255 protein-coding genes, 2 tRNA genes and 1 riboswitch (2 of these 258 running past the window's edge) are annotated in these 220414 nt (G+C 54.6%); of the genes, 133 read left to right on the top strand and 124 right to left on the bottom strand.

The window, feature by feature from the left end; genetic code table 11:
* A protein-coding gene (locus E3E36_RS01295; RefSeq protein WP_167894682.1) for an NTPase crosses the window boundary here: on the top strand, positions 1-3 show its final stretch. Its footprint begins 540 nt before the window's first position; the window shows 3 of its 543 coding nt (coding positions 541-543); its start codon lies off the left edge, out of view; the stop codon is at positions 1-3.
* On the opposite strand, the gene E3E36_RS01290 is transcribed toward E3E36_RS01295, so the two are convergent.
* From E3E36_RS01290 to albA, 3 genes are all read right to left on the bottom strand, one after another.
* A protein-coding gene (locus E3E36_RS01290; protein ID WP_167893630.1) for a cyclic nucleotide-binding/CBS domain-containing protein crosses the window boundary here: on the bottom strand, positions 1-523 show its 5' portion. Its footprint begins 8 nt before the window's first position; 523 of the gene's 531 nt are visible here — the first part of the coding sequence; the start codon lies at positions 521-523; its stop codon lies beyond the left edge, outside the window. The genes E3E36_RS01295 and E3E36_RS01290 overlap by 11 nt on opposite strands.
* Positions 524-572: 49 nt before the next feature.
* Entirely contained in the window at positions 573-1241 is a 669-nt protein-coding gene (locus E3E36_RS01285) for a winged helix-turn-helix domain-containing protein (protein ID WP_342764365.1), read from the bottom strand.
* 99 nt (positions 1242-1340) lie between these two features.
* A complete protein-coding gene (albA, locus tag E3E36_RS01280) occupies positions 1341-1616 on the bottom strand; it encodes a DNA-binding protein Alba (RefSeq protein WP_055429468.1) in 276 nt (91 codons plus the stop codon).
* A gap of 192 nt (positions 1617-1808) precedes the next feature.
* Between albA and purB the strand changes: the two genes are divergently transcribed.
* A complete protein-coding gene (purB, locus tag E3E36_RS01275) occupies positions 1809-3164 on the top strand; it encodes an adenylosuccinate lyase (RefSeq protein WP_167893629.1) in 1356 nt (451 codons plus the stop codon).
* 1550 nt (positions 3165-4714) lie between these two features.
* Here the strand turns inward: purB and E3E36_RS01270 are convergent.
* On the bottom strand, positions 4715-5071 hold the full coding sequence (locus E3E36_RS01270) for a DUF134 domain-containing protein (protein WP_167893628.1): 357 nt from the start codon (positions 5069-5071) through the stop codon (positions 4715-4717).
* Positions 5072-5166: 95 nt separating this feature from the next.
* Here E3E36_RS01270 and E3E36_RS01265 point away from each other — a divergent pair, with 95 nt between their 5' ends.
* Positions 5167-5631, top strand: coding sequence for a 6-carboxytetrahydropterin synthase (locus E3E36_RS01265; protein ID WP_167894680.1), 465 nt, complete (start codon positions 5167-5169; stop codon positions 5629-5631).
* Here the strand turns inward: E3E36_RS01265 and E3E36_RS01260 are convergent.
* Complete coding sequence (locus E3E36_RS01260) at positions 5628-6200, bottom strand: hypothetical protein (protein WP_167893627.1); 573 nt, start codon at positions 6198-6200, stop codon at positions 5628-5630. The two genes, E3E36_RS01265 and E3E36_RS01260, sit on opposite strands and share 4 nt — an antisense overlap.
* Before the next feature lie 56 nt (positions 6201-6256).
* On the opposite strand from E3E36_RS01260, the gene E3E36_RS01255 reads away from it, so the two are divergent.
* Entirely contained in the window at positions 6257-6676 is a 420-nt protein-coding gene (locus tag E3E36_RS01255) for a PPC domain-containing DNA-binding protein (RefSeq protein ID WP_167893626.1), read from the top strand.
* Between the two features lie 56 nt (positions 6677-6732).
* A complete protein-coding gene (locus tag E3E36_RS01250) occupies positions 6733-7707 on the top strand; it encodes a 4Fe-4S dicluster domain-containing protein (protein WP_167893625.1) in 975 nt (324 codons plus the stop codon).
* Here E3E36_RS01250 and E3E36_RS01245 read toward each other — a convergent pair.
* From E3E36_RS01245 to E3E36_RS01220, 6 genes are all read right to left on the bottom strand, one after another.
* A complete protein-coding gene (locus E3E36_RS01245; RefSeq protein WP_167894679.1) occupies positions 7704-8495 on the bottom strand; it encodes an SDR family oxidoreductase in 792 nt (263 codons plus the stop codon). The genes E3E36_RS01250 and E3E36_RS01245 overlap by 4 nt on opposite strands.
* Positions 8496-8535: 40 nt before the next feature.
* Complete coding sequence (locus E3E36_RS01240) at positions 8536-9006, bottom strand: DUF998 domain-containing protein (RefSeq protein WP_342764390.1); 471 nt, start codon at positions 9004-9006, stop codon at positions 8536-8538.
* 142 nt (positions 9007-9148) lie between these two features.
* Positions 9149-9571 carry a NifB/NifX family molybdenum-iron cluster-binding protein gene (locus E3E36_RS01235; RefSeq protein ID WP_167893624.1) on the bottom strand — a complete coding sequence of 141 codons (423 nt, stop codon included), beginning with the start codon at positions 9569-9571 and terminating at the stop codon, positions 9149-9151.
* A 55-nt stretch (positions 9572-9626) separates the two neighbouring features.
* Positions 9627-9839, bottom strand: coding sequence for a hypothetical protein (locus E3E36_RS01230; RefSeq protein WP_167893623.1), 213 nt, complete (start codon positions 9837-9839; stop codon positions 9627-9629).
* A 56-nt stretch (positions 9840-9895) separates the two neighbouring features.
* Entirely contained in the window at positions 9896-10525 is a 630-nt protein-coding gene (locus tag E3E36_RS01225) for a NifB/NifX family molybdenum-iron cluster-binding protein (RefSeq protein WP_167893622.1), read from the bottom strand.
* A gap of 100 nt (positions 10526-10625) precedes the next feature.
* Positions 10626-11573, bottom strand: coding sequence for a radical SAM protein (locus E3E36_RS01220; protein ID WP_167893621.1), 948 nt, complete (start codon positions 11571-11573; stop codon positions 10626-10628).
* Between the two features lie 83 nt (positions 11574-11656).
* On the opposite strand from E3E36_RS01220, the gene E3E36_RS01215 reads away from it, so the two are divergent.
* Positions 11657-11911 carry a hypothetical protein gene (locus E3E36_RS01215; RefSeq protein WP_206203456.1) on the top strand — a complete coding sequence of 85 codons (255 nt, stop codon included), beginning with the start codon at positions 11657-11659 and terminating at the stop codon, positions 11909-11911.
* Positions 11877-12617, top strand: a complete 741-nt coding sequence (locus E3E36_RS01210) for a Rossmann-like domain-containing protein (protein WP_167893620.1) — start codon at positions 11877-11879, stop codon at positions 12615-12617. Before E3E36_RS01215 ends, E3E36_RS01210 begins: the two co-directional genes overlap by 35 nt.
* Positions 12618-12697: 80 nt before the next feature.
* Here the strand turns inward: E3E36_RS01210 and E3E36_RS01205 are convergent, their stop codons facing one another.
* Positions 12698-13090 (bottom strand): NifB/NifX family molybdenum-iron cluster-binding protein, encoded by a 393-nt coding sequence (locus E3E36_RS01205; RefSeq protein WP_167894678.1) that lies wholly within the window; start codon positions 13088-13090, stop codon positions 12698-12700.
* 72 nt (positions 13091-13162) lie between these two features.
* Between E3E36_RS01205 and E3E36_RS01200 the strand changes: the two genes are divergently transcribed.
* From E3E36_RS01200 to pfdA, 3 genes are all read left to right on the top strand, one after another.
* Positions 13163-14035 carry a P-loop NTPase gene (locus E3E36_RS01200; RefSeq protein ID WP_167893619.1) on the top strand — a complete coding sequence of 291 codons (873 nt, stop codon included), beginning with the start codon at positions 13163-13165 and terminating at the stop codon, positions 14033-14035.
* Positions 14035-14925 carry a P-loop NTPase gene (locus E3E36_RS01195; protein ID WP_167893618.1) on the top strand — a complete coding sequence of 297 codons (891 nt, stop codon included), beginning with the start codon at positions 14035-14037 and terminating at the stop codon, positions 14923-14925. Before E3E36_RS01200 ends, E3E36_RS01195 begins: the two co-directional genes overlap by 1 nt.
* Positions 14926-14989: 64 nt before the next feature.
* On the top strand, positions 14990-15433 hold the full coding sequence (pfdA, locus tag E3E36_RS01190; RefSeq protein ID WP_167894677.1) for a prefoldin subunit alpha: 444 nt from the start codon (positions 14990-14992) through the stop codon (positions 15431-15433).
* Positions 15434-15437: 4 nt separating this feature from the next.
* Here pfdA and E3E36_RS01185 read toward each other — a convergent pair whose 3' ends face one another.
* A complete protein-coding gene (locus E3E36_RS01185; RefSeq protein ID WP_167893617.1) occupies positions 15438-16364 on the bottom strand; it encodes an SDR family oxidoreductase in 927 nt (308 codons plus the stop codon).
* A gap of 134 nt (positions 16365-16498) precedes the next feature.
* Here E3E36_RS01185 and E3E36_RS01180 point away from each other — a divergent pair, with 134 nt between their 5' ends.
* Positions 16499-17518, top strand: coding sequence for an adenylosuccinate synthetase (locus E3E36_RS01180; RefSeq protein ID WP_167893616.1), 1020 nt, complete (start codon positions 16499-16501; stop codon positions 17516-17518).
* On the opposite strand, the gene E3E36_RS01175 is transcribed toward E3E36_RS01180, so the two are convergent.
* The 10 genes from E3E36_RS01175 to fba all read right to left on the bottom strand — a co-directional run bounded on the left by E3E36_RS01175 (position 17511) and on the right by fba (position 26302).
* Positions 17511-18074, bottom strand: a complete 564-nt coding sequence (locus E3E36_RS01175; protein WP_167893615.1) for a hypothetical protein — start codon at positions 18072-18074, stop codon at positions 17511-17513. The genes E3E36_RS01180 and E3E36_RS01175 overlap by 8 nt on opposite strands.
* A gap of 84 nt (positions 18075-18158) precedes the next feature.
* A complete protein-coding gene (locus tag E3E36_RS01170) occupies positions 18159-18941 on the bottom strand; it encodes an alpha/beta hydrolase (protein WP_167893614.1) in 783 nt (260 codons plus the stop codon).
* Between the two features lie 181 nt (positions 18942-19122).
* Positions 19123-19779 (bottom strand): hypothetical protein, encoded by a 657-nt coding sequence (locus E3E36_RS01160; RefSeq protein WP_167893613.1) that lies wholly within the window; start codon positions 19777-19779, stop codon positions 19123-19125.
* A gap of 2 nt (positions 19780-19781) precedes the next feature.
* Positions 19782-20075 (bottom strand): iron-sulfur cluster assembly protein, encoded by a 294-nt coding sequence (locus tag E3E36_RS01155; RefSeq protein ID WP_240911747.1) that lies wholly within the window; start codon positions 20073-20075, stop codon positions 19782-19784.
* Positions 20053-21057 (bottom strand): ArsA family ATPase, encoded by a 1005-nt coding sequence (locus tag E3E36_RS01150; RefSeq protein ID WP_167893611.1) that lies wholly within the window; start codon positions 21055-21057, stop codon positions 20053-20055. The genes E3E36_RS01155 and E3E36_RS01150 overlap by 23 nt, the downstream gene beginning before the upstream one ends.
* A 10-nt stretch (positions 21058-21067) precedes the next feature.
* Entirely contained in the window at positions 21068-21349 is a 282-nt protein-coding gene (locus tag E3E36_RS01145; protein WP_206203455.1) for a hypothetical protein, read from the bottom strand.
* Positions 21350-21360: 11 nt separating this feature from the next.
* Positions 21361-21648: a hypothetical protein gene (locus E3E36_RS01140; RefSeq protein ID WP_167893610.1), complete on the bottom strand. Its 288-nt coding sequence runs from the start codon at positions 21646-21648 to the stop codon at positions 21361-21363.
* A 32-nt stretch (positions 21649-21680) separates the two neighbouring features.
* The gene (locus E3E36_RS01135; protein ID WP_167893609.1) at positions 21681-23381 is read right to left on the bottom strand and encodes a carbon starvation protein A; all 1701 of its coding nucleotides are present in this window, start codon (positions 23379-23381) and stop codon (positions 21681-21683) included.
* A gap of 177 nt (positions 23382-23558) precedes the next feature.
* Positions 23559-25343: a pyruvate/oxaloacetate carboxyltransferase gene (locus tag E3E36_RS01130; protein WP_167893608.1), complete on the bottom strand. Its 1785-nt coding sequence runs from the start codon at positions 25341-25343 to the stop codon at positions 23559-23561.
* Positions 25344-25456: 113 nt separating this feature from the next.
* The gene (gene fba, locus E3E36_RS01125; protein WP_167894675.1) at positions 25457-26302 is read right to left on the bottom strand and encodes a class I fructose-bisphosphate aldolase; all 846 of its coding nucleotides are present in this window, start codon (positions 26300-26302) and stop codon (positions 25457-25459) included.
* A gap of 87 nt (positions 26303-26389) precedes the next feature.
* On the opposite strand from fba, the gene E3E36_RS01120 reads away from it, so the two are divergent.
* From E3E36_RS01120 to E3E36_RS01105, 4 genes are all read left to right on the top strand, one after another.
* Positions 26390-27118 (top strand): biotin--[acetyl-CoA-carboxylase] ligase, encoded by a 729-nt coding sequence (locus tag E3E36_RS01120; protein WP_342764364.1) that lies wholly within the window; start codon positions 26390-26392, stop codon positions 27116-27118.
* 103 nt (positions 27119-27221) lie between these two features.
* Entirely contained in the window at positions 27222-28496 is a 1275-nt protein-coding gene (locus E3E36_RS01115) for a dicarboxylate/amino acid:cation symporter (RefSeq protein ID WP_167893607.1), read from the top strand.
* A gap of 115 nt (positions 28497-28611) precedes the next feature.
* Positions 28612-30078 carry an exodeoxyribonuclease VII small subunit gene (locus E3E36_RS01110; protein ID WP_167893606.1) on the top strand — a complete coding sequence of 489 codons (1467 nt, stop codon included), beginning with the start codon at positions 28612-28614 and terminating at the stop codon, positions 30076-30078.
* Between the two features lie 69 nt (positions 30079-30147).
* Positions 30148-30789 (top strand): alanyl-tRNA editing protein, encoded by a 642-nt coding sequence (locus E3E36_RS01105; RefSeq protein ID WP_167894673.1) that lies wholly within the window; start codon positions 30148-30150, stop codon positions 30787-30789.
* Between the two features lie 5 nt (positions 30790-30794).
* Here E3E36_RS01105 and E3E36_RS01100 read toward each other — a convergent pair whose 3' ends face one another.
* The gene (locus E3E36_RS01100) at positions 30795-31985 is read right to left on the bottom strand and encodes a hypothetical protein (protein WP_167893605.1); all 1191 of its coding nucleotides are present in this window, start codon (positions 31983-31985) and stop codon (positions 30795-30797) included.
* A 112-nt stretch (positions 31986-32097) separates the two neighbouring features.
* Here E3E36_RS01100 and E3E36_RS01095 point away from each other — a divergent pair, with 112 nt between their 5' ends.
* A complete protein-coding gene (locus E3E36_RS01095; RefSeq protein ID WP_167893604.1) occupies positions 32098-32874 on the top strand; it encodes an endonuclease/exonuclease/phosphatase family protein in 777 nt (258 codons plus the stop codon).
* 9 nt (positions 32875-32883) lie between these two features.
* Here the strand turns inward: E3E36_RS01095 and E3E36_RS01090 are convergent, their stop codons facing one another.
* Genes E3E36_RS01090 through E3E36_RS01040 form a run of 11 tightly spaced genes read right to left on the bottom strand, consistent with a single transcriptional unit; the run spans position 32884 to position 41499 of the window.
* Positions 32884-33879, bottom strand: coding sequence for a TIGR01177 family methyltransferase (locus E3E36_RS01090; RefSeq protein WP_167893603.1), 996 nt, complete (start codon positions 33877-33879; stop codon positions 32884-32886).
* Between the two features lie 24 nt (positions 33880-33903).
* On the bottom strand, positions 33904-34635 hold the full coding sequence (locus E3E36_RS01085) for an HAD family hydrolase (RefSeq protein ID WP_167893602.1): 732 nt from the start codon (positions 34633-34635) through the stop codon (positions 33904-33906).
* Positions 34626-35645 carry a histidinol-phosphate transaminase gene (gene hisC, locus E3E36_RS01080; RefSeq protein WP_167893601.1) on the bottom strand — a complete coding sequence of 340 codons (1020 nt, stop codon included), beginning with the start codon at positions 35643-35645 and terminating at the stop codon, positions 34626-34628. Before hisC ends, E3E36_RS01085 begins: the two co-directional genes overlap by 10 nt.
* Positions 35642-36271, bottom strand: coding sequence for a bifunctional phosphoribosyl-AMP cyclohydrolase/phosphoribosyl-ATP diphosphatase HisIE (gene hisIE, locus E3E36_RS01075; protein WP_167893600.1), 630 nt, complete (start codon positions 36269-36271; stop codon positions 35642-35644). The genes hisC and hisIE overlap by 4 nt, the downstream gene beginning before the upstream one ends.
* Positions 36272-36280: 9 nt before the next feature.
* Entirely contained in the window at positions 36281-37039 is a 759-nt protein-coding gene (gene hisF / locus E3E36_RS01070; RefSeq protein ID WP_167893599.1) for an imidazole glycerol phosphate synthase subunit HisF, read from the bottom strand.
* Positions 37021-37719, bottom strand: a complete 699-nt coding sequence (hisA, locus tag E3E36_RS01065) for a 1-(5-phosphoribosyl)-5-((5-phosphoribosylamino)methylideneamino)imidazole-4-carboxamide isomerase (RefSeq protein ID WP_167893598.1) — start codon at positions 37717-37719, stop codon at positions 37021-37023. The genes hisF and hisA overlap by 19 nt, the downstream gene beginning before the upstream one ends.
* Position 37720: 1 nt before the next feature.
* Complete coding sequence (gene hisH / locus E3E36_RS01060; RefSeq protein WP_394353035.1) at positions 37721-38308, bottom strand: imidazole glycerol phosphate synthase subunit HisH; 588 nt, start codon at positions 38306-38308, stop codon at positions 37721-37723.
* Positions 38309-38310: 2 nt separating this feature from the next.
* A complete protein-coding gene (gene hisB / locus E3E36_RS01055; RefSeq protein WP_167893596.1) occupies positions 38311-38847 on the bottom strand; it encodes an imidazoleglycerol-phosphate dehydratase HisB in 537 nt (178 codons plus the stop codon).
* A complete protein-coding gene (hisD, locus tag E3E36_RS01050; RefSeq protein ID WP_167893595.1) occupies positions 38844-39977 on the bottom strand; it encodes a histidinol dehydrogenase in 1134 nt (377 codons plus the stop codon). The genes hisB and hisD overlap by 4 nt, the downstream gene beginning before the upstream one ends.
* A complete protein-coding gene (gene hisG, locus E3E36_RS01045; RefSeq protein WP_167894672.1) occupies positions 39967-40584 on the bottom strand; it encodes an ATP phosphoribosyltransferase in 618 nt (205 codons plus the stop codon). The genes hisD and hisG overlap by 11 nt, the downstream gene beginning before the upstream one ends.
* A 24-nt stretch (positions 40585-40608) precedes the next feature.
* Complete coding sequence (locus E3E36_RS01040; RefSeq protein ID WP_167893594.1) at positions 40609-41499, bottom strand: ATP phosphoribosyltransferase regulatory subunit; 891 nt, start codon at positions 41497-41499, stop codon at positions 40609-40611.
* Positions 41500-41881: 382 nt separating this feature from the next.
* On the opposite strand from E3E36_RS01040, the gene E3E36_RS01035 reads away from it, so the two are divergent.
* From E3E36_RS01035 to E3E36_RS01010, 6 genes are all read left to right on the top strand, one after another.
* Positions 41882-42406 carry a ferritin family protein gene (locus tag E3E36_RS01035; RefSeq protein ID WP_167893593.1) on the top strand — a complete coding sequence of 175 codons (525 nt, stop codon included), beginning with the start codon at positions 41882-41884 and terminating at the stop codon, positions 42404-42406.
* 157 nt (positions 42407-42563) lie between these two features.
* A complete protein-coding gene (locus E3E36_RS01030; RefSeq protein WP_167893592.1) occupies positions 42564-42974 on the top strand; it encodes a hypothetical protein in 411 nt (136 codons plus the stop codon).
* Between the two features lie 55 nt (positions 42975-43029).
* The gene (locus E3E36_RS01025) at positions 43030-44100 is read left to right on the top strand and encodes a hypothetical protein (RefSeq protein WP_167893591.1); all 1071 of its coding nucleotides are present in this window, start codon (positions 43030-43032) and stop codon (positions 44098-44100) included.
* Complete coding sequence (locus tag E3E36_RS01020) at positions 44097-44840, top strand: ABC transporter permease (protein WP_167893590.1); 744 nt, start codon at positions 44097-44099, stop codon at positions 44838-44840. The genes E3E36_RS01025 and E3E36_RS01020 overlap by 4 nt, the downstream gene beginning before the upstream one ends.
* On the top strand, positions 44837-45274 hold the full coding sequence (locus tag E3E36_RS01015) for a hypothetical protein (RefSeq protein ID WP_167893589.1): 438 nt from the start codon (positions 44837-44839) through the stop codon (positions 45272-45274). The genes E3E36_RS01020 and E3E36_RS01015 overlap by 4 nt, the downstream gene beginning before the upstream one ends.
* Positions 45271-45966 carry an ABC transporter ATP-binding protein gene (locus E3E36_RS01010; protein WP_167893588.1) on the top strand — a complete coding sequence of 232 codons (696 nt, stop codon included), beginning with the start codon at positions 45271-45273 and terminating at the stop codon, positions 45964-45966. The genes E3E36_RS01015 and E3E36_RS01010 overlap by 4 nt, the downstream gene beginning before the upstream one ends.
* A gap of 15 nt (positions 45967-45981) precedes the next feature.
* Here the strand turns inward: E3E36_RS01010 and E3E36_RS01005 are convergent, their stop codons facing one another.
* Both E3E36_RS01005 and E3E36_RS00995 read right to left on the bottom strand, forming a co-directional pair.
* The gene (locus E3E36_RS01005; protein WP_167893587.1) at positions 45982-46329 is read right to left on the bottom strand and encodes a hypothetical protein; all 348 of its coding nucleotides are present in this window, start codon (positions 46327-46329) and stop codon (positions 45982-45984) included.
* A gap of 187 nt (positions 46330-46516) precedes the next feature.
* Positions 46517-47044, bottom strand: coding sequence for a GNAT family N-acetyltransferase (locus E3E36_RS00995; protein ID WP_167893586.1), 528 nt, complete (start codon positions 47042-47044; stop codon positions 46517-46519).
* 55 nt (positions 47045-47099) lie between these two features.
* On the opposite strand from E3E36_RS00995, the gene E3E36_RS00990 reads away from it, so the two are divergent.
* Positions 47100-47579 (top strand): ferritin family protein, encoded by a 480-nt coding sequence (locus E3E36_RS00990; protein WP_167893585.1) that lies wholly within the window; start codon positions 47100-47102, stop codon positions 47577-47579.
* Here E3E36_RS00990 and E3E36_RS00985 read toward each other — a convergent pair.
* Positions 47576-47953, bottom strand: a complete 378-nt coding sequence (locus tag E3E36_RS00985) for a Fur family transcriptional regulator (RefSeq protein ID WP_167893584.1) — start codon at positions 47951-47953, stop codon at positions 47576-47578. The genes E3E36_RS00990 and E3E36_RS00985 overlap by 4 nt on opposite strands.
* A gap of 103 nt (positions 47954-48056) precedes the next feature.
* Between E3E36_RS00985 and dps the strand changes: the two genes are divergently transcribed.
* Both dps and E3E36_RS00975 read left to right on the top strand, forming a co-directional pair.
* Entirely contained in the window at positions 48057-48608 is a 552-nt protein-coding gene (gene dps / locus E3E36_RS00980; protein WP_167894670.1) for a DNA protection during starvation protein, read from the top strand.
* A gap of 39 nt (positions 48609-48647) precedes the next feature.
* Positions 48648-48950, top strand: a complete 303-nt coding sequence (locus E3E36_RS00975) for a ferritin family protein (RefSeq protein WP_167893583.1) — start codon at positions 48648-48650, stop codon at positions 48948-48950.
* Between the two features lie 42 nt (positions 48951-48992).
* Here the strand turns inward: E3E36_RS00975 and E3E36_RS00970 are convergent, their stop codons facing one another.
* From E3E36_RS00970 to arsB, 15 genes are all read right to left on the bottom strand, one after another.
* Complete coding sequence (locus tag E3E36_RS00970) at positions 48993-49517, bottom strand: ferritin family protein (RefSeq protein WP_167894669.1); 525 nt, start codon at positions 49515-49517, stop codon at positions 48993-48995.
* Entirely contained in the window at positions 49495-49881 is a 387-nt protein-coding gene (locus E3E36_RS00965) for an iron-sulfur cluster assembly protein (protein ID WP_167893582.1), read from the bottom strand. The genes E3E36_RS00970 and E3E36_RS00965 overlap by 23 nt, the downstream gene beginning before the upstream one ends.
* Before the next feature lie 3 nt (positions 49882-49884).
* Positions 49885-50244, bottom strand: a complete 360-nt coding sequence (locus E3E36_RS00960) for an iron-sulfur cluster assembly protein (protein ID WP_167894668.1) — start codon at positions 50242-50244, stop codon at positions 49885-49887.
* Between the two features lie 33 nt (positions 50245-50277).
* Positions 50278-50883 carry a hypothetical protein gene (locus tag E3E36_RS00955; protein WP_167893581.1) on the bottom strand — a complete coding sequence of 202 codons (606 nt, stop codon included), beginning with the start codon at positions 50881-50883 and terminating at the stop codon, positions 50278-50280.
* Between the two features lie 121 nt (positions 50884-51004).
* On the bottom strand, positions 51005-51352 hold the full coding sequence (locus E3E36_RS00950) for a class II SORL domain-containing protein (RefSeq protein ID WP_167893580.1): 348 nt from the start codon (positions 51350-51352) through the stop codon (positions 51005-51007).
* 10 nt (positions 51353-51362) lie between these two features.
* Positions 51363-51524, bottom strand: a complete 162-nt coding sequence (rd, locus tag E3E36_RS00945) for a rubredoxin (protein ID WP_012571827.1) — start codon at positions 51522-51524, stop codon at positions 51363-51365.
* An 80-nt stretch (positions 51525-51604) separates the two neighbouring features.
* Complete coding sequence (locus E3E36_RS00940) at positions 51605-52120, bottom strand: rubrerythrin family protein (protein ID WP_167893579.1); 516 nt, start codon at positions 52118-52120, stop codon at positions 51605-51607.
* A gap of 87 nt (positions 52121-52207) precedes the next feature.
* Positions 52208-53299 (bottom strand): FAD-dependent oxidoreductase, encoded by a 1092-nt coding sequence (locus tag E3E36_RS00935; protein WP_167893578.1) that lies wholly within the window; start codon positions 53297-53299, stop codon positions 52208-52210.
* 9 nt (positions 53300-53308) lie between these two features.
* Positions 53309-53848 (bottom strand): ferritin family protein, encoded by a 540-nt coding sequence (locus tag E3E36_RS00930; protein ID WP_206203453.1) that lies wholly within the window; start codon positions 53846-53848, stop codon positions 53309-53311.
* Between the two features lie 68 nt (positions 53849-53916).
* Entirely contained in the window at positions 53917-55146 is a 1230-nt protein-coding gene (locus E3E36_RS00925; protein WP_167894666.1) for an FprA family A-type flavoprotein, read from the bottom strand.
* Positions 55147-55283: 137 nt separating this feature from the next.
* Entirely contained in the window at positions 55284-55736 is a 453-nt protein-coding gene (locus E3E36_RS00920) for a peroxiredoxin (RefSeq protein ID WP_167893577.1), read from the bottom strand.
* A gap of 61 nt (positions 55737-55797) precedes the next feature.
* Complete coding sequence (locus E3E36_RS00915) at positions 55798-56685, bottom strand: thiamine pyrophosphate-dependent enzyme (protein ID WP_167893576.1); 888 nt, start codon at positions 56683-56685, stop codon at positions 55798-55800.
* Positions 56682-58394, bottom strand: coding sequence for a 2-oxoacid:acceptor oxidoreductase subunit alpha (locus tag E3E36_RS00910; RefSeq protein ID WP_167893575.1), 1713 nt, complete (start codon positions 58392-58394; stop codon positions 56682-56684). The genes E3E36_RS00915 and E3E36_RS00910 overlap by 4 nt, the downstream gene beginning before the upstream one ends.
* Before the next feature lie 117 nt (positions 58395-58511).
* Entirely contained in the window at positions 58512-59102 is a 591-nt protein-coding gene (locus E3E36_RS00905) for a SagB/ThcOx family dehydrogenase (protein WP_167894665.1), read from the bottom strand.
* Positions 59103-59157: 55 nt separating this feature from the next.
* Positions 59158-60255, bottom strand: coding sequence for an ACR3 family arsenite efflux transporter (gene arsB, locus E3E36_RS00900; RefSeq protein ID WP_167893574.1), 1098 nt, complete (start codon positions 60253-60255; stop codon positions 59158-59160).
* Between the two features lie 149 nt (positions 60256-60404).
* Between arsB and E3E36_RS00895 the strand changes: the two genes are divergently transcribed.
* Positions 60405-60857: an arsenate reductase ArsC gene (locus E3E36_RS00895; protein ID WP_167894664.1), complete on the top strand. Its 453-nt coding sequence runs from the start codon at positions 60405-60407 to the stop codon at positions 60855-60857.
* Positions 60858-60883: 26 nt separating this feature from the next.
* Here the strand turns inward: E3E36_RS00895 and E3E36_RS00890 are convergent, their stop codons facing one another.
* Positions 60884-61318, bottom strand: coding sequence for a ferredoxin family protein (locus E3E36_RS00890; RefSeq protein ID WP_167893573.1), 435 nt, complete (start codon positions 61316-61318; stop codon positions 60884-60886).
* Here E3E36_RS00890 and msrB point away from each other — a divergent pair.
* A complete protein-coding gene (msrB, locus tag E3E36_RS00885) occupies positions 61304-61756 on the top strand; it encodes a peptide-methionine (R)-S-oxide reductase MsrB (protein ID WP_342764389.1) in 453 nt (150 codons plus the stop codon). The genes E3E36_RS00890 and msrB overlap by 15 nt on opposite strands.
* An 11-nt stretch (positions 61757-61767) precedes the next feature.
* Here msrB and E3E36_RS00880 read toward each other — a convergent pair whose 3' ends face one another.
* The 6 genes from E3E36_RS00880 to E3E36_RS00855 all read right to left on the bottom strand — a co-directional run bounded on the left by E3E36_RS00880 (position 61768) and on the right by E3E36_RS00855 (position 65291).
* Positions 61768-62121, bottom strand: a complete 354-nt coding sequence (locus tag E3E36_RS00880) for a DUF302 domain-containing protein (protein ID WP_167893572.1) — start codon at positions 62119-62121, stop codon at positions 61768-61770.
* Positions 62122-62134: 13 nt separating this feature from the next.
* Positions 62135-63433, bottom strand: a complete 1299-nt coding sequence (locus E3E36_RS00875; RefSeq protein ID WP_167894662.1) for a cytochrome c biogenesis protein — start codon at positions 63431-63433, stop codon at positions 62135-62137.
* 61 nt (positions 63434-63494) lie between these two features.
* Positions 63495-63824 (bottom strand): hypothetical protein, encoded by a 330-nt coding sequence (locus tag E3E36_RS00870; protein WP_167893571.1) that lies wholly within the window; start codon positions 63822-63824, stop codon positions 63495-63497.
* Complete coding sequence (locus tag E3E36_RS00865; protein WP_240911746.1) at positions 63825-64121, bottom strand: hypothetical protein; 297 nt, start codon at positions 64119-64121, stop codon at positions 63825-63827. It abuts the gene before it with no gap.
* Between the two features lie 84 nt (positions 64122-64205).
* Complete coding sequence (locus E3E36_RS00860; protein ID WP_167893570.1) at positions 64206-64742, bottom strand: nitroreductase family protein; 537 nt, start codon at positions 64740-64742, stop codon at positions 64206-64208.
* Between the two features lie 9 nt (positions 64743-64751).
* Entirely contained in the window at positions 64752-65291 is a 540-nt protein-coding gene (locus E3E36_RS00855; protein WP_167893569.1) for a bifunctional 2-polyprenyl-6-hydroxyphenol methylase/3-demethylubiquinol 3-O-methyltransferase UbiG, read from the bottom strand.
* A 140-nt stretch (positions 65292-65431) separates the two neighbouring features.
* Between E3E36_RS00855 and E3E36_RS00850 the strand changes: the two genes are divergently transcribed.
* The 7 genes from E3E36_RS00850 to E3E36_RS00820 all read left to right on the top strand — a co-directional run bounded on the left by E3E36_RS00850 (position 65432) and on the right by E3E36_RS00820 (position 71793).
* A complete protein-coding gene (locus tag E3E36_RS00850; protein ID WP_206203452.1) occupies positions 65432-66400 on the top strand; it encodes a ThiF family adenylyltransferase in 969 nt (322 codons plus the stop codon).
* A 1-nt stretch (position 66401) separates the two neighbouring features.
* The gene (gene thiI / locus E3E36_RS00845) at positions 66402-67493 is read left to right on the top strand and encodes a tRNA uracil 4-sulfurtransferase ThiI (RefSeq protein WP_167893568.1); all 1092 of its coding nucleotides are present in this window, start codon (positions 66402-66404) and stop codon (positions 67491-67493) included.
* Between the two features lie 48 nt (positions 67494-67541).
* Complete coding sequence (locus E3E36_RS00840) at positions 67542-68066, top strand: ferritin (protein ID WP_167894659.1); 525 nt, start codon at positions 67542-67544, stop codon at positions 68064-68066.
* Positions 68067-68183: 117 nt separating this feature from the next.
* Positions 68184-68927, top strand: a complete 744-nt coding sequence (sufC, locus tag E3E36_RS00835) for a Fe-S cluster assembly ATPase SufC (RefSeq protein WP_167894658.1) — start codon at positions 68184-68186, stop codon at positions 68925-68927.
* Positions 68905-70332 carry a Fe-S cluster assembly protein SufB gene (sufB, locus tag E3E36_RS00830; protein ID WP_167893567.1) on the top strand — a complete coding sequence of 476 codons (1428 nt, stop codon included), beginning with the start codon at positions 68905-68907 and terminating at the stop codon, positions 70330-70332. The genes sufC and sufB overlap by 23 nt, the downstream gene beginning before the upstream one ends.
* Positions 70332-71441, top strand: coding sequence for a SufD family Fe-S cluster assembly protein (locus E3E36_RS00825; RefSeq protein WP_167893566.1), 1110 nt, complete (start codon positions 70332-70334; stop codon positions 71439-71441). Before sufB ends, E3E36_RS00825 begins: the two co-directional genes overlap by 1 nt.
* A 115-nt stretch (positions 71442-71556) precedes the next feature.
* Entirely contained in the window at positions 71557-71793 is a 237-nt protein-coding gene (locus tag E3E36_RS00820) for a hypothetical protein (protein WP_167893565.1), read from the top strand.
* A gap of 28 nt (positions 71794-71821) precedes the next feature.
* Here the strand turns inward: E3E36_RS00820 and E3E36_RS00815 are convergent, their stop codons facing one another.
* Positions 71822-72430, bottom strand: a complete 609-nt coding sequence (locus E3E36_RS00815) for a cytochrome b5 domain-containing protein (RefSeq protein WP_167893564.1) — start codon at positions 72428-72430, stop codon at positions 71822-71824.
* A gap of 9 nt (positions 72431-72439) precedes the next feature.
* Entirely contained in the window at positions 72440-72637 is a 198-nt protein-coding gene (locus E3E36_RS00810; protein WP_167893563.1) for a DUF2892 domain-containing protein, read from the bottom strand.
* A 92-nt stretch (positions 72638-72729) separates the two neighbouring features.
* On the opposite strand from E3E36_RS00810, the gene E3E36_RS00805 reads away from it, so the two are divergent.
* Positions 72730-73290, top strand: a complete 561-nt coding sequence (locus E3E36_RS00805) for an Lrp/AsnC family transcriptional regulator (RefSeq protein WP_167893562.1) — start codon at positions 72730-72732, stop codon at positions 73288-73290.
* 6 nt (positions 73291-73296) lie between these two features.
* Here E3E36_RS00805 and E3E36_RS00800 read toward each other — a convergent pair whose 3' ends face one another.
* Positions 73297-73863: an NADPH-dependent FMN reductase gene (locus E3E36_RS00800; protein WP_167893561.1), complete on the bottom strand. Its 567-nt coding sequence runs from the start codon at positions 73861-73863 to the stop codon at positions 73297-73299.
* A gap of 140 nt (positions 73864-74003) precedes the next feature.
* Between E3E36_RS00800 and E3E36_RS00795 the strand changes: the two genes are divergently transcribed.
* The 8 genes from E3E36_RS00795 (at position 74004) to E3E36_RS00760 (ending at position 79504) form a co-directional block, all read left to right on the top strand.
* The gene (locus E3E36_RS00795) at positions 74004-74573 is read left to right on the top strand and encodes a peroxiredoxin (protein WP_167893560.1); all 570 of its coding nucleotides are present in this window, start codon (positions 74004-74006) and stop codon (positions 74571-74573) included.
* Positions 74574-74866: 293 nt separating this feature from the next.
* On the top strand, positions 74867-75724 hold the full coding sequence (locus tag E3E36_RS00790) for an FTR1 family protein (protein WP_167893559.1): 858 nt from the start codon (positions 74867-74869) through the stop codon (positions 75722-75724).
* Positions 75725-75787: 63 nt separating this feature from the next.
* Positions 75788-76159, top strand: a complete 372-nt coding sequence (locus tag E3E36_RS00785) for a CoA-binding protein (RefSeq protein WP_167893558.1) — start codon at positions 75788-75790, stop codon at positions 76157-76159.
* 15 nt (positions 76160-76174) lie between these two features.
* Positions 76175-76552, top strand: a complete 378-nt coding sequence (locus tag E3E36_RS00780) for a DUF302 domain-containing protein (RefSeq protein ID WP_167893557.1) — start codon at positions 76175-76177, stop codon at positions 76550-76552.
* Between the two features lie 94 nt (positions 76553-76646).
* Entirely contained in the window at positions 76647-76853 is a 207-nt protein-coding gene (locus E3E36_RS00775) for a heavy-metal-associated domain-containing protein (protein WP_167893556.1), read from the top strand.
* Positions 76854-77072 carry a YHS domain-containing protein gene (locus tag E3E36_RS00770; protein ID WP_167893555.1) on the top strand — a complete coding sequence of 73 codons (219 nt, stop codon included), beginning with the start codon at positions 76854-76856 and terminating at the stop codon, positions 77070-77072.
* A 37-nt stretch (positions 77073-77109) separates the two neighbouring features.
* Positions 77110-78507, top strand: a complete 1398-nt coding sequence (gene merA / locus E3E36_RS00765; RefSeq protein WP_167893554.1) for a mercury(II) reductase — start codon at positions 77110-77112, stop codon at positions 78505-78507.
* Between the two features lie 82 nt (positions 78508-78589).
* A complete protein-coding gene (locus E3E36_RS00760) occupies positions 78590-79504 on the top strand; it encodes a DMT family transporter (RefSeq protein WP_167893553.1) in 915 nt (304 codons plus the stop codon).
* Between the two features lie 101 nt (positions 79505-79605).
* Here the strand turns inward: E3E36_RS00760 and E3E36_RS00755 are convergent, their stop codons facing one another.
* Positions 79606-80208 (bottom strand): N-acetyltransferase, encoded by a 603-nt coding sequence (locus E3E36_RS00755; RefSeq protein ID WP_167893552.1) that lies wholly within the window; start codon positions 80206-80208, stop codon positions 79606-79608.
* Between the two features lie 93 nt (positions 80209-80301).
* Here E3E36_RS00755 and E3E36_RS00750 point away from each other — a divergent pair, with 93 nt between their 5' ends.
* The 15 genes from E3E36_RS00750 to E3E36_RS00680 all read left to right on the top strand — a co-directional run bounded on the left by E3E36_RS00750 (position 80302) and on the right by E3E36_RS00680 (position 96127).
* Complete coding sequence (locus E3E36_RS00750; RefSeq protein WP_167893551.1) at positions 80302-80658, top strand: helix-turn-helix transcriptional regulator; 357 nt, start codon at positions 80302-80304, stop codon at positions 80656-80658.
* Positions 80658-82751: a heavy metal translocating P-type ATPase gene (locus E3E36_RS00745; RefSeq protein ID WP_167893550.1), complete on the top strand. Its 2094-nt coding sequence runs from the start codon at positions 80658-80660 to the stop codon at positions 82749-82751. The genes E3E36_RS00750 and E3E36_RS00745 overlap by 1 nt, the downstream gene beginning before the upstream one ends.
* A gap of 69 nt (positions 82752-82820) precedes the next feature.
* On the top strand, positions 82821-83378 hold the full coding sequence (locus tag E3E36_RS00740; RefSeq protein WP_167893549.1) for an isoprenylcysteine carboxylmethyltransferase family protein: 558 nt from the start codon (positions 82821-82823) through the stop codon (positions 83376-83378).
* Positions 83379-83512: 134 nt separating this feature from the next.
* The gene (locus E3E36_RS00735; protein ID WP_342764362.1) at positions 83513-84184 is read left to right on the top strand and encodes a methyltransferase domain-containing protein; all 672 of its coding nucleotides are present in this window, start codon (positions 83513-83515) and stop codon (positions 84182-84184) included.
* Positions 84165-85067, top strand: a complete 903-nt coding sequence (locus E3E36_RS00730) for a hypothetical protein (RefSeq protein ID WP_167893547.1) — start codon at positions 84165-84167, stop codon at positions 85065-85067. The genes E3E36_RS00735 and E3E36_RS00730 overlap by 20 nt, the downstream gene beginning before the upstream one ends.
* A gap of 100 nt (positions 85068-85167) precedes the next feature.
* On the top strand, positions 85168-85728 hold the full coding sequence (locus tag E3E36_RS00725) for a DUF302 domain-containing protein (protein WP_167893546.1): 561 nt from the start codon (positions 85168-85170) through the stop codon (positions 85726-85728).
* Positions 85729-85874: 146 nt separating this feature from the next.
* Positions 85875-86393 carry a hypothetical protein gene (locus E3E36_RS00720; RefSeq protein ID WP_167893545.1) on the top strand — a complete coding sequence of 173 codons (519 nt, stop codon included), beginning with the start codon at positions 85875-85877 and terminating at the stop codon, positions 86391-86393.
* A gap of 9 nt (positions 86394-86402) precedes the next feature.
* Positions 86403-88226, top strand: a complete 1824-nt coding sequence (locus E3E36_RS00715) for a hypothetical protein (RefSeq protein ID WP_167893544.1) — start codon at positions 86403-86405, stop codon at positions 88224-88226.
* A gap of 4 nt (positions 88227-88230) precedes the next feature.
* A complete protein-coding gene (locus E3E36_RS00710) occupies positions 88231-88833 on the top strand; it encodes a chromosome assembly protein (RefSeq protein WP_240911745.1) in 603 nt (200 codons plus the stop codon).
* Positions 88833-89438, top strand: a complete 606-nt coding sequence (locus tag E3E36_RS00705; RefSeq protein WP_167894656.1) for a hypothetical protein — start codon at positions 88833-88835, stop codon at positions 89436-89438. Before E3E36_RS00710 ends, E3E36_RS00705 begins: the two co-directional genes overlap by 1 nt.
* A 143-nt stretch (positions 89439-89581) precedes the next feature.
* Positions 89582-91300: a serine/threonine-protein kinase gene (locus E3E36_RS00700; protein WP_240911789.1), complete on the top strand. Its 1719-nt coding sequence runs from the start codon at positions 89582-89584 to the stop codon at positions 91298-91300.
* A 2-nt stretch (positions 91301-91302) separates the two neighbouring features.
* Positions 91303-92484, top strand: a complete 1182-nt coding sequence (locus E3E36_RS00695) for a 26S protease regulatory subunit (RefSeq protein WP_167893543.1) — start codon at positions 91303-91305, stop codon at positions 92482-92484.
* Entirely contained in the window at positions 92481-93236 is a 756-nt protein-coding gene (locus E3E36_RS00690) for a PP2C family serine/threonine-protein phosphatase (protein ID WP_167893542.1), read from the top strand. The genes E3E36_RS00695 and E3E36_RS00690 overlap by 4 nt, the downstream gene beginning before the upstream one ends.
* A 4-nt stretch (positions 93237-93240) precedes the next feature.
* Entirely contained in the window at positions 93241-93807 is a 567-nt protein-coding gene (locus E3E36_RS00685; RefSeq protein WP_167893541.1) for a hypothetical protein, read from the top strand.
* A gap of 397 nt (positions 93808-94204) precedes the next feature.
* Positions 94205-96127 (top strand): heavy metal translocating P-type ATPase, encoded by a 1923-nt coding sequence (locus E3E36_RS00680; protein WP_394353048.1) that lies wholly within the window; start codon positions 94205-94207, stop codon positions 96125-96127.
* A gap of 17 nt (positions 96128-96144) precedes the next feature.
* Here the strand turns inward: E3E36_RS00680 and E3E36_RS00675 are convergent, their stop codons facing one another.
* From E3E36_RS00675 to E3E36_RS00650, 6 genes are all read right to left on the bottom strand, one after another.
* The gene (locus tag E3E36_RS00675) at positions 96145-97038 is read right to left on the bottom strand and encodes an ABC transporter ATP-binding protein (protein ID WP_240911743.1); all 894 of its coding nucleotides are present in this window, start codon (positions 97036-97038) and stop codon (positions 96145-96147) included.
* A 10-nt stretch (positions 97039-97048) separates the two neighbouring features.
* Positions 97049-97717, bottom strand: a complete 669-nt coding sequence (locus tag E3E36_RS00670; protein WP_167893540.1) for an ABC-2 transporter permease — start codon at positions 97715-97717, stop codon at positions 97049-97051.
* Entirely contained in the window at positions 97714-98943 is a 1230-nt protein-coding gene (locus tag E3E36_RS00665; protein WP_167893539.1) for a hypothetical protein, read from the bottom strand. The genes E3E36_RS00670 and E3E36_RS00665 overlap by 4 nt, the downstream gene beginning before the upstream one ends.
* Positions 98924-100432 carry a radical SAM protein gene (locus E3E36_RS00660; protein ID WP_167893538.1) on the bottom strand — a complete coding sequence of 503 codons (1509 nt, stop codon included), beginning with the start codon at positions 100430-100432 and terminating at the stop codon, positions 98924-98926. Before E3E36_RS00660 ends, E3E36_RS00665 begins: the two co-directional genes overlap by 20 nt.
* Positions 100433-100817: 385 nt before the next feature.
* Complete coding sequence (locus E3E36_RS00655; RefSeq protein ID WP_167893537.1) at positions 100818-101474, bottom strand: DUF6775 family putative metallopeptidase; 657 nt, start codon at positions 101472-101474, stop codon at positions 100818-100820.
* Positions 101475-101479: 5 nt separating this feature from the next.
* Positions 101480-102268: a sulfide-dependent adenosine diphosphate thiazole synthase gene (locus tag E3E36_RS00650; RefSeq protein ID WP_167893536.1), complete on the bottom strand. Its 789-nt coding sequence runs from the start codon at positions 102266-102268 to the stop codon at positions 101480-101482.
* Between the two features lie 242 nt (positions 102269-102510).
* Here E3E36_RS00650 and E3E36_RS00645 point away from each other — a divergent pair, with 242 nt between their 5' ends.
* Entirely contained in the window at positions 102511-102738 is a 228-nt protein-coding gene (locus tag E3E36_RS00645) for an SHOCT domain-containing protein (RefSeq protein ID WP_167893535.1), read from the top strand.
* 75 nt (positions 102739-102813) lie between these two features.
* Positions 102814-103275, top strand: a complete 462-nt coding sequence (locus E3E36_RS00640) for a hypothetical protein (protein ID WP_167893534.1) — start codon at positions 102814-102816, stop codon at positions 103273-103275.
* A gap of 85 nt (positions 103276-103360) precedes the next feature.
* Here the strand turns inward: E3E36_RS00640 and E3E36_RS00635 are convergent, their stop codons facing one another.
* The 6 genes from E3E36_RS00635 to E3E36_RS00610 all read right to left on the bottom strand — a co-directional run bounded on the left by E3E36_RS00635 (position 103361) and on the right by E3E36_RS00610 (position 109053).
* On the bottom strand, positions 103361-104092 hold the full coding sequence (locus tag E3E36_RS00635) for a class I SAM-dependent methyltransferase (protein WP_167893533.1): 732 nt from the start codon (positions 104090-104092) through the stop codon (positions 103361-103363).
* Positions 104089-105246: a cystathionine gamma-synthase gene (locus E3E36_RS00630; protein ID WP_167893532.1), complete on the bottom strand. Its 1158-nt coding sequence runs from the start codon at positions 105244-105246 to the stop codon at positions 104089-104091. Before E3E36_RS00630 ends, E3E36_RS00635 begins: the two co-directional genes overlap by 4 nt.
* Positions 105243-106415 (bottom strand): PLP-dependent cysteine synthase family protein, encoded by a 1173-nt coding sequence (locus tag E3E36_RS00625; protein WP_167893531.1) that lies wholly within the window; start codon positions 106413-106415, stop codon positions 105243-105245. Before E3E36_RS00625 ends, E3E36_RS00630 begins: the two co-directional genes overlap by 4 nt.
* A 170-nt stretch (positions 106416-106585) precedes the next feature.
* On the bottom strand, positions 106586-107326 hold the full coding sequence (locus E3E36_RS00620; RefSeq protein WP_167893530.1) for an ABC transporter ATP-binding protein: 741 nt from the start codon (positions 107324-107326) through the stop codon (positions 106586-106588).
* A complete protein-coding gene (locus tag E3E36_RS00615) occupies positions 107319-108440 on the bottom strand; it encodes an ABC transporter permease (protein ID WP_167893529.1) in 1122 nt (373 codons plus the stop codon). Before E3E36_RS00615 ends, E3E36_RS00620 begins: the two co-directional genes overlap by 8 nt.
* Complete coding sequence (locus E3E36_RS00610) at positions 108412-109053, bottom strand: class I SAM-dependent methyltransferase (protein WP_167894653.1); 642 nt, start codon at positions 109051-109053, stop codon at positions 108412-108414. Before E3E36_RS00610 ends, E3E36_RS00615 begins: the two co-directional genes overlap by 29 nt.
* Before the next feature lie 153 nt (positions 109054-109206).
* Between E3E36_RS00610 and E3E36_RS00605 the strand changes: the two genes are divergently transcribed.
* The 3 genes from E3E36_RS00605 to E3E36_RS00595 are packed head-to-tail and all read left to right on the top strand — an operon-like array spanning position 109207 to position 110713.
* Positions 109207-109554 (top strand): hypothetical protein, encoded by a 348-nt coding sequence (locus tag E3E36_RS00605; protein ID WP_167893528.1) that lies wholly within the window; start codon positions 109207-109209, stop codon positions 109552-109554.
* 48 nt (positions 109555-109602) lie between these two features.
* Positions 109603-109965, top strand: coding sequence for a hypothetical protein (locus E3E36_RS00600; RefSeq protein WP_167893527.1), 363 nt, complete (start codon positions 109603-109605; stop codon positions 109963-109965).
* Between the two features lie 10 nt (positions 109966-109975).
* Positions 109976-110713 carry a cytochrome C biogenesis protein gene (locus E3E36_RS00595; RefSeq protein WP_167893526.1) on the top strand — a complete coding sequence of 246 codons (738 nt, stop codon included), beginning with the start codon at positions 109976-109978 and terminating at the stop codon, positions 110711-110713.
* Here the strand turns inward: E3E36_RS00595 and E3E36_RS00590 are convergent.
* Positions 110654-111271, bottom strand: coding sequence for a TRASH domain-containing protein (locus E3E36_RS00590; RefSeq protein WP_167894652.1), 618 nt, complete (start codon positions 111269-111271; stop codon positions 110654-110656). The genes E3E36_RS00595 and E3E36_RS00590 overlap by 60 nt on opposite strands.
* A 122-nt stretch (positions 111272-111393) precedes the next feature.
* Between E3E36_RS00590 and E3E36_RS00585 the strand changes: the two genes are divergently transcribed.
* The 3 genes from E3E36_RS00585 to E3E36_RS00575 all read left to right on the top strand — a co-directional run bounded on the left by E3E36_RS00585 (position 111394) and on the right by E3E36_RS00575 (position 114935).
* Positions 111394-113799, top strand: coding sequence for a heavy metal translocating P-type ATPase (locus E3E36_RS00585; protein WP_167893525.1), 2406 nt, complete (start codon positions 111394-111396; stop codon positions 113797-113799).
* A gap of 34 nt (positions 113800-113833) precedes the next feature.
* Positions 113834-114139 carry a thioredoxin family protein gene (locus tag E3E36_RS00580; RefSeq protein WP_167893524.1) on the top strand — a complete coding sequence of 102 codons (306 nt, stop codon included), beginning with the start codon at positions 113834-113836 and terminating at the stop codon, positions 114137-114139.
* Positions 114140-114413: 274 nt separating this feature from the next.
* Entirely contained in the window at positions 114414-114935 is a 522-nt protein-coding gene (locus E3E36_RS00575; protein ID WP_167893523.1) for a hypothetical protein, read from the top strand.
* A 57-nt stretch (positions 114936-114992) separates the two neighbouring features.
* On the opposite strand, the gene pyk is transcribed toward E3E36_RS00575, so the two are convergent.
* Entirely contained in the window at positions 114993-116429 is a 1437-nt protein-coding gene (gene pyk, locus E3E36_RS00570; protein WP_167893522.1) for a pyruvate kinase, read from the bottom strand.
* A 95-nt stretch (positions 116430-116524) separates the two neighbouring features.
* On the opposite strand from pyk, the gene E3E36_RS00565 reads away from it, so the two are divergent.
* A complete protein-coding gene (locus E3E36_RS00565) occupies positions 116525-116986 on the top strand; it encodes a peroxiredoxin (RefSeq protein WP_167893521.1) in 462 nt (153 codons plus the stop codon).
* A gap of 151 nt (positions 116987-117137) precedes the next feature.
* Here E3E36_RS00565 and E3E36_RS00560 read toward each other — a convergent pair whose 3' ends face one another.
* Positions 117138-117605, bottom strand: a complete 468-nt coding sequence (locus tag E3E36_RS00560) for a hypothetical protein (RefSeq protein ID WP_167893520.1) — start codon at positions 117603-117605, stop codon at positions 117138-117140.
* Between the two features lie 109 nt (positions 117606-117714).
* Here E3E36_RS00560 and E3E36_RS00555 point away from each other — a divergent pair, with 109 nt between their 5' ends.
* Complete coding sequence (locus E3E36_RS00555; RefSeq protein WP_167893519.1) at positions 117715-117915, top strand: TIGR04140 family protein; 201 nt, start codon at positions 117715-117717, stop codon at positions 117913-117915.
* Here E3E36_RS00555 and E3E36_RS00550 read toward each other — a convergent pair.
* Together E3E36_RS00550 and E3E36_RS00545 are read right to left on the bottom strand one after the other, a co-directional pair.
* Positions 117912-118958 (bottom strand): radical SAM protein, encoded by a 1047-nt coding sequence (locus E3E36_RS00550; protein ID WP_240911742.1) that lies wholly within the window; start codon positions 118956-118958, stop codon positions 117912-117914. The genes E3E36_RS00555 and E3E36_RS00550 overlap by 4 nt on opposite strands.
* 32 nt (positions 118959-118990) lie before the next feature.
* Positions 118991-119707, bottom strand: a complete 717-nt coding sequence (locus E3E36_RS00545) for a peptidase M54 (protein ID WP_167893518.1) — start codon at positions 119705-119707, stop codon at positions 118991-118993.
* Positions 119708-119803: 96 nt separating this feature from the next.
* Positions 119804-119877: riboswitch (Fluoride riboswitch) on the top strand.
* A 23-nt stretch (positions 119878-119900) separates the two neighbouring features.
* Here E3E36_RS00545 and E3E36_RS00540 point away from each other — a divergent pair.
* From E3E36_RS00540 to coaBC, 7 genes are all read left to right on the top strand, one after another.
* Positions 119901-120770 carry a hypothetical protein gene (locus E3E36_RS00540; protein ID WP_167893517.1) on the top strand — a complete coding sequence of 290 codons (870 nt, stop codon included), beginning with the start codon at positions 119901-119903 and terminating at the stop codon, positions 120768-120770.
* Complete coding sequence (locus E3E36_RS00535; RefSeq protein ID WP_240911788.1) at positions 120770-121483, top strand: DUF6062 family protein; 714 nt, start codon at positions 120770-120772, stop codon at positions 121481-121483. Before E3E36_RS00540 ends, E3E36_RS00535 begins: the two co-directional genes overlap by 1 nt.
* Positions 121467-121820, top strand: coding sequence for a hypothetical protein (locus tag E3E36_RS00530; RefSeq protein WP_167893516.1), 354 nt, complete (start codon positions 121467-121469; stop codon positions 121818-121820). The genes E3E36_RS00535 and E3E36_RS00530 overlap by 17 nt, the downstream gene beginning before the upstream one ends.
* Entirely contained in the window at positions 121774-122205 is a 432-nt protein-coding gene (locus E3E36_RS00525; RefSeq protein ID WP_342764388.1) for a hypothetical protein, read from the top strand. Before E3E36_RS00530 ends, E3E36_RS00525 begins: the two co-directional genes overlap by 47 nt.
* A 158-nt stretch (positions 122206-122363) precedes the next feature.
* Positions 122364-122735 carry a fluoride efflux transporter CrcB gene (gene crcB, locus E3E36_RS00520; RefSeq protein WP_167893514.1) on the top strand — a complete coding sequence of 124 codons (372 nt, stop codon included), beginning with the start codon at positions 122364-122366 and terminating at the stop codon, positions 122733-122735.
* Positions 122736-122741: 6 nt separating this feature from the next.
* Entirely contained in the window at positions 122742-123122 is a 381-nt protein-coding gene (locus E3E36_RS00515) for a DUF190 domain-containing protein (protein ID WP_167893513.1), read from the top strand.
* A 52-nt stretch (positions 123123-123174) separates the two neighbouring features.
* Positions 123175-124389: a bifunctional phosphopantothenoylcysteine decarboxylase/phosphopantothenate--cysteine ligase CoaBC gene (coaBC, locus tag E3E36_RS00510; protein ID WP_167893512.1), complete on the top strand. Its 1215-nt coding sequence runs from the start codon at positions 123175-123177 to the stop codon at positions 124387-124389.
* 43 nt (positions 124390-124432) lie between these two features.
* Here the strand turns inward: coaBC and E3E36_RS00505 are convergent, their stop codons facing one another.
* From E3E36_RS00505 to E3E36_RS00490, 4 genes are all read right to left on the bottom strand, one after another.
* Entirely contained in the window at positions 124433-124624 is a 192-nt protein-coding gene (locus E3E36_RS00505) for a hypothetical protein (RefSeq protein WP_167893511.1), read from the bottom strand.
* Positions 124625-124716: 92 nt separating this feature from the next.
* Complete coding sequence (locus E3E36_RS00500) at positions 124717-125148, bottom strand: hypothetical protein (protein ID WP_167893510.1); 432 nt, start codon at positions 125146-125148, stop codon at positions 124717-124719.
* Positions 125145-125441, bottom strand: coding sequence for a NitrOD5 domain-containing protein (locus tag E3E36_RS00495; RefSeq protein WP_167893509.1), 297 nt, complete (start codon positions 125439-125441; stop codon positions 125145-125147). The genes E3E36_RS00500 and E3E36_RS00495 overlap by 4 nt, the downstream gene beginning before the upstream one ends.
* Positions 125434-126798, bottom strand: coding sequence for an ATPase domain-containing protein (locus tag E3E36_RS00490; protein WP_167893508.1), 1365 nt, complete (start codon positions 126796-126798; stop codon positions 125434-125436). Before E3E36_RS00490 ends, E3E36_RS00495 begins: the two co-directional genes overlap by 8 nt.
* Before the next feature lie 136 nt (positions 126799-126934).
* Here E3E36_RS00490 and E3E36_RS00485 point away from each other — a divergent pair, with 136 nt between their 5' ends.
* Together E3E36_RS00485 and E3E36_RS00480 are read left to right on the top strand one after the other, a co-directional pair.
* Complete coding sequence (locus tag E3E36_RS00485) at positions 126935-127615, top strand: aspartate/glutamate racemase family protein (RefSeq protein WP_167893507.1); 681 nt, start codon at positions 126935-126937, stop codon at positions 127613-127615.
* Positions 127616-127654: 39 nt separating this feature from the next.
* The gene (locus E3E36_RS00480; protein ID WP_167894649.1) at positions 127655-127948 is read left to right on the top strand and encodes a MazG nucleotide pyrophosphohydrolase domain-containing protein; all 294 of its coding nucleotides are present in this window, start codon (positions 127655-127657) and stop codon (positions 127946-127948) included.
* Positions 127949-127953: 5 nt separating this feature from the next.
* Here E3E36_RS00480 and E3E36_RS00475 read toward each other — a convergent pair whose 3' ends face one another.
* Positions 127954-128100, bottom strand: a complete 147-nt coding sequence (locus tag E3E36_RS00475; RefSeq protein ID WP_162840164.1) for a hypothetical protein — start codon at positions 128098-128100, stop codon at positions 127954-127956.
* The gene (locus E3E36_RS00470; RefSeq protein ID WP_342764361.1) at positions 128093-129274 is read right to left on the bottom strand and encodes an MFS transporter; all 1182 of its coding nucleotides are present in this window, start codon (positions 129272-129274) and stop codon (positions 128093-128095) included. The genes E3E36_RS00475 and E3E36_RS00470 overlap by 8 nt, the downstream gene beginning before the upstream one ends.
* 109 nt (positions 129275-129383) lie before the next feature.
* Here E3E36_RS00470 and E3E36_RS00465 point away from each other — a divergent pair, with 109 nt between their 5' ends.
* Both E3E36_RS00465 and E3E36_RS00460 read left to right on the top strand, forming a co-directional pair.
* The gene (locus E3E36_RS00465) at positions 129384-130805 is read left to right on the top strand and encodes a TldD/PmbA family protein (RefSeq protein WP_167893506.1); all 1422 of its coding nucleotides are present in this window, start codon (positions 129384-129386) and stop codon (positions 130803-130805) included.
* Between the two features lie 10 nt (positions 130806-130815).
* Positions 130816-132138: a TldD/PmbA family protein gene (locus E3E36_RS00460; RefSeq protein WP_167893505.1), complete on the top strand. Its 1323-nt coding sequence runs from the start codon at positions 130816-130818 to the stop codon at positions 132136-132138.
* Between the two features lie 98 nt (positions 132139-132236).
* On the opposite strand, the gene E3E36_RS00455 is transcribed toward E3E36_RS00460, so the two are convergent.
* A complete protein-coding gene (locus E3E36_RS00455) occupies positions 132237-133442 on the bottom strand; it encodes an MFS transporter (protein ID WP_167893504.1) in 1206 nt (401 codons plus the stop codon).
* A 186-nt stretch (positions 133443-133628) separates the two neighbouring features.
* Between E3E36_RS00455 and E3E36_RS00450 the strand changes: the two genes are divergently transcribed.
* Complete coding sequence (locus E3E36_RS00450; RefSeq protein ID WP_240911741.1) at positions 133629-134930, top strand: MFS transporter; 1302 nt, start codon at positions 133629-133631, stop codon at positions 134928-134930.
* A 27-nt stretch (positions 134931-134957) separates the two neighbouring features.
* Here the strand turns inward: E3E36_RS00450 and E3E36_RS00445 are convergent, their stop codons facing one another.
* From E3E36_RS00445 to cobB, 6 genes are read right to left on the bottom strand one after another with little or no spacing between them, the layout of a single operon-like run.
* Positions 134958-135425 (bottom strand): COG2426 family protein, encoded by a 468-nt coding sequence (locus E3E36_RS00445; RefSeq protein ID WP_167894646.1) that lies wholly within the window; start codon positions 135423-135425, stop codon positions 134958-134960.
* Positions 135418-136068: a phosphatase PAP2 family protein gene (locus E3E36_RS00440; RefSeq protein WP_240911740.1), complete on the bottom strand. Its 651-nt coding sequence runs from the start codon at positions 136066-136068 to the stop codon at positions 135418-135420. Before E3E36_RS00440 ends, E3E36_RS00445 begins: the two co-directional genes overlap by 8 nt.
* Positions 136069-136105: 37 nt before the next feature.
* A complete protein-coding gene (locus tag E3E36_RS00435) occupies positions 136106-136687 on the bottom strand; it encodes an ASCH domain-containing protein (protein ID WP_240911739.1) in 582 nt (193 codons plus the stop codon).
* On the bottom strand, positions 136644-137372 hold the full coding sequence (locus E3E36_RS00430; RefSeq protein WP_167893503.1) for a TIGR02253 family HAD-type hydrolase: 729 nt from the start codon (positions 137370-137372) through the stop codon (positions 136644-136646). Before E3E36_RS00430 ends, E3E36_RS00435 begins: the two co-directional genes overlap by 44 nt.
* A gap of 35 nt (positions 137373-137407) precedes the next feature.
* Positions 137408-137818 carry a DUF3783 domain-containing protein gene (locus E3E36_RS00425; RefSeq protein ID WP_167893502.1) on the bottom strand — a complete coding sequence of 137 codons (411 nt, stop codon included), beginning with the start codon at positions 137816-137818 and terminating at the stop codon, positions 137408-137410.
* Complete coding sequence (gene cobB, locus E3E36_RS00420; RefSeq protein WP_167893501.1) at positions 137818-138570, bottom strand: NAD-dependent protein deacetylase; 753 nt, start codon at positions 138568-138570, stop codon at positions 137818-137820. The genes E3E36_RS00425 and cobB overlap by 1 nt, the downstream gene beginning before the upstream one ends.
* A 147-nt stretch (positions 138571-138717) precedes the next feature.
* Between cobB and E3E36_RS00415 the strand changes: the two genes are divergently transcribed.
* The 10 genes from E3E36_RS00415 to E3E36_RS00370 all read left to right on the top strand — a co-directional run bounded on the left by E3E36_RS00415 (position 138718) and on the right by E3E36_RS00370 (position 147344).
* Positions 138718-139902: an aromatic amino acid transport family protein gene (locus E3E36_RS00415; RefSeq protein WP_167893500.1), complete on the top strand. Its 1185-nt coding sequence runs from the start codon at positions 138718-138720 to the stop codon at positions 139900-139902.
* 106 nt (positions 139903-140008) lie between these two features.
* Entirely contained in the window at positions 140009-141298 is a 1290-nt protein-coding gene (glyA, locus tag E3E36_RS00410; protein ID WP_167893499.1) for a serine hydroxymethyltransferase, read from the top strand.
* 339 nt (positions 141299-141637) lie between these two features.
* Positions 141638-142150: an immunoglobulin-like domain-containing protein gene (locus E3E36_RS00405; RefSeq protein ID WP_342764360.1), complete on the top strand. Its 513-nt coding sequence runs from the start codon at positions 141638-141640 to the stop codon at positions 142148-142150.
* 49 nt (positions 142151-142199) lie between these two features.
* A complete protein-coding gene (locus E3E36_RS00400; protein WP_167893498.1) occupies positions 142200-142628 on the top strand; it encodes an immunoglobulin-like domain-containing protein in 429 nt (142 codons plus the stop codon).
* Positions 142629-142690: 62 nt separating this feature from the next.
* Positions 142691-143023 carry a transcription factor S gene (locus E3E36_RS00395; protein WP_167893497.1) on the top strand — a complete coding sequence of 111 codons (333 nt, stop codon included), beginning with the start codon at positions 142691-142693 and terminating at the stop codon, positions 143021-143023.
* Positions 143020-143184, top strand: a complete 165-nt coding sequence (locus tag E3E36_RS00390) for a hypothetical protein (protein WP_167893496.1) — start codon at positions 143020-143022, stop codon at positions 143182-143184. Before E3E36_RS00395 ends, E3E36_RS00390 begins: the two co-directional genes overlap by 4 nt.
* Before the next feature lie 2 nt (positions 143185-143186).
* Positions 143187-143936 (top strand): DNA polymerase sliding clamp, encoded by a 750-nt coding sequence (locus E3E36_RS00385; RefSeq protein WP_167893495.1) that lies wholly within the window; start codon positions 143187-143189, stop codon positions 143934-143936.
* A 44-nt stretch (positions 143937-143980) separates the two neighbouring features.
* Complete coding sequence (locus E3E36_RS00380; RefSeq protein ID WP_167893494.1) at positions 143981-144550, top strand: hypothetical protein; 570 nt, start codon at positions 143981-143983, stop codon at positions 144548-144550.
* An 11-nt stretch (positions 144551-144561) separates the two neighbouring features.
* Positions 144562-146472: a molybdopterin-dependent oxidoreductase gene (locus E3E36_RS00375; protein WP_167893493.1), complete on the top strand. Its 1911-nt coding sequence runs from the start codon at positions 144562-144564 to the stop codon at positions 146470-146472.
* Between the two features lie 221 nt (positions 146473-146693).
* A complete protein-coding gene (locus E3E36_RS00370; protein WP_167893492.1) occupies positions 146694-147344 on the top strand; it encodes a peroxiredoxin in 651 nt (216 codons plus the stop codon).
* Between the two features lie 38 nt (positions 147345-147382).
* Here E3E36_RS00370 and E3E36_RS00365 read toward each other — a convergent pair whose 3' ends face one another.
* The 6 genes from E3E36_RS00365 to E3E36_RS00340 form a co-directional block, all read right to left on the bottom strand.
* A complete protein-coding gene (locus E3E36_RS00365) occupies positions 147383-148789 on the bottom strand; it encodes a hypothetical protein (RefSeq protein ID WP_167893491.1) in 1407 nt (468 codons plus the stop codon).
* Between the two features lie 185 nt (positions 148790-148974).
* The gene (locus E3E36_RS00360; RefSeq protein ID WP_167893490.1) at positions 148975-149679 is read right to left on the bottom strand and encodes an ABC transporter permease; all 705 of its coding nucleotides are present in this window, start codon (positions 149677-149679) and stop codon (positions 148975-148977) included.
* Positions 149676-150377 carry an ABC transporter permease gene (locus E3E36_RS00355; protein WP_167893489.1) on the bottom strand — a complete coding sequence of 234 codons (702 nt, stop codon included), beginning with the start codon at positions 150375-150377 and terminating at the stop codon, positions 149676-149678. Before E3E36_RS00355 ends, E3E36_RS00360 begins: the two co-directional genes overlap by 4 nt.
* Positions 150374-151222, bottom strand: coding sequence for an ABC transporter ATP-binding protein (locus E3E36_RS00350; protein ID WP_167893488.1), 849 nt, complete (start codon positions 151220-151222; stop codon positions 150374-150376). The genes E3E36_RS00355 and E3E36_RS00350 overlap by 4 nt, the downstream gene beginning before the upstream one ends.
* Positions 151223-151262: 40 nt before the next feature.
* Complete coding sequence (locus E3E36_RS00345) at positions 151263-152009, bottom strand: class I SAM-dependent methyltransferase (protein ID WP_167893487.1); 747 nt, start codon at positions 152007-152009, stop codon at positions 151263-151265.
* Positions 152006-152674: a helix-turn-helix domain-containing protein gene (locus tag E3E36_RS00340; protein WP_167893486.1), complete on the bottom strand. Its 669-nt coding sequence runs from the start codon at positions 152672-152674 to the stop codon at positions 152006-152008. Before E3E36_RS00340 ends, E3E36_RS00345 begins: the two co-directional genes overlap by 4 nt.
* Positions 152675-152729: 55 nt before the next feature.
* On the opposite strand from E3E36_RS00340, the gene E3E36_RS00335 reads away from it, so the two are divergent.
* Positions 152730-153401: an adenylate kinase gene (locus tag E3E36_RS00335; protein ID WP_167893485.1), complete on the top strand. Its 672-nt coding sequence runs from the start codon at positions 152730-152732 to the stop codon at positions 153399-153401.
* On the opposite strand, the gene E3E36_RS00330 is transcribed toward E3E36_RS00335, so the two are convergent.
* Complete coding sequence (locus E3E36_RS00330; RefSeq protein ID WP_167893484.1) at positions 153367-154107, bottom strand: hypothetical protein; 741 nt, start codon at positions 154105-154107, stop codon at positions 153367-153369. The genes E3E36_RS00335 and E3E36_RS00330 overlap by 35 nt on opposite strands.
* A gap of 63 nt (positions 154108-154170) precedes the next feature.
* Here E3E36_RS00330 and E3E36_RS00325 point away from each other — a divergent pair, with 63 nt between their 5' ends.
* The 3 genes from E3E36_RS00325 (at position 154171) to E3E36_RS00315 (ending at position 155602) form a co-directional block, all read left to right on the top strand.
* On the top strand, positions 154171-154452 hold the full coding sequence (locus E3E36_RS00325) for a ubiquitin-like small modifier protein 1 (RefSeq protein WP_167893483.1): 282 nt from the start codon (positions 154171-154173) through the stop codon (positions 154450-154452).
* A gap of 80 nt (positions 154453-154532) precedes the next feature.
* A complete protein-coding gene (locus tag E3E36_RS00320) occupies positions 154533-155201 on the top strand; it encodes a class I SAM-dependent methyltransferase (RefSeq protein WP_167893482.1) in 669 nt (222 codons plus the stop codon).
* Entirely contained in the window at positions 155198-155602 is a 405-nt protein-coding gene (locus E3E36_RS00315) for a ParB/RepB/Spo0J family partition protein (protein WP_342764359.1), read from the top strand. Before E3E36_RS00320 ends, E3E36_RS00315 begins: the two co-directional genes overlap by 4 nt.
* Before the next feature lie 6 nt (positions 155603-155608).
* Here the strand turns inward: E3E36_RS00315 and E3E36_RS00310 are convergent, their stop codons facing one another.
* A complete protein-coding gene (locus tag E3E36_RS00310; protein ID WP_167893481.1) occupies positions 155609-158473 on the bottom strand; it encodes an STT3 domain-containing protein in 2865 nt (954 codons plus the stop codon).
* Positions 158474-158483: 10 nt separating this feature from the next.
* Positions 158484-160292 carry a glutamine--fructose-6-phosphate transaminase (isomerizing) gene (glmS, locus tag E3E36_RS00305; protein WP_167893480.1) on the bottom strand — a complete coding sequence of 603 codons (1809 nt, stop codon included), beginning with the start codon at positions 160290-160292 and terminating at the stop codon, positions 158484-158486.
* Positions 160293-160455: 163 nt separating this feature from the next.
* On the opposite strand from glmS, the gene E3E36_RS00300 reads away from it, so the two are divergent.
* Entirely contained in the window at positions 160456-160659 is a 204-nt protein-coding gene (locus E3E36_RS00300; protein ID WP_167893479.1) for a PCNA-inhibitor, read from the top strand.
* On the opposite strand, the gene E3E36_RS00295 is transcribed toward E3E36_RS00300, so the two are convergent.
* Positions 160654-161796 (bottom strand): methyltransferase domain-containing protein, encoded by a 1143-nt coding sequence (locus E3E36_RS00295; protein WP_394353047.1) that lies wholly within the window; start codon positions 161794-161796, stop codon positions 160654-160656. The genes E3E36_RS00300 and E3E36_RS00295 overlap by 6 nt on opposite strands.
* Positions 161797-161860: 64 nt before the next feature.
* Here E3E36_RS00295 and E3E36_RS00290 point away from each other — a divergent pair, with 64 nt between their 5' ends.
* On the top strand, positions 161861-163246 hold the full coding sequence (locus tag E3E36_RS00290; RefSeq protein ID WP_167893477.1) for a dolichyl-phosphate-mannose--protein mannosyltransferase: 1386 nt from the start codon (positions 161861-161863) through the stop codon (positions 163244-163246).
* A gap of 1 nt (position 163247) precedes the next feature.
* Here E3E36_RS00290 and rnhB read toward each other — a convergent pair whose 3' ends face one another.
* From rnhB to E3E36_RS00275, 3 genes are read right to left on the bottom strand one after another with little or no spacing between them, the layout of a single operon-like run.
* Positions 163248-163946, bottom strand: a complete 699-nt coding sequence (gene rnhB / locus E3E36_RS00285; protein ID WP_167893476.1) for a ribonuclease HII — start codon at positions 163944-163946, stop codon at positions 163248-163250.
* A 4-nt stretch (positions 163947-163950) separates the two neighbouring features.
* Positions 163951-164772, bottom strand: coding sequence for a metal ABC transporter permease (locus E3E36_RS00280; protein WP_167893475.1), 822 nt, complete (start codon positions 164770-164772; stop codon positions 163951-163953).
* The gene (locus E3E36_RS00275; RefSeq protein ID WP_167894641.1) at positions 164769-165563 is read right to left on the bottom strand and encodes a metal ABC transporter ATP-binding protein; all 795 of its coding nucleotides are present in this window, start codon (positions 165561-165563) and stop codon (positions 164769-164771) included. Before E3E36_RS00275 ends, E3E36_RS00280 begins: the two co-directional genes overlap by 4 nt.
* Before the next feature lie 180 nt (positions 165564-165743).
* Here E3E36_RS00275 and eif1A point away from each other — a divergent pair, with 180 nt between their 5' ends.
* From eif1A to E3E36_RS00165, 22 genes are all read left to right on the top strand, one after another.
* Positions 165744-166112 carry a translation initiation factor eIF-1A gene (eif1A, locus tag E3E36_RS00270; protein ID WP_167894640.1) on the top strand — a complete coding sequence of 123 codons (369 nt, stop codon included), beginning with the start codon at positions 165744-165746 and terminating at the stop codon, positions 166110-166112.
* A gap of 36 nt (positions 166113-166148) precedes the next feature.
* A complete protein-coding gene (locus tag E3E36_RS00265; RefSeq protein ID WP_167893474.1) occupies positions 166149-166925 on the top strand; it encodes a serine protein kinase RIO in 777 nt (258 codons plus the stop codon).
* An 11-nt stretch (positions 166926-166936) separates the two neighbouring features.
* Positions 166937-167674 (top strand): KH domain-containing protein, encoded by a 738-nt coding sequence (locus E3E36_RS00260; RefSeq protein WP_167893473.1) that lies wholly within the window; start codon positions 166937-166939, stop codon positions 167672-167674.
* Between the two features lie 2 nt (positions 167675-167676).
* Positions 167677-169377: a DNA topoisomerase VI subunit B gene (gene top6B / locus E3E36_RS00255; RefSeq protein ID WP_167893472.1), complete on the top strand. Its 1701-nt coding sequence runs from the start codon at positions 167677-167679 to the stop codon at positions 169375-169377.
* A complete protein-coding gene (locus tag E3E36_RS00250; protein WP_167893471.1) occupies positions 169370-170530 on the top strand; it encodes a DNA topoisomerase IV subunit A in 1161 nt (386 codons plus the stop codon). The genes top6B and E3E36_RS00250 overlap by 8 nt, the downstream gene beginning before the upstream one ends.
* Entirely contained in the window at positions 170527-171774 is a 1248-nt protein-coding gene (locus tag E3E36_RS00245; RefSeq protein ID WP_167893470.1) for a DUF530 family protein, read from the top strand. Before E3E36_RS00250 ends, E3E36_RS00245 begins: the two co-directional genes overlap by 4 nt.
* Before the next feature lie 4 nt (positions 171775-171778).
* Positions 171779-172180: a DUF1699 family protein gene (locus E3E36_RS00240; protein ID WP_167893469.1), complete on the top strand. Its 402-nt coding sequence runs from the start codon at positions 171779-171781 to the stop codon at positions 172178-172180.
* A 40-nt stretch (positions 172181-172220) separates the two neighbouring features.
* A complete protein-coding gene (locus tag E3E36_RS00235; RefSeq protein ID WP_240911784.1) occupies positions 172221-172991 on the top strand; it encodes a DUF4129 domain-containing protein in 771 nt (256 codons plus the stop codon).
* A gap of 69 nt (positions 172992-173060) precedes the next feature.
* A complete protein-coding gene (locus tag E3E36_RS00230) occupies positions 173061-175211 on the top strand; it encodes an McrB family protein (RefSeq protein ID WP_167894639.1) in 2151 nt (716 codons plus the stop codon).
* A complete protein-coding gene (locus tag E3E36_RS00225; RefSeq protein ID WP_167893467.1) occupies positions 175208-176599 on the top strand; it encodes a restriction endonuclease in 1392 nt (463 codons plus the stop codon). Before E3E36_RS00230 ends, E3E36_RS00225 begins: the two co-directional genes overlap by 4 nt.
* Before the next feature lie 69 nt (positions 176600-176668).
* A complete protein-coding gene (locus tag E3E36_RS00220) occupies positions 176669-177475 on the top strand; it encodes a GTP cyclohydrolase IV (RefSeq protein ID WP_167894638.1) in 807 nt (268 codons plus the stop codon).
* A 287-nt stretch (positions 177476-177762) separates the two neighbouring features.
* Positions 177763-178128 carry a hypothetical protein gene (locus E3E36_RS00215; protein WP_167893466.1) on the top strand — a complete coding sequence of 122 codons (366 nt, stop codon included), beginning with the start codon at positions 177763-177765 and terminating at the stop codon, positions 178126-178128.
* A gap of 69 nt (positions 178129-178197) precedes the next feature.
* Positions 178198-179289 carry a hypothetical protein gene (locus E3E36_RS00210; protein ID WP_167893465.1) on the top strand — a complete coding sequence of 364 codons (1092 nt, stop codon included), beginning with the start codon at positions 178198-178200 and terminating at the stop codon, positions 179287-179289.
* Positions 179290-179293: 4 nt separating this feature from the next.
* Positions 179294-180061: a hypothetical protein gene (locus tag E3E36_RS00205; protein ID WP_167893464.1), complete on the top strand. Its 768-nt coding sequence runs from the start codon at positions 179294-179296 to the stop codon at positions 180059-180061.
* Entirely contained in the window at positions 180058-180519 is a 462-nt protein-coding gene (locus E3E36_RS00200) for a hypothetical protein (protein ID WP_167893463.1), read from the top strand. The genes E3E36_RS00205 and E3E36_RS00200 overlap by 4 nt, the downstream gene beginning before the upstream one ends.
* A complete protein-coding gene (locus tag E3E36_RS00195; RefSeq protein WP_206203450.1) occupies positions 180516-181316 on the top strand; it encodes an ABC transporter ATP-binding protein in 801 nt (266 codons plus the stop codon). The genes E3E36_RS00200 and E3E36_RS00195 overlap by 4 nt, the downstream gene beginning before the upstream one ends.
* Positions 181317-181355: 39 nt before the next feature.
* The gene (locus tag E3E36_RS00190; protein ID WP_167893462.1) at positions 181356-182420 is read left to right on the top strand and encodes an HD domain-containing protein; all 1065 of its coding nucleotides are present in this window, start codon (positions 181356-181358) and stop codon (positions 182418-182420) included.
* Positions 182421-182564: 144 nt separating this feature from the next.
* Positions 182565-184763, top strand: a complete 2199-nt coding sequence (locus E3E36_RS00185) for an elongation factor EF-2 (RefSeq protein ID WP_167893461.1) — start codon at positions 182565-182567, stop codon at positions 184761-184763.
* 153 nt (positions 184764-184916) lie between these two features.
* The gene (locus E3E36_RS00180) at positions 184917-186260 is read left to right on the top strand and encodes an ATP-binding protein (RefSeq protein WP_167894636.1); all 1344 of its coding nucleotides are present in this window, start codon (positions 184917-184919) and stop codon (positions 186258-186260) included.
* A 188-nt stretch (positions 186261-186448) separates the two neighbouring features.
* On the top strand, positions 186449-187735 hold the full coding sequence (gene tuf, locus E3E36_RS00175; protein ID WP_167893460.1) for a translation elongation factor EF-1 subunit alpha: 1287 nt from the start codon (positions 186449-186451) through the stop codon (positions 187733-187735).
* Positions 187736-187788: 53 nt separating this feature from the next.
* Positions 187789-188097, top strand: coding sequence for a 30S ribosomal protein S10 (gene rpsJ, locus E3E36_RS00170; protein WP_012571711.1), 309 nt, complete (start codon positions 187789-187791; stop codon positions 188095-188097).
* A gap of 16 nt (positions 188098-188113) precedes the next feature.
* A tRNA-Ser gene (locus tag E3E36_RS00165) sits at positions 188114-188200 on the top strand.
* Positions 188201-188313: 113 nt separating this feature from the next.
* Here the strand turns inward: E3E36_RS00165 and E3E36_RS00160 are convergent.
* The 4 genes from E3E36_RS00160 to E3E36_RS00145 form a co-directional block, all read right to left on the bottom strand.
* Positions 188314-189162, bottom strand: coding sequence for a hypothetical protein (locus E3E36_RS00160; protein ID WP_167893459.1), 849 nt, complete (start codon positions 189160-189162; stop codon positions 188314-188316).
* 25 nt (positions 189163-189187) lie between these two features.
* Complete coding sequence (locus E3E36_RS00155) at positions 189188-189418, bottom strand: MoaD/ThiS family protein (protein WP_167894635.1); 231 nt, start codon at positions 189416-189418, stop codon at positions 189188-189190.
* A 69-nt stretch (positions 189419-189487) separates the two neighbouring features.
* Complete coding sequence (for, locus tag E3E36_RS00150) at positions 189488-191347, bottom strand: tungsten-containing formaldehyde ferredoxin oxidoreductase (protein WP_167894634.1); 1860 nt, start codon at positions 191345-191347, stop codon at positions 189488-189490.
* A gap of 258 nt (positions 191348-191605) precedes the next feature.
* Positions 191606-192445: a class I SAM-dependent methyltransferase family protein gene (locus tag E3E36_RS00145; RefSeq protein WP_167893458.1), complete on the bottom strand. Its 840-nt coding sequence runs from the start codon at positions 192443-192445 to the stop codon at positions 191606-191608.
* 127 nt (positions 192446-192572) lie between these two features.
* Here E3E36_RS00145 and E3E36_RS00140 point away from each other — a divergent pair, with 127 nt between their 5' ends.
* Positions 192573-192908: a hypothetical protein gene (locus tag E3E36_RS00140; protein ID WP_167894633.1), complete on the top strand. Its 336-nt coding sequence runs from the start codon at positions 192573-192575 to the stop codon at positions 192906-192908.
* 179 nt (positions 192909-193087) lie between these two features.
* Entirely contained in the window at positions 193088-193723 is a 636-nt protein-coding gene (cas4, locus tag E3E36_RS00135) for a CRISPR-associated protein Cas4 (protein WP_167893457.1), read from the top strand.
* 40 nt (positions 193724-193763) lie between these two features.
* Here the strand turns inward: cas4 and E3E36_RS00130 are convergent, their stop codons facing one another.
* Positions 193764-194645 carry an MBL fold metallo-hydrolase gene (locus E3E36_RS00130; RefSeq protein WP_167893456.1) on the bottom strand — a complete coding sequence of 294 codons (882 nt, stop codon included), beginning with the start codon at positions 194643-194645 and terminating at the stop codon, positions 193764-193766.
* Positions 194646-194728: 83 nt separating this feature from the next.
* A complete protein-coding gene (locus E3E36_RS00125; protein ID WP_167893455.1) occupies positions 194729-194908 on the bottom strand; it encodes a hypothetical protein in 180 nt (59 codons plus the stop codon).
* Between the two features lie 151 nt (positions 194909-195059).
* Here E3E36_RS00125 and E3E36_RS00120 point away from each other — a divergent pair, with 151 nt between their 5' ends.
* Both E3E36_RS00120 and E3E36_RS00115 read left to right on the top strand, forming a co-directional pair.
* Entirely contained in the window at positions 195060-196370 is a 1311-nt protein-coding gene (locus E3E36_RS00120; protein ID WP_167893454.1) for a 2,3-diphosphoglycerate synthetase, read from the top strand.
* Positions 196367-197257, top strand: coding sequence for a 2-phosphoglycerate kinase (locus tag E3E36_RS00115; RefSeq protein ID WP_167894632.1), 891 nt, complete (start codon positions 196367-196369; stop codon positions 197255-197257). The genes E3E36_RS00120 and E3E36_RS00115 overlap by 4 nt, the downstream gene beginning before the upstream one ends.
* Here E3E36_RS00115 and E3E36_RS00110 read toward each other — a convergent pair.
* From E3E36_RS00110 to E3E36_RS00100, 3 genes are read right to left on the bottom strand one after another with little or no spacing between them, the layout of a single operon-like run.
* Positions 197235-198758, bottom strand: coding sequence for a metallophosphoesterase (locus E3E36_RS00110; RefSeq protein ID WP_167893453.1), 1524 nt, complete (start codon positions 198756-198758; stop codon positions 197235-197237). The genes E3E36_RS00115 and E3E36_RS00110 overlap by 23 nt on opposite strands.
* Before the next feature lie 6 nt (positions 198759-198764).
* Complete coding sequence (locus E3E36_RS00105; RefSeq protein ID WP_167893452.1) at positions 198765-199172, bottom strand: cyclic nucleotide-binding/CBS domain-containing protein; 408 nt, start codon at positions 199170-199172, stop codon at positions 198765-198767.
* A gap of 38 nt (positions 199173-199210) precedes the next feature.
* Positions 199211-200002 carry a class II glutamine amidotransferase gene (locus tag E3E36_RS00100; protein WP_167893451.1) on the bottom strand — a complete coding sequence of 264 codons (792 nt, stop codon included), beginning with the start codon at positions 200000-200002 and terminating at the stop codon, positions 199211-199213.
* A 283-nt stretch (positions 200003-200285) separates the two neighbouring features.
* Between E3E36_RS00100 and E3E36_RS00095 the strand changes: the two genes are divergently transcribed.
* Positions 200286-201158 carry a type I restriction enzyme HsdR N-terminal domain-containing protein gene (locus E3E36_RS00095; protein ID WP_167893450.1) on the top strand — a complete coding sequence of 291 codons (873 nt, stop codon included), beginning with the start codon at positions 200286-200288 and terminating at the stop codon, positions 201156-201158.
* On the opposite strand, the gene E3E36_RS00090 is transcribed toward E3E36_RS00095, so the two are convergent.
* The 3 genes from E3E36_RS00090 to E3E36_RS00080 all read right to left on the bottom strand — a co-directional run bounded on the left by E3E36_RS00090 (position 201155) and on the right by E3E36_RS00080 (position 205467).
* Positions 201155-202147 (bottom strand): AIR synthase family protein, encoded by a 993-nt coding sequence (locus tag E3E36_RS00090; RefSeq protein ID WP_167893449.1) that lies wholly within the window; start codon positions 202145-202147, stop codon positions 201155-201157. The two genes, E3E36_RS00095 and E3E36_RS00090, sit on opposite strands and share 4 nt — an antisense overlap.
* A gap of 102 nt (positions 202148-202249) precedes the next feature.
* Positions 202250-203440 carry a cell wall-binding repeat-containing protein gene (locus tag E3E36_RS00085; protein WP_206203449.1) on the bottom strand — a complete coding sequence of 397 codons (1191 nt, stop codon included), beginning with the start codon at positions 203438-203440 and terminating at the stop codon, positions 202250-202252.
* Between the two features lie 251 nt (positions 203441-203691).
* Positions 203692-205467: a ribosome biogenesis/translation initiation ATPase RLI gene (locus tag E3E36_RS00080; protein WP_167894631.1), complete on the bottom strand. Its 1776-nt coding sequence runs from the start codon at positions 205465-205467 to the stop codon at positions 203692-203694.
* A 447-nt stretch (positions 205468-205914) separates the two neighbouring features.
* Between E3E36_RS00080 and E3E36_RS00075 the strand changes: the two genes are divergently transcribed.
* Positions 205915-208590: a DEAD/DEAH box helicase gene (locus E3E36_RS00075; RefSeq protein ID WP_167893448.1), complete on the top strand. Its 2676-nt coding sequence runs from the start codon at positions 205915-205917 to the stop codon at positions 208588-208590.
* A 54-nt stretch (positions 208591-208644) separates the two neighbouring features.
* On the opposite strand, the gene E3E36_RS00070 is transcribed toward E3E36_RS00075, so the two are convergent.
* On the bottom strand, positions 208645-209262 hold the full coding sequence (locus E3E36_RS00070) for a YigZ family protein (RefSeq protein WP_167893447.1): 618 nt from the start codon (positions 209260-209262) through the stop codon (positions 208645-208647).
* A 3-nt stretch (positions 209263-209265) separates the two neighbouring features.
* Positions 209266-209712, bottom strand: a complete 447-nt coding sequence (locus E3E36_RS00065) for an HAD family hydrolase (protein WP_167893446.1) — start codon at positions 209710-209712, stop codon at positions 209266-209268.
* A gap of 109 nt (positions 209713-209821) precedes the next feature.
* On the opposite strand from E3E36_RS00065, the gene E3E36_RS00060 reads away from it, so the two are divergent.
* The 3 genes from E3E36_RS00060 (at position 209822) to E3E36_RS00050 (ending at position 211659) form a co-directional block, all read left to right on the top strand.
* Entirely contained in the window at positions 209822-210637 is an 816-nt protein-coding gene (locus E3E36_RS00060; RefSeq protein WP_167893445.1) for a phosphatase PAP2 family protein, read from the top strand.
* Between the two features lie 39 nt (positions 210638-210676).
* Positions 210677-210753 (top strand) — tRNA-Thr (locus E3E36_RS00055).
* Positions 210754-210804: 51 nt separating this feature from the next.
* Positions 210805-211659 (top strand): DMT family transporter, encoded by an 855-nt coding sequence (locus tag E3E36_RS00050; RefSeq protein WP_167893444.1) that lies wholly within the window; start codon positions 210805-210807, stop codon positions 211657-211659.
* On the opposite strand, the gene E3E36_RS00045 is transcribed toward E3E36_RS00050, so the two are convergent.
* Together E3E36_RS00045 and panB are read right to left on the bottom strand one after the other, a co-directional pair.
* Positions 211637-212305, bottom strand: coding sequence for a glycosyltransferase family 2 protein (locus E3E36_RS00045; protein WP_167893443.1), 669 nt, complete (start codon positions 212303-212305; stop codon positions 211637-211639). The two genes, E3E36_RS00050 and E3E36_RS00045, sit on opposite strands and share 23 nt — an antisense overlap.
* The gene (gene panB, locus E3E36_RS00040) at positions 212306-213160 is read right to left on the bottom strand and encodes a 3-methyl-2-oxobutanoate hydroxymethyltransferase (RefSeq protein WP_167893442.1); all 855 of its coding nucleotides are present in this window, start codon (positions 213158-213160) and stop codon (positions 212306-212308) included. It lies immediately after the preceding gene.
* 215 nt (positions 213161-213375) lie between these two features.
* On the opposite strand from panB, the gene E3E36_RS00035 reads away from it, so the two are divergent.
* From E3E36_RS00035 to moaC, 5 genes are read left to right on the top strand one after another with little or no spacing between them, the layout of a single operon-like run.
* Complete coding sequence (locus E3E36_RS00035) at positions 213376-213804, top strand: archease (protein WP_167894630.1); 429 nt, start codon at positions 213376-213378, stop codon at positions 213802-213804.
* A gap of 9 nt (positions 213805-213813) precedes the next feature.
* Complete coding sequence (locus tag E3E36_RS00030) at positions 213814-214749, top strand: tRNA (cytosine(49)-C(5))-methyltransferase (RefSeq protein ID WP_167893441.1); 936 nt, start codon at positions 213814-213816, stop codon at positions 214747-214749.
* Positions 214746-215210, top strand: coding sequence for a hypothetical protein (locus E3E36_RS00025; RefSeq protein ID WP_167893440.1), 465 nt, complete (start codon positions 214746-214748; stop codon positions 215208-215210). The genes E3E36_RS00030 and E3E36_RS00025 overlap by 4 nt, the downstream gene beginning before the upstream one ends.
* Positions 215211-215246: 36 nt before the next feature.
* On the top strand, positions 215247-218129 hold the full coding sequence (locus E3E36_RS00020; RefSeq protein WP_167893439.1) for an intein-containing RctB family protein: 2883 nt from the start codon (positions 215247-215249) through the stop codon (positions 218127-218129).
* Positions 218130-218166: 37 nt separating this feature from the next.
* Entirely contained in the window at positions 218167-218643 is a 477-nt protein-coding gene (moaC, locus tag E3E36_RS00015) for a cyclic pyranopterin monophosphate synthase MoaC (RefSeq protein ID WP_167893438.1), read from the top strand.
* On the opposite strand, the gene E3E36_RS00010 is transcribed toward moaC, so the two are convergent.
* Positions 218628-219131, bottom strand: a complete 504-nt coding sequence (locus E3E36_RS00010) for a hypothetical protein (RefSeq protein ID WP_167893437.1) — start codon at positions 219129-219131, stop codon at positions 218628-218630. The two genes, moaC and E3E36_RS00010, sit on opposite strands and share 16 nt — an antisense overlap.
* A 103-nt stretch (positions 219132-219234) precedes the next feature.
* On the opposite strand from E3E36_RS00010, the gene E3E36_RS00005 reads away from it, so the two are divergent.
* A partial coding sequence (locus E3E36_RS00005) for an endonuclease MutS2 (protein ID WP_167893436.1) occupies positions 219235-220414 on the top strand: 1180 nt, incomplete at its 3' end.

The raw sequence follows: 220414 nt of genomic DNA, 5'->3' as shown, positions 1-220414 counted from the left end.
TGAGCGAGTCCTTGCAGCTCTCGCATATCCACTTCTCGCCGCCCTCGATGTAGACCTTGTAGAGCGGCCCGTACTGTCCGCAGAGCTCGCAGATTCCATAGACCTCGGTTTCTTCACTCGTTTCCTCTTCCTCCTGGTTGTACGTGTTCAGAGCTGCCAGGAGATCCGCGGCTGTCACGAAACCTATAGGGCGCCCGAGCCTCGTAACGAGGAGCCTCCTGATGCCCTTCTCCATCATCCTGTCAATGGCATCGCTTATATCGTAGTCGTCCTCAATGGTTACGGGCTTCTTGGTCATGACTTCCTCGACTTTCACTTCCTTGGGGTCACGTCCCCTTGCCACGACCTTGTCAAGTATGTCCCTGTCGGTTATTATCCCGACAATCTCATCTCCTTTAACAACAACCGCACTCCCGACCTTGTTTTTTGAGAGTATCCTGGCGACCCTGTGGACGGTGTCGTCCGGTTTGACAATGACTGCCTTCCTCTTAACCACTTGTCCCACGGCAATTCTGGGTGCCATTTTATCACCTCGCTAAAGGGGGTTGGGGAGGAAACTTAAAAAACTTTCTTCATCTCCGGCGCTTTAACAGGTAAGAGACCATGAGAAACGTTAAGATGAATGCCGCAACGGCTAATCCCACCGGTACTGCAGTTTCATGGGCCCACAGACCCGGACTGGGGGAGGTTGACTGAACTTCATGAAGCACTGCCTGGGTGCTCGTGTTGGTTGGAGCTGGGGTATGGATGGTCTGGGAGACGACAGCAGTACCGTTGTTTACTGCCTGATACATCGCTTTTTCGGGCGCCCCGCTGCCCGTGGGGGTTAGGGCACTCTTGGCCGCCACGTAGACCCCGGCAGACACCAGGCCGGCCAGAGCCAGACTTATGACACGCAGCCTCTTGAAGCTCGTGATGGTCTTCTTCTTTACCTTGGCAACGCTCTTCCTGGGGACAAGGAGGATGGGCCTGTCCGAGGCGCGGTAGAGCTTGACCTCCTGAAGCCTCTTCCCGTATTTTTTGCCCGCCACCTCGATCAGACCAACGTTGAGCATTTTATCTACGTGGTACGAGACCGTGGAGATGGGCAGGTTCAGCTCCCGGGAGATTTCGCTTATCGAAAGTGCACGGTCTTCAACAAGGTGAAGAATAGCTATGGCCTTGTCGTTTACAAGGATCTGGGCGAGCTCCTTCGCCCGCTCGTCGTGTATGTCTATCGTCTCGTAGTCCAAGCGCGCCACCTAAAGAAGGTGCGGCTGGAATGTATTAAAGCTTTTCACGACTTCAACCGTGTTTGAAGCGTCCAGAAGGGTCCGAAGGAAAAGGAAAGGGAGCTAGATTCACGGCTTCTCAAGGATGATCTCGATGGTCGAGGTGTTGGCGGTCCTGCCATCGGCAGTCGGGAGCTCCTCAGTACCGATCCTGATCTCCTTGACCCTGACCTCTGGGAGGAACCTGTTCCTGACGATCTCGGCGACGTCGACGGCCCTGCTGATGGCCCTACCGCGAGCCTTGACGCTGACCTCCTTAGCGCCCTCGTTGAACTGGGTTATCACGGCGAGGACGTAGTTCATAACCGGCTTCTTTCCGATGTAGACGACGTGCTCCTCAGCCATTTCTGGCACCTCCGGAAGTTTTGTCGTTAGCCTATCGTGGAATTTTAGTTAAATACTTTTCGGTCTTTTTCTGTCATTATTGGACAACTCTGAGATTTCCATTGACTGATTGGGCGGTGAGGAGCATTCTCACAACTCCATGTCAAGCGAAAGCTTTTAATGGCTTGAAATTGCCATATATCTGGTGATAAAATGGCCGTTCATCCCATTGATTACAGATACGGTAGCGAGGAGATGCGTCAGGTATGGGACGAAGGGAACAAGCTCCAGAAGCTCCTCGACGTTGAGGCAGCGTTGGCGAGGGCACATGCGAGGGTTGGTAACATACCAGAAGAGAGCGCCCGGGTCATAAGCGAGAGGGCGAACACCAATTGGGTCAAGCTTGAGCGCGTCAAGGAGATAGAGGCCGAGATACACCACGACATAATGGCCGTCGTTAAAGCCCTAAGTGAGGTCTGCGGCGAGCACGGCAAATATGTCCACCTTGGGGCCACCTCAAACGACATAATAGACACCGCCAACGCTCTTCTCATCAAGGAATCCATTGCGATAATCGAGAAGGATCTTAGGGAGCTCCGCTCAATCCTCAAGAAGCTTGCGGAGGAGCACAAGTACACGGTCTGCATTGGGAGAACCCATGGGCAACATGCTGTTCCTACTACCTACGGCATGAAGTTTGCCCTCTGGCTCGATGAGATACAGAGACACATAGACAGGATAGGGGAGCTGAAGGAAAGGGTTTTAGTTGGTCAGATAAGCGGTGCAGTTGGAACAATGGCGTCTTTCGGCGATAAGGGTCTCGAAATTCAGCGCCTTGTAATGGAGGATCTCGGTCTCAGGCCTGCCAGAATAAGCAGCCAGATAATCCAGCGCGACGTTTACGCGGAACTAATGATGGTTCTCGCGCTTATAGCTTCCACCCTCGACAAGATAGCCCTCGAAATCAGAAACCTCCAGAGAACTGAAATCCTCGAGGTGAGCGAGCCCTTCGGAGAGAAGCAGGTGGGCTCCTCGACAATGCCCCACAAGAGGAACCCTATACGGAGCGAGAAGGTGAGTGGCTTGGCGAGGGTTCTCTACTCCAACGTCATTCCTGCACTGCTCAACAACCCCCTATGGCACGAGAGGGATCTGACGAACTCCTCTGTCGAGCGCGTTATCCTTCCTGAGAGCTTTGTTCTACTTGACGAGATGCTCAAGAGCATGAAGAAGGTTCTCTTGGGGCTGGAGTTCTTCCCGGAGAACATTAAGAGGAACCTCTACATGACTCACAACCTCATAATGGCCGAGCCGCTTATGCTCAAGCTTGCTGAGAGAGGCATGGGAAGGCAGGAGGCGCATGAATTGGTGAGAGGACTGGCAATGAGGGCGTTCTACGAGAAGAGGGACCTCATGGAGATTGCAAAGGAAAGTGAAGAGGTCAGAAAGTTCCTCAGTGAGGAAGACTTTGAGAACCTAAAGCCGGAGAACTACATTGGTCTCGCGCCGCAGATAGTTGATAACGTAATTGCCTATATAGAGGAGAAAGAGCGAAAAGAAGGGCTGTGAGGCTTTAATTTCTTGCCTCTTATCCTCTACATCGTTTTTGTTGTTTTGCTCACTTCGCCGGATTTGTCTCTCAAATTTTTGGGCGGATTGCTACGTTTAACCATAGTGATTTTTATGCTTTTTATTCAAGTTCTATTTATGCCAAAGCTTTATTATAAATTTGATTCTTATTTATATGGCTTAAAAATTACTCTTTAAAATATTAAAAAATCCAGATTTTTAACTTTTTCTTAGCGTAATTTTCGCAATGATTTCTGGTGTGGTAAGATGTGTGGTTGACGTATGCCGATGAAGGAAGTTTGTTCCCTACCAATGCCGTCCTTGAGTCTAGTTCACCCGTAGTCTCCACCGACTGGAATTGATACTACCTTTAATTGTAACCAATTTTTGGTCTGTAGAAGCCCGATCTTATCGATAAAAATCCCTGATCCAGAAAGAAGGGTGTCCATAGTTACACCATCATGCCCGATTGGGAGGGATAGTCCGGCTATATAGATATTTAGTTGTGTTATCTATTATCTTTCCTAAGTACATCATGATCATTTTATTTTCAGCTCATGGCAGCTGTAACTTTGTTTCGGAGCGAAGCTGGAGGTACAAATTGAAGAGTTCTTGGCTCTTCCAACACTTTCAGATAGCACGGGTGGCCCTTAACTAAAACAAAGCTTTAAGCATGTAGGCGATGCCTCCTTATACAGTGCACTCATCGGTCGATCTATCTCTGTCTCATGTTAATGCCCAAACATGTCCATGAACTTTGGATATAATGTACCTTATATCTAATTTGGAAGTACAGGGTTGGTCATTTTGAGGAGCGTTCCACAAAATACACATGTTAAAAGTAAGCAACAAATATTTGGGTGAGGTAAAAGATCCCTGCAGTTATTAGAGCTCCCCTTGTATGGAGGGCATAAAACTCTTGCGGATCAGCTCCGTTATAGGCAATTCAAGACAGGTAGCCGTGGCAGACTCATGCCCGTCATATCTGCCATTTAAGTGGTGCCAATGTAAATGTCCCCCTGTTAGTGTCTGCCACGTGTTCCTCTGTTTCTGGGCCCCCTGGTCCCACTCATAAGTGCCTGTAGCCCTCTCACGCCTACTCAGAATGACCACCTTTATTCGTAACCAAATTTTGGTTTGTGTTGTCTGGGACTTATAGTGACTATCTTGGCTTTCAGTGATGTTTCTTAATAGGAGATCTAACCGCCCGGTTTGATGTCTGGATGTATATTTTTTACCAGTATTTATTTTCTACAGTTGTAGATTTTTCAGATTTTTTAATACTTTAAATAGTATTTTTATTCTTTCATTATATTTCTAAGATACGTAATAAATTAAAATGCTTTCATTTCAACTTTCTGTAAGTATTATTATTTTAATTTTATAAATTCCAATATAAATTACTTTTTTGCATGGTAATGATTCACCCAAAAATTTGAGAGATAAAATCTGACACAGAAATTAGGAAAGCCTAAAAACAATAAAGCATTGAGGGGACTCTAATCGCCAGGAAATCCAATAAAAGAGTTTAATCCGGCCAGTAGGCCTTCTCACTGCTTCTCTTCAACCATCCCTTTGGGAACCTCGTTGCCCTGCGGCAGGATGATAAGCTCCCTGCCTTCAACCAGCATCTGGGCCACTTTTTTCCTTGCGGAGCTCAGTGCCCTCCACACAGTGCCACGAGAGACGCCCATCCTCTTTCCGGCCTCTTCCTGCGTTAAGCCTTCATGGTCGACCAGTCTGAGCGCTTCGAACTCCTCGTAAGTCATGAAAATCGGAGGTTTAGGCTGTCCAACGGGTGGCAGCGCGGGATAGAAATGTCTAACCTGGGGAATAAATCCTATCATCCTCATCTTTCTTCTTCTGCCCCTTCCACGGCCCCTGCCCGGCCCCATTCCCATCGGCATCGTTATCGGATACCCTAACGACAGTTCACTTTATAGGCTTTCCGCCTCCAGTAACGGTTATAATCCTTTAACCCCAAGTTAACCTGGTGGGAAAAATGGCGTTTAGACTTTCCGAGAGAAAGATAGGCTGGCATAAGGACTTTGACAGCTCACACTTTCTGGCCCTTCCCTACGAGAGCAAGTGCCTCCGCATACACGGGCACACCTACAACGTTGACGTCGAGATATGGGGCGAGCTCAACGAGAGCGGCATGATATTCGACTTCAACCATCTCAGCAGGCTCATAAAGCTCCTCGACCATAGGATTCTGGTGAGCGAGAAGTGGGTCGTTAAGAGGGGGGACGGCAAGCTCATCATCGAGAAGAACGGAAAGAGGCTCGAACTTCCCGAGGACGAGGCGGTCGTTCTCAACAAGCCTAACGTTACGGCTGAATACATAGCGGAGTGGTTCGCCGAGAAGATAGCCGAGAAGGCCGGGGACAACGTGAAGCGCATAAAGGTGAAGATATGGGAGGATCCGAGGAGCTACGCGGAGGTAACGCTAGAGAGAAAGAACTAGCAGTTCCTCTCCCTCTTTTCTGGCATTTCCCCTTTAATCCCGCACTTTTCATAGAACGCCTTCAGCATCTCTCCGGCTTTTTCTCTGAGCTCGCTGAAGTACTCCTCTTCAAAGGCCTCTTCCGCTTCGAGGGCCAGCATATAGGCGGTCCTCATGTACGCTACCCCAGTATCGCAGTCGCTCCTGTTGGCTATCTTTTCGGCCACGTCCACAATGTAGCCAGCGAAGGAGTGCAGTATTCTCCGGTAGTCGTTCTGGAAGCCGTTCTCGTTGAGCCAACCTTTCAGAGTGAGAAACAGCTTGAAGATAGGAACCTCGGTGCTTTCGTCCCTGAAACGGCGGTAGTGTATGAGCAGGTACTGAAAGACCGAGATGAGGAATTTTCCGACGTCCGCCTTTGTGCCACCGTTTGCGATGACGAACTCTTCAAACGCCCTCAGGCCACTTTTCCCACTCTCAGCGAACTTTGTTAGTATGGGCCCGTATGATGTGGAGTACTGGGAAAAGTCGATCTCCCCCAGCTCTGGTATTTCAGGGAACATACTCACGATAGCATTCTTGACATCCATTCATCCCACCCAAACCGTTAAATCCTGGGGCGCTTATTAGGTTTTAGGTGATCTGCATGAGGTTCTCGCGGGGTAGAAACTTCCTGTTCAGGGTTCCCGAGGGGAGAGAGCTCCTCAGCTACATAAACGAGTTCGCGGAAAAGAACAACGTCCTCATAGGGACGGTCACTGCGATTGGTAGCCTGAGGAACCCTAAGATAGGGTACTTTGACGAGGAGGCCGGTGAGTATAAGATCATCACGCTGACGGGAACCTACGAGCTTGTCTCCCTTCTCGGCAATATAAGTCTCAAGGACGGGAAGCCCTTTGCCCACCTCCACGTCGCCCTCGGTGATTCGGACGGCATGGTCTACGGCGGACACCTTATCGAGGGCGAAGTTTTTGTCACAGAGGTGTTCATTCAGGAACTCTTGGGTGAGCCTCTAGAAAGGAAGCTGAAGGAGAACGGGCTGGCGTTGTGGGATGCGGAAGACTGACCCAGGTGGTTACAACATCCTTTTATTTTTTCAGGCTAGCTCTTTTCGGTGGTGGCATGGGCCTCAAGGCGAAGCTGGCCAGAAAGTTTGTCTACACAATCTTTCCCGACGTGAGGAAGTTCACCGATAAAAAGCCCGCCCTTGAGCAGTCCCTTCACTCCCCCGAGGGGCGGCTCGTGCCTGAGGTGGTTGCCCTCTACGGCAGGCCGGGTATTCACATACTCAAGATGGTTCTCGTCCTCCCGTACCTCATAGGAACAGCATACTACACCCGAAAGAGCGTGGCGAGCGTGAGGAGAAACCCTCTGAAGGGCAAAAAGAAAGCTCCGTCGGAGTTCTTCGAGGAGCTTGAAAGCTATGCAGAGTCCCTCGGCGTTTCGAGGCTTGGCTACACGAGGTTAACTCCGGAGCTCGTCTTCTCCAACAGGACGGTGCTCTTTGAGAATGCGATAGTTCTCCTCATGGAGATGCGGAGGAGTGAAATCTCAAAGGCCCCGGGTGTTGGGGCCGGTATTGAAGTGTGGAGAACCTACTACCGTCTCACCAGGGCAGCTTACAGGATAGCGGAGTTTTTGAGAAAGAATGGCTTCAACGCCCAACCCGATCCTGCCATCGGGGGAAGCACGAACTTCCCGCTTCTGGCCCAGAAGGCAGGCCTTGGCTACATCGGGAAGCACGGGCTTTTGATAACCCCCGAATACGGGCCGAGTGCACGAATCGCCGCCGTTTATACCGATTTGGAGCTGCCTTACACGGATGAGAACGTGAAAGAGTACGTGTGGATTCCTGACTTCTGTAACTACTGCAATGCCTGTGTGAGGGCCTGTCCTGCAGAGGCGATTTATCTAAATCCAAAGATTCTTGAGAACGGGGCTGAAGTCCACATAGACTACACGAAGTGTGCCGCTGTCTTCTCAAGAACCCTGGGCTGCTCAATCTGCATAAAGGAATGCACGTTCACAAAAAGCAGCTATGAGAGGGTAGAGAGAGCCTATGAGAAAATAGCAGAAAAAGAGGGAAAGATCGGCTAAAACACCGAGTTGAGCCTTCCACCATCGACTGGAATCATGGCGCCGTTTATGTAACTTCCGAGGTCGCTCGCGAGGAAAGCGACGAGGTAACCTATCTCCTCGGGCTCGCCGAGCCTCCCAAGGGGTATCGGCTTCGCGTAGTCGGCTAGGGCTTCCTCGACGGTTTTTCCTTCCCTCTCCGCCCTGTCCTTTGCAAGCTGTATCATCCTATCGGTTCTTATTATTCCGGGCATTATGCCGTTGACGGTTATGCCCTTCGGCCCGAGCTCCTTCGCAAGCGTTCTTACGAGGCCCGCCATTGAAATCCTCACAACGTTGCTGAGGGCTATGTTTGATATCGGCTCCTTTATGGCCACACTCGTGGAGTAGACTATCCTTCCGAAGCCCTTCCGCTCCATTGCCGGAACGAGGGCTCTGGTGAGATAAACCGCAGGGTAAAGGAGCAGTCTAACCGCGCCTTCCCAGTCCTCCATGTCCATCTCCATGAAGTAGCCCGGCTTCGGCCCGCCGGTGGAGAAGAAGAACACATCCGGCTCACCAATGTTTTCAAGCTCTTTTACGGTTCTCTCAAGGTCTTTGCGCTTTGTCAGATCCGCGACGATGTATTCAACGTTCACGTCGCTCTCGGCCTTTATCTTCTCTTTTGCCTTCTCCAGGTTCTCCGCGCTCCGCGAGAGGAGTATAACGTCAGCGCCGGCTTTTGCAAGAACCCTCGCGACGCCGAAGCCTATGCCCTTGCTGGAGGCGGTCGCGAAGGCCAGCTTCCCGGAGAGGTCTATGTCCAGCATGTCCATCACCGAAAAGAGTTGGCGACGAGGCTAAAAACCGTTACTGCGCACTTTTGGGCAGTGAGAACAGCACCGAGTAGTGCCAAAGCACTATGGGGAATATGCCAATGAACTCGGATATTGCAATGCCCCTGAAAGCTCCAAAGGCCCATTTAGTTAGAACAACCTCTGTGAGGAACAGGGCGACCGTGAGGATTCCAATGCCCTTACAGCCTTCCAGCCATAATCCTAATCCCGCTATCAGGTAGCCAAAGCTCGCAAAGAGGAAGAAACCCCAGCTCACTGTGTAATGCAGGGGCGTGCCTTTGGGGAAGAGGCCTATTAGCGCGAGGAAAGCGAGACCAATGACAAAAACCCCGACCCCGAGCTTTTCGACGATGTTCCTCATCTCGCCCAAGAGCCCCAGGGAGTAATAAATCCCGAGAAGAGCCGTCACAATGAGCGGGATGTTGAGAACCCAGTTGTGGGGCAGGCCGAGCTTTCCGAGGTCGCTGATGGCGTTTTCCGTGATGCTCCATCAGGAGCGGTTGATGTAAGTCGCGGCGCATATCCCCGAGAACACGACGAGGGGAGCAATCTCACCAGCGACCAACTGCGGGCGTCTCATGAGGGCTCACTGGAAAATAGTTAGGGAATGGAACTAAAAATCTAACTCACCAGCGGCCCCCGCGACCTCTTCCCATACCGCCTCCGCGGCCGTAGCCTCTGCCCATTCCGCCGCCCTCAGGACCTATAACTGCTCCGGTGAGCTCACCGCGGAGGAACGCCTCAACAGCCTCGCGGACGGTCATGTTTGCGGGCGCCGAGACCATCCTTATCCCTGCTGCCTGAAGGACGCCTGATGAGTTTGGTCCGAACTGACCGGATATTATGACCTCTGCCCCCTGGTCGATGGTGAATTGGGCCGCGGTCACTCCTGCCCCCCTCGGCTGAGAGTAGCCGGGGTTTGGAAGCACCTGGACGTTGGTTATCTGCCCGTTCTCAACGTCGACTATCGTAAAGGTCGGGGTTCTTCCGAACGCTGGGTTAACCCTGTCGTCGAGACCCCCGTTTATGGTTGATACGATTATCCTCATCACTACCACCTCCGCAGAAATTAGGAAAACCGAACTTAAAAAAGTTTGCATAAGCTCAGAATGGCCCGAACCCCGGGCGCGGCCTGAGGAACTCCCGTATTATAAGGAGAACCAGCAGGCCGAGGGCATACGGGAGGGCCACCAGGAAAAGTTTGACCAGGAAGTATATTATCCCGATCAGTACCAGCAGGTCGATGATTCCGTAGGCCCCTCCGAATGGGTAGAACCCGCGTCCTCTTCCGTATCCTCTTCCCATTCCTCGCGGCATCTGGATTTTCCTCCCTTATTTCCACTGCTTCAAAATAAAAGGCTAAGAACAGGGGGTCACCACCAGCCGAAGAACCTGGCGAGCCACGTTCTCCTGCTGGGCTGGCCAGTCCATGGGCAATAGCCAAGCCTGGCCCCCCAGCCTCTACCACCTCTGCCCCATCCGCGGCCCCAACCGCGTCCTCTTCCCCAGCCGCCACCGCGGCCCCAGCCTCTGCCCCATCTGGAGCCGTAGCCGTAAGCCGGATACGGCGGGTAAGGGCCGTAGGCCGGCGCGGGGTTTGCTGGCGTTGTCGGCGCCATTGGGGCGGCCGGGGGCATTGGGGTAGTCGGCGTCGGCACGCTGAACTGCCCGACGCTTCCGCTGACAACTGCCTTTATGGCATCCTCGACAGGAGTTCCCGGGGCGACCTGGTAAAGCTTTATTCCTGCAGCCTGTATCGCGCCGAGGGCGTTCGGGCCGACCTGCGGGGCTATTACTGCCTCAACACCCTCGTTGATAAGGGTCTGGACTGCCATCGGGCCAGCTCCGCCTCCTGCCATCGCCGCCCCGTTCTGGACGACCTTCTCGTTGGTTATGTTTCCGTTCTCGTCAATGTCCGCTATGTAAAACGCTGGAGCGCGCGCGAAGACTGGCGCAACTGTATCGTTAAGCCCACCGCCATTAGTTGGGATTGCGATCTTCATGTTAACCGCCTCCATTTTTCCTTCATTATTTTGTGCATATGCACAACATATAAAGTTTTCGGTCACCCTAATAGTTCCGGCAAAAAAGATTAAAGCAAAACTACTCCCTGCTCTTCAAGCGCCTCATGTAGAACTTCCTGCCGTTGTATTCGAGCTCTATAAGCTTTTTCGTCTCCAAAAGCCTCTCGACGACGCTCCAGTCGGCGTCGGCCTTTCTAAGGAACTCTCTAACGGCCTCTTCCCTCATCGGATGAACGGCGGTAATGCTGAGTAAATCCTCCTCAACGTTACCTGTGAAGGCAAACGTATTCCCCTCATAGCCTATTAGGTATTCAACGTGCCTTTCCCCGAGGGCCTCTGCAAAGGTCTGGAAGGCACGGTTTATAACCGCCTCGGGAGCCGGTTTTACCCATGACTCTGCCGGTGGTCTCGTGGGAATCGCTATGTACGCTTTATCAGGTTTAAGCTCCCGCAGAAACTCCGCAATCCTCTCGAACTCGTTCCCGTATTCTACCCCATCCACCAGCATGGTCTCGGTAACGAGGGTTCCTTTAAAGGCTCTCCTGAATTCAAGCATGCCTTCGAGGAGCTTCTCCAGATTCAGGCTCTTATGGGGTCTGTCCACCTTCCTCCAGAGGGGTTTACTGACCGCATCCACCTTGAGCGAGACAAAGTCGAGCTTGAGCAGGTCTTCCCTTACGTCTTCACGCCAGATAAGGGACGCGTTGATCAGCGCAGCGAGCTTTATGCCGAGTTCGCGGAGGAGTTCCACCTCCCTCCCAAGGTTGATGTCAAGGGTTGGCTCCCCGTCCGGGACGAAGGTTATGTAATCTATGCGCTCTCCCCTCCTGTGGGCTTCCTCAACTTTCTTTTTTACCTCTTCAAATATCAGCTCCGGCTCATAAAAGGGCCTTCTCTCAAGTTCCATCCTCAGCGTTTTTCCTATCTGACAGTAGATGCAGGCGTAGCTGCACACCTTGTCCGGGATGTTGTTTACACCAAGGCTCCTTCCGAGCCTCCTCGAGGGAACGGGTCCAAAGGCGATCATATCACCACCATAATTAGGTTGCCCTAAAAGCGTATAAGGGTTTCCTCGGAAGGTTCATATAGGGGGGAGGGGAGATACAGACGGTGACTCCAGGGGTTCCCCTTCGAAGTGCCGGAAGATGCGTGGTGGGGCTTCTACAACAACCCCTTCCCGTGGGAGAGAGGCTGCCAAACGGCGTCTCGATTTTTGGGGCAAACTTTAAGGTGCTGGCCAACGGGAGGATAATAAGGGGGATTGGAGTTTACTGCAACAATCCCATGATCAAGCTGGTAGGTATGTTTGAGGAGGGAGAGGTGGTGAAAATTGCTTTTGAGCGAAATCAAAAGGAAAGCCCTTAAGCTCGTCGGCGAGGTTGAGCTCCTTGACTTCGGCTTCGCCCTTCCATACACGTGGGTTCTCATCAGGGGGCCGGAGAGAAAGGCCCTGGGAGTCGCGATGACCCTGCCCGAGGAGGTTCAGCGCTACACGAACTCCATAACCGAGCCGTCAGTTGAGACGTTCATAGAGAAGGCCGACAGCCTTAACGTCATAGAGAGAACCCTCGGTCTGGCGGCAATAAACGCGGTCTCGCAGTACCACATAGTCCTGAGCGGTGCGGAGTGGGTTGACGTCCTTGAGCTTCTCCCTGAAAACGCGGGCAAAGTAGCCATGATAGGCAACATGCCTCCTCTTGTGAAGGAACTCCGCGGGAAGGGGTTTGAGGTCTACGTCTTTGAGAGAAACGCCAGGCTCTGGGACAAAGACACCTACAGCGACGCTTTGGAATACCACCTCCTTCCCAAGATGGACGCGGTGATAGCGAGCGCGAGCTGTCTGGTCAATGGAACGATAGACATGCTAATTGAGAGGGCGAGTAATGCCCGTATCTTTGTGCTCACCGGCCCAACAGGCCAGCTCCTGCCAGAGTTCCTGAAGGGGACGGGTGTTACTCACCTAGCATCAATGAAAGTCGTTGATATTGAGAAGGCTCTGCTTGGCCTCAAGCTTGGCTCCTTCAGGGGGTTTGAGAAGGGGAACAGAAAGTACGTGGTGAGGGTACCGTGAGTTCCGGGACATGAATACAGAGCAGAGCGGGAAATTAGGGCCAGAAACTGTTTATTCCTCGACTATTGGGATCCCTATTTCTATTTTTCCCTTACCTGCTCCCAGAGGTCGTCGAAGTTCTCAACAAGCCTCTGAAGCGCCACACTCAGCTCCCTCGTCCTCGTGAAGAAGACCACCTTGTTGGTCTTGTCTCGTATCCTGAGGAAATTGGGCCCCATTCTAAATGCAGCCAGAACGTCAACGTCGAGGAGCTGGCTTACCACGGCTTTGAACTTCCTTGGATCGCCGTGGCTTCTTTCCTCTTCCTCCTCAAAGTCCTTTGCCTTGTTGTGCCGCCTTTCGAGGAGCTTCACACTCCCATCGGAACAGACCTCGTATATCGCGAAGAACTCCGAGTCTCCATAGTGGGCGTCGATGAGGTGTTCATCGTCTTCCATTCCAACTGCAACCTTGAAGCAGCGCTTTTCACTCATGGGCATCCCCGTTTTGAGCGTATGCACAAAGCTTAAAAACTTTTAGGTCAGCCTAATTCCGGAGGTGAGAGCTTGCAGATAGCCGTGAGCGGTGGAAAGGGAGGAACCGGAAAGTCAACTGTGGCGGTGAATCTCGCCATTGCACTCAGAAAGCTCGGACTTGAACTTACTTTCGCCGATCTCGACGTCGAGGCGCCAAACGACCACCTTCTCCTAGGTGTTGAGCTGGCCAACGAGGAGCCCGTCATGCAGTTCGTGCCGAAGTTTGATTACTCAAAGTGCACCCGGTGCAGGAAGTGCGCCGAAGCCTGCGAGGAGCACGCGATAATAACCCTGAGGGACGGCACTCCATTCCTCATGCCGAACCTCTGTTCTGGCTGCCGTGCGTGCGAGATAGTCTGCCCGGTTTCCGGGGCCATCCTTGAGGCCTTCCGTGTTGTTGGCCACACATACCTTACCCGGACTCCATATGGCTTTACCCTCGTTACCGGGAGGCTCAGGGAAGGGGAGGAGCGTTCGATGCCCCTGGTGGTTGCCGCGAAGAAGAAGGCCCAGGCGGTTCAGAAGGGGCTTCTGTTAATCGACACCGCCGCGGGAACAGGGAACACCGTTTCGAAGGCGGTGGAGTTCTCCGACCTTCTAATAGCGGTCACCGAGCCGACCCCACTGGGAATCCACGACACGGAGCTGATACTAGAGCTCGGGAGGCTGATGGATATACCCACATGGGTCGTGATAAACAGGGTGGACCTCGGTGAGAGGGAGAAAGTCTATGAGCTGACAGAGAAGTACGGCGCTGAGGTCGTCGCCGAAATCCCTTACAGCGAGAACATCGTGAGGAGCTACGTTGAGGGCAGGCCGATTGTTCTGGCAGATTACCCGGAAGCTGAGATATTCATTGGGTTAGCAAAGAAGGTTCTCGGCTTTTTCGGGGGTGGTGAGTAATGCAGATAGCGATAGCGAGCGGTAAGGGCGGCGTTGGAAAGAGCACGATAACGGCCTCGCTCCTCTACTTCCTCAAGGACGACTACAGGCTGGTGGCCGTTGATGCAGACGCTGAAGCTCCAAACCTCGGCCTTCTCCTGGGTGTTGAGCGCTGGGAAGAGGAGAGGGAGCACATAGGGGCCAAGGTCGCGAGGATAAAGGCGGAGAGCTGCGTAAGGTGCGGCATCTGTATGGAGCGCTGTCCATACGACAGCATCTACATCAACGAGGAAGGCAACTATGTGATCAATGAGCTCACCTGCGAGGGCTGCAACGTCTGCGGCCTCGTCTGCCCGGTTCCGGGGACGATAACCCTCGAGGAGGCGCGCTCCGGGGTGATAAGGAAGGCCACCACGAAGTACGGTTTCCCAATAATCTCCGCCCAGCTCGACGTTGGGAGGCCAGAAAGCGGAAAGCTCGTTACCGAGGAGAAGGAGTGGGCGAAAAGGCTCATGGGGGAGCTTGGTCTTGACCATATGATAGTGGACAGTGCCGCTGGAATAGGCTGTCAGGTGATAGCGAGCCTTGGAGGGGCTGACCTCGCGATACTCATAGCCGAGCCGACTCCCGCTTCACTCTCCGACGTCCAGAGGGCCTACAGGGTCGTCCAGCACTTCAGGGAACCTGCCTATCTCATCATCAACAAGGCCGACATCAACCCGGGCTTCACGGCACTAAGGGAGTGGGCTGAGAGTGAGGGGATCCCGATACTCGGAGAAGTTCCCTACGACAGGTCAATACCAAGGAGCATGGCCATGCTCAGGCCGGTCGTTGAGGCATTTCCCAAATCAAAAGCGGCAAGGGCCCTTAGGGATATCGCCGAGAGGATAAAAAAGGAGATAATCGGCTGACTCCTTCCTCCCTTTTTAACCCAAACCTTAAAAGCCCCCTTACCAAGTGGTTTCGGTGGTGGAAATGGCGCAGGTGAATGAACAGCTTGAGAGGCTCGCTTACGAGTACCAGCTCCTCCAGGCCCAGGCACAGCTCCTGGCCCAGAACCTTGAGCTCCTCACCCTTGGAAGGAACGAGTTCCAGGCCGTCAAGGAGACCCTTGAAGGGCTCAAAAAGGTTGAGGACGAGAGACCGGAGATACTCGTGCCCATCGGCGCGGGATCGTTCCTCAGTGGGGTCATAGTTGATAAAAACCACGCGATAGTTAGTGTTGGGGCAGGGTATGCCATCGAGAAGAGCCTGGACGATGCCATAGCTTACCTTGAGGCCAGGATAAAAGAGTATGAGGATGCCATAGCCAGAACCCAGGAGGGGCTTAGGAAGCTTGAGGCCCAGCTCGGAGAGCTCGCCCAGAAGGCGCAACAGCTTCAGCAGAGGCAGGCAATGGGCTTCAGCGTTAAAAAATGAATGATCAGAGGCTCTTTTTCTTTTGATACCACTCCACCGTCTTCTTTAGCCCCTCCTCAAGGCTCCACTCCGGCTCGAAGCCGAGCTTCTTGATCTCGCCTATGTCCGCGAGGCTGTGCCTTATATCTCCGGGCCTCGGCTTATCAAAGAGAATCGAGGTGTTCGCCCCGGCTATCTCGATTATCTTGGTGGCGAGCTCCAGTATGCTCGTCTGTCTTCCGGTTGCGACGTTGAAGACCCTCCCGTTCGCGCGCCTGCTCTCGGCGACGAGGACGTTCGCCCTAACGATGTCCTTCACATAGATGAAGTCCCTCGTCTGCTTTCCGTCTCCAAAGATGACCAGCGGTTCGTTTTTCAGCGCCCTGTTGATGAAGATGCTTATCACTCCCGCGTACTGATTAAAGCCCTGTCTGGGGCCAAAAACGTTGAAGTAGCGAAGGGCAACAACCGGAAGGCCGTACAGCTCGTGAAAGACGCGGAGATACTCTTCAGCGGTTGCCTTGGTCACACCGTACGGCGAGAGGGGTTTTGGCCTCTCAGTCTCTTTTAAGGGGAGGTTTGGGTTGTCTCCGTAGACCGCTGCCGAAGATGCAAAAATGAGCTTTCCATGCCCCTCAAGGAGCGCCCTGAGGATATTGAGCGTCCCCAGCACGTTGACCTCTTCGGTAAAAATGGGGTTCTGGACGCTTTCAACGACGCTAACCTGGGCGGCCTCGTGGAAAACATAGTCTGCGTTGCTGATTAGCTCCGCTATCGCCTCGTAGTCTCTTATATCCGCCCTGACGAGCTTCGCCCCCGGAGGGACGTTCTCCTCCTTTCCAGTGTAGAGGTTGTCGATTATGATTACCTCGTTGTCCTTAACGAGCTCCCAGGCTATGTGAGAGCCTATGAAGCCTGCACCGCCCGTGACAACGACCAGCTTGTTCCTCATTTTAATACCCCCATGAGTGGTGTTTGTCACAGGTTTTAACTTTTTACCGCCCCATTTGTGGACTGTTTGACTGATTCGTGTCTAATTCGAAATCGTTATAAGCCCCCTATTGACTTAAACCTGGGTAAGGAGCCATGCCGAGCTACATCGTTGTTGGTGGTCAGTGGGGAGACGAGGGCAAGGGTTCCGTTATAGCATACCTTGCCCTGAAGGACAGGCCCGACCTGATAGCGCGCGGCGGAGTGGGAACGAACGCAGGACACAGCGTCTTCATAAACGGGAAAAAGTACGCGGTGAGACAGCTCCCAACGGGCTTCATCCAGACTGAGGCGAGGCTTCTCGTCGGCGCCGGCGTTCTCGTTGACCCGGGTGTGTTCTTCCACGAGCTTGAGCACCTGAGGGACTTCGACGTTGCCCGGAGGGTCGGCATAGACTACCGCTGCGCGATAATCGAGGGGAAACACAGGGAGCTGGATAGCACCAACAGCCACCTCCATGGGGAGATAGGCACCACTGGAAGCGGGTGCGGCCCGGCAAACGCCGACAGGGTAATGAGGACAGCGAAGCTTGCAAAAGACATCAAAGAACTCGAGCCGTACCTCACTGATGTGGCCAGTGAAGTCAACGACGCCCTTGATGACGGAAAGCTCGTCCTGGTTGAGGGAACGCAGGGCTTCGGGCTGAGCCTCTACTACGGAACCTACCCCTACGTGACCTCCAAGGACACAACCGCCTCGGCGATAGCGAGTGACGTCGGAATAGGTCCGACGAGGGTAGATGACGTCATAGTGGTCTTCAAGAGCTTCCCGACGAGGGTTGGAGCCGGCCCGTTCCCAACCGAGATGGACGAGGCAGAAGCGGAAAGGCTGGGGCTCATCGAGTACGGAACCGTCACCGGCAGGAGGCGCCGCGTGGGCTGGTTCGACTTCGACTTCGCCCGCTACTCCGCCCGGATAAACGGAGCCACCATGCTCGCTTTGACGATGCTCGACAAGTACGATAAGGATGCCTTTGGAGTTACCGACTACGACAAACTGCCCAGGAGGGCGAGGAAGTTCGTGGAGGAAATAGAGGAGCGCGTCGGTGTCCCCGTTGCCCTCATCAAGACCGGACCCGAACTCGAGCACATCATTGACAGGAGAGATGTCATATAATGTTCAGGAGGGCCTTGAAAATCCACAGGAGCGCCCCCGCCGATACAAAGGCCAGGAACTCTATCAGCAGGCCCAGCACGAGCTTTTTCCACTTCCCAATGTTCGCCCTTCCCATTTTGTTCAGACAGTCTTCCGCGACGAGCACCGGAACGGCCTTGTAGGAGCCGTAGACGAGCAGGACGTAGAGCCACGCGAGGGGGTTGAACGAGAGGAAGACTGCCCCCATCTGCTCCATCAAAATACCTGTGGCACCGCCTATCAGGAAGACCTCCCACCAGCGGTAGTCGTACCGCCTCACCGCAAGGCCCCAGTAGAGGACGAAGGGCAGGTAGTAGGCGAAGGCCAGGTAGAGGTCTGTCAGCGGGTCGGGATGGAGGAGTATCCGCTCCGCGGGAGGACGCTTCAGGTTGTCTATAACTGCCAGTATCTCTACCAGATAGGCCGAGGCCATTCCAACAGCCAGGTACTTTGCGAAGCTGCTTCCGCGGGAGCCGTAGAGGGCCTGGACTTTTCCCGGAACCGGTGGATTAGGGCAAGAACGGTGAAGATGATCCACGTCGTCCCGAGCCAGGGGACCGTGAGCACGGGTATCAGACCGGCGAAATGGAAAAGGCGCTCCCCCCTGGTGCTGGGCCCCATTTTAACCCTCCCTGGAGTGCTCCACGAGCCACCCCACTATGGTTCTGTGGAACTCCTCGCCCCATTCGGGGTCTTCGAAGATCTCGTGGTACGCCCCCTCGAACTCCCTCAGCGTCTTGTCCCCAACCTTGAGCTTTCCAAAGAGCTTACGGGCGCCCTCGGGGGGAGTTATTATGTCTGCCGTTCCGATAAGCAGCAGGACTGGAACCGTTATCTTTTCCGCATCTTCATGCGCCCTCTCCATGTTCTCGAAGACGCTCTTTCCTAGACCTGCTGAAATCCTGTCGTGAACCAGGGGGTCATCTATGTAGCGCTTTACAGCGTCCCTGTTCCTTGAAAGCAGGTTCGGGTCTAGCCCGTTGGAGAGGGTCACCCCGAACGCAACCCTGCCGAGGAACTTTGCAAGGGCCACCATGAAGGCTGGCGTTTTTGGACTCCTAGCGAGTGCGGGGGAGGAGGCCACGACGCCCCTTATCTTTTCGGGCCTCGTCTCGGCGTACCTTATTACCGCCAGCCCGCCGAGGCTGTGGCCGAATATGAAGGGGCTCTCACCGATTTCTTCGATTATTGAATCAATTATTTCCATGGCCTGCTCTATGCTTGCATGTCCCCTCTTGCCGGGACTTTTCCCGTGGCCGGGCCAGTCGAAGGCATAGACGGCAAAGCCAGCATCGGTGAGCATCGAAATGAGCTTTTCATACCTCCCGCTGTGCTCGCCGAGGCCGTGGACAAGAATGACCCAGCCGCGTTCTGGTGTGCCGAATTTGGCTTTGTAAATCTCCATATTCACACCTCCAGCCACAGGAGCTTGGGGGAGTCTGTCAAAACCCCCTCCTCACTTACGACGGCCTGAAGGCCGTTGTTCTGAATAACCGCCACGTGGAGGGCATCGGACGGGCGGAGGTTGTACTATAACTTGATGTTCCACCGATAAAAGAATTGTGGTGAAAAAACAGGGGATGCTGTCACGAAGAGAACGGCCCTGTTTTCAGCTTTTTGTTTGCAAAACTGAGGATTTTCCTGACGTCGTCCTCTATGGTGTCCGGCTCGGGCTTCATGAGGACATAGAAGACGTTGGTGCTCGGTGTGAGGGAGACGTGCTTGATGTTCCCCGGCTTTGATAGGGACTCCACTAGGTACTTCAGGAGCTCAACATCGCGCCTCTTTTCGTATAGCGCCTCGTACTCCCTGTTTCCTATCACAACGGTCTCCCTCTTCAAGAATTCCTCGTTCTCTATCCTGGGCTTTATTCTGTAGTACCCCTTCTGGATGAGGTGGGCCTCACGCTTTATCTGGGATTGCGGTTTGACGACTATGTAGAGTTTGTCGTGCCTGCTTGTGAGCAGGGCTATCGGGAAGTAAAGCAGGCTCTGTCTCGGGAGGAGCGTGAGCGTGTACTCGAACTTCTTAACGTTGTCCCTGTTGACCCGGTAGTATGCCCTGAAACCTATGTATCCTCCGAGCCAGACGTACTCCTTGTCCTCAGGCTTCACCACATCTTCAATGGAGCGCAGGTAGTGCTGCATTATCTGAAGGTTGAGTTTTCTGCCCTTGAAGAACTGTATGGACGAGACGGCCGCCAGAACCATAATGGCAAGTATAAACCCGGATGTTATCTCCATGATTAGACCTCCTCAACCGGATAGTACCTTTGGAGCGTCATGTCGTCCACTATCTCAAAGTATCCCAGCCTGCCCCCTAAAACCTTTACCATCTCCCGGATGATTTTGGCCTGGAGCGGCCAGATGAGGGCCATTGCGAAAGGGTGGGGCGGGGTGTGTCTGGCGAAGGCCACGTACACCACCGTTTTTTCACCATCAACGACCACGCGGGTTACCAGCCCTTCGTCTACTATGCTCATCCCGGTAAACGGGTTTTTCACATCCCTGAGGAGCTCAAGAACGCCCTCTGCCCTCAACCACCATGCCTCCGAGCTTCTCAAGCCATTCAAGGCCCCGTGGTTCCTCCGCGAACATGGGGATCCTGACGACATCCACTCCATTAAACTTCTTCTCTATTTCTGCCAGAACCCTTTCCTGGGCCTCAAGCTTGACCCTTATCTCTGGTATTTCCCTGTCCAGTGTTATGACCTTGTTAACGACTATCAGATTAAAAGGCACCCTGAACTTTTTTAGACTCTCGTATGCCCTCTCTGTCTCGTAGAGTGGGAGCATTTCCGGGTTCATCACTGCCACGACGCTGGTTTTTCTTGGATCAGTTATCACACTCTCAACGAACTCCACCTCCGAGCGGTAGGCCCTCAGCTCCTTCATGACCGCGTCTTCCTCCTCTTCCTTTGGGAGTGTGAACTCCTCCCCGTCCACCACGAACTTCTGCTCCCCCTGTATCCTGGCTATCGCCCTCCTGCGTTCAAGTATCTTCCTCCTTATCTCTATCAGCTTGTCCGCCCAGAGGAGAGATATCCTCGGCAGCGCCAGAACCCTGAGCGTCAGTCCCGTCGGCGGCGTGTCGAACACTATGACGTCCCACTCATCACCGCCGGCCAGTATCTCCCTCACCGCTTCGAGCGTTGCGTATTCCTCTATGCCCGGTGAGAAGCTCAGGACTTCGAAGTACTTCTCAAGGTTTATCACTGTCAGGTAGCGGTACATGTGCTTCAGGTTCTTTTCCAGGTGCTTCAGGTAGCTCTTTATGAGCTTCTCCATGTCCAGTTCGCTCGCGTAGAGGTTCTCGGTGAGCTTTTTCGGCCTGTCCTTGAGCTTCACCATGAACACGTCCCCGAGGTTGTGCGCCGGATCGAGGGACACTATGAGCGTCCTGTATCCCCTTCTCGCGAGCGCAACCGCGATGGCGGCGCTGGTCGTGGTCTTGCCGACACCGCCCTTACCTATCACGAACACGGTTCTGAACCCTTCGGACGGCAGAAGGTACTCCCTCACGGCCACCACCTCAGTCTATGTCGAACATCCCCGCCACCTCGGCGAAGACGTCGTCCAGGTCAACCGCCCTCTGGTGCATCACCTTTATCTCCCTCACCATGTGAGGCATCAGCCTGATGACCAGGGTCGTCGGGGGGGAGGGTATCCCGACAAAGGCCCCCATCAGGACGAGGGCGAACACGTTTTCCAGCTCCCTGAGCTCGAATTCGATGTATTCCGTGGACTGCTGTCTGAACGCCCCCATGAACCCTTCAAGGAACGCTTTAACGTCGGTGATGATCCTCTTTGGCATGGCCCAACCTCCTAAACTCCTATCCACCCGGCCTTGACGCCGGCCTTTCCCGTGCTTTTAGCCTGCATGACGTGTATCTCCCTCAGCACATGGGGCAGTAGGCGGTATGTGAGCTCGCTGGGCGGGTGTGGGAGGCCGATATAGCTCCCGAAAAGGAGCAATGCGAACACGTTTTCCAGCTCCTCCTCTTCCCACTGGAGCCCCTGGAGGTAGTAGAGCTCAAAACCCCTGTGGAACTCCAGCAGAACCCTGAACGGGAGGGATGCCCACCAGAGAAGCCTTTTCGCCTTCAACTCCATGCCTCCGTGAATTGAATAAAAAATGAAAGGGTTCATGCGGCCGCGTACTCTCCGGCCGGCTTCTTCCATGCGGTGTACCAGTCGAAGACCAGCAGGACGTTGAGGAGCAGGCCAACGACTGTGATGAGGCTGACCCAGAAGCCGGGCCTTATGACCACCAGGAACCATGCCAGGGCGGCGGTCACTGTTATCCACAGGAACAGTGCCGGAATGACCACTGCCCACTTCCATGCTCCAGATGGCCTCTGAATCTTGGCCACCCAGAGCGAGGCTGTCATCATGGCTATGCTGGCGAGCATCTGGTTCATGCCGCTGAAGGCGGGCCATATGATGAGCCAGCTCCCTCCCCACGCGAGGTAAACGCCGAAGACTGCGATGATTATGGACGCGACCCACTTGTTCTTGAGCACCTCTGGCCCGTGCACCATCTCCATGATCTCCTGCCAGGCGAACCTTCCAAGCCTGGTGGCGGTGTCGAGGGTCGTCAGGGCGAACGCTGAGACCCAGAGGCTGGCGAAGATCGCGCCCGTCTTGAAGGGTATTCCAAAGGCGTCCTGCAGGCCGTAGGCGTAGCTATTGGAGAAGATGCCGACCTTTATCCCGTGCTGAACCACCTGGATGGCGTACTGTGAGCCCCAGTTGTTGTAGTCGACCGGGATGTTCAGGCTCTGGAAGACCTGCAGGCCGTATATGGCTATTGAGGCTATGACTATGGTGGAGAGGAGGCCCTCGGTGAACATTCCGCCGTAGCCCACCATGAGGCCGTGGAGCTCGCTGTCAAGCTGTTTGCTGGTCGTGCCCGACCCGACGATCGAGTGGAAACCGCTCAGGGCACCGCACGCGATAACGAGGGGGATCGTGGGCCAGAACGGTGAGGGCTTGCCTCCAACGACGTTCGCCGACCAGGTGGTGAAGGCCGGTGCTGTGAAGGTTCCCGCCCCCTTAATACCGACGACTATGAACGCGAGGCCGCCGAGGATGAGGCCGAACCAGAGGATGTACGCGTTGAGGTAGTCCCTCGGCTGCAGCAGCACCCACACGGGCAGTGATGAGGCGACTATGACGTAGAGTCCGAGGACGATGTACCATGTCTGCTTGCTGGCGACTATCGGGTACTGGAAGCCGATCCATATCGCGAGGACGAGCAGTACCAGGCCGATTATGGTTCCGAGCTTGAAGTCAATCTGCACCTTGTAGAGGAGCCACCCGAGGATCACCGCGACGCCGAGGAAGAGCAGGGATGCCGTCGCCGCCTCTGGAGTGTTCACGAATATGCCCGCTATGACCGCCGCGAAGGCCGCTATGACCAGCACCAGCGCGAACCAGACGTAGAGCTCGAAGGCCATGCTCGTCCTCCTGCTCATCAGCTTTCCTGCTATCCACTGGACGGACTTTCCATCGTAGCGAATCGAGGACATCAGCGCAAGGTAGTCGTGGACTGCACCGATGAAGACGTTTCCGAACCAGACCCACAGAAGCCCTGGAAGCCATCCCCAGGCCATTGCGACCGCCGGACCGACTATGGGCCCTGCACCGGCTATGGATGCAAAGTGGTGTCCGTAGAGAACGAGCGGGTGTGCCGGGACGTAGTCAACGCCGTCGTAGAGCCTGTGGGCGGGCGTTGGCCTGTTTGGGTCCGCCTTCACGACCTTGTTCTGGAGGCCCCTGCCGTAGGTGAAGTAGAGCCCCACGTAGATCGCCGCCGCCATAAGGATTATTACAGCGGAGTTCATGGTTGCACCTCCATGCAAGTCTTCGGGCTAATGTAGACTTGTGTTCATATAAATGCTTTTCGGCAAAAAACTGAATGTATTTCGTTTTTTAACTTAAAGTTGAAATGGAACCGTTCCGTGCAGAATCAAAACATATACACTTAACAAAATTATGAAAGGAGGCCGCAGGGGGCCGATTCATCCTAGCTCTATTAGTGTTTGTCCGGTGTCTACGGTGTCGCCTTCTTTGACTAGGATTTTCTTTACGACTCCGTCCTTTGGTGCTGGTATCTCGTTCTCCATTTTCATTGCTTCGAGGATTAGGAGTCCCTGTCCGGTTTTGACGTTCTCGCCTTCTTTGACGAGGATTTTGAGGATTTTGCCGGGCATTGGGGCTGTAACGGCCCCTTCTCCCGCCGGCGCAGGGGTTGCCGGCGCGGCCGGAGCCGGAGCTGGAGCAGGAACTGCAGGAGCACTTGGGGCAGAAACCTGAACCGGGGCGGTAGCTGCTGGGCCGGCGCCCGCTATCTGGGGCAGGTACTTCAGCGCACTCAGGTCAATGCCCTCTACACCGACCTCGAACTCTACGCCGTTAACGTAAAGCTTGAACTTCTGAACCGAGGGCGGCATCTTCGGGGCCTTCCTTCCGGCCTTTCTGGCCTCAAAGAACTCCTTTGCGATCTGCGGGAAGAGGCAGTAGGTGAGGACGTCCTCTTCCTTCTCAAGGTAGCCGAGCCCCTCAAGCTCCCGCCTGCACCGCTCAAGCGCCGGTTCAAGAAGTTCCCCTGGCCTCACCGTTATCGGCTCCTCGTCCCCGAGAACCTTCCTCTTCAGCTCCGGGTTTATCTCCGCGGGCGGCCTTCCGTAGAGCCCCCTGATGTAGTTCTTGACCTCCTCGGTTATCCTCTCGTACCTCCCAAAGAGGACGTTGAGCACCGCCTGTGTACCGACTATCTGGCTCGTTGGGGTGACGAGCGGCGGCCAGCCGAGATCTTCCCTGACGCGCGGTATCTCTTCAAGTATCTCGTCGAGCCTGTCCAGGGCCCTCATCTCCTTGAGCTGGCTGATCATGTTCGAGAACATTCCCCCTGGAACCTGGTATTTGAGGATGTATGGGTTCACCATCAGAGCCTCTTTGTGGAGCATGCCCGAATACTTCTCGTCCAGGAGCCTCTTCAGGTAGCGCGATACCTCGTGGACGAGCTCCCTGTCCAGGCGGGGGCTTTTGTCCCCTGGAAGCGCGTGCCATACCGTCTGTATCCCCGGCTGTGCCGTCCCGAAGGCGAGAGGGCTTATCGCAGTGTCTATGTAGTCGGCCCCGGCTTCAACGGCCTTGAGGTACGTCGCAACAGCCATGCCCGTTGCCGAATGGGTGTGGACGTTTACGGGCACGCCGTAGGTCTCCTTTATGTCCCTCACGAGGTTGTACGCCTCCTCCGGGGTCAGGAGCGCCGCCATGTCCTTGATGGTTATCACGTCAACGTCGAGTGCCAGAAGCTCCTCGACCTTCCCCATGTAGTACTCCCTGGTGAAGATCCTGCCGGTGGTGTAGACTATCGAGCCCTGAACCTCGGCGCCGACTTCCTTGGCCTTCCTTATGGCCACCTCCATGTTCCTGACGTCGTTCAAAGCGTCGAAGACGCGGAAGATGTCTATCCCGTTCCTGTGGGCGAGCTCGACGAACTTTTCAACCACGTCGTCGGGGTAGTGCCTGTATCCGACGACGTTCTGGCCCCTCAGCAGCATCTGGAGCTTTGTTTTCCTTATATGCTCCTTCAAAAGCTTGAGCCTCTCCCAGGGGTCTTCCCTGAGGTAGCGGATGCAGACGTCGAAGGTTGCCCCTCCCCAGACCTCCATCGAGTAGAACCCGATCCTGTCCATCTTTTCCGCTATCGCCAGCATGTCCTCTGTCGTCAGCCGGGTCGCTATGAGAGACTGGTGGGCGTCCCTAAAGGTTGTGTCTATTATTTCCACCATGGCCATCACCCGGTTCCCTGTGCGCCACTACGTTTATGCCCACTAAAGGCCGCTAAACCTTAAAAAAGTTCCGACGTGAGGGGAAGAATAGTTCGTCAATAGACGAAAAAGGATAGACTTCAGAGGAGGCCCTCCGCCCTCGCCGCCTCTTCGGGGTCTTCGTTCCTGTGCACGACCTTTATGAGGGCGCGTATGAACGGCTCCGGATTCTCGCGCTGGAAGATGTTCCTGCCGACGACGGCTCCAGCGCCGCCTGCCTCGATGACCTCCCAGACGAGTTTCAGGAAATCAACGGGGTTCTCGGTCTTGGCACCGCCGCTCAGGAGAACAGGGACTCCAGCTGCGGCTTCAACCACCTTCGCAAAGGTCTCCCTTGAGCCGGTCCAGTAGGTCTTTATCATGTCTGCGCCGCTCTCGACTGCTGCCCTGGCCCCGTACATAACCACGCGGTAGTCCTCCTTTTTGCCGTAGCGCTCGTTGATGTACGGGCCCCTCGGGTAGGCGAACTGGACGACCGGGAAGCCGAGGTCGTGGGCGTAGCTCGCTATCTCCGCGAACTGGCGCATCATCGCGTCTTCCTGCGGTGAGCCCCAGTAAACCGTTGCGGCTATGGCATCCGCACCGAGCTTCACAGCGTCCTCAACAAAGCCCAGCTGGCTCTGGAGGAGCTGGTCGTCCTTCGGCCTAAGTTCGGTCTTGCTGGTGAGCTTTATCATGAGCCCCACGTTAGGCTTGAGCTCGTCGCCGGCCACCCTGGCCAGGCCGGGGAGCATCATAACGCCATCCACACCGGCCCTGATGACCTTCCTGAGGATTATCCTCGGGTTGACGTGCTCCCAGTGCTCCTCGAAGTCGGTCGGGCCGTGCTCGAAGCCGTGATCCATGGCGAAGATAAGCGCCCTCCCGTCCCTGCGGAAGAACCTCCCAATCCTGCGCTTAATGCCAACGTTCTGGTACGCGTCCATACTAATCACCGAGAGTGATATATTCCTTTGAAGATTTAAGGTTTTTGGGCGGAAGGCCCTTTAAGGTTGGGTCTGAAAACCTTTGGGGTGGTGAATGTGGGCGATGGTGCCTGGGACGTGAGGTGGAAGATAATCCGGCTTGACGAGGTTGACTCGACCAACGAGTACGCCAGGCGAATAGCCCCGGATTCCCCGGAGGGGACGGTGGTGGTTGCGAGGCGCCAGACTGCTGGGAGGGGCAGGAAAGGCCGGCGGTGGGCCTCTCCTGAGGGCGGCCTGTGGGTGAGCGTCATCCTCAAACCTCCGAAGGTTGATCCAAGGCTGGTCTTCGTCGGTGCACTGGCCACCGTTGATACCCTTGCGGACTTCGGCATAGCGTCGGGGATCAAGTGGCCGAACGACGTGTGGGTGAACGGAAAAAAGATAGCCGGTGTTCTGACGGAGGGCAAAGCCGGGGAATACGCTGTCCTCGGGATAGGTCTCAACGTCAACAATCCCGTGCCGGAGGAGCTCCGCGACAGCGCGGTTTCGATGATCCAGCTTACTGGAAGCGAGCTGCCCCTTGAGAAAGTCCTTGAACGGCTCCTCTTCCGGCTCGGCGGCTGGTACAGAGTCTTTCTCGCCAGGCCCGACCTTCTGATGGCCAAGGTTCGCGAGAGGACGTTCATACTTGGCATGGTGGTTAAAGTTACAGAGGACAGTGCCACTGTAACGGGGCGTGCGCTGGACATCCTTGATGACGGCTCCCTTCTCCTGGACGTTGACGGACATCTAAAAAGGGTCATGTATGGTGATGTTTCATTAAGGTTTGTCTAACGTATCTGTCAATATGACATAAAATTTCCCGGAAGATTAATATATCATCAGCGAACTAACCAGTCTGCCGGTATATTCAGCGGCTTAATGGGGGGTGTCCTTGATGGCAAAGGGACTGCTGAAAACGTACCTGGAGATACCTGTTCTTCAAAAGATTCTCGCCGGCTTGATTCTCGGTGTTGTTGCCGGTGTGCTCGTGCCCGACTACGCGGCGACCCTTAAACCGCTGGGCGACCTGTTCATCAGGCTGCTCAAGATGCTCGTGATGCCCATCATACTGTTCTCGCTGGTCGTCGGTGCCGCCAGCATCAACCCGGCGAGGCTCGGAAGGGTCGGGGTCAAAATCATAGTGTACTACCTCTTCACGTCGGCCTTCGCGGTCTTCTTCGGCCTGCTGATGGGCAACATCTTCAAGCCGGGGGCCAACATAGACCTCGGGACCGGCGCAGGAAAGGCCATACAGGCCGAGGCACCTTCGCTGGTTCAGACGCTGCTCAACATAGTTCCCACCAATCCCTTCGCGGCCCTCTCCGGCGGCCAGGTGCTCCCGACGATATTCTTCGCCATAGTCTTTGGAATAGCCATAAGCTACCTCATGAACAGTGAGGACGAGAGGCTGAGAACTGCGTCGGAGACGCTCTACCGGGTCTTTGACGCCTCCGCAGAGGCAATGTACAAGATAGTCGCCGGCGTCATGCAGTACGCCCCGATAGGTGTCTTCGCGCTTATCTACTACGTCATAGGCAAGTTCGGGCCCAACGTTGCCGGGCCTCTCGTCAAGGTTGTGGTTGCCGTCTATCTCGGCCTGATCCTCCAGATAGTGTTTGTCTATGGCGTTCTCCTCAGGGTCTTCGGCATTGACCTCATCAAGTTCCTCAAGAAGGCCAAGGACGCCATGATAACGGCCTTCGTCACGAGGAGCTCCAGCGGAACCCTGCCGGTCACCATGCGCGTCGCCGAGGAGGAGATGGGTGTTGACAGGGGAATATTCTCCTTCACACTGCCCCTCGGTGCGACGATAAACATGGACGGCACGGCGCTCTATCAGGGAGTTACGGTGCTCTTCGTGGCCTATGCCATAGGCCAGCACCTCACCCTCGGCCAGCAGCTGGTGGTCATACTCACCGCGGTGCTGGCCTCGATAGGAACCGCCGGCGTGCCCGGTGCCGGGGCCATAATGCTTGCCATGGTGCTCCAGAGCGTCGGCCTCAATCTGGCTGAAGGGACTCCGGTTGCCCTAGCCTACGCCATGATACTCGGCATTGACGCCATCCTCGACATGGGCAGGACGATGGTCAACGTTACCGGCGACCTGGCGGGAACGACGATAGTGGCGAAGACCGAGGGTGAGCTCGACCTCTCCAAGTGGAAGGAGTGACCGAGTCTTTTCTTCCCGTTTTTCCATTTCCCCCCAGTTCTCCCCGTGTCTGGGATAAAGTTAAATACTCCGGTGCGGCGCTAATTACCAGCACATGGAACGGAGGTAGTGTGTAATGAGGAAGCCACTTGCAGTGTTCTTGGCGGTTGTTCTGCTGGTGCCTCTCATCGGATCGGGCTTCGGACTCTCGCAGGACTTCAAACCAAAAACCTACAGTCAGGAGTTCGTTTTTACGATAGAGATAATGCCCAACGGGGACGCCAGCATTACTATGAAGACCGTCCTCCTCGGGCCCAAGGACGAGATACAGAAGCAGATAGACATGATCCTTAACGAGACCCGGAACGGCAACATGACCGTGGAGGAGGCAATAGCCAGATTCGAAAAGGAACAGCTCAGGAGGTACATTGAGAGCCTCACCCAGTCGGGGATGAACCTGACGAACGAGAGCATAAAGGCCTACGGCATCCAGGAGGGCAACAACATCACGGTCGTCTTCAGTGCGGTTGCGATAAACTTTGCCAAGTACTACTCCTACAGCGACTACTGGGAGGTTCAGGTGGACCCCACAAGGGGCTACGCCAACCTCAACATACCGGACACGGGGCTTCCGTTCGCGGTTGACATAAACAACACGTTCATCATAAAGCTCCCCGAGAACTCCACCCTGATATCTTACCCCAGGCCTTTCATCAAGCAGTACAACGCCAGCAGGTTTTCCGTCAGCTCCGAGGTAGAGGGGGGCACCGTGGTTGTGAAGTCCAGCATATACCTTGAGCCCTTCCTTCCGCCGGAGGGATACAAGGAGCTCTTCGGGGACTACAAGGACTACTACATCCGCTATAAGGCCCCATACAAGGGCGAGGAGCACTACCAGAGCAGCGTAATGAACGAGTATGTCACGCTGGACATCTACGCCAATGGCAGCGTGAGGCTCCACATGAGGGACGAGTACATAGAACCCAAGGAGGAAGTCAGGGCCAGGAAGGCCGAGATAATATCCTACGGGGTTCAGAACGTCACGGAGTTCATCCTCAGGACGTACTCCCTCGCACTGGGCTATCAGGGTGTCCTCGTGGACGACGGGAAGGTCAAAATCCTCGGCCTCAACGAGACCGACGCGCCGCTGGTGATCGACGCGGAGTACATTCTGCGGAACTTCACCCGCTACGAGAATGGCTCCTACGTATACCAGTTCGACCCGACCCTCGGCATAACCAACGGGCTCACCGACAGGGTGGAGTACGAGGTCAACCACACGCTCTACCTTACGCTGAACTTTCCGGAGGGTGCCGAGATACTGGAGGTGCCGGACAACATAACGGCTGAACTTAAGGGGAACCGGCTGACGGTCAGGGTCTTCCGCGAGCGGAACTCCGTGAGGGTGGTCTCGAACGTCTTCATACGCTACGGTGCCACCGTCGAGGACGTTAACGCCCTGCTGTCGAACTACACCTCAGCGACCGTTAGGTACACCCTCCCTGCTGAAAGGGGCGGCCTGAGCGAGACCCAGCAGGCCATAGCGGTGGCCGTTGCCCTAATACTCCTCGTGGGTGCCGTGGCGTTCTGGAAGCGGCGCTGAGCTCTTCCATCTTCTACCTTTTCGATACCCATTTAAATGGTGCCTGCCAACTCTTCTGAGGTGGTGCCCATGACGCGCAAGCTCTACTACGAGGACGCCTACATGAAGGAAGCCCGTGCTAAGGTTCTGGAAATCAGGGACAACGCCCTCCTTCTCGACGGGACGGTTTTCTACCCGACCGGCGGCGGCCAGCCCCACGACAGGGGGACGATAAACGGTGTTGAAGTCCTCGACGTCTACAAGGACGAGGAAGGAAACGTCTGGCATGCAGTTGCCGAGCCCGAGAAGTTCAAGCCCGGCGATGAGATCGAGCTCAAGCTCGACTGGGACTACAGGTATAAGCTCATGAGGATCCACACGGCAATGCACCTCATGGAGCACGTCCTCAACGTTGTTCTGCCCGGTGAGTGGCAGCTCTACGGTAGCGGTATGAGCGTCGAAAAGGGCCGCTACGACATCCTCTACCCCGAGAACGTCAATCAGTACAAGGAGAAAATCATCGAGACCTTTAACCGGCTCGTTGACGAGGGCGGCGAGATGAAAATCTGGTGGGAAGGGGAAACCCGCTACACCCAGATAAGGGACTTCGAGGTCATCCCCTGCGGCGGGACGCACGTGAGGGACATAAAGGAGATAGGCCACCTGAAAAAGTTCAAGCGCTCCAGCCTCGGAAAAGGAAAGCAGAGGCTGGAGATATGGCTGGAAGACTGAACCCATTAGACCTTTTTCCTTATTATCGCGTAGAGCAGGGTTGCAGTTGCCAGTAGCGGGATGAGTACGGCGGCGACGGCTTTCCAGCCTCTCCCATCCTTGTATTCCACCATGCCCTCCAGGTAAACATCCCCACCGTAGCGTCTCTCCCTTGGAAGGTCGAGGAAGCTGAAGGGCTCGATCCCCTCGGTGTCAAGCTCGACCTTCAGGAGTGTCCTGTCCCACTGTCCGACGTAAATCCACCCGTCCTGGAACAAGATCTCAAAGCGGGACGGCCCGGGCAGCATCTTCTCGCCGGAGCAGCTTTTTCCGCCGGACCCCTCGATGCAGAGCACTCCGTCCTGGACGTAAACCCTGTGCTCTTCGCCCCGGTCCGTCCGGAACCTAAAGAGCGTGAAGTTCTCGCCCGTCCAGAGCCCCTCGCAGGTTATCCTCACATACCTCCTCAGTGAGGAAACCCACAGTGTGTAGCCGTCTTCAAAGTTCGCCAGATACCCGTGCTCCCTGTAGGGGACGAGGGCGTAGCCGTAAACTTTAGTGATGAACCCTGCCCTTGGGCCCTTTAAGGTCAGCCTCAGCTCCCTCGGCCGGAAACCGCTCAGGTCGTACCACCAGACGTTCTCGGCGATCCTCTCGGGCCCGCTTTCTATTTGTGTGAGCCCAATGTCAAGCTCAGAATCCATCGTCAGGTCCGGGACGTATGTCCCGTTGAAGTATATGTAATCCGTTTCCAGGTACACGGCCAGAACGGGCCAGGGGCTTTCGAGGACGTAGGTGTCGTTCGTCACGTTTACAAAGGGCATCCTTACGATGCGGTACCGCCATTCTGACGTGAAGAACCTGTCTCCATAGAAATCCGGACCGTAGTCCGCGCGGACGCTGATGTTAAGCGGGCATTCGGCCTGGAAGCTGATGGAGGCGTTTCCCTTTATGTCCAGGTGGATATCCGGATAGGGCCATTCTGACAGCCTCAGTGTCCCGCTCCTGCCGGCCAGGAACGCAAAGGCCCTGCTCCCGGACTCCCATTCGACGACACCAAAAACCCAGCCTCCGCAGGTCGAGTTGTACTCTATGGTGATGTCATCGATGGTGTGGTACTCCTTCGCGGGGACCTTGATGGTGGTGTCCCATGCGGAGATGGGACTCAGCGCTGTCATGAAGAGACCCACGATTAAAATTGCGTACAACCTCCTCATGTTCTCCTTTTGATCGATAAGGATAAAAATCTTTTTTGGAAGTAATAATGGCATGGGTGATATTGAGTATACTGATCGACACCAATCAAAAGCACTCCCCGGAGCGATGGAAATGAGACGTGAGGGAAACAACGGGAACAGCGGGAGTTTGATTACGACCTGCACCTTCAATCTCCACGGGAAGGGGAAAAACGACAGGGTGAGACTGCCCAGGATAGCGGAGAGGCTCTCGAAGCTGAGGCCCGACATCTGCGCTCTGCAGGAGGTGGTAGTTGATGGTGACAAGAGCACCGCTGAGAGACTCGCGGAGATGCTGGGGGAGCTGACGGGCGAGAACTACAGAGTACACTTCATCGAGTCGCACCTGTTCTATGAAAGATATCCCGAGGGAGTAGCAGTCCTCTCAAAGTATCCCTTTAAAGTGGTCGGGAGTATAGGCCTCAATGACCTCGGCGGTCTATCGCCACTCCTTCCGCGCCACGCGGCCGTTTCTGGAGTGAAAATCCATGGAAGAAGGATACTCTTCGTTTCTGTTCACCTCGACCACCACAAGAACTCGATGGTGAGGAAAGCCCAGGTGGAGAGGCTCCTGAACGAGATTGAGCGACTTTACGACAGTGAGTATCATGCCGTGGTTCTGGCGGGAGATTTCAACGACACTGAGGACTCTCTTGCTCTGAAGCTCTTGAAAGAGAGGGGCTTCATCGATGCCTATCGTGCCTGCAACGACGACCCCGGCTACACTTTCCCTGTGCACAGGCCGGGTGTGAGGATAGACTACATCCTGGTGAAGGGCAACGTTGAGGTCGTTTCCTCGGGGAGAATGATGGAGGAAAAGAGTCTGAGCGACCATTTTGGGGTTTATGCTGTCCTTAAGATGAGAAAGTGAGTTCTGCGGTCACTTCTCAAAAACGTAGAAATGCCTGTCGAGGCTCTTGTGCACGCGCTGGTAGTACTTTCCAACGGGCTTAAAGCCGACCTTCTCGGCCTCAGCCTCTCCATCAAAGCTCGTCGGGAAGGCTATCGCCAGCCTTCCGCCCTCCTCAAGAACCTCGTAGATGCTCTCCAGCACCCTCCTGTACAGCTCCTCCCTCCTCCTTCCTGCGAGGGTCGCCGAGGTGCCGTAGGGCGGGTCTGTGGCCACAGCCTCGAACTTCTTCCCCGGAAACAGCTCTTCCAGCTTCGTTGCGTCGCCGAGTTTGAGCTCGTAGTCCCTTATCCCGTAGTGCCTGAGGTTCATCTCAGCCCCTTCGACCATCTCCGGCTTTATATCGGCCCCGTAGACCTTCAGGCCAAGCAGTCCGGCCTCCATGAGGATCCCGCCGGCGCCCATCATGGGGTCGAGGAGCTCTCTCCTAGCCTTTGTGAGGTTCACCAGCGCACGGGAAACCCTCGGGTGGAGGGAAATCGGCCTGAAAAACGGCCTGTGGTGGGCTTTCCTGCTCTCAAAGTCCTTCGGGTCGAAGAAGCGGAGCCTTATCCCTGCGTAGAGCCTCTCGCCGCAGTAAACCCGGACGAGTGTGTCCGGCCTTGAGAGGTTCACCCTGAATCCCTGGGCGTGTATGACTGCCCCCAGCTTCCTTGGGAGATCTAGAACATTGTGCCTGCAGTTGGCCATCGTCTCCGTGTCAACTTTAAAGGTCCCCTCAATCGGCCACTTGACTTCCTTGGCTTTCTTCAGCAGCTCATCAACTGAGTCCGCCTCGATGATGAGTTCCCCGTACTCATGGGCCAAGCCGAGCCTGTTGAGGTAGGGAAAGGCTTTTTCATCGGCGTCTATTTTGAGGAAGAGGTAATCCTGGCCGGCTATCCTTCCGCCGGCCAGTTCCAGCATGGCCTTTACCTCGTCCCTTGCCATCTCCGGCAGATTTCCGAGTATCTCAAGGTAGAGCATGGTTGGAGCTTTTCGGAGGGGTTTTTAAGTTTGTTCCCCTCCCAGCAGTTCCTCCAAGAACTGGTTGACGTCCTTTACGTCCCGCCCCACCATGACGAAGTCAAATTCTTTTCCGTATCGCTTCCGGTAGTTCTCCACGAAGAGTCCGTCGTTGATTGTATCGCCGATGTAAACCCCCGGCTCGCCCCTCACGAGCTCCCACAGCGCCCTCGGGTCGGGCTTCATGTAAAGCTCCCTCGTAACGGCGTTTTCAAATTTGAACCCTATTATCCTCTCCGCCAGCTCCATCTCAAGGTCGCTCCTCCCAGTCACCACCCCCAGCTTGAAGCGCCCGGATGCTCTCTCCAGGAGTTCCCTCCTGACGATTGGCCTCTCCCTCCTCCACAGCCCGGGGAAATCGAAGAGCCTCTCCGGGTACTCCCCTCCGAGGTAGAACGTGTTGAAGACCCTCTCGATGCTCCCCCCGAAGACCTGGAAGCCGAACTTCTCGCGAACCCACTCTATGGTTCCACCTTCTGGAAACTCTTCGATGAGCTCCTCTGCCTTTCCGGAGAGGGCGAAGAGTATCAGCGCCTCGCTGACCTTGAAATCGTCGCCGAAGGAGCCCTTTCTCCTGAGCTCCCTGACCCACTCCGGCCTTATCTCCCTCTCAACCCCGAAGAGCCCCAGGAAGTACTCCACGGTGAGCTTCACGGCCACGTCGTAGCTGTCACTCACGTCTATGAGCACGCCGTCAACGTCGAATACTATCCACATCCTTCCACCTCCAAGTATTCCCTGAGGGCCTCCACCAGCTCCCTGTTCTCCCACTTCCTCCCGACGGTGACCCGTATGTGGCCATCGAGCCTTCCTGAGAGCTTTCTGACCACTATGCCCTTCTCCAGAAGGAACTCGTACGCGTTCAGCCTCATCAGGAGGAAGTTCGCGTCGCTTGGGTAGGTGAACTCCCGGAAGACTCTCCTTATCCTCTCCCGCTCCTCGATTATCTCCGCCACGCGCCTCTCCACGAGGTCGTAGTGCCTGAGAACGACCTTTACCGCCGCCATCGTCATGATTCCAACGCTGAAGGGGGACTTTATGTGGTAGAGGGCGTCAACGATTTCCCCATCCGCGAGGAGGTAGCCCGCCCTGACCCCGGCCAAGCTGAAGGCCTTGGAGAAAGTCCTCAGCACGATGAGGTTTGGGTACTCCTCGATAAGCCTCCAGAGGCTCTTTCCTGCGAATTCAGCGTAGGCCTCGTCGAGAACCACGGCCGTTCCCGTATCGAGAACCTTGATTATTTCCTCCTCTGGCTGGAGGTTTCCGGTCGGGTTGTTGGGCGAGGCGATAAAGACGGCCCTCGCGTTTTTGGCCTTGTCGGCTATGGCATCTCCGTCTATCGTGAAGTCCTCCCTCAGGGGCACCTCAACTATCGGAATTCCCTCCAGCTTCGCGTAGAAGGAGTACATGCCGAAGGTGGGTGGGGTTACGACCACATACTTTCCTTCAAATAGCCGAACGAGGTAGCCTATCAGCTCGTCCCCGCCGTTTCCGACGGCTATATTTTCCGGGGAAACGTCGTAGAAGTCGGCTATAGCCTCCCTCGCCGGCATTGAGACTATATCCGGGTAGCGGTTGAAGCTCAGCCCCCTCAGCTCCTCGAATATCTCCTCCTTCACCCGGTCGGGCAGGTCGTAGGGGCTCTCGTTCTTGTCCAGCCGTATCCTGTAGTCCCCCTCGACCACCCTGTACGATGGAAACTCAAGCACCTCACCCTTTATCCTCATCCCCTCCGCCTCCTCAGCTCGGCCATTACCTCGCCGAGGGAAACGTCGTTGTAGGTGAGAAGGACGAGCAGGTGGTAGAGCATGTCTGCGGTTTCGTATATCAGGCCTTCCCGCGTCTCTGCAACGAGAACCTCGACCGCTTCTTCTCCGAACTTCTTGTATATCCTCTCCCTGCCCTCCTGGAACAGCCTTGAGGTGTAGGAGCCTTCCACGGGCTCTTCTTTCCTTTTCCGTATAAGTTCCTCAAGTTCCCGCAGTATGGTCAGCGAGTAGTCCATCGGCAGAACCCTCTCCGGCTCGCCGAGCTTTCTGTAAAAGCAGGAGTAGTTCCCCGTGTGGCATGCTGCGCCCTTCTGCTCGACGATGAGGAGCAGAGCGTCGCCGTCGCAGTCTATCTTGATCTCCCTCACCCTCTGGACGTTGCCGCTCACCTCGCCCTTCATCCTGACCCTTTTCTGGGAGCGGGAATAGTAGTGGGCGTAGCCGGTCTCAAGAGTCCTTTTGAGGGCTTCCCGGTTCATGTATGCCAGGGTAAGCACCTCTCCCTCCGTGTCCTGAACCACAACTGGGACAATGCCATTGTTCTTCTCCCAGTCAACCTTCTCGATGAGTTCCTCCACGCTCATTCTACCACCTCAGTAGTCGAGTCTGACCGGAATTCCCCTCTCGGCCAAATACTCCTTCAGCTCCCCGACCGTGTACTCACCGTAATGGAAGATTGAAGCCGCCAGTGCCGCCTCGGCTCTGGCTTTGAAAGCCTCATAGAAGTGCTCCGGTTTCCCCGCTCCTCCGGAGGCTATGACCGGAATGTCCACCGCCTCCGCGACGGCCCTCGTCAGGGGTACGTCGAAGCCTTCCTTCGTCCCGTCGGTGTCCATGCTCGTGAGGAGTATCTCGCCGGCACCGAGCTTTTCCACCTCTCTGGCCCACTGGACGGCGTCAATTCCCCTCGGTTTTCTGCCGCCGTGGGTGTAGACCTCCCAGAAGGAGCCGTTCCATTTGGCATCTATCGCAACTACGAGGTTGGCAGTTCCGACAACCCTCGCTATTTCCTCCACGAGCTCGGGCCTCTCAACGGCGGCCGTGTTGATGAAGACCTTGTCGGCGCCGCGTTTGATTATCTCCCTCGCCTCACCGACTGTCCTTATCCCGCCCCCCACGGTGAAGGGGACGTATATCTCCTCCGCTATCCTCTCGACCAGCTCAAGGAGTATGCCCCTCCCCTCGTATGACGCGGTTATGTCCAGAAAGACTATCTCGTCTACCCCCTCGCTCTCGTAGCGCTTCGCCAGTTCGATGGGGTCACCGGCGTCGCGTATGTCCCGGAATCTTATCCCCTTGACGACCCGGCCGGCTTTTATGTCCAGCGCCGCGATTATCCTCTTGGCAAGCATTCTGCCACCTCCATGAGCTCTTCAAGGGTCACAAGACCCTCGTAGAGGGCTTTTCCAACTATGGCTCCCGAGAAGCCTATTTCGGCGAGCTTTCCCAGGTCATCGACGCTCGAAACTCCCCCGGCGTAGATGAACTCCTCGCTTTCCCAAAACCTCTCGATTTCCTCTATGCCGGTCAGCGTTCCGTCCCTTTCCACGGAGGTGTAAACGAACCTGTTCACGTAGTCCCTCAGCAGTTCATAGGCCTCCCTTACTTCCATCCCGCTCTCTACCCAGCCTTTCACGGCAACCCTTCCACCCTTCGAGTCAAGACTCACCGTTATCCCGTCGAAATCAGCGGTAACCCTCTCAAGGAAGTCTAAGTCGAATGCCTTCGTGCCGATTATCACGTTCTCGACGCCGATTTCGTAGGCTCTGGCTATAGCCTCGTATGTCCTGAAGCCCCCGCCGAGCTGAACCCTCAGGCCGGTCTCCTCAATGATCCTCCTGACCACGTCGAGATTCCTCGGAAAGCCCTCAAAGGCACCGTCTAAATCAACGATGTGGATTTTGTCCACCAGCCCGGCGAAGCGCTCCGCTATCTCCAGCGGCTCGCCGTAGACTTTAACGTCCTCTCTCCTCCCCTTGTAGAGCCTCACGGCCTTTCCGTTCATGAGGTCTATGGCCGGATAAACCTCCATCTTAAAGCCCCCTGAAGTTCTTCATAACCCTTAATCCGTTCCTCCCGCTCTTCTCGGGATGGAACTGGACGGCGTAGACGTTCTCCCTGCAGACGGCCGAGGTAAAGAGTACCCTTCTCCCCTTCGACTCGTAGTCGGTAACACCTGCAACGATATCCTCTTCCGGAACCGCGTAGTAGGAGTGGACGAAGTAGAAGTATGCCCCATCGCGGATCCCCTCGAAGAGCGGGCATTCCTTTTTCTTCCACAGCTGGTTCCAGCCGATGTGCGGGGTTCTGACTCCCTGAAACCTGACCACCTCTCCCTTGAAAACCCCAAGGCCGGGCTTTCCGGGGCTCTCCTCGCTCCCCTCAAAGAGGAGCTGGAGGCCGAGGCATATCCCGAGGAAGGGCTTTCCATCGTTTATTGCGTCGAGTATAACGCCCCTCAGAGGTTCAAGCCTCTCCATGACCGCCCCGAAGTTGCCGACCCCGGGGAGGACGAGCTTCTCAGCCCTCTCAATCTCGTAGGGATCGCTTGTGATGACTCCCCCGAGGGCTTTTCTCACGTTGGCGAGGTTGCCTACCCCCAAATCAACTATCGCTATCACCCTCACACCTCCAGCAGGCCCTTCGTGCTCTCCAGCTTTCCGCTCTCCTGAATTGCCCTCCCGAGAGCCACACCGAGGCCTTTAAATGCCGCCTCGATGACGTGGTGCACGTTGACCCCGCTCAGCGTTTTCACGTGGATGGTCGCCTTCAGCGAGCGCGCCAGCCCCCAGAGGAACTCCCTGACGAGGGAAGCCTCAAAACCCTCCTCACTTTCCTCGAAGGAAAGCTCAACGCTCGCGTAGGGTCTCCCCGAGATGTCAACAGCGACCAGCACCAGAGCATCGTCCATGGGCATCACGGCGTCTCCGAAGCGGGCGAACTTCTCTGGGAGCTTAGAGCGGAGCTCCTCGCCTAGGGTTATGGCAACGTCCTCCCACAGGTGGTGCCTGAGGTCGTAGGTGGCTCTGACCTTCGCCTCCCGCCCCATGTAGAAAAAGAGGGCGGTGAGGAGGTGGTCAAGGACTCTATCACCTGTCCTTATCTCCCCCGCCACGTCGAGCTCCACCGTTACGTCGGTTTCCCTCGTGGTTCGCCTCATTTCCTCACCTCCATGCTCCTCCTGTGGGCTTCCATACCCTCTATCTCGGCCAGGCGGATGCCGAGCTCCCTCTCAGCCAGGAACTCCTCCCTGCTCACCTGGGCGACGCTTATCGGCTTCATGAAGTCCCTCACCGTCAGGACACCGCTGAACTTCGCCGCCCCACCCGTCGGGAGGACGTGGTTGACGCCGAGGAAGTAGTCGGCAGCTGGAACAGGCGTGTACGGGCCGAGGTAAATTGCGCCGGCGTTCTCGATGAGGTCAACGAGCTCCATCGGCCTCTCGGTGATTATTTCAAGGTGCTCGGGCGCTATCTCGTTGGCCTTCTCGGCGCACTCCTCAAGGGTCTCGCAGAGGACGACCTCTATTCCCTCGCGCGAGCAGTATTCGGCCAGCTCCCTTGAAGTGGTGAGGAGCCAGGCCTTGCTGTCCTTCCCGTGCTCAAGCTGGCTGAGGAGGTCCGCTAAGACGTACTCCTTCTCAGCGGTTTCGTCCGCTATCACCGCTATCTCCGACGGCCCGGCCAGGCTGTCTATGCCGACAACACCAAAGACCTGCCTCTTGGCCTCGTTGACGAACCTGTTGCCGGGGCCGAATATCTTGTCAACTTTCTTCATGCCGACCCCGTAGGCCATGGCTCCTATCGCCTGAACGCCGCCGAGCTTGTAGACCTCATCGATTCCGAGCAGGTCGGCGACGTAGAGCACGTAGGGGTTTACCTTCCCGTCCTTGGGGGGCGTGGTCACGGCTATCTCCTTAACGCCCGCTATCTTCGCCGGAACGCCGACCATCATGAGGGTTGACGGGAGCGGCTTTCCTCCGGGGACGTAGATGCCTATCCTCCTTATCGGGCGGTATATTAGGCCGTAGAGGGAGCCGTTTTTGAGGAACAGCCTCTCCCTCTCCATCTGTCTCTCGTGGTACTCCCACAGGCGCTCTATTGTGCGGAGGATTATTTCTCTGTCTCTTTGTGGGATGCTCTGCACGGCCTCGTTAAACTCCTCTCTACTGACCCTGAAAGGCCCGTCGTAGCCGTCAAACCTCCTCGAGTACTCCCTGACCGCCTCAATCCCCCTCTCACGGATATCCTTCAACATTCCAGCGACGTAGCTCTCAAGCTCAAAATCCATCCTTAATCACCTCCTTTATCGCGAAGACGAGTTCGTTTATCTCCTCAAACTTCGTTTTCTGGGCTATCCTGTTGACGAGGAGCAGGGCGGAGACGTCCATTATCTTCGCCACCTCGACGAGGCCGTTCGCCCTGAGGGTCGTCCCTGTCTCGACGATGTCCACGATGGCGTCGGCTATCCCTATCCTCGGCGCCAGCTCGATGCTTCCGCTGAGCTTCAGGACTTCGATCTCGACGTCGAGGTTTTCGAAGAAGCGCCTTGTTATGCGGGGGTACTTCGTCGCTATCCTGTAGCCGTCCATCTCCTCGGGCTCAGCCTTCGTCCCCTCGGGCATGGCCAGGCTGAGCCTGCACTTCCCGAAGGGCAGTTCGAGGGGTATGAGGACGTCGCTCCCGCGCTCCTCAACCACGTCGCTCCCGGTGATGCCGACGTCGATCCCGTACTCGACGTAGACCGGGACGTCGAACGGCCTCGCGAGGAGAACCTCGTAGTTGCCCACCCTTTCGATGAGCCTCCGCTCGGCCGGGACTCTCAGCTCGATTCCTGCCCTCCTTAGGACTTCCAGTGAGCCCTGGAGGAGCCTCCCCTTGGGGAGGACGAACCTTATCGGTGCCCCGTTGGAACGCTTCATTCACTCCACCTCCACCGGGATGCCCATCCTCACAAGCCTCTTGGCCTCTCCAAAGACCTCCCTTGGCTCTCCGCTCAGCTTCTTCCTGTTCCTGTCCCCTTTCTTCCTGAAGAGCTTCGAAAGAGCCCCCATATCGAAGGCAAAGCCGAAGGCGGGCCTTCCCTTGAACGTGTACTCACCACCACCGCCGAGGGGTTTCCCAAGCTCGGGTGAATAGACCTCGAAGAGTATGTCACGGTAGTATGGGAGAGGCCTGACGGTGCCAAAGTCTATGAACAGCCGCTCGTCGTTAACCGCCTCGACTATTCTGTCGAGCTTTTGGTAGCCGCTCTCCTTTCCCCAGAAGTTGAAAAGCCTCCAGAGCTCCTCCTTTTTCTCTTCGCTTATCGGGAGGCGCTCGATTATCTCGAAGTTCCTCCTAACGAGCGCCCTGTAAACCTCGCCCCTGAACTCCTTGATATCCTCGGTGGCCCTCTCCCAGACCTTCAGGCTTCCGATGTCTATGTAGAACTCCTCTATCCCGAGGGCCTCGAGGGCGGTTATGACCGTGAGGAGCACTTCCGCGGCCATTTTCGTAACGTCACCGCCGATGTACTCCACTCCGGCCTGCCATTGTCCTCTGATTCCCCCGTCAAGAACCTCGCTGATGTAGTAGAGCTTGAGCTTCTCAGGTGGCTCTTTGATGTTTTCCAGTATCTGCGACGTTATATCTGGTTTTATAACGTAGAACTCGTTGTTGTACGCGAATTTAGTTCCCTTCCTTAGGTTGTCGCTGTACTCCTCAATAGCCGGGAGGAAGACCTCGCGGTAGCCCCACAGCTCGAAGGTTCTCCTCAGATACTTTCCAATCTCCGATAGCTTCTCGGATTCAACGAGCAAACTCTTCCTCACACTAACCCCTCCTGAGTTTTATTCACAAGATCAACGGTGTTAGAACTATCCGGGTCTAACGAAGTTCCAGAAGAGTCAATGATGGCAGTAAATCACCAGAAGGGCCGGTACGCTAAGGCACCTCGTTTTTGGCTCCTTGGAATATGTTCCAACCGCTGCCTTTTTCCGGAACATCTTCTTTCCCTCCATTGGTGCCCCCCATAGGTTGAAGGGGTTTAAAATATTATCCCTCGATTTGTTGTCGTTTAATCAATCTCCCAGGTGATAACTGTCATTATGTCAGAGGTTGAGGGGTAGCGGACGTTTCCACCTGAAAGACTTCGCTTGATATTATCCAAAAGGTTAATATCTTCCGGCGCTTATAATGTAGTGGTGATTCTTGATGGAGATAACGGACAAGGAAGTTTTTGAGATTGCCGTAAACGCGGAAATTAGGGCCAAGGAGGCCTATGAGAAGCTGGCTTCGCTCGTCAAGAGCGACATAATAAGGGACGAGCTGCTCTTTCTGGCAAAGGAGGAGGACAAGCACCGCGAGATAATCGGAAAAATGGCCGAGAAGTTCGTGGGCGGTAGAACTGAGGCCAAGAAAATCGAGATTGACGTGATGGGAGAGTTCAAGGTTATCGCCGAGAAGATGGCTGAGGTCATAAAGAAGCCCGATGTGAACATCGATGTGGTCTATGAGATAGCCATGCAGGCAGAAGTTGTCAGCGAGAAGCTTTACAAGGAACTCGCCGACTATGCCGCCACCGAAAAGACAAAGCTCATTCTTGAGATGCTCGCTGACATGGAGCACAACCACTACAACATCCTCCGCAAGCAGTACGACTACATAACCCGCTATCCTGACATATACAAGGAGGAGTTCTACGACCAGCTGATGAGGGACATAAACTTCAACTTCTGATGGCCTTCTTACCTTCCTTTGTATTTTGGGTTATCCCGATTTCGAAGTGTTCATTGTTGTTCTTATAAGTTGTTTGCTGAGAACTTCAGAACACCGAAAGACTAATAAATGACCCCAACGTAACATTAAGTGCAAAACCCCGTTGGGCGGGGGGGCGATGCTAAGGAAGGCATTGGCCGTATTCCTCGTGGGTGTTTTAGTTTTTGTAGCAACGGCCGTGGTAGCGACTAATGTTGCCCCGGAGCCGCAGATTACGTCAGACCCTCTGGTAAGGGACTCTGACACCTATGTCCAGAACGAAGGGCAATTGTATGCGTGGATCAGTGGATATGCCAGCCAAACGACTAGGGGTCTCCTTTATAACGTCTATGGAGGAGCATCCTCCTCTGGAGCTTGTGATATGTGGGCATACTCGTTTGATCCTAGCACAGTTGCCACAACACACCAAGCTTGGTGGTCTGCCAGCATTATAGCTACAGGTTGGTGTCCATTTGGTCCACATACACTTTACGCAGAAATTACATGGGTTCCAGGATTTGCTCCAACAGTGTCATCGGACGAAGAATGATTGCTACCCATTTTTAATTTCTTGGAATTAGAACACTGTAGAGGGGGGTATTGTAATGGTGAATTATACTCGGCTAATAAAAATTGCCGTGGTTGTCTTCTTGATTCTATGGTTATCACAGGCCTCGGCGACCCCATACTGGTTCAAGGAAGGGATTTATGCAAAATATATCTCAAAAGAACCAGAAGGGATGGATTTGATAAAAATTAAGATTTCAGACCGTGAGGCAATTGTCTTTTACTGTCACCAAATTGAGTTCACGTGGCGCGTCCTCAGGGTCACCGACGATAAGGCACAGATGGGGGTTCTGCTTCAAGGATTCAGCTGCACAAGGAAAAAGTGGGATGTTTTGGATGAAGACATCGCCAGGGAGTTGCTCCAAGGGTACCAAGAGAGATACAACTTCACCGGCGGGGGGTGCATAACGGTGGAGTCTGAAACAATAAACGTCACGGTATGTGAAGACAGCTACATGGAGCAGACGGAGCGTTATAGGGCCGCTTTGGGAATAGCGGAAGGAAGAGGCCACTTATTCAATGAGTCATACATACCTGAAAACTTTACTCGGAGCGGAACCTTTGAGCTCGACCTGAAGACGGGCGATATCTATGTCAACGGGAGTCCCGTGGGAAAGAACTTCCTCTGGGCCGAAAACCCGGCCAACATGACCGGGCTTGAGATACTTTCAGGTCTGAAAATTGAAGATGTTCGGGAAATAAATTCCACTATACTCACATATTATGGCGACTTCAACGCTCCGATCTATATGGCTCAAACTAATATGATAAGTGTTAGTGATATTGGGCTCTCCGGAAAGGATCTTTTCTTCTATGATGGACCAAGCGGCCTTGCAATATCACTTCTCATGCCCTTCAGTCCACTGTGGGAGATTATGGGAGTGTCTGGGACATCTATAGCAGATACATACCTTCAAATGAAATACAGAGATGAAATCCAGAAGAGCAACAAGATGCCGCCCTTTGGCCTCGTCTTAGCCGAGACCAACATAGACTTCACAAAGCCCGCGGAGCTTCCCGAGGAGGGCCCCTCGAAAACTGCCGTCTTGGCCCTCGTGGGTGTCACTGTAGTTTTAGTCGCGCTCTTCATCTGGAGGTGGAGGCGTTGAAGGAAGTCCTCCGCTGGGAGCTCCGCTCCCCCCTAAACCTTGCCATGACCTCGGGGGGTGCGGTTCTGATAGGGCTGGTCATGAAGCGGTACTACATGACCTGGAGTGAAAGCTCCCACGGGGGGCCGTCCGGGGTTGAGATACTGGGTTCTGTTTTTCGCGACGCATTCACCGGTGACGTTTACCTCCTCCTGGCCCTCCTCGTGCCCTTCCTCGTTACGCTGGCGGTGAGGCTCGAAAGGGACGAGGGTGTGGCCCTCTCCGTCTACTCCCTTCCGGTTTCGAGGGTTAGAATCCTCCTCGCCAAGTTCCTGGCGGCTTTCCTGGTGCTCTTCATCTTCGTCTTCTCTGTGCATTTGCTACTCTTCTCCCTCCACTTCGCGGACACTTCCAAAGCCGTCATCGAAGTGCTGAAGGTTCAGACAGTTCCAATGGCTTTCTTCTACCTCTCGGCCCTTCTCTTCATGGTCTCGGTCGCGGCAGTGGTTGCCATAGCCTCACCCAACACCTACGTTTCAATCTTCGGCGGCTTCGTGCTCCTCTACCTCCCCGAATTCCTGGGCGCCGAATGGTTCTGGCTCCTGAAGTGGAGGGATACACTGGGTAACTACAAGTGGGTCACGATATCCCTGAGCATGGATCCAGTCTTTGGCTGGGAGTTCATCAAAACATCGCTCCTTCCAGCGCTGGTTCTCGTGGCTCTCTATCTGCTCATCGGCAACTGGAGGGACGTGAGATGAGGCTTTTAAGGGCCCTCCTCCTCACCCTCATGCTCGTCTCACTCCTGAGCCTGGGCCTGCAGTCGGGCCTGGAGCCGAGCGATGTCCACTACCACACCGCTTTCGTGTCCAACAGGGAGGCGACGGCGGTCTACGTCTCCTCAACGTCCTCGGCAAAGCTCTACGCCGTTGGCATTGGGGAATTCAGGGTGAAGGACCTCCAGACTAGTGAGGTGATATTCTCCGGAGAGGTTAACGGCAGCGGGGCGTTCTCCATATTGTTCCCCCACCCCGGCTTCTACGAGTTCAGCGGGAACTCCAGCCAGGGTATTACGATAACGATAACGCCCGTTGACGTCGGCTTTCCTGGGGGGCAGAAGACGGCACACCTGTGGGCGGCCGCGCTCTTCGGCGGGTTGCTGGCCATAACGCTCCTCGGGGGTGGCAGGAGATGACCGTAATTCAAGCGGAAAACCTGCACAAGTACTTCGGCCCGATAAAGGCCCTCCAGGGGGTAACCGTTGAAATTCCGGAGGGCTTAACGCTCATTCTCGGCCCGAACGGAGGGGGAAAGAGCACGTTCATGAAGGTCGCCCTTGGACTCTACAGGCCGACGAAGGGGAGCGTGAGGCTCCTGGGAAAAGACCCTTGGAGACGTCCTGAGGCCAGGAAAAGCGTTGGCGTCGCCTTCGACCCCGGAAGATTCCCCAAGCTGACGACCGGCAGGGAGTGGCTGGAGTTCATAGCGCGGGGCCGGGGAGCCAGGGAGGAAGACGTTGAGAAAGCCGCCGGGCTGTTCGGCATCGAGGACGCCCTTGACAGGAGGATAGAGGGCTACTCCTCGGGGATGCTGAAGCGTCTGAGCCTGGCCCAGGCCTTCGTGGGTGAGCCGGGGGTGATTTTCCTCGACGAGCCGCTGGCCAACGTGGACTTCGAGAGCGTGGGAGAGATAGTCGGCATCATCGGGAAGTGGAAGGGTAAGGGGAAGAGCTTCGTGATTATAAGCCACATATGGGAGCCCTTCGAGAACCTGGCGGACTACGGCGTGGTCATCAGCGGTGGAAAGGTCTATCTGGCGGGCCCGTTTGCCGACATCAGGGACGAGGTGGAGGCCATGTTCAGGCCGCCCTCGGTTGCCGGTGAGTAAATCCTCGAATTCTTTTTATCCTCCAAACTCTCCGTTCACCGCTATCCAGCCCACGTAGATTAGAAACGCCAGCACAGAATACTCTATAAGAGCCGCGAGCCTTTGATGGCCAGTCTTCTCCACCTTCTTTGCCAGCACCTCCGTTCCGGCGTAGGTGTGGAGGACGAGGAGGAAGACGAAGCCCAGCTTGACGAGCCTGCTGAGGTGGATTGGCTGGGAGCGTGAAAAGGTCAGAAGCCCGAGGGAGACGTTTCTGGCTGCCTCACTCGTCAGCCCGTAGCCGCTGATGACGAGCAGCCAGGCTAAGAGGAGCAGGGGCAGAGACGTCCATTCGACAAACCTCAGGGCGGTTTTTGCCTTCATGTCCTCACCTGCCCGGGGAAGAGTCGTCCGTGATGTAGGCATCGTCCGGATACCTGGCGCTCTCCCGGGTGCCCTTGAAGTCGTAGCTTACGAGCTCGACCTTTGTCAGGTACTTTATCCACTTGTATCCCCACCTGCCGGGGACGACTATCTGGGGAGTTATGGGCTCGCCGTTGAACTCATCTGGTCACCCCTTTTTCAGCACCACGAACTCCCTGTAGTCCATTACCTTGACGAAGCCCTTTTTTATATAATATGAATAAGCCTCAAGCTCCGGGAAGGTTATCACGTAGGGCACCTTGTCGAGCTCCTTCAAGCGTTCAATCGCAAACTCCAGTAACATCGAGCCGTAGCCTCTCCCCTTGTATGCGGGATCAACCATGAAGAACTCAATAAGTCCGGTTTTCTCCCCCTTTATCTCCTCCGGCACCCACCAGACGTCCTTGCCTCCGAGGTTGTAAACGAGTGCCACCGTCCCGGCTATCTTCCCACCCTCGTCCCTTAGAACATACAACTCGTCAAATTCCTTTCCGAGGCGGAACTCAAGGAACGGTTCGTAAACTTCTCTGAATCCATCGAAGTCATCAAGGGCTGGCTTGTTCTCCACCCACTCCAGTGCAGGGTAAGCTCCGCCGGTTCCCTGGTAAACGCGGAAGACGAATCCCACGAGCTCGTCTTTCAGTTCCAGGGGTTTTTCTACCCTTTCAATCCTCATCCCACATCACCAAAGGGTTATTAGGCAGTGAACCCTAAAGCCTTTTGGTGATACCATGAACGAACTTGAGGCACTCACCCTGGCCCTTGAGGTAGAAAAGGCCGAGCTGATGTTCTACCTGAGGCTCGCCAGGAAGGCCAAAGAGGAGAGGGCCAAGAAGATGTTCCTATTTCTCGCCAGGGAGGAGGCGGAACACTGGAGCATCTTCGAGAAAAAATTCGTGGAGTTGCTGGTTGAGCGGTGTGAGCTCCCCGCGGTGGATAAGGATACCTTGGAAAAGCTCCTCGTTAGAGTCGAGGAAGGAGACCTGAGCGAAGTGGATGCGGTCAGAATAGGCATGGAGCAGGAGAAGCTGACCTGGGAGTTCTACGAGAGGGCGGCAAAAGAGGCGGAACACGACTCTGTGAGAGGGGTTTTTGAAGAGCTGGCAAAGGTGGAAAAGGCTCACTATGAACTACTCAAAGCTCAATACGACTCGGTGATGAAGACCGGCATCTGGATGGACTACCAGGATTTCAGCCTTGAGGTGGACTAGTCGAGGATAATGTTGACGAGTTTGACTTTTCTGCCGGTTTTCTTCCTTATCCTTTCGATTATCTCCGTATCGTTGAAGTCTATGACCTCTCCCCCGCTTATCAGGTTGATGTGGGGTTCCGTGTTGAGCTCCACCCTCGTCTCCCCGTCCAGGGAGAAAAGTTCGAGCAGGCCGAGCTCTTTCAGCGTTAGAGCGTTGGAGTAGAGGGTGGAGAAGCTCATGGTGGGGAACTCGGCTTTGATCTCCACGAGGACATCCTTGAGTGATGGATGTTCGCTCCCGATTCTATCGAGTATCTCCACCAGCTTAAGCCTCTGAGGGGTGAGTTTGTAGCCGCTCTCTTTGAGCCGTTTAAGGGCCTTTTCTTTCCACATGGTTTAAGGTATGCCGGCGAGCTTATAAGCCTTTCTAATTAGAACTAACTTCTAAATAGAAAAGTTTATTAGGTAGAAATGCCAACAGTTTTTGGTGAAAACTATGTCTGAACACAACCGAAGGCTTGTTGAGAAAGCCGGAATAGACGTGGAAAAACTCCTCGGCATGCTCCTGAGAGCTGCCGCCGCGGAGTTCACCACGTACTATTACTACACGGTACTGAGGAACCATGCCGCCGGCATGGAGGGCGAAACGATAAAGGAGATAATCGAGGACGCCCGCCTTGAGGACAGGAACCATTTTGAGGCCCTGGTGCCGAGGATATACGAGCTCGGCGGGGAGCTGCCGAGGGACATCGTTGACTTCTCCAAGATGGCCTGGTGCCGCGACGCCTACCTGCCGGAGGAGCCGACCGTTGAAAACATCCTCAAGGTTCTCCTAGAGGCGGAGCGCTGTGCAGTGGGAGTTTACACCGAGATATGCAACTACACCTTCGGAAAGGATCCGAGGACGTACGACTTAGCTTTAGCCATACTCCACGAGGAGATAGAGCACGAAGCCTGGTTCGAGGAGCTCCTCACCGGCAAACCAAGCGGCCACTTCAGGAGAACCAAACCGGGAGAGAGCCCCTTCGTCTCGAAGTTCCTGAGGTAAGGTTATTAGGCAGGCACGCGAAATTACAACGGTGATACCATGCTCGCGAAATACCCCTTTGAGCTCCCGAAGGACAGGCCTTTAACCAAGAGGGAGATAGCTCAGGCCCTCCGCTGGGCCATCGAGGCCGAGCTCGACGCCATAAGCTTCTACGAGCAGCTGGCCGAGGGCATCGAGGACGAGAGGATAAAGCACATCTTTCTGGATGTCGCCAACGAGGAGAAAGAGCACTTCGGCGAGTTTCTGGCGGCCCTCTTCGAGGTTGACGAGGAGCTGGCCAAGTACCTCAAAAACGGCTTCAAGGAAGTAGAAGAGGAGACCGGGATAAAGGTCAGGTTCTGACCCCTGCGGCTGCCCCATTTATTTTCTCTGTTCCGAAACTCTTCACGGTCCCACGTGCATCATCTGGCTGTACATCTCCCAATCGAGGAGCAGCTCGTATTCAGCGCGCAGCGTGTAGTAGTGGCCCTTCTCCATGTCACTGAGGTAGCGCATGAGCCTCTTTCTGTCGTCCGTCCCGACCATCTTCTCTATCCCCTCGTAGAAGTGTGCCGCTATCTCTTCTGCCTTCATGGCCCAGCGGATAAGTTCTATGATGTCCTGAACCCCCCGGAGCTCCCGCGCCACGGGGGTGAGCTCCGGCCCTATATGCTCCTCAGGGAATACGACCTCTTTACCCGGAAACATGTTTTTATACATCTTCCGCAGAAGGGCCTCGTGTTTTCCTTCCTCCCTTGCGAGCCACTCTATCTTGTCCCTGAGGCTCTTCACCTCAATCTTCTCGGCGAGGCTCTTGTAGAACCTCCTCGCACCTATCTCTGCCTTTATGGCCATCCCGAGGAGCTCCTCGAGGGAGAAGTCCTTAATCCTTTCGAGGGGAAGCCCCTCATCGAGTTCGGGCGGAACCATCATTATCACCCCATTCCTCAAGCAAAAGCCCTATCTCGTTATACACCTCGATCCTATTAAACCCTTCCTCCCGCAGCACCCGGATAATATCCCTCAGGATCCTCCTCTGCACGTTCACCGCTATGCTCTGGCAGAAGTGACACTCCGGGGTCGAGCGGGCGAGGAGGAGGAATACCTGAGCCCTGCCCCCCTCGACGGTCAGACCGTAGAGGAGGCCTTCGTCAACAATGTTTACCCCGGTTTCGGGGTCGTTTACTGACCTCAGGACTTCCACGACCCGCTTCACTTCAGGTGGGAGATCCTCCCTGGGGCCCCTCTTGGGGGTTCTCTTCTTTGGAGACCTGAAGATTCCTAGGAGACTCATCTTTCATACCTTCTCAAGACTTATATCCTCAATTCTGTACCCTTTCTTGTTCTCGAAGACCCCGACGGGATTGTTCTTTAGGTCGTAGACGTAGACGTTTTGGAACTTCACGAGGGCAAACCTCTCGATAATGTCGCCAATTATCTTTGAGTATGCTATGGCGCTCGCGCCCGTTATGTTGTACTCGGCGTGGCTCTCGAAGTTGAGCCATATTTTGAGGGTGTCCCCGTTGACTTCAAGCCCCGCTACCACTCCCGAGTCCAGGATGTCCCCACCTGTGACGGGGTCGGTTATCTTGGCTAGCTCGTCGAGAACGGCCCTGTAGTGCCGGGGCCACTCGCGGTTGGGCATGTAAACCTTCATTTTCCTCACCTGTTGAGACTACTGGGTGTACGGTTATAAGCTTTCCTGGGCATTTCTGGGGAAGCGCTGTCTGAGAACCCCGTGGAGCGCTATGAGCGTGGACACCCACAGGGCCGTGGATGTTATGTAGAGGGCCATGGCAAGGGGATTGCCGGGTGCAACTATGTTGGCCGGAACAAATAGGGTGAAAAGCCACGCGGAAAGCCTGGCGGTTTTACTGTACGGGCTGGGGGTATGCACGTAGAACGCTGCCGCGTCCATGAGGACTACCACCGCGATGGCCGAGAACGACTCTATTATGTACATTGTTCTGGTGCCGCTCAGCGTGAGGGAGAAGACTATCACGGCTACCTGGACGAGCATCTCCGGCTTTGCCCGAACCAGGCCGCTTTCGGAGAGGGCGTACACAACCAGCGCCGGCCCCAGAATGACCAGGACTGCTATTGTCGCCGTGCCCATCCCTGCTATCAGCTCCACAAAGCCCAGCCCAGTCAGGAGCCCACCCAAAAGCAGGAACCATGAGATCCTATTCGTCCCGAGCCGAAACCTCTCTATACTCATCGAGAGGTACCATGTCAGAAATATCCCCACGAGCACCAGGGTACCGCCGGCGCCCATAATGATGTGGTAAGAATACATTTCGTATCATCCCGCACTCCATTGACGGGAGTATATTGAGGGCACCGTTAATAAACCTTCCCGATGAGGGCCCCTTTGGGGTCTCTGGAGAAATAAAAGAGAGGGGGTTGGGGCCTGAGAATCACTCAAGCGCGACCTCGTTCTCCCAGAGGCCATGGATGTTGCAGTAGCTGAGGGCGTAGAGCTTGCCCTTCTTGCCCGTCCTGAAGAAGAAGACCGCCCTCGGCTCGGTGAGCGGGTCGCCGTGGTTGGCGAACTCAACGCGGCCGACGAGTATCGGGAAGTTCTCGCCCTCCGGGTGGAAGTAGAGCTCGATCCAGGCTATGTGGTGCTCCGGAGTGTTCGGGTGCGGTATCTCCTTGCCGACCTGAACCTCCACCTTAACGAGGTCGCCTTCCTTGGTGTATTCTATAACGGGGACGTGCTTCTCCCCCTTCCAGTCTCCGCTCCTTATGGTTCCGCTTATCATCCACACCACCTCACTCTATCTTTTCAAACATGTCCTTGGGGGCACCGCAGAGCGGGCAGACCCAGTCCTCGGGAAGGTCCTCGAACTTGGTTCCGGGCTCAATCCCCGTGTCGGGGTCGCCCTCGTCCTCATCATAGATGTATCCACAAACGATGCACTTCCATTTGGCCATTTCTTTCACCACCATAATGTTGGTGATTCGACCTTATAAGGTTTGCGGCTCAAACTTGAGAAATGGAAAAAGCGAAACATTCATTCGAATACTACGAACTTATCCCTGGGGGCACCACAGATCGGGCAGTACTCGGGGACATCATCGATGGCCGTGTAGCCGCAGACGGGGCAGATGTAGACCTTCTTTACCTCGATGTCCTTTCCGCTCTCTGCTATCTCCTTGGCCTTCTTGTAGAGCTCCGCGTGTATCTTCTCCGCCTCAAGGGCGTAGTGGGTCGTCCTTACGGCCTCCTTCTCGCCCTGGAACTCGGCGGCGTTGTGGAACACTGGGTACATCTCCTCGACCTCGTAGGTCTCGCCGTCTATGCCCGCCTGAAGGTTCTCAGGCGTCTTGCCCAGGTTCCCAAGGGCTATGAAGTGGTTCTTGGCATGGATGAACTCGGCGTGAGCTATAGCCCTGAAGAGCTTGGCTATGTTCGGATATCCCTCCTTCTCGGCCTGCTCGGCAAAAATCAGGTACCTCATGTGGGCCATGCTTTCGCCGGCGAAGGCATCCTCCAGAAACTTCCGGGTCATTTTTTTCTTCACCACCATACGCACCACCGCAGTGAAATATTCTGCATTAATACCTCCGCACACGGAGTATATAACGATTTTCCAAACCAAAAGTTTGGATAGTTTTTAACTCAGGTCAATAGGCAGTCCCTCTCTGATGGCCTTTTCGAGCTTGAATGCTTTCCTTATGTTATCCAGAACGACCGCACCAACGACCCTTTCCCCCTCGTAGAAGACCTTTGTGTTGTCATCAAGCCACCTGCCCTGGCCGCGGGTTCTGCCTACGAGCCCCACGTTCATATCGGCAAACTTGAAGTACGTTGAGCGGAAGCTGAAGTCGTAGCGGTCTTCGTTACCAAGCAACAGGTTCGCCAGAACCTTCGCGTGTTCCGTTGCTGCCTTTGCAGTGCCATAGATCCTCCCGTTGTACTCGGCGCAGTCACCTATCGCGTAGACGTCCCTCGCGGAGGTTCTGAAGCGGTCGTCTATGAGAATACCCCTTCCGGCGTGTATCCCGCTCTTTACAGCCAGTTCCCTGTTGGGAACTATTCCAAAGGCACAGACCTTGAGCCTGCCTGGGACGTAGCCCCTGTCCGTGTTCAGGCCTTTTTCATCGGCACTTAGAACGGTTGTCTCAAGGTGAAACTCGACGCCGATCCCTTCAAGCCGCTCCCGTATCCTCTCGCTGAGCTCTTCGTCGAGTCCGAGGAGGGTTCTCCCCCTGTGGACGAGCCTGACCCTATACCCTGCTTTAGCCACGTTGCCCGCTAGCTCCAGGGCGATAAAGCCACCACCGAGGATTATTATCTCTCCTTCATCCTCAAGACGCTCTTTTATCCTGCGGGCGTCGCTGAGGGTTCTGAGGGTCAGGATGTACTCTTTTCCCGGAACCGCCGGCTCCCTTGCCCTCGCACCTGTGGCGAGGACGAGGACATCGTAGGGGAACTCCCCTCTGGACGTCACAAGAACTTTCCTCGCCCTGTCTATGACCCGGGCCTCGGTTCCTAGTTTCAGGGATATCCCCTTCTCCTCATACCAGCCGGGCGGGTAAGGGAACAGCTTTTCCTCCGGCAGGAAGCCCGCTATGTAGTGGCTCAGCATGGGCTTGGAGTAGTGGGGGAGGTTATCCATCTCCACGATGATCACGTCAAATTCTTTGCTCAGGTTTTTGGCCAGCTCAACCCCGCCCGGTCCGTTGCCGACTATAACGACCCTCACGCTGCCACCTCACCGCTTGGTGTGCGGGCCGAGGTAGAGCTCCAGCTGGGCACCGAAGAACTCGATCGGTGCGTTTACGTACTCCTGCTGCCCCTGCGTCACGTCCTCAAGGTACTCGGTATGGCTCCTTATCGCTGCGTAGTGCGCCCTCTCCTGGGCCGCCAAGAACTTGAATATGCCCCTGTGCTCGGGGAGCGTTTCGGCGAGGTGTGAATATATCCTCTCCGCGTTCTTCTCATTCTCTAGGGCGACCCTCATGGCCTCTATGAGGTTTGCGACGGTATCTACCTTCACCGTCGTTTCTGCGAGGGGTATATCCTCGGGGACCGGGTATTCTGTGTCTCCAAAGAGCTCCTCGTACAGTTTGAGGAGTATCCTCTTGTGGTTCTCCTCCGCCTTGGCGAGATCCTTAAAGAACTCCCCAAGGAGCGCCCCGCTCTTTGACGCGAGGTGCTCGTAGAACTCCTTTGCATCATCCTCTGAGGCCAGGGCATAGCCCAGTATTTCTCTGGGCGACAGCCCGGCAAGTTTTTCAAAAATGTCCTCCATATATACCACCACAGCCAGTTATGTCAGTCCCAGTATTTAAACATACTCTAAGGAGAAAAAGGAAAGGGTCAGCCGATCCATGCAACGAGCTTTCTGACGCCTTCGCGCAGCCTTTCCTCGTCCTCCGGCCTCGGCATGCCGCGGCTCTCAACGACGTCCACAAGGTCGAACTTGCTCCTCGTTATCAGGGTCTCCATCTTCTTTCCAGCAACGCCCGCCCAGCCGAAAGCCCCGACGATGAGGACCGGCTTCTCATAGTTGGCCTTGTCGAGTATCTCGTAGAGTGTATACCTTATGCGCGGGTGTATCTCCGCCTCGTAGGTGGATGCACCTATGACAATTGCCTCACTGTCGGGAACCTCCCCGAGAATGTCACTGACTGCCGGCGCCTCCTTGTCTGTGAACCTGTAAACAATGGGCTTCTTGCCGTGCTTCCTGAGTTCGTCTATGATGACCTCCATCCTTCTCTCCACAAAGCCGTACATTGAGTCGTATACCACCAGAACCTTGTCTTTAGTTGGGGTCCCAGCTCCAACGCGCTCATAGTGCTCGAATATCCTCACTGGATTCTTCCGCCACACCAGCCCGTGTCCGGGGAGTATCATTCTGGCCTCCGTAACTATCCCGAGCTGTTTGAGCTTGGCTATGTTCTGGACGATGTACTTGTGGTAGTGGCCGATGACGGTGACTATGTACTTGGTCACGTGGGGCAGGTACTCCCTGACGACCTCCTCGTCGCTGTCATCTATGTCCTTGGGGATTCCGTAGCCGCCCCCAGCATCGCAGCTGAAGAGGAGCCTCTCCTCCACAACGTAGGTTATCATGGTGTCCGGCCAGTGGAGCCAGGGGACGGTTATGAAGCGGAAGGTCTTCCCCCCTATCTTCATCTCCTCGCCGTCCTTTATTGTCTGGAAGTTTTCCACCACCCTCTCGCCGTAGAATCCCTCAAGGAAGCGCTTGGCGAAGCTTGTACCTATGAGCCTGGCTTTGTAGCCGTTGGCCTCAAGAACCGCCGGAAGCGCACCGGTGTGATCCGGCTCCGTATGGTGGATCACGATGTGGGTTATCTCCCGGGGGTCGATGATCTTTCTGAGGCCCTCCATGAATAGGTCTGTGTAATCCCCCTTGGTAACGTCGAAGAGGACGACGGCATCATCGAGCTTCATCAAATAGGCGTTGTAGGTTATTCCCTCCGGAATGTCCCAGGTGGCCTCGAAGTACCTTATCCTGTCATCGTCGACCCTGAGGAGGTACAGTTCTGGGTCGTCGAGTATCTTTTCAACCCTCAGGCCAGGCATTTTTATCACCGAACCTATTTGGTGCGGAAGCATAAAAAGCCTTTCTTGACCAAAAAGTTAAGGACAGAATTGGGTAAAGTTAAAATTTTGAAAGGGCTGGCCTCTCTCCTGCCCTAAAGCGGGATTTGAGGGAAAATTCACGTTCCTTCCAGCAGGCTGAAGATTTCCTCCAGATCCGGAACCTCCCTTATCGGATAGACCTTGAAAAATATGACCTTCCCCTCCTCATCAACCAGCACGTTGGCCCTCTCCGAGAACCCTTCCTTTTCGCGGAAGAGCCTGTAGAGCTTCGCCGCTTCACCGTGCGGCCAGAAATCGCTCAGAATCCTCAGCTTCTTGAGGCCGATGTGCTCCGCCCAGGCCTTCTTGCTCGGCACAGGGTCAACGCTTATGCCAACGGGGACGACGTTCAGTCCCTCAAAGTGCCCGTAGTTCTCCTCTAGGGCCTTCATCTGCTTCTCGCATATCCCAGTCCACGCCAGCGGGTGGAAGGATAGCAGAACCTTCTTCCCCCTGAAATCACTCAGTCTGAATTCCTCCCCGTTCTGATCCTTCAAAACAAAGTCCGGAGCCTTTTCACCAACCTCCATAATAACACCTCCAACTCGTTTTCGACGCAGAAGTTGAAAAAGAAAAAGTTCGGGGGCGGTCTCAAAGCTTCTTGGACTCGAAGAACCTCTCCACGAGGTCGAGCTTTGGTTCCCTCTGCCATAGCGGTCTCTTGTCCCTCCTGTAGGCCGACACGTTCTCTTCAAAGGTGGGCTTCTTGTTGATGTAGAAGATTCCCAGCGGGAGGGGGTCGGTCTCTATCGCGCGCTTGAAGGCGGCCTCCCTGTCGTAAGGGTCGTGGTCGTCCATCCAGTAGGTGTGCTCCCTGTACCAGGCGTAGGTGTTCACCTTGTTGAAGCTGACGCACGGGTGGAGGATATCAACTATCGCGAGGCCTTTGTGCTGGATGGCTTTCTTGATTATCTCGACGCTCTCCTTGAAGTAGCCCATGAATGTTCTGGCGACAAAGGAGGCGTTTAACGCGACAGCTAAAGCGACGGGATTAAAGGGCTCCTCGAAGACGCCCCAGGGCTGTGTCGGCGTCTTCATACCCACCATGGTTGTAGGCGAGGCCTGCCCTTTGGTGAGACCGTATATCTGGTTGTCGTGGATGAGGACGGTTATGTCGGGGTTGCGCCTTATCGCGTGCAGCAGGTGATTGCCACCTTCAGCGTACATGTCGCCGTCTCCACCTTCCGCTATGACGGTCAGCTTAGGGTTTGCGGCTTTAACACCGGTCGCTATCGGTATTGCCCTTCCGTGGAGTGTGTGGTATCCATTTGCGTTGATGTAGTGGGGCATCTTTGCCGCCTGTCCTATCCCGCTGATTATTGCCACCTGGCTCGGCTTTAAGCCGAGTTCTGCCAGAGCGGAGATGAGTATGTTCCTTATGCCAAAGTTCCCGCACCCCGGACACCAGGCAACGTCCTTACTGGTCGGCCTCTTGGGCTCAAAGGCCTCCCTGCCGGTTGGCAAAGTGGGAGCGTTCATTCTACCACCCCCTTCAGGGCATCAAGAACTTCTTCCACCGAGAACGGCCTGCCGTCGTGCTTCAGAACGCGGTGGTGGACTTCAACACCGAGCTCCTTTTTGAGAAGGTCTGCGAACTGGCCGGTTATGTTGTTCTCCACAGCTATCACTATTTTGCCCTCAAAGAACTTCTTCGTCTTCGGGTTGAGTGGATAGACCCAGCTGAAGTGGAGCAGTGCCACGTCATCCCTCCCAAGCTTATCCAGAGCCTCCTCGATGACGTGTAGCGTCGAACCCCACGCAACCACGAGGTACTTTGCGTTTTCCTCTCCGACCAGCTTCGGCAGGGGTGCGTTCCTCCTTACCGTCTTGAGCTTTTTGATAGCCCTCTTCTCCTGCATCCTCCTCGTCATCTCTGCCTCCTCCGTTATGTCGCCCCACTCGTCGTGCTCGTTTCCGTTGGCGACGACAACGTCCTCACCGTAGCCCGGCACTGCCCTCGGCGAGATTCCGTCCTCGGTCAGCTCGTATCTCCGATAGCCGGGCTTCGCCTCGACGATGTGCCTCTCAAACTTCACTTTGCCCACGTCCGGGGCTGGGAGGTTGTAGTAAGTGTCCACGAAGTACTGGTCGGTGAGGATTATCACGGGCACCTGGTACCTGTCGGCCAGGTTGAACGCCTCGGCCGTCAGGTAGAAGGCCTCCTCAAGGCTCCCCGGCGCGAGGATTATCCTCGGGAAGTCGCCGTGACCGGCGTAGAGCACGAGGTTCAAATCGCCCTGCATAGTTCTCGTCGGCAGGCCTGTTGCAGGCCCGGGCCTCTGGGCGAGGTGGATAACCACCGGGTTCTCGGCCATTCCGGCCAAGCTCAGCGCTTCGCTCATGAGGGCAAAGCCTCCGCCTGAGGTGCTCACCATCGCCCTGGCTCCCGCGTACCAGGCTCCGAGGGCCATGTTTATCGCGGAGATCTCGTCCTCCACCTGCTCGACGATTATCTCAAACTCCTCCGCATGCTGGGCCGCGAAGGTCGAGACGCCGGTTGACGGGCTCATTGGATAGAAGGACAGGAAGTTCATTCCCCCCGCCAGGGCACCTATGCCCGCCACCTCGGTGCCGGTGAGAAGAACCTCGTCCTTAACGCTCTCGTCCTTCTGCACCTCCACCGCTATTGTCCCTTCCTCGCAGAGCTTAACTCCCAGCTCGTAGCCCTTCTTCGCCGCCTCGAGGTTCTTCTGGACAACGTTCTCGCCCTTCGCGCCAAAGCGCCTCCTCAGGTACTCCTCGACGGCCTTGAAGTCGCCGTGGAAGAGGCCCACTATCACGCCCGCTGCTATCGTGTTAAGGTAGAGCTGGCTCCCGACCTTGGTGGCCATTTTGGTGAGGGGAACCTCCACGAGGTTGACTTTCTCCAAAAACTCGTCCTCAACGTTTTCCCTCTCTCCGAGGATGACGGTGTTTTCCGAGAGCCTATCCCTGACCCAGGTGAGCACTCCCTGCTTGAAGGGCACGAGGATGTCTATCCTCTTTACAAATGCTCTGACGCGTCTGGAAGAAACGCGTATCTCAGTGGTGTTTATTCCGCCACGCACGCGGGACATGTACTCCTTGTTTGCATAGACGTGGTAGCCGGACTCCTTAAGGGCGTGGGTGAGGATTCCCTCGACGGTCTGCACGCCCTGGCCCGCGGCACCACCCAGCACTATAGAAACGTCTTCCTTAAACTCTGCCATACGGCATCACTTCCAGTTGAGTTCGACTTCCGACATCATAAGGTTTGTGAATTAGACTTATATAATTTTCTTTTGCAAACCAAAAATAGTTGGGCAGGGGAAAGGACAACGTAAAAATCACTCCACCGGAATTCCCACGGGGAATATGTAGAGCGGCTCGCCCGGCACCCCTAGCAGTGCCTTGACCTCCTCGTCCCTGAAGGCACCGACCGCCACCGTCCCGAGGCCGAGTGCGGTGGCTTGGAGATAGATGTTCTGTCCCATGTGGCCGGCGTCAATGTGCACGTAGCGTATTCCCCTCTCGCCGTACCTGCTCGTCGTCCTCTCGTAGTGGGCCACTATAACGATGTTTGCAGGGGCCGTCTTAACGTGCCTCTGGCCAAGGCAGGCCCTGGCTAGGGGGCTGCTAATGTCCCCCTCGCACACCAGTTCGAGGGTGTGGCTCTTCCCGTCGTAGTGGTAGAGGCCGGGTTTGATGCCGGTGACGTTAGAAACCGCCACATAGACCTCGAAGGGGTAGCGCGCGCCGGCACTTGGAGAGGTCCTTTTGCCCCACGTATTTATCCCATAGGCCGCCCAGAGTATCTGGGAGAGCTGTTCAAGGGCTATCGGTTCGTCCCTGTACCTCCTCACGCTCTTCCTGAGATTCACCGCCTCCTCAAGGCTCATCTCCCCCCTCAACCTGGGCGCGGGAAGTTTGACCCTCATTTGCATCCCAAAATTAGTGAAGTTGAATTCATAAATTAAAGTTTTGGAGGAACGCTCACTCCTCAGTGAGTGCCAGCGCGGCACTCCCCGCTTCGAACTCTGCTGTGAAGAGGTCTTTAGTCCGGTTGGCTATCCAGACGAGGCTGAGCATTATAGGCACTTCCTCCAGAACTCCAACGACCGTCGCCAACGCCGCGCCGCTTTTGAGGCCGAAGAGGGCTATCGCCACCGCCACCGCTAACTCGAAGAAGTTGCTGGCACCGATGAAGGATGCCGGAGCCGCGACCTTATGCGGGAGCTTCCAGAGCCACGACCATCCATAGGCTATGGTGAATATGAAGTAGGTCTGTATCGTCAGCGGGACCGCTATGAGAACTATGTGGAGCGGGTTCTGAAGGATTATCTTCCCCTGGAAGGAGAAGAGGAGTATCAAAGTGAGGAGAAGGCCGATGATTGAGACGGTGCCCAGCTTTGGGAGGAACTCCCTCTCGAACCACTCCCGTCCTTTAGTCCTGAGAATGTGCCTCCTGGAGAGATAGCCGGCGGTGAGTGGAATCACCACGAAGAGTACGACCGAGAGGAGGAGCGTGTCATAGGGCACGGGGACCTCGTTGAGCCCCATGAGGAAGCCCACTATCGGGGCGAAGGCAAAGAGTATTATGAGGTCGTTGGTAGCGACCTGCACGAGCGTGTAGAGCGGGTCTCCGTCGGCCAGGTAGCTCCACACGAAGACCATTGCCGTGCACGGCGCGGCTCCGAGGAGTATCGCGCCCGCTATGTACTCCTTTGCCAGTGAGGGCTCGATGAGGCCGAGCTTCGCCGAGAAGAGCGCACCTATGAAGAACGAGCTTATGAGGAACATGCTGAAGGGCTTTATCAGCCAGTTGGTGACCCACGTGACGGTTAGGCCTTTGAGCATCTGGCCCTTGTGCACTCTCCTTATCGCGGAGAAGTCCACCTTGACCATCATGGGGTATATCATCGCCCATATCAGCACCGCTATGGGCATGTTGACGTTCGCAACGGTGAGCTTTGAGAGGGCCTCGGGGAGCGCTGGAAAGAACTTCCCGACCGCTATCCCCGCGATTATGCAGAGGAGAACCCACAGCGAGAGGTACTTTTCGAACAGACCCAGCCCTTTCTTCTCCTCCATTTTCTTACACCATACCGACTAAAAAAATTTCAAATATAAGGGTTTTCAAAACCTTATGTTTGCCACCTTTTCCGGGAGCTATATAGGCTACATAGAATACTGCGGCAAGGGATTTAAAGCCCGTCTCAGAGCCCTTTCCGGTGAGAAAAATGGGGGAAAAGCTCGTACTATTTGTCTGCGTCAAGAACTCGGCGAGGAGCCAGATGGCGGAGGCCTTCTTCAACCACTTCAACGACGACCCGCGCTTCCATGCTATGAGCGCAGGGACGGAATCGGCTGACGAGATAGACCCGCTCGCAAGGGAGGTCATGGAGGAGGTTGGAATTTCCCTCGACGGACAGAGGCCGAAGCTATACACCGAGGAGATGGCGGAGGAGGCTTACCTTGTAATAACCATGGGTTGCCTCGACAAGTGCCCCTACGCTCCCCCCGAAAAAACGTGGGACTGGGGGCTCGACGACCCCTACGATCACCCCATTGAGAAGTACCGCGAGGTAAGGGATAAGATAAGGCAGCGCGTCCTGAAGCTCGTTGATGACTTGAAAAGCGGAAAGAGCAGGGAGGAGATAATAGGGCGAAAGAGCCTTTTCAGAATTGAATAGCGGATATCCTTGATGCTCTTGATCCCTCATCCTTTCTTTGGAGGACCCTGCTCGGGCGTTGTCGTTGTCTCTTCCTCGCTCATGTGGTCCTTCTTGGTGATCTGGCTCACTATCTCAAAGGCCTTCTTCGTGACGCGGCCCTTTGCCACCCACTTCTTCAGGTACTCCCTCGGCGGGAACTCTATGGCGTCGCAGGGGCATATCATAGCGCAGGTATTGCAGCCAACCATGCAGTTGTATGGCCTCGCCACTATAGGTTTTCCCTCCTCGGTGTCCCAGTCGAAGACCCTCCTCCCGCAGGTAACGAAGCAGATTCCACAGCCGGCGCAGACATCGTAGTTGATTTTGGGGTACCACTCTATTTTCTTCCTCTCAACTCCCCACCAGGGGACAACGCTGAGGTCCTTAACGGGCCTTCCAAGGGCGTCCTTTCCGATAACGGGTGCATCAATGTTGGACATATCCTCCACCCCGATACTACTAAAAAAATTTCATTTAAAATATTTTTCATATGTTTTTGTTTTCAACTGTCAGTTCTGGACGGTTCTGTTCAGAAAGTCTTCGAGTACTGGGACAGCCACGAAGAGGGCATTTACGTTGATGTCGTCTCGGGAGAACCGCTCTTCAGATCCTTCGATAAATTCAACTCGGGAACGGGATGGCCGAGCTTCACGAAGCCCCTTGAGGAGTGGGCGATGGTCGAGGCTGAGGAATGCGAGGGCTTCCTCTGTGGAAGGGAGGTTAGAAGCCGCTTCGCCGGCTCCCACCTCGGCCACGTCTTTGAAGAGCCAACCCCAACGGGAAGGCGCTACTGCATAAACTCGGTCTCGCTGAGGTTCATACCAAGGGAGGGGCTGAGAAGGTACGGCTACGTGGCCTACGAGGGGCTGTTCAAATAAAAAAGAGAGGCTCAGAGCTCCTCAATGACAGCCTTAACGTCCTCAAGCGGCTCCCTAATGACATCCACTATGTCGTCTGCTGTGTTTATGGCGATGTAGGTTTCCCCGTCCTTCTGGTAGATGAGCACCGGGCAGGGGGCGAAGGAGCCTATCTCGTACTCGACCTTGATCATCTCGTAGAACTTCTTTGGGTTGCAGACGTAGAGGAGTCTGTAGGGCTCCATGTCAATGCCGAGCTTGGCCTTGACGACGTCGCTGGGCGTGAACTCAAGCACAACCTTGTAGCCCTTCTCCTCAAGCTTTGCCCTAAACTTCTCCTCGGCCTCCTTGAGGCCCATATCCAGCTTTCTCCTGTACCTGAACACACCGACCACCTCCTTAGAGCCCTGAGAGTGATTCAAAGAGCCCGCTCCAGAACTTGAGCGGTGTGAGTTCGGTCAGCATCAGCAGACCCAGGACGATTAGTATCGTCCCGAGGACGATTTCCCATCTGGCTTTGCCCCTTCCGCTCAGCGAAAGCCTGTTCGAGAGGAGCTTCCTGTTCACCCACTCGCCGAGGTCCTTCGAGGCGGTCAGCAGGTAAACGGTGAGACCCATTCCGAGGCCATAGGTGCCCATGACGATGACCCCGCTCAGCGTGTCCCCGCTCAGGGCGGCAGTTATCACCGCGAAGCCCACGTAGGGAGCAATGCAGCCGAGCCACGTTGCACCGAGTGCCGAACCCAGGGCAAAGTCGTAGGCTATGCCCCTCTTTGAGGCTACCCTGTCCGTGGCCGAGAAGCTCAGCAGCCTTTCCATCTTCGTGCTTACCCTCTCGCTGATGAAGCTCAGCCCTATGGCGATGAAGCCGAGGCCGCCGATGAGGTAGAGCGCGCCCTGTATCTGGGACGCGTAGTTGCCGAGGCTTCCGACGAGCGCCCCGAGGAGGGCAAAGGAAACCACCATTCCTGCTATTATCGCCTCGACCTTCCTCCTCGCGAAGGTGAGTGAGAGGGTGCCTGCTATGACTGGGAGCACGCACGGGGAGAAGACGCTGACTATCCCGGCCGAGAATATCGGGAGGAGAACCGCCAGGCTGAGGTTCGTGCTGGCTTCGTTCTCCGCGCTGGGAGTGCCCTCCTTTTGCCCGCTGGAGGTAGCCTGCGTTCCGTCTACCGAACCATCTCCTAAAGCCAGCTCAACGAAGGCCTTAAGACCTTCTGGGCTAAGTGCCCCAACCGCTACCCCTTTCAGGATCCTGCTGCCGTTCTCTGCCTTGAATATGACCATTGTGGGTGTTCCGGGGACGCCGACGCTTATCTCCTCGCCTGGCTTTTTCGGGGTGTAGTAGCCGGAGTTGTCCGGCTGGATGACTATTACCGGGTCGTAGACTCTGTAGCGGAGCGTCGTTATCGGGCGGCCTTTGTAGACATCCACTGAGACTAGGACGAGGTTTTCCAGTGCCCCATAAGCTGTTGGGGTTGGGAAAACGCTCTGTTTCATGTACTGACAGGCAGGACAGCTTTCAGAGTGGTAGAAGATGAAGAAGTACTTTCCATCGTTGGCGGCCATCAGTTCGCTGAGCCCCGCCTCGCTTGAAATGTCGTGGAAGTTCAGGTTGCCGTACCTCACCGTGCCGGCACTCACGAGGCCCCCTGTGAATGCGAGAATCAGAACGAACAAAAGCGCCTTCCGCACCCTTTCCACCTAAAAAAGATTTAGACAGTGGTTAAAAAGCCTTTTTTTGAAGCTTTTTTCATCAAAACGTCATCGGGACGTAGCCCTCCTCAAGCTTTTCCGCTATTATCCTCCCGACGTACTCAACCTTCGTGTACTTCTCCAGAGGCCCCACAAAGCCCTCGACCTCGGCTATTCTCCTGCACGCTATCGGGATCCTGCCCATTTCTGCCAGCTTCTTTACCCATGGTATGAAGAGCTCGTCCCCCTCTGCCACCGCCCTCTCTGCCGGCCCGAAGAGTATGACCTCAACATCTTCAGCCCAGCCGTTCTGCAGGGCGTTGGCGGCCCACATGAACCCTGGAAGGGCCCTTTCGTCGGGGCTGGTGATTATCACGAGAACCTTCACCATCTACACCACACCCCCTACCACTGCAGTTTCCAGTTCCTCTATGTCCCTCACGGAGATCTCGGCATTCCCTGCGATGACGTTTATGTTACCGCAGTCGTACTTGGCGCACAGGCCAAGGCAGCCTTCAACGCTCACCTCGTACCCCTTCCTTTTCAGCAGGGCGACGACGTCGTCAAGGCGCTCCCCGGCGCAGAACTTGCACACCTTTGCGGTTGGAAAGACGTTGCATCCATTTTCACCCATGAGTACCACCGGTATTTTATACTCTGGACTGCTTATTGGGTTTATCTTTGCCATTATAGAAAAGTCAGTGCCAGGAAATTTTACAGTTTATATTCGTCCTTACCAGGTAGCAGAAGAGTGGCATGGATAAATAAAAAGCTACCTCCAGGGCTTCCCGAACCTGTTGCGGCTCACTTTTTCCCACTCAAAGACCTCATCGCCGTGCGGAGGCTTGTTCTCAGCTGGATAGCCGATCCCGATTATGCAGAGCACCCGGTAGTTTTCCGGAATCCCCAAAAGCTCCCTAACGTACTCCTCGGCCGTTTTGCCTTCACCGTGCATCCTGTTCCTTATCTGCACCCAGAAGGAGCTCAGCCCGAGGGCAAACGAAGTGAGCTGGATGTGCTCCGCCGCTATACTCGCGTCCTCTATCCAGACGTCGCTTCTGCTCTCGTCCGCCGTAATAACTATCGCCAGCGGTGCCGTTGCGAGGCCGGAAGCGCCAAGCTTCGCCTTCGAGAGGGCCTTCAGCTTTTCCTCCTCGTCCACCACTATGAAGTGCCAGGGCCTCCTGTTGAACGAGCTGGGCGAGAGGAAAGCTGCCTCAAGGAGCTTCTCCACAAGCTCCCGTGGCACGGGCCTGTCCTGGAACCGCCTAACACTCCTCCTCTTTCGAAGGACTTCAAAGAACTCCATGCGATCACCTCACGTTTTCGGCTTCAGGAGCATCAGGTAGTGGTAGGGGAGTTCCCGGTATCTGACAACCTCCAAACTCCCGGCAAGTCTGATCACGTCCTCAGGTGAGAGCCTCTCGTGGATAGGCGGCCCGAAGGGCATAGGTTCTTTCTTCCACTCCGCAACGAGGACAAACGCCTTCCCCGCCCAGCGGAGGTACTCCCGCGGGTTCTCCATCTCATGCAGGACACTTGAGAAGACCACAAGGTCGAAGTCGCCTATATCCGGCGGCCTCTCTGTGATCACCACCTCGACGTTATCCAGCTTTTCGTCTTCGATTCTTCTTTTCAGAATCTCCGCCATTTTTGGACTTGCTTCGATGGCATAAACCCGTTGGAACGCCCTCGCCAGGGGCACGGTTAGGTACCCTGTGCCGGCCCCGACGTCCACAGCCGTCCTCCTTCGGACTCCGGCACTTAGGGCGAACCCGACGACATCCTCCGGTGGAAAAACCCTCCGTCTCCACTCCGAGTCCAGTACATGAGCGTGCCCGGGATTGAACCGATGCATCACAACCCCCCTGAACCACTGATCCCCAAAGGTACAAATCCCTTTTGGTGGGTCAGAATTTCCCGTGAGCCCCTACAAGATAAACCTTTGGTTTCCAAAACCCTTTTTATCCCCTCGCCCAAGCCAGATGTGGTGAGAGCATGCAGGTGGGAATGGACTTTTCGAGGCACTTCCCGATCATAGGCATCGAGGGACAAAGGAGGCTGGGCGAGAGCACGGTAGCGGTGGTTGGGGCTGGAGCCCTGGGCAGCTGGGAGGTCTACTTCCTCCACAAGCTCGGCGTGGGAAAGATAATCGTCATAGACAGGGATTTCGTTGACGAGAGCGACCTCCCGAGAACCATGTACACCAAGGAGGACGTCGGAAAGCCGAAGGTGGAAGTCCTCAAGGAGCGCTTTGGAGTAATCGGCCACTTCGAGGATTTAAACCCCGGAACGGTTAACCTTCTTGATGAGGCTGACCTCATAATCGACGGGACGGACAACATATACACGAGACAGGTGATAAACGACTACGCAGTCAAAAACAACAAGCCGTGGATATACGTGGGCGTTCTCTCCACTTACGGCAATGTGATGCCGATAATCCCTGGAAAAACAGCGTGCTTCCGGTGTCTGATGCCCAAACTCCCCGAGAGGCCGATGCCCACCTGCGCGGTGGCGGGGATAATGAGCTACGTCCCCACCTTTGCGGCATCTCTAGCCGTTGCACTGGCGGCAAAGATACTCCTCGGTGAGGAAGTGAAGAGCGAGCTGATATTCTTTGACCTCCGGAGCATGGACTTCGAGAGGGTCGAGATACCGAGGAGGGACGACTGTCCGGCATGCTCCCTCAGAAAGTTCGAGTTCTTAGAGAAGAAAATCAAGATAGAGCGCCTCTGCGACGGTTCGATACAGGTCACGCCGCCGGTCAGAATGAGCGTAGACTTCGATGAGCTTGAAAAGCGCCTCGAAAAGCTCGGAATCGAGGTACTCAAGACGAGCCAGTTCATCCAGTTCGAGGACGACTACCTTGAGATCCTCATTTTCCAGGGCGGCAGGATGGTGATACGGGGCGTCGAGGACGAGAACGAGGCCAAGAACATCTTCGCCCGCTACCTGGGTGGTTGAAGTGATAATAGTCCGCTACGGCGAGATAGGCATCAAGGGCGGAAAGAGAAGGGAGTTCGAGAGGAAGTTAGCGGAGAACATCGGGAAGGCGCTGAGGAGAAAGGGGATTGAGGGGAAGACAAAAATAATCCGGGGCAGGATCCTCGTCGATGTCCCAGACGAGGCGGCTGAAATAATCGCCAAAGTGCCCGGTGTGGTTTCCGTCTCCCCCGCGAGGGTGATGGAGTACGAGGAGATTCCCGCCTACCTGAAGGAGGCCCTCAAGGACTACAACCCAAGAAGCTTCAGGGTGGACACCCGGAGGCTCGACAAGACCTTCCTCAAGACCTCCATGGAGGTAAACCGCGAGATTGGGGCCTTTGTCGTCGAGAACTTTGGCTGGAAGGTCGATCTGGAGAATCCTGAGCTTACGATAGGCATTGAGATCATCGGCGGAAAGGCCTACGTCTTCTTTGAGAAGATACCCGGAGTGGGCGGCCTGCCGGTTGGGACGCAGGGCAAAGTCGTCGTCCTGCTAAGCGGGGGCATAGACTCACCGGTCGCGGCCTTCCTCATGCTCAAGCGCGGGGCGGAGGTAATAGCCCTCCACTTCGACCAGGGGCTCAACGCTAGGAACGTGGTGGAGAGGGTCGTTGACATACTGGAGGACTACTCGCCGGAGCCGATAGAACTTATAGTAGAGAACCACTTCGAGGTGCTCAAGCCCTACGTCTCGGCACTGGCCAGGGCGAAGCTCCGCGAGTGGACGTGCGTCGTCTGCAAGGTGGCCATGCTCAGGAGGGCGGCAGAGATAGCGAGGGAAAAAGGCGCCCTCGGCATAGTGACCGGAGACAGCCTCGGTCAGGTCGCCAGCCAGACCCTTGCCAATCTCTACTTCGAGACCATGAGCGTCCGCTTCCCGGTTCACCGGCCGCTCCTCGGCATGGACAAGGAAGAGATAGTGGCGATAGCCAGGAGGATAGGAACCTACGAGGCTTTCTTGGAGTACCCCTACTGCGACTGCCCGTTCCGGCCTGAGAGGGTTGTGACCAGCGGAAAACTTGAGCAGTTCCAGCGGGTTCTGGAGGCCCTTGATAGGGAGGGTGTGGTATGAGAAAATTTTTAAAGTAACCGGGGGTAAATATACCTGGAGGTGGCGGAGATGCTGAGCGAGAGGATGCTGAAGGCCCTCAACGAGCAGCTGAACAGGGAGCTGTATTCGGCGTACCTGTACTTCTCGATGGCGGCCTATTTTGAGGACATGAACCTGGAGGGATTTGCGAACTGGATGAAGGCCCAGGCCGAGGAGGAGCTCGGACACGCACTCAGGTTCTACAACTACATATACGACCGCAACGGCAGGGTCGAGCTCAAGGCCGTCCAGGAGCCGCCCAAGGAGTGGGACTCCCCGCTGGCGGCGTTTGAGGCTGCCTACGAGCACGAGCAGTTCATAACCAGACACATACACGAGCTCGCTGCCCTTGCTGAGGAGGAGAAGGATTATTCAACGAGGGCCTTCCTCGAGTGGTTCATCAACGAGCAGGTCGAGGAGGAGGCAAACGTCAAGAAGATCGTCGATAAACTCAAGTTCGCCAAGGACAGCCCGCAGGTCATATTCATGCTCGATCAGGAGCTCGGTCAGAGGCAGCCCCAGCTCCCCGGACTCCTTCTGCAGGCTGGGGGCTGAGGTTTCCCTCTTCTCCAAACCCTTTCTGGCTCTCGGCAAATACACAGTTTTGCGAAGAAAGGTTTTAAAAGTGTACTTTTCTACCCAAACGCGGGTAAAGAAAAAACGGTGATGCTCATGCTGAAAGTGGAAGATCTCCATGTTAAGGTTGCCGAAAAGGAAATCCTCAGGGGAGTGAACTTTGAACTCGCATCGGGCGAGCTCCACGTTGTCATGGGACCGAACGGTTCAGGAAAGTCGACGCTTGCCCTGACCATAGCAGGCCACCCCAGATACACTGTCGCCCGGGGCAGGATAATCTTCGACGGGGAAGACATAACGGGGGTAAAGCCGGAGGAAAGGGCCAGAAAGGGTATCTTTCTCAGCTTCCAGCATCCGGTGGAGGTCGAGGGAGTCAAGGTCATAAACTTCCTCCAGAGGGCCCTGAAGAACCTCCGGGGCATAGAGGAGGTTGAAGCCTACGACATGATATTCAAGGCCGTTGAGGATCTCGGCTTTGACAGTTCAATCCTCTCCAGAGAACTCAACGTCGGCTTCTCCGGCGGCGAGAGGAAGAAGCTTGAGATGCTCCAGGCCTACCTCGTGAGGCCAAAGCTCCTGATCCTCGACGAACCCGACAGCGGAGTTGACGTGGATTCGCTCAAGGTCATAGCCGGGATAATAGCGAGGCTCCACAAAGAGGGCACCGGGATACTCCTCATCACGCACTACGGCAGAATACTGGAATACCTCAACCCCCAGAGGGTTCACGTGCTCAAGGAGGGCAGGCTCGTCGTCTCCGGTGGAATGGAGCTCGTGAGGCTGATTGAGGAGAAGGGCTTCGCGGCGGTGGAGGAAAATGGGACAGCAGTCAAGGCTTGAGGAAATACTCAAGGCAGGCTCACTTGAGGAGATACTGGGTACCGCCGTCCCCTACCCCAAGGAGATCGAGTTGCGCGGTGAAATCACCGAGGACGTCATCAGGGAGATATCCCGCATAAAGAACGAGCCCGAGTGGATGCTCAGGCACAGGCTTAAAGCACTTGAGTTCTTCAAGAAGCTCCCGATGCCCAAATGGGTGGTTGGAATAGAGGAGCTCGACCTCGAGAGCTTCTCCCTCTACTCGAAGCCCGAGGTGGGCAACGAAGTTAAGGACTGGGACGACCTGCCCGAGAACATCAGGAAGACCTTTGAAAGGCTCAATATCCCGGAGATAGAGAAGAGGTTCCTCTCCGGCCTTACCGCTGTCTTCGACAGCGAGAGCGTCTACTCCCAGCTTAAGGAGGAGTTCGAGAAAAAGGGCATCATCATGATGCCCATGGAAGAGGCCGTCCAGAAGTATCCCGAGGTAGTCAAGAAGTACTTCGGGAAGGTCTTCCCGCCGGGCGAGCATAAGTTCTCGGCCTTACACCACGCCCTCTGGAGCGGTGGGGCGTTCGTTTACATCCCGAAGGGAGTTAGAGTGCCCTTCCCGATAGAGGCCTTCTTCGTCATAGGCTCTGCATTGGAGGGGCAGTTCGAGCACACCCTCCTCATAGCGGACGAGGGAAGCTACGTCCACTTCATAGAAGGCTGTAGCGCGCCGATGTACAAGGGCTTCTCATTCCACGACGGTATGGTTGAGATTTACGCCCACAGAAATGCCACTGTCAAGTTCACGACGATACAGAACTGGAGCAGGAACGTCATCAACTTCAACAACAAGAGGGCCATCATAGAGGAAAACGCCTACGTCGAGTGGATAGAGGGCAGTATCGGAAGCCACATAACCTACACCTACCCGTCGAGTGTCCTTAAGGGTGAGGGAGCAAGGACGGCGCAGTACGTCGTCTCTCTCAGCAACGGGCCCTACCTCAAGGACACCGGCGCTAAAACATGGCACCTCGCACCGAACACGAGCTCAAAGATAGTCTCGAAGAGCATAAGCGCCAACGGCGGGACGAACATCTACCGCGGCCTGGTGAGAATAATCAAAGGGGCAAAGAACTCCACCGCGACGGTCTCGTGCGACTCGCTCATCCTCGACGAGGAGAGCAGGGCCTACACCTACCCACACAACCAGAACGACGAGCCCACAGCGAGCATAATCCATGAGGCAACGACCGGAAAGCTCGGTGAAGACAAGCTCTTCTACATGAACTCCCGCGGTATCGGCGAGGATGAAGCCAAGAGCCTCATCGTGCTCGGTTTCATCAGCGAGATACTGGAGGGACTGCCCTTCGAGTACGTGGAGGTGCTCAAGAAGGTCATAGAGCTTGAGTTCAGCGAGGTCGGGGGTGTCGGCTGATGTTCATGCCAAAAGTCTCGCTCGAGACCCTTGAAAAGCTCACCTATCAAAAGTACGGCGACAGCCCGACGATAAAGAGCTACACGAACTGGAAGCTCTTCGAGGAGAACTCGCCGCTCAAACTGCCGACGGAGGCGAAGGCTGGGGAGGTGGCGGTTAAGGGACACGTCGTCCTTTCCGGAAGCGAGGCCCAATTTGACCTTCCTGCTGGGATTGAGCTAACCGGGGGGACGCTCGGCCTCTCGCAGCCCGAAGAGTCCAAGATTCTCGGCTTCCACTTCTACGCCCTGAAAAAGGCCTACAGGCTGAGGATAACCGAGGATCTTGCAAAGCCGCTCGTGATAGCCTCGCACCTCTCTGAGAAGGCCTTTGTAAGCCACCACATAAGCATCGAGGTCGAAAACGCAAAGGTGCCAATAATAATTTACGACATCGCCGAAGAGGGAGCAAAGTCCCTCGTGGTGGAGCTGAAGGTGAAGAACGCGGAAATAGAACTTCTCACCGTTGGAAAGCACAAAAGCCTATCACACTACCTCCTGAGGGCCAGCCTGGCCGGAAATAGCAGGGTCAACGCCTTCACAGCGATTTACGGGGGCAGGATGAGCCACCACCGCGAAGACTACTCCCTTGAGGGGGCGGAGAGCGAGCTCGTCCTCAGGGGAATCCCGATAGCGATTGGAACCGCAGTTGACTACCTCACGAATGTCCTCCAGTACGGGGAGAAAAGTAAAAGCGAGACGAGGGTTCACGGCTTCTCATACCGGAACGGTTGGACTGTCCACAGGGGCGTCGCGAAGGTCTTTGAGAGCGCGAGAAACTCCTCCAGCGGCGTTGTCTCGGAGGTAACCATAATGGACGAGGGCTCGCTTGGTGTGAGCGTGCCGATGCTCGAGGTGGACACGGGGGAGATAGAGTCAGCCTTCCACTCCTCAATCGTCCGGCAGTTCGACGAGGATGCCCTGTTCTACCTCCGCTCCCGCGGTCTGAGCAGGGAGGAGGCGATGAGCCTCTTCATCCACGGCATAGGGGAAGCCCTGAGCTCGCACCTCGAGAGGCTGAGGAGCAAGGCAAGGAGCGCCACCGCGGAGCTCGTTGAAGAGCTCCTTTGATTCTTTTTACTCCCTTGTTTTGTTACTTCCGAAAATTTTATATTTGTGAGCCGATTGAAGGGTTCTACAACGTGAGAGGAGGCTTCTTCTACGTGGGCAACGGCAATGTCACAGGATGGACGCCAAGGCTATGGCAGAAAGCGCGGACAGACTAGCGCCGGACTACCTTGACAGGGTTTACCTCGAAGTGATGGCCCTCAGGGAGCCCAAGACTGGCGAGAAGGTAAAGGTCGTCGCCTTCAAGGTTCTTAACACCGACGGGACGATAGCGCTCCGCCAGATGGCGCTTATAAAGAAAGGGAAGGTTCAGGTCAGGGTTCTTTCCGAAAACGGCGTGCCTGGAAGCGATTGAAAATATAAAAAAGGTGGGGCTTTTTTCTTTATCCCCCCACTGTGCCGTTTATGGGTTCCCCGATTGTCCCTATGTAGTACACCTGGAGGACTTCGTAGTCGTTCTGACTGTGCTCCCTGAAGAAGACGTCGGTGGCGTTGGTTCCGCAGTACTTTATTATGGCCTCCCTGCCCCCTGGATGCTCGTCTATGAGCTCTGTAACGTTGTAGACCCTGTCCTCAACGACGACCCAGCAGTCTGTCTCGTTGCTGTGCTTCGCGACCTCTTCGAGGGTCAGAATGGGGGCGGCCGAGACGCTTGAGGCCCCGAAGGGGCTCCCCTGGGGGACCAGCGCCAGGAGAACCACCAAGGCCACTCCGAGCGTCCATGCCGAGAGCACGGCCTTTCTGACCCCGGGCTTTTTCAGGCTCTCGAACCTGCCGAGGGCTATGTATATGCCGGCCGTCGCGTGGACGTAGAACAGCGGTATGAAGAGGTAGGAGGCTATGGTGTGGACTCTCCTGGCCGTTTCATAGCTCATCAGCGACCCAAGGGCCGACGCCGGGTCATTCATTGCCAGGCCGGTTATCATCAGTGCCAGGCTGGCCGCTATCAGCAGCTCCCCGGAGACTATGAGCACCTTGGTTACGCGCTTCACCCTTTCACCTCAGCACCCTTTGCATGTACTTATGCCGAGGAGTTTATAAATGGCACAGAATCCGGTCAGCCCCGTCACCAGTGCGATGAGGCCGACTATAAGGACGGCCGTCGGATACGGCACCTTGTCCGCCGCCCAGAGGCCCAGCAGTATCAGCCCCACGACCACTCTTATGGCCCTGTCGAGGTTCCCCTCGTTCCTCTCCATCAACATCACCTCAATTTTTTACAAAATTCGAAAGAATTATATTCATTTCCCAGGAAATTGAAGGCAAGAACCTTCAAAATGAAGGTGATCGTATGGACGAGCGCGACATGAGGATATACCGCATGCTCAGGAAGGACGGAAGGACAAAGGTGAGCGAAATCGCGAGGGAGCTTGGAATAAGCCACACCTCCGTGAGGGAGAGACTTGAGAGGCTCGAAAGGCGCGGGGATCTGAAGGTGCAGGCTCTCCTCAACATCAGGAAGAGGAACTTCGTCTCAGCGGTCGTTAATCTGCGGGTCAGGAGTATGGACGAGGCCGAGAGGCTGGCGGACGTCTTCGCGAAGTGCCCCCGCACCGTTCTTGTTGCCACGACGACCGGGAAGTACAACCTCAACCTCGCCCTCATTGCGGAAAACTACTCCGCCCTGGAGGTGACCATAGAGAACACGATACGCCCCCTAGAGGAAGTCAGGGAGATGGACGTTTCCCTGGGTTCTTCCCCAGCTTACCCCGAGTTCGTGGACTTCAAGCTCGATCCCGTGAGGGAGGTCGCCCCCTGCGGCAAGGTATGCACCGACTGCTACCTCTATGGAAAGAAATGTATGGGCTGTCCGGCGACGGTTTACTTCAAAGGCTTTGCAGGCAGGGGGTGAAGGGGGTCACAGGCCCTCAACGTCCCTCGTCAGCTTCTCTCTCACCTCGTCCCTTATCGGCTTCAGCGCCTTCGCATACTTTTCAAGCGTCCTGAAAAGCCTCTCAACCCTCTCAATGTACTTCTCGTCCATCAGCTCTTCCCCCTCAAAGATATCGTCCACGTTGTAGAGGAGCACCTGGGCCACTGGAAGCATGCGGTAGTTTAGCATGGCAGTTCTAAGCTCCATCAGTAGCCTCGTTCCCCCTGTAACGACCGAGACGGTAACGATTCCGACCGGCAGGGCCTCGTACTCGTCGTATATCGTGTCGAGGAGTATCTTCAGCTCTCCAGGATAGCTCCCGTTGTACTCGGGGGCAACTATCACCAGTGAGTCCGCCTCAAGAATCTTTTTCCGGTACCTCTCCATCTCCGGCGTTACATTCCAGCGGCGTGTGTGGCGTAAGAGGTAGTCCCTCACGTCTATCAGCTCCGCTTCCCAGCCGAGTTCCTGGGCTTTTCTGGTAATGTACTTCGCGACCTTCTCGCTCTTTCTCCCTTCCCTTGCCGTTCCGAGAACTATCTTAACCCTCATTCTACCACCATATCTGGTTCGTTTTTAAGATATTTAAATTTGTCTTTCAAAATTGGATGTTTTCGATTTTTGAACTTTTCACTTTGTTAGACAAACCTTTTTAAATTAGATGGTCCTAATAATGTGCGAGGTGAATCAAAATGGTGAAGGTTGGAGAAATCGTTCCCGACTTTGAGGCCGATGCCTACTTCCCGGAAAAGGACGACATCGGAAAGCTGAAGTTCTCGGACTACAGGGGCAAGTGGGTCGTTCTTGCTTTCTATCCTGCTGATTTTACCTTCGTCTGCCCGACGGAGCTTGAGGAGCTCGCCGACTACTACGAGGAGTTCAAAAAGGAGGGCGCCGAGATAATAAGCGTTTCAACCGACACCGCTTATGTCCACAAGGCTTGGCACGACGCCTCGCCCGGCATAAAGAAGATAAAGTATCCGATGCTCGCCGACCCGGCCGGAAAAGTCTGCAGGCTCTTCGGCACCTACATCGAGGACGAGGGCATCTCCTGGAGGGCTACCTTCATAATAGATCCCGATGGAAAGGTTGTCCACATGGAGATGCACGACCTCAGCATCGGCAGGAGCGCGAAGGAGATCCTGAGAAGGCTGAGGGCCTCAAAGTACGTCCGCGAGCACCCTGGTCAGGTCTGTCCGGCAAGCTGGGAGCCTGGCAAGGATGCCCTTGAGGTCAGCCTCGACCTGGTCGGGAAGCTCTGACCCCTCATCTTTTTTCCTGTCAATCACTGAGATTTCCATTTTGGAAAATACTCCTGCCCACTCCTGCATTTTTTGGAGGGCTTTTTGGGCGCATTTCCCGAAGATGTGTACTTTCTGCGGTTCCGTTTTTTCTTAGTCCCGTATCCGAACCTGTGAAGTTTGACATGTGTCATATCGAGATCCGTTCAGTGGACTTCTGGAAGGCTCTTTTCGAAGCTTCAATTTGGCAAAAATAAAACTTATAAGCTGGCCGAGCAATTTTAGACTGACCTAAAGAATTCGGGGGTGAACTCATGAGCGTTGGCGCGTTCCTCATAACTTTCAGAGAGGCACTTGAGGCGGCGATAATAGTCGCCATAATAATCGCCTACCTGCGCAGAACCGGCAGGGCAGGCCAGATAAAGGACGTGTGGATAGGGACTGCCCTTTCGGTCGGGGTTAGCCTGCTCCTTGGGATAGGCATACTGAGGTTATACGGCGGGCTCGGAGAGAAGGAACTCTTCGAGGGAATAGCCTCGTATCTGGCCGTCATAGTCCTCACGACCATGATATACTGGATGGCGACGAAGGGCAGGAACATTAAGGAGGAGATAGAGAGCAAGGTGAGCACTGCCATAGCCTCCCTGGCCTTAATAGGCTTCACGTTCATTGTGGTTTTTAGAGAGGGGCTTGAGACGGTGCTGTTCCTCACACCCTTCATGACCCAGAACCCCTCGGGAACCCTGCTGGGCCTTGTGGCGGGCCTTGCCGGTGCGCTGATCCTGGCGTACCTCATCTACGGCCTCGGCATGAGGATAGACCTCAGGAAGTTCTTCTACTTCAGCTCAATACTGCTCGTGTTCGTCGCCGCTGGCCTTGCTGGCTACGGAACACACGAGCTTATTGAGTGGGCCGAGGAGGAGGGCTATTCCCTGGGCGTCTTCGCGAGCACCGCCTACGATCTCGGGATTCCATCAGACAGCGTCTGGCACCACAAGGGAGCTATAGGCTCGGTCTTCGCGGTGCTCTTTGGCTACTCCGTAAGCATGGAGTGGGGGAGGGTGATAGTCCAGTTCGGCTACTTGCTGGTGGCCCTCTACCTCGTGCTGAGGGCCTACGGTAAGGGGCCAGCCATGGATCGAAAGAGAAGGGCCGCGGAGAGTGCGGCCTAATTTAACTATTTCGTCCAGCAATGCATAAAAAGCATGAAGCCTAGTTCACTAGTGGTGGAGAAAATGAACGCGAACGAATTCAGGAGGATAGCTCTCGTTGGGGCAAGCCCAAACCCGGACAAGTACGGCAACGTGATACTCAGGGACCTACTTGGAAAGGGCTTTGAGGTTTTCCCGGTTAATCCCAAGTACGATGAGATTGAAGGCCTCAGGTGCTACAGGAGCGTTCGAGAGCTTCCCGGGGACGTTGACGTGATAGTTTTTGTGGTTCCGCCCCACGTTGGGCTTCAGGTCGCAAAGGAAGCCGTTGAAGCGGGTTTCAAAAGGCTCTGGTTCCAGCCGGGGGCGGAGAGCGATGAGATAGCCAGGTTCCTCGATGAGGAAGGCGTGGAGTACAGCTTTGGAAGGTGCATAATGGTCGAAACTTCGGGCTGAACGGAGGTGGCTGACATGGAGTTCTACTACGTCAGGCGTTTTGACGAGGATCTCGACTTCCTCTGGGAGCGCTTCAAGAAAAAGCTGGAGGAAGCGGGCTTTCTGCTCATCGGCGAGCGTATCCCCGTTGCGATAACTGAGACGGAGAATGGAATAATAGCCGACTATCACCTGCTCTTCATCTGCCACAGTGAGCTGGTTGAGGAGCTTGTGAAGGTAGACCCTAACATAGGTGCCCTGCTCCCGTGCACCGGCTTCGGCTACAGGACTGAGGAGGGCAACTACCTCGGCGTAACCCTGCCGAGCGTCGCCTGGAAGATCGCAGGCGAGAAGGTGGTCGAGCTGATGAGGCCCATGGAGGAGCAGGTGAAGAGGATCATCGACTCCCTGTGACTTTCACTTTTGTTTATACGTTCGGTTTCTAGTTTCCATTCTGGCAAGGGTAAGCCCCATAAGCTTTCGCCCTTAGTCATTATCGGTGATGCAAATGACCGAAGTCGTGTTGAAGATACCGAATATGAGCTGCAGCCACTGCGTCATGAGAATAACCAAGGCCATAGAGAGCGTCGGTGCCAAGGGAAACGTTAGCCTTGAGGAAAAGAAGGCCGTTGTGGAGTTTGACCCTGGGAAGGTGCGCCTTGAGGACATAGTCAGGGCCATCGAAAGGTACGGCTACGAAGTGGAGGTGGCCTGAATGCCGATTGACCCCGTCTGCGGGATGGAAGTCGACGAGAACACCGGGTTCAAGGCCGAGTATGGCGGAAAGGTCTACTACTTCTGCTCCCCAGGATGCAAGGCCGAGTTCGAGGCGAACCCCGAGAAGTACATCGGGGACATGGGGGGCCACTCTCACCACGGGCACTCCCACCACAGCCACCACAGGGGGCACCGCATGGGCGGCTGCCACCACTGAGGTCTCCCTTCACTCTTTTATCTCTGGAGGTTTTGGGGTGGAAGAGTACGATTTTCTTATAGTCGGTGGCGGTGCCGCTGGCTTCGCGGCCGCGCTGAAAGCGGACGAACTGGGAGCAAAGACGCTGATGGTCAACAGGGGGCCGATAGGCGGCACCTGCGTTAACATTGGCTGTGTCCCAACGAAGTACCTGCTCACCGCCCTTGAGCTCAAGCGCAGGGCCCTCTACAGCCCTTATCCTGGGCTTAAATTCTCTGTGAAGAAGTTCGATTTTGCTGAACTTGTTGAGGGAAAAGACCGGCTCGTCAGAACGCTTAGGAAGAAGAAGTACGAGGAGGTCATTGAAAACCTTGAAAACGTCGAGTACGTCGAGAGTTCGGCCAGGTTTCTCTCCAAGAATACCGTCGAAGTCGATGGCAGAGTCTTGGGCTTTGAGAAGGCCCTCATAGCAACCGGCTCAAGACCAAAGGTAATCCCGCTCAAAGGGCTGGAAGAGGTTGGGGACAGGGTTCTCACGCACGTCGAGGCTCTGAACCTCAGAGAGGTTCCCGATTCTGTCATAGTTATCGGCGGAAGGGCGCAGGCACTGGAGTTTGCCCAAATCTTTGCTGGGGCAGGTAGCAGGGTAACACTCCTCCAGAGGAGCATAAGGATAGTGCCTGAGGCGGAACCGGAGCTGGCGCTGGAGCTTGAGGAAGTTCTAAGCGAGGAGGTGGAGATACACACGTCCGCGGTCCCAAAGGCCGTGAGAAAGGGCGGTGATGGAATAACTGTTGAGGCTGTCGTTGACGGGAGGGAGAGGATCTTTGAGGCCGAGTACATCTTCTTCGCAACAGGAAGGGCCCCAAACACAGATGGTTTGGGCCTCGAAAACCTTGACGTTAGAACGGACGAAAGGGGCTTTCTTATCGTTGACGAGACAATGCAGGCTGGAAAGAACATCTATGGAGCAGGCGACGTCATTGGCGAACCCATGCTGGAAACTGTTGCCGCCCGCGAGGGTTTCGTAGCGGCGAGCAACGCCCTCGGCGGGGAAAAGATTAAGATGAACTACTCCGTTGTTCCAAAGGTTGTTTTCACAGACCCCCAGCTGGCGAGCGTCGGGCTGACCGACCGCGAGGCCTCAAAGGCGAGAAAATGCGTCTGCAATACCGTGGAGTTCTCAAGCATCCCGAAGGCCCGGATAATCGGGGAGGAGCGGGGGCTCATTAAGATGGTCGTGGACGATGAGACCGGCAGAATTCTCGGGGTTCACATACTGGCCCACAACGCGGCGGAGATTATCCATGAAGCTGTGATGATATTACGGAGCCGCATGACCCTTGATGACGTCATAGAGACTCTCCACGTCTTCCCGACGATGAGCGAGGCGATAAAGCTGGCGGCGCTCTCGTTTCGGGGGGATATCTCGAAGATGCCCTGCTGTGCGATGTGAGTGTCTTAAGGTGTAACGCCGTGCTACCTTTCCTTTTTTCGTGTGAACTACCTTTATAAGGCCGGTTCGCTTCTCTTCTACCATGACCCACCACTACGGCTACGTCGGGGCCCTGCTTGCGGCGTTTCTTTTTGGGCTGAGTTCGACCCTTAACAAGCTCGCCCTCAGAGACGTCCACCCAATAGTCGTCGCCGGGAGCATCTACGTTACTGCTGGAATAGTCCTTATGTTGCTCCGCCACACCCCGCTCAAAAATAGGATTCTCGATATGCTAAACTCCGGAGCCAAAACGCAGAAGTTCTTTTCAGGGCGGGATGCACTCATACTGGCGTTCGTGATTCTCTTCGGCTCGTTTCTGGCCCCTCTCTCCTACATGATCGGCCTCGAAAGGACCACCGCGGTGAACGCTTCCATTCTCCTTAACACGGAGACCCTGTTCACGGTTCTCATAGCGATCATCTTTCTAGGTGAACGCTCCTCAAAGAGGACGGGTCTGGGAATCCTCCTCATTCTCACCGGGGCAGTGGTGGTCTCCACGGAAGACCCCGGGCAGGCGAGTCTCACCGAGAACCTCCTTGGAAACATCCTCGTGGTTTTCTCTGGCCTCTGCTGGGCCATAGATAACAACCTGAGCAAGTTCCTTAGCCTCAAGCGCGATCTCCTTCTCGTGACTTCCTTGAAGGGCCTCTTTGGTGGAAGCGCGCTCCTCTCGCTTGCGTTTCTTCTAGGGGTTCCTCTGGAAATCCCTGCCCAAAGCGTCCCCTACCTCCTGACTGTCGGCTCTCTTAGCATAGGTTTTTCCCTCGTGCTCTTTCTCTTCGCCCTCAGAGAGATCGGGGCCATGCGGACGGGGGCGATTTTTTCAACCTCAACCTTAATGGGGGCATTTTTGGCATTTCTGGTCCTTGGCGAGAGTCTCACGCCCCTCAAAGTCCTCTTCGGCCTGCTGATGCTCATCGGCGTCTACGTGCTCTCCGGAGAGGAAGCGGAAGCCTAGGAGTGAAACCTACTTATGTTTCATCCCAACTTTTTCCTGATGGTGGTCTGCAGGCCGTGTGGGATCTATCAGGCAGCAAAAGAGGCAGACTTTGGAAAGGTCTACGTTGGCTTCACCATTCTGTAGAACTCGTACTTCTTTCTACCCAGCTCGATCTCGTGCTCCCTCTCGATAGTGTAGCCGAGCTTTTTGTACACGGCTATCGCTATTTCGTTGTCCCTCTCGACATCGAGCGCCAGCCTTTTTGCTTCGCTCTCCCTGGCCAATCTCTCGGCTTCGAGCATGAGTGCCTTCCCTATCTTCTTTCCCCGAAACTCCTGATAAACCGCGATGTTGCTGATGTAGTAGTCTCCCTCCCCAAGTCTCCCGCTTCCTGAGATGGAGCTTATGAAAGCGAGTAGCTGCTTGAGAAAGTCGAAGCCGAGGGTTTTCATCATGAGCCAGCCGGTTCGTGTCTCTTCCTTTTTCTTGCTCCTCCAGTCGTAGCTCAGCAGCATACCGGCGATCTTCCCCTCAAACCTCGCAAAAACGACGTGCTCGTGGCTGAAGAGGTTTTTCTTCTCCATGAAAAGCTTCTCAAACACCTCCGCGAACTTTGGACCGAGTAAAGCCGGGAAGTATTCGGGCGCGGAAAGTCTCATCAGCCTGGCGAAGTGCTTCGCTTCCTCGGGCGTTCCCTTTGAGGGGGATACGATGGCTTTCATATGCCCTGTTGCTATCTTCTCCTAAATATGTCTTCCGCCGGACAAAGGTTTATAAACATTTGCACAGATGCTCAAATGTAGAGGTGATGAAAAATGACCGAAGTCTGTAAGGTGTATGAAGAACACCTTGACAAGGTGCTTGAGGCACAGTCAAAGCTCCCCGAAGAGGAGACCATACTTGAAATGGCGGACTTCTTCGACGCCCTCGGCAACCCGACGAGACTTAAAATCCTGCTCGCGCTCATGGAAGCCGGAGAGCTCTGCACCTGCGACCTCTCGGCGATAACCAAGCTTTCCGTCTCGGCAATCTCCCACCAGCTCCGCATTCTCAAGGACAGGAAAATCGTGGCCTACCGCAAGGACGGCAAGAACGTCTTCTACCGCCTCGACGACGAGCACATCAAGGAGATGTTGAGAACCGCAATGGTGCACCTCTCGGAGGTGAGGTAATGCCCAAGAAGCTCAAGCTTGAGGGCCTCGACTGCGCGAGCTGCGCCTACGAGATAGAGGAGGCCCTGAAGAAAGAGGGCTTCGAGTTCGCTGTTGTGAACTTCGCCACGAAGGAGGCGGTTATAGAGGGCGACGTTGAGAAGGCCAAGGAGATAATCAAGAAGGTCGAGCCGGACGTTGAGGTCATCGAAGAGGATGGACACGGACATGGCCACGACCACGGGCACGGACACAGCCATGGGCACGGCGAGGGGGACTTCAGGAAAACGGTGTACCAAATCGGGATTTCCCTGGCCCTCTTCGCAATAGGCATAATAATGCGCTACTACTACGGCATAGACGATGCGTTCGTCTTCGGCATCTTCCTCGTGAGCTACTTCATCTCCGGCTGGAAGGTGCTTAGAAGCGCAGTGGTCAACTCCCTCCGCGGCAACGTCTTCGACGAGAACTTCCTGATAGCGATCGCTACCATAGGTGCGTTCCTCATCAGGGAGTACCCAGAGGGAGTGGCGGTCATGCTCTTCTACGTCGTCGGAGAGTTCTTCCAGGACATGGCCGTTGACAGGTCAAGGCGCTCGATAAAGGCCCTTCTGGCCCTCAAGGCGGAGTACGCGAACCTGCTCAGGAACGGCGAGGTCGTCAGGGTGAAGCCGGAGGAGCTGAAAGTCGGGGACATTATCCTCATCAAGCCCGGCGAGAGGGTCCCGGTTGACGGAGTGATAATCGAAGGGATCTCAACCGTTGACACCTCCGCCCTGACCGGCGAGAGCGTTCCGAGGACAGTGAAGGAAGGGGAGGAGATCCTTTCCGGCATGGTCAACCTCTCCGGCGTCCTCAAAGTGAAGGTCACCAAGGAGCTGAGCGAGTCCACCATCTCACGCATCCTTGAGCTCGTCGAGAACGCCAGCGCGAGGAAGGCCAAGACGGAGAAGTTCATAACGCGCTTCGCCCACTACTACACCCCCGCGGTTGTCGGCATAGCGGCACTCATAGCCATAGTCCCGCCGCTGGTAACCGGCGACCCCTTTACCCCCTGGATATACAGGGCGCTGGTGATACTCGTCATCTCGTGCCCATGTGCGCTCGTACTCTCAATCCCGCTCGGCTACTTCGGCGGCATTGGTCGGTCCGCCAAGGAGGGGATACTCGTCAAGGGCTCCAACTACCTCGATGCCCTCAAGGACGCGAGCATAGTGGCCTTTGACAAGACCGGCACGCTCACCAAGGGCGTCTTCAAGGTTACCAAGGTGGAAACCCGGAACGGCTTCAGCGAGGACGAGATAATAAGGTTCGCGGCGCTGGCCGAGGCCCATTCGAACCACCCGATTGCCAAGGCCATAAGGGACGCCTACGGCAAGGAGATCAACGAAGCGGAGATAAAGGAGTACGAGGAGATAGCCGGCCACGGCGTCAGGGCGAAGATAGACGGTGTCGAGGTCATGGTCGGAAACGACAGGCTCCTCCACAGGTTCAACATCGAGCACGACACCTGCCGCGTTAAGGGCACCGTTGCCCATGTGGTCATAAACGGCAGGTACTCGGGTTACATAATAATCTCCGATGAAATAAAAGAGGACGCGCCCGTTGCGGTTAAGGAGCTCAAGCGCCTCGGCGTTAAGAAGGTTGTCATGGTCACGGGAGATAACAAAGAGGTCGCGGAGGAGATAGCGAGGCAGATAGGACTCGACGGCTTCTATGCGGAGCTGTTGCCGGAGGACAAGGTAAGGGTCATCGAGGAGCTTGAGAAGGAGGCCCAAGGAAAGGTCGTCTTCGTCGGCGACGGCATAAACGATGCTCCCGTCTTGGCCAGGGCGGACGTTGGCGTTGCGATGGGCGCGCTCGGAAGCGATGCGGCGATAGAGACCGCCGACGTGGTTATAATGGACGACAAGCCATCCAAGCTGCCGAAGGGGATAAAGATCGCGAGGAAGACGCAGAGAATCGTCTGGCAGAACATAGTCTTCGCCCTCGGCGTCAAGGTGGCCTTCATAAGCCTTGGAATCCTCGGGGAGGCGACGATGTGGGAGGCAGTCTTTGCAGACGTTGGCGTCGCCCTCATAGCGGTCTTCAACGCGATGAGAATACTGAGGTGAAGGGATGCCGTGTCTCGGGCGTCCTTTTGTTTATTTTTCCCGAAATAGTCCGGATGGGGGTGGGAAAGAATGGGCTGGCTTTATGCGACTCTCTTTGGTATCTGGCTGGTGCTGGATGGATATATATTTTTGGAGATAAAGAAAATCTACGAGAAAGGGGAAACTCTATCCACCAATGTCGTCATCGCAGTATGGGCATCATATATACTCCATTTCGTCCTGATACTGTGGGCATCGCTGAAGGGGCTCTGGCTGATGCCCATTAACACAACGGTTGCCTTGGTTGGGGGTTTTATGGTTATTGTCGTGGGGTTCACAATAATGCTCCTTGGCGTGCTGGAGTTTCGTTCATTTAAAAGAATGTCCGGATTGAACACATCAAAGCTCGTCACCACAGGCATATATCGCTACAGCAGGAATCCCCAAAATCTGGGGCTGTTCTTAATTTTCCTGGGAATATCGCTCAGGGGCCGATCTCTCCTCGCGCTCCTACTCACGGCAGTGTTCGTCATCGGATTCCATGCGTATGTGGTTGAGCTTGAGGAGCCGTATCTTGAGCGTATTTTCGGAGAAGAATATCGGAGGTATAAAGAGAGAACTCCGAGGTATCTTGGGCTTCCGAGGTGAGCTTTTTGTTCTCAGCCGTTCACCGGAAGAGAACGCGTTCGGGTGTTTAGGCTTCTGGGAGTGGGCAACCCATAAATAATTCCTGAAGGTAAGATTTCACTAGGGCGAACGGGATGAACTCGGGAGTGTCACGGGTGTGCCGAACCAAAGCGCAGGCAAAGAGGCTTTACGACAGAATCAGCAGATTCTATGATTTCTTTGCTTTTCCAGAGGGGAGATACCGGGACAGGGCGCTGGAACTTCTCGATATCAGAAGGGGAGAAACCGTTCTGGAAATCGGCTTCGGGACCGGGCGCGCTCTGGTGAAGATGGCCGAGCTTGTGGAGGATGAAGGAAGGGTCTACGGAATCGACATATCCTCCGGTATGCTTGAGGTCAGCAGGGAAAGGCTCAAAAAAGCCGGGCTTCTGGAGAGGGCCGAACTGTACTGCGGCGACGCCTCAAGGCTGCCCTACGAAAATGAAAAGTTCGATGCGGTTTTCATGAGCTTCACCCTTGAGCTCTTTGACACGCCCCAAATTCCAGAGATCTTAGCTGAGATTAAGAGGGTTTTGAAGCCCGGTGGAAGGCTTGGAGTTGTCAGCATGTCGAAAGAGGATGGAGGATTGTTGGTGAGAACCTACGAGTGGCTCCATGGGAAGTTCCCTCAGTACTTGGACTGCAGGCCGATTTATCTCGCCGAGGTCGTGAAGAACACTGGCTTTGTGGTGGTGCGCGAGGAGAAGGGGAGGATTTTTGGGCTTCCCATCGAAATCGTCATCGCATTAAAACCCGGGAGGAACGTCTATGGAGAGGGCCATCATTAGAAGGCTTGTTATGATGCTATCCCTCGGCTACATTCTCTTCTTCTACTCGGAGACGATGTTCTGGGCGCGGTGGAGGCCGGACGATACCTTCTCGGGACTCATAATGACGTGGCTTGTCTATTCGGTTCTGGCCTTCTTCGTGCTCCTCATGGTGAACCGATTCGGGGTGGGGGACGTTTACTCGGTTTTCCTCGTTGGGGCGGTCTTCGGCTGGCTCGTGGAGGGAGTTGTTGTTCAGACTGTTTACGCCGATTTCCCCTTTGGCATCGTCTGGACTCCACTGGCGTGGCACGCCCTTATCTCGGTTCTTGCTGGAGTCTACCTAGCGGGAAAGGCTCTGGGCGAGTGGGAGGGCAAGAAAGCTGCCCTTTTCTTTATCTTCCTCGGCATTTTCTGGGGTTTCTGGGCTTCCTACTGGAAGCTTGAGGACGGCTACGCGGTGAGTGTTGGGGACTTCGCCATCTACGTGTTTCTCTCGATCCTCCCTTTGGTGGTGGCGTATATGGTTCTTCATGCATCGGTCCCCGAGAGCTTTGAACCGAGGGGATGGGAGGTTGGCGTTTTTACCGCTGTTCTGCTGTTTTTTGCTGCCTTTACGGTTCTGGCCGTTCCGTTTTCAGTCCTCATTCTCCCACCACTCATAGGAGTTGCCCTCTACGCCCTGAGAAGACTCAAAGGGGAGAGCTTTTTCTCCAGTTACCGGGAGATAAAGACAGGCAGATATCTCATGCCCCTCCTGATGCCGCTTTTTGCTGTGCTCACCTACGCTCCTTTCATGAATGTCTGGTTGGGGGTCAACGTCCCGGTAGCACTGGCCACCTCAACCATTGGCCTCGGTCTGTTTCTGAAGGCGGTTTATAAAGGACTTAAAGAATCACCTTAATTTTGTTAATTTTTGCCCTCCTACATTTTCATCTTGTGAAGGACAAGCCTCTTATCTCCTCCAGTAGAGTAAGCACTGACAAAAGAAAAGGTGATTCAAGATGAAAGGTGAAATGAATGAAATGGAGAAAGGCGGAATGAAGGGCCACGAAAAGATGGAAGGCATGAAGGGAATGAATGGCAAAGGGAAAATGAAAGGAGGCTGTAAAGGCCACGGCAAGGGAATGAAGGGCATGGGAAAGGGTCACCACAGAATGCACGGAATGGAGGAACCCAAGAAGGAGTACGCCTATGTCAAGGAGGTTGAAACCGGTTTCGATGAGACTGTGGCGAAGGTCAAGGAGGAGCTGAAGAAGGAGGGCTTCGGGGTCCTCAGCGAGATAAGGGTTGACAGCCTCTTCAAGGAGAAGCTCAACCTTGACATGGAGCCATATGTCATACTCGGTGCCTGCAACCCGAACTACTCGAGCCAACTCATCGGAATAGACATCAACAGCGGTACCTTCCTGCCCTGCAATATCGTGGTGTACGTGAAGGAAGGGAAGACCTACGTGAGCCTGCTGCTCCCGACGGTCGCAATGAGCGTAACCGGGAACGACGAGCTGCTTGAGGTCGCGGCGAAGGTCGAGGATATACTGAAGGGCGTCGTTGACAGGGTTTGATTTTCCTTATGCATTTCTCCTCCTGTTTTCTAGTATTTGACAAAGTGGAAAATTTCACGATATCAAACTTTTCTCCAAAACGCCGAAAACATTATATACTCCCAGAGCCCAGCACACATTAGAGGAAAAGATGAGAGGTGAGTGCTGTGGCACACCTGTTCGTGGTCATGTATGAGAACGATGCCGAGAGGAAGCGCGTCGAGTACCTAATTGACAAGTGGTCAAATCGGGTCAGGGTATCAAAGGTTAAGGGAATTTCTTTCATAGTTGACTCACCCGACGTGTCTGAGTTCGCTGAAGAGTTGCTGTCGAAACTCGACCCACCGACCGAGGGCAAGGTGAGGGTGTACAGCATAAAGCCCGAGGACATAGGGTCGAAGGTAACCCCTAGGAGGGTTGAGATAGAGCGGCTAACTGAAGAGGAACCCACAGTCGTGGCCAAGCTCCTTAGGTACGTCCTCTCGAAGTTCGGCGCCTACTACGTCTCCAGTGAGGGGAGCGTTTCGAAGTACATGGCCTACACGAAGAAGGGCAGGCTGGAGATAACGGTGTCCGTTGAAGAGGAAGGCGGAGAAACGGCCGTCAGGGTGCTCGTAGAGGGTTACGGCAGTGCGGTTGAAGACATGGCGAAGAAAATCGAGAGGGAGCTCTCACTGCTTCTGTGAGGTGGTACCATGGTGATCTTCAACGAGGGGAACCCCGACTGCGTGAGGAAGCTCCTCAGGCCGGCCGAAAGGGCCCTAAAACAGGGAAGGGACGTACTCGTGGAGAGCTTCGAGACTAGAAAGGGGCTCTGGGAGCGGGTTCTTGAGTCCTACTCCCTCTACCTCGAAGGCGAGTGCGGGGACTTCCTCAGCGACCTTGATACTGCATTCAGGGCAAAGTTCGAGGCGGCCCTGGCGGTTCTCGCGTGGAGCTTCTGGAAGAAGGGAGAGGAGTTCCCGCCGGCAGAGGAGCGCTTTTCGGAGCGCGAGATACGACTGATGGACGAGATACTGAAGTACAACGTCTTTGAGATAACCACGAAGGAGGACATCCTCGGAAAGCTTTACCGCAGGGACGAGGAGACGATCCAGCTCCTCAAGACCTACTACCTCGGGATGGACAAGTGGATAGAGGAGCAGCTGGAAGACCCCGAGATAAAGCTGACGCTCAGGTACCACCTCAAGAGGACGTGGAAGGCCTACCGCGAGAAAATCGATGCCGCCATAAACGAGGCCAGCAGGTACGGCTGGTTCAGGACGCTGATGGAGGAGTGGGAGCGCGAAAAGAGGGAGGAAGTCGAGGCGGTGAGGAAAGCCTACGAGGCCAAAGTTAGAGAGCTGAAGAAGAGGATAGCCGAGATGGTGGAGTTCTTCGAGGAGGAGCGCAGAAAGCTTGAGGAAGAGCTGTCGGCATCGAGCCTGGAGGAGATAGAGAGGCTCCGCAGGGAAAAGGAGGAGCTGATCGAGAGGTTCGAGCGCGAGAAGGCGGAGCTCGCCAGGAGGCTCATGGAGCTTAAGGATGAAGAGCTGAGGAAAAAACTTGAGGAGGAGCTTGCGAGGGCGAGGGAGGGGGCTCTGCGCGAGGCAAGGCTCCTTGAGGAGAGGATACGCAGGAGAGAGCTTGAGCTGAAATCCAAGGAGATGGAGCTCAGGAAGAGGGAGCTTGAGCTGTCGGAGAAGGAGAGACTGCTGAAGGGCAAGATAGAGGAAATCCTCGCGATGTCTGGCAAGGTTGAGAAGGGCTCCCGCCTGGTTCTCAGGGACGAGGCGAGGATAGGGGAGCTGAACTTCGTGGGCAGGATGAAGAGCAAATTCGCAAGGGAAGTGCGGCTCCTCGGCAAAACCTACTCCGTTGAGAGCCTTGAGGAGAAGAAGGGTGAGGACACATCAAGATTTGTCGGAAAGCTTGACGAGAAGTCCCTCAAGAACCTGCCGGAAAACAGGTACGTTGAGATAACCCTGAAGGAGAAGAAGCTTCTCGGAAGGAAGGAGCGGATACTCGTTAGGGGAATTTACCTGACGAGGGTCGAAAGGCTGGCGGAGCTCGGCCTCGACACGGATCCTCTTACCCTGGCGGAGATCAATGTGCACCTCATCGATGCGAGGGACTCGAAAGGGGGCACTAGAACGGTCCTCGTTATAGCCTCTCCCCTCGGCTTCGAGGAGAGGGTGAGGAGATACGTCTCATCGGAGGACTTCCACAGGAACTTCTACTCGGAGAACGTCTCGCTGATACTCCTCGATACGGAGAGCGGCGAGATAATTCACAACCCCAACGACCGCTACGCCAAGGCACTCGTCCCCCTGGTGCGCCTTGAGCTCGATGAGGAGATGTACGCAAAGGTCAGGGAGTGCGTGAGGAAAAAGCTTGAGGGCAGGGACTACCTGCCGCTCAGCGAGTGCCTCGAATGCGGGGAGGAGGAGTACGTGAGGAGGGCGTTCTATGAAATCGGCCGCGATGGCCACGTGGTGAAATACATAGACGGGTTCGGACTCGTGCTGATACGGAAGTGAGGTGATGGTGATGGGAATATTCGACAGGTTTAGGAAAAACCCGATTGAAAAGCTCTCCTTGAGGGAGCTTCAGGAGGAAGAGATACGCCTCAGGAACAGGCTTGAGAGGACGAAGAAAGAAATCGAGCGCATAGAGAAGAAAAAGAAGCAGCTCTTCCAGGAGGGCATCGGGGCGGACGTGCTCAAGAAGAAGATGCTCGCGCAGGAAATCAAAAGCCTTGATATGGAGCAGAAGCTCAAGCTGAGGGACTTCACGACGGCACAGAAGCAGTACACCTTCGTCAAGAACCTGATAGTCGTCAAGAAGTACGAGAAGGAGCTAAGGAAGATAGGTCTCTGGGACAAGCTCGCCAGGGTCGAGCCGGAGCAGCTTGAGAGCGTCCTCGTCAAGGTGAGCCTCGATGGCAGGGAGTTCGACGAGATGGTTGATAGCCTGAACAGGGTCTTCGAGATGGACATAGCCGAGTTTGAGGGAACGGAAGACCAGACCGAGAGGGAGCTCATGGAGGCCTGGGCCAGGGTCGAGACCGGCGATGCGGACGTTGAGGAGATCGCCTCGGAGATAGCGTCGCCCAAACTTGAAAAAGAGACGGAGGAGGAACTGTGATGGGCCTCCTTTCAAGGTTTTTCGGGAGGAAGAACCCCCTGGACATACCGATTGACCAGCTCAGGGAGAACCAAGTAAAGCTCGATATGCAGATAGGGAAGATTGAGAACGAGATAGCGGAGATAGACCGCGAAATAGCCCTTCTCTTCGAGAGGGCCAGGAATGCGAGGAGTAAGAGCGAAGAACTCACGATAGCGACTAAAATCAAAACGCTCAACCAGCGCAAGAGGAGCCTCCAGAACACCCACGCTCAGCTCAACAGACAGCTTATGCTCGTCAGCAACCTGCTGATAATCAAGGAGAACGAGGCCATACTGAAGGGCACTCCGACCTGGGAGCTTTTGAGGAAGATGTCCCCGGAGGAGCTCGAAAAGAACCTCGTTAGCATGCAGCTCGACGCCCAGAACCTCAACGAGAATCTGAACACGATGCTCAGCTACACCGACCAGGCCCTTGGGGCCGGCGTCGAGTTCGAGGAGGACGAGGAGCTGGCGGAGATAATGAGGACGATACAGGCGGTCAAGGAGGGCGAGCTTGAGCCCGAGAGCGCGGCCGAAAAGGTCACAGGGGAGAAGGAGGAGACCGAGGAGGTCGTCACTGAGTGACCTCCACTCTGGCATAAATCCTCCCCCCTGTATTTGTCTTAAGTGAAAAACAGTCCCGCGCGGGCTTTCAAAACGTCACCAAAAAGGGTTAAATGACCGCCGGAACTGGTTGTCTCAGCGGGAATGGAGGGATCTGCGTGCACATGGGGCACTGGTTCATGGACGATGACATCATAGAGGGCCTCGTCAAGCTCTTCGTGTTTATAGTCATAGTATCCGCCATTTTCGGGAGGGCGGCCGGATTCATAATATTCATCGTGATAGCCATGTGGTTTGGACACCTGATAAAACACCTGCTCAAGGACGTTTCGAAGTCGAGTAAACGGTACAAGAGGCGGTATCCCAAAACGGTTCCGCCAGTTCCTCCGGTACCAAAGGAGGACATGAAGGAACTCCTCCGCAAGTCGGTGATAATCGAGCTTCCCCCCAAGGTCCACGCTGGTGAGGAGATACCTGTCAGGGTCGGCTTTAGGAACCTGCTCAGGGGCACCATAAACGTCGAGATAGACCTCGGCGACCTCTCCAGGCATCTCGACCTCAGCTCCACGAGGGTGTACTTCAGGGCTGTCAGGCCCGGGGAGTACGTCTCCCAGACCGTCACGGCCGTTCCGAGGGGAAGGGGCAGAGTCAGCGCCAAGGCTGTGGTCCGCTCCGGTATGGTAAGCGCCAAGGTGAAAGTGAGCACCGAAATAATCGAGAGACCGAGGATAGAGCCCAAAACCCCAGTTCCGGCCCCAGTCCCGGTTCCCGCCGGGAATAGGCAGGACTCTACCGGCGGCACCCCCCGTACCCCATTGGATGAGCTCTTCGCGAGGTACAGGAACGTCGAACTCATAGGCGAGGGTGGCTTCGCGAGAGTTTATAGGGCGGAGAGACAAGACGGAACCGTCGTGGCACTTAAGATACCCATCAGCTTGACAGAGGCGGGTGGAAAGGCCTTCCTCAGGGAGGTAAGGAACTGGTCCCTCCTCAGCCACCCGAACATAGTTGAGCTCTACGACTACAACATATTCCCTGTCCCCTACCTGGAGATGGAGTACTGCGAGACGAGTCTGGCAAGGGTCGACAAGCCCCTCAGCCCCGAAAAAGCGGCGAGGGTAATCTTCGACGTCGCGGAGGGTATCAAGTACGCCCACTCAAAGGGAATAGTCCACCGCGACCTCAAGCCGAGCAACATCCTGCTCAAGAACGGAAGAGCCAAGGTGAGCGACTGGGGGCTTAGCAAGCTACTCAAGGAGAGCAGAACGACCCAGGCTGTGAGCTTCACGCCGCTCTACGCCGCCCCGGAGCAGATAAGCTCTCGCTTCGGCGGCACCGATGAGAGGACCGATGTGTGGCAGATAGGCGCAGTTCTCTACGAGCTTCTGACTGGAAAGCCTCCTTTCGAAGGCGAGGACTTCGTCGAGGTGGCATCGAAGATAACCCTTGAGGAGCCAGTGCCACCGGGTCAGCTGAACCCGGACGCCAAGCCCCTTGAGCCGGTCGTGATGAAGTGCCTCGCGAAGAGGAAGGAGGAGCGCTACCAGTCGGTGGAGGAGCTTCAGAAGGATATAGCCGAGTTCCTGGGGGCCAACTACCGCGAGAACCTCAGCAAAAGTGTTTCAATCAACGACCTGTCGAGGAGCGCCTACTACGCGGGCGAGCTGTTTCTCCTCTACCTCAGGCTCGGTGACCTTGTGAACGCGCTCAAGTACGCCGACGACCTGGCATACTACGCGAGGGGAAGCGCGAGGGATGAACTGCTCGCTCTGAGGGAGCAACTGAGGCTCCGCCTTGAGAACGGCCTGGAGGTCCCAGAGGAACTCGTGGAGAAGGCCGAGATAATAGTGCACAGGATAAAGCTGGGCTTTGAGGGGGTGTGAGCATGCCGGTTGACCTTTCGGGACCCCTCCTTACGGAGTTCGAGAGGGCCAAGAAGGAGTTTGAAAAGGCTGTCGCCGCGGGAGACATGGAGAGGGCGAAAAAGAACGCCCTCCGGTGCGCCTCCATACTCAGACAGCTGGCCAAGCACGTCCCCTACAACGGGGAGCTTTACCTGAGGAAGGCGAAGAAGTGGGAAGATGTAGCTGGGCAGATAGAGAGGGGCGAATACGGCCGAAAGGCCATTGTCGGCGCCGAAGGAAAGAGCACGACCCAGGAGAAAGACGAAGAGGACCAGTTCCGGGAGTACGTGCTGGGGCTTATATCCAAGTCCCGGACGACGTGGGACGACATAGGTGGCCTTGAGAACGTCAAGCTCCTCATGATGGAGACAGTTGTGATAGCGGCCCTCAAAAAGCCGGCTGCAGTTCAGCCGTGGAGGGGCATACTCCTCTTTGGGCCACCCGGAACAGGTAAGACGCTCCTCGCCTCGGCCGCCGCCGGGAGCTTAAACGCCACCTTCTTCAACGTCAAAGCGTCAAGTGTCCTGAGCAAGTACTTCGGCGAGTCGAGCAAGATAATTTCCGCCCTCTACGAGGTTGCGAGGGAGAAGGCACCGAGCATAGTGTTCCTCGACGAGATAGACGCCCTGACCACGAGGCGTTCAAACGACACCAGCGAGGCGACCAGGAGGATGCTCTCGACGCTCCTCACGGAGCTTGAGGGCTTCCATGAGGGAGGGGATGAAAAGCTCGTCCTCACGCTGGCGGCGACCAATACTCCTTGGGATTTAGATGAGGCAGTGCTCTCGCGCTTTCCCAAGAGGATTTACGTGCCCCTGCCCGATAGAGAGGCCACCAAGGCGATAGTGAGGATACACACTGAGGGGCTGGACATTTCGAGGCTCGACCTCGACGCGATAGCGGAGGAGAGTGTGAGGAGACTGTACTCTGGCAGGGACATCAGGAACCTCTGCCAGGAGGCTGTGTGGAACATGATACGCGAGGAGAACAGGGACCTCCACAAGCTCGCCAGCCTGCCGGTTACGGAACTAAGGAAGCGCTCGCTGAGGACGAGGCCGCTCGAAATGAGAGACTTTGAGGAGGCCTTCAGGAAGATAAAGAGCCCGCTGACGAGGAAGGACATCGAGCGCTATGAAAAGTGGGCGGAGGAGTTCGGGGGATGACTGGGGGACAGGCTTACCCTGGGATTATCTCCACCGGAATCGAAGGCACCGTCTGGGGCATCTCACATCCCGGCGGGAGGGAGCGGAACGAGGACGCGCTCCTTATCCTGCCCCTCGGCGACGCCTACCTCCTGGCCGTTGCCGACGGCCTTGGGGGACATGAGGGGGGAGAGCTGGCCTCGAAGGTGGCCGTTGAAGCACTCCGTGAGACCTTTGAGAGGGGCTATACACGCGGTATGGAAGTGGACGGGGTAAAGGATCTCCTTCGAAGGGCCTACGAGGAGGCCCACCGCAGGATAGTGGAGATGTCACCCGGGCCGGGGAAAATGGGCACGACGCTTACCGCTGCCTTCGTGGGAAATGGAAGGGTGGTGATAGCGAACACCGGCGACAGCAGGGCGTACCTCGTCCGGAATGGTGAGGTGGTCACGAGGACGAGGGATCATTCCGTCGTTGGGGAGCTACTTGAAAGAGGGGTTATTGGCGAGGAGGAGGTTCATACCCATCCGCTGAGGCACGTGCTCACAAAAGCCCTTGGGATAGAGCTGGCCGTTGATACCTACACGTGGGAGCTGAGAGGTGGCGACGTACTGCTCCTCAGCACAGACGGCCTCCACGACGTTCTAGACGACGGCGAGATAGGAAGACTCACCTCGGACGGCGATCCGAGAGACATCGCCGAGAGACTGGTTGGAGAGGCCTTAAAGGCCTCTGAAGACAATATCACTGTGGTTGTGTTTAGACGGGGGTAGTGTTATGATCAAGCTGTGGAAATCCAGGGAAGAGAAGGAGATTGAGAGGAAGATACGCATGAGGAAGGCCAAGATGGCCCTCAAGCAGTACATAAACAACCTTGAGAATCTGAAGCACAAGATTTTTCTCCAGGGAAAGGAGGCTGCGAAGCTCGGTGACGAAACCCTACTGAAGAGGAGCGCCGTCAAGTACCTCACCCTTGAGCAGAGGGTAAAGCAGGCAAAGAGGCTTCTCCTCCTCATGGAGGAGGCAGAAATACAGAGGGAGCTGGTGAAGGTCTCAGCCGACTTCATTCAGTTCAGCAAAGACGTTGTCAGGAGCATAGCCGAAGGGCCAGGAGCAGAGGACGTGGCAAAGATGCAGGTCGAGTTCGAGAAGGCCATGGGGAAGGTCGAAAACCTCGAGGAGGCCCTCAACACCATGATAGACCTCACCAGCGAGAGCATACTCTCGGGTGAGTTCGACGCCGAGACTGTGGAGATGGCTGAGGGGCTCATGAGCTCATCCGCCGGTGAGGATCTCGAACCTGCAAAGAGGCTGAAGGAAATCGAGGACATGATGAAAGGATGAGGATTTTGTGTTTTTTCTCCGCGTTATGGTCTGTTTTTGGGAGTCTTCCATTTTTTAAGTAAAAAAGGCTAAATATTCCTGTGTTAGTAACTTCTTTATGGTGTTGAATATGGATGAGAAGGAAAAGGTGCACGGTAACCATGTGCACGGGGAAATGGAAAAGAACCACACGCATGGAGAGGGGCATGAGGAGCACGCCCACGACATGCACGAACATATGGAACACGAGGGACATGAAATGGGCGCCCACGAGGCCCACACGCATGAAGAACACACCGAACATAAGGGACACAAACACATGGAACATGAACACGAAGGTCACGGTCACAAACACGGACATGAACATGAAGGCCACGAAGGGCACAAGCACTCCCACGCGGAGCACCACAGGATGATGATGGAGGACTTCAAGAAGAGGTTCATCATTTCTGCGATACTCACGATCCCGATACTGCTGCTCTCTCCCCTGATCCAGAACTTCCTGGGCTTCACGTTTACGTTCAGGGGAGACCACTACGTCCTGTTCGTGCTCTCATCGGTAGTGTACTTCTACGGCGGTTGGCCGTTCCTCACGGGCATGAGAGACGAGCTGAAGAAAAAACTGCCGGGCATGATGACGCTGATAGCGCTGGCAATCACGGTTGCATTCTTCTACAGCGTTGCGGTAACGTTCGGCCTGCCAGGAAAGACCTTCTATTGGGAGCTGGCTACGCTTATTGACATCATGCTCCTTGGCCACTACATCGAGATGCGCTCCGTCCTTGGAGCATCGCGGGCTCTGGAGGAGCTCATAAAACTCATGCCGACGGAGGCTCACCTAGTGACCCCCGACGGGATAAAAGACATCCCAGTCAGCGAGCTGAAGAAAGGTGACATCGTCCTCGTAAAACCCGGTGAAAAGATACCCTCCGACGGCGTCATCATCGAGGGAGAAACCAGTGTAAACGAGTCAATGCTCACCGGTGAGTCAAAGCCCGTCTACAAAAAGCCCGGCGACACTGTCATTGGCGGTTCCATAAACCTTGAGGGCGCGATAAAAGTCAGGATAGAAAAGACTGGAAAGGACACCTACCTGATGCAGGTTGTTGAGCTCGTCAGGCAGGCCCAGGAGACCCGCTCAAGGACGCAGGATTTGGCGAACAGGGCTGCCTTCTACCTCACGCTCATAGCCATAACCGCGGGAACGGTAACGCTCGGTACGTGGCTCTACTTGGGAAAGCCCTTCGTCTTCGCTCTCGAGAGAATGGTTACTGTCATGGTCATAACGTGCCCGCACGCCCTGGGACTGGCAGTTCCGCTCGTAGTTTCGGTCTCGACATCAATCTCAGCCAAGAAGGGAATCCTCATCAGGAACAGGGAGGCATTTGAGAGGGCCAAGGACGTGCGGGTCGTTGTCTTCGACAAGACAGGAACGCTGACCGAGGGTAAGTTTGAGGTTACTGACATAATCCCGCTGGACGAACTGGGCGAGGAGGAGATTCTGAAGTACGCCGCCGCCCTCGAAGCCCACTCCAGCCACCCGATAGCCCAGGGAATAGTCGAGAAGGCCAAAGAGCTCGGCCTTGAGGCCTACGAGGTCAGCGAATCGAAGGTTCTTCCGGGCAAGGGCGTCCAGGGAGTTATCAACGGAAGGGAAGTCCTCGTCGTCAGTCCCGGCTTCCTGAAGGAGAAGGGCCTCTGGAGGGAGAACGAGCGCGTTAAGGAAGTCCTTGAACAGGGCAAGACCGTTGTCTTTCTCGTCATCGACGAAAAGCTCGTCGGTGCCATGGCACTGGCCGACAGGATAAGGCCCGAGTCCAGGGAGGCCGTTGAGAAGCTCCACGAAATGGGGATCAAGGCCTACATGCTCACCGGCGACAACGCCAAGGTTGCGAAGTGGGTGGCTGAAGAGCTCGGCCTCGACGGCTTCTTCGCCGAGGTTCTGCCGCACCAGAAGTCGGAGAAGGTTAAGGAGCTTCAGGAGCAAGGCTACACCGTGGCCATGGTCGGCGACGGTATAAACGACGCCCCGGCGCTGATACAGGCCGATGTGGGCATAGCGATCGGTGCGGGAACCGACGTGGCAATAGAGAGTGCCGACATAATCCTCGTCAAGAACGACCCGAGGGACGTTATAACTGGCATACACCTCGCGAGGGCAACGTACAGGAAGATGGTGCAGAACCTGGCCTGGGCAACCGGCTACAATGCCTTCGCAATTCCTCTGGCAGCAGGGACGCTTTACAACTATGGAATACTATTAAGTCCAGCGGTAGGTGCTTTGTTAATGAGCTTGAGCACGGTAATAGTCGCGATAAACGCGAAGTTTTTGAAGGTCTGAGTCTCCACTCTTTCATTTTATCCGTTTTTTCTGTGAAGCATCGAATAGAGCTCCTCCAATGTGGGCTCGTTTCGTTTTATCTCCTCAACGGTTATGCCTCTGCTCACGAGGAGCGTGTTGATTTCCGACGGCTCGGCATTTTCCAGCAGGATGTACTCTTTCATGATTTTTGGAGAGTATCCCTTTTCCTTAAGCACTTTAGCGGCCATCTTGATGTTCCCCACCTTTAGGGAAATTGAAGTTCCAGTGGGGAAACTGCGCTTGAACTCCTCCAGACTTCCGGAGAATAGTATTCTGCCCTCTTTGATAACCGTAATCTTCTCGCATAGCTCATCAACGTCGCTCAGTATGTGGGTGGAGAATAGGACCGTGGCATTCCTCTCTTTCACGTATCTTCCCAAAAATCGCTTGAATTTCAGACGCCATTCCGGGTCGAGACCTCTGGTGGGCTCGTCGAGAATGAAAACCTCAGGGCTTCCAATAAAGGCTCTTGCCATCGCGACCCTCCGCTGAGTTCCGCTTGAGAGGGCCAATATCTTCTTCTTGGCGTATTCTTTAATCTCGAAAAACTCCAGCAGTTCCTGCAGTTCCTTTTCATCGTAAACCCCCTTGAGGGAGGCATAGCGCTTGAGGTTGTCCCACACCGATAGGTTCGGATACAGAAGGTCGTACTCAGGAAGGTAACCAATCCTTGCCCTCACCCCCGGGTTTTTGAGCGGGTCAGCTCCAAGGACTTCCACCCTACCGGAGTCCGGGACGAGAAGGCCGAGGAGGATGCGGAAAGTGGTGGTTTTACCCGCTCCATTGTGGCCGAGATATGCGTGGATTTCACCGGGCATTACGGTGATGGTTATCTCTCGAAGAACTTCTTTTCCATTTATGCTCTTTTTCACATTTTCAAGCCCTATCATGATGGCCACCTCAGATGAGTACCATTTTCTCCCCAAGCCTCGTGCCGAGAGATTTTATCATTGAAAAAGAGAGGGCGATGGCTCCTGTGGAGAGGAGCAGGGAAATACCGAATGCCATTGGTATTGAGAGTCCCGTCCCCAGATACTTGGGGATGTAGAGGGGTGCAAAGAATGCCACAAAGGCGATGATTCCCTTTGCAACGTCGAGGCGTGTCGAGTGGAATAGGAACGTTATCAGGATTACCAGAAAAATGAAGCTGAAGAGGAGAGGAGCCGATATTAGGACTCCACTGAATATTTTTGTCAGGGAGAGGGGATTGCCTAGGTATTCAGTAAGCACCCATCCGACGATACTACCCAAAGCTATCCCCGTGATTCCTATGATAAAGCCTCCGAGAGCTCTGATGAACACGAGCTGAACCGGGTCAAGCGGGAGACTGAGAAGAATCTCGTGGATGCCCAAAAGCTTTTCCCTGGAAACTGTGCCGCTGAAGAAGAGGGAAACTATTATGGAGAGGGAGATGCTCAGGCTTCCAACGACTTCATCACTTGGTATGGGATTCAAGCTCGCCATCCAGTAGAGAACAGCCGTCATAAAGGGTATTAAAAGAAGGTTTATCCCAATATGCTTTACAGTATATGTGAGCTCTTCGAGGATTTGAGTCCTTGTTGGTTTCATTTCTCCACCTCCAGGGCTTTCTTCCATATTGGGCAGGAATTTGGAGTGATATGAAGAGATCTAACTGTGGTACGACACATTGTGCATGCTCCTTTTAGGGAGCAATCTTCACATGGGTCATCCCACAATGACATGACCTCTTGAAGTGCTTTTCTACTCAGTTTCCTTAGTTTGTAGTTCAAAAGGTAGTATCCCTTGCAGGTGGATATCTCTTCTTCGGGAAATTTTATCAGCAGGTTCCCATATAAACACTGAGCATAGTTGTATTCAACTACCCTCGTTAAACTTTCGATTGATATTGATTTAGCTATATATGAGTTTATAGGATGTACATGTACATTTAAAAATTCCTTAAGATTTTCAAGAATGTTCCTTCCACTAAGAGAATAAAACGCAGGTACTATTGTGGCTGTTTTTTGTAAGTTGTTTAATCTTGATATCTCTACAGGAGGTTCATCAAGATTTATATATACCACAAAAGTAAGTGGAATATTAAACTCCTCTCCTATTTCTAAGATTTTTGGAATATCCTTAAAGCCATGTTTAGTGAGTACGGCAGTTAGTACAAGATTCCTGCCTTTCTGCGCAAACATACTTACGTGTTTCGCAATTTCATTTTTGAATTTCATTATAGCATGTAGTGGCATTATTAAGACCGTTATTTGAGGATACTCAGCTGTTAAAAGGAGTGATAATACACTCTCAACTAGTGGGGCATCAGTGAACAATTCTCCCCCGCTCAAAGTCACTACTGGAGGTCTAAACACTTTTAAGAGCTTCATTATTTTTTCGTGGCTAATATTCTTGTTTGATTTTTCCTCTCTTGCACATCCTAAACAGGATTCACATGCATGAGATGCAATCTTAGGAATTCTTACTGGGCATGAGTCATATCTATCACAGGGCGTACTAAGTACTAAATCAAGTCGTTGTACTTGGAAAGTATTTATAAATTGCATCGCTTTTTGAAGCTTTGAACCTACTGTGATATTGTCAATGTAAATATTCTTGGGAGAAATGAACCCAAAGCTCTTTAATCTGTCTATGAATTTCTCGTGCTCGGTGATAAAATCTTCAGACGTTCCTTTTATTAATTCTTCCAGCACTTTTGCCTGCTCATTGTTCAGACTTAATATTTTCCCATTTAGCCAGTCGTAGAGTGTTGCTCCATTTGTGCCTCTATAATAATATACCCAAGGATATAACTTAAAGGTTTTCCAATTCATAAACCCCACCTTTTTCTTTCAGTATTGATAGTCTTCTTTCGAAATATTCTGGATTATTCTCGTATATTGTGAATGCGGTTTTTAATCCGTCAATTACCCAGCGCTTAAAAAGACTACAGTCTTCTGAGCCCAAATACGCAAAGCATCTTGCACAGCTGTGAGCCAAGCTACAGTAATTACACTTCTTATTTATTAGCTTAAAGTACTTTTGAATTAGTGTTTTTATTGCGGAGAAATTTAAACCTTCATTAATATCTCCAATTATAGTAATGGGAGATGCTCTCTCACATACTTGGATTTTTCCATCGGTGGTTACATACCATTTAAATCCTGGAATACAAGTTGATGTGAATGTGGCTGTTGGATTTTTACGACTTAAAATGTTTCTGTAGAACATCAATGTTCCGGGCCCACCAAAGAGAATCTCAAGAAACACTGAGTTGTGATTATTCTTTGAATCCTTAAGAAATTTTTTAAAAAGCTCCCTTAACATTCTTTCGTGATTTATATAGTCCTCTGTAGTGAATAGCGAGTAATATGTAGTCCCCATAGAACGCACGGGGTTTGCGATTATGGGACGTATTGGCGATTCCTCATCAAAAAACTTCGCCATATTGTATAAATTAGACTTGGGATCATAGGTAACTAGAGCAAAGTACTCCTTTTTAGAGCCATACTTTTTCTGGGCCTCCTTAAGATTGGATATGCCCCTCATGACCAAGTCAAAGGTGCCCCTACCGTTGGGTAATATTCTATTTCTATCATGTTCATTCTTAGGGCCATCTAAGCTTATGGACACATCAAAATCATTTTTAACGAGGAATTCCGCTATTCTCTTATTTATCAGAGCAGCATTAGTTGTAATTGTGTATCGAGGAGTAAATTCGTCTGAATATTTATGATTTGTATAGTTAACACACTTCTCAATTATTTTGAAGTTAAGAAGGGGCTCACCTCCGTAAAATGCTATTGTTGGCTCTCTTTTGGGATTTAAGAATGCTCCTTCTTCCAAGTAATCAAAATATAAGTCAATTGCTTTTATTGCTATTTCTTGCGTCATAAACGAGTGTCCATGAGTTCTGAAATCTTTATAACTACCTCCGAATACACAATACCGACATCTAAAATTGCAGTTATTAGTAACTTCCAGAAGTAGCTCATAAAGCCCGTCTCTCAGAATCATATATCGCAACATGTCCTCTCCTATTTCAAATGTATAGGTTTCCAGAGGAAGTCTGTAAAATGCCCCAAAATGGGAGATCAAAATTTCCAAAATTCTGTAAATTCCAGAATAGTTATTTTCTTCCATTGCTTCTTTGCGAATTTTAACTAAAGCCTCGGTAGGTGTTGTACTATCTAAGAGAATATGTTTAACTCGTGAGTTGATCTCTGAAGGAATCTGGAGTACAATGCCAGTTACGTCATCGAATAAATATTCTGTCCCTAGTTCACTCCGGAAAAAAATAAAAGAGCGAACAAAATGGGACATGTCCTTCACCTTAATGTTCATATGCATAGGCAGTTGCTCCAGCCATCGCGGCTTGGGAACTTACAAACGTTGCAGTTGCTCCAGTTATATAGCAGACTGCTCCACATCCGCCCACGCATCCTGCTGCACAGGCCGCATAGCATAGCCATCCCATAGGAATCACCATGTCTAGTTGTCATATTAAATATTTATAATTTTCGTAAACTTATAGTTAATAATTTGAAGTTAATAAATTTCTAAAAAAAGTAAGTCCTCAAAAAGCTTCTTTTCACAAGTTCTAGGTGAGTAATAAAATAAAACTTTAAATAGTATTCAAAATTTAAAAATTTGGTTAATTCTAAAAAGTAGCATTTTTAAAAGCATGACAACAAGCATTAACTCTATGTTACTCTTTTTCACACATTCCATATAGTCCTCTTAAATTTACAACATCTCCAAGCATCTTTCTATGTTTTTCACACAGCCCTTTCACTTTCTCTATCTCCTCTGTTGTATGGCAATTGTGGAGCATGCATTCCTCGTTCTCGCAAAAGATTTCTTCATGCTTAAAATAAGCATAGAACTGAAGAAGGAGCATTTTTAACACTTTGCCAACATTTACATTGATTTTCTCATTAAATCCAAATGAATGCTTCATATAATATTGGGGAGACTTTGCTGGGGCATAGAGTATTCCTTTAAGCGAAATTATTGCTGCAGGCCCCATTACAATCATTCTAAGGTGATACCGTCCATCCTCTCCAAATGTGGCTATAAGCCTGTTCGTTATCAAAACTGTCGGCTCAGAGGTATCAACGTCTCGAGAGAAATATTTTAGCAGTTCCACGCCATCATAGATAACTCCATTTATGAGACCCTTCTTTTCATTCTCTACTTCAATAGGGAAAGGCTCGTAAAATTCCCTCTTATTTGGGTTCCTCACTCTTATGTATGCCAGAAAATAGGGGTCTTTAAATACATAGGGGCTAAACTCCACGGAGAATTTGAAGACCTTCCTAATCTCCTCAAAAAATGAAAAGGAATCTTCAATGTAAATTTTCATTGGTATCACTCCAGTTCTTTGAGCTTCTCTAAAGCCACCTCGGCGGCTCTCTTTCCGCTTAAGAGCATTCCTCCAAAGGTTGGTCCCATTCTTGGAAGTCCAAAAACTGTAGAAACTGCCATTCCCGTAACTATAAGCCCTGGATAAACCTCGCCTGTGTGATTTATTACAGCATCCTCACTTTCTTCTACCCACATTGAGCCGTGTCCTCTCGTCTTTATTAGTCCTTTTTCTTCAAGCTTCTTAGCAACAAAGGCATCGTGTCCAGTAGCGTCTATTACAAGCTTTGACTCGAGAGCTATTGGATCAACACAGGTTATTTGCCTTGGCAAAGCCTGAACTGGAGTCCAGTTCACCACAACACCTGCAACTCTTCCATCTCTTATAACCACATCATCAAAGCTTGTCATGTTGAGGAACTTCACTCCCGCATCACAAGCAGCTGCTATTAGCTTTGAACACGCATGAGGACCATCTGCAACATAGAGACCTTTCGTGTATTTCTCATATGGGACACCAAGTTCTTTTAACACCTCTTGTGCTGGTGCCCTCACTGTTATTTTGTTCATTAAGAATCCTCCGATCCAAAAGCCTCCTCCTAAATAGTTGTTCCTTTCTATAACCAAAACTTTCTTGCCCGCTTTTGCAAGCTCTCTTGCTGCTATCAATCCACTTGGTCCAGCCCCCACTATTATTACGTCCGATTCCGTGTAGTTCCTAAGCATACTGTAAAACGTGTCAACTATAGCTGAGGTTACATCTTTTTCACTAACCTTAGCAAGTATCTTCGCCATATTATCACCAAGTTATTAATTTTAATAACTGAATTTTAAACATTGTCCATGCAAATTGTATGATTTAATGGGCGTTTTACCTCACACTTTGAAAAAATTTCTTGAGAAGCCTTTCAATTTCGATAACAATAAGCTCTATAATCTTTTACAGGTAAACAACTTATGAGGCGAGCGAAATGATGTTTGAAAGTTTTGGAAATTATCTCCTTCATGTAGGAGAAACTGAATGGGGGTGGCACGACATGATGGGATTCGGTTACTTTGGCTGGTTCGGGGCAATATTCATGCTCCTGTTCTGGATTCTGATAATCGTCGGAATAGTGTGGTTCGTCAAGTGGCTCGTTGAGCAGAGCTCCAGTGAAAAGACCTCAAAGAAGAGCGCCCTCGAGATACTGGACGAGAAGTATGCACGCGGCGAGATAGACGACGAAGAGTACGAGAGGAGAAGGAGAAAGCTCCTAGAGGGCTGATGTCCTTTCGCCTGTTTTTATGTTTTTGTTTCTAACTGCCCTCTGATAACCGCTGGATGAACGGGGGCTGTGGCGATGGGCCTGGAGAAATACTGCCCAAAGGAAATTCATCCTGTTGTCGAGAGGCTCAAAAGTGGCCGGGCTGAGTTCCTGAAGTGTAGACCACGTGAGGGCTTTTCCCACTGTATTGGGGTGGCTGTTCTTATTGGTGCGGAAATCGAGGAAGTCTTTTCTTTGGTGTCAGACATCAGTAATCTAGTACTATTCTGGCAGGAATACGAGTTCAGGACCGAGGGCGATGGGAGACTGAAAAAGGGGCTGATTTACTATACCCGGAAAAAGGGGGCCAAAAGGTGGGCAAAATACCGGATTGTGGGGTTTAAGGAGAACTCCTTCTATTCCGGGGAGATGGTGGAGGGGGAGGCATTTTTAAAGAACCTGAGGTATGAACACTGCTTCATCCCTGCAGACGGCATGACACTGAGCATCGAAAGGGTTCATTACACCCTCCGCGGAGGTTTTCTGGGAAGATTCTGAACCTCCTGATAGTGGAGCACATCATTAAAAAGGAGCTCTTGAGGGCACACTCAAGGCTAAAAGAAGTGGCAGAAAAGGGACATTCCTAAGCAAACACTGCCTTGTAGAGCCCGATGAGGACACCGTCAACCTCACAGTGCAGTCCGAGGGGCCGGGCTTCGACCTTCCCGAACACCCTTGAGCCCATCTCTTTTATCTCTTCCAGCGAAAAGCCGAGGTGGGTGTCCTTCAGGGTGTCCTTGAACTCGCCGTGGCTGTGCTTGAGGACGTCTATGATGACCACCCTGCCTCCATCCTCAAGGACGCCCCTGATGCTCCTCAGAACGCCTTCGGGGTTAATGAAGTGATGGAACGCCAGGGTTGAGACCACGACATCGAACTTCTCAGGCACACTGAGGCCGTAGTGTTTGTTGGCTATCCTTATCGAGTCCCCTATCCTCTCGGCAACCCCCCAGATGGGAGTTATGCCTTTTTCCTTAAGCCTCCTCAGCATGCTGGGCGTTATATCGAGGGCGTAGACCTCCGTCCGCACCCCCATCTCCTCGAGCCTCTTCTTTATGCGCTCCGTGAAGAAGCCCGAGCCAGCGGCGACGTCGAGGAGCCTCACCTCCTTTCTCCCCAGCCGCAGTACCTCTCTGACTATCTCATCGATCATCCTCTCTATGCACTCGTCCCGCAGATAGTTCCTCACGATGTCGTCCCTCTCCGGCGCCTCGGTCTCAAAGTACTCTATCTGCTCTATGAGTTCGTTTATTGAGCCCCGATCAAAACCCAGCTTCTCCAGGAAGAGCCGTATCTCTTCGATGCCAGGTATCATGCTCTCACCGCCCGGAAGCCCCTATCAAGGTCTTCAATGAGGTCTTCGACGTCCTCTATCCCGACGGAGACCCTGATGAGCGAGTCCTTTATGCCGACCTTCTCCCTCTCCTCCCTCGGGACGGAGGCGTGCGTCATTATGGCAGGTAGCTCTATGAGCGACTCAACACCGCCGAGGCTCTCGGCGAGGGCAAAGACTTCCAGGCTCTCGATGAACTTCACTGCCTTTTCAAGCCCGCCCTTGAGCTCGAAGGACAGCATGCCTCCAAAGCCGCGCATCTGCCTCTTTGCGAGTTCGTGCTGCGGGTGGGAATGCAAGCTGGGGTAGTAAACTTTCTCAACCAACGGGTGCTCCTCAAGATACCTCGCTATCGTCATGGCGTTCTTCTCGTGCCTCTCCATCCTGACGGCGAGCGTTTTAATCCCCCTCATAACGAGCCAGGAGTCGAATGGCGAAAGGATTGCCCCAACCGCGTTCTGGTGGAACCTAAGCTTTTCGTGAATCTCGTCGTCGTTGACCATCACCGCTCCACCGACAACGTCGGAGTGCCCGCCTAGATACTTGGTGACGCTGTGGAGCACCACATCAGCGCCGAGGTCAAGGGGGTTCTGGAAGTAGGGGCTCGCGAAGGTGTTGTCCACAACCACGATGATGTCCCTCTCGTGGGCAATCTCGGCTATTGCCTTTATGTCCGCGAGCTTCAGGAGCGGGTTCGTGGGGGTTTCGAGCCAGACCATCTTTGTGTTTTCCTTTATTGCCGTTCCAACGTTTTCCGGCTCCCTTGCATCAACGTAGGTGAACTCAATACCGAAGCGCTCCATCACCTGGTTGAAGAGCCTTTTGGTACCGCCGTAGAGGTCGTCAAAGGCCACAACGTGGTCGCCCTTCTTCAACAACGCCAGGAGTATCGTTGACTCCGCCGCGAGTCCTGAGGAAAAAGCCAGCCCGTACTTTGCGTTCTCAAGTGCCGCCAGCTTTCTCTCAAGTGCATCCCTCGTGGGGTTGCCGCTCCTTGAATAGACATAGCCCTCCTCAACTTCCCTCACGCTCTTCTTTGCAAAGGTGGTCGAGAGGTGGATGGGGGAAACAACGTCGCCGTGCTGCATGCCCTCCGGCTCTTCGCCGACGTGAATGGCCCTAGTTGAGAACCTCATCTCAGCACCTCCAGGACCTTTTCATCGTCAATCTCGAAGCCGTTCTCGATGAGCCACTCGTCGTTGAACACCTTCGTGAGATAGTTCCTCCCCGTGTCCGGGAATATCACGACGACTTTCTTGCCCTCAATGCCTTTCTCCTTGAGGTACTTTACAGTCCCGTAGAGGGCCGCGCCCGATGAGCCGCCCGCCAGAATTCCCTCCTTCCTCGCGAGGAAGCGCGTCATAGCAAATGCCTGCTGGTCATTGACTACGACGATGTCGTCCACGAGGCTTAAATCAACGGTCTCGGGCAGCAGGTCTTCGCCTATTCCCTCAACGAGGTACGGGTGTGCCCTCTTCACGGCCTCCTCAAGGCTCATTCCCTTCTTAACGAGGTTGTATATCGAGCCAACCGGGTCAACGCCTATTATTTTGACCTCCTTTTTCTTCTCTTTGAGGTACCGTCCAATGCCTGTTATAGTTCCGCCGGTGCCTATCCCCGCAAAGAGGTAGTCTATCTCCCCTCCGGTCTGCTCCCATATCTCCCTCGCGGTGGTCTCGTAGTGTGCCAGGGGGTTGTATTTGTTGAAGTACTGGTTGGGGATGTAGGCGTAGGGTGTTTCCTCCACTTCCTCCTCAAGGATTGCCCTGAGCTCGTCGAGCCTCTCCTCATCAACAAGCTTCTGCACATACTCAACTATCTCCTTAAGCTCCTCCCGGGTTACTGCCCTCCTTTTCTTCCAGATGAGGTTTCTTACAGCTTCTGCCACCTTATAGTAGGAGTTCGGGTCGCTCGGGGCCACAGCGGTGGGAGTCCTAATGACAAAGGCGCCCATTGCCCTGAGGAGGAGCTCCTTCTCCAGACTCATCTTGTCCGGCATCGTGAAGACCGTCATGTAGCCCTCGTCGGCCGCAACCAGGGCAAGGCCCACGCCGGTGTTGCCCGAGGTGGGCTCGACTATCACACCGCCTTCGACGATCTTGCCCTCCCTCTTAGCACCTTCGATCATGTACTTGCCTATCCTGTCCTTTATGCTTCCCCCGGGGTTGAAGAACTCCACTTTGGCGTAGAGCTCGTTTTTGAGGTTGAAATACCTCTCGATCTTCTTCAGCCTCACAAGGGGTGTGTTGCCGATGGTCTGAACGATACCTTCATAAGTACTCAATTTTGTGTAATTTTCCATCATATTGCCCACCACCTGGTCATTTATGAATAGAGCTGCATATATATACTTTTCGGCACGAGAGCTGTCCTTTTGACGAAATAAAGAATTATAGGGCCCTATTAAACCAGAAGTTCTCAATAAATGGTTTTGGACAGAAATGGGAAATAAAATCGGCCTCCCTATATCTGCTCCTACTCTTCAAAAAGCAGCAGCTTTTCGGCCTGCCGGCTGTCCTTCCGGTATATCTTTCCGTCTTCCATGTAGAGTATCCTGTCTGCGAAGCCGAGTATCCTGGGGTCGTGAGTGGCTATTATCACGCACTTACCATCTTTCTTTGCCCTTTCGTGGATGAGCCTTATGACCTCCTTCCCGTTCTTTGAGTCGAGGTTTGCTGTAGGCTCGTCGGCTATTATGATGTCAGGGTCGGTTATCAGAGCCCTCGCTATGGCCACCCTCTGCTGCTCGCCCCCGGAAAGCTCCGAAGGCTTGCTGTTAAGCCTGTCCCCCATACCCAGCTCCCCCAGGAGGCGCTCGGCCCTTTCCCTGGCCTCTGCCTTCTTTACGCCCTTGATCAGCAGGGGCACCATGACGTTCTCTACCGCCGTCAGCGCCTCCAGCAGGTTGGAGTGCTGGAATATGAAGCCCATCCTCTCAAGCCTGAGCCTCGCCAGCTCGTCCTGGGTGAGTCCCGTCAGCTCTATGGGCTTCCGGGGGTTTTCAGGGGGGTACAGTTTTATGCTCCCGGAGGTTGGCCTCAAAAGCCCGCTGAGCATGGTGAGGAGCGTCGTCTTTCCCGAACCGGACGGCCCCATGAGGAGAACCACCTCGCCCCTCTTGAGGATAAGGGACACGCTGTCAACTGCCCTCACCGCGGTTCTGCCCGAGCCGTACACCTTTGTGAGGTTCTTTGCCCTTAGGATGGCCTCAGGCATTGAAGACCACCACCGGGTCAACTTTGTTGAGCCTCCTTATCGGGATCAGCGGCGCGGTCAGCCCCATGAGCAGGACCGCTGCGAACGTTATGCCCACGGTCTCGTAGTTCATCTCCACGAAGAACTCCGGGGCGAACCTGGGCACCAGGGCCGTGGCGAGCAGGGAGAGGCAGATGCCTGCGACAAAACCAAGCAGGGTTATTATGGCCGCCTGTTCAAAGACTATCCTCCTCAAGAAGCTGTTCTGCGCTCCAATTGCCTTCAGTATCGCGTACTCCCTCATCTTCTCCATCGTCATGGTGTAGAGCGTAAGCCCTATGACCGCCGCGCCGATTATGAACCCTATAAACACCAGAGGGAAGAGTATTGAGTTAAAGCTCTCGTTTATCACGTCCCTGTGGTTCTGGATGAACCTCTCCTTCGTCAGTATCTCGACCGCTACACCCCTCTCCGCCAGCCTCCCAGTGATGTCGTTAATCACTTCGTCTGCCGGCCTGTCGCCGGAGAGCTGGACGAGGTAGTAGTTCACGTACTGCGTAGTGCCGAATATCTCGGCGGCATCCTCGGTGGTCACGAAGATGTAGGGGTAAACCACCGCAAACGTCCCCCTGGAGACACCAACTATCTTCAGCTCCTTGTTCCCGATCCTGAGCGTCTGGCCGAGTTTAAGACCGTTCCTCGTGAAAAACACCTGGTCTACCACGGCCTCACCTTTTTGTATTTCACCCGTGCCTCTAACGATGTCCCACGGGCCGCCGACCCCGCTGGCGGGGTCAAAGCCGACTATGTAGACCGTCTTTCTGGCGCCGGTGTTGGGGACTTCTATTTGAACCGCCCTCCCTATGAGCTCGTGGACGCTCTCAACGCCATCCACGCCCTCTATATCCCCGGCAAGGCCCCTTGGGAGGAGTGAATACGTGTGCCACAGGTCGTGGATGCCCTCCTGTCCGACCCAGAGGTCGGCGTCGGTATGCACAATGTAGTTCGTCCCGAGCGTCGTCATGCCGTAGTAGACTCCCAGGAGTATTATGACCAGTGTCACCGAAAGGGCCACCCCGGCCACGCTCATTGTCAGCCTGCCCTTATCATGGAACAGGTTCTTTCTCGCTATCATCTTTACCAGGCTTCCTCGCGATTATGAGTCTCACAATGTCAAAAAACAGGTTCTCCACCTTCTCTATTCGGAACCCCGCTTTCTCAATGTTGTCCTGGGTCTCCCGGAGCATGGATGTGCCCAGCATGGCCCTCATAAACGGCTCCATCATGTAGAGGGGAACGTTGAGAAGCTTTGACCTGCTCTTCATGTGCTCAAGGAATATGGCTTTCCCTCCGGGCTTTAGAACCCTGTAAACCTCCCTCAGGCCCTTAACCGGATCGGGCACGGTGCAGAAGACGAAGGTGCTAACAACAGTGTCGAATGTGTTGTCTTCAAATTCAAGGTTCTGGACGTCCATATGCAGGAGCCGGATGTTCTTCAGGCCGAGTTCTTTTCTCCTTTTCTCCGCCTTTTCAAGCATCCCCCTGCTGAAGTCTATTCCAATGACCTCCACTCCCTCAGGATAATAGGGCAGGTTCTTTCCGGTTCCGATACCGACTTCCAGGACTTTGCCTTCGGCAAGGCGTACTGCCCTCTCCCTGTACCTTGAGAAAGCTCTCCTCTCGACCAGAGCCTCAAACGAGTCGTAAATCCGTGAAAACCGGTCGTATTTTTTCGCAGTTTTTGACATTTCCATCACTTTTATCTAATGTAAACTCCTGAAGGGATTTATCCTTTCACTCCAGAAAAATCTATCGCTCTCTGTTTCCACTTTGCGAAGGGTAAGCCTATTATTACTTATGCCCCAATGTACTGATGGAAGCAAATAACGGGGTGATGCAGAATGGAGTGGAAGTCCCTCTTTATAGGACTCATAATCGGGGCGCTCATAGCGGTTCCCCTTGGAATGGCCCATAGTGGCGGATTCGATATAGCGGAGAGAACCGGAAGCCGCTGGGGCTTCGGGCCCATGGGCGGCTATGGTATGCACGGCGGCATGATGGGCTACGGCATGCATGGCATGATGGACGACGAGATGTACGCGCAGATGGAGGACTACATGGCCAGCGGTAACTTCACCGAGATGCACGAGGCCATGGAGTCCTACATGGAGCAGTACATGGGCAGCAACTGGATGGAGATGCACGAGTACTGCGAGAAGTACATGGGCATAGATGAGGACAATGAGTGAGGTCCCTCCTGTTTTTTCATCTTTATCCGTTTTTAGTGGGGGAGAGAGATGAGGCAGTACGCTGTGGGTTTTCTCGTGGTTCTGCTGTCCGTTCTCCTGGCCGCGGCATACTATTCCACGGTCGGCCCTGAAAAAAGGCAGGACGTTTTTCACGGCGTTCTTGTTGAGGGGAAGCCTCTGAACTCGGAGAACGCCCTCGTACTTGCCGATACGGACTGCATCCCCAACCAGGAGTATACCGAGCTCACGTGCACCGCTGTTGTCACGGCGGGGGGTGAGGTGCTCAAGGTCAGGTACACCCATCCCATAGATGTGCCGTGTCTCTCTAGGGGGGATAAAGTTAAAATATCAATGAAGGATAATTCAAGCGTATTCATCGTCCGGGAGGGAAGACCCTCGATGGAGCACTGAGGTGGGATTGATGGACATAACCCACGCGATACTTGCAGTGGCCGCTGACGGGATACCCCAGGGGCCCATCCAGAACGTCGCTGAGTTTACCGGCGTTACGTTTTCCGTGATAGTCCTAGGAATACTGAACGCACTCCGGCCGTCAATTTTTCTGATGATCGTCTTCCTCCTTTCGATGATAGCGCTCACCGATGAGAGGAAGGTCCTCAGGGTGGGCTTTGCCTTTACACTCGGTGCGTTCCTGGGCTATTCGGTCATCGCCGTCGCCCTGATGAACCTCCATACGAAGGTGCCCTTCCTGAGGTACTTCGTGGTCGCCTTTGGAGTAGCCGTCGGCCTCTACAAAATATTCTCCGCCTTGGGCTATGTGACGCTCCCCGTCTCCAGCCCTCTGAGGGAAAGGAGCAACAGGATACTTGAAAAGGCAACGTCTCCCCCCGCGGCGTTCGTGATAGGGGGTATAATGGCCTTCCTCTCGCTGTCCTGTGTACTGCCCTCCTACCTGCTCGTCAGTTCTCTGCTCTCGGGCCAGTTTCCACCGGCCACTACCGCTGCACTGCTGGTGGTCTTCGTCGGGATCTCCGTGCTGCCCTTCGCCGTCGTGACCCTTGGGTTCCACTACGGAACCAGATACGCCCGGCTCGGCAGGGCCGTTGACAGGCTTTCATCCCTGAGCGGCAGGGGAGATCTAGTCATGGGCGTGGTGCTCGTGCTCGTGAGCGTGCTCTACCTTGCCCTCTTCCTTTAGCATGAACTTTTCTATGTTTTCCCTCGTCTTTTTGAACTCCGTTAGGCATGTCGGGCAGCAGAAGAAGTAAACCCTGTTGCGGTACTTGTAGACTATCGGCTCGCCGACTATTTCCTTTCCGCAGTAGTCGCACTTGAACGGTATCTTGACCTTCGGTGGGGCGGTGCGCTCGATGTTTTCGAGGATGGGCATTATCTCGATGACCTCAAAGCCAGCCCCTTCTATAACCCTCCGGAGCTGCTCCATGTCCTCGACTGCCACCTTTATGAGGTACTTCCTGCTGGTAAAGCGGTTTATCTCGATTATCTCCTCGAACTCGTTCATTTTCTCGGGCTCGTCAGTCTTTACGATGAGGGCAACCACGTTGTGTGCCCTGAGGAGGTCGGGGTTGATCTTTATGGTGTAGCCGAGTATTATGCCATCCTTCTCCAGCTTCTCAAGCCGGGATTTCACCGTTGGCCTGCTGACACCGAGCTTTTCGGCGAGTTCAGAGATGCTGAGCCTGGAATTGTCCATCAGGAGGTAAATAAGCTTGAGGTCAAGGTCGTCTATCTTCATTCCCACCACCATGGAGGCTTATTCCTTCCAAACTATAAAAATCCTTCTATTGCCCTTTCCACTTTGTCAAAAAATAAGTTCATGAATATCTCGAATAGAGCATATATCGGAGGTGAACTCCGGTGGAAGTGAATATTAAGATTACCGGAATGAGCTGCGCGTCGTGCGCCAAGACAATAGAACTGGCCCTCAAGGAGCTGGAGGGCGTGAAGGACGCCAGGGTCAACCTGGCAACCGAAACAGCCTTCGTGAAGTTTGACGAGTCCGTGGTCAGTCTGTCCCAGATAATCAAGGCCATAGAGAGCGTGGGCTATGGTGTGGTCAGGGAAAAGAGGGACGCAGTGATCAAGATCGGTGGAATGACCTGCGCTTCGTGCGTCAGGACGATAGAGACCGCGCTCAAGGAGCTCCCCGGCGTTCTGGACGTCAGGGTCAACCTGGCAACCGAGACAGCAAATGTGACCTACGACCCCACAGTGGTCGAGATGGACGACATAAAGAAAACGATAGAGGAGTTCGGGTACCAGTTCCTGGGCGTCGAGGGCGAGGAGAGCGTTGACATAGAGAAAGAGGCCAGGGAAAGGCACCTCAGGGAAATGAAAAAGAAGCTCGTGGTGGCATGGTTCTTCGGCGGCCTCATAACATTCATGACATACCGCTGGCTCCTTGGACTGGACTTTGAGATACCTTACATGCTCTGGATACAGTTCCTCCTGGCGACCCCGGTCATAGCGTACTCCGGCAGGGACGTGTTCCTGAAGGCCGTCCGTTCGCTGAAGCACAGGACGCTCAACATGGACGTGATGTACTCAATAGGCGTCGGTTCGGCGTACATAGCGAGCGTGCTGGCAACCATCGGCGTCCTTCCTGAGGACTACAACTTCTACGAGGCAAGCGTGCTCCTGCTGGCCTTCCTGCTGCTAGGCAGGTACCTTGAGCACATGGCGAAGGGAAGAACAAGCGAGGCCATAAAGAAGCTTATGGGCCTGCAGGCGAAGAAGGCGACGGTCATAAGGGACGGCAAGGAGGTCGAAGTCCCTGTCAGCCAGGTCAAGGTGGGCGACATCGTCATAGTCAAGCCGGGAGAGAAGATACCGGTTGACGGTGTTGTACTCGAGGGCGAGAGCTACGTCGACGAGTCCATGATAACCGGTGAGCCAATACCCAACCTCAAAAAGGAGGGGGACGAGGTCATAGGCGGAACCATAAACAGGAACTCCGTGCTCAAGATCGAGGCAAAGAGGGTCGGTGGCGACACGGTTCTGGCTCAGATCATCAAGCTCGTTGAAGAGGCCCAGAACACCAGGCCCCCGATCCAGAGGATAGCAGACAAGATAGTGGCCTACTTCATACCAGTGGTTCTTACAGTGGCGCTCCTCTCCTTCGCCTACTGGTACTTCATAGCAAAGGAGCCCCTGCTCTTCGCGTTCACGACACTGATCAGCGTCCTCGTCATAGCGTGCCCCTGTGCCTTCGGCCTGGCGACACCCACTGCCCTGACCGTGGGCATGGGCAAGGGGGCCGAGATGGGCATACTCATCAAGAACGGTGAAGTGCTTGAGATAGCGAGGAAGGCAACGGTGGTGCTCTTCGACAAGACAGGAACCCTCACAAAGGGGAAGCCTGAGGTTACTGATGTCATAACCTTTGGCATGGACGAGAAGGAGCTCATAAGGCTCGTTGCCTCGGCGGAGAAGCGCTCCGAGCACCCGCTTGGAGAGGCCATAGTCCGGAAGGCGGAGGAGCTTGGCCTTGAGCTAGAGGAGCCGGAGGAGTTTGAGGCCATCACCGGCAAGGGTGTTAGGGCCAAAGTGCAGGGCAGGGAAATCCTCGCCGGAAACAGGAAGCTCCTTAGGGAGGCAGGGTATCCGATTGAGGATATTGAAGAAAACCTCCACAGGCTTGAGGACGAGGCGAAGACGGCCATAATCATAGCCATAGACGGTGAGATAGCTGGTGTGATGGGCATAGCGGACACTATCAAGGAAAACGCCAGGGAGGCAATAGAGGAGCTTCACAGGATGGGCAAGAAGGTCGGCATGATAACGGGCGACAACAGGAGAACTGCAAACGCGATAGCGCGGCAGCTCAACATAGACTACGTCCTTGCTGAGGTGCTCCCGCAGGACAAGGCCAACGAGGTCAAGAAGCTGCAGGAAAAGGGTGAGATAGTGATATTCGTCGGGGACGGTATAAACGACGCCCCTGCCTTAGCACAGGCCGACATAGGCATAGCGGTAAGCTCGGGAACCGACATAGCCATGGAGAGCGGTGAGATAGTCCTCATGAGGAACGACATAAGGGACGTCGTCAGGGCAATAAAGCTCAGTCAGAAAACCCTATCTAAGATAAAGCAGAACTTCTTCTGGGCAATGATATACAACATAATCCTCATCCCGATAGCGGCGGGGGCGCTCTACCCGCTGTTCGGGATAGCGTTCAGGCCGGAGTGGGCGGCCGGAGCAATGGCGATAAGCAGTGTCAGCGTCGTGAGCAACTCGCTCCTGCTGAAGAGGGCCAAAATCTGAGCCCTTTCATTTTTATTCTCCGGAGGTGAGGAGATTGATAGTGGAGTATGACGGAAAGTTTAACTTCAGGGACGGAAAAGTCGTGCTGTGGTTCTCCATCCCGGGCTGTCCACCATGCAGAATAGTCGAGAGCTTCATGGAAGAGCTCAGTGCGGAGTTCCCGGAGATTACCGTGGTTCACGTAAACGCGGACGAGTGGAACGGGCTGGTGAACGAGTTCGAGATATTCAACGTCCCGACACTGGTCTACCTTAAGGACGGAAAAGAAGTGGCCAGGCAGAACCTGATACGGAGCAAGGCAGAGGTGCTGGTGAAGTTTGAGGAGCTGGGGAGGGTCTGATACCTGCCCTTAACCTTTTCTGGCGCTATGCCACATCATCCACTTTCTTGCTATCCTATCGCCATAATGGCCATGAAACCATTCCGGTAAATGCTTCCGAGAGCTTAGAATCCTGAGGATCCCTGTAGAGTACAGGCCGCCGTATCCGGGGTCCTGAGCTCTCCCGACCCCAAAAGAGTGAGGCTTTCAAGAGAAAAATGTAAAGCCCCCACCGGGCCCGATGTGAGGAAAGATTTATTAGACCGGGGTACCAGTCTTAGGAGTGGTGGTGTAAATGGGCTCGGCTGCGAGGGTTGTTCTGGCAATTGTCCTGTTGCTGGCCCTCTTAGTGGCCCCGGTGATCACGGCATCGGGTGGGCAGACGGAGCGGACGGTGAGCATGTCCTACGGGACGGTCACTCTACTGGTTCTCGGCTCCAACATAGGGAACACCGACAGCTTCCTGGCAAGGGCACTGAAGTGGGTCGGAAACGTCCTTGAGGACGTGGACGCGTACATGGACATGGAGACAAGCACCCTCACCGAGGTAGGTGTGGGCATAGCATCTTTCCTCGTGGTCCTGTTCATGGCGGTTTTCCTGCTTCCTGCAGTTGGCTCCCTGTTGGCGTTCTTCACCCGCTGGGGCTTTGTCCTGACCATTGTGGGCATGTCCGTCCTGGTGGGTTATGTGATGTCAGAGGTCCCCCTCCCCCCAGGGGCCCAGCTGAACCCTGTGGGGATAGGGGCGATATACCTGACCTCGCTTCTCGGGCTGGCCGTCGGTGGGCCGGGGGACTCAAAGAAGTCCGGCGCGTGAGGGCGCTTTTCCCTTTTTTCCACGCGCGGACGGGAAATTAAAAGAAAAGAGGCCGGGCTACACGGTAAATATCCTTATCGTGTTCGTCCCGACAGTCTTCCCTATGGGGGTGCCCTTGGTCAGGAGGACGGTGTCCCCGTCCCTTACAAGCGCCAGGCCTTTTATCAGCATCAGGATTTCTTCTTCGGTGGTCTCGTTAACGACGAAGGGGTAGACCCCGTAGGAGAACATGAGCCTTCTGGCCACCCTTTCGTCGGTGGCAAACGCCAGTATCCACTGCTTGGGCTTGAAGCGTGATATCAGCCGGGCGGTCTCCCCGGTTCTCGTTGGGGTGAGGATGTACTTGATGTCTATCGAGTTGAGGGCCTCTATTATGCTCCGGGCTATTGTGTCCTTTATTGTGCCCTTCTTGGGGCCCTTCTCGCTCCAGCCCTTCATCTTCCATTCCATTACCCTGGTGGACCACTGGGAGTCCCTGTAGGCCTCTGTGGTCTTTGCGATCTTGGCCATCATCCTTACCGTGTCCACGGGATACTTTCCGACGGCGGTCTCCTCGGAGAGCATGACGGCATCGGTGCCGTCGAGGATGGCGTTGGCGACGTCCGTAACTTCTGCCCTTGTGGGAAGCTTCTCCTCGGTCATGCTTTCGAGCATCTGCGTCGCGGTTATCACGGGCTTTCCGGCGATGTTGGCCTTGTGTATCAACTTCTTCTGAAGAACCGGCAGCTTTTCGATGGGCATCTCGACTCCGAGGTCCCCGCGGGCTATCATTATCCCGTCGGCGGCGCACAGTATGTCGTCAAAGTTCCTGACGGCGTCAGGCCTCTCAATCTTGGCGATGATGAACATGTCGCCCCCCTTCTCTTCGACAAACCTCCTGACTTTAATGACGTCATACGCGGAACCCACGAAGCTTATGCCTATTGCGTCCACTCCGTGCTCGATGGCAAATTCTATCAGCTCTAGATCCCTTTTGGTAACAGCGTCTATGGCCATTCTGGCGTTTGGGACGTTTATGCCCTTGTGGGAGAAGAGGGTTCCCCCAACGAGAACCTTACACACGACGTCGGTGCCCCTAACATCCTCGACCCGGAGGGCTATGAACCCGTCGCTCAGGTATATTATGTCGCCTTTGGAGACCATTTTGGGAAATTCCTTGAACTGAACCGGGATTTCAGCCTCATTTCCCACTATGTCCCTCGTGGTGAGGGTTACAGTCTGCCAGCGCCTGAGAACAACGGAACCGTTCTGTATCTCCCCAACGCGTATTTTAACCCCCGGGAGATCGCCTAGGATTGCCACGGGGCGCTTGAGCCTTTCGGACGACTTCCTTATGAGTTCTATGGTTTTCTCGTGCTGCTCTTCATCGCCGTGGGCAAAGTTTATCCTGGCGACACTCATCCCAGCCTTTATCATGGCCTCTATGGTGCTCCTGCTGAGTGATGCGGGGCCTATCGTGGCTATTATCTTTGTCTTGTGGGACGGCAGCCTCATGGTCTCACCTAACATGGAAGTCCGAGGACACCCCTAAATAACCTTTCCCACGAAAGCTTTATGGGTTAGGGATCCCTAATTATTCTGGTGGTGGTATGGGCCTCTTTGAAGTTCAGGTTTTGGATGAGGACGGAAAAGAGGTAACCCTCGGGGATGTCCTGAACAGTAAGTGGACGGTGCTCTACGTTTATCCGAAGGACAACACGCCCGGCTGCACGACCGAGGCAAAGGAGTTCACGGAGCTCCTCCCGGAGTTCGAGAAGCTCGGCTTTCAGGTGATTGGTGTTTCTAAGGACTCAGTGAGAAGCCACAGGAACTTCAAGGAGAAGCACGGCCTAAAGATAAAGCTCCTCAGCGACCCGAACGCCGAACTGATTAAAGCGTTGGGCGCATGGGGCAAAAAGAAACGCTACGGGAAGGAGTACGAGGGGGTCATAAGGAGCACCTTCATCTTTAACCCCAATGGAGAAATCGTCTGGAAGAAGATCAACGTCCGCGCCAGGGGCCACGCGGCGAAGGTTCTGGAAGAAGCCAAAAAACTCGCGGAGAAATCCTAGAAGTTTTCAGTGTCATTTTCTTTATCCGGAACGGCCTCTGGCAGGGCCAGCGGGTTCTCTCTCCGCTCAAAGAGCATGATGAAACTGCCAACAATCTCAACGATCCCCACGGACATCACCTCCGGGCCAAAAAATGAAGGAGGCAGGGGCCTCACTTCATCAGGACGAAGCCGACTATCTCTCCCTCGTAGGCGAGGAAGACCTTGACGCCGTTGAGGGTCTCGTAGGCGGCATAGACGTCCAGCCCGCTGAGGTCGTAGTCACCGACGACCTTTCCGACGTAGTCGCCATCGTAAACGAGCTTCTGGACGGTTATGCCGCGTGGGTTGGTGAACTTCTCGACGCTGAGCTGAGCGAGGTAGTCCTGAACTTCCGCCGGGTCAACGCTGACCTCTGTGAGGTTCGCCGACTTAACTCCGAGCCCCATGTAGGGGGTGCCCTCTCCAGCGGCCATCATGCCACCGCGTCCCTGACCACAGCCCTTGGCGTATGCCATTGGCGTGGTACTCCTCTCAACCTCCGGGTTAGGCCCCGGTACGCCCTGGTACGCTGCCACGCTTCCAAACACCAGGCCGAAGAGGCCCAGCACCATCAACCCAATTCCCAACCACTTCTTCATGTCACATCACCTCTCCATGTGTAATTGCAATATTACATATGTTATCTTTCTTTATAAAGCTTTCGGTGGGCGGAAGATATAAATCCTGGAACCGCGATGGGTTGATGCTATGAGAAGGGAACTCATAACTGCCATCCCCCCGGCGGAGATTGGAGCCATCCTGGAGAAGTCCGGGGCAGAGGTAAAGATTGAGATAGGGGAAGCAGAGCCCTTCCACGGCATGCCCCGGTACAGGCTCACCATCGAGGGAACCGAGGAGGAAATCGAGAGGTTTATGGAGACGCTCAGGCTCGCGAGGGCAGGGGGTTAGCCCACGAGCGCGTTCCTAAACCCGAGCTCGTTGACGATCTCCGCGGCTTTTTCCATTTCCTCCCCCTTCAGCCTCCTGCTTATTTCAGGATACATCTCTGCCCGGTATTCCGGCCTGTACTGGAACATCACGTTCACTCTAATGTCCCTGCCCAGGCTCCTGGATATCCACTCCAGAACCGGCCGCGTGCAGCAGTCGAGGTGGTCGGGCATCACGAGGTGCCTTATCAGAAACTCCGCCCTGTAATGTTCCCTAGCGAGGAGGAGGTTCCTGGTGACTACCTCCCAGTAGAGGGAAACTTTTGAATATTTTCTCGCGCACCGATCGTTGCCCCACTTGAAGTCGGCAAGATAGACGTCAACAACCCCATCCAACAGCTCCATCGCCTCCTCGCTCATGTACATGTTGGAGTTCCACACTACCGGAATTGGGGCTTTAACGTGCCTCAGCGCCTCAAGGATGAACGGCAGGTTCGGGGTGGGCTCGCCGCCGACAAAGTTTACGTTCTTCGCCCCCTGCCCGAAGGCCTCCTCGATCTTGAGCGCCATGAACTCCGGGACGTGCTCAACGCCGACGCGGTGTTGGCTGATGTCCCAGTTCTGGCAGAAGATGCAGCGGAAGTTGCAGCCGGAGAAGAAGACAGTATAAGAGGGTACCAGCTCAGGTTCCTCGCCGTAGTGCAGGAAGTCGCTGGCGATAAGGCTCTCCTTCACGCGGCAGTAGCCGGTGCTGTCCTTCCTGTTCACGCGGCACTTTATCTCACAGAGGGTGCAGGATTCGAGGGTTCTGTCCGCTATGAGGGCTTTTAAATCAAGCAGGCTCTTCCCAGGCTTTTCTACCAGATCGTTCTCCCTTAGCCTGTCCATGCCCTCGCGGTGGAGCTCCCGGAGCTCTTCAAGGGGCTCGTTCCCCCGGAAGTCTACAGGAACTTTCCTGGCCAGGACGAAGTTCGGTTCCTCTTCTCCCCCCAGAATCGAGAAGTAGTGGGGCATGGCCCTGCGCGCGCCCTCAACGTCCCACATGGAAATCCGTCCCAGCCACATCAATCATGAAAATGTCAGGGACACTAAAACCTTTACTTGGACTCGCCGTGGCCAAGGTTGAACTCCGACCACTCGACCGCTCGCTTGAGGTTTATGAAGCAGGAGTCGCAGTAGCCGGGGAGCCGTGAGTCCCACTCCTCCATGCTCGACGGTGAGTTCATGACGCAGTCGTTGGAGCAGTGCTCAAGACCGAAGCCGTGACCGACTTCATGGAGGACCCCCTTAAGGACGCGGTCCTTGAAGAGGGAAAGCCCTTCCCTAACACGCCGTTTAATCTCTTCATTAGGAGTTTCCGAGCCAGAAGCGACCTTCAGCAGTTCCCCGAGTTCCGGGGGCTCAAAGGGCTTCATGGAGAGCACCATTATCCTCAGTCCAAGCCTTGTCTCGTGGATGCCCAAAAAGCGCTCGTAGAAGTCGAAGTAGGGGTTCCTCGAAACGAGCGGGAAGGTGGTGAGGGCGAATATCTTGTCCATCCTTATGTCCGGCCTCTCCTCTATCTCGTGGAGGAGCCTGGCGTGGAGGACATCAACTAGAGCCTCGAGGGGGTAAACTCGCATTTTGCCCTCTGGGGTGTTGAGGCTTATCAGATAGCCCGGCTCGAGCTTCAGCTTCCCGATGTACAGGAACCTCAGGGGTATATCGTTCTCGTGGAAGAAGCGGTTGGCCTCGTCAAAGACAGTGAAAACAACCTCGTCTATTACCTCCCTCTCCATAAAGTTGCCTACGTAGGTGAAGGCTATAAACTCCATGATTACACCACAATTGAAGGGATGTCCCAAACTTATTAAGTTTTTAGGTGATTCATTAGAGACTTGCACCGCAAACGTTTTTAAGCCCGGTTCGTAGGCTTTTCGGGCGATGGCGTCCGCCCGGGCTTCGAGCCGAACCGCCCTCAGGGGCTGATGACGCCTGTTCTCCGCTAAAAAGTTGGGAGGCGGTAGGATGGGCTCGAAGCTTTACGAACTTGGGCGTTACGTTGATGTAAACAAAGTTTTGAAATACGTCGAGAAGAGGCGCCACGATGACGGCGGCTACTGCTTCGTGAGTGTTCTGGACGATACGAACGTCAATGATACTTATTATGCTGTTAAAATCTACGATCTCCTGGGGATGGAGGTTCCGGAAAAAGGAAAGACGATCGAGTTCCTCGAAAGGGCTATACAGCCCCAGACCGCCGTCGTTGCCATAGCCATGGCACTCGAAGGGCTGGCGATCCTTGGGGCAAAAGACATCGCGATGGAGCACGTGGATATCGTCTTCACCAAGTACAACCCGCTTGAGGGGAAGTTTGCAGTCGGTCTCGGCGGCAGTGAGGAGTTTGGAACCGCGACGCCGCTTGAGGCGACATACTGGGTGGTGAAGGCACTCAGTGCAATCGGCTACAGATTCTCCGGCGAGGAAAAGGAGGCCATCAGAAAGTTCGTCATGAAGTTCAGGAACGGAAACGGCTACGGTGTAAAGAGGCCGACCACAACAATGACCTACCAGGCGATCTATACTCTCCACACCCTCGGCTACAGGCCGCCGAAGAGCCCCCACTTCGGGAACTGTGAGCTCTGCGGTGACTGGGGCGGCTTCACGGAGGTTCCATACAGCCTTCCACCCTACCTTGAGCCAACATTCTACGCCGCAAGGGGGCTGGAATTGCAGGATGAGGCACCTACCTGCCCCAGGAGGCACGTTTGGTTCATACGCCAGCTCCAGAACTCCAACGGCGGCTTCAGAAGGAGCCTTGAGTTGGGCATCTCGAACTTCCAGAACACCTACAGGGCGCTGGCAGTGGTCGATTCGATGGTGAAGTTTCTTCCGTGATGAATATGGACCTCATAGGTGTATACCTCAGGGAAGCCTTTGAAAGCGGGGGCTGTCCAGTCTGCAGAATCCTTGAAAAGTTTGAGAAAGATGAAATAGGCACAGTGCTCTACGAGCACGTCAACGACCCGGAGGTCAGGGAGCGCTTCAAGGAAAGCCTCGGCCTGTGCCCGTATCACGCATGGAGGCTCTTTGAGACGGCATCCTCGAACCCGCTTTACGGCGGCCTCGGCGTGGCCATCATATACGAGCACATGCTGGGAGAATACCTTGGCTCCTTCGATGGGGATAAACCGGTAAGGGAAGGAAAGTGCCACCTCTGCACCCTCGTGGAGGAGAAGGAAGCCCTCACAGTGGCCGCTGTGGCTGAGAGGATGGACGAACTGCTGCCGGTTTACAGAGACTCCGACGCGATTCTCTGCAAGAGGCACTGTGAGCTCCTGATGGACGAACTGAAAAAGAGCCGGCCGGCGTTTGCCGGGGCCCTCAGAGAGGTTCAGAAGGACAAGCTGGAACGGCTCCGTGGGCTTCTTCAGGGATTTATTAACAACTCTGACTACCGCTCCGAGTCTGGCCCATGCAAGGAGGAGGTAGCTGCGATAAGGCGGTCTATAGAGGCCCTGAAAGGCCGTCCGCTGGCGATAAACATAACCGGCTTCAGGAAAGGCAGAAAGAGAGGCAGGAAGGGGATAAGGGTTGGCTGGAAAGTTTGAGCTGAGGGTCTCCCCGGAGGAACTAGGCAAGCTTCGAAGGGAGAAAGGGGCCATCGCAGGGAGGGTCGCCCAGCTCGACAGGCTGGAGGAGACCCTCCGAGTCCTGAGGTACCGCTACATTCTCGAACGCGTAAGGGAGCTTGAGCTGAAGCTAGAGGAGATGGAGGGACACTACGCGTCACTCGTCGAGTTCGAGAAAACCGCGGCGGAGGACAAGGTGTGGCTGATGGGGGTTAGAGAGGAGATAAGCAGGGAGAACCATGAACTTGAGAAGGTGAGGAAACTTGAAGGTGGTCGTGGGCTCGGGGAAGAGGCTGGAGCGGAAGGTAAGCGTTGAGATACCCGATGCGGTTTTCCGGCGGGTGGAAGAAATCGCCCGGAAGTACGGCTTCAGGACTGAGGAGGCCATCAAGATACTCCTTATGGGGGATTTTTTGAGGGACACTGAAAACGTGACAGACGTCAAGCTGAGGGAGCTTGAGGAAAAGATGGACGATCTGGAGAGGAAGCTCTACGAGCTGGAGGGAAAGTGGTCCCCCCTCAAGTTCAGGACGTACTACCTTGCCATGGACAACCAGAACCTCTCGATCCAGCTCTCGGCGATGATAGCCCAGAACAGGAGGCTGAGGGAAAAGCTGGGGCTCCCGGGGAGGGACTACGGGGAGATAGTCAAAAAAATCCGCTACTATCTGAACTTCGGAAGGATCGGGGACGGTGGGTAGAGAAGCAACAACCCTCACGGCCAATAAGTCGGAGCCCGCAATTGTCTATCCCGTATTCTGCAATGTTTTTGGGCTTGGTATATCCCAAAACCTTAAGTAAGGATCCACTGGAGGCAGGTTGGAAGTCCAGAAAGTTCAGAAACTCTGAAGGTGGGAACATGAACTTCAGAATAATCGCGGCAATAATGATGGGCGGTGCACTCGGTGCCCTGGCAAGGTTCTACCTCTCAGGTATACTCCCTGTTTACAGGGACTTCCCTGTCGGAACGCTGCTGGTGAACAGCGTGGCCAGCCTAATCCTCGGCTACCTCTACGGCCTGCTATTCTGGGGGATGGACGTGCCCCCCGACTGGAGGGCGTTCTTTGGAACCGGCTTCTGCGGTGCCCTGAGCACTTTCTCCACCTTCTCGTACGAGACATTCTCCCTCCTCCGCGAGAGGGAGTACCTGATAGCGGGCCTCAACGTCGCGGCAAACGTTATAATCACCATTGCCCTAGTGTTTGCGGGCTTCATTCTGGCCCGGAGGTGAGAGTTTATGGTCGAGGTAGAACACTGGAACACCCTCAGGCTCAAAATATACCTGGGCGAAAACGACCGCTTTGAGGGAAAGCCCCTTTACAAGGCCATCGTTGAAAAGCTCCGGGAAATGGGGATTGCAGGGGCCACCGTTTATCGGGGCATATACGGCTTCGGAAAAAAGAGCCGTGTTCACTCCACCGATGTTATGAGGCTCTCAACCGATCTGCCCGTAGTGGTGGAGGTCGTCGATAGGGGCTACAAAGTCGAAAGGGCAATCAACGAGATAAAGCCCATGATAAAGGACGGCATGATAACCGTCGAGCCGGTTATAGTGGTGTGGGTCGGCACTTCCGAAGAGATCAGCAAGTTTGAGGACGACGCTGTGAGGGAGCTTTAAATTCCCAACAATTATATATGGTTTAGCCCCAGCTCTTCTTGGAGGTGTCCCCATGCTTCACCACGTTAAACTTATCCACGCCACAAAGAGTCGGAAACTCGTTGGAAAGAAGATTGTCCTGGCCATTCCCGGCAGTATAGCCGCCGTTGAATGCGTTAAGCTCGCAAGGGAGCTTATCCGCCACGGGGCGGAAGTCCACGCAGTGATGAGCGAGAACGCGACCAAGATAATCCATCCCTACGCGATGGAGTTCGCCACAGGGAACCCTGTCGTGACGGAAATTACCGGCTTCATAGAGCACGTCGAGCTCGCCGGAGACCATGAAAACAAAGCCGACCTGATCCTTGTCTGTCCCGCCACGGCGAACACGATAGGGAAAATCGCCTGCGGAATTGATGACACACCAGTTACAACCGTCGTGACAACGGCTTTTGCCCACACACCGGTGATGATAGCCCCTGCAATGCATTCCAGCATGTACGAGCACCCGGTGGTGGTTGAGAACATCGAGAAGCTCAAGAAGCTCGGCGTCGAGTTCATAGGGCCCCGCTTTGAGGAGGGCAAGGCAAAGGTGGCCTCGATTGACGAGATCGTCTACCGCGTGATAAAGAAGCTCCACCGGAAAGACCTAGCCGGAAAGAGAGTTCTGGTAACCGCTGGAGCAACGCGGGAGTATATAGACCCGATAAGGTACATCACCAACGCGAGCTCCGGCAGGATGGGGGTCGCGATCGCGGAAGAGGCCGACTTCCGGGGTGCGGAGGTCACTCTGATAAGGACGAAGGGCAGCGTGCCGAGCTTCGTCGAGAACCAGATCGAGGTTGAAACGGTGGAGGAGATGCTTGAGGCTATTGAGAACGAGCTGAAGAACGGGAAGTATGACGTTGTCATCCTGGCCGCCGCCGTCAGCGACTTCAGGGTTAAGGAGAGGGCGGGCGTCAAGATAAAGAGCGGAAGGGAGCTGACACTTGAGCTTGAACCGACACCGAAGATAATAGACAGGATAAAGGAGCTCCAGCCAGAGGCCTTCCTCGTAGGATTTAAGGCCGAGACGGGGCTGAGCGAGGAGGAACTTATCGAGGCCGCCAGAAAGCAGATAGAACGGGCCGGAAGTGACCTCGTTGTCGCCAACACCCTCCGTGCATTCGGGAGCGAGGAGAATGAGGTTCTGCTGGTGGCCAGGGATTCTGTTAAAAAGCTGCCGAGGATGTCAAAAAGGGAACTGGCGGAGAGGCTCTGGGACGAGATAACTGGACTTCTGGCGTAGCACCTTTTCCTTTTGCCATTCTAGAGACGAAAGCAGGCTCGCCTCAAAGCCCCTCCGGAGCGCTAACGGGTTTGAACACCACCGTTTTTCCTATTATCGTGTAGTGCCACTTCTTCAGGTTGTACTCAAGGAACGGTGTGCGGATTATCTGGAGGTAGCGCACTATCTGGTGGTCTTTCAGCTCCACCCCCACCTGGACGACATTGAAGACGAAGCTGTTTATTATGCTGACCACTGATTTGGGGAACACCCTGACATTGAGGGTTGCCACAACGGTGAAGTTTTTCCTTCGATTCAGGACGGTTACCAGCCGCGGGAACAGGGCTATCAGGTTGTGGGTGCCGCCCGTATTCCGTAGAAGTCGAGGCCCAGGAGCAGGACGAGGGTCTTCCTCTGGAGGCTTCCGGTTATTTCAAGCAGTCTGCCAACGATGATCTCAGGATCCGTTGTCAGTATCCTTTTCGTGGGGCCATATTGATCTTCAAGGAAGGAGTTGACTGACACCAGGGTCGAGCCGTTGAATATATCGTCCACAAAGTCCGCACCGAAGATGGCCTCCGCGTACTTCCTCATGGTGTGGTATCCGTCGTAGAATGAAACCACCATTATGTCATCGTAGGCCTCCCGCATGCTGTGGAGGAAATTCATCATGATTACCTCGATGTCGCTCCCCAGCTCGTACTGTATCAGGGTAGGGCTTATAACACGGGTAGCGTTGAGCACGAGATGCAAGGGGTCGGCATCCTCCACCCGCATCACCCGTACACCGTTTTAAGGTACTCCACGAGGTCTTCCAGCGTGCTAAAGTCCGCCTTCATGCCGAGGTTCTCCCTGAAGTAGCCGATGATTATCATCTCCAGGAGCCTGGAGCTATACTCTCCGAAGAGCTTGGCGACCGACTCTTTGAACAGGGTGGGGTTGTTGTAGGCAAGCTCAAAGCCCTGCCCTGTGGTGCTCTTCAGGTGCAGTTCAAGGAGGTTCTTCAGTGTGGGGTTCGCCTTTTCGACGGAGTACACGACCGCCTTGACGAGAACCTTTCGGGCTTCATCCATATATCTCAATCCCCCTTGGTGTTATCTCGTACCTGTATATCCTCCTTGAATGATTTGAGCTCCTGGCTTTGATTATGGCCAGCCTGCGTTCTATCGTGTCGTTTACGATGGCGTATTTGAGTCCCAGTATGTTGTCCGCAAGGGTGCTGGCCCTGGTGTGGGGGACGACCTCAAAGTTCGTCTCCGCGTTCAGCGTTACGTATGCCGCGATGTTGTGCTCCTTGACCATGAGGCCGAGGTACCTCACCATCTTGGAGAGTTCGTCCGGATCCATGTGCTCCCTCAGGGCCGTCAGGCTCTCCAGGACAAGGACGTCCGGCCGCTCATCCTCAATGAGCTGTTTTACCCGTATAAACGTGTGGACCGGGCTCTTTGCCTCCGGGACCCACCCTACGAGCTTGAGGTTTTCCTTCAGGGCATCGTCAATTGGCAGCCCGTAGCCCCTGGCCGCCCTCTTGAGCTGGCCGATGGGCTCCTCGAAACCTATGTAAAGGGCCTTTCTGCCCAGGAGTGCGTTTGCCACCGCAAAGTGCAGGGAAAAGGTGGTCTTCCCTGTTCCAGTCATCCCAACGATGAGTGTGACGGAACCGCGGTACACCCCTCCGTCCAGGAGCTCGTCCAGCTTGGGAATGCCCGTTGTTACCTTTTCGGATGTCGAGTCCCTCCTGGTCATTACCAGGTCGGGAACTTCCAGGAACTGTATCCCCCTGCTGGTTATCACGTATTCGTACTGGGCCTTTTCTATGGCCCTGCGCCTCATCTTTGGTATCTCCATTACCCTGCGGACAGTTTCCCCTATTTTGTGGTACCTGAGCAGGATAACGCCGTCTACGACGAATTCTTCCACGCCGTAACCGATTACACCGCGCCCCAGGGGCTTCTCCGCCACGAGCAGGGTCACGGCCCCAAAGGATTTGACGAACCTTCCGAGCGTTGTGTGGAGGAACATCCTGGTCTTCTCAACCCCAAGGAGCTGTGCAAAGGCGCTTATAGAGTCTATGACTATTCTTCTTGGCCGGAATGTGAGTATCTCCCCCATTATGAGCTCGATCTCTTTTTCGATGGTCTCAGGGGTTACGGTTATGAGGTCAATGAACCTGAATAGGCCAGAACGCTCCATCTCCTCAAAGTCCATTCCAAGGCGCTTCATTTCATCATAGTAGTCCTCCTTGGTCTCGGCAAGGGAGACGTATATCGCCTTTTCACCGTACTTTGCCATCCCGTTGTAGAGGAACATGGAGCTGAAAATCGTTTTCCCCGCTCCGGGCTCTCCTGCCACGAGTATTGTCGAACCTGGGGGGAACCCGCCCTTAACGATGCTCTCATCAAAGAATCTGACGCCCATTTTCGCGGACATGTTGACCACCGGACCGCTCATCCGTCCTTCCGGCCCAGTGTACTCAGGACGGCTTATGAACCTTTGCATTTTCGCAGAACTATTGTAAAATCGAAACCCTCATAAACCCCAAAAGCCTTTCTCTTTGGGGATTTGCATGAAGAGGATAGGCATAATCGGCGGAACGACCCCGGAATCAACCTGTTATTACTACAGGAAATACATAGAGATAAGCAGGGAGAAGTTCGGCCCCTTCACCTTCCCGGAGCTCATAGTCTACTCGATAAACTTCGAAGAGTTCAAGAACAATCCCCGCGGCTGGGAGGGGAGGAAGGAGATACTCATAAAGGCCGCAAAGGCCCTTGAGCGGGCAGGAGCGGAGATCATCTCCCTTTCCGCAAACACGCCCCACATAGTGTTCCCCGAGGTTCAGAGGGCCGTCAGCGTACCGATGGTCAGCATAATAGATGCCCTGATAGAGGAGATGAAGCGCAGGGGCGTTAAGAGGGTTCTCCTCCTCGGCACCAAGACCACAATGACGGCGGACTTCTACAAAGATGCCCTCAAGGAGGCAGGCTTTGACGTGATTGTTCCCACGGAGGATGAAATCGACAGAATAAACGATATAATCTTCGGAGAGCTCGCCTTCGAGAACCTGCGGAGCAGGCCGTACCTGATCGAGCTCGTGGAGAGGTACGCAAAGGCGGAGGGCATCGAGGGGGTAATCCTCGGCTGCACCGAGCTGCCGCTGGCGATAAAGCAGGGCGACGTCTCCGTCGAGATCTTCGACACGGCAGCAATCCACATGAGGAAGCTCATTGAGCTGGCGGGCGAGTGATTTTTAAGCCCTTTTCTTCCCCCTTCACCGGTGAGGAAAATGGAGATCGGGGAATTTCAGAAGCTTATCCACGACATTTACTTCCACAAGGACTCGAAGCGCGGGGTTGATAAGACCTTTCTCTGGTTCGTCGAAGAAGTTGGAGAGCTGAGCGAGGCGATAAGGAAGAACGACAGGAAAGCGATGGAGGAGGAGTTTGCAGATGTTCTGGCGTGGCTCGCGAGTTTGGCGAACCTCCTCGGGATAGACATCGAGGAAGCAGCAAAGAAGAAGTACCCCGGCGTCTGTCCCTACTGCGGCAACAACCCGTGCACATGCGAGGAGAAGTTTTGAGGGCCTCAGGATTCGAGTTCTCTCTTCGCTTCTTCCCAGAGAATTCCGTCCTTTAATGTCTCCTCTTCAAGTCTCGCAAGCTCCTTGGCTTCTTCCTCGCTTATCTCTTCCTCTTCAAGTTCCTTCGCCTTTAGTTTGAGGAGTTCAAGCATGTCCTGAAGACTGCTGTAAATCCTTTGCATTCTTTATAAAAGCTAGAATTCCCAGTCCCAAAAATAATGCCGACACGAGAAGGATTCCCCTCATTATCCCGACATAATCAAAGAGCTGGCCAAGAACAAGGTTGAGAACCCCGTTGGCAACCGCGGCCGTGAGGGAATAGAGGGAACCAACGGTAGCCCTCTTCTCATCAGGGATGGCACTCTGAAACCTTCCCTGCCACTCCTTAAACGCCTGTGAGAATATAAAAGTTCCGAGAACCAGCGTGGCAAATCCCAGCCAGCCGTTCAGCCCGGCGAGAAACGACAGCAGAGGAATGATGATTCCCGCATAGGAGTAGATTCGTTTTCTTGTGCCATCACCTGCGTCAAAATACCACGAGGCACTGTTAATGGCCATGTAAAGTGCCATAATCCATGAAACCGCCAGAACCGACGCTAGGAACCCGTAGAAGTAGAGCTGCATAAAGGCGGTGAAAAGGGTCAGAGATAGGCCCATGATGTTCGCGTAGATAAAAAGCCACCGGACATCCCGGGAGTTCCAGACGAACCTCAGGCTCTCAAGCAGGTGACGACCGTACGAAAGGCCACTTCTCGCAGTGTCTCTGGGGATCGTTGCGAGAATTAGGAGTGAGGTCAGTATAAATGGCGCACTCAGGATTATGGGCAGCCTCATGCCATACACGTCTGCCAGGACTCCTCCCACAAGGGTTCCAGCAAAACCCCCAACTGTCTCAAAAGCCCTTAATCTACCGTAGGCCTTTGGATACTCATGTGCCCTTCCATCCTCTTTCAGCAGCTCATAGAGCCAGCCGGTCTCGGCACCTGTGGCAAAGGCCGTTGAAAGCGCGCTTATGAGGGTAGCGAGAAGAAGGTCGGCGAAAGAACCGGCCGAGTAGAGCAAGAGGAGAAACAGAAGGGAAAGAGTCCTCGCCATCAGGACGCTTGTCTTCTTCGAAACCTTGTCCGCCACGATTCCGGTCGGAACTTCGAGGAAAGCCACAAGAAAAAGCATGGTTCCCATCAGCAGGCCAATCTGCCCCTTGGACAGACCCAAACTCTGGAGGTAGACCTGATAGAAGCCCGTATAGAGGGCCAGGTAAAGGAACCCGGCGAGGTAGAAGCGCTTAACGTAGTCCATTGCAACCCTCCCTTGTTTTAGCTCCACAAGCATTGGAAAATCCTGCGATTAAAGTCTTTTTTCGACCGCCATCTTAACGGAAAGACTTTTATACTTCCGGACGCACTATTCTATGCAGTAAACCGAGGTGATGTGCATGCATGAACTCGTAGAGTTCGCCGTTGAGAAGGCCCTCGAACTGGGGGCGAGCTACGCGGAGGCGCGCTTCGAGGAGAAGAACGGCACTTCTTTGGCAATGAAAAACGGAAATCCCGAGGGGCTGGAGATTCTGGCCGACAGGGGCATGGGAATAAGAGTCCTCGCCGATGGGGGCATGGGCTTCGCTTCAACCAACGTCCTCACTAAAGAGAGCGTCGCCGAGGCGGTCAAAAAGGCGGTTAAGCTCGCAAAGGCGGCCTCCAGGGTGAGGAACGAGCCGATAGTTTTCAGCGATGAGGACTTCCATGAGGTCTACTACGAGGTCAAGATGAGGAAGGACTTCCGCGATGTTTCGCCGGAGGAGAAGATGGAGCTCCTCAGGAAGGTCGAGGAGGAGGTAAAGGCAACCGGGGTAAACGTGCCGATGCGCTATCTCGGCTATTCCGATCAGGTGTGGCACAAGATAATAGCCAACAGCGACGGGGCCTTTATCGAGAGCATCATTCCTAGGGTCTCGGTGACCTACAACCTCGTCGTTTTCGAGAACGGCCAGATGGAGCAGGCACCCTTCGTCCAGAGGGCTTTCTCCGGCGGCTTGGAGCTCATCGAGAAGGACGAGCCGTGGAGCTGGGCGGTGAAGGACGTCCAGGCCCTCAAGAAGCTGATCTACGAGGGCAAAAAGCCGCCTGAAGGCAAGGTTGACCTGGTCATAAGCCCCGAAGTGGCCGGAATAGCCGTCCACGAGAGTGTCGGGCATCCATACGAGGCCGACAGGATATTCGGAAGGGAGGCCGCTCAAGCAGGAGAGAGCTTCGTCAAGCCGGACATGCTCGGCGAGAGGATCGGAAGTGAGGCCGTTACCGTCATCGAAGACCCGACTATACCGAACAGCTGGGGCTTCTACCTCTACGACGATGAAGGAGTAAAGGCCCGCCCGAGGTACCTTATAAGGAACGGAATCATCACCGAGTTCCTCATGAACAGAGAATATGCCGCAAAGCTCGGACAGCGCTCCAACGCCGCGGCCAGAGCCATCAACTACAACCGCGAGCCCATAGTGAGGATGGCCAACACCTACCTCGCGCCCGGTGACTACTCCTTCGAGGAGCTCATCGAGGACATCAAGCTCGGCGTCTACATGGTGAGCTTCAACGAGTGGAACATCGACGACCGCAGGTATCAGCAGAGATACATTGGCAGGGAAGCCTACCTCATCGAGAACGGCGAGATAAAGCACCCTGTCAGGAGGCCGATACTCGAGATAACCACGAAGGCGCTCTGGAGCAGCGTCGATGCCGTTGGCAAAGAGATCGAGATGTTCCCGGGAACCTGTGGTAAAGGCGAGCCCGGGCAGGGCGTGCCGGTCTGGATGGGCGGAGCGCACGCGAGGCTTAGGGACATACCGCTGAGGAGGCCGTGAGGTGGTGGGGATGTTCGACGTTAATGAGTTCATCCTTAAGAAGGCCAAAGAGCTCGGCTTCGGCGACGTCGTGGTCTTGGGTTATGAAACCAACCGCAGGCAAGTTCGCTTCGCCAACAACGAGATAACCGTCGCCAAGAACTGGCACGAGAGGAAGGTCGAGCTCTTCGTGGAGCTGGAGAAGAGGGTAGCTGGTACAACTATAACCGAGCTGAGCGAGGAGAACATCGAGAGGACTTTGAAGACTCTCCTGAGCAACATGAAGGGAATGGCGCCGAAGGAGGACTACTACGGCATCGCTGAAGGGCCGTTCGAGTACAGAGATATTCCGGAGACCTTTGATAAGGCGATAGTCGAGCTCGACGAGCCAAACGAGTACGTTGAGAGGGCAATCAATGCGGCACTTGAGGAGGGAGCTAAGAGGGTGGCGGGCGTTCTCTACACAGACCACAACAGGCTCTACCTCACCACGAGCAACGGCGTCGAGGCCTTTGACGAGGGAACGGGAATAGAGATAAGCGTTAGAGCCTTCATCGGCGACCTAGAGAGCGGACACGGAACGAATTCGGTGAGGGTTCTCAAGAAGTTCGATCCAGAGTCAGCCGGCAGGAAGGCCGGTGAGATTGCAAAGCTCGCCCAGAACCCGGAGCAGGGGCCGGAAGGAAAGTTCGACGTCATATTTGACCCCTTAGCCTTCGCCAATCTGCTGAGCTACATGAGCTTCATGACCTCAGCCTACGCTGCTGAAGCTGGCTTCTCCTTCCTAGTTAACAAGCTTGGCCAGAAGGTGGCGAGCGAGATAGTGACCATCAAGGACGTCGGCAACATGCCGAACGGTTATGGCACGAGGAAGTTCGATGACGAGGGCGTCCCCACGAGGGAAACGACCATCATCGAGGGCGGAACCTTCAAGACCTTCCTCCTCAACACCAGCATGGCGAGGAAGTACAGGGCAGAAACCACCGGCAATGCCGGCCTGATAATGCCGCATGCCTGGAACATCCTGCTTGAGCCCGGCGACTACACCAAGGAGGAGCTCTTCAGCGAGGTCAAGAAGGGCATATACATCACCAACGTCTGGTACACCCGCTTCCAGAACTACGTCGCTGGCGACTTCTCCACGATACCGCGCGACGGAATATTCCTCGTGGAGAACGGAGAGCTTAAGCCGATAAGGAACATCCGCGTGAGCGACAACTTCCAGAGGATTCTTGAGGGAATCAAGGCCCTCGGAAAGGAGAGCTACCACATCCACTGGTGGGAGGTCAGGACGCCCGTCTCAACGCCTTACGTGCTCGTGAAAGACGTTGGTATAACCAGGGCGACGAAGTGATGCTTTCCCTTTCTTTTTGCTGGGCGCATGATGTACATTTTAGTTCGTACTCCATTTTGGGATACCAATCCCCAATTTCCTTTTGTTGGAGCGGTAGATCAGAGTTCTTCCGCCAGATGCCTCAGCTCCAGCGGCTCCCTGAGGGGGCCGAAGCTTGCAAGCTTGAAGGCCGCACCAATACCCAGCAGAATTATTGAGAAGAGGAGTCTCGCCTTCCCCAGGCCGAGATTATCCACTGCAAAGCCGTAGACTGCATAGAAAGCCGCCATAACCATCGCGGAGAGCATCATGTCAAGGGACAGAACCGTCGCCCTCTTTTCACTCGGTATCCTGTGCTGGAACTCGACGGAGATATTGAAGCCAAAAGCGGTGTTCACAAGGGTCGCGAGGACTCCGAGAAGGACAACAAAAAGCGGGCTCTGGAAGAGCACCGAGAGGGCTGTAAAAACCGGAATCGCGAGGGGTGCTATTTCATAGGCCCTCACGCTCCACTCCTTCCCCAGCCTAATCCCGATGAGCCGCGGAAGGGTCTTAATCAAAACCTCAGCGATGCCGAGCAGTCCAAGGGTCCCCATGAGCGTCGTTCCAAGGCTCCTCGCGAGCATCTCGCCGAGGTAGGGCTCGAAAAACTTGCGGAACTGGTTGATGGACATGGATACGGCGATTGATACGAGAATCAGCGGGAGAAGGTCGTTCCTGAGGAGCTCTCTGGCGGAATGAAGCACGTGGAGATGGTAAGAAATCTCTGGCTTCTTGAACTTGTACTCGGGAATTGAAATGGCCACGAAAAGTGTACCCAGCTCCATGATGAGCGTCAGGAGGAGAGGAAGGGTAAAACCGTAGAGCTGGGCGAGAAATGCCCCAATGGGTATCGAGAAGGCCGACGATACCAGCGTCAGGGTTTTAACGTCCTTCATCACCTCCCGGTACCTGCCTTCCAGGCCAAGATGCTTGAGGTTGTCGAAGAGCCAAGCCTGTAGGCTGCCGCTGGCGAAAGTTGCCCCGAGGGAGGAAACGACGGCGTAAGCTATGAGCATGGGAAAGTTCTGGAGAAGAATGAGGATAACCGTGCCAAGGGAAAAGAGGGCCATTCCAATCAGCACGCTGGTCTTCCTGCTCACCTTGTCAGCCACCACACCAGTCGGAACCTCGAAGAGGAAGAATCCCAGAGCTGAGACCGCACTCACAAGGCCGATCTGGCCGTAGGTGATGCCCTTCGAGAGGTAGTAGATGACCGTGAGGTTCCCGATGAAGCCCGTGTTCATGAGAATGAAGAGAAGCCTGTACCTCCCCAGCAGGTCCATCTCACCACCCGAGATAGGAAGTTGCTCGCCCGAAGAATTTAAGGTTTTTGAATGACGCAACGGCCATAATCTCTAGCATTAAGGAACCTAGAGTCACATTACTTTCCGAAACCTTCAGATAATTGCCCAAATCTGCGTAACAAGATGGGACGGCCGAGAAAACGCTTAAAAACTTCTTCACGTATCTTGAAACCGGGTGATAGGAAGATGGAGGTCATAGAGAACTCCCGGTTGAATAAGTTCCACTACACCCTCCTCGCGATCCTCGGGACAGTGTGGGCCTTCATAGCGGTCAACACAATCGCGGCTAGCTTCGTCATAGCGCTCCTCAAGAACGACCCCGCCTTCGAGGGGAGCCTAGCAAAGCTCGGCTCCCTCGGTTCGGCGGCGCTCTTCGGCATGCTCTTTGGGGCGTGGCTCTTCGGCTACCTCGCGGACAGGATTGGACGAAAGAAGACGCTTACCCTTGCAGTTGCCACCTTCTCCATCGGCTCGATAGTCAGCTCCTTCGCTGGAAATCTCGACACCCTCATAGCCCTGCGCTTCATCGTCGGCCTCGGCCTCGGCGGCTCCCTGCCGGTTGCAAGCTCGTACTTCGCCGAGTTCATGCCCCGCTCGATAAGGGGCGCGATGATTTCAATCCTTGAGAGCTTCTGGGCGGTAGGCACGATAATCATAGGCGTAGTTGCGATTCTCGTCAAGGCCGACTGGAGGAACATACTGCTCTTCGGCGGCGCGATAATACTTATTCTGCCACTCCTCCTCACGCTCCCGGAGTCGCCCCGCTACCTGCTCATCAAGGGAAGGGTTAAAGAGGCCGAGGAGACCATCAGGGAGATATTCGGGGTGAAGGTTAAACTTGAGAGGCCAGAGGAAGAAAAGAGAATCTCGGTCGGAGATCTCTGGAGGAAGTACGGAAGAACGACCCTCATGCTCACGATAGCCTGGTTCAGCATAGCCTTCGCCTACTACGGCTTCTTCATTTGGCTCCCGAGGTTTCTGGCCTCGACCCTTGGAATCACCGTCTTCAGGAGCTTCCAGTACTTCATTATCACCGCCATCGCCCAGCTGCCCGGCTACTGGAGCGCCGCTTACCTCCTTGAGAGGATTGGGAGGAAGAAAACCCTTTCCTACTACCTCCTGCTTTCGGGAATAGCGGGCGTCGGCTTCTACTTCGCGGCTAACTCAGGCAACGAGACGGCGATAATCGCGAGCGCTATAGCCTTCAGCTTCTTCAACCTCGGAGCTTGGGGTGCGATATACGCCTACACGCCGGAGCTTTACCCAACAGCCGTCAGGGGCACCGGCACCGGCTGGGCTGGGGCAATGGCAAGGATAGGCGGGGGAATCGCGCCGATCTTGGCCGGCAAGATAATGGAGCTGAGCGGAAGCGCTTTGGCGGTGCTCGTCATTGCAGTGGTGGCAATAATCGGCGCGCTGGATGTTCTGGCGCTGGGAGAAGAGACGATGGGGAGGGAGCTGGCTTAAATCTCTGTTTCATTTTTTCAGTTCCCATCACGAAACCCCGAAGATCCCGAGACTGGGCACAAGCGTTATCGCCATACTTAGGAGTCCTCCGAGGATCAAGGCGGGAACGGTCATTCTCTTCTCGATGTCAAGCAGGTAAGCGGCCAGAGCCCCCGTCCATACGCCAGTTCCGGGAAGAGGTATGGCGACAAAGATTGTTAACCCGAGGAATCCCCACTTCTCAACGTATGGGTGGGCTTTTCTCCTCACTCGCTCGATGTAGTACAGATAGAGCCTCGCGACCTTCTCCAGCGGCGTTTTCTCCAGCCAGAGCATAAGTCTGTCTATGTAGGGCAGGGTCATCGGCAGAACTAACGAGAGTAGCAGAACACCGAGGCCAGCCGCCAAGAGCGTCTCCCACAGAGGATAACCTTTACCTATGCTGTAAACGATAGCGTATCTTCCCTCGAATGTGGGAACCAAGGACAGGATGAAAACCTCAAGGATGTTATTCAATGTCAAACACCTCCAGTTTGAGCTTTTTGACTATTGCCCTGTAGTGGGAAAGCCACCAGTTTTCGGTGATCTCTACAACCATGCCCACCCAAGGGCCAAGTATGAAAGCGAAGAGAACATCGCTGAACCAGTGCACGTGAAGTAGCAGTCTTGAAAAGGCAACTAAAAGGGCATAACCCCACCAGATAAGTTTGTATTTGGGGAAACGCTCACTCAGGAAACACGCCAGAATAGAAGCTCTCGCTGTATGTCCCGAGGGGAAGGCGAAATAATCAGCGTTTAACAGGGCTTGGAAGAATGGTAAAGATAGAGGAGCTTCATCTGGTCGTGGCACCGCAGTTAAGACTTTCAAAACGCCTACAATTGCCATGCCAAGAAAGATCGAGACTATGAAATTTAAAGTGGAACGGCTTAGCTTCCTGCTTCTTCTGAGGTCCCATAATACGAAGAGAAGAACATAAACCGCAAAAATTCCGAAGCTGGCAGAATCTGTGATTAGAGTTATCCAAAGGGAGTCCACAAATGGAGTGTGGGCATATACATATGTGTTAATATCGCCCAATAAACCAAGAAGCTGGGCTATAAAGATTACAATGAGCATGCCCGTGAGTATCCCAAGCTTCCTTCTCTCGTTCATAGGCATGGAGAAAAGAACGGAAATACATAGATAAAGCTTTTCCTTAGATGATGCCAGCCCCGTAGAGCGCATGATAGGCCTTGAGCAGCGCCTGCTGGACTTTTTTCGGTCCGAAGGTTCTAACTGCCCTTCCAAGGCCCTCGTTGTATATCCTGCGCAGTATGAAGTCAGTTTCGCGGCTTAGGTTGACCTTCTCCTGATTTTCAAGGTAGAGTCTCGCTATCTCCCTCGGTTCACGGTAATTGAGGCCCTTGAGCCACTTGAGGGGTATTCCGTCCTCGAAGCGCTTGATGACTTCAAAGCCTATTATCGTAACCTCGTCGTCACCGTAGAGCTCCCCGTAGATTTTGCTCAGCTCCCTGACGAGTTCCCTGACGTCAGAAAAACCGTCGAGCCTAGCATCTTCGTTGGTGAGCTCATTAACTTTCTTTTTCTCGACGCGGGTTATCCTGACCTTGGCTATGGCGGTGTCGCTCGGCGTGATGACTAGGTAAATCTCGCTTCCAGGCTTGGCCTCGTAGTCCCCATACCTTATCGTTGTGACCTTGTCTCCCCTGAGGATCCTTGATTTGTATGCGCTGTCAATCAGCATGAACTTCCTTATCTGCACGCTCTTTCCCTTCAAGGTTCAGCCCCCTGACTATCTCCGGAACTTCTTCCAATGACTTAATCGTGAAGTCTGCGTATTCCAGGTACTCCAGCTCCCTGTCGGCGTACTTCCCGTATTTAAACCACACGGTTATCATCCCGACCTGCTTCGCGCCGTAGATATCTGAATACAGCCTGTCGCCGACCATTACCGCCTCCTCGGGCTCAACCCCCATCTTCCTAAGGGCCTTTTTGAATATTTTCGGATGGGGCTTCTTGACGCCGAGATGGTCGGAGATGAAGACTTTGTCGAAGTATGCGTCGAGTTCGAGGCGGAGTATCTTCTCCCACTGCTTTATGGGGTCGCCGTCGGTGATTATCCCGAGCCTGTAGCCGGCCCTCTGGAGGTCAAGGAGGACCCTTCTCACACCTTTCACGGTTCTGAGGTAGGCGAACTTGGTGTTGTGGTAGGAGATGACGCCGGCGGCAACAAGCTTTGGGTCGTAGGGAACCTCTAATCGTCGGAGCAGGTAGTCAAAGTGCCTCGAAAAGTTGCTCCCGTACTCGCTTATTAGCTCCAGCAGTTCTTGGTAAGCGGTATCAAAATCGACGGGCAGGCCGTGGCGTACCATGTTCTCTATGGCGTTCCGCCTAGCCATCTCGGCCAGTCTGGTTGTGTCGACGATCGTATCGTCCAGGTCAAAGAACACGACCTTTATCATCCCTTCACCCACCGCACTCTACTCGTTCAAGATATTTAACCATTGCCGATGTCTAGGAAGGGCCCCCTTCTCTTTTCGGCCTCCTCCCGTGCCCAGCGCAGGGCCTTGAAGTACTCGTCCTCTTTGATAAGTTCGTTTAGAAGGTCTTCAAGCCTCCAGGTGAGGGAAGTCTCGGTTGTCGTGGCAAAGATTATCCTGCCGAGGTTTAGCCCCTTGACGGCCCTTATGACACCCTTAATTGCCTCGTTGTCCAGGCCATGCATTATGACGAACTTCCTGAGGTGCCAGTCGCTTGAGCCGCTCAGCTCCCCGGCCTTTTCAACGATTTCGCTGACCACCCAGTCCCGGCAGTACTCCGGAACTTCAACAACGTCCATATCCTGGAAGGCCCCTTTAACGGCCTCCACCTCGCTCCGGCCAAATCCTATGAGCAGAACCTTTCCCATCAAATCAGCCTCCTGACCCTTTCTATCAGCTTTTCCATTGCTTCTCCGGCTGAACAGCGCAGGAAAACGTCGGCTATGGGTGTTATTCCGCTCTCATCAGGGTTGATCTCAATCACCTTTCCGCCGGTCTCCTTGACTATCTGCGGTATGTATGCGGCGGGATAGACCACGCCACTCGTCCCGATGACGAGAACAAGATCCGCCCGCTCGGCCAGTCTGAAGGCCTCTTCTATGGCTTTCCTGGGCAGGGGTTCGCCGAACCACACAACGTCGGGCCTCAGGAGTGAACCGCAGCGGGGACACCGGGGAAGGTCCTTCTGGGCCAGAAACTCGTCGAGCCTCCCCGTCTCCTTCAGGTCTTCCCTGTAATCGCAGGAGGTGCACCTCACCCTGAAGATGTTGCCGTGGAGTTCGATGGGGTTTCTCGTTCCGGCCTCCCTGTGGAGGTCGTCAACGTTCTGGGTTATCACCGCCTTGAGAATCCCCATCTCTTCAAGCTCAGTCAGAGCGCGGTGGGCTTTGTTGGGCTTCGCTTTTCTTATCAGATCTATGCGCCATTTGTAGAACTCCCAGACTAGGTACGGATCGCGCTTGAACGCTTCAGGGGTGGCGAGTTCCTCTGGCCTGTGCTTCTTCCATAACCCGTTGAAGCCCCTGAACGTCGGAACGCCACTCTCGGCACTTATTCCGGCACCGGTAAAAGCAATCGCGAATCTTGAGCGTGCCAGCAGTTTGGCGGCTTCCTCTATCATGGTTCCAACTACTCGGCATTCCTTAAAAATCCTGCCGGGTGTTTAGGGAGGCGCAGAGGGTTCTCGAATAATCTTTGAGCCGGATCCCATATTTCCGTGCGAGGGTTTAAATTGTATTCATGTGCACATTTAATCGAGGTGAGAAAAATGCCCGTGTCGGAGGGAGTTAGGAGAGAGAAGGTTGCAACCTCGCATGGGAGGTATTATCAGGCAAGGCTAGCCTCCCAGCGCCGCAAGAAGCTCATTGTCATCCAGAACATCAGGAAGAGGAAGGGTGTGAGGGGCATACGCACAACCACCATAGGGGTGGATAAGGCACGCATAACAAAGAACGAGGCGCTCGCGATACTTGTTGGCACCCAGATAGGCGCCGGTGTACTGGGACTCCCCTACGCGGCCAGCAAAGTGGGCCTGATACCCGCCATTGGGGTTCTCCTCGGTGTGATGCTCCTCATGCTGGGCACGGCGTTCATAGTGCTCAAGTTCAGCGCTGAAATGCGTGGGGCCCAGATGAGCACCATCGCCCAGAGAACCCTTGGGAAAGCCGGCGGCTGGCTGATGTACCTGAGCGTGAGCCTGATGAGCTTCGGGGCCATCCTCGCCTATATAGCCGGAATGGGCCACGTCTTTGCGAGCCTCTTCGGGGTCAGCGATACAGTAGGGGCCGCAGTGTTCTGGGTTCTGGCCTCCATTGTTGTTTACAAGGGGCTTGAAGCCAGCGGAAAGACCGAGCTGATAATGAGCTACTTTATGCTTGCCCTCTTCATAGCAGTTACCGCGATGCTCTTCCCGCATGCGGAGCCAGAAAGGGGACTCTACGTCGAGTGGGGAGGTCTGCTGAGCATAACCGGCGTCGCCATCTTCGCCCTTGGATGCCACACGATCATTCCGGACGTTTACAAGGGGCTTGGGAGCTACGGGGAGACCAAAAAGGTGCTCGTGCTGGCATTCCTCATACCCACTGCAATCTACGCGATATTCATGGCCTCGTTCCTGCTCGTCTTTGGAAGAACCACCCCCCAGGTTGCCACTCAGGCGCTTGAGCAGATATACGGGCGCCTTGGCTGGCTTGTGGGCAACTTCATACCCCTGCTTGCCATAACGACGAGCTTCATAGGCATAGCCCTCGCCCAGCAGAGCAACAACGAGGAGTTCGTGAAGCTGGGCAGAAAAGCAGCGTGGGCGCTGACTGTTGTTCCCCCGGCGGCGCTCTACTTCGCAGGGGTGAGGAACTTCGCCGATGTCTTGGCCTTCGCAGGCGACACCGGCGACCTGATGGCCTTCATAGTGCTGCCGATACTCATGTGGCTGGCTGCGAGGCTCCGGAAGTGAGCCTTTCTGCCTCTTTTTCTGTATTGTGATGCACATTTCTGAACACGTGCACACATGAGGTAAGATTTATATTCCCCCCGTTCAAATCCCCATCGAGGTGTTTCCCATGGCTGAAGGATACAGAGAATACCGCGACAGGGTTATAGGTTTCTTGGAGGACCACGAGCACTGGAGGAGCCACACGATAAACCTCATAGCGAGTGAAAACGTTACCTCTCCGAGCGTCACCCGCGCGGTGGCTTCCGGCTTCATGCACAAGTACGCCGAGGGCTGGCCGAGGCAGCGCTACTATCAGGGCTGCAAGTACGTTGACGAGGTCGAGCTGATTGGAGTGGAGCTCTTCACCAAGCTCTTCGGAAGCGACTTTGCCGACCTCAGGCCGATCTCTGGAACTAACGCCAACCAGGCGGTCTTCTTCGGCCTCACCCAGCCGGGCGACAAGGCGATAGTCCTCCACACCAGCCACGGCGGGCACATAAGCCACATGCCCTTCGGTGCCGCCGGAATGCGCGGGCTTGAGGTCCACACCTGGCCATTCGACAACGATGAGTTCAACATTGACGTTGATAAGGCCGCCCATCTCATCCGCGAGCTTGAGCCCAAGATAGTCGTCTTCGGAGGTTCACTCTTCCCGTTCCCGCACCCGGTCAAGGAGCTCGCCCCGGTCGCCAAGGAGGTCGGCGCCTACGTTATGTACGATGGAGCGCACGTCCTCGGTCTCATAGCCGGAAAGCAGTTCCAGGACCCGCTCAGGGAGGGCGTTGACATAATCACCGCCTCCACCCACAAGACCTTCCCCGGACCGCAGGGCGGTGTCATAATCTACAAGCGCTTTGGCGAGACCGAGGAGATAGCCAAGCTCCAGTGGGCCATCTTCCCGGGTGTTCTCAGCAACCACCACCTGCACCACATGGCCGGAAAGACCATCACCGCTGCCGAGATGCTTGAGTACGGTGAGAAGTATGCTGAGCAGATAGTCAAGAACGCCAAGGCCCTGGCCGAGGCGATGGCCGAGGAGGGCTTCAAGGTCATCGGCGAGGACAAGGGCTACACCAAGAGCCACCAGGTTATAGTTGACGTTTCAGACCTCCACCCAGCGGCTGGAGGATGGGCTGCTCCTCTCCTCGAAGAGGCCGGCATAATCCTCAACAAGAACCTCCTGCCCTGGGACCCGCTTGAGAAAGTCAACGAGCCGAGCGGCCTGCGCATAGGCGTCCAGGAGATGACCCGCGTCGGCATGATGGAGGACGATATGAAGGAGATAGCGAGGTTCATCAGGCGCGTCCTCATCGACAAGGAGGACCCGAAGAGGGTCAGGCGCGACGTCTACGGATTCCGCGCCGAGTTCCAGAAGGTCTACTACTCCTTCGACCACGGCCTCCCGATGAGGGAGTGATTTCCGTTCTTTCTTCAATTTTGGTATGTAGTAATTGGGATTTTTCCAGCGTCCATTGAGGATATCTCCGCAAACTGGGTTACAGCATGAGTTATTTCCATATTTGGGAGGCATATGTCGGATTTTATTTTAGAAAAAGTTATAAAACAGCTCGCCCATGTCCCCAGATGGTGTTTGGCCACCGCAGTTATACATCATTGTGCTATCGAACGGCCGGACACCGCTGGCAAAGGCCGTCCCTCAAATAAGACGGGTCAAATAAGTGCTGAAATCAGAATCACTTCAATCCTTTTTGAAGTGCTGGCAAGCGTTAAAAGGATCGCACCCTATTTTTACACGGTGATTGCTGTGAAAAGGGTTGTTCCGCTGCTTCTTATCATCCTGTTGGTTCCTGTGGGATACTACATCGCCTCATCTGGAGGAGATGCCATGGAGGCCCCTTCCAGGGGGGAAGGAATAACGGACGTCCCCGCAAAGGACGGGCCAACAATTGTGGAACCTCCGAAGAACGGGGCAATAATTCTAAAACTTGACAAGACGGTTTACTTCCCCAGTGACACTATGACCCTAACGATAATCAACAACGCCAATATTAACGCCACCACAAGCTACCACTTCAAGCTCTACAAGCTGGAAGGCGGGGAGTGGAAGGAGGTTCCGGTGAACCTCATGTTCATAGAAATCGCCGTCGTAATCGAGCTCGGAAAGAGCTGGGAGCAGAAGGTAAAGCTCTCTGACCTTAGTCTCACACCGGGGCACTACAGGATAGAGAAGACCGTAGTGGTCACTGACCCGGTGAACAAGATGGCGATGGGGATCAAGGCGTGGGCAGAGTTTGAGGTCAAAGGGTGAAAGGCGAGAACGATGAAATAACGCTTTCCATAGGGTTCGAGGTGAAAGGATGATGTGGAAAACCGGGGCGGCACTCGTCCTCCTTACCCTTCTCATCTGGGGCCTCACCGGGCCGCACTTCTACGTGGAGCTTGACAGGGAAACATATCATCCGGGAGAAAAACCGGTTCTTACGATACGGAACACTGGACTGACACCGATTTATTTTGGCCAGGGCTACCTTCTCTACCGCTGGGAGAACGGCACGTGGGTTCGTGTCACGCAGGGGCTACTTTTCATCGCTGTTCTCCACGAACTGATGCCGTTCCACTCGTGGAGCCAGACGATTACCCTGAAATACCTCCCGGAAAACGAATCGGTTGGGGATCAGCGTTTCTACCCAGACTTGCCGCCGGGCAGGTATCGGCTTGTAAAGGAAATCTGCGGCCGGCCGGGGGGCTGCACGAACGCGAGCGTCGAATTCCAGGTACCTCCCTAACGGGGAGCAAAACTTTTTATTCTCCTCCGCATACCCAACCTCCGGCTGAAGGAGGTGAGGAGATGAAATTCTGCCCAGAGTGCGGTAACCTCATGCTTCCTGACAGGAAAAAGAAGGTCTGGGTCTGCCGCTCATGTGGCCATGAAGAGCCTTTTGACGAGCAGAAGGACAGGGAGAAGACGGTTATAAAACAGAAGGTCGAGCACAAGCCCGACGAGGGCATTATTATCGTCGAGCAGGACGTCAAGACCCTTCCGACGACCCGGGTGACCTGCCCCAAGTGCGGCAACGACACCGCCTACTGGTGGGAGATGCAGACGAGGGCTGGAGACGAGCCGAGCACGATATTCTACAGGTGCACCAAGTGTGGCCACACCTGGAGGGCCTACGAGTGAACGAGGTTGAGCGGGAAGTACTCAGGAAGCTCGCGGAGAAGGCCTTGAAGGAGCTTGAGGAGGCCTACCGGAGGATACCCGACACCGACAACGGAAAAGCTTATTTATTCCGCGGGAAAGAAAGGGTTAGGCTGATGCTCGATATATTAAAGGAGGGGTAAAGATGCCGTTCGAGATAGTTTTTGATGGTGCCAAGGATTTCGCCGATCTTATAGCCACCGCAAGCAACCTCATTGACGAAGCCGCCTTCAAGATAACCGAGGAAGGCATAAGCATGCGCGCCATGGACCCGAGCAGGGTCGTCCTCATTGACCTCAACCTGCCCGAGAGCATCTTCTCCAAGTACGAGGTCGAGGAAGAGGAAACTATAGGAATCAACATGGACCACTTCAAGAAGATACTCAAGCGCGGCAAGAACAAGGACACGCTGATCCTGAGAAAGGGAGATGAGAACTTCCTTGAGATAACCTTTGAGGGCACCGCCAAGAGGACCTTCCGCCTCCCGCTCATTGAGGTCGAGGAGCTTGAGCTTGACCTTCCGGAGCTCCCGTTCACCGCCAAAGTCGTCGTCCTTGGCGAGGTTCTCAAGGAGGCCGTTAAGGATGCCTCACTCGTCAGCGACGCGATAAAGTTCATCGCCACCGAGAACGAGTTCACCATGAAGGCCGAGGGCGAGACCAATGAGGTTGAGATAAAGCTCACCCTTGAGGACGAGGGTCTGCTCGACCTTGAGGTCGAGGAGGAGACCAAGAGCGCCTACGGAATCAGCTACCTCGCGGACATGATAAAGGGCATCGGCAAGGCCGACGAGGTCATAATCCGCTTCGGCAACGAGATGCCGCTCCAGATGGACTACCCCGTCAGGGATGAGGGCAAGCTCGTCTTCCTCCTCGCCCCGCGCGTTGAGGACTGACTTCCCCTTTCTCCATACTTTTGAGTCTCTAGGCTGGTGGGAGCGTGGACATAGTAAAGCTCAGAGAGCTGCTTGAGCAGGAACTGTCGTCACCGGATCTCACCGAGATAGATGGCGAGTTTTACAGGGAGTTCGACAGCCTAATCAAGGCGTTAAAGCTCAGCGCTGAGAGCTCCCGCGAGAGGGGGGAAGACATCGAAGAGCGCCTTTACCTTGCCCAGCTTGGAATAGCCGAGAGGCTTATGCGTGAGATAATCAAAATACGGCTCCATAAAATCGTAGATCTGGCCTTTGAGGGAGTTCCCTACGGGATGGCCGCCGAGGAAAGGAGGATTTTTGCGGTTCTGAGGGCGTTCATCGAAGGGGAAGGGGTTCCGGCGGAGGCTGCAGTGGATACAGAAAAGCCCCCCGAAACGCACCACGTGGAGGAGTCCCAGAAGAAGGCGCTCCCACTGGAGGCGTATATTATCAAAATGGACATCCCCAAAGTCCTGGGCCCTGAAATGAAGGAGTACGGACCTTTCAGGGCCGGCGACCTCGTGACGATCCCGGGCAGTATTGGACGGGTTCTGGTCGAGAGGGACGCCGCGGAGAGGGTCAAAATATCGCCGTGAGGTGCCACGTTATGCCCTTCTCCGTCTGCATGAGGGACTGCTACGACACCTGCTCGATGGTGGCCGAAGTCAAAAACGGAAGGCTCACAGTTAGGGGAAACCCCAAACATCCAGTAACGGCCGGCTTTCTCTGCCCCAAGGGTGCCCTTCTGCCGAAGTGGTTTCACGCAAAAGACCGCCTGAAAAGTCCGCTCATAAGAACCGACGAACGCGGAAGCGGTGAGTTCAGGGAAGCCACCTGGGACGAGGCAGTAAAGCTTGTGGCCGAAAGGCTGAGGGAGATAATCGAAAGGTACGGAAGCGAGAGCGTTTTAGTTTATCAATATGCCGGGGATAGAGGGGTTGTAAACTACGCCTTTCCGCTGAGGCTCTTCCATTATCTCAACACCGCCATGCTCGACTACGGCATCTGCGACAGGGCCGGACAGGAGGCTCTGAAGGACGTCTACGGAACCGCGATTGGTATGGACCCAGAGGAGCTTAAAAACCAGAGACTCATCGTTTACTGGGGCATCAACGCATTCTGGACGAACCTTCACGGCTTCGCCCTAGCGAAGAGACACAACCTCGAAATCTGGACGGTTGACGTCGTCAGAACCGAAACCGCCAAGCGCTCCGACAGGTTCTTTCAGATAAGGCCCGACACTGACGTCCTCCTTGCCCTTGGGGCTGCGAAGGTTATAATCGAGGAGGAGCTTTACGACAGGGACTTCGTGCACAAGAACATCTATGGTTTTGAAGAATTCAAGAATTATGTAAAAAGGTTATCGCTTGATTATATAAGCAGAGAGACTGGGATAAGCATTGAAGAGATAGAGGACTTCGCGAGAGAATTCGCCGAGAAAAGGGGCATCATCCACATCGGATACGGCTTCCAGCGTTCCCTTGCTGGGGGAGAGGCCGTAAGGGCGATAGCAATTCTTCCCGCTCTGGTGGGCCACCGCTTCGGCTTCATCTACGACATGAAGACCATAGACAAGTCCTATGCCGAGGGCGCTTTTCTGCGGACCAAACCCGCCAAGAAGATCCCTCAGATGAAGCTGGCCGAGTACATCGAAAGGGGAGAGATTAAGTTCCTTTACGTCTACAACTCGAACCCCCTCGCGAGCCTGCCGAACCAGAACAGGCTGAGGAAAGCGCTGGTGGAAAACGACGTATTCGTGGTTACACACGACATCTTCCTCACGGACACTGCCCTCTATTCCGATGTGGTTCTGCCCGCAAACACATTCTTTGAGCGCTTGGACATAGCGGACAGCTACTACCACCGCCACGTGGCTCTAAACGAGCCTGTTGCGAGGCTTTACGGGAAGAGCAACAGCGAGGTAACGAGGCTTTTGGCAAAAGCCCTCGGGATAAACAACCCCTACCTTTACGAGAGCGACGAGGAGGTCATCAAAAAGGTTCTAGAAATCAACGGTCTGAGCTGGGAGGAGCTGAAAAGGAAGGGCTTCGTTAAAATCCCGGAAAAACCAAGAAAATGGGAGACACCGAGCGGGAAGATCGAGTTCTTCTCCCAGCGCGCCGTTGAGCGCGGTCTGAATCCGTTCCCCGAGTACCAGAAGCTAGAAGGAGAGTACCCGCTGAGACTTTTAACGCCAACCCACAGGATGACGATAACGAGCCAGTACCACAACACCCATGGGATGATCGATCCAAGCCTCTACATCAACCCCACCGACGCTGGGCGGAGAGGTATCGAGAACGGTGACAGGGTTGAGGTGTTCAACGAGAACGGAAGGATCAGAACGGCGGCAAGGCTCACCGACGACATCCCACCCGGAGTCGTTCTGCTTTACAAGGCATTCTGGGCTAAGCTCCTTGGATGGAACGCCAACTTCCTGACGGCCGATGAAACCGTCGAAAAATACGGAAACGCTTCGGCGTATCATTCAACGTGGGTTGATGTGAGGAAAATTTGAACAATAAATTTCCCGCACCGTTGATTTTTTACAAACACTTTTCGCATTTTGGTTACAATTTGACAGTAAATTATGGAACTCCTTGATATCCGGTCGAGATGTCTTTCTGAGTTTTCGAATATCTGTCAATATATTCATGTTAAGCAAACCAAAAAGTTTATATATTCGAACTCATACGGTTTATAGTGAAGAAACCACAGAAAAAGAAGGGGTGATGAAAGATGGTCGTGATAGGAGAGAGGTTCCCGGAGGTCGAGGTTAAGACCACCCACGGTGTAATAAGGCTCCCGGACTACTTCACCGAGAAGGGCAAGTGGTTCATGCTCTTCAGCCACCCGGCCGACTTCACACCGGTATGCACTACCGAGTTCTACGCCCTCCAGAAGAGGGTCGACCAGTTCAGGGAGCTCGGCGTTGAGCCCATCGGGCTGAGCGTTGACCAGGTCTTCAGCCACCTCAAGTGGATGGAGTGGATAAAGGAGAACCTCGGCGAGGAGATAACCTTCCCGGTCATAGCGGATGACCGCGGTGACCTCGCCGAGAAGCTCGGTATGATCCCGAGCGGTGCCACCATCACCGCTAGGGCCGTCTTCGTCGTTGACGACAAGGGCGTCATCAGGGCCATCGTTTACTACCCGGCCGAGGTCGGCAGGGACTGGGACGAGATACTCAGGCTCGTCAAGGCCCTCAAGACCAGCACCGAGAAGGGCGTTGCACTTCCGCACAAGTGGCCCAACAACGAGCTCATCGGCGACCGCGCCATAATCCCGCCCGCGGCCAGTGTCGAGGACATCAAGGCCAGGAAAGAGGCCAAGGCCAAGGGCGAGATCGAGTGCTACGACTGGTGGTTCTGCCACAAGAAGCTTGAGTGAGCTTCTTCACTCTTTTGTTTTTAAGAAAGAAAAGGGAATTAATTGCTTTCTATGTAAATACCAACCGGAACCTGTGTGTCGCATGTTCCCACATGATACGTATACGTGCTGGTACCCAGGTAGATGTATTCTGAAACGTCCTGACCAACACCATTCCATTCTCCGTAATTCTGGATACCACCGTAAACATCGAGAGAGCTTGAAGAGGTGTAGTAAATTCCAGCGCTGAGCCCTGCGGCCCATGGAGGAACTGCACCACCGCTTAACGCCACTGCAAGCGCCCCTATTGGAATTCCAATTCCAAAATCCGCGGAGCATGAAGCCGAAGCATCCGAGACCAGCAAAGCAAGACTCTTTGAGTCTCCGACTCCAAGAGCAGTGGCATACTTCATGTCGATTCCACTGTATATCCAGTTCATAATGGGGGGATCAGGCAATCCGGACTTGCTTCCCCCGAGAATTTCATTTCCGCTTGTGTCAATGTCATTAACCCCTTCCTGGATCCTCTCTTCTCCAGTAGGCACACAGTTGTTTATACTGGCAGTACAGTAGTACTCTTTCTGGTGTAGATGATATGGCGTAGCGTTGATGTAGATATATCCTTTCTCGTTCGGCCCCAGCAGCAAACTTCGTGAGAAGTAAAATTTGTTCTCTATGGTATAGAAGTCATTTCCATAGATATCTAGACTTGGAGTATCCTTTTCTGAAATCTTGTAGCCGTAGGCTATCGTAAGTCCAAATCTGGTGTAGTAACTCTGTGAAATATCCATCCACGCATTAATGAGTCCTGAAGCAGAATACTTGTTGTCCACGATCAGAACAGGCACTTCAACGTAGTTTGAGTAGTTTGAAGGTCCCCATGAAAGACTCCAGTCGGTCTTCCAGTAATAGAACTGTCTGTTGGATCCTAGTGGAGTTACATCGCCACTTTTTGTATTGGATGTAAGAGGTGATGAAGGCAGTCTGTGTATGTCAATCTTTACGGTCTTTTTGAGACCCTCTGAAACTTCGGCGGTGTTATAGTTAACCACCGCAAAGCCTCTGTACAGTTTTCTGTTTTCATGATCTAAAACCCAGACAGAAATCATTAGCGAAGAGCCAATCCCCCCAGGGTAATCCTTTCCCCACTCTTTGAGAACAGACTGAAGCTTTTCATCAGAGAGTGGGATTCTGACTGTATTTCCAGAGTCCCAGAACTTCAAAGGGCTTGGTTTGTCGAGAGTTCCGTAGAAGATAGTCCTATAAACTTCCCGTGTGGGAACCAGTGCATCTATCTGAACCTGCACCTCGACGTTCTTTGATATCTCAGTGAGGGGTCTGCCCTTCTCATCAACCAATGCAATCTGAATAGCCGGTGGCTGAAGTGCATTTGCTAGATATACTCCCATCGTTCCACTAAATAAAAAGGCTACAAATAGTATTCTGATAATCCGTTTTGACACCATTCTAATCCCCTAATCAACATTTACATATCATATTGGTACGTCAATGTTTATAACTTTTTCCTTTTATTTTGAGTAATTATTTCTGCTTTTTTCGTGGTATTTTATAATTCCAACGGTAGTTTTGCTAACTGTCTGAGTGAAAATAGAGCAGAGTAAATGAGCGAACATAAATGTTCGCCAATATCTCAGAGCACCCTTTTCCTAAACAGCACCACTAACGGGACGAGCCACACCAGATGCACCGCAACCGCCATCGGAAAGTCACCATAGTCGTTCGTGAAAATCCCTTCAAAGACCCTGTAAGCCCAGTAGGTGGGTAGGAAGGCTGTAAACCTGCTCCAGTCCGTTGGGAGGTTCCTCCACTCCACGACGAGCTTTATCGCAGGCGGGAGCATCAGCATCCAGCCGAGAACTTTTGAAATTGTCAGGGCCTGCATTCTTGACTCCGCGAAGGTCGCTATTATGAGCCCGTAAATCCAGACCTCGAGAATGAAGAGGGCCATCAAGGAAAGGAGACCCTTCTCAGGCACATCTATGTCGAGTATGCGGGGCGCCGCGAGGGTGAGGAGAGCGGTTATTATCGAGGCCCAGGTCAGTCTGTAGGCCAGAAAGGCCTCGCTTGATATTGGAATGACCTGGAGGGCCTGTACCGTCCTGTCCTCCTTCTCGTCGGCCATCATGAAGCCCGGTATCATGCCGAATATCATGGGTATGAATATCATCATCAGGAGCGCCAGTATCGGATAGTAAACCCCGATGCGGTCTTTGAAGTAGCGGACGATGAGGAGCAGAACGAGCGTCATGGCGACGCTGTAGACCAGCATCGGGTCCCTCCGGAGCAGTTTGATGTCCGTCTTATAAATCGTCCCAAACTTTTTCACGAAGCTCATCTCAACCCCTCCACCGCGTATCTGTAGAAGCGTGTTCTGGCGATGTGATAGGCAAGGGCGCTCCACGCAAGCAGTGCGAGTCCGGACAGAAGCAGCGTTTCGGTTGAAATCTCCTCGAACGGTGCCTTGAAGAAGTAGAGCGCCGGGTAGCTCGGTATGAGGTATAGAACCTTCCAGATTTCGCCGGTTAGGTAGCCGTGGGAGTGGGCAAAGGGCAGGAGCGAGACCACCATGACGCCTATTATTGGCACGAAGTAGTCGTCCAGATCGCGGTATTTAGCGGAAATCCCGATGCCGAGGAGGGTGTAGACGATGGAGACGAGAAATGACCCGGCGAGAACGTATGGAATGCCATCGAGGGAGCGGGTTCCAACGGTCAGGATCAAGGCGGCCCCGGCGACTGAAATCCCGCCGAGAAGGAGGGTCTTCGCCATAATGTAGTCCCTCCACTCCATCGGCGTCACTGCCAGAGCCCCAATCGCCCCGTCTTTCTTCTCCGCGAATATCTCCGTGCCCACGAACATGAAGCCAACAAGGCCCGGCTCAAGGAAGAGGAAGAGCGGCACCATCGTCGCGAGATATTCCCGAGGAAAGGCGAGAAGCATGAGGCCGTAGGCGAGGGCTATGAGAAGGTAAATTGGATAGGCGTAGTCCCTCACGCCGATTATGAGGTTTGTCCTCACCAGCTTTCCTATCATACGAGCCTCCTCCCGGTGACCTTGAGGAATATCTCCTCCAGCGTCGGCTCTTCGGTGTTTATCCTCCTCACCTCGTGGTTTTTGATGATGCTGAGGAACCCTTCGTTTTTGCCGAGCCCCTCCAGCGGGAACTCGGCGGTTTTAACTCCACCATCGGCCACGTACTCGACCTTAACGGTCCTCTTCCCCATCTTGACCTTGAGTTCGCCCGGGTTGTCCACGAGCCTCACGGCACCGTCGACGATGAAGGCAACCCTGTCGCAGAGCTCATCAGCCACGTACATGTTGTGCGTTGTAATGAAAATCGTCTTCCCGTTCTCGCGCATCTCTAGGAGCAGATCCTTGATTTTCCTCGCGCTGCCCGGGTCGAGGCCCTCAAGAGGCTCGTCGAGGAAGAGGATTTCCGGATCCGGCAGTAAAGCCCTCGCGAGGTCGAGCTTCTTCTTCATACCCTTGGAGAAGCCCGATACGAGCTGGTTCGTCTCTTCGAGCCCTACCATCTTGAGGACTTCCAGGGGGTCGAGGTGCTTTCTGTAAAAGCTCGCAAAGAACTCCAGGTTTTCAAGGGCAGTCAGCTTGGAGTAAACGGCAGGAAACTCGAAGGAGACACCGATTTTGTTGTAGTAGTCTTTGCCCCACTCCCTGAGGTCTTTCCCGAAGACCCTTGCGGTGCCCTCGTAGTCCTTGATGATTTTCACCAGAATTTTGACCGTTGTAGTTTTACCTGCCCCATTGGGCCCGAGGAAGCCGTAGATTTCGCCCTCCTCGACGGAGAAGCTCAGGTTCTCAACACCCCTAACATCGCCGTAATACTTCCTCAGACCGCTAACTTCAATCACCGGCATGCTTTCACCGGTTTGGAATACGCACTTAGGGCAGTTATAGTTATCCCCTCACATGTGCGGGCTTCTCCGCGAGCACCATGATCTCGATGTCGTCGAAGTCCACCTTCCTCCTGCCCCACCTCCCGGCGGTGCCTCCCCAGATGCCGAGAACGTTGAAGCCGACCAGTTTGAACATCAAATAGAGCTCCGTGGGGACATAGACGCGCTCCCTTATGGGAAACTTTGTCCCATTGGGGGCCTCAACCTCCTCAAAGAAGGTCATCCCGTGCGGGTCAAACCTACCTGCCTCAATGTCCTCGTTCGTCGCTTTCTTTACCCTCCCGAGTGCACTAAGGGCTGTCAGAAGAAACTTCCCGCCTGGCTTCAGCGAGTCGTAGACGTTTCGCAGTATCGCGAGGTCGTGCTCTATGGGATCGTCGCCCGCGCCGAGGAGCGAGAATGCCCCCTCGCAGAGGCAGATGGCCGCGTCAAACTTCCCTTCCCGTTTGAATTTCGTGGCATTGGCCTTGATGAACTCGACAGCTACCCCCTCTTCTTTGGCCCGCTTTCTGGCCTCGTTCAACATGCCCTCGGAGATGTCAATCCCCGTGACTCTGTAGCCCCTCTTTGCGAGCCCTATCGAGTGCCTGCCAACGCCGCAACCGACGTCGAGGATTCTGGCCCCCGTCGGGAGCCCGAACTCCCGCACGATGAACTCGATCTCCTCTTTCGTGTTCTTTGTGAACGGCTCGCTTAGATAGTGGGGCGCTTCTATGTCGAAAAACTCCTCCCACACGTGCTTCTTCATACTTCCACCTTCTTTCCGCTACTCAAGAACCCCTCCAGAACCTTCTTCACTCCCTTCCTCAGGTGCTCCTTCACCGTTGAGGGGCTCAGGCCCAGAACCGCCGCGAGCTCCCTGAGGGTTACCTTCCGGGGGCTGTCGAAGTATCCCATCCTGTAGGCCATGATCAGGACTTCCCTCTGTCTGGGCGTGAGCCGGGAGAGGTGGCCTTCCCCTGAAGCAACGTCTTCAACGCTGAGCAGTCTCGCGTTGTAGCCCTCCCGCAGGGTTCTAACGACCTCCCCCACGAGCCCGTCCTCACAAAGCACGGAGAGTATGCTTTTCCCCAGCTCCATCTTTCCGCTTTCAAAGATGACCAGGCCTTTTTTCATGAGGCTGAGCAACTTCTCAGCGTTTCTGTCGGAGAGAAAGTCCGCCCTCGTGTAAAGGATGTAGTGGTCATCTCGGGGGATCAGCCTCACGTCCCGTATCTCCGGGAGCCCCCTGATCCTCTCCAAGAGCCCACCGACGTCGGTGCCCTCCTTAAACTTAATCTCCGCGAGCTTGACCACCTCACCCCCAATGAAAAAGAACGTGTCCCCGTAAGCCCACTCTATGCTGTCTATAAACCATTCAAATCCCCTGACAGTCTTCGCTGTTTGGGGTATGGCGAACCTGAGGCGTTTCATAACGGTCACCGCAAGTATTTTAGACATCGGGGAATAAATACCCAATGGTGGTCGGATGAACATACTTATTTTTGGCCCTCCAGGAAGCGGCAAGTCAACCCATTCCCGAACGATAACCGAGCGCTATGGGCTTGCCTACATATCCTCCGGCGACCTGATAAGATCCGAGATAGAAAAGGGGGGCAGCCTTGGGGCTGAGATGGAGCGCTATCTCCGGAGGGGTGATCTGATACCGGACACTGTTGTCAACACCCTGATAATTTCCCAGCTCCGGAGGCACAGGAGAAACTTCATACTTGACGGGTACCCCAGAACCGCCGAGCAGGTAATAGCGCTTGAGAACTACCTGTACGACCATGGCATGAAGGTGGACGTGGCGGTAGAGATATTTATATCCAGGGAAGAGAGCGTTGAGCGGATATCGGGAAGGAGGATCTGCCCGAAGTGCGGCAGGGTCTACCACCTGAAGTACCGTCCGCCCGAGACTCCTGGAAGGTGCGACGTTTGTGGCTCACGCCTGATCCAGAGGAGGGACGACGTTCCAGAAATAGCGAAAACAAGGTACGACCTGTACATAAAAAACATGCGGCCTATTATTAAGTTTTACAAAAAGCAGGGGGTCTACGTCAGAATCAACGGGCACGGGAGCATCGGGGAAGTCTGGGAACGTATAAGGCCCCTCCTGGACTACATCAGCTCCTACCTCTCTCCAGAGGGGAAGCCGTAGGGCTGCCCGCGCTCCCGGGACCCTCAGTGTTTTCATCGTGTCCCCTCCCGGCCCCAATGACTGCGGCGACGTCATCATCGAAAAAATCCATGACAGCGGCGTTGACCGAGATGTAGTCCATGCCCAGAGTCCGGAGGTACGAGCGAGCCTTGTACCCCAGATTCTCCGCCAGGCTCTCCTTGACCACCTGAGGGGTTTTCTTTCTGAGTATAAGAACCACAGTCAGCGTTGGCCTGCCGTCGGAGGGCATGCTGAGAACCACACTGGAGAAGTCTATTCTGTTCTCCTTCAGGTATATGAGGAGACCCCTTCCCAGGCGCTCCAGAGCCCTTCTGGAATCCTCGGGGCAGTTTACTATCAGGCCCCCTGTTCCTTTCCTCTCCCCTGGACCCGAGTGGACGATCCTGAATCCGGCCACCCTGAACTCCAGATCATAGAGCCGGCCGAATTTGTTCGTTGCATCCGCCGCGAACTTGTCAAGGAGGGCGGACACTACAGAGTCAAGATTCAGGGGGATGAAGGTTTCAGGGGAGCCGACCTTGAAAACAAAGTCTATTTTAAGTGTCCTCCCTTCGTGGCCCACCACCGCGTCTATGCCCGTCAGCTCTATGCCCAGGATATCGAGGGCATCTTTGATGCCCGTGGCAAAGAACTTGTCCACAACGGGATAGTATTCTGGGGGCTCCACCGTCAGCAACGTCATCATCGTTTTATGTTGTGACGAAATCACTTTAAGGGTTTCCCTCGAAATCCCAATCAGGTGACCCTCATGAGAGTCAGGTTCTACGCCACCTTCAGGGAGATAATCGGGAGGAAGGAGGTCGAAGTCCACGGTGTAAGGACCGTCCGGGAGCTGATAGATTACCTGGCGGAGCACTACAACAAGAGGATCCGGGATGAACTCCTCCACACTCCGAGGGTCGGGCCGGACAAGCCCGTTGACGGCATGATACTGGTGAACGGTCACAACATCCTTCACCTCAAGGGACTCGACACTGAGCTGAAGGATGACGATGAGGTGCACATATTTCCGCCGGCGGGAGGTGGATGAGGGAACCAGTGCCTATGGGGGTGGTGAAGCGGGGCATGATCCACGCCGGGCCTGAGTGAGGAGGGAATACAGTGCGAGGTGTGGAGTATTTCAACCGGATAGCTCACCGCTACGACAGCTGGTATAGGACAGGGGCCGGGCGGTACGTGGACAGAACCGAAAAGTGGCTGATTTTCTCGATGTTGCGGACGAAGTCAGGCAGGGCCCTTGACCTCGGATGTGGCACTGGGAACTACACGGTGGAGCTCAAGAAGCTGGGATTTGACGTCATCGGGCTGGATGCCAGCGAGAGGATGCTCGAAATAGCGCGCTCCAAGGGGCTGGAGTGTATTAAGGGCGACGCGTACAGCCTTCCCTTCCCCGATGAAAGCTTTGACCTAGTTCTCAGCGTCACGATGTTCGAGTTCATCCACGAGCCGGAGAAGGTGGTTCGGGAAATACACCGCGTCCTCAGGCCAGGCGGGGAAGTTTTGATAGGCACGATGAACGGTAGGAGTGCGTGGTTCCTTTTCAAGCGCCTGAAGAGCGTTTTGACCGAGACAGCCTACCGGTACGCGCGTTTTTACACTCCAAACGAGCTGGAGGGGCTGCTGGTGAACTGCGGGTTCACAGATGTGGAGAGTGCCGGCGTCATCTTTTTTCCCTCATTCTGGCCCTTCCTCGGTCTGGCGGAGAGGGTCGACAGAAAGTGCTTCAGAAGGTGCAAAAACCTCGCCGCGTTCATCGCGGTAAGGGGGCGGAAAGCGTGAAGGAACTGCACCTGATAACCCGCGAGGGGGCTTTTTGCCGTGCCGCACACATAATGGATGAGTACCGTGCCCTCTACGGCCTTGACTTTGAGATTGAGCACACCTTTCTGCCCCTAGAGCTCCTCGTCCCCACACAGGCTGAGCTGAGCGAGGCCAAGCTCCTGGTCGTCCTGGAGGAGGTCAGGCACGGCTACGACGCCCCGATAATCGTGATCCCCTACGGGGAAAAATATTACATAGTTGATGGCCACCACAGAGCGTTTGCACTCTGGAAGCTCGGCTTCCGAGAAGTTGAGGCCCTCATCCTGCGGCCAAAATCAAGGTTCCTGCCCGGTGTCGTGAGAACCGCTGAGAAAAGCGGGCTGAAGCACCTTGCGGACATAAAAATAGTCAGGGATTAGGAGGGCTCAGCCCTCCCAGACGACGTACTCTTTCTTTGCAATGAATATCGGCTCCACCCTCTTCCTGACTATGACGACCTTGTCCTTCCCGTACTCCCGGTAAAGCCCCTCGATGTACTTGTCGAAGACGTCCTCCGGCACTGAAGCCCGGGCGGTTATGGGGTTGTCGCCAGCTTTGACGCTCAGTGTTTTGACGGGCACGTATGCTATGATGTCCTGGTGCGGTTCGAGGTAGAAGCTGTCCTTCTCTATGTCCTTGCCGTTGGGGGCGACGTAGTAGACTATGCTCGCCCTGAGGGTGAGCTGGACGCTGTCGTAGCCCCTCCTGAATGCGGCCGTGAGCTCCAAGTTGCCGCTCTGGCCCTCCCCAAGGACGTAAGTGGGGACTGCCTCTTTTCCGTCAACATAGACCGGGCCGTCGAGAACTCCGACCGGGCCGTCCTGTATCAGGACGAAGCGGTACTTTGTGGCGTTTGGTACGACCAGGCTGACCTCTACGGGGGTCTCGTTGAGGTGGTCTATGTTCAGGTTCTCGGCAAGAACCTCCCGCTTTATGAGCTCTGTCCCGTTGTAGGCCTCAAAGAGTAGGGTGGCGTCCTTAACGTCCCTGCCAAAGGCGGATATCCACAGTCTGAGCCTCTGCTCTCCGGGCTTGAGCTTTCCTCCCCCGAGACTGGTATATAGGGTCTTCCATGTGCCGTTGTCGTACTCATCCACCCTGTAAACCGCGAAGGGCCTGAACTCATAGGTGGAGACGCTCCCCTTGGTGTAAACCGGCTTGAAGTTGGAGAACAGTTTCTGTGCGTCCCAGGGCTCGTAGGAGTAGGGTATGTGGAACGCCAGACGGACAAAGTTGCTGAATGCTATCTTCTCATACGCCAGTATCCCGTAGCTTCCGAAGTCATAGAGGACGTAGGGTATGTCGCGGCGGCCCGGTATGACCTGCCCCTTTGCGAGGTTTATTGTCATTACAGGCTGGTACGAGTACTGTCCGGCGTTTATGTAGACGACAGTTCTTCCGCTCTCGTTGGTGTACTTTATGTACTGCGGGTAGATGACCTGGAACATCGGGCTGTTCCGGTACTCTCCGTAGGTTATCGCGCCGCCGAGGTAGCTTATGGCGTTGAACTTGTAGATGTCCTGCTGCCAGACGATCAGGTAGTTGAGCTCCCACGCCTCAAAGTCCTGCTCGCTCTCGTTGCCCTGGTGGGCGAAGAAGTCGGCAACTATGTAGCGCCTGTCGTAGGCGTGGCCGCCATCGGTGGCGGAGCGCCTGTGGCTGAGAAGGCTTGACTCAATCCAGTAGCCGTAGTCCCACCAGCTGGTGGCGCTGTCGAGCGGGTCGCTGTTCTCCTTGAGCCAGTTGAGGGTGTCAACCCAATCCGAGGGGACGGAGCCCTGTCCCTTGGAGTAGCTCCTGGCGATGTCCCCCATGTACTGGGCCCCTATGATGGGCAGGGGGATGAACAGCAGTATCAGGAGCACCGCGTAGAGTGCCTTGGTCGTGAGGCTCTCCTTCATGCCCTCAACGAACAGGAAGGCCTCCCCAATCGCGACACCTGCGAGGAGGAGCATTGCTCCGGAGGCCTGGAAGACAAAACGGACTGCCATCAGAAGGAGGTAGAGGGATCCAAGGTAGTAGGAGACCAGGAAGATCTCCTTGTGACCTGTGAGGTCGTTCTTAAAGAGCTTCCTCAGGAACCTCAGGAGAACCACGACGAATCCTGCGGCAGAGAGCAGGAATACTATAGCATCCTTCGTCTTAACGCTGTAGTAAGCGGTAATGGTTCTCCAGTCAGTCTTCGCAAGCTCCGCCACCGTCTGGTAGAGGGGGTTTGACTGATATGCTGCCCCCATGAACTTGAGGAGATCCCTGCCAAAGTAGCCGTAAAATGCAAGGGCTGCCAGAATCGCTATGCCAGCAACCATTCCAAAGCGGTGTTTTTTGTCCGAATAGTTGAGACCGAGCCTTTCCCCGTAGAGCATTATTGCGACCAGAACGCTGAGGGCAATGAACCCTTCAAGGGCAAAAACCAGGAACCATCTTATGCCGATGAATCCGGTATAGGATAGAACCAGTCCTAGTATGAGGGAAGCGCCGTAGAGCGGGAAGAAGCCCCTGACAAACCTCTTCAGGACGTCAACCATTCCGAAGATGAAGAACACTACCGTGGTGATGCCCGCGAAGAGGAGCAGTATGCTGACACCAAACGTGCTTCCTGTCCAAACGGCCATGTAGAGGACGCTATTGATCAGGAAGAGTATTGCCCCGAGTATCTTCTTCCAGTTCCACTCCCTCTCGTCGAGGTACACCAGGAGGAAGAACACCGCGAAGAGGAAGAACATCATGAAGGGCCCTTCACCGCGGTTGTTGCCTGAGTATGTCTTGCTGAAGTTTGCGTAGGAGAACATCATGAACGCTGCCGCCCAGAGGCCGGCCCAGTTGGAGTGGAGCTTTCTGCCCACGAGGTAAACAGCTATCACAGTGAGGGCCCCTACGAACGGCGGCCAGAGCTTGAACGCTCCGAGGACGTCCGTTCCAAACATCGCATGGGTTATCTTGTAGAACACGGCCTGGACTGTGTAAAGCCCGAGGTAACCTCCCGCCTTTATCCCCGCAGGCGGGTCTGCGTAGGCAAAGTACCTGGGTATCCACTCTGTTATGGCCTGCCTGTACATCTCGTAGTGGAAGAAGGTGTCCGGGTCGAGGAACGTCTTGTAGTTCGAGGTCACGCTCCTCAGTTTGAACCCCCAGTAGGCTAGCAGGAGGACGATTATTGGGATGCCGTACTCCTTGAACTTCCGGTAATATGCCGGAAGGGAGGGCCTTTCGCCCCTCTTTCTCTTCTCCTTAACGCTTGTTTTTACCATTCTGATCACCTCATTCAACTGTAACGGACTTCGCCAGGTTTCTGGGCTTATCGGGGTCGTTGCCCCTCAGCACGGCGAGGTGATATGCGAGCAGCTGCAGGGGCACCACATATACGATTGGGGTCAGCAACTCATCCATCCGGGGCATCTCCACGAGGACGTCAGAGACCCTCCTGAGGTCTTCCGAGTCCCCGAGAGATATTATATACGCCCCCCTTGCCTTGGACTCCTCTATGTTGGAAACCATCTTGTCAAACGTTCTCCCTCTAGGAGCTATCGCGACCACGGGCACACCCTCCTCAAGCAGGGCCAGGGGACCGTGCTTGAGCTCGCCGGCACTCAGGCCTTCCGCGTGGATGTAGCTTATCTCCTTGAGCTTGAGAGCGCCTTCAAGGGCCGTTGGGACGCTTATCCCTCTTCCGATGTAGAAGAAATCTTTCTTATCCTTAAGTCCCTCGGCCAGTTCTCTGAGGGACTCATCGTGCCTGAGTACGTCTTCTATGAGCTCCGGAACCCTCTGGAGGCCTTCTTCCAGCGACTCGAGGTATCTCTCCTCAGCCGTTCCGAGCACCCTCGCCGTTTCAATGGCCAGCATTGTGAGAACCGCCAGCTGTGTGGTGTATGTCTTGGTTGCGGCGACTCCTATTTCAGGCCCTGCATGGGTGTAGACCGTGAGGTCTGCTATCCTCGTGGCCATACTGCCGACAACGTTGACTATTGCGAGAACCTTGGCGCCCCTCCTCTTTGCCAGTTTCATGGCCGCCAGGGTATCAGCCGTTTCCCCGCTCTGGGTTATTGCTATAACGAGGGTATTTTCATCAATGAGGTTCTCGAACTCATAGCGGAACTCGCTGGCATCCTCAACTATCGGGACCTTCCCGGTGAGGCGCTGGAACAGGTACTTCGCAACGAGGCCCGCGTGGTAGGACGTGCCCATGGCGACGATAAATATTCTGTCGTACTTGGAAACCTCCTCCGCGACTGAGCGCATTGTCCCGGCGTTTCCGTGAAGGGCGTCCCTTATGGCCCTCGGCTGTTCATATATCTCCTTGAGCATGAAGTGCGGAAAGCCGGCTTTTTCGGCCATTTCCAGCGTCCATTCTATCTCGTGGACGGGCTTTTCGACGACTTCCCCGGTGTCAAGGTTCTTGACAACGTAAGAGTCCTTTGTGAGGACGGCGTACTCCCTGTCATCGAGGAAAATTGCTTTGTTGGTGTACTCCAGAAAAGCCGGAACATCGCTGGCCGCGAAGTTTTCGCCGTCTCCTATTCCCAGAACCAGAGGGCTCTCGTTTCTCACGAAGTACAGCCGGTCGGGCTCTCCAGTGTAGATTATTCCCAGTGCGAATGACCCTTTGAGCCGGAGTAGGGCTTTTCTCATGGCCTCCTCAAAACTTCCGCCCGATTTGAGCTCCTCCTCTATGAGGTGCGCTATGACCTCCGTGTCGGTGTCGCTCTTAAAGGAGTGGCCCTTTTTGAGGAGTTCATCCTTCAGCTCCGCGAAGTTCTCAATTATGCCGTTGTGAACGAGGGCTATCCTGCCCGTGCAGTCTGTCTGGGGGTGGGCGTTTGTATCGTTCGGAACACCGTGGGTGGCCCACCTGGTGTGTCCGATGCCCCTCTTTCCGGGCATTTCAAGAAAGCCGAGCTTTCCTGTGAGCTCGTCTATCCTCCCGGCACCTTTTTTCACGAAGAGGCTCCCTCTATTTTCGGTAACAATCCCTGCGGAATCATAACCCCTGTATTCGAGGCGCTTGAGACCTTTAACGATGACCTCGCATGCGTTTCTGTCCCCTATATACCCGATTATTCCGCACACCCTGACCACCCGCTCTGGTTTACTCTTTCCCTAAATAAATACCGGGAGTTAAAAGCGTTTCCCAACGGCGGTCTCTCGGTGCCCATTGATATACCCTTTGGTTCAGCCTTCGATTGGTGGAAAAACCTTTATACCTAGGAGTATACGGGATGTGGGTGGGGTGATGGACAGGAAGCTCGACGAGTTCCTGAGACCCGCGTCCCAGCGGGCCCCTGTGGGCGGGGAGCGGGCAGAGCCGCGTAAAAAGAAAAAACGGCTAAAATCAACTAGTCTTGACTCTTTTCTGCCCGACGAGCACCTGGACTATTTCAAAAGGCTCCGTATCGGTTCAAAAAAGATACGGAACGCTAGAATAGAGGAACTATAGTCCCTCCGCTATTATCGCCATCTTTCCGAACTGGAAGACGAAAGCCCTTCTTTCTCCCTTCAAGTTTGCCTCTATCCTCTTTCTGACCTTCCAGTACTCTCCTTCGGGCACGCTTATCCTGAGCGTTGCCCTGCCGAAGCCCTCCTTCCTGAGAAAGTCGTTTATCCTGACTGGATGGAAAGGCACGACGCCCACAACGGCGTAGGTTCTCTTGAGGTAGGGACTTCTGATTTCCTCGTTGCCGGTCGCCAAAACGCGCCTCTTCTCGCGGAGGAGCATCTTTGTTCCGGCCGGGAGCAGGTGGAACAGCTCGTTTATCAGGTCGGCGTAGTCAACGCTCTGGGGGATCTCATAGAGGTACTGGCCCGGCTTTTCTGCCCATTCGACTATGTGCTCCAGTGAGGGATCGCTTTCAAGCCTCACTCCTGCCGGCAGGATGACGGCGCTTCTCTCAGCTCTTGCCAGAGGTTCCGTGTAAAAGGTCAGTCTGTTGAGTGCACCGAAGATGTCTATGTACTCAAACTCTCCCTTCCAGGGAACCCTCTCGCGCCTCATCTGGGGAGGCAGGTCAAAGATAAAGGCGTCCGTTTTGGATTTGTAGGCTTCGTATACCTCCAGCGGGCTTGGCAGGAGGTCTTCCAGCCTTCTCTCGGGCATCTCTGGTGGCCTCGCCGGGTCGGAGAACACGACCTCGGCGTCTATCTTCTCAACGGTCTCAGGGTCGAGTGAATCGGCGTTTATGAACTCGATGTTGTCCACACCGTATTTTTCGGCGTTTCTCCTCGCGAACTCAACTTTTAGAGGATCGATGTCGATTCCATAGGCCTTCTCGACCTTCATCGCGTAGAAAATCAGCTGAATTCCGATTCCGCAGGAGACATCTGCTATGCTCTTCACGCCCAGCTCCTCTAAACGCTCGGCGCGGTACCTCGCGACGACCTCGTGGGTGGCGTAGCGCAGGCCTTCCAAGTCCATCCAGAGGTCGTCCCGGGAGAACTTGTCTTTTGCCCTTATCCTGGCCCGGGCTATCTCGGCGATTTCCCTCCAGTTCTCGCCAAGCTTGGCGCGGAGCTTCCTCTCGTCGAGGCCCCTCTTTATCATCTCCACCGCAAGCCTAACCTGTTCCTCGGTTATCATCATGTTTCGAAGCTCGGGGAGAGGCTTAAAAACGTTGCCCGCCATATTCACCCGGTGCGTTGAAATGGAATGGAGAAGGGTGCTCTTTGTGCTCCTTGTCTGTCTTACCGTCACCGGCTCATCATGGTACCTCTACGACTTTGCATCACGGTCCGACCTCAGGGGATACATCGGGGATGAGGTCTGGTACGTCCCGGCATCGAGGAACGTCCTGCACCTTCTTGGGGTGGAGCTCCACTACATAAACGAGACCACCGGTTCCGAGGGTGTCAACATCATATTTTCCAACCAGAGCACTAGGATCCGGTACCAGTATGAGGTCGAGAAGATAGCCCTCAGGCACAACGCAACCTACGAGAAGGAGTACCTCAAATTTCCGGGTGTATACTTTGAGGTACCCCCAGACAACCTGGAATCCTTTCTCGGGGATGTGGAAGAGAAGCTGCCAGAGGATGCGTACTACACGGTCACAGGTTATTGGTATCCCGACAAGGACAACATCCAGAACTACCTCAACACGGAGCACCCTTTCCTGGGCAAGGATCTGATAATGCTGGGCATGCTCTTGGGGGACAGACCCATTAACTGGCGCCTGCCCGGCATAGTGGCCTTTGCCATTATACAGGTTCTCGTGGTTGTTGCAGCATACCGGATAAGCCGTAGCTACCTGGCGGCACTGATAGCGCTGGTTTTCACGGCCGCAGACCCCACGCTCCAAGCCCTGGGCGTTGCGGCCATGCTTGACATCCACGTGGCGCTCTTCGTCGCCCTGACGGTTGCGCTGATGGTTCTGGGGAGGGACAGCCTTGCTTCAGTTTCTTTGGGGCTGGCGGCGTCGGCAAAGCTCAGCGGCGGTTTTCTGTGGCCTGTTCTTCTGGTGAGGGCCCTCAAGAGGGAGAGGAGCTTTTTCGGCTTCGTTTTGAGGGTCTTTTTACTGCCTTCTGCAGCGTTTCTGCTTCCGAACCTGACAGCGATGGGTGCCATAGGGCCCAAGGAGTGGCTCCGACAGTTCTTGTGGAGCTTCAAGTGGCAGATAAGCCCCAAAGCCGGCCACCCCGCGGCGTCTCCTGTGTGGGAGTGGTTCATCAACAAGACCGCGTTTCCTCTCCACTACAACCCGAACATCTTTGCCCAAACGGACCCGTTCCTTCTCCTCGGAATGGCCGTGTTTATTTTCGCCCTTCCGTGGCTCTACAGGAAGCGGCCAGCAGTCTTGGTGCCCTTTGCCTCCTTCTGGAGCATCGTTCTGATGTTCGTGGTCTACTACGCTGTGGGCGGAAAAACTCAGCTGAGCTTCTATGCCACGATCCTCGTTCCTCCGGCGGCGGTTGTCATGGGGGTTGCCCTCAACGAGCTCCTCCGCTGGGAGGCTTTCAAGGAGTCCCTCCGGCTCTACTTGGGATGGTTGCTTGAAATAAAGGACAGGATAAGGGCGAGGCTGGGGAGGTAGACTACCCCTTTAAAAATTCCTGCAAACTTAGCTGTCCCTTTTTTCTGGTTTTCTTCGTCTTTTTCGCTCTCAGCTTTTCCTCTATCTTCCTCAGCGTCTTCCAGGTGCGTCTTACTATCGGCGGAAACTCGCCGTGCTCGCGGTAGTATTCCTCCAGAAAAGTCCTCGTCTTCGGGTCGCTTGGGTAGCCGCTCCCTATCTCACCGTACTCCTCCTTTAGCCTCTCTATTGCCCTATCACGCGTAACCTTGGCGAGGATTGAGGCCGCAGAAACTGGCACGAACCTGTCGTCCGCCTTGTGTTCGGCGATAATTTCGGCCTCGAAGTCCAACTTTTTCTTAATATCCTCCCCGAAGCGCTTCTCCTTCACGTCGGCGGCGTCAATGTAGACGACGTCGGATTTTATCTTAAGCGAGTTGAGGGCCTTGACAAAGTTCTCCACCTCGAACTCGTTTAATGTTCCTTCGCGCGAGTCTATCTCCTCTGGCCATAATTCAAGAATTACATAATCGTCTAAAAGTGCAATTATGTCATCGAACAGCCTTTCTCTCCTCTTCGGAGTGAGCTTCTTCGAGTCTCTAACGCCAAGCTCCTCAAGCTTTGGAACGTTCTCCTCGTCAAGGACGACCGCGGCAATCACCATCGGCCCGATCACAGGGCCCCTCCCCGCCTCGTCTATCCCCGCCAGCTTTTTCCCCAAAATTTCACCTCCTGAAGACAACCGCACCGTAGATGGCGCCCAGCATTATAGTGGCTATACCGCTGGGCGGTATGTCCGTGAGGTATGCGAGCGCCACGGATGATAGCTGAACTCCGAGGGTCAGGAACAGGCTCACGCCGAGGACTTTCCTCATGTCGCTGCTCACCATGAGCGCTATCGCGCCAGGTAGAACTGCCACGACCTGGAGGGTTATCAGACCGACCGTCTGGACTATCAGGGCGCCGATGGCGCCAACGAGGACATAGAGGATCATGAGGTAGGCCCTTGCACTGCCCCCGTAGCTCTCTATCCCCTCTGGGTCAAAGCTCAGGTAGAGGAAGTCGCGGTAGAGGAGGAGCATGACGAGGAACAGGAACGCGCCGCCGAGGACAAGCGCTGTTAGGTCGTTGAGGCTTATGAGGAATATGTCCCCCGTGAGGTAGGAGACTATACTCTCGCCGAGGGGGAAGTACGGCCTGGTTGCCATGACCTTGTAGAGGACACCGAAGCCGAGAACCGTTAGGCCGGCGACGAAGCTGGCGACTATCCCCACTGCGGAGTCGGGGGAAAAGCCCAGCTTTTCAAGGTGGGCTATCAGGAGCACTATTGCGACGGTGACGGTTAGGGCAGTGAGCATGACCAGGGAGAGGTTTTCGAAGAGCAGACCTAGGATCATTCCAAGAACCGCACCAAAGAGCAGGGAGTGGAAAAGCGCATGAGTTAGAAATGCCAGCCCCTTGGTGTTGATGAGGGGGCTGAGCATGCCTAGCAGGACGCTGACCATTATACTCGCCAAAAGCGCGCGGAGGAGGTACTCAGGCATCACCTTCCCCCACCCCCATGCTGGTGGAAGTGGGCATCTCCAGTAATGCAGAAGAGTCTTCCCTCAACGGGGATGACCTTCGCCAGCGGTCCGTAGACGGATTTGATAATGCTGTCTCTGAGGACTTCTTCCGGCCTGCCGAAGGCCACAAGGCGCCTGTTGAGCAGCATGACCCTGTCCCCCAGCTCTATTAGGGGGTTTATATCGTGGGTCGTTATTATCATGGTTATTCCTCTCTCCCTCCTTATCCTGTCGAGAACGTTCGCCACCTCGACCCTCGCACTGGGATCAAGCGCCGAGAGGGGCTCGTCCAGGAGGAGCAACTTGGGGTCGCTCATCAGGGCCCTCGCGAGAAGAACCCTCTGCTTCTGGCCACCGCTCAGCTCTCTGAAGAGCCTGTCCTTAACGTGAGCCAGCCCAACGAAGCCGAGAGCTTCCTCGGCTTTCTGGAGGATTTCCTTTGGGATTTTGAAGTGGACGAAGCCTTTCCGGTAGATGCCGCCCATGGCAACTACCTCAAGGGCCGTAAGCGGGACGCGCTCATTGAGCACATAGCTCTGCGGTACGTAGGAGATAAGTTCCTTGGCTTCTTCAGGTTTTCTGCCGAATACTTCAAGCTTTCCAGTATACTCCCTGTGGAACGCCGCTATGGTTCTCAGAAGTGTGGTCTTTCCTGCCCCGTTGGGGCCGAGTAGAAGCATGGTCTCTCCTTCATCCAGCTCGAAGGTTACATCTTCCACTGCTCTCCGTCCCTCGTAGAGTATTGTTAGATTCTCGGCCTTTACTGCCTTCATGGTTATCTCCAAAGTGTGCATTAGCAGGGTGCGCTTTTAAACTTTAATGTGCCATCAGTGGGCAGTTCTGGGTAATCTCTATGCAAAAATTTTAAAAGCACAGAAATGTACCCCCATTAGAAAATTTTTGCAAGGCTCAGGTTTATAAGGTCCTGGGTTGAGCGGAGGGAGGTGATGATCATGGTGTACCACAGGGGTGGAAACAAAAAGAAGAAGGACAGACAGGTTCAGGGAGACGAGGTTATCCGTGTCCCCCTGCCGGACAAGAGCAAGGGACAGCTCTTCGGAATTATCGAACAGGCCCTTGGGTCTGGCTGGATGGACGTCCGCTGTGAGGACGGAAAGATAAGGAGATGCAGGATTCCGGGCAAGCTCAAAAGGAGGATGTGGATGCGCGTCGGCGACGTCGTCATAGTCCAGCCCTGGCCCGTTCAGACGGACGAGAGGGGCGACATAGTCTACCGCTACACCAGAACCCAGGTTGACTGGCTCCTCCGGAAGGGCAAGATAAGCCAGGACTTCATAAGCGGCGGCGAGCTGCTGTTCTGAGTTCATCGATTTCAGTGGGCAACAGCGTGAGGAGCGATGCGCGAGGATTTCATAGAGCGCGAAGTCGAAGAGATGCTGGGCCTCAGAGAGAGGCGCGAGAAGGACAGTGAGCTCTATAAGATAGCCAACGAGGTCTTCGACAGAACCACAAAGGAGACCCTCGCTTACCTGCACAGAAGGGGCAAGATAGAAGCCCTCTACGGCGTAATCAGTACCGGAAAGGAGGCCAACGTCTTCGCTGGGATAGACGCCAATGGCAACAGGGTAGCGGTGAAGATTTACAGGACATATACCACCGAGTTCAGGCGGATATGGGAGTATTTGGCTGCAGACCCGCGCGTCGGCTACCTGCCGAAGGACATGCGCAAGCTCGTCTTCGTCTGGACGCGGAGGGAGTACAAGAACCTCCAGAGGGCCATCAAGTACGCGGTGAGGGTTCCGGAACCGGTAATCTTCCGCAACAACGTTCTGGTAATGGAGTTCATCGGGGACGAACTCCCCGCACCCAGGCTAAAGGACGTTGAGAGGGGGCTTTCCAAAGAGGACTTCGAGGAGCTTTATAACTTCACCATGGGCGTGATAGAGAGGCTGTGGAAGAGGGGCGATATGGTGCACGGGGATCTGAGCGAGTACAATATACTGCTCTGGGACAGGCCGGTGGTCATAGACTGGTCCCAGGCGACCGTTAAGAGGAACAGGATGAGCGTCGAGCTGCTGAAGAGAGACCTGAGGAATGTCATCAATTACTTCGGTAGGAAAGGCGTTGATGTTGATGATTTCGACGATAAGTTCCGTGAGCTTGTTGGGATTTAGAGGGTGAGAGCATGGACGAGTTTGAGAGACTCCTCAAAAAGTACGAGCGTATTGACAAGGATGGCAGGCCTCTACGGGAGGAACCCGAGGTTGAGATAGACTACGCAGCCGAGGGCGAGCAGGAGGAGTTCCTGAGGATACCCAAAGACAGGGTGGCCGTTGTTATCGGTAAGAAAGGGCAGACGAAAAGGGAGATCGAGAGGAGGACAAAGACGAAGATAGAGATAGACAGCGAGACGGGAGAGGTCTTCATAACCGCCACGAAGGAAACCGACGACCCGCTCGCCGTCTGGAAGGCACGCGATGTCGTCATGGCCATTGGAAGGGGATTCTCCCCCCAGAGGGCCTTCAGGCTCTTCAACGAGGGCGAGACCCTTGAGGTGATAAACCTCACCGACATAATTATCGGCAACGACAAGAACGCCCTCCCGCGCGTTAGGGGTAGGATAATCGGAAGGAAGGGAAGGACGAGGGAGATAATAGAAGAGATGAGCGGGGCGGACATAAGCGTCTACGGGAAGACCGTCGCGATAATCGGCAACCCGATACAGATAGAGGTTGCCAAGACCGCCATAGAAAAGCTCGTGAAGGGCTCACCCCACGGGGTCGTTTACAGGTACCTCGAAAGGCGGAAGAAGGACCTCGAACTTGAGAGCTCCGCCTACTACGAGGCCCTAGAGGGCGGCCCTGTGGACTTTAAGGATCACTCCGGAGAAGACTCCGAGGACGAAGAGTTTTGGGAGGACTGAAGATGGCCGAGGCGAAGCAGCTGTTTAAGGAGTTTAAGATACAGAGCGTCAGCGAGTTCTTCAGGCGAAACGCGGCAATGCTCGGCTATACGGGCAAGATACGCTCCCTCACCACCGTCATCCACGAGGCCGTAACAAACTCCCTCGATGCCTGTGAGGAGGCCGGAATACTGCCCTACGTCCGCGTTGAGATCGAGGAACTCGGAAGGGAGCACTACAAGGTTATAGTTGAGGACAACGGGCCTGGAATCCCGGAGAAGTACATAACCCACGTCTTCGGCAAGATGCTGGCCGGAACGAAGGCCCACAGGAACATACAGAGCCGTGGCCAGCAGGGTATAGGTATAAGCGGTGCCGTCATGTTCGCCCAGATAACGAGCGGAAAGGCGACCCGCGTTATAACCTCAACGGGCGACGACAAGATAATCGAGGCCTGGGTCAAGATAGATGTCGACAAGAACGAAGGCAAAATCGTCAGGAAGGAGAAGCACCCCAATCCAAAGGGCTGGCGCGGCACTAGGATAGAGCTCGAAGTGAAGAACGTCCGCTACGTCCGCTCGAAGCAGGGCGTTTACTGGTACCTCAAACTCACCGCGATAGCAAACCCCCACGCCCACATCGAGCTTATTGAACCGGACGGAAAGCTCATTGTCTTCCCGCGTTCGAGCGAAGAAATACCCGAGCCGCCGGTCGAGATGAAGCCTCATCCGCGCGGCGTTCTAACGGACGACGTTTACCGTATGGCCAAGAAAACGAGGAGGAACACCGTAAAGCGCTTCCTCATCGGTGAGTTCTCGCGCATAAGCGACAAGAAGGTTGACGAGCTTATCGAGTACATCGCGGCGCTGAGGCTCATAAAGACCGAGAAGGACAAGAACGTCCAGGAGCAGCTCTACGAGAGGCTCGCGAAGGGGGAAGTCAAAGCCGTCCTCCGCTCCTTCAGAGGCTACACCAAGGTCGTCAAGCAGGTCGCCAAGATCATGGAGAAGCCGCCGGAAAAGCTCACCTGGCAGGAAGCCGAGGAGATCGTCGAGGCCTTCAAGTACATGAAGTTCCTCGCACCGCCCACCCACGGTTTAAGGCCCATAGGGGAGGAGAACATTGAGAAAGGTCTGAGGGGAATCCTCAAGCCGGAGTTCGTCACGGCGGTAACTAGGCCGCCGAAGGTCTACTCCGGTGGTATCCCCTTCCAAGTCGAGGTCGGCCTAGCCTACGGCGGAGAAATCCAGTCCGGCTTTGATCTGCTCCGCTACGCCAACCGCGTTCCGCTCCTTTTCGATGCTGGTTCGTGTGTGACCACTCTGGCGGCGCGCTCGATAGACTGGAAGCGCTATAAGGTGGACGACCTTGAGAGGGCCCCGCTCGTGCTCATGATAAACGTCATCAGCGTCCACGTGCCCTACACCGGAACCGGGAAGCAGAGCATAGCCAACGTCGATGAAATCCAGAACGAAATAAGGCTGGCAATAATGGACGCCGCCAGAAAGCTTCAGACCTACCTCAGCGGCAAGCACAGGCGTCTAGCACAGGTGAAGAGGAGGAAGACCTTTGAGAAGTACGTGCCAGAGATAGCCAGAGCCCTGAGCGTCCTGACCGGGGAGCCGGAGGAGGCCATCAGGGAGTATTTCATATCATATATAGAGAACCACTTCGCGGCCAAGGCAAGCCAGGCCGGTGCCGGGGAGGTGAGCGAGAATGCCTAAATCCAAAGCGGTGAAGCGCGAGAAGCCGAAGGAGAGGTTCTCCTACGACCCCACCAAGGTGCTCAATAAGCTGGAGGAGTACGGAAGGAGGATCCTTGAAGACATAAAGGTCGGAAAGAACCCCTACTTCGACATACCTACGCGCGGCCTTAACAACGTCTACTTCGACGAGAAGAGGCGCGTCATCAGGATGGGCGACAAGCTCTCAAGGCGCTACTTCCTCAACGTCGCCCACACGAGGAAGTTCATGCAGACGCTCCTCCTTATGGCATACGTCAAGCGCCTCGTTTCCGAGAACAAGCACGCGAGCCTTCGTGAAGCCTACTACGCTAACAAGCACACCATTCCGGGCACTAAGGAGAACACGTTTGAAGACCAGCGAGAGAGCGACCCGATAATAGAGGACCTTGAGAGGATGATGGGCGTTCTCCGTGAGGAGATGCACCTTACAGCGGACAGGCGCGGTTACATCTACGGCGACATCGTGATACGCGACGGCGAGGACGAGTTCAACACGAGCAAGCTCGGCATGGGCGGCTGGGCAGTTCCGGGAACGGTGGAGCACCTCCAGTTCGTTGAGGTCAACGTGGACTACGCTTTGGTCGTCGAGACCGCGGCCATGGCCGACCGTCTCATCGAGGAAAAGTTTCCGAAGAAGGAGAACGCCCTCATCATAGCCACCCAGGGCCAGGCCTCACGTGGAGTTAGGAGGCTCATTCACAGGCTCCACTACGAGGAAGGGCTGCCCATCATAGTCTTCACCGATGGAGACCCCTACGGTTGGTACATTTACTCCACCATAAAGCAGGGCTCCATCAACCTCGCATACCTCAGCGAGAAGCTGGCAACCCCTGAGGCCAAGTTCGTGGGCATGACCATGGACGACATAGAGCGCTATGGCCTCAAGAACGTCACCGAGAAGCTCAAGGGCATACCGCCAAACAAGAAGGGCGGTCCGACGGGCGACTACAAGAGGATCATCGAGGAGATGAACTACCCGTGGTTCCAGAACAAGGAGTGGCAGAGGCAGCTCCAGCTCGCTCTCAAGATGGGGGTCAGGATAGAGCAGCAGGCCCTGGCGAACAAGTCTCTTGAGTTCGTCGCGAAGAGGTACCTCCCCGAAAAGATAAACAACGGTGAGCTGCTGCCATGACGACGACGGAAGAGCTCGTCGCGCAGGTCAACAAGATACTGGACGATATCGGTATAGACATGGACGGGCTATTCGAGACCTTCGACGTCCCGTCTATCTCCTACCGTTTGAGGGAAAACCTCTCGCTCCTGCAGGAGCTGGAGGAAGACCTCTCTAGGCGCGTTGGTGAGGTTACGCCCTCAGCTGGGTTCTCCGACAGGAAGAACAGGGACCCCCACATCCAGTGGATATACAAGAAAAAGCGCAATAGGGTTCTAGCCCTTGAGAGGCTCAGGGCGGCCATAACAGCACACAAGATGGCCCTCGCTCTGATCTCGGCCAACTACACCTTCTTCCTCGGAAAGAGGCTGATAACTATCAAGGAACTGACGAGGGAGAACGTCGAGAACGTGAGGGCGGTTCAGAACCCCGTCCAGCTCGGAAGGGTTGAGGCCCTGCCGCATCTGGCTTACTCCGGCGATGTCCTGAGGCTTCTGGCCAGGGAGAGCATAGCGGTGAGGGAAGCCTTCAAGTTCATAAAGGGCAAGCTCCGCGAGAAGGGAACCGTCAGGACGCGCGGTCTGCGCATAGAGGTCGAGTACTGGGAGAACAACAGGCTCAAGAAGGCGCGCATTGATCTGCCTGCCGATGCCGACATAGAGGGCGAGCTGAGGCAGCGCTATGGAAAGCGCTTTCGCTGGAGGGTTCTCAGCTTCGTCAAGACCAGGGGGGTCCTCATAAACAACCACTACACCGTCGACAACCTCGCGCTGGCTTACTCAATCCTCGACCCCGAGGACGGGGCCAAAAAGCTCGGCCTCGACCTCTTCCGCTACTACTTCCTCACGTCGGAGAACGACAGGGAAAGCCTCGGCCTCTACCCAGATATAAGGCTCTGCATCGACTGCCACTACTCGATATTTGACCTCCCCTTCAGCGATGAGCCGGGCTTCAGGACGGGCCACGGCAGTATGCTCCTCATTAGGAAATGCGAGATGGAGAAGGCTCTGGTCGGCAGGAGGAAGGACATAGCCAACATCCCGAACCACCTGCTCGGGGGGGTCCTCCTCTACGGCATGAGCGGTTACAGCGAAAGGAAAGTGGCCGAACTCCTTGGAATCTCTGAGGACGAACTGACCGAGGCAATAAAGAAGTTCGTCATCTCGGGCCTGCACAAGACGCTCTTTGCCGACACGAAGAAGTTCGAGAAGTTCATGCCGAAGAGCGACAGGGCGAAGCAGTTCTTGGCCCTCCTCCAGGGGTGAGGATATGAGGGTGGAGATAAAGGCCAGGAACAACGAGGAGCTGATAAGGAAGCTCAACGAGAGGCTGAACGAGGAGGTTACCGAGGTCTACGTCAACCTCCGACCGACGAAGGAGATACTCGTGAGGATCCTCGAACGCGCCCCGAACGTGAGGCGCATAAGCTGTCCCCCCAGCCTCTACCCCAAAGTCTCGAAGAAGGTCATCTCGGCCCTGGCACAGATGGGCATCGAGCTCGTCCCAGAGGGCTACCCGCGAGGCAGACCGAGGAAGTACGACGAGAGGACGGTAAGGCAGGTGAGGGAGCTTCTCATGAGGGGTGTCCCAGCGAAGGAGATAAGCTCCCGCATGGGGATTCCCCTCAGGACTGTCTACTACATGATAGAGCAGGCCGAAAAGAGGGGGTAGTCTTTTATAAATCCTCTTCTACTATGAGACTGTGAGGAACATGGAGCGGTACAGGGCGTACGTCGCTCTCACCATGGGTACTATAGTTGTGGCTTCTGCTCTTCTTCAATCGTCCACGATTCACGGCGGGACGACCGTATTTAATTTCGAGTGGTACATCTTCCTGTCGAGCCTCTTTCTCTTAGGTGCGGCCGGCTATGTTATCAGGATGCTCCTGGAGGAGGGGCCGGTTATAGGCGGGAGAAAGACTGAGAAAAAACAGCTCGTAAGGCAGGTGGTAACCCTTCTGGCACTTATGGTTGCGGTATACCTCCTGACTCACAAAAAGCCCGAGGAACTAACGGAGGGCAGGGGGATAGGCAGAAGCATTTCGGGTCTGTGGTACAACGTTACGCCCAGCGAGTTCGTCGTGGTCTGGCAACAGTTCCCGGACTGGACATACATCATTCCGCTGGCCCTTTTTGTGATCCTTGTTGTAACTGCAAAGCGCAGGAGAAAAAGAAAATACCCGTTTGAGGTAAAGTTCGAGCCGGGGATGACCTACGACAGCATTGAAGGAACCCCCGCGGAAAGGGTTATAAAAATGTACAAGAATGTCGTTGCCGGTCTCGTTATGAAAGGCTACCCCTACAGGGAGAGCTGGACCCACTGGGAGCATGAGGAGAGGCTGAAGGAGATATTCCCAGACCTGAAAGACCTCGACACCCTGACGAGGATATTCGAGAGGGCGAAGTACGCCGGCAGGCTGGACGAGAGGGATGTTTCCCTCGCCCGCGAGAGCTACGAGCGGCTGATGTCCTTTCTGAGGTAGTCAGAACCTCCGACGGGCGGGGAAAAAGATTTAATAACCGGACGGCTTGTATTCCTATTGGTGATTGTAATGATCCGTCCTGTGCCGATGAAGACTTCGATGTATTCCATAAACAGGTTTTTGGACACCGAGTATGGGGACTTTGGCTTCGCCGTTGAAGACCTGAAGCTGTTTCCCGGCGGGAGGTATCTGGCAGTTCTGGTAAGACTGGACGACGACTCAAGGTTCATACACGTTTTTGGAACAAGAGGGCAGCCCCTCGAAGGTTGGGAGAAGGGCATTCCCGTGCCCTGTGCGGACGAAGTGGTAATGCTCCCCGAGGAAAGAAAACTTGCGGTCTTTACAAAGTGCGGAACGGGAGAGGTCAAAATCTATCCAATTCAGTCAGCCGATCCGGAATCGGAGGCGCTCTCAGTAACGTTTACCAGACTGCCCCTTTATGTCAGCTTCACTTCCCGGGGGAGGCTTTTGGTGTTCTGTGATTATAAGGTGGAGTACTTTGCACCTGCGGATATTGAGGTCATTAAGATTCCAACGCCACGGAATGGCTTTGCGTACATCCATTCGGTAAAGGACACGGAGGACTCACTTTATCTGCTCTATACATTCAAAGAGAATCAAAAGCCGCGCCTGGAGCTGGGAAGAGTCCCACTTCCGATGTTTCCTTACTACTCTTCCCTGGAGTTCTGGGATGGCATTGAGACCCTCTCAAAATCCAGCATTGTGCCTCAGGGAGGAAGGCCCGTAGGGGACATATGGCTGGAAAACGGCTCTTTTATGGCAGCTCTCGGCACCAAGGGGGGAAATGAGGTTTACATCATGAGCCCCGCCGGAACGAAAGTGGCACTGCTTCCCGGGGAGCTGGTGTTCCTATCATTCACATCCAGAGGACTTTTTGTCATAACGGGTATTTACGGTGGAAACCTGAAGGCCGGGCTCGTACCCTTCGATGTCATTAACACAGCCGAAAGGATAGGGGTAGAAGATTTCCGCGGGAATGCGATTCTGGGGAGGTATGTCCCAGGGGTCGTTAATCCAAAGTTTGCGGGAATATCAATGGATGGAGGAGTTCTTTACTTCGGCAGAAGCGGGGGCAAAAGTTCAGGTGGAACTTTTTACTACTTCCTCCGCAGGGACGTGGACTATCTGTACCAGCTCGAGGTGTCTGAAACGCCGGGTTGGGAAGCCAAATCCAAGGAAGCGGCCTCCGAACTTGGGCTGGAGGGACACAAAAAAGGGGAAGTGACTGGGAAAGTTGGAGGGACGTTTCTAGAGCCCCTGCTCAGGAGGTTCAAGCAGCTCATCATCTACGGACCACCTGGCACAGGTAAAACATACCTGGCGCTTAAAACTGCCAAAAACGCGGAGTTTGTCACCTTCCACCAGTCTTACAGTTATGAGGATTTCGTGGAGGGGTTCAGACCCTTTGAAAAAGGGGGGAGTGTTGTATACAGTGTCTCCGACGGAGTATTTAAGCGTCTGGCAGTGCAGGCAATATACGACTCCTTGCTGGAGGAATTCCGGGAACACAAAAACAACGCAGGGTATGAAGATATGAAGTTGGCCGTCCAGAAGTTCCTAGAAGAAAGGAGAAAAGGGAAAAAGACTGCTATTAAGCCCCGGAGAGAATTCTACATGGTAATTGATGAAATAAACAGGGGCAATATAAGCAGAATACTCGGTGAGCTGATAACCCTCCTTGATCCCGATAAAAGGCTGGGTGCCCCAAACGAGACTATAGTGACCCTTCCATACTCGGGAGAGCTTTTTGCGCTACCCCCCAACCTGTACATAGTTGCCACCATGAACTCGGCGGACAGAAGCATAGCGATGCTCGATATTGCACTCAGGAGGAGGTTCGCATTCGTGGAACTGTCTCCAGATCCCGAGAAGCTCAGAGGGATACATGTGGATGGGATAGACCTGGAACACCTCCTAACGAGAATAAACTCCATCATTGAGCAGGAAAAGGGTAAGGACTACACCATAGGGCACGGGTACTTTCTCGATGTTTCCTCCGCGGACGACCCAAGGCAGGCGCTCTACCTAGTCTTCTACCACAAGGTGCTGCCCCTTTTCCAGGAGTACTTTTACGGGAACTGGGAGCACCTTCGATCTCTCTATCCGGGTTTTGAGTTCATAGACGAGAGGGGGAGGATAATTCGGATGAACCTTGACGAGTTCATGGATGCCCTCCGCAGGCTGGTGGGGTCAGAATGAGGGCGGTGACCCTTTACGAGTTCCAGAGAAAGTACCTCCAAAGTCTCCGGGCTGAGGATATAAAGGTATCTCCCTCCGAGCTCCAGAGGTTTTTTGAGTTCATCAACAGGACTTACGGTCATGAAAATGACGTTCTGAGCCTGAGATACGACGTCAGCAGGGGGGACTACTACATCCAGGCCCATGGGAGTGTGGGCTTCGCATACTACCTTGGGGATGAGCCGTTCATGATACAGGTTCTTCCAAAACCATACAGGCACGATCCCGACCAGAGGCGCTCTATGAAGTTCTTCCTCAGCCTGCTCAACCTGAGCGGCAGCTTGGGTATGAGCCCACGCGATATAGAGCTTGCTGTCTCCGCCTACCAGGACGAAGGCGAGTTGATCCATGAGCTGTTCTTTTACCTTTACGTCTCCCAGCTGGGAAGGAAAATATTCCACGGGATGTACCAGGAGTACAATGAACTCGAAGAGAACGCCAAGACCATCCGGGGGAGGGTGCTCCTTTCGCGTTTGATCAGGACAGCGCCCGGGCAACTGGATATTCCCGTTAGGCATTCGATCCTTGGAATCGACAACCCGCTGAACAGGGTATTGAGGGCCGCACTTGAAGTGGTGACGGAGAACTCGGAGTGGAACGGGGTGAGAAGGGCGGCGGGCTCCCTTCTTGAGTACTTTAGGGGGGTTGGACAGCTCAATCAAAACGATTTCCACAGGGTGTCCTTCAACCCCCTGAACGAGAGGTTCAGGCCAGTCTACATCCTCGCAACAATAATCCTTAGGGGGTTCGGCAGAAGAAGTCAAAGGGGCACGGTGCAGCAGGGAGTTTTTATAGATATGGCGCACCTATTTGAGAACCTGGTGTACCACACAATAAAGAGGGCCCTAACTGGGAGGGGGATAGTCTACAGGGACTACGTTCTCCCGCACCTTGTTAAAGATTCCCGGAAGGTTGAGGCAGAACTGGGAGCCGTTTTTACTTTCGGGCCCCCTCTTCCGGATATACTGATTGTAACAGATTCTGGGAAATGCGTGGTTGAGGTCAAATACCGCAGTCTCCTTGTAAAGATGCGAGGGAAGTGGCGGAGAAAGCTCGTCCGGAACAGCGAGGAGCTCTACCAGATATACTCCTATTCCCGCCTCGCCGGTGGAAGTGCGGCGATCGTTTATCCCCGCTTGGAGGGGGCGTACAACCACTGGATCCCCGACATGTTTGAGCCCGGCGAAGAGGTTCTCAGCTTCTTCGACGGTACGCCCTTTGGACTCTTTGGATACGAGCTCTCTAGAGTCGGGACGGACGTGTTTATAACCCGAAACGGTGTCGTCTTGAGAGACTCGGTTGCCAAAAACCTTAGGGAACACCTGCTGTCTCTATGTGGGGGAAAATAGGTGAAGCACATCACGGCGTACATTTAAAAAGTCCCCCGCATAGATGCCCCTAAAAAGAGGGTGATGCTCATGCCGATATTTGAGACCCAGGAAGAGGTTCCCGAGATTAGAGAGCGTCTTCACCGTGTTGGAATAACGAATCTCCGCACGGTGGCAAAGATAAACTGGAAAGGGAAGGTGTACACTTTTCTCCCGCTCTTTGAGATAACTATCGACGTCCCGGAGGAGAAGAAGGGCATACACATGAGCAGGCTCGTGGAGAGCATAACGGAAGCGATGAGCGAGGCTGTTGAGGAAGAGGTAATGGAAGCCCACAGCTCGCTTGAAGAGCTTGGAAAGGCCGTCATTTATAGGCTCGAAGACAAGCACCCACACAAGAGGGCTGAGGTCTGGATAAGAACTCACCTTATAATCCCTCGCGAGACTCCGGCGAGCAAAAAGACAACCTACGAGCCCTACGACGTTGAGGTCGGTGTCATCAAGAACGAGGACGGAAGCTTTGAGAAGATTCTGAGGGTTAAGGTTATCGGAAACACCGCCTGTCCGCACGCTATGGCGAACAACAACGGCAAGACGCACATACAGAGGGCGATAGGCGAGCTTGAGGTGAGAACGGCCTTTGACGAGGAGATAGCACTTGAGGATATGATAGACGTCGTTGAGAGCTCCTTCAGTCACCCAACCTACACTCTGCTCAAGACGGTGGATGAGAACGCCGTCGTTCAGGGCATGTACAGGAACCCGAAGTTCGTCGAGGACGTTGCGCGCGAGATATTCGCCAAGGCGAAGAAGCGCTTTAAGGGCAGGATTCATGTGAGGGTCATCAGCAACGAGAGCATCCATAAGCACGACGTCATAGCGGAGACGTGGAGCTGAAGGGAGTTCGAAGCCCAATACATGTTCACCATTTTCCGGCAATCGAAATTTTTCGCGCTGATGGAACGTTTTGTTAAATTATTTCACTAATACTGGCATAACCCGGTTATTAACTCCGGATATTTCATGTCATTGCTTGCGCTATGTAATGGCAGTAACACAGTGTCACCGATTTTTTTTTGGAATTCATACCTAAACTTTGAAGTAAAAGTTAAATATTGTATCTGAAGTATCATATATTGCCCGACAGGACGTATTAATTACCTTCGGGCAGGAGGGTCGGCACCATGAAGAAGCTGGTTGTCATACTGTTCGGCCTGCTGGTAGTGGCGGCAGGGTTCGCGGCAGCGACGATCTGGCAGACCACGGTAGTTAGGAGTTATAAAGTAGGGGATTATGGGTGGGCTCTTGCTGAAGTTGGTGTGAAATACGATGTCAGCCAGCCGTATACTAACTACGAGATTATATATAAATATGGAAATGGTGGATTGACCCCGAATGCTGAGGAGATAAGAAAGTATACAGGGGTGCCGTATGCGCGGGTGGAGAAAAAAGAGTCTAGCAATGGAATAACAGTCACAACAACGGTCTATGTTACTGGTTTAGTAGTAGTCGATAAAGTTATCGCATCAGCAGGATGGCCCAACACTTGACATTGGTCTCTTTTTCTTCTTTGTTTTCACAATAACTAAGAGCCTTCTCTTGGAATGGGGGTGGAAATATTGAAGTCGTTGACTAAATATTTTAGGTTGCTAATGTTTTTACTCCTTCTCATTTTTCCAACATATGTCTTAGCTGAACCCTATTGGGCTAGACCCGGGGTCTACATTGAATATATAGCCCAAAGATACGATCCATACTTTGATTTGGTCAGAGGAGGTACTCCAGATCAAATACATACTGCTGAAGTTTTCCTTGATGTCAATGGTACCCTATTTATGATTTCTGCAAGTAGCAATACCACCGTTAGGTTTGACATTTTAGACAAAAAAGAGGGATACCTAAAAGTCCGGGCAATAATTGAGATGGAAAACGTGACGATTTCGTCCATATTCTTGAATGGAACGCAATATCCGGTCTTTTGGGATAGTGAAAGTATTATGTCAAAAAAATTGCTTCCAAGCCATGATGCAGGATTCCGTGACTGTGTCTGGCTTGAAGTTAAGCTGGACAAGATTCAAATCTCGGGAACGTACCTAATACGACTTAGTGATGGTGCGGTCTTCGATATGGATGGCAACTATTATGGACATACGTTCCTATGGATTGATCCAAACAATTCCCTAAAAGTGAATGAAACGTTTTCTGTTATGGGAAATACAAATGTCACTATTTGGGCTGTGGGTACCTTCAATGAGTCAGTAATGACATATTATGGACAATTTGGTCCCCCATTGATTTCGGTTATGGTGACAACGGGAGACTTTGAGCTGTCGCAGAAAGTTGATAAAAAACGCAGATATTCCCTGTTTGAGGTGTCTTTCAATGGACCAAGTGCTGGGATAATTTATGACCCATCAACTGGAATCGCAGTATATCCAGCAGTGATAGGAACCGCTCCTTACGCTGATTTCTATGCAATAGGCATAAGATGGGCAGTGTTTGAGGATCAGCTATCAGGATATCAGATGCTGGCGAAAAAAGACAGTTCTTGGAAATTCGGCCTTGTGCTCTATGACACTAATGCAGATTTTGGAGCCGTTGAGACCGTAGAGTATCCGAGACCTAAAACCCCGATGGGATATATCTTCTACGGCATTCTGAGCCTCCTTGGTGCTGTTGTTATCTGGAGTATGGCAGAAAGACGGAGGTGAGCTCATGGGACGCATCTACACTCTCTTCCGGTGGGAGATGAACGACACCATAAAAAGCGTTCTCCTCATTTTTGGGATTTCATTGGCGGGGATGTCTATGAAGCAGGTCCTAATGGGAGTAAGCCACTATACAGGGTTTGCATCTGGGACTGAAATTCAACTCTTTGGTGCCTCCAATGCTGGTGGAATATTAACTTCAATCCAGGAACTCCTTTCCCTTGACGACGTCTGGACACTTCTGAGCTTCCTTGTCCTGCTCCTTGGCGCTTTGACCTTCCGCTACGACAGGGACAGCGGCGTTGCACGTTCGATCTATTCCCTTCCCTACTCCAACACCGAGATATTTGGGGTAAAGCTCCTGTCGTTGCTGATCTACGGGTTCCTGATGGTCCTGCTGCCCTTCGTCTACGTCACCCTGACCACTTACGCTAGCATAGCCGGCTATCTCACGGAGATAACGTCGAGCTTCATCGGCGATGCGCTGACCCTGGTCGTCTTCCTCGTGCTCTACCTGATAGCGGTTGCCACTCTGGTATCCCTCGCCTCGCCCAACGCATTTCTTGCCTTCATGGTGGGCTTCGCCCTCATATACGCGCCTAGGGTCATTGGGACGTCGGAGATACCGCCCCAGCTCTTCATTGACGCTATAGCTCGGAGCGGAAGTGCAGACTTCACTCCCTTCACCGTACACTACCTCGGCTGGGGCCTGCTCGTCCCTGCTATCCTCTTCGCCGTATCGTGGGTTCTAATCAGGAGGAGGGATGTGGTGTGAGGTTCTGGGCGGCTCTCCTCGCGGCAATGCTGATGCTCACCGCTGGCTCACTCTGGGTTTACAGCTCCTACGAAGACAGAGTGGGTTCCATAGGGCCAGTTTTCCTCTCGCCGGTGGAGCATCAGGGAAACGTCACCAGCATGGACTACGTCACTGCCCACACGCCCACCAGCTCACTGGTGGAGGCGTCATGCAACGGCAATGGAATGGTTGAGGTGTACGACATCATCACGGGAAAACAGATAGATAGGCACGGTGTCTACAGCCACGCAAAGTATCAGTTCGTCCTCCCCCGTGAAGGGGACTACCTCATAATCAACAACGGCACCGACAGATTGACCTGCTCGTTCAGGTTTATAAAGAATTACCCGACTAAAGAAGTTCAGGACGCGCTCTACATCAGCGGCTCCGTCTTCGCTCTTCTCCTCGCTCTCGTGGTCTGGAGGTGGGCCAGATGACGCTGATAGAGGCAAAAGAACTTAGGAAAATCTTCGGAAGCATAAGGGCGCTCGACGGCGTAACGGTTGAGATTCCCGAAGGGATAACCCTCATCCTCGGCCCCAACGGCGGCGGAAAGAGCACCTTCCTCAAGCTGGCAACGGGGGTCTACAGGCCGACCTCCGGAGAAATCCTCGTATTCGGGGAGAGGCCGTGGAACAACGGAAAGCTGAAGGCACGCTTTGGAGTCGCCTACGACCCGCCAGCGTTTCCACAGTTCGTGACGGGAAGGGAGTGGCTCACACTATTCGCCAGGAGCAAGGGGTTTGACGAAGAAGACGCCGAGAGGGCCGCGGAGCTCTTCGACGCCAAGTCATTCCTTGACAAGAGGATAAACGGCTACTCTTCGGGGATGCTCAAGAGACTTTCACTCGCCCAAGCCTTCGTAGGGAAGCCGGAGCTAATATTCCTCGATGAGCCCCTCGCGAACATAGACTTTGACAGCATGGAAAGGGTCATCGAGATAATCGAGGACATGAAAGGCAGGACAAACTTCGTGATAATCAGCCACATCTGGGAGCCGCTTCTCCCCGTGGTAGACTGGGTGGTCGTCATAGGGAACGGAAAGCTCGTCCTGAGTGGGAAGGCAGAGGAAGTGCAAGAGGAAGTTGAGAAGCTGTTTAAACCACGCATAAGACGCTCAAAGATGGGAGAGGCCCCGGAGGGCCCTCCCCGGGGCAGGAGGGTCGGCAAACTCCAAGCGGAGGTGAACCACCTGAAGTGGAAGCCCATGCCGGTTAATATTTTTGGGAATTAGATTTATTAAACTTTTTCCCCTCTTTTCCTGGGGGACATTATGAAGCTCGTCCACGACCCCATCCACGGCCACATCGAGCTTAATGACTTTGCTGTGAGGCTCGTTGACACGCCTGAGTTCCAGAGGCTGAGGAGAATAACTCAGCTTGGGCTGGCGTACCTTGCATATCCATCCGCAAGGCACACACGCTTTGAGCACTCACTGGGAACGTTCTGGCTCGCGAAGAAGATAGCGGAGAACAACAGGGATACAGTTGAAGGAGCGGTGGCGTACGCCGCACTGCTCCATGATCTCGGACACTATCCATTCTCCCACACCCTTGAGGCACTCTACGGGAGCCATGAGGAGAACACGAGGCGGGTTCTTAAAGAGGGCGAAATCCGAGATGTCATAGGGGAGCGCTACTCCCTCAAAGAATTCCTCAGCCTTCTCAAGCACCCGATAGTGAGCGGGGACATCGACGCCGACAGGATGGACTACCTCGTGAGGGATGCCTACTACACCGGCGTTGCATACGGACTCGTCGACCTCGACAGGCTTATAAGAAACCTCCGCTACGACGGCGAAAAGCTCATCATAGGGCAGAAGGGGATAATGGCCGCTCAGTCGCTGCTCCTCGCCAGGAGCATGATGTATCCGACCGTCTACCAGCACCATGTTTCTAGGATAGCGTCGGCGATGCTCATCAAGGCAGTCGAGCTTGAGAGAATAAGTGAGAAAGAAATCGCCGCCATGGACAAGGTCGATTTAATCGCCCGCCTTAGGAGAAGTGAGCGCGATGAGGTCAGGGAGCTGGTGAAGGCCATCGATGACAGAAGGCTCTATAAGCGCGTAGTTTATACCAATGAAGAGCTCAAGAATGTCGAGGAGCTTAAAAAGGCTCTTGAAGATGAGTTCGGCCACTTGGCTATTCTCGACTACCCACTGAAGCCGAAGTTCGAGGAGAAGAACGCATTCGTTGAGGGAGGCCAGAGGTTAAGCGAGGTCTCCCCTCTCGTCAGGAGTCTGGTGGAGCTCAAGGACACGCACTGGCGCTGGGGGGTTTACGCGAGGGAGGACGTCAGGGAGGATGTCAGGCGATTCGTGGTAGACCTCCTTGGCTGAAGTGGCTGGCTTTTCTTTTTGCTTCCAAAAACCTTAAGTAGTTTGAACGTTTTCGCCTGACCTCGATTTTGCGCTGGGAAAGATTTATAACCGCACCTTTTAAGTGAGTGGTGAACAAGCTCATCAGGTTAGAAGGTGGTGTAAATGGGAAGAAGGGAAGAGATGATTGCGAAGATTAAGGAGCTCATGACCCAGCCCGAGAGGATTAGGAACATGGGTATTGCCGCTCACATTGACCACGGTAAGACTACGCTGAGCGACAACCTGCTCGCTGGAGCAGGTATGATTAGCGAGGAGCTTGCCGGAAAGCAGCTCGTCCTTGACTTCGACGAGCAGGAGCAGGCGAGGGGAATCACCATTAACGCTGCAAACGTCTCGATGGTTCACACCTATGAGGGCAAGGAGTACCTCATCAACCTCATCGACACTCCTGGTCACGTTGACTTCGGTGGTGACGTTACCAGGGCCATGCGTGCCATCGACGGTGCGATCATAGTTGTTGACGCCGTCGAGGGTGTCATGCCCCAGACCGAGACCGTCCTCAGGCAGGCCCTCAGGGAGTACGTCAAGCCGGTCCTCTTCATCAACAAGGTCGACAGGCTCATCAAGGAGCTCAAGCTCGGCCCGAACGAGATCCTTCAGAGGTTCGCCAAGATCATCACCGACGTCAACAGGCTCATCAAGAAGTACGCTCCGGACGAGTTCAAGAGCCAGTGGATGGTCAAGGTCGAGGACGGTAGCGTCGCCTTCGGTAGCGCCTACTACAACTGGGCCCTCAGCGTTCCCTACATGAAGAAGACTGGCGTTTCCTTCAAGGACATCGTCGAGCTCACCAACGCCGGCGACCTTAAGACCCTCAGGCAGAAGGCTCCGCTCCACGTCGTGGTTCTCGATATGGTCGTCCGCCACCTCCCGAACCCGCTCGAGGCCCAGAAGTACAGGATCCCGCACCTCTGGAGGGGCGACGTCAACAGCGATGTCGGTCAGGCCATGCTCAAGTGTGACCCGAAGGGCAAGATGGTCATGGTCGTTACCAAGATCATCCTCGACAAGCACGCGGGTGAGGTCGCCACCGGCCGTGTCTGGAGCGGTACCGTGAAGACCGGCCAGGAGGTCTACCTCATCAGCGCCAAGAGGAAGGCCAGGATCCAGCAGGTCGGTATCTACATGGGTCCTGAGAGGGTCAACATGGAGGCCGTTCCGGCCGGTAACATCGTCGCCGTCACCGGACTGCGCGACGCCATGGCCGGTGAGACCGTCGCCCAGGAGCAGATCGAGCCGTTCGAGGCGCTCCACTACACCAGCGAGCCGGTCGTTACCGTGGCTATAGAGGCCAAGAACGTTAAGGACCTTCCGAAGCTCATCGAGGCCCTCCGCCAGCTCGCCAAGGAGGACCCAACTCTGCACGTCAAGATCGACGAGGAGACCGGCCAGCACCTCCTCAGCGGTATGGGTGAGCTCCACCTCGAGGTCAAGCTCGTCAAGCTCAAGGAGGACTGGAAGCTCGACGTTGAGGTCAGCCCGCCGATCGTCGTCTACCGCGAGAGCGTCACCAAGGTCAGCCCGATAGTCGAAGGAAAGTCCCCGAACAAGCACAACAGGTTCTACATCACCGTCGAGCCGATGCCGGACGAGATCTACGAGGCCATCCGCGAGGGTATAATCCCGGAGGGCAGGCCGAAGGACCCGAAGGCCGTCGCCAAGAAGCTCGCCGAGCTCGGCATGGACTACGAGATAGCCAAGGGCATCGTGGACATCTACAACGGCAACATGTTCCTCGACAACACCAAGGGTATCCAGTACCTCAACGAGGTCATGGACCTCCTCGTTGATGGATTCCACATGGCAATGGACGAGGGACCGCTCGCCAAGGAGCCGGTCATGAAGGTTATCGTCAGGCTCCACGACGCGAAGATCCACGAGGACAACGTCCACCGCGGCCCGGCCCAGATCTACCCGGCCATCAGGACTGCAATCCACTGCGCTATGATGAAAGCCAGCCCGGTTCTCTACGAGCCGTACCAGAAGGTCATCATCAACATACCCTACGAGTACATGGGTTCCGTCAGCAGGGAGCTCAACCAGAGGCGCGGCCAGCTCATCGACATGAGGCAGGAAGGAGAGGTCATGATCATTATCGGAGAGGCCCCTGTCGCGGAGATGTTCGGATTCGCCGGAGCCATCCGTGGTGCCACCAGCGGAAGGGCCCTCTGGAGCACCGAACATGCAGGCTTCAAGCGCGTCCCGAACGAGCTGGCAGTCAACATCATCAGGCAGATCAGGCAGAGGAAGGGCCTCGACCCGAACCCGCCGAAGGAGCAGGATGTCTGCCCGCAGCAGTGAGGGCTTTCTGCCCTCGGAACTTTTCTCTCCCTCGTTTCTTCGTTGTGTCATTTTCTGAGTTTTTCAAAAGTGGTTAGAATTCGGATCGTGATTCTCAATCCACCGAAATTCTTAAAGATGATAACGTGCATTATGATAATGGTGATTATCACAATGAACCGCTTCGTGAACAGGGAGGTCGAGCTGAGAACCATAAAGGAGAAGTTAATGAGTGGGAAGTTCGAACTCATCGTAATATACGGAAGGAGGCGCGTTGGAAAGACCCGTCTCGTACTTGAGGCCGTTAAAGACTTTCCTCACGTGTATTACTTGGCGGTTGAAGGCGACAACCTCAGGCACTTCCGAGAGACCGCTGAAAGGGTGTTTCCCGAGGTGAGGTACGCCCGCGAGGACTGGGAAGGACTCCTGCACGCGTTGAAGGGGAAAATAATAATAATCGACGAGTTTCCTAACCTGATCAAGGAAGATCCTAAAGTCCTCTCCCTGTTTCAGAGGGCTGTTGACCTTGATCTTTCGGGGTCCAAGACTAAACTGATACTCCTTGGTTCTTCAGTGAGTATGATGACTGAGAAGGTGTTGAGTTACAAAAGCCCACTCTACGGTAGGAGAACCGGCTCCATGAAGTTAAAACCGATGGAGTTTTTTACCTTGAGGGAGTTCTTTCCCAGGGCGAGCTTGGAAGAGCTCGTTGAGATTTACGCTCTCACCGATGGCATTCCCTTCTATATCACTCAAGTTGAACTTCCCTTCTGGGAGTGGCTTGAAAATGAACTACTCAATCCGGCGAGCTTTTTTAGGGAAGAGGTTGATTTTCTCCTCAGGTATGAGTTCACTGAGATCAGAACATACAAGCGCATACTTGAAGCTATTGCACTGGGCAAAACAACTCCAAAGGAGATAAAAGACTTCACTGGAATGAAACACTCTGACATAACCCCTTACCTGCGCAACCTTATTGAGACGGGTTTGATTGTAAGGGAGGTTCCAGTTACGGAAAAGTCCACCTCAAAAAGGGGACGCTACTACGTTGCCGACAACTTCCTGGCCTTCTGGTTCCGCTTTGTTTACCCGAACCTGTCAAGAATCGAGGAAGGGACTTTTGAGGTTTCGGAGATTAAGGAGGACTATCCCCACTACCTTGGCTGGGTGTTTGAAAAGGTGGCAAGACAGTTTCTGGTAGGGCTTAACAGGAGGGGGGAGCTTCCGTTTAAGTTCACGAAAATCGGAAGGTGGTGGCACAAGAACGAGGAAATTGACTTGGTTGCCCTGAACGAGCAGGAGAAAAAAGCGCTCTTCATAGAAGTCAAGTGGAAAGAGTTGAACGAGAAGGAAGCGGGGGGAATCTTGAAGGACTTAGAGAGCAAAGCCGAGCTCGTGGGTTTGGACGGATGGGAGAAGGGCTATGGAATCGTCGCGAAGAAAGTTGCAGGGGAGGAAAGGCTGAAGGAGGAAGGCTGGCTCGTATGGGATTTGAAGGATTTTGAAGGCCTGTCCTGAAAATTGACAGATTCCTGCCCAACGGCGATTAGTTAAGTTTTTAAACTCATCCCTCAAGTTCACCACGGAACTCATGAGGCTCCCCCGAGAAAAAGGCGGGTTTCCCGCCCGAGGGAGCCGAAGTTCGAAAGATTTAAAAAGCCATCCTAGTCAAACGAGACTAGACCAAAATTCGGAGGTGTTTGAAAATGGCAAAGGAGAAGCCACACGTTAACATAGTCTTTATCGGCCACGTCGACCACGGAAAGAGCACCACCATCGGAAGGCTGCTCTTCGACACTGCCAACATACCGGAGAACATCATCAAGAAGTTCGAGGAGATGGGTGAGAAGGGTAAGTCCTTCAAGTTCGCTTGGGTCATGGACAGGCTCAAGGAGGAGAGGGAGAGGGGTATCACCATCGACGTTGCCCACACCAAGTTCGAGACCCCGCACAGGTACATCACCATCATCGACGCTCCGGGCCACAGGGACTTCGTTAAGAACATGATCACCGGTGCCAGCCAGGCCGACGCTGCCGTTCTCGTCGTCGCCGCCACCGACGGTGTCATGCCACAGACCAAGGAGCACGCCTTCCTTGCCAGGACCCTTGGTATCGGCCACATCATCGTCGCTATCAACAAGATGGACATGGTCAACTACGACGAGAAGAAGTTCAAGCAGGTCGCCGAGCAGGTTAAGAAGCTCCTCATGATGCTCGGCTACAAGGACTTCCCGATCATCCCGATCAGCGCTTGGGAGGGCGACAACGTCGTCAAGAAGAGCGACAACATGCCCTGGTACAAGGGCCCGACCCTCATTGAGGCCCTCGACCAGATACCGGAGCCGCCGAAGCCGACCGACAAGCCGCTCCGCATCCCGATCCAGGACGTCTACTCCATTAAGGGTGTCGGTACCGTCCCGGTCGGCCGTGTCGAGACCGGTGTCCTCCGCGTCGGTGACGTCGTCATCTTCGAGCCGGCCAGCACCATCTTCCACAAGCCGATCCAGGGTGAGGTCAAGAGCATCGAGATGCACCACGAGCCACTCCAGGAGGCCCTTCCGGGTGACAACATCGGATTCAACGTCAGGGGTGTCGGTAAGAACGACATAAAGCGCGGTGACGTTGCTGGACACACCACCAACCCGCCGACCGTTGTCAGGCCGAGGGACACCTTCAAGGCCCAGATCATCGTCCTCAACCACCCGACCGCCATCACCGTCGGCTACACCCCGGTCCTCCACGCCCACACCCTCCAGGTCGCCGTCAGGTTCGAGCAGCTCCTCGCTAAGCTCGACCCGAGGACCGGTAACATCGTCGAGGAGAACCCGCAGTTCATCAAGACCGGTGACTCCGCCATCGTCGTCCTCAGGCCGACCAAGCCGATGGTCATCGAGCCGGTCAAGGAGATCCCGCAGATGGGCAGGTTCGCCATCCGTGACATGGGCCAGACCGTCGCTGCCGGTATGGTTATCTCCATCCAGAAGGCCGAGTGAAGGCCTTCTCTCAACCTTTCCTTTAACTTCCTGAACTTTTAGGAGGGACGGAAATGCAGAAGGCAAGGATTAAGCTCGCGAGCACCAACATTAAGGCCCTCAACGAGGTCACCGACCAGATCAAGCAGATCGCCGAGAGGACCGGCGTCAGGATGAGCGGTCCGATACCGCTCCCGACCAAGAGGATAAGGATCACCACCAGGAAGAGCCCGGACGGCGAGGGCACCGCCACCTTCGACAGGTTCGAGCTCCGCGTTCACAAGAGGCTTGTGGATATCGAGGCCGACGAAAGGGCCATGCGCCAGATTATGCGCATCCGCGTCCCTGAGGACGTCACCATCGAGATCGAGCTCATCTCCTGATTCCTCTCATTTATGCGCCGGGGTAGCCTAGCCTGGGAAGGCGCGGGCCTGGAGAGTCCGTGGGCGTTAGCCCGCCAGGGTTCAAATCCCTGCCCCGGCGCCAAAACCCTTCTAACAAAGTTGATAGATTTTCTAGTCATACGTTATATTATCAATGAACAAAGAAATTTTAGAGAAATTTAGTCAAAAGTTGAGAAGACTTGGGCACTACCTTAATTATCTCTTCTGGCAATGAGTTTTAAGTTTTGCATTTGCAAGTCTCCAAAGTGCATCTTTTGTGAGATAATGTAAATCTGAAAGTTCATATTCTATAAGAAACGCGTCTACATCGGTTTTTCTGAGCCTGTTCAAGTTATTTTCCCTTGCCCACTCAACAAGTTTTTCTACTAGCTCAGGGATCATTTCCTTTTCTTTCGCTATTTTTTCTTGCTCTAGTCTTTTTTCTTCCTCTCTCAACCGGATCCTAACCTTTTCCCGAATCATGCGCCTTATCCTATAATCCTCAGAAACCCCTTGTTGTTCGAGAAACTCGTCAAGATATATAGAAATGCCCTCATGTAGTGATAGCCTGTTAGATTGTGCTTTTTCTTTTAAGTACTGGAGGAACTCCTCAACAATGTTGTCAATGTCAATTTCCTCAATATCCCGCAATTTTCTTCTCAATATTACCAGCGTTTCTTTGATTTTGAGCTGAAGTTCGGGGTCTTCTTCAAGAAACATCATAATCTCTAAACCAATTTTTTGTTTTAGGTATGTGAGCAATTCCTCCAACAACATCTCTTTAATGTCATCAAGCGATAACTGGTAACGGATCATCCTCTGTTTAATAAATTCTAGAGTTTCTTCAGCTAGATCGTCGGGCTCAAACTCTTGAATGAATTGCAGGGTTTTCTTGATATTATCGAGCTCCTCTGGAGCGAAGTTTGATGTGGACTGATTAACGCATGTTGTAAGTACTTCTGCGATGAGACAATTCCCATTATTTTCACCATCTCTTGCTATCCACATTATGCATTCGCTAGTCTTACACTCCCCGTTTATAAGCGGACACCACATTACGTTCACCAGCCATTTTTGATTGAGTATTTCATTAACCCCCGCTCAAAACCGGCATCACCTTGATCTCATCGCCGTCGGTAACCTCGGCATCGCCCCTCGCGGGCTGGCCGTTGATGAAGATAATCTTCTCCTTGAACTCGTCGTAGCGCGGAATGACCTCGCGCAGAATTTCATCGACCCTCCTTTTTCCCTCTATCTTTACGTTGAGCTCTCTTGCCTTTGCGAGGTGGGCGAACGCCCCCATAAGCCTTATCCTGACCATTCTCATCACCGGTGGAAGTTCTTGGGGGAGGCTAAAAAGCTTGCTGGAAATTGAAGGAAAAAGAGGGAATCACTCGAGCTTGGTGATCTGTTCGAGCTCAGGAATAACGAAGTCGAGGCCGAGCTCCCTGAGGGTCTCCTTCTTCGGGATTCCGCGCTCGTCCCAGCCGCGGAGCCTGTAGTACTCGCTGAGCAGCTCGTCGTATTTCTTCTCGTCGAGGTGCTGGCCCTTGTACGGCCCGCTCTTGAGCCCCTCGATGAACCACCTCTTCGGCGGGTAGTCCATGTGCCTGCCCCACTTCTCGCCGAGCTCTCTGACCCAATAGGCCCTGATGAGGGCGTAGACCCTGTCCGCTGCTTTATACAGGTCGTCCCAGGTGTACTTGACGCCGGTGATGGCTTCGAGGAGCTTCGGATAGTAGTCGAGGCTGAGGCCGACCTCGACCCATGGAAGCCTGCACGCGGTGAGCATCTCAAAGAGGCCGCCCCTGAGGCGCTGGAGCTCGATAACCTTAGCGGCCTTCTCCGGGTCGTAGGTGATCTTGTACTCGACCTTCTTGGCCTGCTCGCCCTCGATCGGCGCGGTACCGATCTCCCAGGCGATGACCCAGGCCTCCTTGTGGTGGGCGCCGATTGAGCTGGTGGCGAATGCCAGGGCCATGGCCGGGTAGATGTAGCTGTTGTATCCGCTCGTCTCAAGCCCCTTGACATGCATGGCAAAGCTGTCGTCGCCGAGCTTTTCGGCCATCCTCATGACGCCCTCGGCGGCGAAGTTGCCCAGCTCACCGCGCCTGAAGGCGATGTCCTCAACGAGCTGCTTTGCACCCTTGAAGTCTCCGAAGGTCGGGCCTTCTTTGAGGAGTCCCCTCTCAACGGCCTCCATCACGAAGCCTATGGAGACACCAAGGGAAATCGTGTCAATGCCGTACATGTCGGCGAGCCTGTTGAGAACCGAAACCTCGTTGAGCTTCCCGATGCCCAGGTTGGAGCCAAGAAGGGCCACGTTCTCATAGTCGAGCTCGCTCTCCTTTCCTTCAGCGTCGAGGACGACGTTTCCGCATGGCATGTTACAGTAGGGGCATCCCCTCTGCTTGACCTTCATGCCCTCAAGGGTGTAGCCGTCTATCGAGCGGGCGAACTCGAATGAACCGTCCTGGAAGTTCCTGGTCGGCAGTGCCGAGTTCTCGTTCGTCCACTCAACCGCTGCCATCGTCCCCTGCCTGTGCCAGAACGGGTATGCGGGGGAGTTGAGTATTGCCTGGTAGGCTTCCCTTGAGAGCTCGCTCAGCTTCTTCTTGTCCGCGACCGGAATCTCCTTGGTGCCCCTTATGACGACGGCCTTGAGCTTCTTGCTGCCCATGACTGCACCCATACCGGGCCTTCCAGCGGCCCTGCCCTCCTGGGACATGACGACGGCGTACCTAACGAGGTTCTCGCCACCGGGACCAATGCTGAGGATTCCGACGTTCTTGCCGTGTATCTTCTTGAGTTCCTCCTCAGTCTTGAAGGTGTCGAGGCCCCAGAGGCCCTCAGCGCTGAGTATGCTGACGTTATCGTTCTCTATGTACAGGTAAACCGGCTTCTTGGCCTTGCCCTCAACGACGATGGCATCATAGCCGGCCTTCCTCAGGTGGACGGTCGCCATGGTACCGAGGTTACCGTCACCGTAACCGCCGGTGAGCGGGCTCTTGGCAGCAACCACAAGCTTGCCTCCGCTCGGGGTCGGGAGGCCGTTGAAAGGTCCAGCAGCAAAGACGAGCTTGTTGTCAGGGCCGAGCGGGTCAACGCCCTTGACCTCGTTCCAGAGAATCCAGGCGGCCAGGCCCCTTCCGCCTATGAACTTTTTGGCGACCTCTGGAGAATACTCCTGCACCCAGACTTTGTTGTTGGTCAGGTCAACCCTGAGAATCCGTCCCCACCATCCTTTCATGCCCATATCAGAATCACCTCGAAAGATTTTCGGCTTGAAGGATATAAGGTCTTCGCAAAAGAAAACGTTTCACCATTCACCTCGCGTTAAGTGCATTTATTAACCATGATGGTGACGGGAACACAAAATCTAGCGCCATCAGAAAAATGTGTTCATGGGTGGACGATGAGGATACACGGAGCATGGAGTTTGGGGTCGGGCGTTGCTCCCCTCGCAGTCCTTACGAAAAAAGTTGTGCCGTCCCTGGCGGCGCAGACGTCACTTCTTGAACACCCGAACGTCCACAACGACGTGCCACACACCCGGGGCGTAGCGCTTGATGACCAGCTCGTTGAGCTTCTCGGCCTCGTAGCCGTGCTCCCTTGCTGTCTTCCGGAAGGTCTCGAAGGGCTCCCCCGGCATGAGTCTCTCAGGGACGGTGTTGTGGTAGTGGATTATCGCTTCATTCTTAGCTATGCTGAGCGCCTTGGGGATGAACTCGTGGGTTGTAACAACGTAGCCCATCAGAATCCTGTCGGCTATGTTCTCTCCTGGGAAGTCGCGGTTGTCGATGTTGTAGGCCGTCATCCTGTCCTGGACTTTGTTGAGCTCGATATTCTCGACTAGAAACCTGAACGTGTACGGGCTCTTCTCTATCGCTATGACCCTCGCCTTCCCGTGGACGGCCATCGGCAGGCTCAGGTGCCCTATTCCCGCGAACATGTCCACCACAAGTTCCCCGGGCTTCACGACCTTTGCCATTCTAACGCGCTCTTTGACGTTGGCCGGGGAAAACATGACCCTTGCCACGTCGAGCTTGTATCTGATCCCGTTCTCGATGTGCACCGTTATCGTGTCTTTGCCGTAGAGAACCTCGTAGTTCGTCTCGCGGAACTCGCCCCCTATTCTTCCCTTCCTCAGGACGGTTTTAACGCCGAGAACCTGAGCATAGACCTCGGCGATGCGGTGCTTGTACGGCTCCAGCTCCTGCCGGAGTGGCAGAATCAGCACATCGCCTATCTGAACCCAGTGCTTTGGAAGCATCCCCACTAGCTCCTCCGGGAGCTCGCGGGACAGTATCTCCCTGATGCGGGGCTTTATCAGTTGCGTCTTTGTCATCGGCCTTACTCAGGCCGGAAACTTTAAAAAACCTTCTCCCGTCATTTCGGCAAAAAGCGATGAGAAATCCTTAAAAACCTGGAGAACGAGTTTAAATCGAGAAATCCTCCGGAGGTCGATGAGGAGTATGGATGATGAATCGTCGAATAGTTGGTTCTCCCGCCTGTTTAAGTCACATGAAAAGCCCGCACTTCTTGAGCAGAGGCTCAGCAGGGAGGCGTACGAGGACTACAGGAAGCTTTTAATGAAGGCAAGGCCTGAAATTAACGGTTCAAAGCTCACAGTCCGCCTCTCAAACGGTACGGTCGAGCTTGAAAGGGGTGTCCTCCGCGTCAAGGCGAAGAACCGGAAGACGGCGGAGAAGATTCTGCGCAATCTGCACCACTATGAGCAGCCTCCAAGTCTCTGGCCTGCCTACGGCCTGAGCTACTCGCTCAAGAGGAAGAAGGGTACTGTACTCTGATTTTGTCCCCCTTCATTCCGGCCTTCTTTCCCCAAAGATTTAAATGGTGGGTTAGCCTTAACTCTCCAAGCGGATGACGACCCTTGCCCAGTCTGATGGGTGATGACGTCGGTATTAGCTGACGCGGGGGCGGTGAGGTTCGCGGGCCGATGACCCGCCCCGTTCCTGGAGGGAAAAAGATGAGCAGCGGGGGTAACGAAAACGACGGGTTCCTGGAGTTCTACGCGAGCGAGGCCTTAACCTGTCCGAGGAGGATATACTTTCGCCTCAAAGGCTACCCCGAGAAATGGCCCGAATTCGTGAAGGTGCGCCTGAACCAGGGGATAAACACCCATAATGTCCTTGGGGAGATCCTGCAGAAGCGCTTTGGCTTTGAGCTTGAGAAGCACCTAATCCTGCGCTCGAACAGGCTCGGCTTCGAGATACACGGCAGAATAGACGCAATCGGCGACTTCCCCATCGAAATCAAAGGCAAGACCAGCCTCCCGAGCAAGCCCTACGACTACCACATGGCGCAGCTCAACATATATATGCGCTGGGCCGAGGCGGAGTACGGCTACCTTTACTACATCAAGCTCCACGAGGAGCCTATGAAGGTGATAAAGAAGATCGACTTCTCGCGCTTTCCCATCGTCAAGGGGCCGAACTTTAAAGCTTTTGAGGTGCCCTACGACGGCAGGCTCTTCAGGGAGACGCTGAGGCACTTCTACAGCGTTAAAAAAGCCTACGAAAAGGGGAAACCTCCTAAGGGCGAGTACTCCTACACCTGCAGGTTCTGTCCCTACAGGTACCTGTGCTACCCGGACGGGGAGTGAATTTGTGGTTAATGGCATCAAAGGTTGGCGACCGCAGATCTCAGTCCCTTCTCACCCTCCATCTGAGCCCGTCCTCTACGAGTGCTTCTATCTTCCCCTCATTGTAGAGCTGGGCTATGAACGCCCTAACGGGAACGAGGTTGAGTGCTAGCTTCTGAGGGGTTATGTTCACCCCGTAGCGCTTCATTATCCTGAAGGCCAGTCCGTCGGTGGACAGGGGAGTTTCAAGGAGTTTAAGCATCAGCGATTCGGTTTCCTCCACGCGATTGAGGTTGAAGTCGAGGAGAGCGATGGCCTCCTCCCCTTTGACCGGCTTCCCGTGGGATGGTATGAGGAGGTATCCGTTCTCCGCATAATTCTGCAATTCCATAATTGAAGCTTTGTATAATTCCGGGTCAACCAGGTAGGGAAGTCCAACCGAGCGGATGACCCTTTCACCGAAGAAGGAATCGCCTGCATAGATCAGGCCGTTATCCTCGTCCAGAAAGCCCGTCATCCCCGGAGAGTGGCCGTTGAGCTTGATGGCTTTTACACCAAAGGGCTCGTCGTTCCATTCAAAGACGGCGTGAACTTTAACCTCCTCCGGGAACTGGAAGACGAGGAACCCCCTAGGAGCCTTGGAGCCAAAGGTGAGGAGCTCCCTGTTCAGCGGGCTCTCCGCTACCGAGAACTCGAAGCGGTGCATGAAGAGGGGGGCGTTTATCCTTGGCGCGACGGCCACGTGGTCTGCATGGCCGTGGGTTGCAAGCTGGGCCTTGATCTCCAAGCCGAGCTTTCGTACCTCCCTTCTAAGGTCTTTGTGCCGCCCGCTCCCGTGGCCGGGGTCGATCAGGATGGCTTCCCCGCCCTCAAGAACCTTAATGAGTGTGGATGGGCTCCCCGGGTACAGGTAGGCAGAATCGCCGAGCTTTCTAAGCACCATGCTACCACCGTAGAAGTTTGGGGGAGGAGAATAAAAGACCATCGATGAAATTATTGAAGAATTGGAAAAATCGGAGAAGCACTTCAGACGTGCCTCGGGTAAAGGGTCTTCTTGCCCTCGTCCTTGGCCCTCTTGACGGCCTTCTCGATGAGAACCTTGAGCTCAGCCTCAAGGGCCTCGAAGAACTCCGGGTTGACCCTCATATCGGGGTCTATGGCCTTTATGGCTTCCTTAACCTTGGACTTAACTATCATCTCGGCCATCTTCAACACCTCCGCTTTACGGGGCCTTCTGGAGGCCACCATTAGTTTTATTTGCAGGGGGTTTATAACCTTTCCTACGCCCCGGGGGGCCATGACGATCCGGGTGGCAAAAGGTTAAATCCCCCTGAGGCAATGCTCAGTTGGTGGTGGTATGAGAGGGAAAGGAAAGCTCGCCTTGATAGACGGCGAGCACTATCCTGACGTTATTGCTTGGGCCCTCCAAAAGCTGGGGGACGTGTGCTGTGCGGTGTTCCTTGGTGGGACGGAGAAAATAGGGAACATATCCGAGATCGAGGAGAAGATTGGCGTTAAAATATACCATGCTCCCGATTATTTGGATGCCATCAGGGCCGCACTCACGGAGAACGAAGTGACAGAAGTTGTTGACCTGAGCGACGAGCCGGTTATCAACTACGAGGATCGCTTCAGGATAGCCTCCATATGTATGCTCCATGGCGTGCCCTACAGGGGCGCCGATTTCCAGTTCTTCCCGAGGCCGATGAAAAGGGCGAACAAGCCCACGCTAGCGGTGATAGGCACGGGAAAGAGGGTCGGAAAAACCGCAGTGAGCGGGTTCATAGCAAGAATCCTTAAGGGGATAGCCAGGCCCGTTATCGTCACCATGGGGCGGGGTGGCCCTGCGGAGCCGGAGGTGATCGACGGGGAGAGGTTCAGAATAACGCCCGACTTCCTGGTAAAGCTGGCCGAGAACGGGAGACATGCGGCGTCGGATCACTTCGAGGACGCCCTGACCGCAGGGGTGACGACCATAGGCTGCCGGAGATGTGGCGGGGGGATGGCGGGGTTTTCCTTCTTTGACGTCATTGACGAGGGTGTGAAGCTGGCTGAAAGCCTCCCCCACGACCTGATAATCCTTGAGGGCAGTGGCGCCACCTTCCCATCTTATCGGGCCGATGGGTACATACTTATAACCAGCGCCAGGGGAAGGCCTGATTTTCTCAGGGGCTACTTCGGCCCCTTCAGAGTGGCCCTCGCGGACATAGTTGTTGTAACGATGGCCGACTCCGCAGGAGAGGACAGGCTCAGGAGCGTGGTGGACGCTATACGGTCCGTGAACAGGGACGCGGACATACACCTGACGGCGTTTCAGCCCAGGCCCCTGGGGGATGTGTCCGGAAAAAGACTCGGCCTCGTGATGACGTCTGCTGACGCACTCCTCCGGACGGCGGAACGGCTAGAGGCGATGGGAGCGGAGGTCGTTGCGGTTTCGGCCAACCTGTCCCGCAGAGAGCTCCTGGTGAAGGATCTGGAGGGGTTTGGGGACATAGAGGCAGTTGCCGTCGAATTAAAGGCGGCGGCGGTGGATGTGGTCACAAAATGGGCGCTGGAGAGGGGGCTGGAGGTCATATACCTTGACAATGAGCCAGTTAACGTGGACGGAAAGGATCTCCGGGGGGCAGTTCTTGAGCTCGGGCGGAGGGTGCTGGAGGGATGGCGATGATAATCGTGACTGATCCTGAAAAAAAGATACGCCTGCCGTTTTCCAGGGGGATACTGACCCGTTCCATAACCCTTGCAGGTGTTGAGGTGGGTATAGCGTACATAATCGCAACCGAAGTTCAGAAGGATCTGAACGAGAAGGGCCTCAAGCTCGTGACCACCGAGGAGATAAGAGAGCTCACATACAGGAAGCTTCTCGACCATGGTCTCAAGGAGGCGGCCAAGCGTTACCTCTTCTGGCGCCAGCTGAGGCGCCTCAAAGTTCCGATAATGATACTCCTTGGGGGTGCAACGGGAGTTGGAAAGTCTACCATAGCGACTGAACTGGCCTTCCGCCTGGGCATACGGAGCGTTATCGGGACTGACACCATAAGGGAGGTTATGAGAAAGATAATCGCGCCCGAGCTCCTCCCGGACCTCCACACCTCGTCTTTCCTCGCATGGAGGACTGTCCAGACGGGCAGGGCGGGCAATTCTCCCCTTATACGGGGCTTTGAGAACCAGGTGCAGCACGTCTCCGTTGGTGTCAGCGCCGTGCTGGAGAGGGCGTACCGGGAAGGATTCAACACGATAATAGAGGGCATCCACTTGGTTCCCGGCTACATCGAACTGGGGGAGAACAGCTTTATGTACATTATAACAGTGAGGGGAAGAAAAGAACTTGAGGCACGCTTCTATGAGCGGGCGAGGTACAGCAAGAGACCAGCCGACTACTACCTCGAACACCTGGACGCCATACTTGAAATACAGGAGTTCATAGTCAAAAAGGCGGGGCAGCATGGCGTTCCCGTGATAGACAACCTGGAGCTTGAGGGGACTGTCACCGCGATAATGGAGGACATTATGGAGAGGCTCATGGGGAGGCTCAGGGAGTATCTGGATGTTTAAATGGCCCCTTTATCTTCCATATCCCTACCAGCCTCCCCGAGCCCCACGTGGCCTGTATTTCGAAGATCACCACCATGTCCGGGTAGATGTCTATCAGGTTGAACGTGTTCCCGTAGGGGTTCCTGTGGAGCTCCCAGCTTATGGAGCCCGAATTGACCACGGGAGTTTTTTCAATTTTCACACCAAAGGAGTTGCCCCCGTGTCCGGTAAGGACAAGGTTGGCCTCGTTTTCTGTAACCACCCTGAGAACGTCCCCCGCGTCCTCAAGGAAGCCCACTTCTCTGCTCCTCGGGATGGGTACGATGTTGTGGTGCATTACGACCACGGTGAATTTCTCCCTGTACTCATTAAGGCGCTTTTCCAGCTCCTTCTGGCCTATCCTCCCGACGACGCCTATGGGCGTCTCATACTGGGCGCTCCTCACAGGGATGAACGCGAAGTCCCCCAGCTCAATTATCTCCGGCTCCCCAAAGTATTCCAGGAACAGGTCGTATCCCAGGTATGTTATGTCGTTGTGCCCGGGGACGACGAGCTTTTCGGCCTTTATTCTCTCGTGGAGCTCGTAGGCCCTCTCGTAGTATCGCTCAATCCCCATGTCAACGACGTCCCCGCAGTGCACGACTATGTCCGGCCTCAGCTTTTCGTTTATCATCCGGATGGCGTTTTCGAGGACTTTGCGCCTGAAGTATATCCTGTCAGAGACGTTGCTCTCGCTCATCTGGACTATCCTTATGAGGCGTTTGCCCCGAGGAATAAAGAGCTTGGGCTTCAGCGGACGGTGTTCTCTTTTCATGGTGTCCCCGGTAACGCGCTTCACTGTCACCTCCACCCTTCCGTTCTCGTGGAGGGTTATGATGTTGTAGCTGTTTACGTCACCTTTTCTCGTCTTCCTGCAGGACGTACAGCCTGCGTTGACCACCACCAGATCCTCGACCCGGTACACGTTGGGCACGTGCTTGTGGCCGCAGGTGTAGAGGTTGACCTCGTGCCTCAGGAGCAGATCAAGGACATCGCCGGCGTTGAACAGAACGTTCCTCTCTCTGCCAGTGTCGGGGAGCGGGACGAGGTGGTGGTGGGCCGCGACTATTTTGAACTTCCTGTCGGAGTACCTCTCCAGCTGTTTTTTGAGCCACTTGAACTTGTGACCCCCCACCCGGCCATCGCTCAGGTCGGGTATCGTGGAGTCAACCCATATGAGAACCCCGTCCCTGAACTCAAAGACCCCGTTCAATGGGCCGATGAACCTCTCAAAGAGCTCGTACCCGACGTTCCTGACGTCGTGGTTGCCGGGAACAACCACCAGAGGCTTTTCTATCTTCCTGAGCTCATAGGACGCCCTTTCGTACTCCTCCCTGAGCCCCTGGTTGGTCACATCACCGGTGTGGATAACGAAATCAAACCCCCTACGGTTTATCTCGTTGGCGATGAGGTCGTAGGCGTAGCTTTTGTACGCACTTCCTCCAGTTACGTGTGTGTCGCTTATGTGGGCTATCCTTATCATGGGGCATCACTCAGCCGCTATGGCTGTCTCAAGCCTCCTCCTGCTCGCGGAAAGGAGATCGCTGAGGGAGAATATCCCGACTATCCGCCCGTTTTCCTCTATCAGCATGTGTTTGACCCTCTTCTTTGCCATTATGTCGAGGACGTCCCTAAGGGGCGTGTTGACGTCCACGGTTATCAGCTCGCGGCTCATTATTTCCTTTACTGGTGTCGTGTTGGGGAGGCCGGGGATCACAACGCGCCTTATAATGTCGCTCTTGGTGAAGAAGCCCACGACGTTGTTCCTCTCTATAACAACAAGGGAGCCTATGTCGAACTCCACCATGATCTCGCAGGCGCGTTTGACGGTGTCCTCCGGCTCAACCCCTATGAGCTTCCGGGTCATATAAACCCTGATGGGGGCACCCTTCTCCATCCAACCACCTCCCGCAGTACTCGACAGGGAAATACGGCCTACAGGTGGAGGGACTTTACCTCGAAACCCTCCCCATCAATCTTCAGGTAGAAGGCCGTTTCGTTTGGAACCTCCCGGTACTCTTCCGGGTGATAGAGCTCCAGCGTCGATGAGGCCACCGCAAAGATGTTCCCCCTTTCAAGCACCAGGAGCCTGGCGTAGTCCCGGTGCAGGGGATCTTTCAGGTAGCCTTCGGACATCCTGGCGGTTATGAACGCCCTGAAGCCCAACCTCGAATCATAGAACAGTGCGGCCGTGTTGAAGACAGACCTCACAGTCTCCTCGATGGCCCTGTATTGGACCAGAAGATCGCTGAGGTTCGGGCTCTGGAGCCTTCTGCAGAGGTATGTTGCGAACACGTACGTATCGGAAGCCCCCTCCAGCTCCCGCGCTTCGAGCTCCGCCATTTCGATTATCCTCTCCTTATCCAGGTCACCGTTGTGGATGAGCCAGAACGTGAATCCGTGCCTGCTTGAAAACGCCAGGGGTTGGACATTGAACAGGCCCTTAACCCCCTGAGATGCAGCCCGGGAGTGGGCCATCAGCACGGTGAAGCCGTTCAGCTCATCTTTAAGGGACTCCACGGCCCGGAGATCCTCGAAGATCGGCCTGGCTGTGCGGTAGTGCCTGACACTTCCTTCCCTCAGGAGGACGTATCCCCACCCGTCCCTGTGCTGGGATCCCCTCCCCCGCCTTTCCTTGTATGGGTCCCTCTTGGAGGACTTTACCAGGGCGTCAACAAGGGGGGCCATTTCCCGCCCGTCGCCGACCGCGAACAGTATCCTGCACATTTTTCCCACCGCGGTATCTTGTTCGTTCCCCCCAAAAGCTTTTAGGTCTGGACGGATAGAGAAGCTCATGCTGGTGGGTGGGAGTGAGGCATGGAAGCCCCGGCGGGGGTTTCTACGCCACCCGCGCCGCACACGTCACTGCGGATAGAGGGGGCTGGCGGCTCTCACATTCTCCAGTTCCCGAACCCGCGTGAGATGCCGGAAATACGGCAGGTGCTGAGGGTGCGCCGCCCGCTGTGGGGGGAGATCTGGGGGGAGGGAAGTACGTGCTGGGGGTGTGAGCATGGATGGACTCAGACGGGCCGTCTCAAACGTTCTCAGAAAAATAAAGGCCCACAGGGAGCTGTACACAAAGAATGAGGAGGCTGTAAAGCAGCACCTAATTGGGGAGGTATTTCAGGCCCTCGGGTGGGACTGGAACAACCCCGAGGAAGTGCGGCCCGAGGAGAGAACCGAGGACGGGAGGGCTGACTACGCGCTCATACTCGACGGTTCGGTCTTTGCGTACGTTGAAGCCAAGAACCTCGGTGTCAATATAGCCAGAAAGGACGAACCCCTCAGACAGCTCGCCAGGTACTGCTTCAATGCGGGGGTTAGATACGGCATCCTGACCAACGGTTCGGTGTGGATAGCGGTTAAGGCGTTCGAAGAGGGCTCCAGGCTCTGGGACCGGGTCCTTCTTAAGGTGGATATCGAGAACGAGCCCGTTGAGCGCTCATTGCTGAAGCTTTCCCTTCTGTCTAAGGAGAAAATACGGGACATCGAAAGGCTCTCGTCTCTCCTGAAGGCACTGGAGCTCAGTTTCTCCGGGTTGAAAAAAGAGGGCTATCCCGAAGACGTCCTGGTGGAGTACTTGACATCGGGCGGGGCGTCTGGCCTTGTGCCCGTCGCGGATCTAACGGGAAGGGAAAAACCCAGGGCGGCTTACGTCCACGATGGGGGCTGGAAGATGCTCCCCCTGCCGGAGAAGAGCGTTAAAGGTGTCCTGATGGCCGTCCTGCTCTACATGGAGAAGAGGGCTGCGGGCTACCAGAAGGAGGAGATACGAAAAGCCTACGAGCACATAAAGGCGGTCCGGATCAGCCCGGAGGCCGCTCTGAAGGTGCTCAAAAAGCTTGAGGAGGAAGAGGGGCTGAGGGTAGCAGTGGAGCTTTAGACAACTTTCCACAGCTCATCGCTGTCCGGCCTTTCTAGGGGGCGTCTGGTGCCTTTTTCGCAGATGACCCTTTCTCCGGGGTCTTCTGTAAACTCCCCTATCACCGCGGCGTTTATGCCCTTTTCCGAGAGTGCGGCCATAATCTTCCCAGTGTTCTCCTTCGGGGCCGCTATCATAAGGGCGCCGGAGCTTATAAGCGCCAGCGGGTTCAGACCATAGAACCCGCATATCCTGACGGTCTCTTCCCTCACGGGTATCCTGTCTTTGTAGACAACAAAGCCCAGCCCAGCGGCGTCGGCCATCTCGTGGAGGCCGTTTGCCACTCCTCCCTCAGTGGGGTCGTGCATGGCATGGACGCCGACCTCGTTGGCCGTGAGGGCATCTTCCACGACGCTTATCATCTCGATGAAAGACCTCGCCCTCTCGACGAATTCCCTTCCAAAGGCCCTCTCCAGCTCTTCTCCTCTCTCGTTCGCTATTATCGCGGTTCCCTCAAGGCCGGCCCACTTTGTGAGGATTATCGCATCCCCCGGCCTTGCCCCGTTTGATGTGACCAGTTTGTCTTTCTCCACCTCTCCGAGCATTGTGCCGACGACGATGGGCCTCTTTAGCCCCGGAGTTACCTCTGTATGACCACCCACAATGGCTATTCCGAGCCCTGATGCGCTTTTATGCAGCTCCTCCATTATTCCGGCCAGGAGGCTTTCATCCGCGTTCTCTGGCAGGAGTATGCTCACCAGAAACCACTTTGGCCTGGCCCCAAACGTAGCTACGTCGTTGGCGTTGACATGAACCGCGTAGAAGCCGATTCTCTTTTCAGCCCCGGTGATTGGATCCGTCGAGGCAACGAGAACGGAAGAGCCGAAGTCTACCGCGGCGGCATCAACGCCAAGGTCTGCCCCTATGATGACCCTCTCTCCCCTGGCCCCCAGGTGGTTGAACACGAGCTCCCTGAGCTTTTCAGGCGGAACCTTGCCTGGCGGCAGCATGTGAATCACCCCTGTTTCTGAAGTCCCAGCCGCTCTGGTATCTCTCACACGCTTAAATTACTTTGCCCTGTATCCAATAAAAATAGAGATGTTGCAAGGGGCTCATGGGGCCCCATGACCACCAAACGGGACGTGCTTGCCCCTTCTGAGGGAGAGTCTCTCCTTGAGGTACAGCGTCTTCAGGCTCATCCGTATCTCCATCAGCAGGCTGTGGGCAGCGTCGATGTCCCCCTGCTCCAGCGCCTTCTTGGCCGCGTCCACAAGGGTCTCTATTTCGGAGACGTTAACACCACTCCTCTTTAGAACCTCCAGCTGGGCACTGATCATTCTGAGCTTTATTTCCAGCCCCATCTCCTTGTTGGTCTTGAGCATCGCCTGCCACTCCCTGGAGGCCATTCTGATTGCGAACTCGGCGTGGGCCTTAGCGGCTATGGCCTGTCCGTAGGCCCTGCCGTAGTTGCCGGCGGTGTATGCCTCCTTGGCCAGTTTGAGCTCCTCCTTCGCAAGGTCGAGCATCCTTTCAGCGACTTTCTCCATCTGCGGCGGCAGGGTAACGTTCGCCATCATCTCCTCGGCTGTCGCCACCCTCTGCTCGCTCATGTTGATGGCCTCCATGGCCATCTCGGCCGTTATGTTGACCCGGACTTCGCTGACGTTGGCCCCGATGCCGCCGTGCATCGCCAGCTGCTTCATGACCCTTTCTGCGATCCTCTCCATGGCGGCGCTCCCAACGACGGTCACGTTCCTAGGATGGATCCTCATTCTGGCGATGACCCCGGGGACATCGGTGCTTTCGTTGGCAAATATAATTACCGCCCTCGTTCTCATGGCCTTTTTGATGGCCTCCCTGATTCCAGCAGTATCATTACCAGGCACCACTACCATGTCGTCCCCGAACCTGAGCCCAAGCCTGACCGTTGCGTTCCCTATAACTGCCATGTTTGTCTCGTACCTGTTCCGGCCCCACCAGCGCTCGGTGGTTATGTTGAACTCCTGGAGGTCGTCTATGTACTGGTCAACGACGGCGTCCGGGCCGCCGATTATTATGACCTCATCGGGGGCGTGGCTTATGATCTCCGCGGTGACGTTGGGGTCGTAGACGCCCCACTGGGTCGTTACCACCACTGCTCCCGTGAGGTTAGCAATGTACTGGGCGAGTGCGCCGTCAGCCTCGTTGTCGCTGACAAGTATAACAGTCACAGTGGTTTCCCCGGCAGAGACACTGCCAAAGGCGAACCCTGCCGATATCAACATCAAACCAAAGAGCAATGCCACGCCTTTTTTCCACATCATGGCGCTTCACCTCGATTGTCTCTATGAGAGAGTACCTATTTAAGCCTTTTTCACGAAATCGTATCCTTAGGTTTGCGTTTGTTCACAATGAGGTGTTCTCCCAGGCTTCTTTCAGTTTTACCGTTAAACAACGTTAGCCAACGTTTATCTGGGTTTATAGGATACCCATCAAGCTCCGTCCGGTGAACTACTCCCAGAGCGCGGACTGCTGAAGAAGAAAAGGTACAGGAATGGAAGTATGGGTAGAAAAATCATGGGGCAACGTAGTAGTACTCCCCCATCTCCTTCTGCTCCCTGTCCTTGACGCTTCCTTCCTTGTTGGCCCTTGGCCTTCCGGTGTCTGGGTCGCGTCTGAAGGTTACTCCCACACTGGCCAGGAAGCGGTTCATGCCCTCGCGCATTCCCGTCGGCGGCAGGGCCCTACCGTACTTGCCAGGCTCTCCCTCGAAGACCATTATCCTGTCGCTTATGTAGTCTATCATGAGGACGTCGTGCTCTACTACGAGGGCAGTCTTTCCTTCCTTCTCCATGAGGTGCCTTATCGCCCTTGATACAGCCAAGCGCTGCTCGACGTCGAGGTAGGCTGAGGGCTCGTCGAGCAGGTAGAGGTCGGCATCGCGTATGAGCGCCGCAGTTATAGCGACCCTCTGCAACTCTCCACCGCTCAGCTCGTTCACCTGCTTGTCGTAGAGGTCTGGAATGCCCAGCGGGTTTAACAGCTCGGTCTTGTAGAAGTTGCTGAGGAGCTTTGAGGCATCTATCTTGCTCAGGAGGTCGTAAACCGTTCCCTCATAGTCTGCCTTGATGTACTGGGGCTTGTAACTGACCTTGAGCTCCCAGTCAACCTCGCCCTCCGTCGGCTTCTCCACTCCGGCCAGCATCTTCACGAAGGTGGTCTTACCGATACCGTTTGGGCCAACGATGCTAACCACTTCACCCATGTAGAGCGTCCCTGGCTCGGCCTCCAGTCTGAACCCACCGTAGTCCTTGACGAGGCGCGGATACTCAACGAGTATCTCGCTCGCCTGGCTCTGCCTCTCGCTGGACTTGGTGAAGCGTATCTCGTAGGGCCTAAATCTAACGTTCTCGTCTCTTAGGTAACCCCTGAGGAACTCGTTGATGCCGTTCCTCGTTCCCTTCGGCTGGGAGAAGATACCGTAAGCGCCAGGCTTACCGTAGACGACGTGGATTATGTCGCTCAGGTAGTCGAGAACCGCCAGGTCGTGCTCGACAGTTAAGACGGCCTTTCCTGAGTTGGCAAGCTTCCTTATTATCCTCGCGACCTTGAGGCGCTGTCGTATATCGAGGTAGCTGGAGGGCTCGTCAAAGAAGTAGAAGTGTGCATTCCTGAGCAGAGCCGCGGCTATTGCAACCCTCTGCAGCTCACCACCGCTTAGCTGGTCTATGTTCCTATCTAGGACGTTCCTGAGCTCGAGCTCATCAACAACTTCATCGAATGCTCCAATCTCGTCTGCCCTCTTGAGTAAGTCTCTCACCTTGCCCTTCACTGCCTTGGGGATTAAATCGACGTACTGGGGCTTGACAACGGGTCTAATCTCCTTGTTTTTCAGCCTCTCAAAGTAGGTCTGGAGCTCGTTGCCGCGGAAGGCCCTGATAACGTTGTCCCAGCTGTCGTTGTCTCCACAGAGGTTCGGGAGGAGCTGGCCGGCGAGTATCTTGACCGCGGTGGTCTTACCGGTTCCGTTTGGACCAAGGATTCCGACGACCATACCGTCCTTGACGACCGGCAGGCGGTACAGCACAAAGGCGTTGACGCCGTAGCGGTGGACGCAGCCCTCTTCAAGCTCCTCCGGGAGGTTCACGATGGTTATCGCGTTGAACGGGCACTTGTGAACGCAGATTCCACAGCCGGTACAGCTTGCCTCTTGGATTATGGGCCTGTAGTTCTCCTCGTCGATGATTATAGCCTCGCCACCCATTCGATTGACTGGGCAGACGCGCTCACACAGGAAGTGCCCGCACTTGTCAGGGTTGCACTTGTCGTAATCGATGACCGCGATCCTCATTCTCACCACCGGGTTAGGCTGAGGAAGAGGGTTTTAAAGGGTTGCGGGTTGGATAATCCTTGTTGTCTCGATAGCTTAGGGACTGTTCCTGTCCCTCCATCTTACAACTTCCCTCGTCCAAAACTCCCCCGCTTCCCCTTCGGTGGTGGGGGAGAGGAGGAACAGCACCATGACAAAAAGGCCGCCGAACAGCACCCCAAAGAAGATGGCTGGACTGTTTCTCGATGCGAGCAGGAGAATAATCTACAGTCCCAGGATAAAGAGCGTTAGTTTTATCTTCCTTCGCTTCTTCGCCTTTATCTGCTCCGCCCACATCCTAACGTATTCGTCCTCATGGGCATCCATGGTGATCCCCATAATCATTCTGAGGGCGGTGTTTAAATCGCTTATTGTGTTGGTGTCCTCGCCCCCAGAAATTTTTTAGCGGTTTCCCCCCAATATATCTCCATGTCCCTCTTCGAGACCCTCAAACCCCTCAAGTCTGAAATAGCCAAAGTTCACGTTTTTCCTCCGAGAGGCGGCGAGTTCTCCGATTTTCGGTTCAACAACCCCGAGATAAACGAGCTCCTCGAAGAACTCGGCTTTTCCCTCTACCGCCATCAGGTTGAGGCCCTCGAAAGCCTCTACTCCGGGAAGAACATCGTTGTAACAACCCCGACCGCCAGCGGGAAGAGCGAGATATTCCGGCTGGCGATATTCGACTCCTACCTTTCCAACCCCCGGGCAACCTATCTCCTCGTTTATCCGACGCGCGCCCTCATAAACAACCAGCTTGAGAAGTTTTCCCTCCAGAACATCATCTTCTATCGCCTCACCGGGAAATTCGTGCCCGCGAGGATTCTGACGGGTGACGTCTCCTGGGAGAAGCGCAGGGAAATCCTCCGCGAGAGGCCGCGGGTAATATTCACGACCCCGGATATGCTCCACTACAACATCCTCAGGAGATGGCGCGACTACGAGTGGCTTTTGAGGAACCTCCGCTATCTCGTCGTGGACGAGCTTCACGTTTATCGCGGCGTCTTCGGAAGCAACGCGGCTTACCTGTTCAGACGGCTGGCCTTCAGGCTCAAGCGCCTCGGCGCGAAGCCTCAAATAATAGCCCTCTCAGCGACACTGAGAAACCCAAGGGAGTTTGCAGAGAAGCTTTTTAGAGCTGAGTTCGAGCCGGTAAGCGAGGCCAGGAACCCCTTCCCGAGGCGGTACTTAATCCTCTTCGAGCCCAAGAACCTCGACGAGAGACAGCTTTTGAGGGCCGTTGTGGAGAGGCTCGCCGAGAAGAAGATTAAGACTCTCGTCTTCTTCGACTCACGTAAAGGAACGGAGAAGCTCATGCGCTTCCTCCTCAATTCGCCAGTCTTCCACAAGACGAGCACCTACAAAGGGACGCTGCCTAAAAACATCCGCTGGGAGATAGAACGGGACTTCAAGGAGGGGAAGCTTCTCGTTCTCCTAACAACCAACGCCCTCGAGCTCGGCATCGACATCGGCGATCTGGATGCGGTGATAAACTACGGCATTCCGCCCGACGGTCTCTTCTCACTCATCCAGCGCTTTGGAAGGGCCGGAAGGAGCGCCGATAGGGAAGCGATAAACGGCATTGTCCTCAGGAAGAACGGGTTGGATTATTACTACCGCGAGCACTTCGACGAGCTAACCGAGAGGCTCGAGAAGGGCATAATCGAGTACATGCCAGTCAACCTGGAGAACGAGCGCATAGCGGAGAAGCACCTGCACTATCTGCTCACTGAAATAGGAGTAATCGAGTGGGACGAACTGGACGAGTTCGAGCGAAAGGTGATGGAGAGGCTTGTTATAGAGCGCAGGGCCTCGCTCAGGAAGAACCCAATAACAGGCAAGCTCGAGGTCAGACCTTTGAGGCCCGCTTTCAGCTACTCCTCCCTCAGGACGGCCACCGACGAGAGCTTCTTCCTCGTCAAGGACGAGCCCTGGATAAGGGCGAAGCTGATGCAGAAGCGGGACATTGGAGAGCTTCTCCGCTTCGTCAACTGGCTCAAGATAAAGGGCTACCTCATCGAGGAGGTCGATGCCGACGAGTATCACCGCTCACTCCTCCCTGGAATGGCCTACTTCTCCCGCGGGGAGCTTTACATGTCAGGAGAGCGCTTAACCCTTGGAAAGTTCCACTTCGTCTTCGCCAGGCAGTTAAATCGCCTCTGGGACGTGGAGACATTCGTGAGCAAGCGCGAGGAGGTAGAGATACTTGAGACAACGGCGAGCAAAGCGTATAGGGGCGTCGAGATATGTCTCGGCCGGCTCAGGGTGAGGCATATCTATACTGGCTTCGCCATCAAGGGCAACGACGTGGGCAACTACGTGGCTGAACTGATGAGGCTGAAGGAGGCGGGAGTCCTGAAGGGTGAAATCTATTCCCCCCTGAGCGGTGAGAGGGTCAAGGCCGACGAAGACTTCTCGATACTCAACTGGGAAAGGTTCGCCAGGGTTGAGTTCGAGGAGCCCCACATTAGGGAGTTCGAGACCGAGGGAATCTGGCTCGTCTTCCCTGACTGGATACGAGAGATTCCGAACGAGGAGTTCAGGGAATTTTTCGGCATAGCTGCGGAGAAAGGCAAGGAAGACCTCGCTTTCACCCTCTACGAGAACCTGGACAGAAAGAAGCTCTTCCCCATCTACCTCGGTGCCACGAGCCACGTCATCAGGAAGGCCATAGGCGACACCCTCCAGCGTTTTGGAATAAACGAGGAGGAGCTGGCCTTTGCGATAAAGAAGATGGTGGACAGCAAGGATGGAATAGGCTCGGCCCTTCACGCCATAGAGCACAACATTATCAAGATAGCGCCCATCTTCACCTACGTCGATTCACGCGAGCTCGGCGGCTACAGCTACGCGAGCTTCCCCAATCCGCCCCACGTAGGGAAGCCAGTGGTGTTTATCTACGACGGCAACGAGTTCGGCGCTGGGCTGGCGCCAATACTCTACGAGAACGCCGAAAAACTGATGGAGAAGAGTTTAGAGCACCTGAAGGGCTGCGAATGCAAAGACGGCTGCCCGGTCTGCGTCCTCTCGCCGAAGTGCGGCACCTTCAATGAGTTCCTTGATAAATGGATGGCGATAAGGGTGTGGGAGAAAATTCTGGGGAAATAATGTTAACGTCGAGCGATTTTTACATACCATGTAATTTACATGGGATGTAAAAAATCACAGGCTCCTCATGAACAGCGGTCTCAGTCTGACTCTTCCCTTCGTCCTCTCCGTGAGGAGCTCCATCAGGGACTCTGCTTCACCCTTCCGCGTCTCGACCGTGAACTTAACCAGTCCGCCGTATTCCTCTCCGACTATTCTGCCGCCTGCCTTCTCAACAGTCTCCTTTACAACGTGGAAGAGGTTGTAGGGGAGGGTAACCTCAAAACGCTCGGTTTCGTAGATTTCGACGATGCCAGCCTTATCTATGGCCAAGCTGGCCGCATCGCTGTAGGCCTTAACAAGCCCGCCGTAGCCGAGCTTTATGCCGCCGAAGTAGCGCGTAACCACGACAACAACGTTGCTCAGACCTTTGTTCTGGATGACCTTTAAGACAGGCTTCCCTGCTGAGCCTTTAGGCTCGCCATCGTCATCGTAGCGAACGGCGAAGTTCTTCCCATCGTTGATGAGGTAGGCTGAGACGTTGTGAGTCGCGTCCCTGTGGTGGGCTTTTATTTTGGCTATGAACGCCTTGGCATCCTTCTCACTATCCGCGGGTGAGGCATAGCCTATGAAAACCGACTTTTTGATTACCAGCTCAGCCGTTCCGATTTTCTTCAGCGTTCTGTACCCCATAGCTCACCCTCTGAGCGTCGCTATCAGCTTCCTTTCATCTAGGAGCATCGCTATGGCATCCCTAACGTCCTTAACAATGATGTCGCTCGCCAAGAGTGCATCAACGGTGGCCCCTTCGGGCCCGACGACACAGAAGGCCAGTTCTGCCCCCTCAAGCATCGCCACGTCGTTGTTGCCGTTGCCGACTGCGGCATAGGGTTTGTAGCCCTCCGCTATCCTGGCCTTCTCAGCACCGCTGGAAACTCTCTCAACCCTGACCGGTAGGCCTTTCAGCTCCTCCTCCAGAGTGCCGAAGGTGTCAGCGCTCAGAACGACAACTGTGTACCTGTCGGCGAGCCTTTCCAGCAGGTGCCTGACCTCCTCGTCGACCTTACCCCCTTCCCCAAGGGTTCCGTTGAGGTCAAAGAGGACGGCATAAAACTCAATAATCCCATAGTTTGGAATCTCCATTTCGATCCACCATCACCTAGTGGGGTGTAAGCTTTTTAAGGGCTTAGGAGATAAGCTCCACCGCATTCACCTTGTGGAAGTTAAGGGCCTGACTACCGGGGGTAAAAGCATGGACACGCTCCGTCAGAGACTCCACGATCCCGCTGTCCTTCTGAGGCTCAACGCGTTTCTTATGAGCTACTTTGGCTGGATCGCCTTCGGCATAATTTACGGCTATCTGGGCCGCTGGAGCATTGATTTTACCGGTAGCTTCCTTGAACTTCCACTGACCTCAAGGGATCTCGTGCTCGGCCTCGTGGAGCTCACTAAGAGCGTTCCCTTCCTGGACCCCCTATTTTCGGCCGTGTACTACCTGGGTTTTTCCGGCTCAATTGCACTAACGGTGGCATACCTCCTCCTCTACAAGCGCGACCTTGAGGGCTCGGATGAACTGTTCCTGAGGTACCTTGGGGCATACGCTGTTGCTGGTGTGGTGTACCTAGTGGCCCACGTCCACGCTCCACACATGGTTTACGGCATGCCTGGCTATACTTCCGTGAACACCCTGCTGACCAGGCAGGAGTTCGTTCTGCCGTCCCTTCACAACACTTTTGTGGCCATACACATAATAACCCTCTGGAAGTACAGAAAAAGCCCAAGCGGAAGAGCTCTGATAGGGATGAACACAATGATACCATTTGCCACCGTCCTCCTGGGTCACCACTGGATCTACGATGTGGTAACAGGATTCCTGCTCGGCATCGCCGTCTCCCGGTTCACGGAGGGGAGGCACACGGACATCCCGGAGGTACTGTACGGCATCGAGGTCCGGTCTCTGAGGCGGATCACTGTCTTTAACCTCCTCCTGGCTATCCTTGTCCTGATAGTTGCGGTTGACCCCGAGAGGTGGCACGAACTCGTGACGGGCATCCTACAGAACCCGTGAGTAAAGCTTATAAACTCCCCTGAAACCTTAACATCGGGTGCCGGGGTAGCCTAGCTCGGCAGGGCGGCGGACTCGTAATCCGCAGGTCCCGGGTTCAAATCCCGGTCCCGGCTCCACACTTCTGAATTCCCGATAGGGATTTAAGGCTGTTCTTCTGAATAACGACCATGGATAGGGAGTTTCTCGGGGGAATGCTGGCACTGGTGGGGGCTATCATCTACGGGATCGAACCAGTGGTCATCAAGTCCAACCCCTCAAACCCGATCAGTTTTGCCGCCCTCTCCGCAATGGTTGCATCTCTCTTTCTGTGGGCCGCCGTTCTTTCGGAGGGCGGCCTCGATGAGCTCAGGCACAGCTCCGAGAGCATCAAAACGGCATTTTTCATGGGGTTTTTCGGCACTGCCCTGGCGTACCTTGCGTACTCCCTCGGCGCCAGGATGAGCACCGCCATTAACGCCGCCCTGATAACGAGGAGCGAGGTTCTGTGGTCATTCTTTCTTTCATGGTTCTTCTTAGGAGAGAGAATAACAAAACGGCTTGTCGCTTATTCATCCGTAATCCTGTTCGGACTCGTCATCGTCATAACGCAGGGTCAAGCGATAGAGCCGCATCTAGGCGACCTGCTCCTTCTCCTCGTGCCCCTGTTCTGGCAGATTGGGCATGTCATAGCCAAAAGGCTGCCATACAGCCCGTCCCTGATAGCTGCACTCAGGAACACTTTTGGGTTCCTGCTTCTCCTCCCGCTTGCTGTCGCCACGGGGCTTGAGCTGTCTATATTCGTCGTGGCCGAGGGCATAGTTATCGCATTCGGCCAGCTTGTGTGGTACGCTTCAATAAAGCGCATAAACCTCTCCAAGGCCACCGCAATAATAACCCCGGCCCCGGCAGTTGCCATAGGGCTGGGCGTTCTCATGGGGGAGACACTGACCGTCCACCATGCCCTCGGATTTATCCTCATAACCCTCGGAACGCTGGGTGCAGTAAAGGTAAAGAGCGAGCTCAGAACCCGAGGTACACCCTAAGAAATCTGAAAACATCCCTGATGCCGAAGCGTCCCTCCCTAGAGGGGTCGTATATCATACTAACGGGCACTTCCTTTATCCTAGCCCCCATCTTTGCGGCCTTGAAGAGCATCTCCGTTTCGACCTCGTATCGGTCGCTTTCTATCCCGGGGAGGAACTCGCGCCTGAAGGCTCTGAAACCGCTCTGAGTGTCGTAGATGTACATGCCAAGCTTGAACCTGATCAAGCGGGTCGTGATTATGTTGCTAAGGCGCCTGTGGAGGGGCCTTTTTCCGGCCTCCTCGACCTTCCTGGCACCTATGACCATGTCCGCCTCGCCGCTGACTACCGGCTCAACGAGCTTGATTATCTCCTCAGGTTTGTGCTGGCCGTCGGCGTCCATGAAAACTATGATCTCTCCAGTAGCTTCCTTCACGCCTGCCCTCATGGCTGCTCCTTTTCCGCTGTTCTTCTCGAGTCTCAGCGCTTTAATCCTGGGGTCTTTTTTGCTGTATTCCACGGCCACCCTATAGGTGCTGTCGCTGCTCCCATCGTCCACAACGATTACTTCATCCACGAACTCTGGAATCCTCTCAAGGACTTTCCCGATTCGTTTTGCCTCGTTGTATGCTGGAATTATGACAGTTATCCTCTTACCTTTCAGCATTCACTCATCCTCCAGCCTCTCAAGAACCTTCCGGGCCTTTTTCCTGAAGTCGTCCTTATCGAGGAATTCCCAGTAGTGCTCCTTTGCAGGGAAAGAGCCGTTCTTGACCTCTTCACGGTAGTTCTCGAGGGCGAGGCGGATCATCCCACCTATGTCAGCGTACTTCTTGACGAAGGGCGGGACGTTCTCGTAAATCCCGAGGAGGTCGTGCCAGACCAGAACCTGTCCGTCCACGTATGGCCCGGCCCCGATGCCGATGGTCGGAATGGAGACCTCTTCTGTTACCAGCTTCGCAACGTCCGCGAGGGTAAATTCTATGACGACGGCAAAAGCTCCAGCCCTCTCCAACGCTTTAGCATCGCGCAGGATTTCCTCGATTTCTTCCTCAGTCTCTCCCATGAGCCTGTAGCCGCCCAGGCGGAGGAAGCGCTGCGGGGTAAGGCCCGTATGTCCCATCACCGGAATGCCCATGCGGACGAGCTTCCTCACGAGCTCCCTGTGATCGTAGCCGCCCTCGATCTTTACCGCGTCCGCCCCGGCCTGAATCAGCCGCACCGCGTTCCTCAAACCTTCATCCGTGTCTATCTCGTAGCTCCCGAAGGGCATGTCTGCCAAAACGAGGGCCCGCTTTACCGCCTTTGAAACGGCCCTCGTGTGGTAGACCATCTGCTCCATGCTCACGTTCAGAGTGTTGGACTCCCCGTAAACGACCATGCCGAGGGAGTCCCCAATGAAGATTATGTCAATCCCCGCTTTGTCTGCTATCATTGCGGAGGGGTAATCGTAAGCCGTTACCATCGCTATCTTTTCCTTCCCCTTCATCTCGATTATACGTCTCGGCGTTATCTCCCTCATATCACCACCTCTACCATTTCGACGGCGGTCTAATTAACGGTTTCGATTGGTGGGGTTTATAAAATCCTCCTCCAAACCCCTGTACGGTGTGAGTAGTGACAGGAGAGAAATTCATAGAGCCGGTTCCGGTTAAGGGTAAACCTTCCGAAGAGACCCTGCGGGAAATGTGGGATGAGGGAGAGCGCAGGATTATGGGGGAGGGAGGTGGTAAGGATATGCGTGAGTGGGAGCACTACGAGCACACCGCCGACATTGGCATCAGGGGTTACGGTGATACTCTCGAGGAGGCCTTCGAGGCCGTTGCGCTGGCCCTCTTTGATGTCATGGTCGACGTGAGGAAGGTCGAGCCGAAGGAGTGCCGCGAAGTCAAAACCGAAGGGAAGGATCTTGAGGCTTTGCTCTACAACTTCCTTGAGGAGCTCCTCGTTCTGCACGACATAGAGGGCCTCGTCTTCGGCGATGTGGCGGTCGAGATAGAGAAAGCGGACGAGGGTTACAGGATTAAAGCGAAGGCCTGCGGTGAGCCCATCGACTACGAGAGGCACGAGCCGAAGGAGGAAGTGAAGGCGATAACCTACCACGACATGAAGATCGAGAGGCTGCCGGACGGCAGGTGGATGGCCCAGCTGGTTCCCGACCTGTGAGGTGGTTCCATGAGCGCGAGGGACAGAATCAGGGAGGTAAACCCAGCTTTTTACGAGCGCTATTCAAAGCTCGAAGACACGGACGAGTTCTGGGAGTTCATAGTAAGGCCGCTCAGGCAAAGCATAAGGGTTAACACTCTCAAGGCACCGCTTGAGGTAGTCGTGGAAAGGCTGAGCGAGGAGTTCGAGCTGGAGCAGATCCCCTGGGCCCGCGAGGGGTTTTTCATCAACGTGGACAACCTTGCCAAGGTTCCGGAGCACGGCCTGGGTTTGGTCTTTGGCCAAGAAGCCAGCTCGATGATTCCTCCTGTGGTGCTGGATCCAAAGCCGGGAGAGCTGGTTTTGGATATGGCCGCTGCTCCGGGCTCCAAGACGGGCCAGATGGCCCAGTACATGGAGAACGAGGGCTGTATAATAGCCAATGACCCCAAGCTCAGCAGGGCCAACGTCCTCATCGCGAACCTCAACAGGATGGGCGTCTTAAACACCCGCGTAACTACAAAGGACGGGGCCTACTTCGCCCGCTTCACGAATACCTTCAACAGAATCCTCCTCGACGCACCGTGCTCCTCCGTGGGGATGATACGGAAGAAGTGGCGTTTCCTGGAGGAGTGGCGGCTCAGGGGCGTCATTAAGTACATGAACATCCAGAAGAGGCTCATCAGGGCGGCGTACGAGGCATTAAAGCCCGGTGGGACGCTCGTCTATTCCACCTGCACGATAGACCCGCTCGAAAACGAGGAGGTCGTTGACTACCTGCTCCGGAAGACCGACGCGAGGCTCGAGCGCATAGACCTGCCCGTGAAGACCAGCGAGCCGATCCTCGAGTGGGAGGGGAGAACCTACTCGGAGGAGCTGAGAAAGGCCCTGAGGATTCATCCCAACGACAACGACACCGAGGCGTTTTTCATCGCAAAGATTGTAAAGCCGGAGGGAGGGGCATGAACGACAATCCGAGGGCGGAGATAGGGCAGACAAATGACGCCGAACTCGTCAAAAGGCTCCTCATTGAGAACTACGGCTATGCGCCGGAGCTTGTCTATGAGATACGCGGGAGGTATCACAAGGTCTACGCCTGGAAGCCCTGCTCCCTTGAAATCAGGGGCCCCGACAGAAACGGGGTGTACTTCGGCAGGGTGGAGAGCGACGGGATAAGGCTGAGCATCGAAGGTTCCTTCCTCGTTGGGCCGAAAGCCACAAAGAACGTCGTTGAGCTGGACGACGGGAGGGCTAAGCGGTATCTGGCCGGCGAGAGCGTGGAGATTGATGATAAAGACCTTCACGGATGGGTGATAGTCAAGTGGCGCTCCTACTACCTCGGCTCGGCCAAGGCCAAGGAGGGCAGGCTCATAAACTACGTGCCGAAGGAGAGGAGGCTGAAGCTCGAAGACCCCACGAAAGCTTAAAATAACGTTAGGGTAATCTAAACAGGAGGTAGGAGGATGGTGCCGCTGAAGAGGATAGATAAAATACGCTGGGAGATACCGAAGTACGACAAGAGAATGCGCGTTCCGGGCAGGGTTTACGCTGACGACCAGCTGATAGAGAAGATGAGGGGAGACAGAACCCTTGAGCAGGCTGCCAACGTTGCGATGCTCCCCGGCATCTACAAGTACTCAATCGTCATGCCCGACGGTCACCAGGGCTACGGCTTCCCGATTGGCGGAGTGGCGGCGTTTGACGTGAAGGAGGGCGTTATAAGCCCCGGAGGAGTTGGATACGACATCAATTGCCTTGCTCCAGGCTCAAAAGTCCTGACGGAGCACGGATACTGGATTAAAGTTGAAGAGCTGCCCGAGAAGTTCAAGCTCCAGGGTGTGAAGGTCTACAACCTCGACGAGGGTCACAACGACGCCTCAAGGGTTGCCTTCGTTGCCGAGAGGGAAGTCGAGGGGAACGAACTCGCCGTGAGGATAACGACGGAGAGCGGTAGGGTAATAGAGGGCAGCGAGGACCACCCGGTTCTAACGCCCCAGGGATACGTCTACATGGGGGACGTAAAGGAAGGCGAGCTGGTAATAGTTTACCCCTTCGAGGGTGTAGAATACGAGGAAAGAAAGGGCATCGTCCTCAACGAGGATGCGTTCAAGGACGAGGACCCCCAGGTGCTGAACTTCCTCCGCGAGAGAAACCTGATCCCGCTCCGCTGGGATGACCCCAGGGTGGGAACGATAGCTAGGATACTGGGCTTTGCCTTCGGCGACGGCCACCTCGGCGAAATGTCCGGCAGACTTACACTGGCCTTCTACGGGAAGGAAGAAACCCTTAGGGAGCTCAAGAAGGACCTTGAGAGGCTCGGAATAAGTGCGAACCTCTACGTCCGCGAGAGGGGCTACAGCATCGAAACAACCAGCGGGCACTACGAGGGTAGGAGCATCTCCGCGGAGCTAAGGGTTACATCAAGGAGCTTCGCACTCCTCCTAGAGAAACTCGGCATGCCGAGGGGCAAGAAGACAGAGATAACCTACCGCGTTCCCGGGTGGATAATGGAAGCCCCCCTCTGGGTCAAGAGGAACTTCCTGGCCGGACTCTTCGCGGCGGACGGAAGCATAGTCGAGTTCAAGGGCAACACACCGCTCCCAATAAACCTCACCCAGTCGAAGGATGAAAGCCTCTCCGAAAACCTTGCCGAGTTCCTCGGCGACGTTGCAAAGCTACTGGAGGAGTTCGGCATAAAGACAACCCTTTACGAGGTCAAGTCAAGGAAGGGCGTGACCTACAGGCTCTCGATAGTGGGCGAGGAGAGCGTTAAGGCCTTCGTGGAGAGGATAAATTACGAGTACGACCTCGAAAAGAAGGCCAAGGGTCTCATCGCGGCCGCCTATCTCAAGCTCAAGGAGCGCGTTAGAGAAGAGCGCAGAATGGCCATTGAAAAAGCAAGGGAAATCTACGAGAGAACCGGGAGCGTAAAGAAGGCCTACGAAGCCGTCAAGGACGTTGTACACAGGCGCTTCGTTGAGAGGAGCATCTACGAGGGTTACAGAGAACCAAGGGTTCCGAAGGACTTCCCGACCTTCGAGGAGTTCGCGAAGGAGAGGGGCTACGAGGGCGGCTTTGTTGCGGAGAGGGTTGCAAAGGTCGAGAAGGTCAGGCCTTCATACGACAAATTCTACGACATCGGAGTCTATCACGAGGCCCACAACTTCATAGCCAACGGCGTTGTCGTCCACAACTGCGGCGTCCGCTTAATCAGGACCAACCTCACCGAGAAGGAAGTAAGACCTCGCATCAAGGAGCTCGTGGACACGCTCTTTAGGAACGTACCCTCGGGACTGGGAAGCAAGGGAAGGGTGAGACTCCACTGGACGCAGCTTGACGACGTTCTCGCTGACGGTGCCAAGTGGGCAGTTGACAACGGCTACGGCTGGAAGGAGGACTTGGAGCACCTCGAGGAAGGCGGAAGGATGGAAGGTGCGGATCCAAATGCCGTCAGCCAGAAGGCAAAGCAGCGCGGAGCACCTCAGCTCGGTTCCCTCGGCTCAGGAAACCACTTCCTTGAGGTTCAGGTGGTTGATAAGGTCTTCGACGAGAAGATAGCGGAAGCCTACGGCCTCTTCGAGGGGCAGGTCGTCGTCATGATTCACACCGGAAGCAGGGGGCTCGGGCACCAAGTGGCGAGCGACTACCTCAGGATAATGGAGAAGGCCAACCGGAAGTACGGGGTTCCGTGGCCCGATAGAGAACTTGTCAGTGTTCCCTTCCAGACGGAGGAGGGACAGCGCTATTTCAGCGCGATGAAGGCCGCTGCCAACTTCGCGTGGGCCAACCGGCAGATGATAACCCACTGGGTCAGGGAGAGCTTTGAGGAGGTCTTCAAGAGGAAGGCCGAGGACATGGAGATGCACATCGTTTACGACGTCGCTCACAACATAGCGAAGGTAGAGGAGCACGTCGTTGACGGCAGAAAGGTCAAGGTCGTCGTCCACAGGAAGGGAGCCACGAGGGCCTTCCCTGCCGGCCACCCGGACGTTCCGAAGGCCTACAGGGATGTCGGTCAGCCGGTTCTGATTCCAGGTTCGATGGGAACCGCGAGCTACGTTCTTGCTGGTGCCGAGGGCTCGATGACGGAGACCTTTGGTTCGACCTGCCACGGTGCCGGAAGACTGCTCAGCAGGAAGGCCGCCACCAGGCAGTACCGCGGCGACAGGCTCAAGAACGAGCTTGCAAGGCAGGGCATCTACATCCGCGCGGCCTCTCTCAGGGTTGTGGCTGAAGAAGCACCTGGAGCCTACAAGAGCGTTGACAACGTCGTCAACGTAGTCCACGAGGCGGGGATAGCGAACCTGGTTGCAAGAATGCGCCCGATGGGCGTTGCGAAGGGATGATCTCATCCTTTTTCTTCAACCCTATGGGGGCCATCAAATGAAGGAACTAACCCACGTAGATGATAGGGGCGTTAAGATGGTCGAAGTGGGCCACAAAGGGGTGGTCTTCAGGAAGGCCGTCGCAAAGGGCAGAATACGGCTCAGGCCGGAAACTATAGAGCTCATAAAGGCCGGAAAGACGAAGAAGGGTAACGTCATAGCCACGGCCCAGATAGCCGGAATCCTCGCGGTGAAAAAAACACCAGAACTCATACCCCTCTGCCACCCAATACCGCTCACAGGCGTTGACATCACCTTCGAGTTTGGGGAGGACTACATAGAAGCCACCTGCGAGGTCCGCGCGACGTACAAGACGGGCGTCGAGATGGAGGCCCTGACAGGCGTGAGCGTCGCCCTGCTGACGATATGGGACATGGTGAAGGCCGTCGAAAAGGACGAAAAGGGCCAGTACCCGTTCACCAGGATAGAGGACATCCACGTCGTCAGGAAAGAAAAAGGTCAGGCCTTGCAGTAGCCGAGGATGAGGTACTCTAAAGCTTTGGCGATGTCGTTGAAGAATAAGCCAAGGAATATCAGCAGGAAGCTTCCGATGGGGTTCTCCTTTATCCTGTTTATGATGCCGAAGCTTATCGCTATCCAGATGGCCGCAGAGGGGATCTCAAGTAGGAGCTTCGACTTCAGGGACAGCTCGCGCAGGAGGAAGCGCTTGAGACCGTTCTCGTCCCTTGCCAGGTAAGAGTTTGGGTTCCAGTCCTTCCCGGTTATCTTCTCCGTACTTCTAGCAAGGTACGTCGTCCCCTTGAAGCGGAGGACGTAGACGTATTCCCCATAGGTCGTGGATATAAAGGACTCCACCTCAAGCTCCAGGTCGAGCTCTCCCTGAAGCTTCCAGACGTGGGCACCCCTCCGCCCGAATCCCTCAAGAATATCCCCCGGCTCGAATTTCTTTAGGTCTGCCACCAGGATCGTGTAAGCTGGTCGAAGTATTTTCTCGACTATCACATGCACCCACCCATATTGTTTCAGGATTACTCACACAGTTTATAAAGATTACCCGCCCTTCGTTTCAGGTAAGTTTTTTAGGCCCTGCCACGTTCCTTAAACGATGACCCTCAAGCTCAATCCGGAAGCCAGGGCTATACACAGGTCGATCCAGGGAGAGGTAAAGAAGCGGTTAGTCCTTCCTGAGAGCGCCCGTTTTCTGGACAGTTTTGAGCCGGTTTCAGACAGGGAGGAAATTCTCCGCAGGCAAGTCTACCTCCGCGAAAACCTCTCAAAGATCCGGCCCGAGATTAGAGATCACCTATCCCGCGTGAAGCCCATAAAGTTCAGGCGGGACTTCCTTCACGATCGGATTCTGGTAGTCGATGAGGATGAGCTCGAAAAGGCCGAGGGGTTGAACCTGTGTGAAGTCACAACGAGTATCGAGGAGGCGGAAGGTTACCCCCTCGTCCTCAGCACGGTCGGTTATGGAATAGACGTCGAACTTACGCCCTCCCAGGTGGCCCCGGAGCTCTACGTCATGCCCCTGTGGGAGAACAGGGAGACTCTTGAAGCCTTGGCTAAAATAGGGGAGCTAACCGGAAGGGAGAGCGTTGCCGGGAAAATCCTTGATGCCCTGAGTTCCCTGGAAGACATCATGGAAAAGAGAAAGCTGCTCGAAAACCTTGAGGAGACAATAGCCGAGAAGGAGCGTGAGCTCAACGAGAAAATCTCCGAGAAGCTTGAGAAGTTCAGCCTTACCCTCAGCGGAAAGGAGCTTCTGGACTTTCTGGGTGAGCTCAAGGCCGGAAACTACGAGGCGATATTCAGGCACTTTGGTGAGGTGGAGGGTGAAATTCTCGACCTGATAAACGATGCAGAGAACGAGCTCGCCGAAAGGCTCGGTGTGACGATGGAGCTTTTCTCCCGCGAGGAGCTTTACCCGGTGAGTGTTCCTCCCGAGAGGGTCGAGATGCTGAGGCAGGAGCTTGAGGGGGAGCTGAAGGTGGAGCTCTACCTGCGGAGCAGGGAGATGCTTGAGAAGATACGCTCGTTCCTGCCGAAGATGAGGGAGGAGCTGGAGCGCGTCTACGAGCTCGATTTTCTCCAGGCGGTTAAGGGGTTCACAGAGGGCTTCACGTTCCCCGAAATATGGGATGGTGGAATCGCCTTTATCAACGGGCGTCATCTTTTCATCGAGAAACCCCAGCCGGTGAGCTACGTTGTTGGAGATAAGCCGGAAGGCTTCGATGTTCCGGATTCAGGTGCCCCGGAGGATGAGAGGGTCGTCATCCTCACAGGGG

Origin of the sequence: Thermococcus sp. M36, assembly GCF_012027355.1 — an archaeon.
Lineage (GTDB): Archaea > Methanobacteriota_B > Thermococci > Thermococcales > Thermococcaceae > Thermococcus.
The sequence above is the reverse complement of the archived record's forward strand: the minus strand, read 5'-3'. Positions and strand labels throughout refer to the sequence as shown.

Bases quoted from the DNA above. Each gene is read 5' to 3' on its own strand.
- E3E36_RS00635 (WP_167893533.1), bottom strand. From the start codon at position 104,092: ATGATACCTGGCATCGAAGAGATACGGCTCTTCCTGGAGAAGCTGGGT.
- E3E36_RS00790 (WP_167893559.1), top strand. From the start codon at position 74,867: ATGAGCGTTGGCGCGTTCCTCATAACTTTCAGAGAGGCACTTGAGGCG.
- E3E36_RS00640 (WP_167893534.1), top strand. From the start codon at position 102,814: ATGGGCCTGGAGAAATACTGCCCAAAGGAAATTCATCCTGTTGTCGAG.
- E3E36_RS00605 (WP_167893528.1), top strand. From the start codon at position 109,207: ATGGAGTGGAAGTCCCTCTTTATAGGACTCATAATCGGGGCGCTCATA.
- E3E36_RS00970 (WP_167894669.1), bottom strand. From the start codon at position 49,517: ATGGTTCCGCCCGAACTCGATGAGGGGCTTCCCCTCGAAAGGATTAAG.
- E3E36_RS01105 (WP_167894673.1), top strand. From the start codon at position 30,148: ATGACGCGCAAGCTCTACTACGAGGACGCCTACATGAAGGAAGCCCGT.
- E3E36_RS00070 (WP_167893447.1), bottom strand. From the start codon at position 209,262: ATGGGGTACAGAACGCTGAAGAAAATCGGAACGGCTGAGCTGGTAATC.
- tuf (WP_167893460.1), top strand. From the start codon at position 186,449: ATGGCAAAGGAGAAGCCACACGTTAACATAGTCTTTATCGGCCACGTC.
- E3E36_RS00975 (WP_167893583.1), top strand. From the start codon at position 48,648: ATGCTCGCGAAATACCCCTTTGAGCTCCCGAAGGACAGGCCTTTAACC.
- E3E36_RS00050 (WP_167893444.1), top strand. From the start codon at position 210,805: ATGGATAGGGAGTTTCTCGGGGGAATGCTGGCACTGGTGGGGGCTATC.
- E3E36_RS01260 (WP_167893627.1), bottom strand. From the start codon at position 6,200: ATGGATGTCAAGAATGCTATCGTGAGTATGTTCCCTGAAATACCAGAG.
- E3E36_RS00260 (WP_167893473.1), top strand. From the start codon at position 166,937: ATGGACGAGTTTGAGAGACTCCTCAAAAAGTACGAGCGTATTGACAAG.
- E3E36_RS00630 (WP_167893532.1), bottom strand. From the start codon at position 105,246: ATGAGGTTCTCAACTAGGGCCATTCACGTCGGCGAAGAGCCGGAGGGC.
- E3E36_RS00800 (WP_167893561.1), bottom strand. From the start codon at position 73,863: ATGAGGGTTAAGATAGTTCTCGGAACGGCAAGGGAAGGGAGAAAGAGC.
- E3E36_RS00350 (WP_167893488.1), bottom strand. From the start codon at position 151,222: ATGCCGGTGATTGAAGTTAGCGGTCTGAGGAAGTATTACGGCGATGTT.
- for (WP_167894634.1), bottom strand. From the start codon at position 191,347: ATGAAAGGATGGTGGGGACGGATTCTCAGGGTTGACCTGACCAACAAC.
- E3E36_RS00105 (WP_167893452.1), bottom strand. From the start codon at position 199,172: ATGGAGAAGGGTGCCCCCATCAGGGTTTATATGACCCGGAAGCTCATA.
- E3E36_RS00205 (WP_167893464.1), top strand. From the start codon at position 179,294: ATGGGACGCATCTACACTCTCTTCCGGTGGGAGATGAACGACACCATA.
- coaBC (WP_167893512.1), top strand. From the start codon at position 123,175: ATGCTTCACCACGTTAAACTTATCCACGCCACAAAGAGTCGGAAACTC.
- E3E36_RS00465 (WP_167893506.1), top strand. From the start codon at position 129,384: ATGCATGAACTCGTAGAGTTCGCCGTTGAGAAGGCCCTCGAACTGGGG.
- E3E36_RS00665 (WP_167893539.1), bottom strand. From the start codon at position 98,943: ATGAATTGGAAAACCTTTAAGTTATATCCTTGGGTATATTATTATAGA.
- E3E36_RS00590 (WP_167894652.1), bottom strand. From the start codon at position 111,271: ATGAAGATAGACGACCTTGACCTCAAGCTTATTTACCTCCTGATGGAC.
- E3E36_RS00780 (WP_167893557.1), top strand. From the start codon at position 76,175: ATGGAGTTCTACTACGTCAGGCGTTTTGACGAGGATCTCGACTTCCTC.
- E3E36_RS00330 (WP_167893484.1), bottom strand. From the start codon at position 154,107: ATGATGACGTTGCTGACGGTGGAGCCCCCAGAATACTATCCCGTTGTG.
- E3E36_RS00740 (WP_167893549.1), top strand. From the start codon at position 82,821: ATGGGCTGGCTTTATGCGACTCTCTTTGGTATCTGGCTGGTGCTGGAT.
- cas4 (WP_167893457.1), top strand. From the start codon at position 193,088: ATGAGCAGCGGGGGTAACGAAAACGACGGGTTCCTGGAGTTCTACGCG.
- albA (WP_055429468.1), bottom strand. From the start codon at position 1,616: ATGGCTGAGGAGCACGTCGTCTACATCGGAAAGAAGCCGGTTATGAAC.
- E3E36_RS00565 (WP_167893521.1), top strand. From the start codon at position 116,525: ATGGGCCTCTTTGAAGTTCAGGTTTTGGATGAGGACGGAAAAGAGGTA.
- E3E36_RS00140 (WP_167894633.1), top strand. From the start codon at position 192,573: ATGGATGATGAATCGTCGAATAGTTGGTTCTCCCGCCTGTTTAAGTCA.
- E3E36_RS00020 (WP_167893439.1), top strand. From the start codon at position 215,247: ATGGTGCCGCTGAAGAGGATAGATAAAATACGCTGGGAGATACCGAAG.
- E3E36_RS00190 (WP_167893462.1), top strand. From the start codon at position 181,356: ATGAAGCTCGTCCACGACCCCATCCACGGCCACATCGAGCTTAATGAC.
- E3E36_RS00440 (WP_240911740.1), bottom strand. From the start codon at position 136,068: ATGCCTATGAACGAGAGAAGGAAGCTTGGGATACTCACGGGCATGCTC.
- E3E36_RS00195 (WP_206203450.1), top strand. From the start codon at position 180,516: ATGACGCTGATAGAGGCAAAAGAACTTAGGAAAATCTTCGGAAGCATA.
- E3E36_RS00335 (WP_167893485.1), top strand. From the start codon at position 152,730: ATGAACATACTTATTTTTGGCCCTCCAGGAAGCGGCAAGTCAACCCAT.
- E3E36_RS00340 (WP_167893486.1), bottom strand. From the start codon at position 152,674: ATGAAACGCCTCAGGTTCGCCATACCCCAAACAGCGAAGACTGTCAGG.
- sufB (WP_167893567.1), top strand. From the start codon at position 68,905: ATGGGACAGCAGTCAAGGCTTGAGGAAATACTCAAGGCAGGCTCACTT.
- E3E36_RS00475 (WP_162840164.1), bottom strand. From the start codon at position 128,100: ATGCTTGAACTCCTCAAACTAAAGGCGAAGGAACTTGAAGAGGAAGAG.
- E3E36_RS00560 (WP_167893520.1), bottom strand. From the start codon at position 117,605: ATGAAGAAGTGGTTGGGAATTGGGTTGATGGTGCTGGGCCTCTTCGGC.
- E3E36_RS00125 (WP_167893455.1), bottom strand. From the start codon at position 194,908: ATGGCCGAGATGATAGTTAAGTCCAAGGTTAAGGAAGCCATAAAGGCC.
- E3E36_RS01270 (WP_167893628.1), bottom strand. From the start codon at position 5,071: ATGCCGATGGGAATGGGGCCGGGCAGGGGCCGTGGAAGGGGCAGAAGA.
- top6B (WP_167893472.1), top strand. From the start codon at position 167,677: ATGGCCGAGGCGAAGCAGCTGTTTAAGGAGTTTAAGATACAGAGCGTC.
- arsB (WP_167893574.1), bottom strand. From the start codon at position 60,255: ATGGAGGAGAAGAAAGGGCTGGGTCTGTTCGAAAAGTACCTCTCGCTG.
- E3E36_RS01245 (WP_167894679.1), bottom strand. From the start codon at position 8,495: ATGCTGGACATAGACCTCTCCGGGAAGCTGGCCTTCGCGACCGCCTCC.
- E3E36_RS00120 (WP_167893454.1), top strand. From the start codon at position 195,060: ATGAGAGGGAAAGGAAAGCTCGCCTTGATAGACGGCGAGCACTATCCT.
- hisF (WP_167893599.1), bottom strand. From the start codon at position 37,039: ATGCTTGCCAAGAGGATAATCGCGGCGCTGGACATAAAAGCCGGCCGG.
- E3E36_RS00910 (WP_167893575.1), bottom strand. From the start codon at position 58,394: ATGGCAGAGTTTAAGGAAGACGTTTCTATAGTGCTGGGTGGTGCCGCG.
- E3E36_RS00360 (WP_167893490.1), bottom strand. From the start codon at position 149,679: ATGAGCTTCGTGAAAAAGTTTGGGACGATTTATAAGACGGACATCAAA.
- E3E36_RS01135 (WP_167893609.1), bottom strand. From the start codon at position 23,381: ATGAACTCCGCTGTAATAATCCTTATGGCGGCGGCGATCTACGTGGGG.
- rpsJ (WP_012571711.1), top strand. From the start codon at position 187,789: ATGCAGAAGGCAAGGATTAAGCTCGCGAGCACCAACATTAAGGCCCTC.
- E3E36_RS00045 (WP_167893443.1), bottom strand. From the start codon at position 212,305: ATGCTGAAAGGTAAGAGGATAACTGTCATAATTCCAGCATACAACGAG.
- E3E36_RS01225 (WP_167893622.1), bottom strand. From the start codon at position 10,525: ATGAAGATCGCAATCCCAACTAATGGCGGTGGGCTTAACGATACAGTT.
- E3E36_RS01025 (WP_167893591.1), top strand. From the start codon at position 43,030: ATGGTGAATTATACTCGGCTAATAAAAATTGCCGTGGTTGTCTTCTTG.
- E3E36_RS00220 (WP_167894638.1), top strand. From the start codon at position 176,669: ATGCCGATATTTGAGACCCAGGAAGAGGTTCCCGAGATTAGAGAGCGT.
- E3E36_RS01185 (WP_167893617.1), bottom strand. From the start codon at position 16,364: ATGAGGAACAAGCTGGTCGTTGTCACGGGCGGTGCAGGCTTCATAGGC.
- E3E36_RS00985 (WP_167893584.1), bottom strand. From the start codon at position 47,953: ATGTGGAAAGAAAAGGCCCTTAAACGGCTCAAAGAGAGCGGCTACAAA.
- E3E36_RS01195 (WP_167893618.1), top strand. From the start codon at position 14,035: ATGCAGATAGCGATAGCGAGCGGTAAGGGCGGCGTTGGAAAGAGCACG.
- E3E36_RS00770 (WP_167893555.1), top strand. From the start codon at position 76,854: ATGCCGATTGACCCCGTCTGCGGGATGGAAGTCGACGAGAACACCGGG.
- E3E36_RS01265 (WP_167894680.1), top strand. From the start codon at position 5,167: ATGGCGTTTAGACTTTCCGAGAGAAAGATAGGCTGGCATAAGGACTTT.
- E3E36_RS00755 (WP_167893552.1), bottom strand. From the start codon at position 80,208: ATGAAAGCCATCGTATCCCCCTCAAAGGGAACGCCCGAGGAAGCGAAG.
- E3E36_RS00065 (WP_167893446.1), bottom strand. From the start codon at position 209,712: ATGGAGATTCCAAACTATGGGATTATTGAGTTTTATGCCGTCCTCTTT.
- E3E36_RS00710 (WP_240911745.1), top strand. From the start codon at position 88,231: ATGGTGATGGGAATATTCGACAGGTTTAGGAAAAACCCGATTGAAAAG.
- E3E36_RS00145 (WP_167893458.1), bottom strand. From the start codon at position 192,445: ATGACAAAGACGCAACTGATAAAGCCCCGCATCAGGGAGATACTGTCC.
- E3E36_RS00745 (WP_167893550.1), top strand. From the start codon at position 80,658: ATGCCCAAGAAGCTCAAGCTTGAGGGCCTCGACTGCGCGAGCTGCGCC.
- E3E36_RS00965 (WP_167893582.1), bottom strand. From the start codon at position 49,881: ATGAGTCTCCTAGGAATCTTCAGGTCTCCAAAGAAGAGAACCCCCAAG.
- E3E36_RS01180 (WP_167893616.1), top strand. From the start codon at position 16,499: ATGCCGAGCTACATCGTTGTTGGTGGTCAGTGGGGAGACGAGGGCAAG.
- E3E36_RS00575 (WP_167893523.1), top strand. From the start codon at position 114,414: ATGGGCTCGGCTGCGAGGGTTGTTCTGGCAATTGTCCTGTTGCTGGCC.
- fba (WP_167894675.1), bottom strand. From the start codon at position 26,302: ATGGACGCGTACCAGAACGTTGGCATTAAGCGCAGGATTGGGAGGTTC.
- E3E36_RS00235 (WP_240911784.1), top strand. From the start codon at position 172,221: ATGGAGCGGTACAGGGCGTACGTCGCTCTCACCATGGGTACTATAGTT.
- E3E36_RS00870 (WP_167893571.1), bottom strand. From the start codon at position 63,824: ATGGTGAAGGTTCTCGTGATAATCACCAGCCCCGACGAAAGGGCCCTT.
- E3E36_RS01220 (WP_167893621.1), bottom strand. From the start codon at position 11,573: ATGATCGCCTTTGGACCCGTTCCCTCGAGGAGGCTCGGAAGGAGCCTT.
- E3E36_RS01205 (WP_167894678.1), bottom strand. From the start codon at position 13,090: ATGAGTGAAAAGCGCTGCTTCAAGGTTGCAGTTGGAATGGAAGACGAT.
- E3E36_RS00785 (WP_167893558.1), top strand. From the start codon at position 75,788: ATGAACGCGAACGAATTCAGGAGGATAGCTCTCGTTGGGGCAAGCCCA.
- E3E36_RS00455 (WP_167893504.1), bottom strand. From the start codon at position 133,442: ATGGACCTGCTGGGGAGGTACAGGCTTCTCTTCATTCTCATGAACACG.
- E3E36_RS01100 (WP_167893605.1), bottom strand. From the start codon at position 31,985: ATGAGGAGGTTGTACGCAATTTTAATCGTGGGTCTCTTCATGACAGCG.
- rd (WP_012571827.1), bottom strand. From the start codon at position 51,524: ATGGCCAAATGGAAGTGCATCGTTTGTGGATACATCTATGATGAGGAC.
- E3E36_RS00865 (WP_240911746.1), bottom strand. From the start codon at position 64,121: ATGGCAAAGATAAACCCAATAAGCAGTCCAGAGTATAAAATACCGGTG.
- E3E36_RS00395 (WP_167893497.1), top strand. From the start codon at position 142,691: ATGAAATTCTGCCCAGAGTGCGGTAACCTCATGCTTCCTGACAGGAAA.
- E3E36_RS00825 (WP_167893566.1), top strand. From the start codon at position 70,332: ATGTTCATGCCAAAAGTCTCGCTCGAGACCCTTGAAAAGCTCACCTAT.
- E3E36_RS00095 (WP_167893450.1), top strand. From the start codon at position 200,286: ATGGATGGACTCAGACGGGCCGTCTCAAACGTTCTCAGAAAAATAAAG.
- E3E36_RS00355 (WP_167893489.1), bottom strand. From the start codon at position 150,377: ATGATAGGAAAGCTGGTGAGGACAAACCTCATAATCGGCGTGAGGGAC.
- E3E36_RS00730 (WP_167893547.1), top strand. From the start codon at position 84,165: ATGGAGAGGGCCATCATTAGAAGGCTTGTTATGATGCTATCCCTCGGC.
- E3E36_RS00555 (WP_167893519.1), top strand. From the start codon at position 117,715: ATGAGAAGGGAACTCATAACTGCCATCCCCCCGGCGGAGATTGGAGCC.
- E3E36_RS00480 (WP_167894649.1), top strand. From the start codon at position 127,655: ATGGAGATCGGGGAATTTCAGAAGCTTATCCACGACATTTACTTCCAC.
- E3E36_RS00700 (WP_240911789.1), top strand. From the start codon at position 89,582: ATGGGGCACTGGTTCATGGACGATGACATCATAGAGGGCCTCGTCAAG.
- E3E36_RS00300 (WP_167893479.1), top strand. From the start codon at position 160,456: ATGGACAGGAAGCTCGACGAGTTCCTGAGACCCGCGTCCCAGCGGGCC.
- E3E36_RS01235 (WP_167893624.1), bottom strand. From the start codon at position 9,571: ATGAGGATAATCGTATCAACCATAAACGGGGGTCTCGACGACAGGGTT.
- crcB (WP_167893514.1), top strand. From the start codon at position 122,364: ATGAACTTCAGAATAATCGCGGCAATAATGATGGGCGGTGCACTCGGT.
- E3E36_RS00400 (WP_167893498.1), top strand. From the start codon at position 142,200: ATGATGTGGAAAACCGGGGCGGCACTCGTCCTCCTTACCCTTCTCATC.
- E3E36_RS01095 (WP_167893604.1), top strand. From the start codon at position 32,098: ATGAGACGTGAGGGAAACAACGGGAACAGCGGGAGTTTGATTACGACC.
- E3E36_RS00060 (WP_167893445.1), top strand. From the start codon at position 209,822: ATGGACACGCTCCGTCAGAGACTCCACGATCCCGCTGTCCTTCTGAGG.
- E3E36_RS00550 (WP_240911742.1), bottom strand. From the start codon at position 118,958: ATGTGGCTGGGACGGATTTCCATGTGGGACGTTGAGGGCGCGCGCAGG.
- E3E36_RS00920 (WP_167893577.1), bottom strand. From the start codon at position 55,736: ATGGAGGTTGGTGAAAAGGCTCCGGACTTTGTTTTGAAGGATCAGAAC.
- E3E36_RS00215 (WP_167893466.1), top strand. From the start codon at position 177,763: ATGAAGAAGCTGGTTGTCATACTGTTCGGCCTGCTGGTAGTGGCGGCA.
- eif1A (WP_167894640.1), top strand. From the start codon at position 165,744: ATGGTGTACCACAGGGGTGGAAACAAAAAGAAGAAGGACAGACAGGTT.
- E3E36_RS00540 (WP_167893517.1), top strand. From the start codon at position 119,901: ATGGGCTCGAAGCTTTACGAACTTGGGCGTTACGTTGATGTAAACAAA.
- E3E36_RS01130 (WP_167893608.1), bottom strand. From the start codon at position 25,343: ATGGCCATGGTGGAAATAATAGACACAACCTTTAGGGACGCCCACCAG.
- E3E36_RS00645 (WP_167893535.1), top strand. From the start codon at position 102,511: ATGATGGGATTCGGTTACTTTGGCTGGTTCGGGGCAATATTCATGCTC.
- E3E36_RS00810 (WP_167893563.1), bottom strand. From the start codon at position 72,637: ATGGAGAGGAACGAGGGGAACCTCGACAGGGCCATAAGAGTGGTCGTG.
- cobB (WP_167893501.1), bottom strand. From the start codon at position 138,570: ATGATAGAGGAAGCCGCCAAACTGCTGGCACGCTCAAGATTCGCGATT.
- E3E36_RS01010 (WP_167893588.1), top strand. From the start codon at position 45,271: ATGACCGTAATTCAAGCGGAAAACCTGCACAAGTACTTCGGCCCGATA.
- E3E36_RS00385 (WP_167893495.1), top strand. From the start codon at position 143,187: ATGCCGTTCGAGATAGTTTTTGATGGTGCCAAGGATTTCGCCGATCTT.
- E3E36_RS00595 (WP_167893526.1), top strand. From the start codon at position 109,976: ATGGACATAACCCACGCGATACTTGCAGTGGCCGCTGACGGGATACCC.
- E3E36_RS01170 (WP_167893614.1), bottom strand. From the start codon at position 18,941: ATGGAGATTTACAAAGCCAAATTCGGCACACCAGAACGCGGCTGGGTC.
- E3E36_RS00290 (WP_167893477.1), top strand. From the start codon at position 161,861: ATGGAATGGAGAAGGGTGCTCTTTGTGCTCCTTGTCTGTCTTACCGTC.
- E3E36_RS00490 (WP_167893508.1), bottom strand. From the start codon at position 126,798: ATGTCCGCGAAAATGGGCGTCAGATTCTTTGATGAGAGCATCGTTAAG.
- E3E36_RS00110 (WP_167893453.1), bottom strand. From the start codon at position 198,758: ATGATAAGGATAGCCCACATAAGCGACACACACGTAACTGGAGGAAGT.
- hisIE (WP_167893600.1), bottom strand. From the start codon at position 36,271: ATGAGCGTGGAGGAACTCATCGAGAAGGTTGACTGGGAGAAGAACAAT.
- E3E36_RS00180 (WP_167894636.1), top strand. From the start codon at position 184,917: ATGAACCGCTTCGTGAACAGGGAGGTCGAGCTGAGAACCATAAAGGAG.
- moaC (WP_167893438.1), top strand. From the start codon at position 218,167: ATGAAGGAACTAACCCACGTAGATGATAGGGGCGTTAAGATGGTCGAA.
- E3E36_RS00325 (WP_167893483.1), top strand. From the start codon at position 154,171: ATGAGAGTCAGGTTCTACGCCACCTTCAGGGAGATAATCGGGAGGAAG.
- E3E36_RS00495 (WP_167893509.1), bottom strand. From the start codon at position 125,441: ATGGATGAAGCCCGAAAGGTTCTCGTCAAGGCGGTCGTGTACTCCGTC.
- E3E36_RS01230 (WP_167893623.1), bottom strand. From the start codon at position 9,839: ATGCCGCGAGGAATGGGAAGAGGATACGGAAGAGGACGCGGGTTCTAC.
- E3E36_RS00685 (WP_167893541.1), top strand. From the start codon at position 93,241: ATGATCAAGCTGTGGAAATCCAGGGAAGAGAAGGAGATTGAGAGGAAG.
- E3E36_RS00025 (WP_167893440.1), top strand. From the start codon at position 214,746: ATGAACGACAATCCGAGGGCGGAGATAGGGCAGACAAATGACGCCGAA.
- E3E36_RS00660 (WP_167893538.1), bottom strand. From the start codon at position 100,432: ATGTCCCATTTTGTTCGCTCTTTTATTTTTTTCCGGAGTGAACTAGGG.
- E3E36_RS00695 (WP_167893543.1), top strand. From the start codon at position 91,303: ATGCCGGTTGACCTTTCGGGACCCCTCCTTACGGAGTTCGAGAGGGCC.
- E3E36_RS00760 (WP_167893553.1), top strand. From the start codon at position 78,590: ATGACCCACCACTACGGCTACGTCGGGGCCCTGCTTGCGGCGTTTCTT.
- E3E36_RS00995 (WP_167893586.1), bottom strand. From the start codon at position 47,044: ATGAGGATTGAAAGGGTAGAAAAACCCCTGGAACTGAAAGACGAGCTC.
- E3E36_RS01090 (WP_167893603.1), bottom strand. From the start codon at position 33,879: ATGCTCTACCTTGAGATACTCGGAAATCTGCCGGAGATGGCAAGGGAC.
- E3E36_RS00610 (WP_167894653.1), bottom strand. From the start codon at position 109,053: ATGTCAAAAACTGCGAAAAAATACGACCGGTTTTCACGGATTTACGAC.
- E3E36_RS00185 (WP_167893461.1), top strand. From the start codon at position 182,565: ATGGGAAGAAGGGAAGAGATGATTGCGAAGATTAAGGAGCTCATGACC.
- E3E36_RS00230 (WP_167894639.1), top strand. From the start codon at position 173,061: ATGATCCGTCCTGTGCCGATGAAGACTTCGATGTATTCCATAAACAGG.
- E3E36_RS01005 (WP_167893587.1), bottom strand. From the start codon at position 46,329: ATGAAGGCAAAAACCGCCCTGAGGTTTGTCGAATGGACGTCTCTGCCC.
- sufC (WP_167894658.1), top strand. From the start codon at position 68,184: ATGCTGAAAGTGGAAGATCTCCATGTTAAGGTTGCCGAAAAGGAAATC.
- hisB (WP_167893596.1), bottom strand. From the start codon at position 38,847: ATGAGGCGAACCACGAGGGAAACCGACGTAACGGTGGAGCTCGACGTG.
- E3E36_RS00795 (WP_167893560.1), top strand. From the start codon at position 74,004: ATGGTGAAGGTTGGAGAAATCGTTCCCGACTTTGAGGCCGATGCCTAC.
- E3E36_RS00705 (WP_167894656.1), top strand. From the start codon at position 88,833: ATGGGCCTCCTTTCAAGGTTTTTCGGGAGGAAGAACCCCCTGGACATA.
- hisD (WP_167893595.1), bottom strand. From the start codon at position 39,977: ATGGATTTTGAGCTTGAGAGCTACGTCGCTGGAATGTTGAAGGATATC.
- E3E36_RS00890 (WP_167893573.1), bottom strand. From the start codon at position 61,318: ATGTCCAACATTGATGCACCCGTTATCGGAAAGGACGCCCTTGGAAGG.
- E3E36_RS00905 (WP_167894665.1), bottom strand. From the start codon at position 59,102: ATGAGGGTCAAACTTCCCGCGCCCAGGTTGAGGGGGGAGATGAGCCTT.
- E3E36_RS00085 (WP_206203449.1), bottom strand. From the start codon at position 203,440: ATGATGTGGAAAAAAGGCGTGGCATTGCTCTTTGGTTTGATGTTGATA.
- E3E36_RS00950 (WP_167893580.1), bottom strand. From the start codon at position 51,352: ATGATAAGCGGAACCATAAGGAGCGGAGACTGGAAGGGGGAGAAGCAC.
- E3E36_RS00365 (WP_167893491.1), bottom strand. From the start codon at position 148,789: ATGGTGTCAAAACGGATTATCAGAATACTATTTGTAGCCTTTTTATTT.
- dps (WP_167894670.1), top strand. From the start codon at position 48,057: ATGTCTGAACACAACCGAAGGCTTGTTGAGAAAGCCGGAATAGACGTG.
- E3E36_RS00940 (WP_167893579.1), bottom strand. From the start codon at position 52,120: ATGGTGGTGAAGAAAAAAATGACCCGGAAGTTTCTGGAGGATGCCTTC.
- purB (WP_167893629.1), top strand. From the start codon at position 1,809: ATGGCCGTTCATCCCATTGATTACAGATACGGTAGCGAGGAGATGCGT.
- E3E36_RS00675 (WP_240911743.1), bottom strand. From the start codon at position 97,038: ATGATAGGGCTTGAAAATGTGAAAAAGAGCATAAATGGAAAAGAAGTT.
- E3E36_RS00225 (WP_167893467.1), top strand. From the start codon at position 175,208: ATGAGGGCGGTGACCCTTTACGAGTTCCAGAGAAAGTACCTCCAAAGT.
- E3E36_RS00460 (WP_167893505.1), top strand. From the start codon at position 130,816: ATGTTCGACGTTAATGAGTTCATCCTTAAGAAGGCCAAAGAGCTCGGC.
- E3E36_RS00650 (WP_167893536.1), bottom strand. From the start codon at position 102,268: ATGGCGAAGATACTTGCTAAGGTTAGTGAAAAAGATGTAACCTCAGCT.
- E3E36_RS00080 (WP_167894631.1), bottom strand. From the start codon at position 205,467: ATGAGGATCGCGGTCATCGATTACGACAAGTGCAACCCTGACAAGTGC.
- E3E36_RS00535 (WP_240911788.1), top strand. From the start codon at position 120,770: ATGAATATGGACCTCATAGGTGTATACCTCAGGGAAGCCTTTGAAAGC.
- E3E36_RS00345 (WP_167893487.1), bottom strand. From the start codon at position 152,009: ATGAAGAAGCACGTGTGGGAGGAGTTTTTCGACATAGAAGCGCCCCAC.
- E3E36_RS00245 (WP_167893470.1), top strand. From the start codon at position 170,527: ATGACGACGACGGAAGAGCTCGTCGCGCAGGTCAACAAGATACTGGAC.
- E3E36_RS01115 (WP_167893607.1), top strand. From the start codon at position 27,222: ATGGCAAAGGGACTGCTGAAAACGTACCTGGAGATACCTGTTCTTCAA.
- E3E36_RS00690 (WP_167893542.1), top strand. From the start codon at position 92,481: ATGACTGGGGGACAGGCTTACCCTGGGATTATCTCCACCGGAATCGAA.
- E3E36_RS00240 (WP_167893469.1), top strand. From the start codon at position 171,779: ATGAGGGTGGAGATAAAGGCCAGGAACAACGAGGAGCTGATAAGGAAG.
- E3E36_RS00155 (WP_167894635.1), bottom strand. From the start codon at position 189,418: ATGGTCAGGATAAGGCTTATGGGGGCGTTCGCCCACCTCGCAAAGGCA.
- E3E36_RS01085 (WP_167893602.1), bottom strand. From the start codon at position 34,635: ATGTGGATAGTATTCGACGTTGACGGCGTGCTCATAGACGTGAGTGAC.
- pyk (WP_167893522.1), bottom strand. From the start codon at position 116,429: ATGAGGCTGCCGTCCCACAAGACAAAGATAATAGCCACGATAGGCCCC.
- E3E36_RS01030 (WP_167893592.1), top strand. From the start codon at position 42,564: ATGCTAAGGAAGGCATTGGCCGTATTCCTCGTGGGTGTTTTAGTTTTT.
- E3E36_RS00275 (WP_167894641.1), bottom strand. From the start codon at position 165,563: ATGAAGGCAGTAAAGGCCGAGAATCTAACAATACTCTACGAGGGACGG.
- E3E36_RS00805 (WP_167893562.1), top strand. From the start codon at position 72,730: ATGGACGAGCGCGACATGAGGATATACCGCATGCTCAGGAAGGACGGA.
- E3E36_RS01015 (WP_167893589.1), top strand. From the start codon at position 44,837: ATGAGGCTTTTAAGGGCCCTCCTCCTCACCCTCATGCTCGTCTCACTC.
- E3E36_RS01140 (WP_167893610.1), bottom strand. From the start codon at position 21,648: ATGGAGTTGAAGGCGAAAAGGCTTCTCTGGTGGGCATCCCTCCCGTTC.
- E3E36_RS00425 (WP_167893502.1), bottom strand. From the start codon at position 137,818: ATGGGAAAGGTTCTGCTCATAGGATTTGGCCGGAGCGAGGTGGAGGCC.
- E3E36_RS00955 (WP_167893581.1), bottom strand. From the start codon at position 50,883: ATGTATTCTTACCACATCATTATGGGCGCCGGCGGTACCCTGGTGCTC.
- E3E36_RS01035 (WP_167893593.1), top strand. From the start codon at position 41,882: ATGGAGATAACGGACAAGGAAGTTTTTGAGATTGCCGTAAACGCGGAA.
- E3E36_RS00115 (WP_167894632.1), top strand. From the start codon at position 196,367: ATGATAATCGTGACTGATCCTGAAAAAAAGATACGCCTGCCGTTTTCC.
- E3E36_RS00310 (WP_167893481.1), bottom strand. From the start codon at position 158,473: ATGGTAAAAACAAGCGTTAAGGAGAAGAGAAAGAGGGGCGAAAGGCCC.
- hisA (WP_167893598.1), bottom strand. From the start codon at position 37,719: ATGGAGGTTTATCCGGCCATAGACCTCATGAACGGAAAGGCCGTGAGG.
- E3E36_RS00100 (WP_167893451.1), bottom strand. From the start codon at position 200,002: ATGTGCAGGATACTGTTCGCGGTCGGCGACGGGCGGGAAATGGCCCCC.
- hisC (WP_167893601.1), bottom strand. From the start codon at position 35,645: ATGAGGATAAAGGGTGAGGTGCTTGAGTTTCCATCGTACAGGGTGGTC.
- E3E36_RS00615 (WP_167893529.1), bottom strand. From the start codon at position 108,440: ATGATAGCGAGAAAGAACCTGTTCCATGATAAGGGCAGGCTGACAATG.
- E3E36_RS00860 (WP_167893570.1), bottom strand. From the start codon at position 64,742: ATGGAGTTCTTTGAAGTCCTTCGAAAGAGGAGGAGTGTTAGGCGGTTC.
- E3E36_RS00370 (WP_167893492.1), top strand. From the start codon at position 146,694: ATGGTCGTGATAGGAGAGAGGTTCCCGGAGGTCGAGGTTAAGACCACC.
- E3E36_RS00915 (WP_167893576.1), bottom strand. From the start codon at position 56,685: ATGAACGCTCCCACTTTGCCAACCGGCAGGGAGGCCTTTGAGCCCAAG.
- E3E36_RS00430 (WP_167893503.1), bottom strand. From the start codon at position 137,372: ATGATAAAGGTCGTGTTCTTTGACCTGGACGATACGATCGTCGACACA.
- E3E36_RS01250 (WP_167893625.1), top strand. From the start codon at position 6,733: ATGGGCCTCAAGGCGAAGCTGGCCAGAAAGTTTGTCTACACAATCTTT.
- E3E36_RS00670 (WP_167893540.1), bottom strand. From the start codon at position 97,717: ATGAAACCAACAAGGACTCAAATCCTCGAAGAGCTCACATATACTGTA.
- E3E36_RS00820 (WP_167893565.1), top strand. From the start codon at position 71,557: ATGGACGCCAAGGCTATGGCAGAAAGCGCGGACAGACTAGCGCCGGAC.
- E3E36_RS01160 (WP_167893613.1), bottom strand. From the start codon at position 19,779: ATGGAGATAACATCCGGGTTTATACTTGCCATTATGGTTCTGGCGGCC.
- E3E36_RS00840 (WP_167894659.1), top strand. From the start codon at position 67,542: ATGCTGAGCGAGAGGATGCTGAAGGCCCTCAACGAGCAGCTGAACAGG.
- E3E36_RS00090 (WP_167893449.1), bottom strand. From the start codon at position 202,147: ATGCTGCCGCCAGGCAAGGTTCCGCCTGAAAAGCTCAGGGAGCTCGTG.
- E3E36_RS00925 (WP_167894666.1), bottom strand. From the start codon at position 55,146: ATGCCTGGCCTGAGGGTTGAAAAGATACTCGACGACCCAGAACTGTAC.
- E3E36_RS00265 (WP_167893474.1), top strand. From the start codon at position 166,149: ATGCGCGAGGATTTCATAGAGCGCGAAGTCGAAGAGATGCTGGGCCTC.
- E3E36_RS00680 (WP_394353048.1), top strand. From the start codon at position 94,205: ATGGAGGACTTCAAGAAGAGGTTCATCATTTCTGCGATACTCACGATC.
- E3E36_RS00715 (WP_167893544.1), top strand. From the start codon at position 86,403: ATGGTGATCTTCAACGAGGGGAACCCCGACTGCGTGAGGAAGCTCCTC.
- E3E36_RS00075 (WP_167893448.1), top strand. From the start codon at position 205,915: ATGTCCCTCTTCGAGACCCTCAAACCCCTCAAGTCTGAAATAGCCAAA.
- E3E36_RS00515 (WP_167893513.1), top strand. From the start codon at position 122,742: ATGGTCGAGGTAGAACACTGGAACACCCTCAGGCTCAAAATATACCTG.
- E3E36_RS01145 (WP_206203455.1), bottom strand. From the start codon at position 21,349: ATGCCAAAGAGGATCATCACCGACGTTAAAGCGTTCCTTGAAGGGTTC.
- E3E36_RS00375 (WP_167893493.1), top strand. From the start codon at position 144,562: ATGCCCTTCTCCGTCTGCATGAGGGACTGCTACGACACCTGCTCGATG.
- E3E36_RS00850 (WP_206203452.1), top strand. From the start codon at position 65,432: ATGCAGGTGGGAATGGACTTTTCGAGGCACTTCCCGATCATAGGCATC.
- E3E36_RS00295 (WP_394353047.1), bottom strand. From the start codon at position 161,796: ATGATAACCGAGGAACAGGTTAGGCTTGCGGTGGAGATGATAAAGAGG.
- E3E36_RS00620 (WP_167893530.1), bottom strand. From the start codon at position 107,326: ATGCCTGAGGCCATCCTAAGGGCAAAGAACCTCACAAAGGTGTACGGC.
- E3E36_RS00250 (WP_167893471.1), top strand. From the start codon at position 169,370: ATGCCTAAATCCAAAGCGGTGAAGCGCGAGAAGCCGAAGGAGAGGTTC.
- glyA (WP_167893499.1), top strand. From the start codon at position 140,009: ATGGCTGAAGGATACAGAGAATACCGCGACAGGGTTATAGGTTTCTTG.
- E3E36_RS00485 (WP_167893507.1), top strand. From the start codon at position 126,935: ATGAAGAGGATAGGCATAATCGGCGGAACGACCCCGGAATCAACCTGT.
- E3E36_RS00930 (WP_206203453.1), bottom strand. From the start codon at position 53,848: ATGGAGGACATTTTTGAAAAACTTGCCGGGCTGTCGCCCAGAGAAATA.
- E3E36_RS00960 (WP_167894668.1), bottom strand. From the start codon at position 50,244: ATGAAGGTTTACATGCCCAACCGCGAGTGGCCCCGGCACTACAGGGCC.
- E3E36_RS00545 (WP_167893518.1), bottom strand. From the start codon at position 119,707: ATGGAGTTTATAGCCTTCACCTACGTAGGCAACTTTATGGAGAGGGAG.
- E3E36_RS00750 (WP_167893551.1), top strand. From the start codon at position 80,302: ATGACCGAAGTCTGTAAGGTGTATGAAGAACACCTTGACAAGGTGCTT.
- E3E36_RS00855 (WP_167893569.1), bottom strand. From the start codon at position 65,291: ATGCATCGGTTCAATCCCGGGCACGCTCATGTACTGGACTCGGAGTGG.
- E3E36_RS00990 (WP_167893585.1), top strand. From the start codon at position 47,100: ATGAACGAACTTGAGGCACTCACCCTGGCCCTTGAGGTAGAAAAGGCC.
- E3E36_RS00130 (WP_167893456.1), bottom strand. From the start codon at position 194,645: ATGGTGCTTAGAAAGCTCGGCGATTCTGCCTACCTGTACCCGGGGAGC.
- pfdA (WP_167894677.1), top strand. From the start codon at position 14,990: ATGGCGCAGGTGAATGAACAGCTTGAGAGGCTCGCTTACGAGTACCAG.
- E3E36_RS00625 (WP_167893531.1), bottom strand. From the start codon at position 106,415: ATGATGGAAAATTACACAAAATTGAGTACTTATGAAGGTATCGTTCAG.
- E3E36_RS01255 (WP_167893626.1), top strand. From the start codon at position 6,257: ATGAGGTTCTCGCGGGGTAGAAACTTCCTGTTCAGGGTTCCCGAGGGG.
- E3E36_RS00035 (WP_167894630.1), top strand. From the start codon at position 213,376: ATGCGTGAGTGGGAGCACTACGAGCACACCGCCGACATTGGCATCAGG.
- E3E36_RS01110 (WP_167893606.1), top strand. From the start codon at position 28,612: ATGAGGAAGCCACTTGCAGTGTTCTTGGCGGTTGTTCTGCTGGTGCCT.
- E3E36_RS00725 (WP_167893546.1), top strand. From the start codon at position 85,168: ATGAAAGGTGAAATGAATGAAATGGAGAAAGGCGGAATGAAGGGCCAC.
- E3E36_RS00600 (WP_167893527.1), top strand. From the start codon at position 109,603: ATGAGGCAGTACGCTGTGGGTTTTCTCGTGGTTCTGCTGTCCGTTCTC.
- E3E36_RS00415 (WP_167893500.1), top strand. From the start codon at position 138,718: ATGCCCGTGTCGGAGGGAGTTAGGAGAGAGAAGGTTGCAACCTCGCAT.
- E3E36_RS00895 (WP_167894664.1), top strand. From the start codon at position 60,405: ATGGGGGAAAAGCTCGTACTATTTGTCTGCGTCAAGAACTCGGCGAGG.
- E3E36_RS00655 (WP_167893537.1), bottom strand. From the start codon at position 101,474: ATGAAAATTTACATTGAAGATTCCTTTTCATTTTTTGAGGAGATTAGG.
- panB (WP_167893442.1), bottom strand. From the start codon at position 213,160: ATGAGGGAGATAACGCCGAGACGTATAATCGAGATGAAGGGGAAGGAA.
- E3E36_RS00030 (WP_167893441.1), top strand. From the start codon at position 213,814: ATGAGCGCGAGGGACAGAATCAGGGAGGTAAACCCAGCTTTTTACGAG.
- E3E36_RS00775 (WP_167893556.1), top strand. From the start codon at position 76,647: ATGACCGAAGTCGTGTTGAAGATACCGAATATGAGCTGCAGCCACTGC.